This is a genomic window from Actinoallomurus acanthiterrae (assembly GCF_054775715.1).
Map to the genome: position 1 here is coordinate 5,148,040 of NZ_BAAHCO010000001.1, position 230,686 is coordinate 5,378,725.

The following is a 230,686-nucleotide window of genomic DNA, read 5'->3' on the forward strand; positions in this document are numbered from 1 at the left end:
GTCAACTCGATCATCTTGGCCGGCCGCGCCGACCTGTGCGCCCTGGGGCGGGTCCACCTCTACGACCCCAGCTGGACGCTGCACGCGGCCATCGAGCAGGACTACACCGGGCCGGGAGCGACCTGGCCCCTGCCCTGGCAGGCCGGCCGCCGCAAGCCGCAGACCGGCCGGACCGACGGTCCTAAGCCGCGGCTGCAGCTGATCCGAGAGGGCCGGTCCGCCACCCGGCACGCGCGCTGGCGGCCGTGACCGGCGGCTGGAGGATGCCTCCGTCGGGCGTCCTGGCGGGGAATCGGCGTCGGAGGCCGACATCGATGAGTCGGTACGATGACGACCGTCGATACTTCGTAAGGGAGCACACCAGGAGTGCGTCCGTGAGCGCGGAGGTGCGTCGTGGTGGCCGATGACGAGGAATTCAGTGGCCGGGGTCCAAAGCCTCGCGCGCTGATCGTCACCATGTACGGGCTGTACGCGCGTGAGGTCGGCGGCTGGATGAGCGTCGCGTCGGTCATCAAACTGCTCGCCCGATGCGGCGTGGACGCGCCCTCCGTCCGATCGGCGATCTTCCGCCTCAAGCGGCGCGGCCTTCTCACCTCGACCAAGGTCGACGGCACCGCCGGGTACGCGCTGTCCCGAGAGGCGTACCAGATCCTGCGCGAGGGCGACCGGCGCATCTTCGAACGGCGCCAGGCGACCACCGACGAGGGCTGGCTGCTGGCCGTCTTCAGCGTGCCGGAGACGGAACGCGACAAGCGACACCAACTGCGCTCACGCCTGACCTGGCTCGGGTTCGGCACGGTCGCCGCGGGAGTCTGGATCGCGCCCGCCCATCTCCTCGACGAGACCCGCGACGCCCTCGAACGCCACGGCCTGAGCGCGTACGTCAATCTCTTCCACGCGCACCACCTGGCGTTCACCGATGTCAGGGATCAGGTCCCCGGCTGGTGGGATCTGACCCGCCTGCAGGAGCTCTATGGCGAGTTCCTCGAGCGTTACGATCCGATCCTGAGCGGCTATCGCGACCGCGTGGACATCGATCCCGCTCAGGCGTTCGTGGACCACGTCGGCGCCCTCACGGACTGGCGTCGCCTCCCGTACTCCGATCCGGGGCTTCCCGCCGAGGTGCTGCCGGCGGATTGGAACGGGATGCGAGCCGCCGAGACCTTTTTCGAACTACACGAACGGCTCGCCAAGCCCGCGCACAAGTTCGTCGAATCCGTCCTCAAGGGATAGGCCGCCGGACCGTGCTCGTGGTGCGGTGCAGGTATGGCAGAGGACTTGAGCTCGGGCGGCGCGGTGTCCGGCGGGGGCAGCGGGGCACCCGCAGGCGGGAGTGCGGCGCACCGGTTCCCGGTGAGCGTCAAAGGCGTTGTGCTCGACCCGGCCGACCGGGTGTTGCTGCTGCGGAACGAGCGGGATGAATGGGAACTGCCGGGCGGCAAACTCGAGCTGGGGGAATCCCCGGAAGTCTGCCTGGCACGGGAGATCCTCGAAGAGGTGTCCTGGCTGGTGACGGTCGCGGCGATCCTCGACTCGTGGGTCTATCACATCGCTCCCGGGGCGGACGTGCTGATCGTCACCTACGGGTGCGAGCTCACGACCGACCGGCCACCCCAGGTCAGCCATGAGCACGCGGAAGCCGCGCTCTTCAGCGAGACGGAGGTGCCGGGGCTTCGCATGCCGGACGGCTACAAGCGATCGATCGGAGAGTGGTTCAGCCGCCGTCGTGACCGTGCTTCGGCAACGTGAGGCCGGCCGCCCCGATGAGGTTTTCCGGTATCGGAGGTTTGGTCTGCTGGCTACCGGGAACCAAGAGAGTCACGACGTTGACCCTTTTATACGTGTCGGCGGCGGGATTTGACCTTGCTGCCGTAGACACCTAAAGTTCTTCTTGCCCGCAGGGGAGCGGGACGCCGAGAGGCGGCCGCCCCAGGGAAGACACCCCACGAAGCTTCGTGACAGAGCATGCTCTGGCGCGGGGTAACATGGGCGTGTCACTCCGGTTGAGTGCGTGACGCCGTTAGGCGGTGCGGTCACCGGAAGCCCCCCAGCAATACTCTTAGAGGTCATCACGAACCTCTGGGACTAAACGCTGGATGGCAGCCGAAATATGATTCCGAGTCGGTCGATTCGACAAGGGAAAATAACTCGGTAAGATTGAGGAAACAAGCCCCAGACGGGAGCTGGAAACAGTCTCCTAGACGGTGTGTGTCCGTTTCTTGAGAACTCAACAGTGTGCTAAAAGCCAGTGCCTTTTGGTCCTCGCTTGGCTGGGCTGATCCTTTCGGGGTTGGTTTGGTCGGGTTTGGATTCCTTTGGCAAGTATGATTCTTGCCGGGATTTTCTTCAAGGTTTGGCGACCGCTCGTGAGGGTGGTTGTCGTTTGGCCTTAACGGAGAGTTTGATCCTGGCTCAGGACGAACGCTGGCGGCGTGCTTAACACATGCAAGTCGAGCGGAAAGGCCCTTCGGGGTACTCGAGCGGCGAACGGGTGAGTAACACGTGAGTAACCTGCCCCTAGCTCTGGGATAAGCCCGGGAAACTGGGTCTAATACCGGATATCACACACTTTTGCATGATGGTGTGTTGAAAGTTTTTCGGCTGGGGATGGGCTCGCGGCCTATCAGCTTGTTGGTGGGGTGATGGCCTACCAAGGCGACGACGGGTAGCCGGCCTGAGAGGGCGACCGGCCACACTGGGACTGAGACACGGCCCAGACTCCTACGGGAGGCAGCAGTGGGGAATATTGCGCAATGGGCGGAAGCCTGACGCAGCGACGCCGCGTGGGGGATGAAGGCCTTCGGGTTGTAAACCTCTTTCACCACCGACGAAGCTAACGTGACGGTAGGTGGGGAAGACGCCGGCTAACTACGTGCCAGCAGCCGCGGTAATACGTAGGGCGCAAGCGTTGTCCGGAATTATTGGGCGTAAAGAGCTCGTAGGCGGTCTGTCACGTCTGCCGTGAAAACCCGAGGCTTAACCTCGGGCCTGCGGTGGATACGGGCAGACTAGAGGTAGGTAGGGGAGAATGGAATTCCCGGTGTAGCGGTGAAATGCGCAGATATCGGGAGGAACACCGGTGGCGAAGGCGGTTCTCTGGGCCTTACCTGACGCTGAGGAGCGAAAGCGTGGGGAGCGAACAGGATTAGATACCCTGGTAGTCCACGCCGTAAACGTTGGGCGCTAGGTGTGGGGTCTTTCCACGGATTCCGTGCCGTAGCTAACGCATTAAGCGCCCCGCCTGGGGAGTACGGCCGCAAGGCTAAAACTCAAAGGAATTGACGGGGGCCCGCACAAGCGGCGGAGCATGTTGCTTAATTCGACGCAACGCGAAGAACCTTACCAAGGTTTGACATCACCGGAAAACTCGCAGAGATGCGGGGTCCTTTTGGGCCGGTGACAGGTGGTGCATGGCTGTCGTCAGCTCGTGTCGTGAGATGTTGGGTTAAGTCCCGCAACGAGCGCAACCCTCGTTCCATGTTGCCAGCAACACCTTCGGGTGGTTGGGGACTCATGGGAGACTGCCGGGGTCAACTCGGAGGAAGGTGGGGATGACGTCAAGTCATCATGCCCCTTATGTCTTGGGCTGCAAACATGCTACAATGGCCGGTACAGAGGGCTGCGAAACCGTGAGGTGGAGCGAATCCCTAAAAGCCGGTCTCAGTTCGGATTGGGGTCTGCAACTCGACCCCATGAAGTCGGAGTCGCTAGTAATCGCAGATCAGCAACGCTGCGGTGAATACGTTCCCGGGCCTTGTACACACCGCCCGTCACGTCACGAAAGTCGGCAACACCCGAAGCCCGTGGCCCAACCCTTGTGGGGGGAGCGGTCGAAGGTGGGGCCGGCGATTGGGACGAAGTCGTAACAAGGTAGCCGTACCGGAAGGTGCGGCTGGATCACCTCCTTTCTAAGGAGCACTACCACCAGCTCGTGGATTCCACGGGTTCGGTGGCTGGCCTGCTGTCACGAGCGAATGTCTCGTGGGTGGGTCTGCTCATAGGTTGTGGAGCACTGGCTATTCGGTCTTACCGGTTCATGGTTCTTTGTTAGTACTGCCCGCGTGCGGGTTCAGGAAAGCAGGGGATCGGGGGCTGGTGGGCCGGGCACACTGTTGGGTCCTGAGGGAACGGGCGTTCACGCTCGGGCTTCTCAGGCGGAACCCCGGTGAGGGGTTCGCCGCGTTACAGGCTGATCTGGTCGCCATACCACATCAAGGTCCTCGGGTTCGAGGGTTTTGGTGGTTTGGTGGTGGCTGGGGGTTGGTTCTGTCCGTGTTTTGAGAACTGCATAGTGGACGCGAGCATCTTTGTTCTTGTCGAGTGTGTTCAAGTTTTTTAGGGCACACGGTGGATGCCTTGGTACCAGGAGCCGATGAAGGACGTGGGAGCCTGCGATATGCCCCGGGGAGTTGGCAACCGAGCGTTGATCCGGGGATTTCCGAATGGGGAAACCTAGCACCTGTCATGGGGTGTTGCCTCCGTCTGAATTGATAGGGCGGTTGGTGGTAACGCGGGGAAGTGAAACATCTCAGTACCCGCAGGAAGAGAAAACAATAGTGATTCCCTGAGTAGTGGTGAGCGAAAGGGGATGAGGCTAAACCATGCGCGTGTGATAGCCGGCGGGTGTTGCGTGTGTGGGGTTGTGGGAGTGCCTTTGTTCCGGCCGCCGCTGGGACGTGGAGTCAAAAAACAACAGGATAGTCGAATGATCTGGGATGGTCGACCGTAGTCGGTGAGAGTCCGGTAGGCGAAATCTTGTTGTCTTCATTAGGTGTTTCCCGAGTAGCACGGGGCCCGTGAAATCTCGTGTGAATCTGCCAGGACCACCTGGTAAGCCTGAATACTCCCTGGTGACCGATAGCGGACTAGTACCGTGAGGGAAAGGTGAAAAGTGCCCCGGTGAGGGGTCGTGAAAGAGTACCTGAAACCGTGTGCTTACAAGCCGTCAGAGCTCCCGCATCTCTTTGGGGTGTGGTGTGATGGCGTGCCTTTTGAAGAATGAGCCTGCGAGTTATGGTGTGTGGCGAGGTTAACCCGTGTGGGGGAGCCGTAGCGAAAGCGAGTCTGAATAGGGCGTTTTTAGTCGCATGCTGTAGACCCGAAGCGGAGTGATCTACCCATGGGCAGGTTGAAGCGCGGGTAAGACCGTGTGGAGGACCGAACCCACCAGGGTTGAAAACCTGGGGGATGACCTGTGGGTAGGGGTGAAAGGCCAATCAAACTCCGTGATAGCTGGTTCTCCCCGAAATGCATTTAGGTGCAGCGTTGCGTGTTTCTTGCCGGAGGTAGAGCTACTGGATGGCCTAGGGGGCCGACAAGCTTACTGAAGTCAGCCAAACTCCGAATGCCGGTAAGTGAAGCGTGGCAGTGAGACTGCGGGCGATAAGGTTCGTAGTCGAGAGGGAAACAGCCCAGATCACCGGCTAAGGCCCCTAAGCGTGTGCTAAGTGGTAAAGGATGTGGAGTTGCCGTGACAACCAGGAGGTTGGCTTAGAAGCAGCCACCCTTGAAAGAGTGCGTAATAGCTCACTGGTCAAGTGATTCCGCGCCGACAATGTAGCGGGGCTCAAGCACACCGCCGAAGCCGTGGCATCTCAACGATACCCAGGCACCGTAAGGTGTCCAGGGGTTGGGATGGGTAGGGGAGCGTCGTGTGGGCTGTGAAGCGGCGGCGTGAGCTAGTCGTGGAGACCACACGAGTGAGAATGCAGGCATGAGTAGCGAATGAGGGGTGAGAAACCCCTCCGCCGGATGACCAAGGGTTCCTGGGGCAGGCTAATCCGCCCAGGGTAAGTCGGGACCTAAGGCGAGGCCGCGAGGCGTAGTCGATGGACAACGGGTTGATATTCCCGTACCCGCTGACACGCGCCCATGCTGAACCCACTGACACTAACATCGCAGACCCTGTTCGATCCCTTCGGGGGTCTTGCGTGGGCGAGTGGTGGACCTGAGGTGGTAGTAGGCAAGTGATGGGGTGACGCAGGAGGGTAGCTCAGCCCAGGCGATGGTTGTTCCTGGGGTAAACATGTAGGGCGTGTCATAGGTAAATCCGTGGCACATGTGCCTGAGATGTGATGCCGAGCCGATTTAGGCGAAGTGAGTGATCCCATGCTGTCGAGAAAAGCCTCTAGCGAGTGTGTCGGCGGCCCGTACCCTAAACCGACTCAGGTGGTCAGGTAGAGAATACCGAGGCGATCGGGTGAACTGTGGTTAAGGAACTCGGCAAATTGCCCCCGTAACTTTGGGAGAAGGGGGGCCCCTGCTGGTGACCGAACTGGCTTCGTGAGCTGGTGGGGGTCGCAGATACCAGGGGGAAGCGACTGTTTACTAAAAACACAGGTCCGTGCGAAGTCGTAAGACGCTGTATACGGACTGACGCCTGCCCGGTGCCGGAACGTTAAGGGGACCGGTTAGTCCTTCGGGGCGAAGCTGAGAACCTAAGCGCCGGTAAACGGCGGTGGTAACTATAACCATCCTAAGGTAGCGAAATTCCTTGTCGGGTAAGTTCCGACCTGCACGAATGGCGTAACGACTTCCCCACTGTCTCAACCACAGGCCCGGTGAAATTGCACTACGAGTAAAGATGCTCGTTACGCGCAGCAGGACGGAAAGACCCCGGGACCTTCACTATAGCTTGGCATTGGCGTTTGGAGCGTCTTGTGTAGGATAGGTGGGAGACTGTGAAGCCATCACGCCAGTGGTGGTGGAGTCGTTGGTGAAATACCACTCTGGTCGTTTCGAGCGTCTAACCCGCGCCCGTGTATCCGGGTGGGGGACAGTGCCTGGTGGGTAGTTTAACTGGGGCGGTTGCCTCCCAAAGAGTAACGGAGGCGCCCAAAGGTTCCCTCAGCCTGGTTGGCAATCAGGTGTCGAGTGCAAGGGCACAAGGGAGCTTGACTGTGAGACAGACATGTCGAGCAGGTGCGAAAGCAGGGCCTAGTGATCCGGCACCACCGTGTGGATGGGGTGTCGCTCAACGGCTAAAAGGTACCCCGGGGATAACAGGCTGATCTTGCCCAAGAGTCCATATCGACGGCAAGGTTTGGCACCTCGATGTCGGCTCGTCGCATCCTGGGGCTGGAGTAGGTCCCAAGGGTTGGGCTGTTCGCCCATTAAAGCGGCACGCGAGCTGGGTTTAGAACGTCGCGAGACAGTTCGGTCCCTATCCGCTGTGCGCGCAGGAGACTTGCGAGGGTCTGTCCCTAGTACGAGAGGACCGGGACGGACGAACCTCTGGTGTGCCAGTTGTACCGCCAGGTGCATGGCTGGTTGGCTACGTTCGGTCGGGATAACCGCTGAAAGCATCTAAGCGGGAAGCCTTCCTCTAGATGAGGTCTCCCAACCCTTTGTGGTTGTAAGGCCCCCAGCTAGACGACTGGGTTGATAGGCCGGAGATGGAAGCACCGCAAGGTGTGGAGTTGACCGGTACTAATAGGCCGAGTGGCTTGACACACACTTTCGTTCAAGAGCTGCGTTAAGCAAGAGATGTTCGCGTTCACTATGCGGTTCCCGGGACACGGCCGGGAACATCCCCCGGAATCCCGTAAGGCGTTTCGGTGGTTTTGGCGAAGGGGAAACACCCGGTCCCATTCCGAACCCGGAAGTTAAGCCCTTCAGCGCCGATGGTACTGCACTGGAGACGGTGTGGGAGAGTAGGACACCGCCGGACATTCACATATATCAGGAAAGCCCGCCAGGCCACACGCCGGCGGGCTTTCCTGCGTTTTAACCGCAGTTCTCGACAGGGCTCACCGACTCAGGAAGTGGTCTTGTGCCCGAGTGCGCGCAGGCCCGAGTCGAAACTGTGCAGCGCCGCGCCGACCGCCGCCGCGACGGTGACCTCGAAGATCTGGTCCTCGGTGGTTCGGGCGCGGCGACGGGCGCGCCTATCGCTTGACCGCGACGCCGGCGTAGCCCCACTGCTCGTCGGCGCCGTGGGGAAGGAAACCGGGCGCGTCGGGTCGCCAGAGGGACTTGGTCGTCACCCCGGGTTCGAGAAGTTCGAAACCGTCGAAGAAGCGGAGCACGTCGTCGTATCGCCGGAACACCATCCGGGCGTTCGTCTGATCCCGGTAAACCTCGGCGGCGGCGGATGTCGCCTCGCGATGATAGTCGCCGGTGACGTGGGAAATGGCGAGATGGCTGCCGGTCGGCAGGGCGTCACGAAGCCGTGCCACGACCGCCCACGGATTCTCCTCATCGGGGATGAAATGCAGAACCGCGATCAGCAGCAGGGCCACCGGCCGCGTGAAGTCCAGGAATGTATGGGCGATTTCCAGGATTTTCCCCGGGTGGCGCAGGTCGGCCTGCACCGCGTGAACTCTTTCGTCGTCGCTGAGCAGCGCGCGGCCATGCGTCACGACCATCGGGTCGTTGTCGATGTAGACGACCCGGGCCTCGGGTGCCACCGCCTGTGCCACCGTGTGGACGTTGCCCTGTGTGGGCAGGCCGGCGCCGATGTCGAGGAACTGTCTCATCCCGGCCTCGCCGGCCAGGAAGCGCACCGCGCGGTTAAGGTAGCGGCGGTTCTCCCGGACCATGAACGGCATGTCGGGAAGGGCGGCGATGACGTTGTCGGCAGCCTGCCGGTCGATCGCGAAGTTGTCCTTGCCACCCAGGAAGTAGTCGTACATCCGGGCGACGCTGGGAACCGTCGTGTCGACGCCGGAGGGTACCCGGTGCCCTTGTGCCACGAGACTTCCTTTCCAGCCCTTCCGACGGCGGCACGATCGCCGTGAGGGAGTGCCAAGCTTAGCGCCAAATGCACGGAGAACCTGCGGTAGCTCCGGAATATCCTATTGGCTGGTCTCGCGCTCTTCCGAAAATGCGGACACGTCCGGATTGTGGTCCAGCCATAATCGGCGTCGACATCGACTGGGCCGGGCCGAGACGTCGTCTCGGCCCGGCCCGTCGCCACCTCGTCGCGCCGCGAGGCGCGGCCGCGTTCAGCTCTGCGTGCAGGGCGGTGGGTCGGCCGGCGGCACGGCGTCCTTGGGGATCGCGGGAAGGTCGGCGTGCTTCACCGTGTACCCCTTGCCGGAGTCGTACGTCGTGAACGGCGCGGGTGCCAGGCCCATGCGCAGGCAGCGCCCGTCGACGGCGCCCCAGGAGAAGCCCATCCGGTCGTACCGGTGGCCGCGCGGGTCGGCGTAGACGCTGAAGGCCATGCGCGTGCCGTCCGCCTCGCCGATGACGCCCTTGCTGGTCCCGGACACGACGGCGACCGGGCCCGCGGTCATCAGGTAGTCGACCTTCACTGTGCCCCAGTAGTGCCGTACGACGCCGTTCGAGTCCGGAATGGGGTGATCGAACCGTACGGTGCCGTGCGCGGCGCCCATAATCATCTTCTTGCCGTCGAACCGAAACGCGTTGCCGTGCGCGTCGAAGATGAACCGGCGGAGGGGGTTCTCCGGGTCGAGCGGGAATCTCACCCAGGCGTCACCGGTGACGTGACCTTCCTTAGGGGACGCTGGGGCGGCGTGCGCCGCCGTGGCGCCGGTCAGCAGGACGATGCCGCCGATCCCGGCCGCGGCGACCCGGGCGTACAGATGTGCCATTTACGGCTCCTCGAGGGCGTACGGGCCGTGTTGCCCGTGTCTCGAAACTCGCAGAATGCGCGGTCACCGGCCTCACCCGGACGATCGAGCGCGCTGGCCCGCCGGTGGAGGCCCGATTCCCCCGCCCGGGGGAGCCTGGACGATCAGTAGGCGTGGCCGCACAATCGGGGCCGTGAACAGTAGGACGAAACGGCGCCTGTCCGATGCGGAGCTGGACGTGCTGGCCCGGCGGGCCCTCGGCGCGGGCGTGACGGCGTCGACCGAGCTGACGGACGGATTCGCCAACGCGGTGTGGAGGCTCGCCCTCGACGACGGCCGCGAGGTCGTGCTCAAGCTGGCCCCGCCTCCAGAGCTGGAGCAGCTCAGCTACGAGCGCAACCTCCTGCGCATGGAGGCCGAGGCCCACGGGCTCGCCGCGGCGGCGGGCGTACCGGTGCCGACGCTGCTGGGCGCGGTGTTCGACGACCCGGTGCTCGGCGGGGACCATCTGCTGTTCGGCGCGCTCGACGGCGTCTCGTGGAACACCGTCAAGCCGGCCGAGGAGGACGCGCTCCGCCGCGAGCTCGGCCGGTATCTCGCCCGGCTGCACACGGTCACCGGAGACGTCTTCGGCTACCCGTACGCGGGGATCACCGGCGCCACGTGGCGGGAAGCATATCTCGCGATGGCCGGGGCCCTGCTCGCCGACGTCGATCGATACCCGACGCCCTTGCCGCTGCCGGCCGCGGAGATCGGCGCGGTGCTCACCGCCGCCTCGCCCGTCCTGGACGAGGTGGTGACGCCGCGCCTGGTGCACTTCGACGTGTGGGCGGGCAACGTCTTCCTCGACCTCGCCGCGACGCCGCGGATCCAGGCCATCATCGACCACGAACGCGCCTTCTGGGGCGACCCGCTGGCGGAGTTCGTCACGCCGACCGTCTTCAGCGATCTGCGTGAGGACGACCCGCTGGTGGCCGGCTATCGCGAGGTGACCCCGCTGGAGCTGACCCCGGCGGCCCACGTCCGGCTCGATCTCTACCGGGCGTACCTGTACCTGATCCTCCTGATCGAGAACGGACCCCGGCAGTACCCGGAGGAGGAGTACGCGCGCGTGCGCGACCTCGCCACCGTCTCGCTCACCCGGGTGCTCGACCGTCTCTCCGCCCGCCCCCGCGTCTAGAGCGGTTCAAGATCAGCAAAGCGTTGCGATGTTCCTGCTCTTCGTGCCGCCGGTCACGCCGGCCCTGCCAAGCCGTCTTCGCGAGCGAAGGTGCGACGGGCTCATTCCGCTCGGGCTCGGTCCGTGCGAGGCTGGTGGGTAGAAGTGGAGAGGCCAGAGCCCATTGGGGGTGGGTGATGGTTGGTACAAGCACGTCTTTCGAGCAGGCACACGCTCCGTGCGGCAGAGCCGTCGACGGGACGCGCCATCGCGAGGACGACGATCAGGGTCTGGTCATCGACGACCTGTTCTACGCGTGCGGCTGCCGCAGGACCCGCCATGAGTACCACGACGGCAGTGTGCGGAGCACGGTCGTCCGGCATGACGGGAGGGTACTGGCTGACGAGCTGGACGCCGGGGAATGAGCTCGATGGATCGCTCCCACGACGTGGTGATCATAGGCGGGGGAGGCGCCGGGCCTGCGGGCCGCCATCGCCGTCGCGGAGAGCGATCCTCGGCTCAGCGTGGGCGTCGTCTCCAAGGTCTATCCGATGCGCAGCCACACCGTGTCCGCCGAGGGCGGTGCCGCCGCAGTGATCCTTCCGGACGACAGCCTCGACGAGCACGCGTACGACACCGTGTCCGGCGGGGACTGGCTCTGCGACCAGGATGCCGTCGAGGCGTTCGTCGCGGAGGCACCACAGGAGCTGTTCCGCCTGGAGCACTGGGGCTGCCCGTGGAGCCGCGAACCCGACGGGCACATCGCGGTACGGCCCTTCGGCGGGATGAAGAAGATGCGCACCTGGTTCGCCGCCGACAAGACCGGCTTTCATCTCCTGCACACCCTGTTCCAGACGACGCTGCGGTACGAGCAGGTCGTTCGCTACGACGAATGGTTCGTGACCAGGCTGATCGTCGACGACGGGCGAGTACACGGGGTCGTCGCGATCGAGCTGATGTCGGGCCGGATCGCGGCCATCGGCGCCAAGGCAGTGATCTTGTGTGCCGGCGGGTGCGGAAGGGTCTACCCCTTCACCACGAACGCCAACATCAAGACCGGTGACGCCATGGCCCTGGCCCTCCGCGCGGGCGCTCCACTCAAGGACATGGAGTTCGTGCAGTATCACCCGACGGGCCTGCCGTTCACCGGCATCCTCATCACGGAGGCGGCGCGGGCCGAGGGCGGCTGGCTGATCAACAAGGATGGTTACCGCTATTTGCAGGACTACGACCTGGGCGTGCCCGCGCCGGGGCCGGTGTTGCGCAGCATGGAACTCGGCCCGCGTGACCGGTTGTCGCAGGCCTTCGTGCACGAGGTCGAGAAAGGCCGGACCACCGACACTCCGTACGGGCCGGTCGTCCACCTCGACCTGCGCCACCTGGGCCGGACGACGATCGATACGAAGCTTCCCTTCGTACGGGAGCTCTGCCGGGAGTACGAACGCATCGACCCGGTCGAGGATCTGATCCCGGTCCGGCCGGTGGTCCACTACATGATGGGCGGGGTCCATACCGACGTCGACGGCGCCACCGCTGTGGAGGGGCTGTACGCGGCCGGTGAGGTCGCGTGCGTCAGCATCAACGGCGCCAACCGGCTCGGTTCGAACTCGCTCCCCGAGCTTCTCGTGTTCGGCCGGCGCGCTGGCCAGGCCGCCGCGGCCTACGCCTCCGGTGTGGACGGTCCCGGCCCGGCCGTGCGGGCGCAGGCGGACGACGAAAGGCACCGACTGGAACACGACCTGTTGTGCAGGACCGACGGGCACGAACACGTGTCCGCTCTCCGCAAGGAGATGCAGGATCTGATGGAGGGCAGCGCCGGGATCTACCGCACCGGCGACTCGCTGGCCAAGGCCGCCGGCACACTGCGCGAGTTGCGTGAGCGGTTCCGTGACATCGCACTCGGCGATCACAGCAGGACGTTCAACACCCAGCTGACCGCCGCTCTGGAGCTCTCTTTCATGCTGGACGTGGCCGAAGCCATTGTCGCTTGCGCGCTGCGGCGCGAGGAGTCACGGGGAGCCCATCAACGCACGGATTTCCCCGCCAGAGACGATCAGCGCTTCCTGGCCCATTCGTTGATCTACCGCGATCCCGGCGGCTCGTACCGGGTGGAGTACCTGCCCGTAACGATCACCCGCTGGCCGCCCGGGGAACGCGTTTATGGGAGGTGACACCTCGTGCCGGACCACATCACGCTTCGGGTGACGCGCTACCGGCCTGAAGAGGACACCGAGCCCGGGATTCAGGACTACGAGGTCCCGCTGCGTGAGGAGTGGGCGGTCCTCGATGGCCTGAACCATGTCAAGGACCATCTGGACGAGACCCTTTCGTACCGCTGGTCGTGCCGGATGGGGATCTGCGGCAGTTGCGGAATGACGGTCAACGGTGAGCCCAAACTCAGCTGCGCCGCCTTCCTGGCCGACTACGCCCCAGGGCCGGTCCGCGTCGAACCGCTCGCCAACTTCCCGATAATCCGCGATCTCGTCGTGGAAATCGGCGACTTCATGCGCAAACTGGCGAAGGTCAAGCCCTGGATCATCGGGGAGGACACAGTGGTCGGCCGAGATGAGCACCTACAGACGCCGGCGGAGATGGAGGAGTATCAGCAGTTCAGCATGTGCATCAACTGCATGCTCTGCTACGCCGCCTGCCCGGTCTACGGCCTCGACCCGCAGTTCATCGGGCCGGCGGCCATCGCCCTCGCCCAGCGCTACAACCTCGACTCGCGTGACCATGGTGCCGCCGAACGGCTGGACGTCCTGTCTCAGCACGACGGGATCTGGGGCTGCACTTTCGTCGGTGAGTGCACCCGGGCGTGCCCGAAGGGCGTCGATCCCGCCGGCGCCATTCAGCGGTACAAGCTGACGGCGGCAACGGAGTCGCTCAAGAAGTTCCTGTTGCCCCGGGGGGCCCGATGAACGATCGACCGGTCTACACGGAGTTCCATCCCCGCTGGTATCGGCCGCGGATGTCGACCTACTGGTGGTTGCGGCGGCGCTCGTACCTCGCCTTCATCCTCCGGGAACTGAGCAGCGTCTTCGTCGCGTGGTTCGTGCTTTACCTGCTGCTGCTCATCAACGCGGTGGGCCAGGGCGCCACGGCGTACCAGCGCTTTTTGGACTGGTCGGCGGCACCATGGGTGCTGGCGGTGAACCTGATGGCCTTCGTGTTCATCGCCTTCCACGCCGTCACCTGGTTCAACCTGGCTCCCCAGGCGATGGTGGTCCGGGTGAGGGGCAGACGGGTTCCGCGCCGCCGGATCGTGGCGTCGATCCATCTCGGCTGGATAGTGCTGTCAGCACTGGTGATCTGGCTCGTCATGGGGTGATGAGATGGCGAGAAGGCGATCTCCCGAGCCGTATCTGTGGCTGCTCTTCAGCGCTGGAGGCGTGCTGTCCGCACTGCTGATGCCGATCCTGGTGCTGTTGTTCGGCGTCGTGATCCCGCTGGGATGGATCTCACCTCCTGGTCATGAAGACCTGCTCGGGCTGCTCCGCAACCCGATCACCCGGATCGTGCTCTTCGCCCTCTGCACTCTCTCGCTGTGCCATTGGGCGCACCGTTTCCGCTACACCCTCTACGACGGACTGCAGATCAAGCATCTGAACGAGCTGATCAACGTGGCCTGCTACGGAGCAGCGATCATCGGATCGGCCATGGCGGGATATCTGCTGTTCGTCTCCCTGTGAACGTCCGGATATTCAGTGGGCAACGCTCTCAAAGGCCGAGACACTGGGTTTCCGGTGATCCAGGGGAGAAACGCGTGCGTTCCGGTGGGCAGGCGACGTTGACGCTGTGGCGTCCGGTGGGGCCGGCGGAGCTGGCGTTGGTGCGTGCGTCGGGGTGGCGGGAATGGCCACCGCGACTGCCCGATCAACCGATCTTCTATCCCGTCCTGAACGAGGCGTACGCGGTCAAGATCGCCCGGGACTGGAACGTCCCAGCGTCGGGTGCTGGTTTCGTGACGCGGTTCGAGGTCGACGCGGACTTCGCGCGGCGTTATCCGGTGCGGCGAGCGGGTGGCCGGACCATCACGGAGCTGTGGGTGCCGGCCGAGGAACTGGCGGAGTTCAACACCCATCTGGCCGGCCCGATCGAGGTGGTCCGGGAGTTCCACGCCCCCGGCTACGGGCCGTTCGCCGTCCGGGTCGCCGAGGCCGCCGCGGGCAGGGAGTCCGCGTACGACGTGATGACGATGCTGTCGGTGGCCGGTGCCGACACCTGGATCGGACTGGACCGGGCGTTCCGCACCCCCGCCCTGACGTACGGCGGCGATACGGCCACGACGCTGAAGGACGAGCGGCTGTCGGCACTGGTCGCGGCCTGTTCCCGGGACGGCCGCCGAAGAGAGGCCGCGCTGGCGAGTGCGGTCTTTCGTACGGAGGGGTTCCTGCTGCCCGCCCTGGTGTTGCGGACCGGGGACTGGGTGCCTCAGGTTCGTGAGCAGGCGTGGCGGTCCTTGGCGGCCGCGTTGCGGGCTGCGGACGGACCCGCGCTGGTAATGGCCGCCGGTGTCGCGGTGGCGATGGGATCGTGGGCGCGCGGTGGCCGTGCGCTGGAGACGCTGATGGCGGCGCTGCGTTCGGCTCCAGTGGAGACCCTGGCGGCGGCTCGCGTTCACCGGGACCTCGGGCTGCGGCGTGCGGCGTACGACGTGTGGCTGGAGTCGGGCCGTGGCCGGCACCAGGAGGTCCTGGACGCCGCGCTGAGCGAACCCGACCCCATCTGCCGGGTCCGGTGCGCGGAGCGGCTCGTGACCGAGGCCGTACGAGACGAGCGCCCCGACGTGCTGGAGCGGCTGCTGGAGGAGGGGAGTGCGAAGGTCAGGGTCGAGGCTCTTACCGCGCTGGTGAAGATCGGCCGCCCTCAGGCCGGTGCGGCTCACCTCGCGGACCGGTCGGCCATGATGCGCGCCACCGCGCAGTGGGCCGTCCGCCGTACGGGTCGTGAGCCTGCCGCGCTCTACCGCCAGGCCCTGACCGCGGACTCGGCGCCCGGCCGGATCCGCGCGCTCGTCACCGGGCTGGGCGAATGCGGCACCCTCCATGACGTGGAGGTCCTGCTGCCCTTCCTGGAGCACCCGAGTCCCAGGGTGCGGGCCGAAGCGGTGCGCGCCGTCCGGCGTTTGGGCGGATCGCTCACCCGGATCGCGGGCATGCTCGCCGATCCCGCCCCGGTGGTCGTGCGTGCCGCCTACGCGGCGCTGAATGCCGAACCCGACGCCGTGCCGGCCGCGCAGCTGTGGGAATGGCTGTCCGCCGACGCGCCGCGTCACGTACGGCTGGGAGCCTATAAGCGGCTGCGCGCCTCGGACACGTGGACCCGCGTGCACGTCGACCTGCACCTGATCGCCGCCCGTGACACCGACCTCGGTGACCAAGCGCGCGCCGATCTGATCGCCTGGCCGCGAGGCGACGCCGCGACCGCTCACCGCATGCCGCCGGAGAAGCTGCTGCCGAAGCTTGAATCGCTGCTGGACACGGCCGAACCCGTGGTCGGAGCCGAGCAGGCCCATCGACTGCGCTGGCATCTCGGCATCGGCTGATCGGGCGACGACGAGGCCAATTCCAGACGTCGCCTCGTCCGGTCAGCCCTTCCCAATTTTCCCTCAAGACTCCCTATGTCCGGATGAATCACTGCCAAAGGGTGGAATGTCAATGAATGTCCGACGGGCGCCCGGCAAAAGGCCGCCGACCAGGGCACCTCCCGGGGCCTTTCGCCGCCGACGTCAGGGGGATGCGGGATGGCGGGAGACAAGGAAGAGCACGTCGATGCGGTGATAGTCGGCTCCGGGTTCGGCGGGTCGGTCGCCGCCTACCGGCTTGCCGCGGCGGGCCTGCGGGTCGTCGTCCTGGAACGTGGGCGGGCCTACCCGCCGGGGTCGTTCCCGCGCGCTCCCCACGAGTTGGCCCGGGCGCTGTGGGACCCGAGCGAGGGGTTGCTCGGGCTTTTCGACGTCTGGTCTTTTGGCGGATTCTCCGGTGTGGTCGCGAGTGGCCTGGGGGGCGGCTCGCTCATCTATGCCAGCGTATTGCTGCGTAAAGATGAGAAATGGTTCGTTGATGAGGACCCCAACGGCGAGTACCGTCCGTGGCCGGTCACCCGCGCCGACCTCGACCCGCATTATGCGGAGGTCGAGCGGATGCTCGGCGCGCAGCGGTTCCCGTTGGACGCGCCGGGATATGAGGTCTCGGGCAAGACCCAGGCGATGCGGGAGGCGGCGACACACCTGGGGCTGGAGTGGCGACTGCCGCCACTGGCCGTGACGTTCTCGGCGAACGGCCGGACGGAGCCCGGCGTGGCGATCCCCGATCCGCCGTACGGCAACATCCACGACCGCCGGCGCACCACGTGCCGTCTGGTCGGCGAATGCGACATCGGATGCCAGAGCGGCAGCAAGAACACCCTCGACCACACGTACCTGTCGGCGGCCGTCGCTCACGGCGCCGAGATTCGTACCGGGAGCGAGGTCGTGTCCTTCGAGCCGACCCGGCGCGGCTGGGCGGTCCGGTACGTGACGCACCTGAAGGAGCACGAGGGCCGGCGGATCAAGACCGATTCCCTTCCCCGGACGACCATCACCTGCGACCGGCTCCTGCTGGCCGCCGGAACCTTCGGGACGACCTACCTGTTGCTCCGCAATCAGGCCGCTCTGCCCGGGGTGAGCCGGCTGCTGGGGCACCGCTTCTGCGGCAATGGTGACCTGCTGGGTTTCGTCGTGGGCGCCCGGGACGAGAACGGGAGGGCACGGCATCTGGGGAGTTCCGCCGCGCCCGTCATCACCAGCGCGATCCGCGTCCCCGATGCCCTTGATGGCGGTGCCGGCCGCGGATATTACGTCGAGGACGCCGGATATCCCGGTTTCGCGGACTGGCTGATCGAAGGCTCCGACGTGCCAGGGATCACCGCTCGGGTCCTCGACTTCGCCCGTACGTGGGTGCTGGCGCGGTTGACGCGCAACCCGAAGGCGGAGATCTCCGCTCGCGTGTCACGGGTGCTGGGATCCGGTGGCCGTTCGGCGGGCGCGACCGCACTGCTCGGCATGGGACGGGACACCCCCGACGGGGTCGCCCGGCTCCGCGACGGGCGCTGGTTGGAGATCGACTGGACGACGCGGACGTCGCGAGAGTACTTCGACCGGGTCTCGGCCACGATGCGGCAGCTCGCGCAGCACTTCGGGGGCCGGTTCGAACCGAACCCGCTGTCGTGGCTCGATCGCGTGGTGACGGTGCACCCACTCGGCGGCGCGCCGATGGGCCACGCGATTCAGGACGGGGTCGTCGACTCCCACGGTGAGGTCTTCGGCCACCCTAGGCTGTTCGTCGTCGATGGCTCCGCGATGCCCGGGCCCGTGGGGGCCAATCCCTCGTTGACGATCGCGGCGTTCGCCGATCGGGCCGTGACGGCGATCCTTGAGGGCCGGACCGGCGGATCACGGCGGGCCAGGTCACCAGGGGCCAGAACATCGAGGGCCAGATCGTCCGGGGCCAGATCGTCCGGGGGCAGGTCATGACGGCGGGCAGACGCTCACTCATCCTCGCGGGCGGCGGGATGAAGGTGGCGTTCCAGGCCGGTGTCCTTCAGGTCTGGCTGGATGAGGCCGGGCTCACGTTCGACCACGTCGACGGCGCCAGTGGCGGCACGTTCAACCTCGCCATGTACTGCCAGGGCATGGCGGGGACGGAGATCGCGGACGCGTGGCGGCGAACGGATCCCGTGTCCGGCGCCGGTGTCGATCTCGCCTCGCTGGCGCACCGCGACGCTTTGCTCACCCTGGACCGATATCGCTCGGTGGTCTTTCCCGAGTGGGGACTGGACTGGTCGAAGATCACGGCGACGTCCAGGGAGGCCACGTTCAACGTGTGCGACTTCGGAAAGTACGCGCTTGAGGTCGTCGAGCCCGCGCGCATGTCGGAGGACCTGCTCGTCGCCTGCGTTTCCCTGCCGATGTGGTTCCCACCGGTTCGGATCGACGGACAGACCTATGTCGACGCCGTTTATCTCTCCGACGGCAACCTGGAAGAGGCGATCCGCCGCGGTGCCGACGAGATCTGGGTGATCTGGACGGTGAGCGAACGAGGCGAATGGAACCCCGGATTCACCAACATCTACTTCCAGATCATTGAGATCGCCGCGAATGGCCACTTCCATTGCATCGTGCAACGAATCCAGCAGAACAACACGGCGATCGCGGCGGGTCGTCCTGGTGAGTTCGGCAGACGAATCGAGCTGAAGATCCTCCGTGCCGAGGTTCCCGTCAACTACCTCCTCGACATCGGGAAGGACCGGCTGCACGAAGCGGTGAACCGCGGTGTCCAGACCGCCCGTGAATGGTGTTCCGCGGCAGGAGTCCCGCTAAGGCCGACGGTCCCGCGGCCGGAGCGCGAGCAACCCAGCTCACTGTCCTTCAGCGAAGTGATGAAAGGGGCGATCGGCCTCGGCGAGAGCGATTTCGAGGACGGCTATCGCAAGGGCCGGGACGAGCACACGCCGCTGCTGACGCAGTTGACGATCTCCATAGACGATATCGACGAATTCGTCACTCTCCCCGAACATGAGGCGGCGGTGAAAGGGTACGTCGAATGCGAGGCCCTCGGCGGCAGGTTGCCGGTCGAAACCGGCACCTTCAACCTGCTCGTCGACGAGGGAAAGCCCGAGAAAAAGCAGATGCGCTACCGGCTGTACCTCCGGAACGCCGCCGGCCGGCATTACACCCTGGTGGGCACGAAGATGGTGACAGACGACCCTGGAGCAGACCTCTGGAGCGACACCACGACGCTGTACACCAGGGTGCTGGACGGCCAGGTTCGACCCGCCGATGACGACCGCGCGACCGTCGTGGCCTCCGGGATCATCTCGGTCCACCTCCTGGACTTCCTGCACCAGCTCACGACGTTCCGCGCCGGCGGGCCGCCGGCCGCCCGGCCGGCCACCGTGGCCCGGTTCGGCGAACTGTTCCTCGGCAAGCTCTGGGACGTCTACGCACGACACGTACTCCCATGGGGGCCGCTGTGAGCAGCCGTCGTCTCGCCGTCACATTCCTGCACGGCATCGAGATCAGTGATCCCGCCTTCGCCGAGAAGGCGACCGACCTGCTCAAGCGGTCGTTCGAAGACCACGCCGGGGTGGCCGCCGACGAAGCCCTCGTCATCCGGCCGACGTTCTGGGCACCGGCGCTCCAGGAGATCGAGGACACCTTGTACGAGCGGTGCTTCGGGCCTCGGTCCCGCCGCCTCGACGAGTGGCTCACCCAGTGGGTGACGCGGATCAACGCGGGAAGCATCTCCGGACTCTGGCCGTTCCTCGCCACCGTCCCATGGCGCCGTCTGCCGTGGATCCCACGGCCGAACTACCCGGTGCCGCGATGGCTCGTGATCCAGTTCTTCGGCGACGCCATCGCCTACCAGATGACCCCAACGGACCGGCGGGTCTACGAAGGCATCCACGCGTACGTGGCGGACACGATGGGGGAGCTGGCACGAGAGGCGGGAGAAGACGCGCCGCTGTGCGTCATCGCGCACAGCCTCGGCACCGTCATCGCCAGCAACTACTTCTACGATCTTCAGACGCAGTACGGCGACGCCCCTCGCCCGCTCATCCCGCCCGCCGTGAACGCGCGTATCGGGCCGACGCCGTTGGAACGCGGAGAAACCCTCGCGTTCCTGTACACGCTCGGCAGCCCCTTGGCGCTGTGGGCGATGCGCTACCCGGACTTCGGAACGCCTCTCACCATGCCGTCACCGAAGCTGCGCGACCACCATCCGACGCTCACCGGCGAATGGATCAACTTCCAAGATCCCGATGACCTGGTGGCCTACCCCTTGCGTGCGCTGTCGCGGGAGTACGAGAAACAGGTGACCGAGGACCGCACGGTGTCCGTCGGCCCCTGGTGGCTGGGATGGACGCCGATGGCGCACTGGTGGTACTGGAACGACGAGACGGTCATCGACCCGATCGCCCGATCGCTGGCCGCGGCATGGCGCCAGGTGAACACCGCGCGCGAGGTCGGCTGATCCGCCATCGCCCGCCCCAAGCGTGCCGTCGGCCGGCCGACGGCACGCTGGCGGGTGAGCGGTGTGTCAGGCCGAGGTGGCCCGGACCGCCGTACGGATCAGGTCGGCCACGTCCTTCGGGCGGGAGACCGCGACGGCGTGCGAGGCGCCTTCGACCTCGACGATGGTCGCGCCCGCCCGCTCGGCGCCGAACCGTTCGACCTCGGGATTGATCGCCTGGTCGGCGGCCGCGACGAGCGCCCAGGAGGGCTTGGTCTTCCAGGCCGCCGTGGCCGCGGTCTCGGTGAACGCCCCGGCCGCGAGCGGCCGCTGCGCCACCGCGAGGACCTTGGTGACCTCGGCGGGGACGTCCGCGGCGAAGACCTCCGGGAAGGCCTCAGCGGCGATCGTGACCTCCACGGCGGGGTCGCGGCCCTCGACGGGGTAGGTCGCCTGCCGCAGGTTGTCGCCCAGCGGCGAGGCGGGGAAGCGTCCCTGCAGCTCGCCGAGGCTCTCTCCCTCTTCGGGCACGTACGCGGCGACGTAGACGAGGCCGACGACGTTCTCGGCCGCTCCGGCCACGGTGATGATCGCGCCGCCGTAAGAGTGGCCGACCAGCACGACGGGGCCGTCGATCTGGGCGGCCACGGAGGCGATGTACGCCGCGTCGGAGGCCAGGCCACGCAGCGGGTTGGGCGGAGCCACCACGGGAACGCCGTGCTCCTGGAGTTCGGCGATGACGCCGGACCAACTGGCGGCGTCGGCGAACGCGCCGTGCACGAGGACGACGGTGGGGGTGGTGTTCGCGGTCATGGGAAGGGCTCCTTGCAAGGGTTCTCGGCGCGGAAGCGCGCCGTCCAGAGTTCGATGCCGCCCGGCGGGAGGCGCCCGTGCCACGGGCGGCAGGTGGTCAGGAGTGCAGTGCCTCGTAGAGGAACTCGCCGGCCTGCTGCGTGGCCGCCGTCGCGGCGTGCGTGTCGCGCATCGCGTTGACCATGACGAAGTCGTGGATGATCCCCTGGTAGCGGACGGCGGTGACGGGGACGCCGGCGGCACGCAGCTTGGCGGCGTACGCCTCGCCCTCGTCGCGGAGCACGTCGGCCTCGGCCACGATGACCAGCGCCGGCGGCAGCCCGGCGAGCTCGTCCAGGCTCGCGCGCAGCGGCGACGCGGTGATCTCCGCGCGCTGGGCGGGGTCGGTCGTGTACTGGTCCCAGAACCACTTCATGCCGTCGCGGCTCAGGAAGTATCCGGTGGCGAACTGCTCGTAGGAGCCGGTGTCGAAGTTCGCGTCGGTGACGGGGTAGAACAGCAGCTGCGCGGCCAGCTTCGGGCCGCTCCGCCGCTTGGCCAGGATGGTGGTCGCCGCGGTCATGTTGCCGCCGACCGAGTCGCCGGCCACCGCGATGCGGGCCGGGTCGAGGCCGTGCTCGGCGCCCTGCTCGGAGATCCACTGCAGCGCGGCGTAGATCTCCTCGATCGCGGTGGGGTACTTCGCCTCCGGGGAGAGGCTGTAGTTCACGAAGACCGTCGCGGCCTGGGACCGTACGGTGAGCTCGCGGACGAGCCGGTCGTGGGTGTGGGCGTTGCCGAACACCCAGCCCGCGCCGTGGATGTACAGGACCACGGGCAGGGCGCCCTGGGCGCCGGCCGGGCGGAAGATCCGGATCGAGACCTCACCCGACGGTCCGCCGGAGATGGTGAGGTCCTCGACGTCGGCGTCCGGCGCGGGGACGTCGCCGTCCTGGACGGAGTCGACGGCCTTGCGCCCTTCGACCGGCCCGAGGTCGTACAGGAACGGCGGGTTCGCGGTCGCCTCGACGAACGCCTGTGCGGCCTCTTCGAGGACGGGCTTGATGGTGGACATACTGACCTCTTCCATGCGCATGCGCGCCGCCGGTGGGCGGCTCATGCCGCTCAGCCTCCCAACCCGCCCATTTCGGACGCATCAGTAAGTTGACGGTCCTCTTCAGCGGACCGCCGGCGTCAGTGCGGTAAGTCCAGCGTCAGCGCCGGGCGGCCAGGGCGTTCTCGAGGAAGAGGCCGCCCTGCCGGACGGCGGCCAGGGTCGGTGGGCTGTCCCGCAACGCGGTGAGTGACACGAAGTCGTGGACGGTGCCCAGGTACCGGACGGAGGTGACCGGCACGCCCGCCCGCAGCAGCCGGCGCGCGTACTGCTCGCCCTCGTCCCGTACGACGTCGGCCTCCGCCGAGACGATCAGGGCCGGCGGCAGCCCTCGGAGGTCCTCCGTCGTCGCCCGCAGCGGTGAGGCGGTGGGCTCGGCGAGTTCGTCCTCGTCGTCGGTGTACTGCTGCCAGTACCACTCCAGCGCCGCACGCGTCAGCGGGTAACCGGACGCGAATCGCCGCTGCGACGCGGTGTCGCAACGCGGATCGGTCATCGGGTAGTACAGCAGTTGCGCGCGGATGCGGGGGCCGCCGCGCTGCTTGGCCACCATCGTGAGCGCCGCGGCCATGGTCGCGCCCGCGCAGTCCCCGGCGACCGCCAGCCTCCGGCCGTCGAGTCCGAGGTCGGCGGCGTGCTCGGCCACCCAGGTCAGCACCGCGTACGACTCCTCGATCGCGACCGGGTACCGGGCCTCGGGGGTCCGGGTGTACTCCGGGACCACCAGCGCGGCGCCGCCGCGGGCGGCGAGCTCACCGATGATCCCGGCATGGGTCCGCCCGTCGCCGAGCATCCACCGGCCCCCGTGGACGTAGACGACGACCGGGAGGGGACCGGCCGGCCGGACCGGCCGGAACACCCAGAAGCCGGCGAGCCCGGACGGCCCCACCGGCGCCACGCGGAACACGGCCTCGACTCCGAGGTCGTCGTCGTGCGGGTGGCCCTGGGCCTCCAGCAGCGCCTGGCGGCCGTCGACCGGGCCGAGTTGGTGCAGGTACGGCGGTGCCGCCATGGCGTCGACGAGCTTCTGGACCAGCGGATCGAGGACGAGGGCCGGCCCCTCGGAAGCGCATCCGTCCTCGCCGGGCTCGATTCTCACGCGCTCACCTCTCGTTCGTCCGGCGGGTCACAGGTCGTCGAAGAGGCCGCGGAGCTGATGGCGGCTGCTCACGCCCAGCTTCGGATACACGTTGTACAGGTGCGAGCTGACCGTGCGCGGCGACAGCATGAGCTGCTCGGCGATCTCCCGGTTGCGCAGGCCCTGTGCTGCGAGCCGTACGATCTGCCGTTGCTGGGCGGTCAGTTCGGACAGCGGGTCGACCGTGGTGGGGGAGGCGGCGACGCCGCTCGCCCGCAGCTCACCCCGCGCCTCGTCGGCGAGACCGGCCGCGCCGAGCCGGGTGAACGACTCCAGCGCCGTCGCGAGGATCGGGCGGGCGTCCAGAGGCCGCCGTCTCCTGCGCAGCCACTGCGCGTAGTGCAGCCGGGCCAGCGCGCGGGCCAGGGGCCACTCGTCGCCGGCCGGGTTCACGACGGCGAGCCGGAAGTGGTGCTCGGTCTCCTTCGGGTCGCCGACGAGGGCGGCGGCGTGATGCAGCAGCAGCGTCATCCGGGTCGTCGGCCGGGGGCCGACGGCCTCCCGCACCGCGGTGACGACGGGCCCGACCTCCTCCTGCCGGCCCGTCCGCTGGGCCACCGCCGCCAGGTCGGCGATGGACCGAGGCGACAGGAAGTGGTGCAGGGGCGTGCCGTCCTCCCCGAACAGGAGGCGGAAGCGCCGGAACGCGTCGTCGAAGTCGCCGGCCGCCACGGCCGCGGTGCCCGCCGCCCGCAGCAGATACGCGTGGGTAGCGCGGTTCTCCTCCAGACCGACGGCGGTCCACGCGGGGTCCTCCGGCATCCCGCCGCGCGTCGGCTGCCCACGCAGCGCGCGCAGGGTGACCCGCAACGCCTCCACGTCGACCTCGACGTGCCGCCACTTATGCACGGCCGCGAGTGTGCCCGCCTCCTCCAGCAGCTCGTCGGCCTCCGCCCACCGCCCCGTGTCGATCAGCGCCGAGGCCATCGGCACGAGAGAGTGCGCGCTCACGCCCATCGAGCCGTACGCGCGGAGCACGTCGAACACCTGCCGGAAGGAGGTGACGCACAGGTCCGTCTCGTCGGCCAGCCAGGCGACCCCCGCCAGTCCGTGCAGCCGGGTGATCTCCGCCATGCCGGTCGCCGGGTGCGGAGGGTTCCGCCGCTGGAGCCGCCGCAGCAGGGAGGGGGCGTGGGCGGCCGGGTCGGCCTGGGCCACGACGATGGCGCTCACCGACTCGGCGGCGTCGGCCCCGGTCAGTTCGGTGTAGGGCGTCGCGGCGTCTCCGAACTCGACCCCGTCGAGAAGGTGGGTGAGCGGCCGCCTCATCTCCGGCAGCCCCGACTGGTACGCGACCGCGCTGACCACGGCGGCCAGGGCGAGCGTCGTACGGCCGTCCGTCGGCGGACGGTGCTCGAACGGCCGGATCATCAGCTGGAACGCCTCCCGCTGGCGGGCGAACAGCGACAGGGCCGTCCCGGCCCCGCACGCCGCGACGCCGAGCAGGTCCGGGTCCAGCGTCAGCGTCGTCACCTTGTCGTACAGCTCGCGGGCCCAAGACGGGTCGCCCGCGTTCTGCACGGCTCTGATCGCCTTGGCGTACCGCCGCGCCCGGTCCTCGGCCGCCGGGCTGCACTCGGCGGACCGTTCCAGAGCCCGTGCCGCCGCGAAGAAGCCGCCGCACCGCTCGGCGAGCTCCGCGGTCTCCTCCAAGGCGGCCGCGACGGACTCGTCCGGTCCGATGCGCGCGGCGGCCAGATGCCACGCCCGGCGTGCGGGATCGTGGTCGAGGGCGTTCGCGAGGTCGGCGTGCACCTGCTGCCGAAGATGGGCGGGGGCTCCGTGATAGGACCCCGCGCGTACGAGCGGATGCCGGAAGGCGACCCTGCCGCCCGCGATGGTGATGAGACCGGCGTTCTCCGCGGGCTCCCACATTTCGAGGTCGGACCCTGCCCCCGCTGCGGCCATGATGGTCTCCAGGTCCTCGTCGTCCGAGGACGCGGCCGCATAGACGATCAGCCGCTGGGTGGCGGCCGGCAGCGCCCGGAGCCGGGCCGCGAACATCTCCTGGATGCGCTGGGTCTGGGGCAGCCCGCCGCCGGGCAGCACCTGACCCTCGCGTACGGCGCGGCACAGTTCGATGATGGCCAGAGGGTTCCCTGCGGCCTGTTCCAGGACGTCGACCCGGGCCCGGCCGGTCGGCGGCTCCGGCTGGGCGTCCAGCAGGCGTGCGGCCGCCTGGCGGGTCAGCGGCCCCAGGGACAGCATGGGCAGGTCCGGGACGAGGCCGTCCGGGGCCGTGCGCCCGCGCGCCGCGATCAGCACCGTCACGGCCTCGGCCGCCAGGCGGCGCATCACGAAGCCCAGGACGTCGCGGGAGTCGCCGTCGACGTGCTGGACGTCGTCGACGATCAGCAGGACGGGCCGCCGACGGGAGACGCCGGTCAGGAGGTTCAGCACGCCGAGGCGGAGCAGCATCGGGTCGTGCGGCCGGGCGGCGGCGACCATCCCGAACGCCGTCTCGAGCGCCTCTCTCTGGTGCTCGGGGAGGTCGCCGATCTCGGACAGCAGGGGGACGAGCAACTGGTGGAGGGCGGCGAACGACTGCTCCGCCTCAGCCTCACACCCCCGCGCGGTCAGGACAAGGCCGCCGATCTCCCGCGCGTGGTCGGCCGCGGCCGTGAGCAGTGCGGTCTTCCCGCTGCCGGCCTCCCCGAGCAGCAGCACCGTCCGCGGTCCGCTCCGCCCCGCGTCGACCGCGTCGAGGACCTGGCCGATCTCGGTCCGCCGCCCCACCAACGACGCCGTCGGATCGGGACGGCGCGCGGCCCTCTGCCCCTCATCCAGGCGGTCGACACGCGCCTCCGCCAAGGAAGAGTCCCGGCCGATGGCGACAGTGCCGCCGATCGGTTCATCCATGTTGTGCCCCCGGTCGTACCAGTGCCCCGCATCTTCGACCGTTGCTCGGCGGCGCGTTCTGGCATGTCCCAGTATTGTGCCAGTTGAGGGCTTTGGGGTGTTTCAGGCAGGGTTCGGCGTACGGCCACGCGGACCAGGCGAGCGGCACGGCCTATTCGGATCGCGCGGGATCGGCTCTTACCGAAAAGCCACCGCGGAGGGCGCTCGGCTCTTTCGCCAGATCGCCGGATTTGGGGCGCGAATCCACGATGGGGGAACGGGTAATAATTTCCTTGTAGCGTGCCGACCGGGTGACCAAACGCCGGTGGAGGGTAGATCCATCGCACGGACTGTTCGCATCCAGAATAAACCAACGTGCAAAGGTGCGAAGAATGATCCAACGGGGCACCCTTGAAGTATCACCTTACAAGACCACCGCGCCACGTCTCGGTGCATATGCGGGGATCACCGTCATCATGGCAATGGCGTGGATCCCGGCGAACGCGTACGCTGCGCGGACGCCCGAGAGGGGCGCGGCGACACTCGTGACCGATCACACGGACAGTGGGAACGGCCGTCATAACCGCAGTGCCCTTTCAGTGAGAAGCCCCGTTCGCAACCACGGCTACCAGCACACCAATAACGGAAACGCCGGTGGTCTGAACAACGTCCAGAATGCGATGTGCGCACACGCGACCGTCTGTAATCTGACGCAGAAGGTGACCGTGGTCAGGCCCGAAAGGGCGAACCGTCCGGCCTTGCGGCGAATCGAACCCCCGATGCGGCAGACCGACACCTCCGCGCAGCCGCTCGACCCCCCGGCACGAGAGACCGACACCCCTGTGCCCATGCATCCGTTCCTGTACGTGGGCCCGTACGGGCTCATGCTCATGCCGGGATCGAGCGGCTCGTCCGGCTTCGGGTCGGCGGGACGGTCCGAGGCGCTCGAGTGCCTGAGAACCATGTTCCCGTGACCGCGGCGGGCGCTCAGCCACGCCGACACTCGGCAAAGCGGAGGTAACCATCTGCACTAAGAGCGCGGAGACCGCGGTTCACGGCCGGTAAACGGGTATGTAGCCGAGCGCACCGGATGTCCCGGCACGGTGCTTTCCACCGTGCCGCGTAATGACTCCATAGAGGCGTCAATAGGCCTTGCCCGGGAAAGGAAGCTCCAATGAAAGGAAGCACGACGAGCCGCCGCCTCGCCCTTCTCGGTCTCGGCATCTCCTTTCCGCTCGCCGCATCGATGAACATCGACGCGGACGCGGCCCAGATTCCCCAGCGGGTGCTGACCGCTGCTCCGGCCGGCGACAACAACCACGTCGCGAACGGCCGCCACAATGCTAGCTCTGTCACCATCCGCAGCCCGTCGTTCTTCCGCGGCGTACAGCTGGTCGGCGATGCGAACGTCCGTGCCATTACCAATACCAACAACGCTTTTTGTAAGAAGAGACGTCACTGCAAGATCCGCCAGCGGGCGGTCATCATTGCGCACTGAACCGGCCTCGCCGCCAGCCGTCCCGTGGCGTGAGTGAACCGGATCTGAGGGGCCTCGCCACGACGGCGATGTCTCGGGTTGCCGCACGGCCGCCGACAGCCTGCCGCCGTGCCGTTCGCGGTCAGCGGGCCGCCGGGGCGGACGTCCTGGGGGAGGGGCTCTGCGGGCCGAACGCGGTCAGGAACCGGTTCCGGAAAGCGTCCATCCGCCAGACCGGGGCGTGCGGGCCGGGCCGGAGGCCGTCCTGCCAGCCCCACCCGGAGATCCGGTCCAGTACGGCCTGGTCGCGGGCGACGATCGTGATCGGCACGTCCCGGTCGGCGCCCGGACCGGTGACGAGCGGAGTGGGCTGGTGGTCGCCGAGGAAGACGAGCACCAGGTTCTTGTCGCCGTAGGTCTCCACGTAGGAGATGAGGGTGTTCAGGGAGTACTCGATCGAGCCCCGGTACGCCGCGCGGATCCGGGACAGGTTGCGCCAGACGGCGTCCGGCCGGTCGCCGGCCGCGGCGATGGGGCCGAAGACGGATCCGTCGCCGACGCTCTTCCAGTCGACGAGCCGGGGCGTGGGCGCCCAGGGCGCGTGGCTCGAGACGAGCGGGAACTCCGCCATCACCGGGGCACGGTGCGGGGCAGCGAGCTCGGAGCGCTGGAGGACCGAGAGGGAGTACTGGTCCGGGGGAGTACCCCAGTTGAACGGCGGCCCGTGGTACCCCATGTTCCAGTGGTCGTAGATCCGTTCGTAGCCGTAGAACGACGAGCCCTCCGGCCAGGGGCGGGTGTTCCCCGGCTCCATCGCGACGGTCCGCCAGCCCGCGCGCCGGAAGGCCATGCTCAGGGTGAAGCGGCTCCCCTTGACGAGGGTGTCGTGGCGCTGCTGGTTGTCGACCCACAGTCCGGAGAGCAGCGTCGCGTGGGCCAGCCAGCTGCCGCCGCCCGCCGTCGGTGAGGTGAGGAAGGCGCTGCGCGCGCCGAACCCGGCCGCGGCCAGCCGGCGGGTCCCGGCGTCGAGGACCGCGTCGACCTGCGGCGCGTACGTCGGGTCCTCGACCGCGTCGCGGCCGTAACTCTCGACGAACGCCAGGATGACGTCCTTGCCGCGCAGCCCGGTCAGCAGGTTCCGGCCCGGGGCGGCGCGGAACGCATCGGCGGCCTCCTCACGGGCGAACGTCTTCCTGTCCCGCAGACCGGCGAGCACCTGCTGCGAATGGTCGTACGCGTGCCCCGCGACCGGCACACCCGGCACGATCCGTACGCCGAGGACGGCGAAGGCCACCCAGGCGACCGTGAGCACCGCGACGGCGCGGGTCGCGGCGAGCTTGTGGCGGACGAGCGCGCGGCTCAGGCGCAGCACCGACCTCGCCGCGAGCACGAGCAGGCCGGCGGCGAGCACCGCGATCGCCGCGACGGCGCCGATCGCACCGGCCCGCCCGGCCGACGTTCTGACGAACTCCAGGCCGGCCGAGAACAGGGGCCAGTCGTACGCCGGGTTGAACGGCCGGGCGAGAACCACCGAGAAACCCAGGTCGAGCAGCTTCACGATGGCGAGCAGACCGACGGCGACCCCCAGGAGCGCCGCAACCACCCGCCGCGCCCGCGCCGGCAGGACGAGGACGAGGGCGGTGCCGACGAGTCCCTCGATCGGGATGCGGACGAACGCAGCGGGCGTCAGGCGACCGAAGTCATCCGGGATCAGGAGGGCCGACACGACGAACAGGCAGGCCAGCGCGGTGACCACCCGGCCGGCGACGGGGTGCGCCGCCCGCCGGCGCGCGCCGGCCTTCTCCGCCGCCGTTCTGGTCACCGGCGGCAGGGCCGCCGTCGTCCTCAGCGGACTCCTGCGCCGGAGGCTCGCCCGCGTTTTCGGCGTCCCGGCGATCCGTGTCGTCACCGGCGCCCAGGCGGTCCGTGTCGTCACCGGCGTCCGGGCCGTCTGGGTCGTCACCGGCGTCCGGGCCGTCCGTGTCGCCACCGGCGCCCAGGCGGTGCGTGTCGTCACCGGGCTCCGGGCGGCCGGTGGCGGGGTCAACGACGGGGTCGACCGGCGGGTTCGGGGAAGCGTCGCCTGGTGCCGGACGGCCGTCCGGTGCGGGGCGTCCGTCCGTGGCCGCCCGGACCTGTGCCGTAGACCGGCGGAAACGCGTGAAGAACGACACTCCACAGCTCCTCAGTGGGGAGTCCGGTGACATCGGGCATCGGCGCCGGCCCGTACCGGGCGTCGGACGGCGGCGCCGACTATATCCACGGACGGATTCCGGCGGTGGTTCACCCGTCGATCCCCGCGTCGCCGAACCGGCGCGGCACCGGGCGTACGGTCCGGGCTCGCGTGAGCCTCGGCCATGTCCTCACCAGGGCCGGCCACAGCAGCACGCCGGCGCCGGGCAGGCTCGCGACGAAGGAGAGCACCCCGTACACCACCGCGATGGTGAGGCCCTGGGCGGCGCCCAACCCCGCAGTGCCGAACGCCAGTGCCGCCATTCCCTCGCGCGGTCCCCATCCGGCGACGTTCACCGGCAGCCCCATGGCCAGCAGTGTCACGACCATGGGCGGGAGCAGCCGGGCGAACGACGCGGTCGATCCCGCCGTACGCGCGGCCACCAGGAAGAGGACCAGGTGCCCGGCGAACGCCAGCACCGACAGCAGGACGACGCCCGGCCAGGCGTCGCGGGCGAGGAGCCCGCGCCGCAGATCGCGAAGGGAGTCGGCGGACGCGCGTCGCCATCGCGAACCGCTCCGCGTCCGGCGGTCCCCGGCGATGACCGCGACGACCGACACGACCAACATCGTCGCCGCGACCGCCGTCCCGGCGATGGTGAGGGCCTCACGGAACCGCGGCGGAACGACCGTGGGCCGGGCGGCCAGCACCACGCCGGAGACGGCGACGACCACCACCTGACCCGCGGCGCGTTCCAGCACCACCGCACGGACACCACGGCCGACGTCGCCCTCCTGCCGGCCGTGCCGTACCGCGCGGTGCACGTCGCCGAGGACGCCTGCGGGCAGCACCCCGTTGAGGAACAGCGCGCGATAGTAGTCCGCGACGCCGTTCCGCAGGGGCAGCCGGAGACCGAGCCGCCGGGCCACGAGGCACCAGCGCCAGGCGGTGAGCACCGTCGTGATCAGGCCGATCGCGAGTGCCGCGCACACGGCGCGGAGGTCGATCACGCTGAGCCCGTCCAGGACCGCGCGGGTTCCGAGTCGCCACAGGAGCAGGCCGATGACACCGGCGGCGGCGAGTGTACGGAGCCAGGCCCAGACGGAGCGCTTCACGACCGGCCCGCCGGAGGAAGCGCGAGAAGGTCGTCGTGGCCGATGACGACCTGGAGCGCGCCGGCCGCGCACGCGGCGAGACGCCGGCGCAGGTACGCCTCGGCGGGGCCTGCCATGTCCGGCCGCTGCTCGACGGCGGACGCGACCCAGCCTCGGAGCCACTGCGCGGTCAACTCGGCCTGCGCCGGCCCGAGCCGCCAGGGGCTGGGCCGACGGTGGACCACCATGCCCGACCGTTCGAACGCGGCCGTGGCGGCGTCGGCCGCGTCCGGGCCGAGCAGGCGCCGGGCGACGGGTCCGGACGGCCGGGACGGCGTTCCGGAGCGGGCCGGCCGGGACGGTTCGGGCACCGCGCGGGCAGACGGCTCTGGGGGCGAGTCGGCCGGCGCCTCGGAAAGGGCCTGCGGCGACGGATCGGATGCCACCCCGGGAAGCGCCGGTTGGGACGGATCGGGTCCTGCTCCGGGCAGGGCCTGCTGGGACGGATCGGGTCCTGCTCCGGGCAGGGCCTGCTGGGACGGATCGGGTCCTGCCCCGGGAAGCGCCTGCTGGGACGGGTCGGGCGCTGAAGAGGTCTGCGGGGGACGGGCGGCGGGGGCGGTGCCGTCGCCGACCGTACGGCGCTGGTGGTCGTCGAAGGCGGCGGCGAGTTCCGCGTCGAGGGGGTCGGTGGGGAGGAACTCGACCTTCCCGGCGACGGTCAGTGTCAGCAGCGTGGGGCATCCGGCGCGTGCGCACACCGAGGCCAGTCCGGCCACCTCCTCGGCGGTGAGCAGGTCCAGCAGCGCGGACGCCGTCACCAGGGACGTACCGGCGAGATCCGTCGCGCGCAGGTCGGTGGCGTCGCCCTGCTCGAGGGTGACCGTGACGGGCGCGCCGTCGGCGGACGTCTCCGGTGGGCGCGTGACGGCCTCGGCGAGGAGCGCCGGATCGCGGTCGTGCAGGATCCAGCGCTGGGGACCGGGCAGCCGTCCGGCCAGCCAGCGTCCCATCGAACCCGTGCCGCATCCGAGATCCCTGATGGTCAGCGACGCGTCGGCCAGGGACGGGATGAGCAGGTCGACGAGTTCGGCGTTGCGGGCGGCCGCGTCCGCGTCCTCGCGTAGGTCCAGCCATTCGACGGCGTACCGGGTGACCGCGGCCTCGCTCACGCGCCGCTCCGAAAGACCGCTACCGCCGGAGGGCGGCATCGCCTGGACCGGCGGCGGGCTCGGCAACCGGCCGCCGTACCTCCTCGATTCGTACGCCATGCCCTCTTACACGATCATTCGCGGCGATCGGTTCAACATCGGCCCGATTCTCCTCCAGTGCCAGTCCGGTGGTCTGATGCGGGGTGCCGGACCATCGCGAACTCTGCCCCGTGCCGACGGGCGGCTCGCGCCGGAGTAGATTCCGCCGAACCGTTTGAACCTCCGATGCGTGTACCCCCAAGGAGGTGCGGAATGGTCGTGAGAGACATGGTTGAGGTAGTCGACCGGATCGAGACGGAACGTCCCGGTCCCGTCCGCGTCGCGCGGCGAGCGACCGGCCGGTGGCGTTTTCCGCCGGGCCCGCTGGTCGGGGCGATGGCGCAGCCGGTGCTGTTCGCCGTGCTGACCGTGACGACGGGGCTCGGTCTGGTGGGCTGGCTGGCCGGCGTGGCGTATGCGGCGACGCTGGGTTCCGTCCTCGGCCGCGCCCTGCGCCGCCGCGGCCGCCGGTCCCTCGCCCCGGCCGACCACGTCACCCTGGTGCGGGCGCTGCTCGTCGGGTGCGTCACCGCGCTCGTCGCGGACACCGTGCGCACACCGGCGCCGATCGCCCCGCTGGTCGCGATCAGCGCGGTGGCGCTGGCCCTGGACGCCGTCGACGGGCGGGTGGCCCGGCGCACTGGCACGGCATCCCCGCTGGGCGCCCGCTTCGACATGGAGATCGACGCCTTCCTGATCCTCGTGCTCAGCGTCTTCGTCGCCACTTCGCTCGGCGCGTGGGTGCTGGCGATCGGCGCCATGCGGTACGCCTTCGTGGCGGCCGGGCTGCCGCTGCGGTGGCTGCTCGCGCCGCTGTCGCCGCTCCGCTCCCGCAGTGTCGTCGCCGCTCTCCAAGGGATCGTGCTGACGGTCGTCGCCGCCGGGGTGCTCCCTCGCCCGGTCGAGATGACCGTGACGGCGCTGGCCCTGGCGGCGCTGGTGTGGTCGTTCACCGCCGACATCCTCCGGCTCCACCGCAAGCGCCGCGCGGCCTGAGCCCCGCGGCGTCCGGGGCCGCCGGACAACCGAATCATCGGCCTAATGGTGGGGCGGACAACAAATCCCCTGGCCAGGCCATATGGCCCATCGGCCCAACGACCAGACGTCCCCGTTGTTGCCGAAACGTTATCTGTCAACGCTCTTGACTGTCCCGGGAAAGAGGTCCACCTTCTCTCTGAGAGCGCTCTCAGTAGGCAGCTCCGCCGATGCCCGGCGGAGGTTGCGACCCGCCCCCGCCACATCGCGACGCCGTCCGCGCACCCGGTCGTGCGCCGCGTCTCCCTCTGCCAGAAAGGGAGCCCTCATGCAATCCATCCCCCGCCCGGCGGTACGCCGCCGTACGCCCGCGCACGCCCTCCTCATCGGCCTGGCCGCGATCCTGCTGTTCGCCGCCCAACTCGTCACCTCCACCGCGTCACCGGCCAGGGCCGCCGCCTGCGGCGGGTCCAACGCGGCGCTGAACCGGCCCGCGACCGCGTCCTCCACCGAGAACTCCGGCCTGCCAGCCTCGGCCGCCGTGGACGGCAACGCCGGTACGCGCTGGTCCAGCGCCTTCAGCGACCCGCAGTGGCTGCAGGTCGACCTCGGCTCGTCGCAGCAGATCTGCCAGGTCGTGCTCACCTGGGAGGCCGCCTACGCCACCGCGTTCCAAATCCAGGTCTCCGGGGACGGGACGAGCTGGACGACCATCTACAGCACCACGACCGGCACCGGCGGCACGCAGACCCTCAACGTCACCGGCACCGGGCGGTACATCCGGATGTACGGCACGGCCCGGGGCACGCAGTACGGCTACTCGCTCTGGGAATTCGCGGTCTACAGCGGGACGACCACGACGCCACCGCCGGACTCGTTCTGGGGTGACACGAGCACCATCCCCGCCGCCAAGAACGTCCTGATGTTCAAGATCCTCAACCGGACGAACGGCAAGTACCCCGACAGCCAGGTCTACTGGAGCTGGGGCGGCCAGACGCACTCCATCGCCGAGCAGCCGTACATCGACATGCCCGCGAACTCCGCCGGCCGGATGTACTTCTACCTCGGCTCGCCGACCAGCCAGTACCGGGACTTCATCGAGTTCACGATCGGGCCCGCGGTGTTCAACGGCAACACGACGCGCGTCGACGGGTTCGGCCTGAAGCTGGCGATGCGGCTGCACGCCAAGGACGGGTACGACGCGCAGGTGGGGGAGGACCAGGCCACCTTCGCCGAGGACCGCGCGGCGACCTTCCAGCGGTTCCAGAACGAGGTGCCGACCGAGTTCAAGCACCTGGCCACGGTCCAGGCCCCGTACTACATCCCCGCGCCGGGTAGTGACAGCGACTTCCGCGCCGGCGGACAGTACGCGAACTACTTCACGAGCTACGCCCAGTCGGTCGGCGTGAACGAGAGCACCTCGAACATCACCGGCTGCGCGGGCTCCCTGGCGGGCAATCCCGATATGTGCGCGGCGCTGAACCGGCACGTCGCGCAGCTGCCCCAGTCGCAGTGGTCCGACCCGAGCCAGTACTACAAGGCGGCTCCGGCCAACTACTACGCCAGGTTCTGGCACGACCACGCGATCAACCACCTGGCCTACGGCTTCCCCTACGACGACGTCGCCGGCCAGTCCTCGTTCATCTCCCACGGCGACCCGCAGTACCTGCTGGTCGCCGTCGGCTGGTGACCGGAACGCCTCCCGTCTGACCGACCACGGGGTCGTACGGCCCGCCCCGTACGACCCCGGCAAGGAGCACACATGCACCTCGAACGGGTTCACCCGGCCACCGGCTCGTGGAGAAAGCAGCCGGACGGAGATCCACCGGACGCGCCCTACGCCGACGCGCGGACGACCAGCTCGGTGGGCAGCGTGACGACCGGCTCGATCTCCTCGCCGGCCACCAGCCTCAGCACTTGACGGGCCATCCGGCGGCCGATCTCGTCGATCGGCTGCCGGACGGTCGTGAGCGGTGGTTCGGTGTCCCGGGCGAGGTCGATGTCGTCGAAACCGACGACCGCGACGTCGTCCGGGACGCGCCGCCCCGCGCGGCGCAACGTCTGGAGTGCGCCGCTCGCCATCAGGTCCGACGCGGCGAACACCGCGTCGAGGTCCGGTTCGTCCGCGAGCAGCCGCCGCATCGCCTCGGCGCCGGAACCGGTCGTGAAGTCGCCGACCTCGACGACGGGCCGCCGCCGCTCCTCCCGCAGGGCCACTCGGTAGCCGCCCAGCCGGTCGATGCCGGCGACCATGTCCGGCGGGCCGGCGATCGTGGCGATCCGGCGGCGCCCCGTACGGAGGAGGTGGCGGACCGCGGCGACCGCGCCGCCGTGGTTGTCGACCCCGACGTACGGGACGGAGACGGGCCCCAGCGGCCGCTCGTTGCAGACCACCGGGATCCCGATCCGGGTCAGCGCCACGGGCAGCGGATCGGCGTCGTGCAGGGAGGCGAGCAGCACACCGTCGACGTGGTGCGCGGCCGCCGACCGTTCGACGCGGGCGCGGCTCGCGGCCGACCCGGCCAGCATGAGCACGAGTTGCTTGTCGGCGGCCTCCAGCTCCTGACCGACCCCGTGGACGAGACCCGCGAAGAAGCGGTCGGCGGAGAACACCCGTGTCGTCGGCTCGGGCACCACCAGCGCGATCAGGTCGGTGCGCCGGGTCACCAGGGTCCGCGCCGCGGGATTCGGCACGTAGCCCAGCTCCTCGATGGCCCGCCGCACCGACTCCTCACTCGCCGTCCGCACCGACAGGCCGTTGACCACCCGGGACACTGTCGCCCGCGAGACACCGGCCCGCGCCGCGACGCTCTCCAGCGTCGGCCGTTCGCCTTCTGGCCGCCCCATCCGGGATCCCTTCTCTCCGCCGCCGGGCGCACACCGGCGCGCGAGCCCCCGGTCATCGTCGTGACCGCCACTGACGACCGTCAACCCGCGTCCCGGAGCGGGACGTGCCGGGAGCGATCAGGCGATGTGGCCCGTCCGGCAGTCGTTGTTTTTCTGGACTCTGAGCGAAAGATGCAGCGATTTGTTTGCTTATTGCGCTGAGGTGTCAAGGGAGTTACCGTCCCTGTAACACGCCTCACCCCGCCATCCGACCCCGCCCCCTCACGGCCCTCCATCCGGACCACCTCGCGTGCCGGGCGACCGCACCGGCCCGTACGGCGAGGTCCGATGCCGGGGCCCGCTCCGGCGTGCCGTCTCGCCGCCTCCGCCCCGTCACGTCGGCGAGACGAGCGGACCCCTCCAGGTCCGTGACCTCATGGGGCCTCACGAGAGTGAGCAGCCATGTCCCGAAAGCCCGCCAGACGCGGGGCCCGTCTCCGCATCCTCCTCAGCGCCGCGCTCGCCGCCGCCGGCATCGTCACGGTGTCGGCGAGTCCGGCCGGCGCGGCCGCGAAGGGCGGTGTCGGCGCTACACTGCCGTACGTCGAGGTCCAGGCCGAGAACTCCGCCACCAACGGCACGGTCATCGGCCCGAGCGCCGCCTACAACACGCTTCCCGCCGAGGCCTCCTACCGCAAGGCCGTGACCCTGCAGGGAAGCGGCAAGTACGTCGAGTTCACCACCCCGGTCGCCACGAACTCGATCGTCTTCCGCTACAGCATCCCGGACAGCTCGAACGGCTCGGTCTACACCGCGCCGCTGTCCTTCTACGTCAACGGGACGAAGCAGAGCGACTTCACGCTGACCAACGCGTACAGCTGGTACTACGGCGGCTACCCGTTCACGAACACGCCGGGGAGCAACCCGCACCACTTCTACGACGAGGCGCACCGGCTGTTCTCGACGACGTACCCGGCGGGCACGAAGTTCCGGCTGCAGGTCGACACGGGGGACACCGCCTCCTCGTACACGGTCGACTTCGCCGACTTCGAGAACGTCGCGGGCGCCCTGTCGCAGCCGTCCGGCTCGGTCTCGGTGACCAGCAAGGGCGCCGACCCGACCGGCGGCGCGGACTCCACCGCCGCGTTCAATTCGGCGATCTCCGCGGCCGGGTCCGGCGGCACGGTCTGGATCCCCGAGGGAACCTTCAAGATCCCGGGCCACCTGATCCTCGACAACGTCACGATCAAGGGCGCGGGCATGTGGCGCTCCACCGTCGTCGGCGCGGCGCCCGGCTTCTACGGCAATTACGCGCCGAACGGCAGCAGCGGCGTCCATCTCGCGGACTTCGCCATCTTCGGCGACGTCCAGGAGCGCAACGACGGCGCCCAGGTGAACGGCATCGGCGGCGCGCTGAGCAACTCCACCGTCGACCGCGTCTGGATCGAGCACGAGAAGGTCGGCGCCTGGATGGACGGGCCGATGTCCAACCTCGCCTTCAGCGGCATGCGGATCCGGGACACCACGGCGGACGGCATCAACTTCCACGACGGCGTGACCGGGTCGAAGGTGACGGGCAGCGACCTGCGCAACCTCGGTGACGACGGCCTGGCGACCTGGTCCGACACCAACGCCGACGCGAACGACTCCTTCGACCACGACACGGTGCAGTACCCGATCCTCGCCAACGGCATCGCCATCTACGGCGGCCACGACAACACCGTCGCCGACAACCGGGTCATCGACGCCGGCCTCACCCAGGGCGGCGGCATCCACGTCGCCCAGCGCTTCTCCTCGACGACGCTCGGCCGTACCGACGTCCTGCGCAACACGATCATCCGGTCGGGCAGCCTCGACCCGAACTGGAACTTCGGCGTCGGCGCCCTGTGGTTCGACGCTCGGGACGCGGCGATGAGCGGCCAGGTCAACGTCGACGACATCCTCATCCAGCAGAGCCCGTTCGAGGCGATCCAGTTCGTCTCGGGCTCCAGCATCACGAACGTGTCCATCAACAACGCGACCATCCAGAACACCGGAACGTGGGTCGTCCAGGAGCAGGTCGGCGGCTCGGTCAAGATCACGAACAGCACCGCCACCGGGACGCAGGCGCCCGCGGCGGTCTACAACTGCGGCGTCGGGTTCACGCTGACCGACGGCGGCGGCAACTCCGGCATCTTCGGCTCGACGGCGTGCCAGAACATCACCAACCCGACGTTCCCGCCGTACCTGCCGGACAACGGCTCCCAGATCTCGATCAGCCCGACCTCGGTCGGCTTCGGTTCGGTGGCCACCGGCTCGTCCAGCGCCGCGCAGAAGGTCACCGTCACCAACACCGGCACCGCCGCGGCCCCGGTCGGATCGATCAGCACGAGCGGCGACTTCGGCCAGACCAACGACTGCGGAAGTTCGATCGCCGCCGGCGCGTCCTGCACGGTCAGCGTCACGTTCACGCCGACGGCGACGGGGTCGCGCACGGGCAACCTCACCATCACCGCGTCCGGCGTCACCAACACCGTCCCACTGTCCGGTACGGGCGTGGCACCCGGGCCGATCCTCAGCCCCGACCCGGCCGCCCTCTCCTTCGCCGGAACGATCGTCGGTAGCTCCGCGCCGACGCAGGTCGTGACGGTCACCAACACGGGCACCACCTCGGCCACGATCTCCGGCGTCACCGCGAGCGGTGACTTCGGCCAGACCGACAACTGCTCGACGCTCGCGGTCGGCGCCTCCTGCACGGTGACCGTCAAGTTCACCCCGAGCGCGTCCGGCACCCGTACCGGCAACGTCACGATCACCAGCAACGCCAACAACAGCCCGACGACGGTCGCCCTCACCGGCAGCGGAATCGGGACCGACACCAACATCGCCCGCGGCAAGCCGGCCTCGGCGAGCAGCGAGGTGAACAGCGGTTTCACGGCGGCGAACGCCACCGACGGCGACGCCAACACCTACTGGGAGAGCGCGAACGGCTCCTTCCCGCAGTGGCTGCAGGTCGACCTGGGCGCCCAGTACACCGTCGGCAAGGTGACCCTGAAGCTCCCGCCGTCGAGCTCCTGGGGCACGCGTACGCAGACCCTCTCGGTGCTCACCAGCACCGATGGCTCCGGTTTCAGCACCGCCGTGGGGTCCGCGACGTACACCTTCACCTCGCCGACCAACGTGGTGAACATCCCGACCCCCGCCACGGACGCCCGCTACGTCCGCGTCAACGTCACCGCCAACTCGGGCTGGCCCGCGGGCCAGGCCTCCGAACTCGAGGTCTACCCCAGCGGCGGCAGCTCGCCCGGATCCGGGAAGCTGAGCGCCGACCCGTCCTCGCTCACCTTCGGCGACCAGGCGGTCAACACGACCAGCGCGGCGAAGGCCGTGACGATCAGCAACACCGGCACGGGGGCGGCGTCGCTGTCCTCCGTCGTGACCTCCGGTGACTACTCCATGACCAACAACTGCGGCAGCTCACTGGCCGCCGGCGCGTCCTGCACCGTTAACGTGAGCTTCCGGCCCACGGCGAGCGGCACGCGGACCGGCACGCTCACCGTGCACAGCGACGCGACCAACAGCCCGACCACCGTCGCGCTCACCGGTACCGGCACGGGCTCCACATCCACCGACCTCGCGGCCGGCAAGCCGACCAGCGAGTCCAGCCACACCGACGTCTACCCGTCGAGCAACGTCACCGACAACGACCAGAACACCTACTGGGAGAGCGCCAACAACGCCTTCCCGCAGTGGGTCCAGGTCGACCTCGGCTCCGCCCAGAGCGCGAGCCGGATCGTCCTGCAACTGCCGGCGTCCTGGGGCGCGCGCACCCAGACGCTGTCCATCCTCGGCAGCACCGACGGCTCGAACTTCACCACGGTCACGTCGTCGGCGAACTACACGTTCGACCCGTCGAGCAACAACACGGTCACCATCCCCATCACGACGGCGCAGCGGTACTTCCGGCTGAACGTCACGGCGAACAACGGATGGCCTGCCGGCCAGATCTCCAGCTTCCAGGTCTGGAACGGCTGACCCTCCGGGGTGGCCCCTGGACGAGGGGCCACCCCGAAACCCGTCAGTCCTGGATGAGGTCGAACTCCTCCCACGGCCCGATGGCCGTACGGTTCGCGATCAGCGCGGACGTGCCCGCGTTCTCGGCCGTGACGTACTCCCCGTTGGCGTGGGCGCGCAGGCTGATCACCTGACCCGTCGGCGGGTGCTCGGCGACGCCGAGGACGTACGTCAGTTGGGCGCTGGTGAACTCCGGCTGCAGGGTGCTGGAGGTCGCGGACTGCACCTGGAAGCGGCCCGGCGCCGACACCGTGCCGCCGCAGCCGGCGTTCGGCGTGCCGACATGGATGGAGCTGTCGGCGTTGCCGGTGACGGTCCAGTCGCGGACGCCGTTGACGGCGTAGCCGTAGCCCATGTGGGCGCCGCGCAGCGTGTTGCCGGTGACCGAGGCGCCGTAGTTGGTACCGGTTCCGCAGCCCCAGACCTGCGGGCCCATCGCGATGCCGACCTTGATGAAGGCGCTCTGCGCGTCGATCGTGTTGCCGGTCACGGTGGTGCCGGTGTAGTTGCCGTTCATGGGCGCGTAGTCGACGAGGTTGATCCCGCCGAGCAGCGTGCGCGTCGTGGCCGTGATCGTGTTGTTCTTCACCGAGGAGCCGGGCGCGCCGAAGATGACGATGCCGCCGTCGGTGGCGTCCTGGACGGTGTTCCCCTGGACGGTGCTGTTACCGCAGGCCAGCGAGATGCCGTCGGCCCACGTGCCGCTCGGGGTGTCGGTGCCCGCGGGGCCGATGGTGTTGTTCAGGATCTTCGCGCCCTGGCAGGCCGGCGTGCTGTTCGTGACGGTGCCCTCGATGAAGTGCAGCGTCGACCAGCTCCGCGTGTCGTGCGCGTAGACGTTCTGGACGGTCTGGCCGGTGCCCGAGGCGCCCATCTCCATCAGGGCGCCGCCGTCCAGCCGGCCGAGCGTGGGCCGTCCGCCGTCGATCTGGATGTTCTGCACCGTCACGCCGGACTGGTCGGTGCCGTTGATCGCCGTGGTGAGCGAGCCGGACAGCTTGAGGGTGGCCCGGCTGTCGTCGGTGGGCAGGCCCTGCGTCTCGATCCGCTGGTTCGGGGCCGTGAATCGGATCGAGTCGCTCAGGGTGAAGACCGCCCCGGGGCACAGGACGGCGGCCGAGCCGGACCGGGTGAGGGCGGCGTTGATGGCGGCGTCGGTGCCCGACGGGATGCAGGCCGCGGCGGCGCGGGCTCCGGTGGCCGTAATCGGCACGAGCAGCGCCGCGACGGCCGCGAGCATGGACAGGAACGGTACGGATCTTCCGCGGGCTGACATTCACGCGATCCTTCCTTGCGGGGAATGGGGGATCGTGCAAGGTGAAGAAGGTGAGCCTGGGCCCGAGGCGAGGCCACCCGATCGCGCCGGAGACCCTCTCCCTGATCGCCGGCGGATGGGTGGCCTCGCCCTGTCCCCTCCTAACGGGAAGGTCTGCGGACCGCACGCCATGCGGGTCCGGCCACACCTGGCGGGGTGGAAGGCGGGGCATTGCGCGTAAGGCGGGGCAGAGGCGTTAGCGCCCGCAGCACTGAGAGCGCTCTCAGGCAGAGTGACGCCCATCACAAGAGTCAAGGACATCCGATCTTTGAGTAATTCTTGACAATATACTGCAATCTCTGCATAAGTTCGCGAAAAATGTACGCAGTCTCCGATCGGAGCCCGCGATGAGAAGATGACCTTGATCGAGGTCCACGGACGATCACGGTCGGTTTCAGGTGGGTAGCATGCGAGCATGCCGCCCACCCGCGAGCACACCGAGCTCAAGCTGCAGCCGTTGCCGCACGCGTCACGGTCGCTGGCCGAGCAGGTGATCTCCGAGGTGCGCCGGGCGGTGCACACCGGCGCGATGGTCCCCGGCCGGCTCTACTCCGTCTATCAGGTGGCCGAGCAGCTCAACGTCTCCCGGAGCCCGGTGCGCGAGGCGCTGCTGCGGCTCGCGGACGCGGGTCTGGTGCAGGTCGAGCGCAACCGGGGCTTCCGCGTCGTGCTGCCGCACCCCCGGGAGATCGTCGAGATCTTCGGCGTACGGCTGGCGCTCGAGCTGCCCGCCGTCCACCGGGTCGCCGGCGGCGACCCCACCGAGCTGACCGAGTCGCTGGGCGTGACCATGGCGGAGATGGCCGCGGCGATGGAGGCCGGTGACGAGACGCTGTTCTTCCACTTGGACCAGGCCCTGCACGACCACATCCTGGTCGCGGCGGGCAACAGCCGGGCCCGGGCGATCGTCGGCGGCCTGCGCGACACCATGCGCATCCTTGGCACGTCGACCGACGACCGGTCCCGCACCCTCCGGCAGGTGCACGAGGAGCACGAGCCGATCGTGGCCGCCGTCGCCGCCGCGGACGCCGAAACCGCCGTACGCGCGATGCGGGCGCACCTGACCAACACCGGCCTGATCCTGGCCCGGCAGGCGGCCCGGGCCCAGGGCGAGCCCGTCGACGTGGACGCGCTGTGGGCCTCCATCGTCGACCAGTCCTGACCAGGGGCTGCGGGCTCCCGCGGTGAGGTCGCATGTAACATGCTACTCATGGATCGGGCTGCCACCCTCGCGACCGAGCTGCGGCGACGCGGCCTCACCGACGTGCTCACCGACTCCACGTCGCGGTCGGCGTTCTCGTCTGACGCCTCGCTCTACCGGGTTCCCCCGCTGCTGGTCGCCCGGCCCCGATCGGCCGAGGACGTGGCCGCCGCGGTCGAGCTGTGCGCGCGCCACGAGATCCCGCTGACCGCCCGCGGCGCCGGCACGTCGGTCGCCGGCAACGCCGTCGGCCCCGGGCTCGTGCTGGACTTCAGCCGCCACATGCGGAAGGTGCTGCACGTCGACCCCGAGGCCCGGACCGCGGTCGTCCAGCCCGGCGTCGTCCAGGCCGAGCTGCAGCGGGCGGCCGCCCCGCACGGGCTGAGGTTCGGCCCCGATCCCTCCACCCACACGCGCTGCACGATCGGCGGCATGATCGGCAACAACGCGTGCGGGTCCCGCACGCTCGGCTACGGCCGTACCTCCGACAACGTCGCGGCCCTCAAGGCCGTGACCGGCACCGGCACGGCGCTCGACCTGCCGGCCCGGCTGGGCGAGCCGGGGGCGGGCGCCCCCGCCGAGCTCACCGCGCTGCACGAGCTGGCGAACGCGAGCCTCGCCACGATCAGGACGGAGTTCGGCCGGTTCGGGCGACAGGTGTCGGGCTACGCGCTGGAGCACCTGCTGCCGGAGCGGCGGTTCGACGTCGCCCGCCTGATCGTCGGCAGCGAGGGCACCCTTGCCGTGCTGACCGAGGCGACGGTGACGCTCGTGACCGACCCGGCGCACCGGGTCCTGGTTGTGCTCGGCTACGACGACATCGCCGCCGCCGGAGACGCCGCGCCCACCGTGCTGAAGCACCTGCCGACGGCCTGCGAGGGCATCGACGCGCGCATCGTCGACGTGGTGCGCACCCGGCGGGGCCCAGGCGCGGTGCCGCCGCTGCCGCGCGGGGCCGCGTGGCTGTTCGTCGAGGTCGCCGGGGACGACGAGGCCGAGGTGCTCGAGCGGGCCGGGCGGGTGGCCGCCGGCCGCGACGACGCCCTCGTCGTCACCGACCCGGCAAGGGCCGCGGCGCTGTGGCGGATCCGGGAGGACGGCGCGGGCCTGTCCGGCCGCAGCCCCGCCGGGCTGCCGGCGCACGGCGGCTGGGAGGACGCGGCGGTGCCTCCGGAGATGCTGGGCCGCTACCTGCGCGACTTCGAGGCGCTGATGGGCGAGTTCGGCGTGACCGGCCTGCCGTACGGGCACTTCGGCGACGGCTGCCTGCACATCCGGATCGACTGGCCGCTGGACCGGCCGGAGGGGCCGCAGCGGTTCCGCGGTTTCCTGGAGGCGGCGGCCGGGCTGGTCGCCGGCTACGGCGGTTCGCTGTCCGGCGAGCACGGCGACGGCCGCGCCCGCAGCGAACTGCTGCCGCTGATGTACTCCGAGGCGGCCATGGAGCTATTCGGCCGGGTGAAGGGCATCTTCGACCCGGGTGACGTGCTGAACCCCGGCGTGCTGGTGCGGCCCCGCCCGGTCGACGCCGACCTGCGGGTCCCCGCCGCCCGCCCCGTACGGAAGAACCTCGCCCTGGCCTACCGCCACGACGGCGGCGACTTCGGCCAGTCGGTGCACCGCTGCACCGGCGTGGGCAAGTGCCGCGCGGACAACACCGCCTCCGGCGGGGTCATGTGCCCGTCCTACCTGGCCACGCGGGAGGAGAAGGACTCCACGCGCGGGCGGGCCCGCGTGCTGCAGGAGATGGTCAACGGCTCGCTGGTCGACGGCGGGTGGCGCTCGCCGGAGGTCCACGAGGCCCTCGACCTGTGCCTGTCCTGCAAGGGCTGCGCCTCGGACTGCCCGACCGGCATCGACATGGCCGCGTACAAGTCCGAGGTGCTCCACCAGAGCTACCAGGGACGGCTGCGCCCGGCCTCCCACTACTCGCTCGGCCGGCTGCCGCTCTGGGCGCGGCTGGCCGGCCGGATGCCCCGCGTCGTCAACGCCGCGCTGCGGGTGCCGGGCCTGCGACGGGCGGCGCTCGCGGTCGCCGGGGTCGACCGGCGGCGCAACCTGCCCGAGTTCGCGCCCCGGACGTTCCGCGAGTGGTTCGAGCGGACCCGCGGCGAGCGCCCGGTGGAGGGCCGTCCGGTCATGCTGTTCGTCGACACGTTCACCGATCACTTCGCACCGGAGGTCGGCCGCGCGACCGTCGCAGTGCTGGAGGCTGCGGGCTACGTGCCGCAGATCAGCGAACGCCGCCAGTGCTGCGCCCTCACCTACATCTCCACGGGCCAGCTCGACGCGGCCAAGAAGATCCTGGGCCGTACGGTCGCCGAGCTGGCCGAGGCCGACATGCCGATCGTCGGGATGGAGCCGTCCTGTACGGGGGTGCTGCGCTCGGACGCGCTGGAGCTCCTCGACGAGTCGGTGGCGGCCCCGGTGGCGGAGCGGACCCGCACGCTGGCCGAGCTGCTGGCCGAGACGCCGGACTGGCGACCGCCCTCGTTCGACGGGACGACGGTGGTGGCCCAGCCGCACTGCCACCACCACGCCGTCATGGGCTGGGACCAGGACGCCCGGCTGCTGAAGGAAGCGGGCGCGGACGTGCGGCGGCTCGGCGGCTGCTGCGGACTGGCCGGCAACTTCGGCGTCGAGAAGGGCCACTACGAGGTGTCCGTGGCGGTGGCCGAACACCAGCTGCTGCCCACGCTCCGCGACGCGGACGAGGAGACGGTCGTCCTCGCCGACGGCTTCTCCTGCCGCACGCAGATCGCCGACCTGTCGCCCCGGCAGGGGGTCCACCTCGCCCAGCTCCTCGCCGAACGCTTGGGCGACGCGCAGTAGGACAGCGGGACTTCGAGACAGGCCCTGGTCGCTGACGGCGCCTGGTCGCGGGTGGGCGGGCCGGTACGAGGTGGCGCCCGACCACAACGCGAACATCGGCACCGCCCTCGCCGGGTTCATCCACGCCACCGGCTTCTCCGGCCACGGGTTCCCGATGAGCCCGGCGGTCGGCGAGGTCGTCCGCGACCTCTACCGTGGCAGGGAGCCGTTCGTCGGCGTCTCCGGCTTCGACGCGCGCCACTTCGCCCGTACCGGGGCCAGGCCCGAACGCGACATCGTCTGACGAGAGGGAGAACCCTGATGGTGACCACGCTGCCCGGCGCCGAGGAACTGGCCGCGCTGACGCGAGACACCGCCAAGCGCTGTGGTGTGGACGTGGACGCGCTCGGCGCCGAGGTCGCGACCACCTCGCCGATCAACGGCGGACGGCTGGCCGCCGCGACCTGGGTCGACGCGGGTGCCGTCGACGCCGCCGTCGCGCGGGCCGGGGAGGCGTTCCTCGCCTGGCGCCGCGTGCCCGCGCCCGTACGGGGTGCGCTGGTGAAACGGTTCGGCGAACTGCTCGCCGAGCACAAGGAGGACCTCGCCGCCCTGATCAGCCTGGAGGTCGGGAAGATCACATCTGAGGCGCTCGGCGAGGTCCAGGAGATGATCGACATCTGCGACTACGCGCTGGGCCTGTCCCGCCAGCTGTACGGGCGCACGATCAGCTCCGAGCGGCCCGGCCACCGCCTCATGGAGACCTGGCACCCGCTGGGCGTCGTCGGCGTGATCAGCGCGTTCAACTTCCCGGCGGCGGTGTGGGCGTGGAACACCGCGATCGCGCTGGTGTGCGGCGACCCGGTCGTGTGGAAGCCGTCGGAGCTCGCGCCGCTCACCGCCCTGGCGAGCGCGGCCCTGCTGGACCGGGCCGCGGCCGAACAGGGCGCGCCCGCACACCTGAGCCAGGTCGTCATCGGCGGCCCGGAGGTCGGCGAGGCGCTCGTGGACCACCCGGGCGTCGCCCTGGTCAGCGCCACCGGCTCGACCCGGATGGGCCGCGCGGTCGGGCCGCGCGTCGCGGCCCGCTTCGGGCGTTCCCTGCTGGAGCTCGGCGGGAACAACGCCGCCATCGTGTGCCCGTCGGCCGACCTGGACCTGACCGTACGCGGCATCGTGTTCTCGGCAGCGGGGACGGCGGGCCAGAGGTGCACGACGATGCGCCGTGTCATCGCCCACACAGACGTCATCGACACCCTCGTCGACCGTCTCGCCGAAGCGTACGGCCGGCTGCCCATCGGCAACCCCCTCAAACCGGGCACGCTGGTCGGGCCGCTCATCAACGAGCGCGCGTACGAGGCCATGCGGGGTGCGCTGGACGCCGCCGTCGCCCAGGGCGGGACGCTCGTGATCGGCGGCGGGCGCAGGCTCGCGGACCAGGCGCCGGGCGCCTACTACGCGGAACCGGCGCTGGTCCGGATGCCGGAGCAGACCGCGATCGTGGCCCAGGAGACGTTCGCGCCGATCCTGTACGTCATGCCGTACGAGCGTCTCGAGGAGGCCATCGCGCTCAACAACGCGGTGCCGCAGGGGCTGTCGTCCAGCATCTTCACCCGCGACCAGGCCGAGGCGGAGCTGTTCGTCTCGCCCGAGGGCTCCGACTGCGGGATCGTCAACGTCAACATCGGCACGTCCGGCGCCGAGATCGGCGGCGCCTTCGGCGGCGAGAAGGAGACCGGCGGCGGCCGCGAGTCCGGTTCGGACGCCTGGCGCGGCTACATGCGCCGCGCCACCAACACGATCAACTACTCCGGCGAGCTGCCCCTCGCCCAGGGCGTCGAGTTCGACGTATGAACCGCCGCGCCCGGACCGCCACGGCGGGCCGGGCGGTTTCCTGGCCGGGCGGAGAAGGCCTCGAATTCAACGTCGCCGATGGACTGGCCGTGGGCGGCCTCGCAGGGCTCACCGGTGAATCCCGAATGCCGGAAAGGGGCCAGGGTTGAGCTTCATGGTTCCGTGCTGCGAAAAGAAGTGACAGGTTAAGAGATAACGGTCAGGCCATAAATCGGCCGTGAAGCGTACTCGTCTAGTGCATGAGCGGCGACGCGCCTGTGAGGAGCGTCTGGGTTGCGTACGAGGTCGTCACGCTACGAGTGCTTTACATGCTGAAAAATCGGCCGAACCGATAGTGGATTGTCGTTCGCGTGCCCTAGACTCGGCTCCGCTGTGATCGTCGGGGAGGCGCTGTGTCCGAGTTCGTGTTGACCGTCGATGTCCCGCTCGGTCCGTTCGAAGGGGCACCCATCACGGTCTATGCGGCCAAGGGGAAAAGCGCGCGGCTCCATTCTGGGGAAACCTGTTCTTCCTTGCGGACCGATAACGTCCTGGCGCTGACGGTTCCGTTGGACTCAGTTGCGATCGGCCGCATGTGTCGGCAGTGTGCTGAGTGGGGAACATGGGCGCGGCCGGACACTGCGCTCGGGATCTTCCTCGCATCTCTTACCGGACTAGGGCTGCTCTACGAGCTCAACTCACATGGTGCTGGGGAAGCCGACGAGGAGTGGACCGAGCAGGAAGTGGAAGAGACGGCGGCGCTGCTCAGCCTCGGCGAATGGCCGTCGGAGGATGATGAGGACGACGAACGTTTTGCGGTTTTCGAGGCGGCTCGGTCTTTGCGTGACTCGATCTTCGCCCAATGGAGTCGAGCGGCGGAGAGTCTCCATCGGGCGCTCCATGGTGTCACTATGTACCCGTGGCTGGAAGATTGGGCTCGTGAGCGGCTGGAATCGAAGGCCGAACACGTCGAGATGCTGCGGAAGCAGGCAGCGCAGCTCGTACGGACTGAAGCTCTCGTGGTTGTCTCGGCCGTGTCCCAGTCGCCCGAACCCGACTTCCCCGCCGACGATCCGGCTTTCTGCGTTCTTGGAGATGTCGCCCGAGTGAAGTCGTTGCTCCAGCGGCTGTGGCGGCGCTGGCAGAACGCGGTCTCAGATGGATGGGTCGGTCCCGGAGAGCACGCTTTCCTCGCTTACGACCTCACGGAGGCGCTGGGGAACAGGCGCAAGGGACGGGACGATCTACTGGCCCGAGCGAAGGCGTTGATCTCCGCCTGGGTTAATGAGGCAGAGGCGAGGGTCGACAATGACGAGAATCAGCCTGGGGAGCTGGTTCTCGTGAACGTGCCGTCCGATGACGGCGAACGAGAGAGACCGGCCGATTTTCGAGACGAGCTCAGTCAGTGGGAACTCGGAGTCATCGCGTCGTACACGGTTAAGGCGGACTGGGGCGGACGTGCCATGTTGCTCCGTGTCCCGCGCGTGATCGCTACTCGGTTGCTCGAAGGGCGATCGGGTCTCTCCTGCTCGCCGTGCGCCGACTCAGACATCGAGCGGACCCGTGCCTCGCTGACCACTCGCGAGCCCGCAGAACCACTGCTTCCTGGAGTTCTCGACGACACACCAGTTTCCGAACGGCGCCCTGTCACGGTGGCGCATCTGCGCACACTCCGTGCGACACGTGGTTTCGTGGACCAACCCTATGTCGTCTTCTCTGCGGAGAGCGGAGTCGAGATCCTGTCGTTGACCGTTATTGAGAACCGATGTGCCGATGGATGGCGGGGCGTACTCATAGCAGGCGCTTCGGACCTGCCCGCGTCGTTGATGGACCCGTGGAGACAAAAGATCAACGCGTGTTCCGACTTGGCCGCCGACCAGGCGGAGGCCGGTCGGCGTCAAGTTTCCGATCATCCCGGGTTCGGCCACCGACTGGGAGTGGCTGCGGGAGAAGAGGTGCTCGCCTCCCTCTTGAGTTCACCTCGAACGGGTGACGCGGAACGAGATCGAGCGCTTCGTTGCCTCGCGATGGTGCGGAGCGTCGATGATCTACGCGATCTCGACGATGGACGTGATCGTACTTCGAGCGCTATTCCACGCAAGGTGTGGTATGCCGTGTTGGCTGCGGAGCATGTCGACTTGGCTCCATTCAGACCTGAAGATGCCATCGAACGCTGGGAGAGAGGAATCGGTGTGCCACTCGGCGTGCTGGCCGACGTACAGGTCTATACGACCAACGCGGACCCTGCGGTCGCCGGCAAAGGACATTCCCCCTACTGCGGTCACATACGCGACCGTGCCATCACATCTGATTATGATCGCATCGCCCTTGCTGATCTTCTCGCGCGAGACGACTTCGACTGGTGCGGCAAATGCGGTGGATACGCCGTTCGTCGGTTCACGGATGTCCAGTTGGACTACTACCGTTCGGCGCACCGGCTGTATGAGATCCATCAACGTCTGCACGGTAACCAGTCATGGTCTGAGCATCGACTTCCTGACGTCTCGACGATCACCTCCGAGCTAGAAGATCTCCGGAGGTGGCAACCCGGAGCGGCAAAGAGTTACTGGCGACGGGGAGCTGCTTGGCGATGGCGTGACCTTGTCACCGACCTCCAGAGGCGGGCCAAGCAACTCAGCGACGCTTATAGGGATGAGCAGCCAACGGGCGAAGTGATCCGGCTCCGTTGAATCCGTGTCGTTGAAGCTCGAACATCTCCTACCGGAACTCGCAATGAATAGGTCGTCCGTTCGATTCCGACAGGCGGCTCGTCTGTGACGTGGGCGTCTCTCCCTCAGAGAGGCGCCCTTCGTCGTTCTTGGTCTCATTCTCGGTCTCATTCGCCGTGAAGAGCGCGCGTCCGATGCGCTGGGCGGCGTCGTAGACGAGGGGCGAGGCGACGTGCGTGTAGCCGCAGGTGACGCGAAGTCGGAGTGACCCAAGATCTCCTGGACCACGACGAGGGCTACGCCTCGTCGCGGCCGTGCGGCGGGCGGCATATACGCGGTAGTGCGGGAGACCGGCGGCGCGGAGGAGATCCGCCAAGGCGTCCCAGTCTCGACGTGGACCGATCGGGCGGTTCCTCGCTGAGGACATGGGAATCACTCGCATCCTTGCGGAGAAAGCACACGCCGGCGTCCCCGTACGAATCTCGCTCGGCAACCCGGACAGCCCGCACGTTGCCGAACGCGGAGCTACCGAAGGCGTGGACGAGGCGATGGCAGCCAAGATCCGAAACAGCATCGTGCTATACCAATCTCTTCGAGACCTGGGCGGTGTCGGGCTACACCAGACGATCTTGTACGCATCGCTCTAACGCGTCGATGACGACGTCCTTGTCAACACGCACGACGGCGTCACGGCCTCTAATGCACCCGTCCTCCACGTTCGGAATGTCCAGCATGGGGGACATGGCCAGCACGTACGTAGATAGCTTCGAGCGAGTATGGCGGTCAGCCCAGCCCTTGGCATAACTGTGGACATGGCAGCGACTATGTAGAGAGCCGTGTTGGCGAACACGAACCTGTCAGCAGCATATTTCGGTCGCGGGCGATCGCTGGGCATGTAAGCAACTGGAACCATAAGTCCCCTGATAAGTCAGGCTGTACCTCACCAGGGCCCGTATTTCGGGCAGCCCTTATCGCCCTGCAAGGTAGATGCCCGTCGATCATCTTGCGAAAGCCAACCTGGATCAATCGGGCGGAACCGCATCGACCTTCCCATAGCAGTGCTCGGGCGGGTATGATCATATCTTTCGCGAACGATCAGGCTTTCCCCCGGTCTCGAACCTCCCAAGCAAGGTGTTGCGAATGTCCGATGAGTTCACTGAAAGCACACTTCCCAATGCGGTGCGGTGGCTTTTCGAGGCCAATGGATATGACATTGAAGGGCCGATCCACTACCACGGAGCAGAGATCGACCTCGTCGCAAGTAGCCGATCGGGACTGGGGCGCACGAACACTTATATCGAAGTCACGGTGCAGTATGTCGACACTAGTAAGTACGGAAAGGACCTAACGAAGCTAGAAATGTTTCGGAATGAGCCGGGTGCCCAGCGGCTGATTGTTTCGTCCAAGGGGTTCACTCCGGAAGTTAAGGAGCGTGCAAGTCAAGCGGGTATTCTAACTTTCACATACGACGACCTTTTTCGTAACTTTGAGAAGACGGCGCCATATGTTCAGCTCGTTCTCGGTGATTCCTCGGATCTGAGTCGGGACTTGAAACAGCTAAGTGAGGTTTACGAAGAGCCGCTGCTAAAAGATGCATACGGGAAACATGGGGCTACAAGATATATCACCGAATGGCGAAATGGTCAACATAGTGACAATCGATGGCTTGTGGTAGTAGGTGAGTACGGTACCGGTAAAACTGCGCTCACACAGATGCTTCTTCGGCGGTGGACTCAAAAGTACGCCGAAGGAACAGGTACACCCTTGCCATTTAGAATTGAACTACGCGACTTCAGTCGACAATTCGACGCACGCGGACTTCTTCATCATTTTCTCGATAGGAATGATCTCGGTCATTTGCCTATCGAGTTTGTGGAAAGCATGATCGCTAATGGTCGTGTCATTCTGCTCCTTGATGGCTATGATGAGATGGCCCAATACCTCAACGTGCGAGAGCGTAGAACTTGCCTCGAGGCTTTGGCGGAACTCGCTAGAGATGGCGCTAGAGGAATATTGACAAGTCGGCCGAATTATTTCACTGAGGCCGAAGAGCTCCGAGTATTCGATGTCCTTTACAAAAAGCTCACGCTAGGATCAAACGTCACAGAGATAGACCGGAAGGTGCTCGATCAGGAAAAGAAGGTCGATTCGCTGCTTGACGGGTTCGTCCTTCATCGGCAAGAACGCCAGTTGAATGACCTGACGCCCGAACAAACGAAGCAGCTTGTCGAACGGCATCTGTCAGACGATCCGGTAGGGGCAAAAACGGTAATAGGTATTCTTGATAGAGTGTTTAGGGCGGACAGCAAGGAACGCTCAATCTCTCTGTCGGGGAAGCCTGTCATTGTCAGCTATCTTTTGGAAGTTGTCGGAGAACTGAAGTCGGATGCCTCGGAGGCAATGTCCTCGCGCGAGCGATTTACGGAATGGCAAATCTTTGACCTTGTCTTGAATAAGCTTATGTTGCGAGATCATAATAGAACGCCAGAGCTGCTTCCCTCTGAACGTCGGAAGTTTCTCGGCGATCTTGCATTCTTTCTTACAGATAGGCGTCTTAGAGATATCGATGAGCATGCTTTCCGAGACTTCATCGTTCAAAAGTATGCTTACGTCATTAATCGACGACGCATGGGTGGAGAGATCGATGCCGTCGAAGCGCTGTTCGACGACCTTCGTTCCTCTTCAACTTTGACTCGGGTGGTAGTTCGCGAGAAGTATCATTGGCAGTTCTCGCATAACTCGCTACGCGAATTTCTGCTGGTAGAAAATCTCATTGAGGCGCATCTGAGCGGGAAGCCTCTTCAGGCTAGAATACCTATCACTGATTCTATGCGGCTATTTGCGGCTACTATGCCGATAGAACGCCGAAGCGAGGCGGTCCAAGAACTCGCCGCACGATGGAGGAATCGGGAGCTATACACAGGCCTTTCTCAAATACTATCTCTGCTATGGGATGGGCTCCTTGCCTTGCCTGGTATTAATAATGCTCGTGACGCGCTCACACGGATCGCGGGTCCTGGTCTTGACCTTCGGGGGACGGTAATCGAAGGCCTGGCCCTGGCTGGCAGTACGTCCATAGAGCATGACCTGTCGGGACTCCGGATGCGCGACTCGGAGTTTGTAGAGACTGATTTCCGTAACTGCGTACTCGATAGTACAGACTTTTCAAATTCTGTTTTCGATGGGTGTGTGTTTCGTAGCGTTCGTGCAGCGAAGGCGAATTTTTCGGGCGCACTGATGATTGACTGTGACATCAGTCAATTCGATTGCCTTGAAGGGGACTTTACGGATCTTTATGAGGGGTCTAACGCTCTGATTTCTGGAGAGAATGGCGTTGAAACGCTTGAGGGGTCGCAGCTTATCGGGTATCTCAAATATTGCGGCGCGAAGACCGATCCCATTGATCCATATTATGTGTACTCATATTCTCGAGACTTTGATATCCTTCTCAAGATATGCAGATATCTTATTGAGCAGACCTGGCGTCAAAGGCGAGGCATCGAACAACGCGGAGTCGCTGGGCGTAATGTTCCACTCGCTCGCCGCTTCGTCAAGTTTCTCATGCGCGAAGGTTTTGCCCAAGAGAAGAATAGCGCTCCAGATTTGATTGGTTGTACGCCCGACGGGCGAGCAGTGATCATAAGGTTCCTGGAAAGACAAGAAACGTCTGACGAGATGGCTGAGTTCATGCGGCAAGAATTGCTCAAGTGAGCAGATTTTCCTCATTGTTGCCGGTGACTCTCAACGGGTCTAAAGGTGGCCAATGTGGCCTCCAAACCTGGTCTCATTCTGCTCATCGTGTGCTGGGATGTGCTCGTGTCCGCCGAGGGTATGCCGTACGTCACATGAAGTCGTCGTTCTTGCCTCGGCGGATGTTGCTGAACTACTTGTACCGGAACTCGTAATGAATGGGACGTGGGTTCGACTCCGCGGCTTCCAAACCAAAGGGCTATCTCGCACGCGGGAGGTGGTGTGCCGGGAGCGTTCGACGTGTGACAGGAGGGTGCGACGGCGGGGCGGAAGTCAGCGGACCGCCGTCACGCTTTCGCGTTCGAGGAAGCGGGCGGCGATGACGGTGCGGCAGGCTCGGCGATCCGCGTCCACCGGGCGGCCCATCTGGGTGAAGAGCTGCTCGGCCGCCGCGCGGCCCATGTCGTACGACCTCTGCACGACGACCGAGATCCGGGGGCGTACGAGCGTGGTCCATTCCAGGTCGTCGAAGCCGAGCAGGGAGATCTCGGCGGGGATCGCGACGCTCCGCTCGGACAGGAGCTCGAATGCGCTCTTGGTCATGTAGCTGTCGGCGGTGAACAGCGCGGTCGGCGGGTGTTCGAGGTCGAGGATCGCCTCGACCGCGTGCTCGCGGCGCTTGGGCTCGTCGTGCGGGACCAGGGCGATGAGGTCGCGGTCCGCGTGGAGTCCCGCCGCGGACAGCGCCCGGAGGTAGCCCCGTACGCGCTCCAGCGACGGCCGGGAGGGGCCTGTGACGCTCGTCCGGACCTTGCCGATCCGGAGGGTAGGAGCCTCCGCCGGCTGCACCGAGCCGAGGAAGGCGATGCGGCGATGGCCGAGGCCGATGAGGTGGTCGATCGCGGCGGTGGTGGCCGCCTCGTTGTCGGCGACGACGCTGTCGATGCCGCTGTCGCTGAGCTGGCGGTCGAGCGAGACGACGGGGACGCCGGCCCGCGTGGCGGCGTCGATGTGGGCGTGTTCGCGCACCGAAGCCGGGGTGATGACGATGCCGTCGACCTTGTGCGACAGTAGGACGCGGGTGGCCTGCTGTTCCTGGTTCAGCCGGTCGTCGGTGTTCATGACGATGACCTGGGAGCCCTCGCGGAGTGCGACGTCGCAGATGCCGCGCATGGCGCTGGAGAAGAAGGCGTCGGAGATGTCGGCGCAGACGAAGCCGATGACGTCGGACTTGCCGCTGCGCATCGTGCGGGCGATGCGGTCGGGCTCGTAGCCGAGTTCCCGGACCGCCTGGTTGACCCGCTCGATGATGTCCTGGCTGGAGTAGCCGTATCCGCCGAGCACCCGGGAGGCGCTGGCCCGGGAGACGCCGGCGCGTTTCGCGACGTCGTTGATGTTCGGCCGCGACCGCGTGGAGCGTTCCCGGGGTCCGGGGTCAGTCGCCACGATGAGTTCCTTCTTCGTACGGGCGGAGGCGGCGTGCTCACCTCCAGGATCAGGCCGTTCGACCCTAATGCCTGCTCGGGCGGGGTCACGGCCGCCCACGCCCGGAGAGCGCCGTCAGGTCGGGGCTGATCGGCCTGGGGTGTCCGAAGGCGCCGGGGGAGGCGCAGGCCCGGGCGGCGTGCGCGCAGGCGCGCCGGAGGGTCTCCCGTGGTCCGAGGCCGGAGGTCAGGCCGGTGAGGACATGAGCGATGAAGGTGTCTCCGGCGCCCAGCGTGTCGACGACGTCGACCGGTACGGCCGGTTCGCCGAGCAGTTCGTCGCCGTCGAAGAGCAGTGCGCCCGCCCCGCCGCGCGTCGCCACGGCCACCCGCGCGCCCCGGGCGCGGGCCCAGCGCAGGAGGTCGCGGGTCTCGGCCTCGCTCAGGTGGGCGGCCGAGAAGAAGGCGTAGGTAACAAGGGGAATGACCTGGGCGGCGTAGTCGTCGCCGGTGTGCGAGTCGAAGTCGAACGAGAGGGGCAGGAGCTCCGCCACGGCCGGGAGCTGCTGCTCCAACTGCGCCGAGTAGCTCGAGTGCGCCAGGTCGTGGGCCGCGACGAACGCCAGGTCATCGTCGTCGAGCCGGAACCGCGCCACCCCCCGGTCGAACGGCCCGAAAGTACGCTCGCCGCCGACGGTCACGACCGTCGCGTAACCGGTCGGCCCGTCCGGACGGCGCAGCCGCGAGACGTCGACGCCTTCCGCCTCGAGGGCCGCGGCGAGCTGGTCGCCGCGCTCGTCCCGGCCGGCCGATCCGACGTAGGAGGCCCGGGCCCCGGCCCGCGCAGTGTGGACGGCGACGTTCACGCAGTTGCCGCCCGGGTACATCTGCCCGGTCTCCGGATAGCAGTCGATGATGTTGTCACCGACGGCGGCGAGGCGCATCAGTACTCGACCTTCCACATGTACCGGCGGTCGGTCAGCGGGCGGCCCGAGAACGCCTCGAAGTGCTGGGCCAGCCGCGCGGTGACCGCGCTCGCCATGACGAACGACCCGACGACGGCGCGCAGGTCCGCCGGAACACCCGGCAGCGACAGGGAGGCGGCGTCGATGACGTGGTTGCGGTTGTTGTAGCGCTCCAGGAAGGCGATGGCGCGCTGTCCCATCGGGCGCGTGTCGTCCTCGCCGAGCAGCACGATCACCGGCACGTCGCCGTCGACGACCTCGAAGGCGCCGTGCAGGAACTCGCCCGAGCCCGAGGCGACCGCGTGCTTGGTCTGCATCTCCTGCAGGTAGCAGGCGGCGAAGGTCTGGGCCGCGCCTTCCAGGGGGCCGGAGCCGAGGACGTACACGCACGGCTCGTCCACGAACGCCGCCGCGATCTCCCGCAACTGGTCGTCCAGTTCGCGCACGGCGGTCTCGAACGCCTCCGCGCACCCCCGGAAGACGGCCACCGCCTCGTCGTAGTCGTCGGCGACGCCCTGCGCCTTCAGAAGGGCGTACGCCACGAGCCCCTGGAGCACCTGCTTGGCCTCGACACTGCGGTGCGGCACGAGGTCCGCCGCCTCCCTGGCGACGACGCTCTCCGGGTCCTTGGTGACCAGCAGCACCGGCGCCCCGGCCTCCCGGGCGAAGCGGACGGCCCGCGCCGTCTCGGCCGTGCCGCCGTTTGTGCTGGCGGCGATCACGATGGAGTCGGGCCCCAGAGCGGACGGCCTGCGCAGCATGAACTCGTCCGCGTTCAGCGCCAGCGTCGGAATCGGGGACCGCTCCAGGATGAAGCGCATCGTTCCGAACATGAACAACGAGCCGCCACAGCCCACGAGGTAGATCACCCGAGTCGTCGGCCGGAGCGCCCGCTCGACGAAGGCGGTGACCTGTGCCTCGATCTCGGGCGTGACCGCCGCGTCGAGATCGGCACGGAAGGTCTCGGGGATCCGGCCGAGGGGACGGGCCGGCTGACGTACCAGGCTCACTGAAAGCTCCGATGTGAGAACGATCTCAGAATCGCGATGATGATGCCCCTCGGCTGACCAGCACGTCAAGTACCCTTGGCCGGTGTTCTCGCCCCAAGGCCCGTCTCTGCGCGAACTGGCGATCCAGGCGCTGTCCTCGGTCGAGCGCGGCTACGACCTGCTCGCTCCGAAGTTCGACCGCACGCCTTTTCGCACCCCCGAGAGCGTTCTCGACGCGACCGCCGACGCGCTGCGCCCGCTCGCGCCGTTCGACCGGGGGCTGGACGTGTGCTGCGGTACCGGCGCGGGCATGCGGGTCCTCGAACCCCTGTGCCGCGGGCAGATCACGGGCGTCGACTTCAGCGCCGGCATGCTCGCGCAGGGGCGGAGCGCACACCCGGACGCCGAGTGGATACGAGCCGACGTACGGGCCCTGCCCTTCGCCGAGGGCTTCGACCTGGCGGTCAGCTTCGGAGCGCTCGGGCACTTCCTGCCCGCCGAACGACCCGCGCTGTTCGCCGGGGTGTACCGCGCGCTGCGGCCCGGCGGGCTCTTCGCCTTCCCGATCGGCGCACCGCCACCCCTCACCTCGGGCTGGTACTGGGCGTCGCTCGGATTCGACCTGGCCATGCGTGTCCGCAACGCCGTGTGGCGTCCCCGCTTCGTCATGTACTACCGCACCTGCCCGCTGCACGCGGTCCGCGACGACCTGACGGCGGCCGGATTCACGGTGACGACGGTCCCCTTGGCGGCTCTGGGCCCGCGCGAGGACGGCAGCCCGCGGTTCCGGCTCGTCCTCGCGCGCAAAGCCGGCACGCCGGGTTCAGGGGATCAGGACGACGATCTGTAGTCCGTGTGAGCGCGACGCCGCGGTGAGCGCCGCCGCGGGGTCGTCGAGCCCGACGACCGTGACGTCGAGCGCCGAGAGGTCGATGACGCCGCGGCGGATCATCGACCACAGCTCGGACACGGTCGTGTCGCGGCACATCCATGACCCGCGCAGCGTCAGCCGGCGGTGCATGAAGTCGCCGTACGGGATCGGCAGATCCTGCCGTACCCCGCCGACGAGCGTCCAGGTCCCATCGGGGCGTATCGCGTCGAATCCGGCCATCGTCGGGTCCGGGCTCGGCACCGCCCCGAGTGTGTCGACGACCGCGTCGACCGGTCCGACGGCCGCCGCGATCGCCCGCCCGTCGACTCCGCGGTCGCCGGTGAGCGGTACGGGCACCACCCGTGGGTCGAGTCCGGCGAGCGCGTCGAGCGAGCCGCGGTTGCGGCCGACCGCGACGATCGCCGCCGCGCCACGGGCGAGTGCGACGAGCACCGCCGCCGTGCCGAGCTGACCGGTCGCGCCGACGACGGCGACGGTGTGCCCCGCGCGCACCTCGGCGCGGTCGATCGCCTCCGCCGCGATGCCGAGCCACGGCAGGAACGCCAGCCGTTCGGCCGGGTACGCTTCCGCGCCGGGCAGCGCGACGAGCGTTCGCTCCGGCTGTACCGCCCGCTCGGCGTACAGTCCGTCGCGCCACACGTCGCGCATGCGGTCGGTGGTCGGGGTCGCGCGGCCGTCGCCGCCGATGCCGGTCCAGCTCAGCAGCGCCTCCTCCGGGCAGGCCACGCGTCCGGACCGGAAGAGCCCGGTGGCCACGACCACGTCGCCCTGCCGTACCCCGAAGACGTCGTCGGCCGTCGCCGTCACGCGGCCGATTCCGGCGGCGCCGAGCACGATGGGCGTGGGGAACCCGCCGCGTCCGCCCGCCACGAGGACGTCGGTGTAGGCGGGGATCTGCGCGGCGAGGACGTCGAGGGTCGCGCCACCGCCGCGCAGGCGGGGGTCGGGCAGCTCGACGAGGTGCAGGCCGCTGTCGGGTGTGATCATTTGCCATGCCTTCATGGCCACCGAGTTCACACGCGGCGCGGCGTGGTATCCAGAGCCGTGTGGTCGTGGAACGGGGAGTACCAGGATGAGCGGTGAGAAGGAGGGCACGGCGGCGCTTGCGCGGCGGCGGGAGCTCGGAGCGTTTCTGCGGGCCCGGCGTGAGGGGACCAGCCCGGCCGAAGTAGGTTTGCCGGGTTCGTCCCGGCGGCGTACGCCCGGCCTGCGGCGGGAGGAACTCGCCGTCCTCGCCGGCGTGAGCACCACCTGGTACGCGTACCTCGAGCAGGGACGGGACGTGCACCCGTCCGACCAGGTGCTCACGGCGATCGCGAACGCCCTGCGGCTCACCGAGGAGGAGCGCGCTCACCTGCGGGCACTGGCCGGCGGGACCGTCGCCAGGGAGTGCGGCGAGACCGTGACGGCCGAGGTCGCCGCGATCCCCGCACTCCTCGAGCCCGCTCCGGCCTACATCACCGGAGTCACCACCGACCTGCTCGTCTGGAACGACGCGGCGGCCGAACTGCTCCCCGGGCTCACCCACGCACCGGACACCGCCCGGCCGAATCTGGCGCGGTGGGTGTTTCTCCGCCCCGAGGCCCGGGACGTGCTCGTCGACTGGACGACCGTGGCCCAGTCCGTGCTGGCGCGGCTACGGGCGAACGCGGGACGGCACCCTGGCGACGAGCGATTCACCCGGCTCGCCGCCCAACTTCGCGCGGGCAGTGCCGAAGCCGACGCGTGGTGGCCCCGGTACGACATCGCGACGAACCGCTCCGGCAGCAAACACGTCCGGCATCCCTCCCGCGGCGAGCTGACACTCCGCCACGCGGCGTTCAGCGTCGCCGACGCACCCGAGCAGATTCTGGTCGTCTACTCGCCGTCGATCCGCTGAGGGCGGTGCCGCGCCATCCGCCGGCGCGGTCCAGGCCGCGTGGGCTCATTCCGCGAGGCTCGACAGGTGGCTCTCCCTGAGCAGGGCCTTGTGGATCTTCCCGACGGGGGTCAGCGGCACGTCGGCGGTGACGACGAACTGGCGCGGCACCTTGTAGTCGGCCAGCCGCTCCCGGCAGTAGGCGGTCAGCTCCTCCGCCGTGGGCGGCTCGGCTCCCGGCCGCGGTACGACGTAGAAGCGGCCGACCTCGCCGAGCACCCCGTCGGGCACGCCGATCCCGGCGGCCATCGCGACCTTCGGGTGCGTGGTCAGGACGTTCTCGATCTCCACCGGGTAGACGTTGAAGCCGCCCTGGATGTACATCTCCTTCTTGCGGCCGCGCAGCACCAGGTGCCCGTCCGGCTCCATGGCGACCATGTCCCCGGTGGCCAGCCAGCCGTCCGGCAGGAAGACCTCGGAGGTCTCCTCGGGCATGTCCCAGTAGCCGGCGGTCACGCAGTCGCCGCGGACCTGGAGCTCGCCGGTCTGGCCCGGCGGGAGGACGACCTCGCCCGGCCCGACGACCCGGGCGTCGAAGTCGCCGATCATCACGCCCAGCGTGCTCGCGACCGTCTCGGGATCGTCGTCCGGCCGCGAGATGACGCACGCTCCGGAGGACTCCGAGAGCCCGTACAACCCGTACAGCCGTGCCCCCGGGAAGCCCCGGCGGATCGCGCCGGCCAGCGCCGGCTCCACGTTCGACCCGCCCGCCAGGCAGACGCGCACCGACGAGACGTCGTGGTCGGCGAAGTCCTCCCGTCCGAGCATCAGCACGTACATCGTCGGCACCGCGCCCAGGAAGGTCACCCGGTGGCGCTCGATCGCGCGCAGCGCCGCCTGCGGGCCGAAGGCGGGCAGCAGCGCCACCGATCCGCCGCTGACCAGCGCGGCCATGAGCGTGCAGGTGATGCCGGCGACGTGGTTGAACGGCAGGTGCCCGAGCAGGACGTCGCCGTCGCTCATCCCGCAGTGGTCCGCCTGCGCCGCCGCCGAGGCGAGGATGCCGCGATGGGTGATCACCGCGCCCTTGGGGCGCCCGGTCGTCCCCGAGGTGTAGAGGATCATCAGCGGGTCCTCGGGGACCACCGTCGGGCGTACGGCCGCCAGCACGGCCGCGTCGGCCGGTGTCGCGGCGAGCTCGTCGAACGAGGCGCTGCCCGCGAAGCCGCTGCCGAAGAACACGTAGTCGCCGAGGTGGGGCAGCCGCTGCCGGAAGCCCTCGAAGAACGCCGCGAAGTCGAAGTCGGGCGTGCGGTCGAGGCAGATGACCATCCGGGCGCCGCTCTGGCCGAGCATGTACGACAGCTCCCGTTTCCGGTAGCGCACGTTGAGCGGGACGACGATCGCGCCGATCCGCGCCGCGCCGAAGAACGCGGCCAGCCACTCCGGCGTGTTCAGGCCGAGCAGCCCGATCCGGTCGCCGCGCCGGATCCCGCGGGCCAGCAGCCCGCACGCGACCCGGTCGGTCAGCTCGTCGAACTCGGCGAACGTGATCGCGTCGTCGCCGTCGTACAGGAACGCCTTGCTCCGTACCGCCGCGTCCTGGAGTACGGCCCCGACGGTCATCGCCCGCATGGTGCTCCTCTTCGACCGATCTCACGCAACGAACACTGATCGGGGACGGTCTGCCAACGCCTCACGGTTATGTCACCTTAGCGGCGAATGCCGGTCGTCATCGATCTTCGTCTCCGTCATTGGAAGCGGCTGCCGCCGGCCGCCTCGTCGAAGATGAGCCACGTCCGCGTCGACCGGACGCCCGGGACCGCGTGGATCCGGGCGATCACGACGTCGCGCAGGGTGACGTTGTCGGGCGTGCGCACCAGCAGCACGAGGTCGACGTCGCCGCCGACGAACGCCAGGTGCTCGATGTACGGCACGTCGCGCAGGCGCGCGGCCACCTCGCGCCATGAGTGCTGCTCGATGGTGAGCAGAACGTACGCCGAGGTGCCCAGCCCGGCGCGTACGGGGTCGATCCGGGCGGTGAACCCGGTGATGACGCCCTCGGCGATCATCCGTTCGACGCGCGTGTAGGCGTTGGAGCGGGAGATGCTCACCCGCTCGGCCAGGGCGCGCATGGACATGCGGCCGTCGGCCTCCAGCTCGCGCAGGATCGCCCGGTCGACGTCGTCGAGCGCCGCCGATCGTCCGGCGGGACCGGAGCCCGTCGCCGCCTCGAACGACAGATGGTCCATGAGTGGTCCCTCACTGAGCAATATGTTCCTGATTTGGCCTGACATCTGTACTTTCGGCCACGTTTCAACCGATATTCCTACCACTGATCGAGCAAGGAGGGCGGTGCCGTATGACCGAGCGACATCACGAAAGCGGCCCGGAGGCGCTGCTTCCCTCGGCGCAGCCGGTCCGGTTCCTGACCGACACCGGAGCGGCGGTACGGAGCCGTCCCCGCTATCCGCTGCCGGACCCGGAGACGCTGCGGCGGGCGTACCGCGCCATGGTCGTCGGGCGTCGTTTCGACGCCCAGGCCACGGCGCTGACGAAGCAGGGACGCCTCGCCGTCTACCCGTCGAGCCACGGCCAGGAGGCGTGCCAGATCGGCGCCGTCCTCGCCCTGGAGGACGGCGACTGGCTGTTCCCCACGTACCGGGAGTCCGTCGCGCTCGTGACGCGCGGCATCGAGCCCACCGAGGTGCTCTCACTGCTGCGCGGCGACGCGCACTGCGGCTACGACCCGAACCGGCACCACGTGGCGCCCCAGTGCACGCCGCTGGCGACCCAGACCGTGCACGCGGCCGGCCTGGCGTACGCCGAGCGGCGCAAGGGCAGCGGCCGGATCGCGCTCGCCTGCGTCGGCGACGGCGCGACCAGCGAGGGCGACTTCCACGAGGCGCTCAACTTCGCGGCCGTGTTCAAGGCGCCGGTCATCTTCCTGGTGCAGAACAACCAGTACGCCATCTCGGTCCCGCTCGACCGGCAGACCGCCGCGCCGTCCCTGGCCCACAAGGGCGTCGGCTACGGGGTGCGCTCGGAACGGGTCGACGGGAACGACCCGGTCGCGGTGCTGGCGGTGCTGTCCGCCGCCGCCGAGCACGCGCGGTCCGGCCAGGGACCCTTCCTGGTCGAGGCGCTCACCTACCGCCTCGAGTCGCACACCAACGCCGACGACGCGACGCGCTACCGCACCGACGCCGAGGCGGAGGAGTGGCGCCGGCGCGACCCGATCGCCCGCCTCGAGGCGTACCTGCGCCGCCGCGGCCACCTCGGCGACGACGACGTCGCGGAGGCGGCGACCGCCGCCGAGGAGTTCGCCGCCCGGCTGCGCACCGCGATGAACGCCGACCCGGAGCTCGACGCGCTCGGACTGTTCGACCACGTGTACGACGTCCCCACCCCGCAGCTGGACGAGCAGCGGGAGACGCTCCGCTCCGAACTCGAGGCCGAGGAGGCGCTGACATGACCGGTCCGTCCACCACCACCATGGCGCAGGCGCTCAACGCCGCCCTGCACGACGCCCTCGCGGGCGACGAACGGGTCGTGGTCTTCGGCGAGGACGTCGGCCCGCTCGGCGGCGTCTTCCGCATCACCGACGGCCTCACCGCGGAGTTCGGCGACGACCGCTGCTTCGACACGCCGCTCGCCGAGGCCGGCATCGTCGGGTTCGCCGTCGGCATGGCGATGGGAGGCTTCCGGCCCGTCGTCGAGCTGCAGTTCGACGCCTTCGCCTACCCGGCGTTCGAGCAGATCGCCTCGCACGTGGCCAAGATGCGCAACCGCACCCGCGGGCGGGTCGAACTGCCGATGGTGATCAGGATCCCGTACGCCGGCGGCATCGGCGGCGTGGAGCACCACTGCGACTCGAGCGAGGCCTACTACGCGCACACGCCGGGGCTGAAGGTCGTCACGCCCGCGACGGTGGACGACGCGTACTCCCTGCTGCGGGAGGCGATCGACGACCCGGACCCCGTCGTGTTCCTGGAGCCCAAGAAGCTGTACTGGGCGAAGGCGCAGGTCACCCTGCCGGCGCGCACCGAGCCGTTCGGCCGTGCGGCCGTCCGGCGCACCGGCGGCGACGCGACCCTCGTCGCCTACGGCCCGACCGTGCCCGTCGCCATGGAGGCGGCCGAGGCCGCCGCCGAGGAGGGATGGGACCTGGAGGTCGTCGACCTGCGGACGATCGTCCCGTTCGACGACGAGACCGTCACCGCGTCGGTACGCAGGACGGGCCGGTGCGTGATCGTGGGCGAGGCCGCGGGCTTCGCCGGTGTCGGCGCGGAGATCGCGGCGCGCGTCCAGGAGCGGTGCTTCCACAGCCTGCACGCCCCGGTGCTGCGGGTGACCGGACTCGACATCCCGTACCCGCCGCCGATGCTCGAACACCATCACCTCCCGAACGTCGACCGGATCCTCGACGCGCTCGACCGGCTGCAGCGCGACGACCGGCCCGACACCCGTTTCCTTCCGCTGGGCGGTGTTGCGTGAGCGAGGTCGTCTTCCGGCTGCCCGACCTCGGCGAGGGCCTGACCGAGGCCGAGATCACCGAGTGGCGCGTCTCCCCGGGGGACACCGTCACCGTCGACCAGAACGTCATCGAGGTCGAGACGGCCAAGGCCGCGGTCGACGTCCCCATCCCGATCGCGGGCACCGTGGCGCGACTGTACGGAGAGGTCGGATCCGTCATCGGCGTCGGCGAGCCCCTCATCGCGGTGACCGTCGCGGGCCAGGCTGCCACCCCGGAACCGGACACGGCCGACGAGCGGTACCGCGAGGAGGAACGCGCCGGGTCGGGCAACGTCCTCGTCGGGTACGGGACGGGCACGGCACGCCGATCGCGGCGCCGCCGCGCCGGACACACCGGACCCGTGCCGCCCCGCCGGGCGACCGGACCGGTTCCCGGCACCCCGGTGTCCGTGGTGGGCAGGCAGGTTCCCGGGGCCCCGGCGTCCGCGCCGGTGCGCACGGCTTCGGACCTCACGGCGGCGGTTCCCGCCTCCCCGGCGCCTTCGGTCCCCGCCGCACCGGCCGAGGCCCCGCGCGTCATCTCGCCGGTGGTCCGCCAGCTGGCGCGAACGCACGCCATCGACATCGCGGCCCTCACCCCCAGCGGTCCCGGCGGCGTCGTGCTCCGCCGGGACGTCGACGCCGCGATCGCCGCGGCCACGTCCGGAACCGCGCCGACGGCCACCGCCCGGTCCACATCGGCCTCCGGCCTGGCCGTCGCACCTGAGACGGCGGATCGGGTGACCGCCGGCCGGGCGAGCCGGGAGGCCACCACCTGGGCGGATCGGGAAGCGGCCCTGGCGGATCCGGAGGCTCCCGTCCGGATCCCTCTGCGGGGCGTGCGACGGACCGTCGCCGAGAAGCTCTCCCGCAGCCGGCGCGAGATCCCGGACGCGAGCACCTGGGTCGACGTCGACGCCACGCCCCTGGTCGAGCTCAAGGCCGACCTCGACCGGGCCCTCCCGGACGCCCGCGTCGGCCTGCTGGCGCTGTTCGCCCGGATCTGCGTCGCCGGGCTGCGGAGGTTCCCCGAGCTGAACGCCTACGTCGACGCCGAACGCCAGGAGATCGTCCAGGTGCCGCAGGTGCACCTCGGGTTCGCGGCGCAGACCGACCGGGGCCTCGTCGTGCCGGTCGTCCGCGACGCGCACCGGCTCACCCTCGCCGAGCTGGCCGCCCGGCTCCGGGAGCGCACCGAGGACGCCCGCGAAGGTCGGCTCGCTCCACAGGACCTCACCGGAGGGACGTTCACGCTCAACAACTACGGCGTGTTCGGCGTGGACGGTTCCAACCCGATCATCAACCACCCCGAGGCCGCCATGCTCGGCGTCGGGCGGATCATCGATCGCCCGTGGGCGTACGAAGGAGAGATCCGGCTGCGCAAGGTGACGCAGCTGTCGTTCACGTTCGACCACCGGGTCTGCGACGGAGGTGTGGCAGGGGGGTTCCTGCGCTTCGTCGCCGACTGCGTGGAGCGCCCGGCGCTCCTGGCGGCCCACTTCTAGGGCCGGGTCGGCAACTGTTCGCGTAGCACCGTGGCCAGGGTGATGGGCTCGCGGCCGAGCAGGGTGGCCAGCGTCGGGTCGACGGCGGCGAATTCGCCGGCGCGCCCGGCGGTGAAGACGCCGAGCAGCTGGTTCGCCGTCTCGGCGGGGACGCCGCCGCCGACCATGTGCTCCCGGAACCGGTCGTCGGGTGCGATGGTCCTGGTGATGACGCGGCCCGTGACGTCGGAGGCGATGCCGGCGATGTCGGCGAAGGTGAGCGCCCGCGCCGCGGTGAGCGGCGGGGTGGGGCCGTCGAAGCGGCCTTCGTCGGCCAGGATGGCGGCGGCAGCGTCGGCGAGGTCGGCGTGCGCGGTCCAGCTGACCGGCCCGTCCGCCGGGAGTGCGAGCTGGCCGGACTCCAGGGCGTGGCCGAGGAACCGCACCGCACTGGCCGCATAGAAGCCGTTGCGCAGCGAGGTGAACGGCACGCCGGACGCGCGCAGTGCCTCCTCGGTGGCGGCGTGGTCGCGGCACGGCTGGAAGCGTGACGCCGCGCCGGCGCCCTGATGGCTGGTGTAGAGGATGCGGCGGGCGCCCGCCGCGACGGCCCCGTCGATCGCGGCACGGTGCTGTCGCACGGCCTCTTCGCCCATCTTGTCGACGGAGACGATGAGCACTTGGGAAGCGCCCTCGAAGGCGTGGGCGAGACCTGCCGCGTCGGTGAAGTCGCCTTGCCGCACCCGTACCCCTCGGTCGGCGAACGCCTGTGCCTTCCCCGGGTCGCGGACGCTGACGCCGACCCGGTGCGCGGGCACGCGCGTCAACAGGCTCTCGACGACCTGACGCCCGAGCTGCCCGGTGGCTCCGGTCACGATGATCACAATGCACCCCAGCGATCTGTTTCCAGTGGAATCAAAATCAGCTTAACACTGATAATAACGCTGGAATCAGTCGTAGCGTATCCTTGATACAGGTCACCAGGTTCACCCGACCGCGAATCCGACGGCGCGGCAGGCCTGCGGGCACCGGCCATCTACCGGCTGTTCGGCGACAAGGACGGGCTGCTCGACGCGGTGGCCGAGCAGACGACCCTCAGCGACGCGGAGCGGCGTCTGCTGAGTGAGTGGCTGGACCGCCTCGCCGCCGGCGGATGAGTGTCATCGGTGGCTATCGGCCGGCCGACTCGCCCCGTTCCCGCACCTTGTCGGCCAGGCGGTCCAGACTCTCGTGCAGGGCCTGTTCGACCTTCGCGCCGGGCGGCGCGTGGTCGGGGTCGAAGAACGACAGGTGGACGACCACCTCGCTGTGCTCGGGTTCGATGCCGGTGACCTGGAGCCAGCCGGCGTACTCGCCGGTGTCCCGGGTGCCCCACTCCACCCGGAGCTGATCCCGCTCGGCCCGCAGCAGGGCGCGTTCCCGGTCGCCGCCGTGGCTGACCGTCACGTCCGGCAGGTCGGCGGACTCCAGGTGGACGTCCTGAGGCAGCCACGCGTCCATCGTCCCGGGGTCGGACGCCTCGTCGAACACCAGCTCCGCGGACGCGGTGATGCGCCGGGACGCCTCGAACTCGCTCATCGTCCTACTCCTTCCGGTCGGGGTGGCGGTGGCGTGCGCTTGCCCGCTGTTCGGTCGGCTACCCACAGCGGCCGGGGCCGACACACGGATCGATCAGCGGAAGCGGAGCAGGGCGGAGACCCTGGGAGTGGATCGATAGCTTTCGAAACGTGTCGACAGACAGCTTCGGTACGCGCGTCGATACCCCCGGTATCCGTACGTCGACGGGTTGTTGGCCATTGCCCGGGCGACCTGGAATCAAGGTTCGCCGAAAGATTGCGCTAATCTTCGAAACGTACGGTCGACGATGTGGGGGAGTGCGGTGGGACGTCCAGCCGGAACGGGATCGGAGCCGACGGCCGGTCGGCGCTCCCGGCCCACCTTGGCCGACATCGCCATGGAGGCGGGCGTCTCGACGGCCACGGTGTCCAAGGTACTCAACGGCCGGACGGACGTCGCCGCGGCCACGCGAGAACGCGTCGCCGGGCTGCTGAAGGCCCACAGCTACCTCGCGCCCGGCGTACGGCGGGCGCGCCGGTCCGGCCTGGTCGACGTCGTCATCGGCGGCCTGGACAGCCCCTGGGCGGTGGAGATCCTGCGCGGGGTGGAGGCCGAGTGCGCCGAACGCGGCACCGGCACGGTCGTCTCGCTCGTGCGCGGGGAGGACGCCCGGCCGCCGAGCTGGGCGTCGCTGAGCGTCCAGCACCACAGCGACGGCGTGATCCTCGTGACGTCCCGGATCACCGCGCAGCAGCGCGCGCAGATCGAGCGGGCGGGCGTCGCCCTCGTCGTCATCGACCCGGTCGACCTGCCCGACCCGGATCTGGCGAGCGTCGGCGCGACCAACTGGTCGGGCGGCCTGTCGGCGACCGAGCACCTGATCTCCCTCGGGCACCGGCGGATCGCCGCGATCGGCGGCCCGCAGGAGATGCTGTGCACCCAGGCCCGGATCGACGGCTACCGTGCCGCCCTCGAACGCGCGGGCATGGAGCTCGATCGCGCTCTGATCAGATACGGCGACTTCAGCTACGAGGGCGGGTTCCAGGCGGCGCGTGAGCTCCTCGAGCCGCCGGACCGGCCGACCGCGATCTTCGCGGGCAGTGACCAGCAGGCGATGGGCGTCTACGAGGCGGCGCGCCAGGCGGGTCTCAGCGTCCCGGCGGACCTCAGCGTCGTCGGGTTCGACGACCTGCCGCTGTGCCAGTGGCTGTCGCCGCCCCTGAGCACCGTCCGCCAGCCGCTGGAGGAGATGGGGCGGATCGCCGCGCGGACCCTGTTCCAGCTGCTCGACGGCGAGGCGCTGGTGAGCCCGCGGGTCGAGCTCGCCACCGAGCTGCGCGTCCGGCTGTCCACCGCTCCGCCGTCCGCCTGACCGGCGATGCGCACCTTCCGCAACCCGATCCTGCCGGGCTTCCACCCCGATCCGTCGATCTGCCGGGTCGGCGCCGACTACTACCTGGTGACGTCCTCCTTCGAGTGGTTCCCCGGGCTGCCGATCCATCACAGCCGGGACCTGGTGCACTGGCGGCCGCTCGGCCATGTCCTGGACCGGCCCGGGCAGCTGCCGCTCGACGGCGTCCGGCCGTCGGGAGGCCTGTTCGCGCCGACGATCCGGCACGCCGACGGCACGTTCTACGTCGTGTGCACCCTGGTCGACGGCACCGGGCCGTCCGGGAACTTCGTGGTGACGGCCACGGACCCGGCCGGGCCGTGGTCCGAGCCGCACTGGCTGGGCGAACCCGAGAGCTTCGACCCGTCCCTGCTGCTCGACGAGGACGGGCGGGCCTGGTTCCACGCGACCCGACCGGTCGACACGGCGGGGCACACCGAGATCTGGCTGCGGGAGTTCGACCCGGCCACGCTCACACTGACCGGACCGGAGCACGTCCTGTGGAACGGTGCCCTGAACGGCGCCGTCTGGACGGAGGCGCCGCACCTGTACCGGGTCGGGGACTTCTACCACCTCCTGGTCGCCGAGGGCGGCACCGAGCTGAACCACGCCGTCACCGTGGCCCGGTCCCGCGACGTCACCGGCCCGTACGAGGGAAATCCGCGCAATCCGGTCCTGACCCACCGCCACCTCGGCGCGGCGCACCCCATCGTCGCGACCGGGCACGCCGACCTGGTGGCGACCGGAGCGGGGGAGTGGTGGGCGGTGCTGCTCGGGGTCCGTCCCTCCGGCGGATACCTGGGCAACCTCGGCCGGGAGACCTTCCTCGCGGAGGTGGCGTGGGAGGACGACTGGCCGGTCATCGCCCCCGGCGCCGGCCGGGTCGAGCCCGCCGGCGCCGCTCCGGACCTGCCGGAACACCGCTGGCCCGCCGAGGCCGCCTGCGACCACTTCGACGACCCCGAGCTCGGTCCGCGGTGGAACCAGCTCCGTACGCCGCGCGAGCGGTTCTGGGACCTGACGGCACGGCCCGGTCACCTGCGGCTGCGGCTGCGGCCGGAAACGGTCACGGAGCGCGCCTGCCCGAGCCTGATCGCCCGCCGGCAGAGCCACGCGCACTTCGTCGCGCACACCGCGGTCGACTTCGACCCCCGGGGCTCGAACGAGTGCGCGGGCCTGGTCCTCCTGCAGAACGACGACTTCCAGATCCGGTGTGTGGTCACGCTCCGCGACGGGCGGCGCGTGCTCCGGTCGATCCGCAGGGCCGCCGGAGCCGACGAGATCCTGGCCGAAGACGGCCTGCCCGACGGGCGCGTCCGGCTGGCGGTCGAGGCCCACGACCAGTCGTACGAGTTCCGGTACGCCACTCCGGCGTCGGCGTGGCGGCCGCTCGGCGATTCGGCCGACGGCAGCGTGCTCAGCACCGAGGTCGCCGGCGGCTTCGTCGGGGCCTACCTCGGGATGTACGCCAGTAGTGCGGGACGGCCCAGCACCAATGTCGCCGACTTCGACTGGTTCGAGTACCGCGGCCTGGGCTGAGGCGCGCCCGGCTCAGTCGGCGGGGGAGGACTCCACCGGGACGGTGGTGGACTCGCGGACGACCAGCCGGCAGGGCCGGACGTGCGGGCCGGGGGACGGCTCGCCGTTGATGGCCGCGAGCAGCAGGTCGGCGGCGCCGCGCCCGAGGCCCTCGAGGTTCATGTCGACGCTGGTCAGCGGGGGCTGGCTGCCGAGGACCATGACGTCCCAGTTGTCGAATCCGACCACCGCGACGTCCTCCGGCACTCTTCGGCCCGCCGCCCGCAGCGCGTCGGTGACGCCCCGGGCGACCTGGTCGCTGCCGCAGAAGACCGCGTCGAACTCGCCGGCCGTCCCGAGGAGCATGCCGACGGCCCGCCGCCCCCACGCCTCGCTCCACTCGCCGAACAGCGGCGGAGCGGCCGGTTCCAGACCCGCCTCGGCCAGCTGCTCGATCGCCGCGGCGGACCGTACGACGGCGGAGTGGTGGTGCTCCGGCCCCGTGACGTGCGCGATCCGGCGACGGCCGACGGCGAGCAGATGGTCGATGGCCTTCCGGGCGCCGCCGGCCTCGTCGGCCACGACCGAGCAGTCCTCCGGGTCGGTGGAGCTGACGAACGCGTACACCACCGGGACCGGCAGGCCCGAGCCGATCGGGGGCCGCGGCCGGGCGTGCCCGGCCCGTCACGATGATCCCGTCGACCCGGCGGCTGAGCAGCGTGTTCAGGTAGTACTGCTCGCGGATCGGATCGTCGCGTCCGTCGCACAGGAACACCGACATGCGGCCCGCGCCGAGCGCGTCCTCCACCCCGATCATCAGCGGGATGCTGAACCGGCCGATGGTGTCCGTGGTGATCATCCCGACGGTGTAGGTGCGGCCGGAGCTCAGGGTGCGCGCCGCGGCGTTGGCCTGGAAGCCGAGCTGCTCGGCGGCCGCCTGCACCCGCTGCCGGGTCTCGGCCCGCAGGGAACCGCGCCCGTTGAGTGCCTTGGAGGCGGTGCCGACCGAGACGCCCGCCAGCGCGGCCACATCGCTGATGGTCGCCGGCCGCGCCGACTTTCCCATGTTTCCTCCGTTTTCCTGGTGCACTGATGTCCGAATGTACCGTACTCCGCCGTGCGCGACGTGGAGCTACGTAACACCGGAGAAATACGGTCTTGACGGCGGTTCACCGGCGACCTAGCCTCCGAGGCAACCGGTTTCCGAATTTTCTTCCCGGTCGGCCGGACGGCGCTCCTGCTTCGCACGGCCGACCGCATCTCGGGGGTTCGACCGGCGCGGGCCGCGGCCGGTGCCGGATTCCGTTGGACACAAGGAGGCACGATGGCCCTCTCTCGCCCCCGGGCACGGCTCCGGCAGGCTCCCGCCCTCACCGCGCTGGCCACCGCGGCGGCGCTCCTCACGGCGTGTCAGAGCGGGGGAGCCACCTCCTCCGCGAGCGACACCAGCGCCAAGGACGACGGCACGACCATCACCATGTGGACCCGTTCCCCGACGGCGATCTTCAGCCAGACGCTGATCGACGCCTACAACCGCGGCCACCGCAACAAGGTGAAGCTGACGGTGATCCCGGCCGACTCCTACCAGCAGAAGGTCGGTACGGCCGCGGGCGCCCGGCAGCTGCCGGACGTGCTCGCCTCCGACGTGGTCTACGCGCCGAACTACGCCTCGAAGGGCGTCTACCTCGACCTGACCGCTCGGGTGAACAAGCTGCCGTTCAAGGCGTCCCTCGCCCCCGCCCACATGAAGACCGCGACCTACAACAACAAGATCTACGGCGTGCCGCACGACATCGACCTGTCGGCCGTCTTCTACAACAAGGCACTGTTCACCAAGGCCGGTCTGAACCCGGACAAGCCGCCGACGACGCTGGACGAGGTCTACGCCGACGCCAAGAAGATCAACGGCGTGGGCGGCGGCGTCCACGGCTACTTCTTCGGCGGTGCCTGCCCGGGCTGCATGCTCTTCACCACCTGGCCGATGATCTGGGCCTCCGGCGGGACCGTGCTCAACGAGAAGGGCACGGCGTCGACCATCGCCAACGACACGGCGGGGAAGGTCTACGCCCTCTACCGCCGGATGTACCAGGAGGGCCTCGTCCCGGCCTCGGCCAAGAACGAGAACGGCCCGACGTGGACCCAGCCGTTCGCCAGCGGCAAGATCGGTATCGAGCCGATGGGCGCGACCGTGCTGCAGACCCTGAAGGAAGGACCCGACCTCAAGGTGGGCGTCGCCCCGATCCCGGGCCTGACGGGCGGCACCTCGTCCTTCGTCGGCGGAGACGTGCTCGGCGTGAGCTCCAACAGCAAGCACGCCGCGCAGGCATGGGACTTCATATCCTGGACCCTGTCCAAGGACGCCCAGGTCGACGTCGTCGCGAAGAACAAGAACATCACCGTGCGCACCGACCTGGCCGACAACACCTACGCGCAGCAGGACCCTCGGCTCGGGACGTTCAACAAGCTGGCCGCACAGGGCCAGACGCCCATCTCGGTCAATTTCGGTAAGACCTACAACGACCCGAACGGCCCGTGGACGTCAACGGTGACCGACGCGGTCTTCGGCTCCGGCGATCCGGCCGCCATCCTGCAGCGTCACAACGGCGCCGTCACCGAGTCCCTGTCCGGCAACGGCTGAGCGGCCCGGAGCCCGCCCGCACCCCGCTGCGGGCACCGCGCCCGACCGCCGTCTCCGTGATCAACGAGGAGCACCCGATGGTCTCCCTCTCACCCACCCGCGCGCCCTCCCGCGACGCGCCGTCGCCTCCGCCGCGCGCCCGTCGCGACGTCTCCAAGCTGCGGCGCGGCCACCGGCGCCTGGCGATGATCTACGCGACTCCGCTCGCCGTCATCGTCGCCGTCCTGTTCGTCGTCCCGCTCGGCCTGATGGTCTGGATGTCGTTCAACCACTGGCCGCTGCTGGGCGCGTCCGCGCCGAACGGAGTCGCGAACTACAAGGCCCTCAGCGACCCGCTCTTCCTGCACGCCCTCTGGTTCACCGTGAAGTACACGGTCGTGACGACGGTCGTCCTCGGCCTCGTCGCCTTCGGGCTGGCGCTGCTCGTCCAGGAGGGCCCGCGGGGCGTGGGACTGTTCCGTACGGTGTTCTTCCTGCCGAGCGCCGTCGGCCTCGCCTCGGCGAGCCTGCTCTTCTACGGCATGTTCAACACCCACTCGTCAGTGTTGAACGCGGCCATGCGGCTGCTGGCGGGCGGCGACGTCGACTGGCTGGGCAGCAGCGGCAACGCGCTGTTCTCGACGATCGGCATGATCACCTGGCGGTTCGCCGGCTTCTACATGCTGATCCTCATGACCGGCCTGCACGGGATAGACCCGGTGCTGTACGAGGCCGCCCGTACGGACGGGGCCGGCTGGTGGCAGATCATGCGGCGGGTGACGATACCGCTGCTGCGGCCGACGATCGCGCTGATGATGGTGCTCTCCGTCACCGGGTCGCTGCTGGCCTTCGACCAGTTCTTCATCCTGACCGGCGGGCGGCACGGCACGGCGACGATCGTCATCGACGTCTACCGAGAGGCGTTCCTGTCCCAGGACCTCGGGCGGGCGGCCGCCGTCTCGGTCGCCATCCTCGTCGGCCTGATCCTCATCAACGGCGCGCAGCTCCGCCTCCTGCGGCGCAACTCCTAGGAGCCGATCAATGTCACGACCGCGCCACCGCGCCGCCCGGTCCGCGGGCTTCTACTCCACGTCCACCGTGCTCGCCGTGCTGTTCCTGTTCCCCATGGTCTGGACGCTGTTCTCCTCCGTGCACGGCCGCCAGGCGAGTGGCCGCGGCAACGGGTGGGGGATCGACGACTACAAGCGCCTGTTCCACTACGGCAGCGGGCTGCCGGCGTATCTGCTCAACACCACGGTGGTCGCGCTCATCACGGTGTGCGTCACCGTCGTGGCCACCACGCTGGGCGGCTACGCCGTGGCGAGGTTCGACTTCCCCGGCAAGAACGTCCTCTTCCTGGTCACCCTGGCGATCCTCATGGTCCCGTACGCGACCATCCTGGTGCCGCTGTACGTGTTCCTCGGCTGGATCGGGTTGCAGAACTCTCTGATCGGCCTGGGCCTTGTCCTGGCGATGTTCCAGCTGCCGTTCGGGCTGTTCATGATGCGCAACTCGTTCGAGGCGCTGCCGGTGGAGCTGGAGGAGGCCGCGCTGATCGACGGCTGCACGCCGACGGGCGTGCTGCGCCGGGTGCTGCTGCGCGGCGTGGCACCGGGCATGGTGACCGTCGCGCTGTTCGCGTTCCTCGCCGCCTGGAACGAGTTCGTCGCGCCGCTGATCTTCCTGACGGACGGCGCCAAGTTCACCCTGCCCGTGGCGCTGTTCAACCTGGAGGCCGGCAACTTCGGGTCGGTCGACTTCGGGGCGCTGCAGTCCGGCGTGGTGACCGCGGCGGTCCCGTGCGTCGCGGTGTTCCTTCTCCTGCAGCGCTACTACGTGCGCGGGTTCACTTCCGGTGCCCTCAAGGGCTGATGATGAGAGAGAGCATGACCGATTCACACCTCGGCCCGGTCTCCCCGACGACGGAAGCCCTCGGCGCGCTGCGGCCGCTTTCCCTGGACGCCGTACGGCTCGAGCCCGGCGGCCTGCTCGGCGCGTGGCAGCGACGCAACGCCGAAGCGACGATCCCCCACTGCGTCGACGAGCTGTCGGCGACCGGCACGCTGGAGAACCTGCGGCGCGTCACGGGGCAGAGCGATCAGGAGTTCGCGGGCATGTGGTTCCGCGACTCCGACATCTACAAGACCCTCGAGGCGGCCGCCTGGCAGCTGGTCAACGAGGACGACCCCGCGTTGCGGGACCTCCTCGATTCAACGGCGTCGCTGCTGGCCAAGGCCCAGCAGGACGACGGCTACCTCAACTCCTACTTCACCACGGTGCACCCGGAGAAGCGGTGGCAGGAGCTGGACTGGAGCCACGAGCTGTACTGCGCCGGCCACCTGATCCAGGCCGCGGTCGCCGCCGCCCGCGCCGACGCGTCCGCCGAGCTGATGACGGTCGCGCGGCGGTTCGCCGACCTGATCGTGGAGCGGTTCGGCCCGGACGGGACCGACGGGGTGGACGGGCACCCCGAGATCGAGACCGCGCTGGTCGAGCTGTACCGCGCGACCGGGCACCGGCCGTATCTCGACACGGCGCGCCGGTTCCTGGACCTGCGCGGCCAGGGCCTGCTCGGGGAGGGCAGGTTCGGCGCGGCGTACTTCCAGGACCACGTCCCGGTCCGCGAGGCCGAGGAGGTGGCCGGCCACGCCGTCCGGCAGCTGTACCTACTGGCGGGCATGGTCGACGTCGCCGTCGAGACGCACGACACCGAGCTGCTCGATGCGGCGAAACGGCTGTGGGACAGCGCGCTCCACACCAAGACCTACCTCACCGGCGCACACGGATCCCGGCACCGCGACGAGGCGTACGGCGACCCGTACGAGCTTCCGCCCGACCGCGCGTACGCCGAGACGTGCGCGTCGATCGCGAGCTTCCACTGGGCCTGGCGCATGCTGCTGGCCACCGGCGAGCACCGCTACGCCGACGAGATGGAGCGGGTCCTGCACAACGCCATCGCGGCGGCGATCGCGGCGGACGGCCGGAGTTTCTTCTACTCGAACCCGCTCCACCTGCGCACGGGCCACGACGGGTCGGACGAGGACGCGCCCTCGGAGCGGCTGAGCTGGTACACCTGCCCCTGCTGCCCGCCGAACCTCGCCCGGCTGATGGCCTCCCTCCACGGCTACCTCGCGACCGCCGCCGACGACGGCCTGCGGGTCCATCTGTACGGCGCAGGCGTCCTGCGGTCGACGGTCCCCGGCGGCGAGGTCGAGGTGACGACGCGGACCGCCTACCCGTGGGACGGGCGGGTCGAGCTCACCGTGGCGGCGACGACCGACCGGCCGTGGACGCTCGCGCTGCGGATCCCGGGATGGTGCGGCGGTTTCACCGTCGAGGTGGACGGCACGGCGGTCGCGGGCGAGGCCGAGGACGGCTACCTCCGCCTGACGCGGAGCTGGAACACCCCCACGGTGATCGTCCTGGACCTGCACATGCCCGCCCGTCTGGTCTCCGCCCACCCGAGGGTCGACGCGGTACGCGGCTGCGTCGCCCTGACGCGCGGACCGCTGGTCTACTGCCTCGAGCAGGCCGACCTCCCCGACGGGACCGTGCTGGAGGACGTACGGCTGGACGCGTCCGCTCCGGTGCGCCCGGTCGAGCGCGCGGACCTGGTCCCTGTGGCCCTGGCCGCCGACGGGACCGTGGACCGGCCGTCCCCGGAGCCGTACCGCGACCACTCGGCCGCGGACGACGCGGCCGAGCGGCTGTCCCTGACCGCCGTGCCCTACTTCCTGTGGGCGAACCGGACACCGGGCCCCATGCGGGTCTGGATCCCGCTGGGCTGACCAGGCCTTGACCGCCTGGGGGCTCGTTGAGAGACTCCGCTCGGAAAACCTTTTCCTATCCCTGGGAGAACGCCGATGGGTGAGCAGAGTCGCAGACGGGTCCTCCAGGCGGGCCTCGGCGCGGTGGCCGGATCGGCGGCCCTCGGCCGGATCGGCGGCACGGCCGGCGCCGCCGAGCGCGGGGCGGTGGCCGCGTCCGCCGGCGGTCGGCCGACCGGCCTTCCCTGGGTCGCGGACCTCGGGGACGGCCGCTACCAGAACCCGGTGCTCAACGCGGACTGGTCCGATCCCGACGCGGTGCGCGTCGGGCCGTACTTCTACCTCACCGCGTCGACGTTCAACCGCATCCCGGGACTGCCGATCCTCCGGTCCCGCGACCTGGTGAACTGGACGATCATCGGCCACGCGCTGACCGAGCTCGAGCCCCGCGACGTGTTCAACGTGCCGCAGCACGGGAACGGCGTGTGGGCGCCGGCCATCCGCCACCACGCCGGGCAAGTTCTGGATCTTCTACCCGGACCCGGACTACGGCATCTTCGTCACCACCGCCGTCGACCCGTCCGGCCCGTGGACCAAACCCCACGTGCTGAAGCCAGGCAAGGGCTTCATCGACCCGTGCCCGCTGTGGGACACCGACGGTCGGGCGTACCTCATCCACGCGTACGCCAAGAGCCGCGCGGGGATCAACAACCGGCTGAACCTGCACGAGATCAGCCCGGACGGCCGGGAGCTCCTCGATGCCGGCCGGATCGTCGTGAACGGCGACGAGATCCCCGGCTACACCACCCTCGAGGGGCCGAAGCTCTACAAGCGCGACGGCTGGTACTGGATCTTCGCGCCGGTCGGCGGCGTGACCGGCGGCTGGCAGTCGGCGTTCCGGTCGCGCAGCATCCTCGGCCCGTATGAGAACCGCATCGTCCTAGCCCAGGGCGACACTCCGATCAATGGCCCGCACCAGGGCGCCTGGGTCGCCACCGAGCGGGGCGAGGACTGGTTCCTGCACTTCCAGGACCGCGGCGTCTACGGTCGCGTCGTGCACCTGCAGCCGATGCGGTGGCGGGACGACGGCTGGCCCGTGATGGGCGAGGACGACGGCAGCGGACGCGGCAAGCCGGTGCTGGTCCACCGCAAGCCGGCGGTGGGTCGGCCGTCGGAGATCACCGCCCCTGCGAGCGGGGACGAGTTCACCGGCCACCGGCTGGGCGAGCAGTGGACCTGGCAGGCGAACTCCGACCCGTCGTGGGCGTCGCTACGCGGCGGACGGCTCCGGCTGGCCTGCCCGCCCAGCGGCGACACCGCCGACCTGCGGCTCCTGCCGAACGTCCTGGGGCAGCGCTTCCCCGCCGAGTCGTTCGTCGCGACGACCTCGCTCACGCTGCACGGCCGCAGCACGGGAGCGCGGTCCGGGCTCGTCGTCCTCGGCTACGGCTACGCCTGGATCGGGCTGCAGCGGCTCGACTCCGGGCTCGCGCTGGTGCACCGCACGGCCGCTCAGGACAAGGCCGAGGTCGACGCCGCGACGCCGATCCCGATGCCGCGCGACCGGTCTTCCGTACGGCTGCGGGTCGAGGTCGGGCCCGGCGGCGTGTGCCGGTTCGCCGCCGACGTGGACGGGCGCGGGTTCCAGGCGGTGGGCGGACCGTTCACCGCGTCACAGGGCAAGTGGATCGGGGCCACGCTGGGCCTGTTCGGCACCGCCCCGGCCGGCGCGCACGGCGACGCCGCCGAGGTCGACTGGTTCCGCGTGGGGCCCGCCGAAGGATAGGCACACCGTCACGCCAGGAAGCGCCGTACCCGCTCGACGGTGTCGTCGGGGTCCTCCCAGAAGAAGAGATGCCCCTGGCCGGGCAGCCACTCGAGCAGTGCGCCGGGGATGCGCCCGGCCAGCAGGGGCGCGTTGCGGGGGTCGACGACGCGGTCGGCGGTGCCGTGCAGGACCAGGGTCGGCGCCGTGACGCCGGCCAGCCGCCCGAACGCGTCATGGCCGAGGGAGGCCGCCGACTGCGCCTGCCACGCCGCGGGGTCCTGCGGGTCGGCCAGCCTGCGGGCGAGGAGATCCTCCAGGGGGTGACGCGACGCCAGCGCGTTGGCGGTGAGGCGGCGCGTCGCCTCCTCCGGCGGCAGGCCGGCCGCCTCGCGGATGAGGGCGAGAGTCGCCTCGGGCAGCGGGTACGCCTCGGCGCCCCCCGGCGTCGCACAGGCCAGGATCAGCCGGTCGACCCGGTGCGCGTGGTCCAGGGCCACCATCTGCGCGATCATCCCGCCCAGGCTCGCGCCCATGACGTGCGCCCGCCGTACGCCGAGCGCGTCCAGCACCGCGACCGCGTCCGCGGCCATGGTCGCGGTGTCGTACGGACCGGGCGGCGCGTCGCTGCCGCCGATGCCCCGGTTGTCGAAGGTGATGACCCGGTAGGTCTTCGCGAGCGGCTCGACGACGGGCCTCCAGCCCCAGCGGGGGTAGCCGAGTCCGTGGATCAGCAGCAGCGGCCGGCCGCTCCCCGTCTCCTCGTACGCGATCCGCACACCGGCCGCCGTCACCGTGCCCGTCGTCATCGCCGTCCTTCCGTCTCGCGTGATCAGCCGAGCCAGGAGGCGACCTGGGCCTCCGCGCCGGAATCCCAGCCGAGCTGCAGGTGGTTGAGGGGGAGCGTGGCCGAGGCCGCGCGGTTCGCGATCCCGGCGGTGTTGGTGCAGCTGGCCACGAACACCGCGCCGTCGGACGGGCCGGTGTGCTCGTTGTGCAGCAGCGGCATGGTCGGGGAGTTCCCGCACAGCTCGTACACCGGGAGGCTCGCCGGCACGCCGGCGTCGATCAGCGGTTGCACCAGCGAGCCCTGGTCGATGCTGTACTGGATGCCGCGGCCGCTCGTGTAATAGCCCTGGCCGCCGTAGTAGGTGGTGTACCAGTCCTGCTCGGCGGTCGGCAGCGGGTAGACGTCGTCCCAGCGGTACAGCATCTGCCGTGCGCCGGGGAACGCCGTGCCCTCGTAGCTGAGCTGTGTCTCGTCGTACCAGAGGCCGTAGCAGACCATCGCGGTGTGCGGCGCGGGCGCGTCGAGGGAGCCGCCGCACTGCGGGAAGATCGCGAAGTCGTGGCTCCAGCCGTGCCGGAAGCCCCAGTCGAAGCCCTTGTTCGGCCCGCCCACGAGGATCAGCCTGCGCACGTCGCCGGCGTACGCGGTGCCCCACGACCTGCGCAGCGACGAGACGTACATGCGGGCGTTGAACGCGCCCTTCGACCAGCCGACGACGTCGACCTGCGACGCGCCGGTCCTGGCCTTGATGAGCTTCACGGCGTCGCCGATCTGCTCGCTCCAGTAGTACCCGTCCCCGGTCTTGTGCGGGAAACCGATCGCGAAGACCTTGTAGCCGCGGCCGTCGAGGTACTGCATGAGGCCGGTGGAGGGGCAGCTCGCGCTGCCGCAGCCGTTGGCGCCGAGGACGTTCGGGTTGGCCCACGCCTGGTCGGCCGTCTGGTTCGCGCCGTGCACGAGCAGCACCGGCACCGGCTTCGAGCCGGTCAGCGCGCCCGGCGCCTGGTACAGCAGGAACCGCGACGAGTGCGGCTCGGCCACGCCGCCGAACAGCCGCTGCGTCTGCCCGGTCTGGTCGCCGACGCCGCCCGGCGGGTACGCCTCGGCGGTGAACCCGGAGGAGGTGTCGCGGTACCGCTCCACCTTGGCCCAGCCGTTCTCCAGTCCGCTGGTGTAGGTCGCCTCGAGCGTGACCGAGGACGTCGCGTACGCCGGGAGGGGCGCCGCGAACATCAGCAGGAACATCACGGTGACCAGCAATCTGCGCATCCGCCGTCCCCTTTATGAGAGGTGATTCACCTGTTAATTTGGCGGTGCCGGCGTACTCCGTCAAGAGCCGGTCGGGAGGAACCATGACCGAGCGGAGCGAGGGAATCGAAGGCGCAGCCCCTACGGGACGCCTCTCCGACGCCGGGAGGTCGGCCGGGGTGGGTTGGTCGGGCAAGAAACGAGGCCCCACGATCCTGTACACGCGAGAGGCCGGCGAGGGCGAGCCGGTGCTGTTCGTGCACGGCAACCTGTCCGACGGCTCGGCCTGGGACGAGCAGCTCCGGCTGCTGCCGCCCGGTTACCGGGGCATCGCCCCGGACCTGCGCGGATTCGGCCGCAGCGACCCGGCGCCGATCGACGCGACGCGCGGGGTCGGCGACTTCCGCGACGACCTCCTCGCACTGCTCGACGAGCTCGGCCTGGAGACGGTCCACCTCGTCGGCCACTCCATGGGCGGCGGCGTCGTCATGGACCTGGCCGCCCGGCACCCGGAGCGCGCGCGGACCATCACGCTGGTCGCGCCCGTCGGCCCGTACGGCTTCGGCGGCACCCGCCTCGACGGCACGCCGTGCACGCCGGACTTCGCCGGATCGGGCGGCGGCACCGCCAACCCGGACCTGGTCAAGCTCATGCGGGAGGGCGACCGGGCCGACGCGCACCCGGTGTCGCCGCGCAACGTCGTCCGGACGCTCTACTTCCCCGGCGCCGATGCCGTACGGAGCGAGGAGGCGCTGCTCGACGGCATCCTGGCCACCCGCGTCGGCGACGACCACTACCCCGGCGACACGACGACCTCGCCGCACTGGCCGGGCACCGCCCCGGGCACCCGCGGAGTGCTCAACACGATGTCGCCGAAGTACTTCGGCTGGAGCGGCTTCCCGGAGTCGGACTGCCGGGCCCCGGTGCTGTGGGTGCACGGCGACCGGGACGCGGTCGTCTCCGACACCTCGATGTGCGACCTCGGCCACCTGGGCGCGCTCGGGTACGTCCCCGGCTGGCCGGGCGAGGACGCCTTCCCCGCCCAGCCCATGGAGGCCCAGACCCGGCAGGTGCTCGACCGCTACGGCGCCTACCGGGAAGAGGTGCTGACCGGCACCGGGCACTTCCCGTACGCCCAGCGGCCGGACGAGTTCGCCGCGCTGTTCCACGCGCACCTGGCGGGCTGACGCGATGGCCTGGCGCATCGAGGAGGAGCCGCCGCCCACGAGCACGCGCGGGCGGCCGCTGTCCGCGAAGGGGGAGCGCACCAGGCGCGGCCTGCTGGACGCCGCCGAGCAGGTGTTCGCCGCCCTCGGCTACCACGACGCGTCGATCGTGAAGATCACCGAGGCGGCCGAGGTCGCGCAGGGCACGTTCTACATCTACTTCCAGGGCAAGCGGCAGATCTTCGACGAGCTGGTCGCCGACCTGAACCGGCGCGTGCGCCGCGCGATGTCCGAGGGCGCACGGCAGGGCCGCACCCGCGCGGAGGCCGAACGGCTCGGGTTCCTGGGGTTCTTCCGGTTCACCGCGGAGCATCCGGCGCTGTACCGCATCATCCGGCAGGCGGAGTTCGCCGCGCCGGACGCGCTCCGCCGGCACTACCAGGCGATCGCCGACGGGTACGTCGCCGGGCTGCGCGGCGCGATGGACGACGGGGAGATCGCCGTCGCCGACCCCGAGGTCGTCGCCTGGGCGCTGATGGGCGTCGGCGAGATGATCGGCATGCGCTGGATCCTCTGGCGGGACGACGCCGAGGCGGGCGAGGTGCCGGAGCACGTCTTCGAGGAGATGTACGCCTTCGTCCGGCGCGGGCTCGGCGCCTCGTGAACCTCGGGCGCTGGATCCGCGACCGGGCGCGTACGACGCCGCGCCGGACCGCGATCGTGTTCGAGGACGAGGAGACCACCTACGCCGAGCTGGACGACCGGTCGGAGCGGCTGGCGGCCGGGCTCGCCGCGCGCGGCCTCCGGCCGGGGGACCGGGTCGCGACACTGACGGACAACCGGCCGGAGCACGCCGAGCTGTTCTTCGCCTGCGCCAAGGCCGGCCTGATCCTCGTCCCGCTGAACGTCCGGCTGACCGTGCCGGAGCTGGCCTACCAGGTCGGCGACGCCGAACCGGCGATCCTGTTCGCCGCCCCCGGCCGCGCCGTCCCGCCCTTCGCCGGGCCGGTCCTGGAGCTCACCCGGGAGGGCCTCGACGCGGTGACGGACGGCCTCCTCGATGAAAGGGACGTCGGCCCGGAGGCCGGGCTGCTGATCGTCTACACCTCCGGTACCACCGGCCGGCCCAAGGGCGCGCTGCTCAGCCACGCGAACTGCTTCTGGACGAACCTGTCGCTCGACCGGGGCTGCGAGCTGCGGGAGGACGACGTCGTCCTGCAGGTGCTCCCGCAGTTCCACGTCGGCGGCTGGAACGTCCAGCCGCTGCTCGCCTGGTGGAAGGGCGCCACCGTCGTGCTCGAGCCGTCCTTCGACCCGGGCCGTGCGCTGCGGCTCATCGCGGAGCGCCGGGTGACCACGATGATGGGCGTTCCGGCGACCTACCAGTTCATGGCCGCACAGCCGGAGTTCGCGACGGCGGACCTGTCGTCGCTGCGATGCGTGGTCGTCGGCGGAGCGCCGATGCCGGAGCCGCTGCTGCACACCTGGCTGGACCGCGGAGTGCGGATCACCCAGGGGTACGGACTCACCGAGGCGGCCCCGAACGTCCTGTGCCTGCCCCCGGAGGAGGTCGCCCGCCGGATCGGCTGGGCGGGCAAGCCGTACCCGCACGTCGACGTGGCGCTCCTCGGTCCGGACGGGCCCCTGGACGGGCCGGGCCGGGGCGAACTGGTCGTCCGCGGGCCGAACGTCTTCCCCGGCTACTGGCGGAATCCCGCCGCGACCCGGGACGCCGTCCCGGACGGCTGGTTGCGCACCGGCGACGTCGCCGAACGCGACGCGGAGGGCTTCTACCGCATCTGCGACCGGGTGAAGGACATGTACGTCTCCGGCGGTGAGAACGTCTACCCGGCCGAGGTCGAGTCGGTGCTCGCCGCGTTCCCCGGCGTCGCCGAGGTCGCGGTCGTCGGGGTGCCCGACGAACGCTGGGGCGAGGCCGGATGCGCCTTCGTCGTCGGGAACGTCCCGGTCGACGGGCTGCTCGCGCACTGCCGGGAGCGCCTCGCGGCGTTCAAGGTGCCCAAGCACGTACGGCTCGTGCCCGCGCTGCCGCGATCGGCCGTCGGCAAGACGCTCAAGAACGAGCTGCGCGCGGAGTTCGCCGGATGATCGGAGCTCGCCGGATGATCGGCCTGGCCGCCACGGCGTCGTACCTGCCGTCCCGCTGGATGCCGGCCGCGGAGATCGCGCGGCGCAGCGGCATTCCCGAGGACGTGCTCGTGGAGCGGTTCGGCCTGCGCGGCAAGCACATCGCCGCGCCGGACGAGCACGTCAGCGACATGGCGGCGACGGCCGCCCGCCGCCTCATGGCCGAGCGCGACCTCCGGCCGGACGACGTCGACGCCCTGGTCTACTTCGGCTCGACCTGGAAGGACTACGCCGTCTGGCACGCCGCGCCGCGCATCGCCCACCTGCTGGGTCTGCGCCGGGCGGCGGTGTTCGAGATGGCGTACGTGTCCTGCGGATCGCCGGTCGCCGTCCGCTTCTGCCGGAACCTCCTGCGCGCCGAGGAGGAGCTCACCACCGTGCTCGCGGTCGGCGCCTCCCGCGAGTCGTACCTGATCGACTACACCAACCCGCGCGCCCGCTTCGCGTACGACTTCGGCGACGGCGCGGTCGCCGCGCTGTTCACCCGGGACCAGGGCGCGGAGGTCCTCGGCTGCCACATGCTCACCGACGGGTCCTTCGCCGGCGACGTCATGGTGCCGGCGGGCGGCAGCGTCGCCCCCGCCGACGCCGAGACCGTACGCGGGCGGCGGCACTTCCTCGACGTGCCCGATCCCCGGTCGATGAAGGAGCGCCTCGACCCGGTCAGCCTGCCGAACTTCGTCGCGGCGGCGACCGGCGCGCTGACGCGTTCGGGCGTGGACCGCGCCGACTTCCTGTGCGCGCTGCACGTCAAGCGCTCCCTGCACGACGCCCTGCTCAAGGAGCTCGACCTGCCGCCGGATCGTACGGAGTACCTCGACGACACCGGCCACATGAGCGGCGTGGACCCGCTCCTCGCGCTCGACCGCGCCGCCCGGGCGGGCCGTCTCACGCCCGGCGACCACATCCTCCTCCTGGCCGCGGGCACCGGCTACACGTGGGCCGCCGCCGTGATCCGGTGGTAGGGGAGCGGTTCGGCGCCGGGCACCCGTCGTCGCTGTGGAGACGCTCTTACGCGAACGCGGTGTCGGATTTCCGCCAGTCCGGCGAGGGGGTTCCGCGACAGAGTGGAGGTATGACCTCACAGCACACCGCTTCGCAGGTGAGGCGGCACGTCGACGTCGCGGACTGGGCGGCCCTCGCCACAGAGCTGGACGAGTACGGCTGCGCTCTGACGCCTCGGCTGCTGACCTCAGAGGAGTGCCGCGCCATCGCCGGACTGTACGAGCGGGCGGAGCTGTTCCGCACGACGGTCGACATGGCCCGGCACCGGTTCGGCTCCGGGCAGTACCGGTACTTCACCCACGACCTGCCCGAGCCCGTCGCCGAGCTGCGCCACGCCTTCTACCCGCACCTGCTGACCATCGCCCGCGACTGGGCGGCGCGGCTCGGCCGGCCCGCGCCGTGGCCCGACGACCTGGACGAGTGGCTCGCGATGTGCCACGCCGCCGGGCAGGACCGGTCCGCCCAGATCCTGCTGCGCTACGGGCAGGGCGACTGGAACGCGCTGCACCGCGACGTGTTCGGCGACATGGTGTTCCCGCTCCAGGTCGTCATCGGCCTGGACGAGCAGGGCACCGACTACACCGGCGGGGAGTTCCTGCTCGTCGAGCAGCGGCCCCGCGCCCAGTCGCGCGGCACCACCACCGTGCTCCGGCAGGGCCACGGCCTCATCTTCACCACCCGTGACCGGCCCGTCCGCACCAAGCGCGGCTGGTCGGCGGGCGCCGTACGGCACGGCGTCAGCACCGTACGGTCGGGCCACCGCCGCGCGCTGGGCCTCGTCTTCCACGACGCCACGTGACCGGGTCCTCGTCGCCGCGGCTCACGGAGGCGCAGGCGAAGGCGTACGGACAGTCGCCGCCGCCCGGCCCGCACACCGACGCCGAACTCGCCGCCCTGCTCGGCCTCCTGGAGCAGGACCGGTTCGAGGCGGTCGTCGTCGGGCACGGCCGCGACGACGCGTCCACGGCAACCGCCCGGGCGTTCCTCGACGCGTGGCGGGCCCTCGGCCGGGAGGTCATCGCCGTGGTGGACTGGCCGGAGCGCGCCGCGTCCTGGCTCCGCCCAGCCCGGCGGATGACCGCGCAGACCCCTGACGCGTGGGTCGTGGCCGCCGCACCGCTCGGCTTCGCCCAGCTCAGCCGCCGGCTGCGGTACGACACGGACTGGGACCCGCGGCGCACGTACGCGTTCGCCTCGCTCCAGGACGCCCGTCTCCCGGCACTCGCCGGAGCCGGCGTGGTACGCGGGCTGCGCGGAGCGACCGCGGACGGCGCGACGTGGGAGGCCGCGGACCGCTGGATCACCACCCGGTACCCGGATCGACGGTGACGGGGCCTCCGGCGGTTCAGTCGTGGGGCCGGAGCAGGGATGCCGGTGGCCATGGCGAACGTTCCGCGACCACGATCGGGTTGTGCCGGGGCGCGCGGTCGGCGATGCCACCTGCGGTGAGCCGCACCGCGACGGCGAGGACGCCCGCGAGCGACTGCATCAGTCCGGCGACGGCGGTCGACAGGCCGGAGGCTGCGCCGATCTGGATGAAGTAGGAGGCCGCCGAGTTGGAACCGACGGTGGCGAGTCCGGCCGCCAGCGTCCACAGCAGGAGCCCCCGGCGGGTCGCGCGCCGCCGTGCGTCGTCGCCCGCGGGGGTGGCGGCGTCGTTCGTGCAGGTGACGTCGTCCGCGGGGGTGGCGTCGCCGCGCGTGTCGGCGGCGGACACGTACGCGCTCTCCGGGCGGGCGGCGCCGATCCGGCCGAGCGGAACGGCGGCCGGCGCGACGAGGGGAAGGCGGCCGCCGTCACGAGCGCGGTCCGGCCGCCGGTTGAGGGAGCGTGTTGGCCACGCCGCCTGTGGGAGCGCGACAGCACCGATCCGATCATCCGCGACTTCGTCCGCTCGTGTCTGGAGGCTGCGGAGCCGCCACCGGAGCGCGGACCCACTCGGGAATCACGAACACCGCCGCCGCGGTGACGGTCCCGCCCGGAGTCACGCGGGGATCGCGAACACGGCCGCCGCGGTGACGGCCCGCTCTTCCAGGTTCGCGGTGCCCGGCACCTCGTACCGGGCGAGGACGGTGAGCCCGCGCGGCAGGTACGGGCGCAGCGGATCGCCGAGCAGGACGTCCCGGCCCCGTCGTCGCTGCGCGCGCAGGAACGTCATCATGGCGTCGGCGAGGTCCGCGTCGTAGCAGACGTCGCCGGCGAGGACCACGTCCACTCCGTCGAGGTCGCCCCCCAGGACGTCCTCGGTGAGGACGTCGACGTGCACGCCGTTGAGGGCGGCGTTGAGGCCGATGGCGGTCGCGGCGAGCGGGTCGATGTCGCAGGCGGTCACCGATCGCGCGCCGGCCAGCGCCGCGCTGATCGCGACGAGACCGGACCCGCTGGCCAGGTCCAGGACGCTCCGCCCGGCCACCGTCGAAGGGTGGTCGAGGACGTACCGGGCGAGGGCCTGTCCGCCTGCCCAGGCGAATGCCCAGAACGGTGGCGGCAGGTCGGGGGCGGTCTGATCGGCGCCCGCCTGGTCGCGCTGGGTCGCCTCCCAGGTCGCGAACGGTTCGTCGGCCAGGTGCAGCGAGATCTCCGGGACCAGCGGAGGCGTCGAGACCCGGGTGAGCGTACGGACCGTACCGGCTGTCACGGGCGGCTCCGTGGGGTGGTGCCGCGAGGCCGCCGAAGTGCCGAGCGCCGATGGGGTGGTCGGTGGGTGGACCGGTCGCGGGGCGGTCGGCCCGGCAGGGCGGCGGTCGAACAGGGCCTCACTCTGCTCAGCCTATCGAGCCGGGCCGACGGCCTGGATCTAGGAAGTAGGCGGGCTGATGGGTTGCGGATCTTCGGTAGCGTTGGACCGTCATGATCACCGGCCGCTGGCCGGACGACGGTCTTGATCGGAGCTGACCATGGCGGAATCGCCCGCGATAGCCACCGCGTTCGCCGAGAGTAAGTCGGCCGTTCGGTATGCCGCGTTCGCCGAACTGGCGGCGGCCGGGCCCGTCCAGCGGGTCACGTTGTTCACCGGTGTCCCGGTATGGCTGATCACCGGTTACGCCGAGGCGCGCGAGGCGCTCACTCACCCCGACGTCATCAAGGGCAAAGGGGGCGACGGACCACATCGTGACGCCGTCCCGGCCGAGCTCGCCGCGGCGATGGACCACCATCTGCTCGGCGCCGACCCGCCCGATCACACCCGGCTGCGCCGGCTGGTGTCCGCCGCGTTCACCCGGCGGCGGATCGACGGGCTGGAGCCGGACATCCGGCTCATCGTCGACGCTCTGCTGGACGACGTCTCGGCCGCGGGGGAGCATGGCGCGCCGGTCGACCTGCTGGCGGCCTTCGGGAACCCCATCCCGCTCACCGTGATCAGCGAGCTGCTCGGCGTACCGGCGGACCGCCGGGGCGACTTCCAGGAGTGGACGAAGGTGGCCATCAACGGCTCGGTCCACCCCGCCGAGACCTTCGTCGCCGCGGCGACCTCGTTGATCTCCTACATCCGGGAACTGATCGACCAGAAGCGGGCCGACCCGTCCGACGACCTCATCTCGGCACTGGTCGCGGTGTCCGCGGACGGCGACCGGCTGTCGGAGAACGAGCTGACCTCGATGGTCTTCCTGCTGCTCGTCGCCGGATACGAGACCACGGCCCATCTGATCTGCGGCGGCATGCAGACGCTGCTGACCCATCCCGACCAGCTCGAGCTGGTGCGCGCCGAACCCGATCGGTTGCCCGCGGTCGTCGAGGAACTCCTCCGGTTCAACGGCCCGGCGCAGGTGGCGACCCCCTACCGGACGGCGGCACCGGTACGGATCGGCGGCGTCACCATCCCCGCCGGTGAGGTGGTGCTGCCCGCACTGCTGGCCGCCGATCGTGATCCCCGCCAGTTCCCCGACCCGGAAGGACTCGATGTCACGAGGCGACCGGCGTCACATCTGGCCTTCGGCCACGGCATCCACCACTGCCTCGGCGCGCCGCTGGCCCGGCTGGAGGCCAGGATCGCGCTCGGCGCGCTGATCGACCGATTCCCGAAGCTGCGCCTGGCCGTCCCCCCGGAGGAGCTCACCCTGCAGGCCGGCCTGCTGATCAACGGACTGACCGCCCTGCCGGTCGTCGTGGCCTGACCGATCGTCCATCCGCGTAGGGGAACCGATCGCCGCCGCTTGGTCGGCGACCGCTGGGGGCCTTGTGCTTCGGGGCTACGAATGTCAGCCGGATCGGGCAGCCTTAATTCGCGCATAAGGCTCTCTTAAGGTAATGGCCGGTGCCGCCGAAGCCGGCATTCTCTGTTCGGGTGAACGTGTTGACAGCGCCTTCGGAGCCTGCTTTCATCCTGGTTTGTTAGGAACCTTACCTAACGCATTGGCGATCGCCCTGTCGTGACAAGTCGCCATCGCCCGCCGATGGTGCGGTGCCGTTCTGCGCCCCCAGCCGTGAACGGCATGTCAAGGATGCTGACTGAAACGGTTAGGAACATGCGTCTTCCACTTACCCGAAAGTCCGCTCGACGGAGCGTCCCGGTCGTCCTCGCCCTGGGCGTGGCCTTCGCCTCCGCGGCCGCCGTCGAGGCGGGCACCGGGCATTCCCCCGCCTCGCACGCCGTCCAGGCCGGCTCCGTCACGGCCTCGGCCGTCGACCTCACCGACCCGCACAAGAAGGACATCGCCATGCAGCTGGTGTCCAGCGCGGAGAACTCCTCGCTGGACTGGCGAGCCCAGTACAAGTACATCGAGGACATCGGAGACGGCCGGGGCTACACCGCGGGCATCATCGGGTTCTGCTCCGGCACCGGTGACATGCTCGACCTCGTCCAGCTGTACACCGATCGAGAGCCCGGCAACGTCCTGGCCAAATATCTGCCCGCACTCAAAAAGGTGAACGGCAGCGACTCGCACAAGGGCCTGGACCCGAATTTCACCAAGGACTGGCGTAAGGCTGCCTCGGACAAGGTGTTCCAGCAGGCCCAGGACGACGAACGCGACCGGGTCTACTTCAACCCGGCGGTCAACCAGGCCAAGAAGGACGGCCTGCGCGCGCTCGGCCAGTTCATCTACTACGACGCCATCGTCATGCACGGGCCCGGCAGCGACGGCGACAGCTTCGGCGGGATCCGGGCGGCGGCCATGAAGAAGGCCAAGACCCCGGCCCAGGGCGGCAGCGAGGTGACCTACCTCAACGCGTTCCTCGACGCGCGCAAGGTCGCCATGAAGCACGAAGAGGCCCACAGCGACACCAGCCGGGTCGACACCGAACAGCGGGTCTTCCTGAAGGCCGGCAACCTGGACCTCGATCCGCCGCTGCACTGGAAGGTGTACGGCGACAGCTACTCGATCGAGAAGTAGGGGACCGGACGGGCTCTCGGGCGGCGGCGTGGTGGTCCGCCGCCCGAGAGCCGACCCGCCATTCAGCGCCCGCGTTAGGGCGCGTTCCGCTCCGCCCATTCCGTGAGGTCGCGGCCTTCGATCGCCGCGGCCATCAGGTCGGGGAACGCGTCGGGCGTGCAGGCGAACGCCGGAACGCCCAGGGCGGCCAGGGCGGCGGCGTTTCCGTGGTCGAAGGCCGGGGCGCCTACGTCCGAGAGGACGGTCAGCGCCACGACCTGGGTGCCCGCGGCGGTCAGGGCCGCCGCCCGCCGGAGCATCTCCGCGCGGGCGCCGCCCTCGTACAGGTCGCTGATCAGGATGAGGACGGTCTCCTTCGGTCGGGTGATGAGGCGCTCGCAGTACGCGAGGGCCCGGTTGATGTCGGTCCCGCCTCCGAGCCGGCTGCCGAACAGCAGGTCGACCGGGTCGTGCAGCCGGTCGGTGAGATCCACCACCGACGTGTCGAACACGACGAACGAGGTGCGCAGCGTCGGCATCGAGGCGAGAACCGCGCCGAACACCCCCGCATAGACCAGGGACGACGCCATCGAGCCGCTCTGGTCGACGCACAGGACGATGTCGCGTTCGACGGCCCGCCGCCGATGGCCGTACCCGATGAGGCGTTCGGGGACGACGGTCCGGTGGGACGGGACGTAGTGGGGGAGGTTCGCGCGGATGGTGCGGGGCCAGTCGATCTCGGAGGCGCGCCGGGGCCGTCGTCGCCGGGCGGACCGGTCGAGGGCGCCGTCGACTGCCGACCTCGTCCGCTGCGCGAGGCGTTCCTGGAGCCGGCGTACGACGGTGCGGACGACCGCCCGCGCGGACTCCCTGGCCCGCTCCGGCAGCACCTGGTTCAAGGACAGCAGGGTGCCGACCAGGTGGACGTCGGGCTCGACCGCCTCCAGCATCTCGGGTTCGAGCAGCAGGCGTGTCAGGTCGAGGCGTTCGACGGCGTCCCTCTGCATGACCTGCACGACGGTCGAAGGGAAGAGCGTCCGGATGTCGCCCAGCCAGCGTGCGACCTGCGGTGCGGACGCCCCCAGCCCGGCACCGCGGCCGCCCCGGCCGGCACCCCGCGCGCCGTACAGCGCATCGAGCGCGCCGTCCATCTTCGCGTCGTCTCCGGCGAGGGCCGCGCCGGTGGCCTCGGTCGCCTCGCCGCCGAGCACCATCCGCCAGCGCCGCATCCGCTCCTCGCTCACCGTGCGCCCTCCGCTCGCGTACGGGACGTCCTCGCGCGTCGCCCATCCTCGCCCAGCCGCCGTTTCGGGCACGCCCACCGCCCCTCCTCGCCCGGCCGCTGCTTCCGGTGCGCCTCCGCAAGCCGCCCCGCGCGGGGCTTCGGCCGGCGCGCTACGGCCGCCCGTGGACCCCGCGCGCGGTCTCGCCGCGTAGAGGCCGGCGCGCGTGCGAGGGACGAAGGCGCGCGGTCGCTGTCGGCGCCCCTCGCCCGGTCGCCGGCTCTTCTGGCGCACCACCCGCGTCTGCCGCCTCTTCTGCCGTGCCCGCCTCTGCGCCCGCTTCTTCCGGGGCGCCTGCTGCGCCCGCCTTAGCGGCCGTTTCTTCTGGTGCGCCCGTGGCTTCCGGCGTGCCAGCCGCTTTCGACGTGCCCGCCGTTGCGCCCGCCGCTTCTGGCCTCCCTGCCGCCGAGGCGGAGTGGCCTCCCTTCGATGCGCTCACTGATTCCTCTTCTCGTCGTCTCGCGCTCGGCCGGGAGCCGTCTCGGGCCAGGGCCGGCCGAGGATGTCGAGGACCGTCCGTACGGCCGGGGCGGCGCGTACCAGGTCCAAGGGTTCGTCGTCGGCGTCCGGCGCGGAGGCCGTGGCGATCCGGGCCACCCGCTCGCCGATCGACCGGCGCTCCGGCGCCTCGAACGTCGCGAACGTCCGGCGCAGCAGTGGCAGCACGTCGGTGAAGGAGTCGGCGGGCAGGCCGCTGATCCAGTCGTCGACCAGGCGGAGCAGCCGGTCGTCGTGGACGAGGATCAGGCCGCCGCCGGAGAGGAAGCCCTCGATCCAGGCGGCCGCCCGGGCCGGTGACTCGCCCACCGAGACGGCGCGCGCCATCCGGTCGCCGACCCGGCCGGCGGGCCCGTCCTCCTCGCCCGGCGGTCCGGCGTCCAGCAGCAGCCGGGTGAGCCGTCCCTCGATCAGACCGGACAGCCCCGGCCGGTCGAGGAGCGAGGCCAGCGTGCCGTGCCAGCGGGCGGTGTGTTCGCCGTCGCCGAGCAGGGCGATCGCGTCGTGGACCTCGTCGACGCGGTCGAGGAGCGTACGGGCCGCGTCGTCGTCCAGCCCGGAGACCTCCTTCGGAAGGCCCACGCAGATCCGTACGACGAGGCCGTCGACAACCGTGCGCAACGGTCCTACCGAGGTGCCCCGCACGTCGCCGTACCGCAGCGTACGGACCAGGGCCGGCAGCGCCGCCATGAGGTGGGTGACGTCGGTGTCGGCCGCCGCCCGGTCGGCGAGCGCGGCCATGACGGCCGGCAGCGCGTCGGCGAGGTCGGCCAGCAGACAGTGCTCGGCCAGAACGGTGAGCGCCGGCAGGGCGTCCGCCGCCGTGGCCAGGAACCCCGCCCGGGCGGACGCCGCACTCCGGACCGTCAGACCCCACGCGCCGGCCTCGACCAGCCGGACGTCGAACTCCGGCCGCCAGGTCAGGGTCCAGCTCTCGCGGAAGGTGCCCTTGCCACGGCCGGATCCGGCGGGCTCTCCCCACGGGACCCCGAGCAGGCGGAGACGGTGCAGCAACCGGCTGCGGTCCAGGTCGATGGGCCGGCGCAGGTCCAGGTCGAGTTCCTTGGCCGTCGCCGCGGGCTTGAGCCGCAGCCGCCGCTGCTCGTCCCGCAGGTCGCGCTGCAGCGGCACCATCGGCGCGCTCTCGGGTACGGCGCCCATGCGCTCGCCGACGACCATGCGGCGCTGGATCAGCTCCAGGGGGAGCTCCGCGCCTTCGCACAGGACGGCGAGGGTCGCTTCGGTGACCTCCGCGAGTCCGGCGAGCGGCCGGTCGCGCAGGGTGGCGAGCGCGTTCGCGAGGCGGACGGCCTCGATGACGTGCGCGGACGACACAGGCAGGTCCTCGTCGCGCAGCACCGCCGCGACCGCGGTGAACCAGCGCTCGATCGGCCGGTCGGGCGCGGTGAACAGATGGTGGTACCACCCCGGCGAAGTGATGCCGGCGCCGTACCGGGAGCGGTTCGCCAGGCGCCCATGCGTCCACGGCACCCAGGTCAGCGCCACCTTTGCCGTGGGCAGTCCGCGCAGCGTACGGTCGTCGCCCGCCGCGGTGGGCGCATCGGCCGAACGAGGCGGGCGGAGCCCGGCGGCGATCGCGGGCACGTGCCACGCGCCGCAGACCACCGCGATGCGCTCGTACCCCTCCTTGAGCGCCTGGCGCACGGTCCTGCGCATGAAGGCCTCGCGCCGCTCCTCCCGCCGCAGATGATCCTCTGGCAGGGCCGGGGCATGCTCCCGGAGCGCGGCCATCGCCTCGGCGATGGCCGGGAACGGCGACGGCCCGCCGTCGCGGTGTTCGACGACGTCGTCCCACCAGCGTTCGGCGTCGTCGTAGCCCGCGGCCTCGGCCAGCCGGGCCAGGGGATCGAGCCGCACCGCCTCCGCGACCGCCTCCGGCCCACGGTCTTCTCCCGGCGCCTCGGCGATCGCATCCGGCCCACCGTCTTCTCCCGGCGCCTCGGCCAGCGCGTCCCGACCACCGTCCTCTCCCGGTGCCTGCGCGCCGGGGCCGTCGCCGGTCAGGGGATCGAGGCGGACCGTCTCCGCGTCCGGCCCGCTGCTCTCTCCTGTGGTCTCCATGCCGCCGCCGGCCAGGGGATCCGCCTCCGGCTCTCCAGAGTCCCCGGCCGCCGAGGTGCAGCCGGGGCCGTCGCCGGACGCCGGAACCGCCTCGGGTCCTGTGGGCTTGTCAGCGGCCGGCTCGTCATCGTCGGTCTCCGGAAGCGCCTCGGTTTTGACGGGCTTGTCGCCAGGCGGGTCGTCGGCGAGTTGGTGGGCGGCGGGCAGGTCGCAGAAGCGGACGGGCACCCCCGCCCGCTGGGCGTGACGGATCGCCTGCCATTCGGGGCTGAACTCCGCGAACGGCCAGAACGCCGCCCGCCGTCCCTCTCCGCCGTCCACGGCGTGGGCGAGCAGCGCGACCGGGGGCACCATGCCGGGGTCCGCGGCGAGCCCGACGAGCGCGTCGGCCTCGGGCGGCCCTTCGATCAGGACGACGTCGGGCCGCAGTTCGTCCAGCGCGCGGACGAGCGCCCGCGCCGATCCGGGGCCGTGGTGCCGGATCCCGAAGATCCGTACGCGTTCGTGGGCAGGGGCGGCCACGGTCAGGAGACCTCGCGGCAGGCACGGTAGAAGTCGTGCCACTCGGGACGGTCGCGGACGACCGTCTCGAGGTACTCCTGCCACACGACGCGGTCCGACACCGGGTCCTGCACGACGGTACCGACGATGCCGCTCGCGACGTCCGCGGCGCGCAGCACGCCATCGCCGAAGTGCGTCGCCAGGACGCGGCCGCTCGTGATCACCGAGATCGCCTCCGCGGTGCTCAGGGTGCCGCTGGGCGACTTGAGCCTGGTACGGCCGTCCGCCGTGCGTCCCGAGCGCAGCTCGCGGAAGACGGTCACCACCCGGCGGATCTCCTCCAGACCGGTGCCCGTCTCCGGCAGCTCCAGCGACGTGCCGATCTGGGCGACCCGGCGGGCGACGATGTCGACCTCCTCCTCGGTCGTCGCGGGCAGCGGCAGCACGACGGTGTTGAACCGGCGGCGCAGCGCGCTGGACAGGTCGTTCACGCCCCGGTCGCGGTCGTTGGCGGTCGCGATCACGGTGAACCCCTTACGGGCCTGCACCTCGGAGCCCAGCTCGGGGATCGGCAGGGCCTTCTCGGACAGGATCGTGATGAGGGTGTCCTGAACGTCCGAGGGCATCCGGGTCAGCTCCTCGACCCGGGCGACGGCCCCGGACCGCATCGCCCGCATCACCGGGCTGGGAACGAGCGCCTTCTCCGAAGGGCCCTCGGCCAGCAGCCGCGCGTAGTTCCAGCCGTACCGGATCGCCTCCTCCGCCGTGCCGGCGGTGCCCTGGACCAGCAGCGTCGAGTCACCGCTGACCGCAGCCGCCAGGTGCTCCGACACCCAGGTCTTCGCCGTGCCGGGCACGCCGAGCAGCAGCAGCGCCCGGTCCGTGGCGAGTGTGGCGACGGCCACCTCGATCAGACGCCGAGGCCCAACGTACTTCGGCGTGATCACCGAGCCGTCGGCCAGCGTTCCGCCGAGAAGATAGACCGTGACGGCCTGCGGCGACAGCCGCCAGCCGGGCGGGCGTGGCCGGTCGTCCCGCTCGGCGAGCAGGGCGAGCTCGTCGGCGAACTGGTGCTCCGCGTGCGGGCGCAGCACGGCCTCGGTCATCAGATACCTCCGTGGTGACCCCGCCCTCGGGCAGGGAAGAGATCGGACCCTTGCGTTGCAGGGGCAAGGACCGGAGATCCTCAGCAGATTTCCGTAACTTTTGGTACATGCACTATGGCGGACGGTGATGTGATGTCTCGCCCGGCGGGTGATGACCAAGCCCGCCGGGCAGGCGGGAAGTCAGGTCCGGGCGGCCTGTGTAAGACCGATGGGCGGCACTCCGTCCCACGCCGGTCAGCCGGGTCGGCAACGGGCGGTGAAGCGGAAAGCTCAACCCGCGAGGGTTCAATCCCCCCGCTTCAGCCGGGGGAGAGGTCAACGGCAGGGCTCCTTCGTCGGAGTCAGCGGCACGGGTCCGTCCGTTGTGTGGGCCCGGCGGCGTCACCGCAGCTCCTCGAGCATGTCGTGGCGGAAGCGCAGGACGTCGGCGAGCTCGGACAGCGGCCGGCACGCGGAGTGTCGCCGGACGAGGCCGGCCAGGCGGGGCGCGGTGGCCGGCGTGAGGCGCTCGCCGGCGAGGCGGGCCAGGTCGACCGGGAAGCGTTCGCCGTCGGGATCCGCCGCGGCGGTGGCCAGCGCGGTCGTCACCGCGTCGGCGAGCGCGCCGCCCCAGGGGCCGGGGACGCGTTCGAGCACCGTGAGGCGGTCGGCGTGCCCCTCGATCCGCCGGACGGCCTCGGCCGCGGCGTCGTCGCGCTCGACGGTGGGCAGGACGTCCAGCAGATCGGCCAGTGTGGTGACCTCGCCGAGCACGACGTCGCCCGCCAGGAGCGCGCGGGCCCAGGCGGCGTCCCGCTGCCGTGCCGCCGCGCGGGCCCAGCCGAGGTGGACGTCCCGGGCACGGCCCGCGTCCGGCTCGCGCGACCCGTCGACCACGACCGGCAGCCGGACGACCCACTCCGGGACCGCGCCGAACCGGCCGGTCCAGGTCGCCAGCGGCGTACGCGCGAGAATCTCCCGCAGCCAGCCCGCGTGGTTCCCGATGCGCTCGACCGCGTGGTACGGGATGCCGTCACGCCGCATCGCCTCGTCGTGATCGGCCGGCGGATCGACGACGATCGCCTCCGGCGTGGCGGCCGGCCCGGTCCGCGGGCGCAGGCAGGCGCGTCCCCGGTCGGCCATGCGCCCGGCGTACGCCGAGCCGGGGAGCCGGGCGAGCAGGTCGGCCCCGATACGACGCACCTCCAGACCCCGGTCGTCGAGCGCGGCCTCGAGGAAGTCCTCGTCCGCGAGGGACAGCCCGCGCTCGAACGTCGCGAGGAACAGCGCCCGCTCCGGGGCGGGCTCGCGCGCCCACGTCGAGGACAGCGTCGTACGGGCCGCGGCCGGGTCGGTGACCCGCAGCCGCATGAGGTGCGCGACGCGCTGGGCACGGGCACCGGTCTTCCACACTTCGGGATCCTGGGCCGCATCGCCGCCGCTCGCCACGACGAGGTACGCCCAGTCGAGGTTCTGCATCGCCAGCCACACGCCCCGGCGACCCGCCGCCCGTGCGATGGACGGCCGGAGCGCCCGGTCGGAGCGGCCCTTGTGCAGCAGGTCCGGAAGCAGATGCGCGGGGACACGGCGACCGCTACGGGCGGCCCCGTCGAGCCACTCCGGCAGGACCCGCGCGCACTCGCCGGACAGGATCCGGCGCAGCCGCACGGCCGCGGCGGGCGGAACGATCGGCGCGGTCTCCGCCGGGGCAGGCGCGACCGGCTCGGCAGTAACCGGCCGCCACCCGGCCCGCCGCCGCGCCGTCAACACCGCCGCCTGCTCCAGCAGCCGAGCCGCCGGCTCGACCGGCCCCACGGGTACCTCCCCGAGCGCACGCGTCCCGTCGGGCGGTGCTTCACCGGGCGCAGGTGCCCGGTCGAGCGCTGCCGGCCGGCCGGGCGTGGGTGCTCCAGCGGGTGGCGATGGTTCGCTGGGTGTGGGTGTCCCGGCTAGCGGTGGCACCGGTCGCCGTCGGGTGCCCAGCAGCGCGGCGCTCACGTGCTCGCCCCAGGCGCTCACAGGACCACGGTCCCTTCCTCCTCCTGCCAGGCGGACAGGGGGAGCAGCCCCCGCGGCGACCACTCGCCGGACACCGTGAACGGCCGGCCGCCGGACACCGCCAGCAGACGCCACACGTCGGTCGTGCGCAGGGGGAGTGCGTCGCCGTCTCCGTCGACCAGATGGGGACGGCCCGCACCGTCGCGCGCCGGGCGGACGCCCGTCAGCACGGCCGGCCACCGCTCCAGCCATGGGTCCTGGGCCAGGGCCGCGGCGTGTTCGCGTAGGAGTGCCGTCACGGTCGTGCCGCGCGGCGGACCCTGAGCGGGCGCGGGATGGCGGACCGCCACGAGGGCGCGCAGCGGCAGCGCCCCGGGGTAGTAGGCGAGCTCGGCGTCGATCGTGTCGCCGACGGCGAGGGACGCGTCGAGCGCCCGGCCCGGCGCGGCGAAGGTCAGGACGAGCGCGGATCGTCCGGTCTCCTGGCCGCGCAACCAGACCCGCCGCGCGACGAGCCGGTCCTGCTCGACGTCCCGGCAGCCCGCGACGTACCAGTGATCCCGGACCCGCTCGCCCGCCAGGACCTCCTCCTGGCTCACGGTGAAGCCGACGCGGGACCGGACGGCGGCGAGCAGCGGCTCCGGTAGCTCGTCACGGCGCCGGAAGGCCGTCGTCAGCAGCCGCAGCAGGGCGTACTCCTCCAGCAGCCGTTCGGGCCGGTCACCGCCACGACCCGGGATCGCGCCGAGCTCGCGCACCCAGGCCGCGAGCCCGCTCGCCTGGGCGTCGACGAGGCGGCGGGCGACGTCCTCCCACCTGGTGGACGGAGCGCGATCGACGTGCGCCAGGCCCTGCTCGATCTGGTCGCACAGCCACCGGTCGAGCTCCTCGACACCCGCGGCCACTCGCCGCTCACGGCGCTCGGCGGTCGTCCGCGGCCCGGCATCGCCGTGCTGGGCGGGCGTCCTCTCCGATTCGATCACACGGTCGACGCTATCGGTGTCCGCCGACATTCCGCCCCGACCGTCGAGCACGGCTGGCCGCTGTTTCGGAGCGGTGGTTCTGGCGTAGGAGTGGCGGCCGTCAGCCGACTCGGTCCGTACGGCCACTGTCGAGTGCGGGTGGCTGCCGTTCCAGAGCGGTGATTCTGGCGTAGGGGCGGTGGCCGTCAGCCGACCCGGTCCGTACGGCGTCCGAGCAGGTCGATGACGCCCGTGGTGTCCTCGTCGCCGTGGCCGTCGGCGAGGCGGCGCTTCATCAGGTCGAGGTACGGCGTGAGCAGTTCGGGGCTGACGCCCTGCTCCTCGGCCGTGCGCAGCAGCGTCGGCGTCCCCGCGACCTGCATGGCGAGGTTGGAGACGACACCGCTGGTGTAGTCGCCGCTCCCCAGGTGGTCGGCGGTCCCGTGCACGGACGCGGTCATGGCGGTGAGCCAGCCCGCGAGCAGGGACGCGAAGTCCTTCAGGGCGACGTCCTCGTCCCGAACCAGCGCGAACGCGTGCGCGACCCCGGCGAACATCCCGTACATCGCGCTCAGCAGCGCCACGTCGTGCAGGGCCGCCAGGCGGGGATCCTCCCCGACGTACACGGTGCCGGCCGGAACGGCCAGGGTGTCACGGTGGGTTTCGAACAGCGGCCGGGATCCGCTGTAGAACACGTACGCCCCGGAGCCTGGAGCCCCGATCATCGGTGGGACCGCCATGATCCCGCCGTCCAGGAAGCGGGCGCCGCGGGCCCGCGCCCACGCGGCCCGGTCCCGGGCCTGGCCCGGAGTGCCCGTGGTGAGGTCGACCAGGTCCTTGCCCGTCAGGTCGGCGTCGGCCAGGGCCTCGGCGACCGAGGCGTCGTCGAGCAGGCAGACCACCACGAGGCCGCCTGCGGCCACCGCCTCGGCGGCGGTCGCCGCGACCGTCGCCCCGTCGGCGGCCAGCGGTTCGGCCCGGGCCGCCGTGCGGTTCCAGACGGTGAGCGGATGCCCGGCGGCGAGCCACGCACGTGCCAGCGCGGTGCCCATCGTGCCGAGCCCGAGAAGAGTGACAGGAGTCTTTTCCGAGTTCATGCTGGTTAGGCTGGTGCTCAGGGACCGAAACGATCAAGTACGCACTTCGAAGTGCGTGGTGACCGTGGGGTAAGCGAGCAGGCAGGAGAGATGGAGTTGGCGACCGTACGCAGGCCCGGGAGCTACGTGTGCGGCATCGACGCCGCCATGGACGTCATCGGCGGGAAGTGGAAGGTGCTGATCCTCTGGGCGCTCAACGAGCGGCCGTGCCGGTTCGGCGAACTGCGGCGGAACCTGCCCGGCATCACGGAGAAGGTGCTGGCCTCGCACCTGCGGGAGCTCGAGGAGGACGGCATCGTGCACCGTGAAGCGTACGACGAGGTGCCACCCCACGTGGAGTACTCGCTGACCGCGCTCGGCGTCTCGCTCAACGCGGCGCTCGCCCCCCTCGGCGCGTGGGGCCGCGAGAACATCCTCGGCGGCGCGTACGCCCACGCCCCCGCGCGGGAGACCGCCACCTGACCCGGCGGACGGGTGCCCGCCGTCCACGCTCAGGAGCCAAAGAAGCCCTCCAGCGGCCCGCCGTCATCCGTACGGCCGCCGGGCGATCCCCGCTCGGCGAGGTACCGGTCCACCTGACGCCGGTCGTAGCCGCGCAGTACGACGTCGAAGGTGGGCGGGGGCGTGCCCGTGGGGTCGTCGGCCAGGCGCCGGAGGTACTCGTCGACCTGGCGGCGGTCGTAGCCGCGCCAGGCGATGTCGAACGCGTCGTTCACGCCGGTTCCTCCCGCGTCGTCGGATCCTGTTGATCATCTCAGGCGACGCAGCCGGGCGAACGCGTACGGCGGGTGAGGATGGTCCATGTTCCGGGAGGGCGATTGGACCTGGGGCCGGGCCCGATGTCAGACCTAGCGTACGGACGGTGACCCATCCCCTCCTGTTCCTGCTGGCGGCGCTCACCCTCGTCGCCGTCCCCGGACCGAACCATCTCTACATCACCACGCGGAGCGTCGGCGAAGGGCGCCGTGCGGGCATCGCCTCGGCGCTCGGCGTCGAGACCGGCACGCTGGTGCACGTGCTCGCCGCGGCGGCCGGCCTGTCCGCGCTGGTGGCCGCCTCGGCGACGGCGTTCGGCGCGGTGCGGTACGCCGGGGCGGCCTATCTCGTCTACCTCGCGGTGCGGACGCTGTGTCGCGGCGACGACGAGGGCCTGGTGCTCGAGCCGCGGCCGCTCCGGCGTGTCTATCTCGACGGCGTCCTGGTCAACCTGCTCAACCCGAAGGTGATCCTGTTCTTCCTGGCGTTCCTGCCGCAGTTCGTGGACGAGCGGGCGGGCGCGGTGCCCGCCCAGATCGTCGTCATGGGGCTCGTGACGGCGCTGATCGGGCTGGCCTCCGACTTCGCGTACGCCCTCGCCGCCGGCTCGCTCGGGCACCGGTTGCGTGGCAGCCGGGGCTTCCGGCGCCGGCAGCGGTACGTGACGAGCGCCGTGTATCTCGGGCTCGGCGTGCTCACCGCGTTCGCCGGCCCCGGTCACCGGCGGCGCTGAGTCAGGCGTACCCGGATGCGACGTCCGAGGGCGGACCGGCACCACTCCCGAGCGCCGGTCCGCCTCATCCCACGCAGCAGTTCGTCGCCGAAGTCGGCCATGAGGCTGAGGCGCCCGCCGAGCGCTTCGACGTTAGAGGACGGCGTTGACCGAGGTCGCCACCGAGAAGGACCGGTATCGGAACAGTGTGAGCGGCACCAGCGGCTCGGAGCGCCGGCCCTCCCACCAGACGAACACCGCGACGGCCACGGCGCCGGCCGCGATGATGGCCGGGATCGTGGCGAAGCCCGTCACGGTGCCCCAGTCGTAGTGCTGGCCCTCGATGAGGCCGAAGGTGATCGCTCCCAGGCCGGCGGTGACGAGGATGACGCCCGGCAGGTCGAAGCGGTGACGCCGGTCGGGGCGGGCATCCGGCACGAAGAGCACCGTCAGCAGCACCGCCGCGGCGCAGACCGGAACGTTGATGTAGAAGACCCAGCGCCAGCTCCAGTCGGTCACGATGAGGCCGCCGAGGACCGGCCCGCTCACCGCGGCCACGCCGGTCGTGGCGCTCAGCAGGCCGAAGGCGGTGCCTCGGCGCTCCGCCGGGAAGATGGCGGCGATGAGCGCCATCACCTGGGGAACCATCACGGCGCCCGCCAGACCCTGCAGGATGCGGGCCATGACCAGCTGGGTGACGCTGCCGGAGATCCCGCACAGGGCCGACGCCAGAGTGAACAGGATAAGGCCGGTCAGCAGCATCCGCCGCGAACCGAGGACGTCGCCGAGACGGCCGCCCGTGATGAGCAGAGCGGCATAGACGAGGACGTAACCGTTGACGACCCACAGGACCTGGTCGAGCCCCGCGTGCAGGCCGGTGACGAGGCTCGGCAGCGTGACGTTGACGATCGTGGTGTCGAGGGAGGCGACCAGCATCCCCAGGCACAGCGCCGTCAGCGCCATCCAGGGGTGCTTCGCATCCGATGATCGCATCTCGGCTCCTCGGATCAGGTGGTCTCGATGACGCATTCGAGGTAGTCGGCGTGGGCGACGAGACTGCCGTCGCCGGCCTCGTTGGCGCTCTCCCACACGGCGACCATGTCGTCCTGGAGCGCCTTACGGCCGCCTTCGTCGAGCCGGTCGAACGCGGCGCGGGCCGGGCCGTACCAGGCGCGGAAGTACTCGACGGCGAACTCCACCGACGGGTAGCAGAACGGCTGGGCGCGGCGGGCGACCTTGACGGACTTGATCCGTCCCCCGAACAGCTCGCGGATCCGCTCCTCGGTTCCCCACCCGAACGGGGAGCGGACGCCCGGAGGCGGTGTCAGGTACTTGCCGATCGTGCGCGCGTAGCGGCCGATGACACCGTCGGGGGTCCAGGCGGTGAAGCCGATCCGGCCGGAGCGACGTACGACGCGAATCAGCTCGTCGGCCACGCGCTGCTGGTCCGGGGCGAACATGATGCCGAACGTCGACAGGACGGCGTCGAAGTAACCGTCTTCGAACGGAAGGTCCTGCGCGTCCGCTTCGTGGGTCTCCAGTTCGAGATCCTCGGTGCCGGCCAGGCGGGTGGCCTTCGCGAGGAAGTCGCCCACGAAGTCGACGGCGACGACGTCGCAGAAGCGGCGTGCCGCGGCGATGGACGTCGTGCCGGTCCCGGCGGCGACGTCGAGGACCCGTTCGGTGGGGCGCAGCCGGATCGCTTCGCAGAGCAGCTCGGCGTAGAGCGTGGACATGCGGGCGGCCAGCTTGCCGAGGTCGCCGGCCGACCATGCCTTGCGCTGGGCTTCGGTGATGAGCGCGTAGTCGGTCATGTTCGGGGACGCTACGGCCGGTCCACCCCGGCCATCTTCGCCCGAGCGGGCCAACCTCCCGCGCGCCATGGCCCGAACGGGCCACGACCTCCGCCAGGACCAGGGCTCCCAGGAGCGAGCGCCTCCGAGCGCGGCTAAAGCAAGCCGACGCGGGAAGCGTACGCGACGGCGGCCGTGCGAGTGGGCAGCCCCAGGCGGGCGAGGATGTTCGCGACGTGCCGTTTGACCGTGTGCTCGCTGAGGACCAGCCGGTTCGCGATCTCGGCGTTGGTCAGGCCGACCGCCAGCAGCCGCAGGATCTCGACCTGGCGCGGCGTCAGCCCGGCGGTCGGCGCGCTGTGCGCCCGGCCCTCGAGGCGGTTCGCCCGCCGTGAGTCGGCGGTGGCGCCCAGCCGCTCGAAGACGTCCTGCGCGGCTCGCGCCTCTTCGGCCGCCGGGCCGGGCCGGCCGCTCGCGAGGAGAGCCGATGCCAGGTCGAGGCGGGTGCGGGCGGCGTCGTACGGTCCGCCCGCGCGTTCGTACAGCTCGACCGCGCTCTCCAGCAGCGGGATCGCCTGGGCCGTGTCGGAGAGCGCCGCGCGGTGAACGCCCCGGGCCCACAGGGCCGCCGCCTCCACGGCCTCGACGCCGGACACGCGGGCGATCTCGGCCAGCTCGTCGACGGCCTCCGCGACCATGTCGGGGTCCTTCGTCCGTACGCCCGCGCGGACGAACACCTCCAGGGCGGGGCCGCGCTCCGCGCCGCCGATCGCTTCCAGCAGGCGCCCGGCGAGGTCGAGCGCGTCGTCCGGGTCGTCCCGGTCCAGGCGAAGCTCCGCCTGCCCGATACGGGCGGCGGGAAGTGACCGGCTCAACGCGAACAGGTCGGCCGCCTCCTCCCATCGCCCCTGGCGGCGGCGCAGCTCGCCGAGGCGTACCCACGCCTCCGCCGCGAACATGGGCCGCTGGATCCGCAGTGCCTTGGCGGCATGGAGGAGCTCGGCCTCGGCCGCGGCCCAGTCGCCGCGCCACAGCAGGATCGTGCTGTAGTGCGTCCGGCACCGGAAGAAGGGCGAGCCCAGGTCGAAGCGCCGGCAGAAGTCCATGACGCGGGCGCGCCACTGCTCGGCCCGGTCCCAGTCGCGCACCTGCTCGCAGCCCTGGACGAGGTAGCAGGTGGGGATCCAGACCGATCCGACCTCGCGCACCTCGCCGGCGAGCGCCGCCGCGGCGGCCTCGTCGAGCAGCCGCATGCCGTCGGCGACCTCGCCCTGCCCGATGCGCGCCATCCCGGTGAGCGCCATTCCCTGGACCTCGAGATCGGGGGAGCCGAGCTGGCGGCCGATCTCGACGGCGCGCGCCGCCAGCTCGTCCGTCTCTTCGACGTCGCCCCGGAAGCGCGCGGCCATTCCCTTGAACAGCGACAGCAGGCCGTGCTCCTCCCCTTCGGGAAGGTCGGCCAGGAGCCGCTCCGCCCGCTGGAACCAGCCCTGGGCGACCGCGGCCTCCCCGCGCAACTGGAGCGCGCCGTTGCCCAGCCAGGCGGCGACCCGGGCCGCCCCGCGGTCGTCGCCCGCCGCGCGGTATCCGCGGTAGGCGTCCTCGTACCGTGCGGTGACCTCCGTGTCGTTCTCCAGCCACCACGACGCACTGGCGATGCCCTCCGCGGCCGCGGGGTCGTCCGACGCCTCGAGGGCCACGGTGAAGACCTTGCGGGCCTCGGCCCACGCGCCCCGTCGTAAGAGGTCGCGGCCTTCCCGCAGCCGGTCGGCGATCATCGTCATATCCGCATCATCGCTCACCCGCAGAGGGTTGGCATCCTGGCGCGTGGCGATCCGTCGTGACCGGTGAGGACTGCCCGCACGGCAGCCGCCACTCGGTATGCCGTCAAGAAGACGCGCCTGCCCTCGTGGGGTTCACGAGCGAGGGGCCAGTTCGGCGAGGAGCGCGGTGAGCGTCGTGCCCAGCGGGGCGTCCAGGGTCAGCAGCGCCTCGCCGTCGCCCCGCGTGGCGCCCCGGTTGACGATCGCGACCGGGATCGACCGCTCGGCGGCGCGGCGCACGAACCGGTACCCCGACATGACCGTCAGCGAGGACCCGAGGACGAGGAGGGTGCCGGCACGCTCGGTCAGCGCGTAGCAGTCCTCGACGCGCGGGCGCGGGACGTTCTCGCCGAAGAAGATGACGTCCGGCTTGAGCACCCCGCCGCAGTCCCGGCAGTCGACGGTACGGAAGGAGTCGACGCGGTCGTCGTCCAGCACAGCGTCACCGTCGGGATTGATCACGCTGGCCTCGGCGTCCCAGCCGGGGTTGGCCGCGCGCAGGCGCTCGTCGAGCTCCTCGCGCGGGGTGCGCCGCCCGCACGCGAGGCAGACGACGCGGTCGAGGCTGCCGTGCAGCTCGATGACGTCGCGCGCTCCGGCGTCCTGGTGCAGACCGTCGACATTCTGGGTGATGACCCCGCTCAGCAGCCCGCGTCGCTGGAACTCGGCCACCGCGCGGTGACCGTCGTTGGGCGCGGCCCGCGCCACGTGCCGCCAGCCCAGGTGACTGCGCGCCCAGTAGCGCCGCCGGGCCGCCTCGCTGCCGACGAAGGTCTGGTACGTCATCGGGGTGGCACGCCTCTGACGACCGGTCTCACCCCGGTAATCCGGGATGCCGGACTCGGTGGACAGACCGGCCCCGCTCAGGACCACCACATCGCCGTCGGCGACCAGGTCGACCAGCATCGCGAAGGCGGTGCCGAACGCCGGATCCGTCCCGACGACCGCCGCCCCGCCCGGCCCGCGAGCGCCACCCGGCCTGACGTGAAGTCCGCCGTCGTCTACCGCCCCAGTCACCCCTCCATGATGCGCGATGCCCGCCCCTGCCCGAGCCAGGCGGATGGTGGTGAGACCGTCGGAGCAGCTGCCTCTACGATGCGGTGCGTTCCCGAACCCACGGTGCTAGCGCCGTGTCCAGAATCGTTCGCTGTGTAATGGGGCGTTGGCGATCACCTGATCCGCTGTCTGAAGGACAAGGCCGAACAGGCTGGGATCCGCCTCGTGCTGGTCGATGAACGCGGAACCTCGTCGACCTGCCCGGCCTGTGGGCGGAGGGTGCCCAAACCCACCGGCCGTCTCTTCAGGTGTATGCATTGTGGTTTCCGTGGGCACCGCGACTTGGTCGGCGGTGCCAACATCGCCCGGCGTATGCCGGGCGGACCCATCACCACCAAGAACGAATTCCCGGTGGTGATCACGCACCGTCGAGCCGGACGGCACCTCCCCGGTACCGGACCAGCACGGCGTGACCCCAGACGACGCCCCCATCACGGCGCCATCGATGGGTCCATTGGCCGGCCGCGGCCCGCCCCACCACCCGGTGGGGAGTCGCTCGCCCATGAGAGGATCAACCAACACGGTCCTTACACAACCAACGTTGGTTGACGCGGCACTAGGAAGACCTGATGGCGAACCAGCGCATTGCACGGGCCCTGGAGTCGATGCGGAGCCCGGATCCGACGCTCCGGGCGCAGGGCTTCGACTTCCTGCGCGAGCACGCCGACACGTACGTCGACGAGATCGTCGCGGCGTTCGGCCAAGAGCACGACGACGAGCTGCGCTGCCTGCTCCTCGAGCTCATCGCCGAGGCCCGGGCTCCGGGGGCTCTGCCGGTCCTGGCGGATCAGCTCGACAGCGACGACGAGTCGCTGCGGTTCTGGGCGATCCGGGGCCTGGAGATGCTCGACAGCGGCGACGCCCGACAGGCCCTCCACCGGGCGCGCGTCAACGGCTGGATCGCCTGACGCCCGGCCCGGTGCGTTGATCATCCGCGGTGTAGGCTCCGTGTACTACGCGCCGTAGTAGTTCGGTGAGGTCATGCGTCCGCCTGGGTGGTTCCGTCTGATGCGCGCCGGGGTCTTCGCCTCGGTGTGCGTCGTGCTGTCCACGGCCGGCCACGACATGATGGCCGCCCGGCCGGCCCCCGCCTGGGCGGGGTGGACCGCCCTGGCCGTCGTCACGGCGGTGGGCTACTGCCTCGCCGACCGGCGGCGGTCGGCCTGGTGGATCCTGCTGGCCGTCGAGGTCGCGCAGACCTGCCTGCACGAGTGGTTCACCTGGGCCACGCCGTCCGCGCCCGCGCATCTCGTCATGACCATGCACGGCGGTGTGCATCACGTCGTCGGCGCGCCCCCGACCGTACGGCACGGCGCGTCGGCCGGGCTCGGCATGCTCGGCGCCCACGCGGTCGCCGGAATGCTCGTCGCCCTGTGGCTGTACGCCGGCGAACGCGCCCTCTGGCGCGCGCTGAGCGCACTCGGCGAGTCCCTCCTCGGCCGTACGCTGCGGGCGCTGGTCCTGCTGGCACACGCGGACCTCCGCACGCCCCCGCGCCCTCCCGCCGGACCGTGCCGTCGCGACGACGACACCCCGCCCGTCACGGCCGCGCTCCGGTATGTCCTCGTACGACGCGGCCCTCCTCGGAACACCGGCGTTCCCGCGAACGCCCGCATCTGATCACCACCCGTCCCGACGACGCGCTTCGCTCTGCGTTCGCGTCGGTCGGGGCGGCGTGTTCCAGCCGCATGTCCTTCCGAGGAGCACCATGTCTTTTCCGCATGCCCGGGCACGAGCGTCGAGCCCGTCGGCGACCCGGCCCGCAAAGACGCTCGCCGCGTTGACCGCGGCGGTCGTCGTGACCGCCGCCGGCTGCGGCACCGAGCCCGTACGATCCGGCGCGTCCGCGCCGGACGACGCCGCGCCCCGCAGGACCTCCTATCCGCTGACCATCGACAACTGCGGGCAGAAGATGACGTTCACCCGGCCGCCGAGCCGGGTGCTCATCCTCAACGGCACGTCGGTGGGGGAGGTCGAGAGCTTCATCATGCTCGGCCTGACTCGCCCCATCCTGGCGAACGTCCAGCACTACGGGGTGTCGGACGAGCCGTCGATGGTGGCCGCCATCAAGGCGCTGCCCACCCGGGGCCTGTCGGTGAACAAGAACTTCGACGTCCCCGCCGAACAGGTGCTGGCGGCCCGGCCCGACCTGGTGGTCTCCACCTGGTCCGGCGGGTTCGACGCCCGCAACGGCTTCGCGACACGCGAACGGCTCGCGGCGGCGGGCATCAACTCGCTCGTCAACCCCGTCAACTGCGCGAACGGCAAACCGGACGCGTCTCCGGCGGAGAAGGCGGCGTGGCGGCACGCGTCGATCGAGTCGTCGTTCCGGTTCATGACGCTGCTCGGGCGGATCTTCGACGTGCAGGCCAAGGCCGCGCGGACGGTCGGCACGCTTCGCGCCCGTGTGCGGGCCGTCCAGGCGAAGGTCGCCGGGAAGCCGCCGCGGAAGGTGCTGATCGCCTATCCGGGGATGTCGATGATGAACGCCAACGGCCTGCCCGCCATCATGATCGGTGGCATCTACGACGACGTCATCAAGGCGGCGGGCGGGGTGAACTCCTTCGCCGGACGCACCGAGGACACGACGCGCACCCTCGACAAGGAGCAACTGGCCACCGCCCAGGTCGACGTCCTCGTCGTCGGAGCCTTCACCCCGAACGAGAAGCCCGCTGAAGAGGCCGAGCGCCTGTTCGCGGCCTATCCGCAGTGGCAGGCGTCGAAGACCCGCACGTACTCGGTCGTCTCGGACGGCGCGTATCTGGGGCCGATGAACGCCTGGGCCGTCGAGAAGCTCGCGAAGGTGATCCACCCCGATTCTCAATGAGGTTTGTCAAGTGATGATCGAGCTATGCGGCCTGGGCGGCCGGAGGACTCTGCTCGTAGCAGCGGCGATCTCGGATGAGTGCCCACAGGACGTTGACGCGCCGTCTGGCGAGGGCCAGGACGGCTTGGGTGTGGAGCTTGCCTTCGGTGCGCTTGCGGTCGTAGAAGGTCCGGGATTCGGCGTTGAAGCGGATGCTCACCAGCGCGGATGTGTAGAACACCCGATTGAGGGCGCGGTTGTAGCGGCGGGGTCGGTGAAGGTTGCCGTGGATACGGCCCGAATCGCGGGGCACCGGGGCCAGGCCGGCGTAGGCGGCCAGGTGGTCGGCGGAGGCGTAGGCGGTCAGGTCGCCTCCGGTGGCGGCGAGGAACTCGGCGCCGAGCAACACGCCGATGCCAGGCATGCTGATGATCACCTCGGCCAGTTCGTGGCGGCGAAACCGGTCCTCGATCAGCAGGTCGATGTGCTTGATCTGCTCATTGAGGGCCATCACCCCCTTCGCCAGGTCGGCCACCAGCATGGCGGCCAACTGCTCGCCCGGCAGGGTGGTGGTCTGGGATCTGGCGGCCTGCACCGCACGGGCGGCCAGGTCGGCGGTACCCCGCCGGGCGCCATGGTCGCTCAGCCAGCGCTCCAGCTCCGCGGCACCAGCCGCGCGGATCGCCGCAGGGGTCTGGAAGCCGGTGAGCAGGACCAGCGGGCCCTTGTTCGTCACGTCCAGGGCGCGCTCCAGCGCCGGGCAGAGGGCCAACAGCTGCTCGCGCAGCCGGTTGACCATCCGGGTGCGGTCGGCGACCAGGTCGGCGCGGCGGGCGGTCAGCATCCGCATCTCGACGATGAGTTCGTCATCGACCCGCAGCGGGGCCAGGCCGCGGCGCATGCGGGCCTGGTCGGCGATGATCGCAGCGTCGCGGGCATCGGTCTTGCCTGCCCCGCGGTAGCCGCCGGCGGCAGCGTTGACCATGGTGGAAGAGATGTAGAGGACCTGCTGCCCGTGAGCGATCAGCAGCGCCAGGACCAGGGCCGCGCCGCCGGTGGTCATATCCACGGCCCAAGTCACCTCATCGGCCAGGCCGAGCACTTGCGTGATCAGCTCGCCCAGCGTGGTCTCGTCGTTGGCCACGCGCCGCGACAGCAGCCGCTGCCCGTCTGCGTCGATGACCACCACGTGGTGGTGTCCCTTGCCGATATCGATCCCGGCCCATGCCCGCCTCAACATCGCCTCCCAGCGCGTTTGTCCTGGTCTTCCCGCAGACGACCTCGCCGGCTCATCCCTACACAGCGACGTGTTCGCAGTTCTCAATCAGCGGCCGAGTCGTCGCGGGGTGCCGGGCGGCCAATCGAGGGAAGCCACAGACGGCAGATGCCTGACAGCCACACCCGGCACCCCTGGGTGCTCGAACCCTACGACTGGCCCGAGCGGCCCGAGAAAGAAGGTAGGGATGCCTGATCGTCTCGACAGAGCCCATCCGGTCTCCGGCCCCGCGACCGGCGTGCTGGTCGGCGGGCTCGCCCTCGCCCTGCTCGTGGCCTCGATGGTGGCGATCTCGATCGGCTCGGTGACGCTGCCGGTCGGCGCGGTGTGGCGGGTGATCGGCGCTCACCTGACCGGCCGGACCGGAGGGGTCGATCCCCTGCGCGACCAGGTCGTCTGGGACATCCGCACGCCACGGGTGCTGCTCGCGGCGGTCGCCGGCGCCGGTCTGAGCGTGGCCGGCGTCACCTTCCAGGCGCTCGTCCGCAACCCGCTCGCCGACCCGTACGTCCTGGGGGTCTCCTCGGGCGCCTCGCTCGGCGCCGTCCTGGTCGCCGCGGTGGGGACGACGGTGCTGGGCGGCGTCGGGGTCACCGGTGCGGCGTTCGCGACCGCGCTGCTCAGCGTGCTGCTGGTCTACCTGCTGGCCCAGCGCGCCGGCCGCCTGCTGGACTCGCGACTGGTGCTGGCGGGGGTCGCCGTCGGCTACCTGTGTTCGGCGGTGACGAGCTACGTCCAGCTCCAGCTCGATCCGACGCAGTTGCAGGGGCTGATGTTCTGGCTGATGGGCAGCGTGGCGGGCGGCACCTGGCGTGCTCTCGGACTGCCCGCCGCCGTGATCGCGGTGTGCGTCGCGTACCTGCTCCTGCAGGCGCGGAGCCTGAACGCGCTGTCCGCCGGCGACGACGCCGCGGCCGGGCTCGGCGTCCCGGTGCGGGCATTGCGCGTCACGCTGCTCGTCGTCGGGTCGCTGCTGACGGCCACGGTGGTCAGCGTGGCCGGCGGGATCGCCTTCGTCGGGCTGATGGTCCCGCACATGGCCCGGTTCATCGTCGGCGGCGACCATCGGCGTGTGCTGCCGGTGGCGTTGCTGCTGGGCGCGGTGTTCCTCGTCGTGGTCGACCTGGCGTCACGCACGGTGGACCGGCCGGAGGAGCTCCCGATCGGGATCTTCACCACCGCCGTGGGCGTGCCGTTCTTCCTGTGGCTGCTGCGGCGCCGGGCCGGGGGGAGGGGCTGATGCGGCTGCGGATCGCGGGCCTGTCGGCACGGGTCGACACCCGCCCCATCCTGTCCGACGTCGAGCTGACCGCCGAGCCGGGCGAGTTCGTCGCCCTGGTCGGCCCGAACGGCAGCGGGAAGTCGACGTTGCTGCGCACGGTCTACCGCGCGCTTCGGCCGACCGCCGGGGTCATCTCCCTGGACGGGGAGGACCTGTGGGCGATGCGCGCCCGTCAGGCCGCCCGCCGCCGGGCGGTCGTCACCCAGCACGGTGACGTCGACGCGGAGCTGTCCGTCGCCGAGGTCGTCGCGATGGGCCGGGGGCCGCACAAGGGGCTCCTCGACCGGGAGAACGACACCGACCGCGCCGTCGTCCGCACCTCCCTCGAACGGGTCGGCATGGACGGCGAGGCGGACCGGCCGTTCTCGACCCTGTCCGGCGGCGAACGCCAGCGTGTGCTGCTGGCCCGCGCCCTGGCGCAGCAGGCGCCGCTGCTGGTCCTGGACGAGCCCACCAACCACCTGGACGTCCGCGCCCAGCTGGACCTGCTGGACCTCGTACGGGACCTGGGCCTGACACTGCTCGCGGCACTCCACGACTTGGACCACGCCGCCGCGTACGGCGACCGCGTCGTCGTGCTGGAGCAGGGCCGGATCATCGGTCACGGGCCGCCGCTGGAGGTCCTCACCCCGGAGCTGATCGCCCGGGTGTTCGGCGTCCGCGCGCACATCGGCCCGCATCCCATCACCGGCCGTCCGCACATCGCCGTGGCCTCGGTGTAGCCCTGTCGGCCGTGGTCCCCGCGTCAGGGGATCACGGCCGACCGTCCGGAGCCGATAGAGGTCAGCCGTTGCAGCCGCAGGAGCATCCCTTGGCGCAGGAGCAGCTGGATCCGTGCCCGCATGAACATCCGCTTCTCATGGACCGAGCGTGCGCCCTCCGGTCGTGGCGGACAAGGCCAGATCCCGCTTACCTATGCTCCCGCCCGCGACGCGGTCGCCGTTCGGAGGCATCGGACGATGGCGTCCGCGCCCCGGTCGATGTCGTCGGTGGAGGTCAGCCACGAACAGACGGATACCCGCATGACGGGCCGATCGTCGACGGTGGACCCGCTCAGCCAGCACGTGCCCTCGTCCTGGACTCGCCGGATCACCTCTGCGGTCAGCAGGTCGGCGTCATGATCCGGGGCGGTGAACCGGACGAGGACCTGGTTGAGGACCACGTCGTTGAGGATCTCGACGCCAGGTTCGGCGGACAGCCGAGCCGCCATCTGCCGGGCGTTCGCGATGTTCCGGTCGACCAGGTCGGCCACCCCCGACCTTCCCAGCGTCCGCAAGGCGGCGTAGAGCGGGACAGAGCGGGCGCGCCGCGACCACTCGGGCACAGTGTTGATCTGATCCCGCCGTTCGGAGACCTCCAGGTAGTCCGCGGTGACCCGCAGCGCGGCCACATGAGCCTCCGGGTGCGCGACGAAAGCGACCCCACAGTCGAAGGGAACGTTCAGCCACTTGTGCGCGTCCGTGGTCCACGAGTCGGCCAGCTCCGCGCCGCGCAGCACGTGGCGGTGCTCGGCACTGGCGAGCGCCCACAGGCCGATGGCCCCATCGACATGGACCCAGCCGTCCCGCGCGTGGACGAGTTCGCACACCTCGGCGAGCGGATCCACGGCGCCGGTGTTGATGTTCCCCGCCTGGACGCACACGATCGGCGGTCGCTCGACCTCGTCCAGGGCCTCCGCCAACGCGCCGAGGACGACGGCGCCGTTCGCGTCGCACGCTACCGGCCGCACCCGTGCGCCCATGCCCAGGTAGCGCAGCGCACGGTCGACGGACGCGTGACGCTGCGCACTGGCGATCACCGGAATACGCGGCGCTCCCCACAGCCCGTCCGCCTCGGCATCCCACCCCTGCGCGGCCAGTAGGCGGTGCCGCGCCGCGGCCAAGGCCGTGAACGCGGCCATCTGGGTGCCCGTCGTGAACCCCACCGAGGTCTGATGCGGCAGGCCGAGCAGATCGACCAGCCAGCCCGCGCAGACGTCCTCGATGACACACACCGCCGGACCGCACGAGTACAGCGTCGCGTTCTGGTCCCAGGCGCTGACCAGCCAGTCGGCCGCCACGGCCACCGGTAGCGACGACCCGATGACATACCCGAAGTACCGTGGCCCCGCGCTCGCCGTCGAACCGAGCTCGCCGGCCCGCGCGAGGACATCCAGCACCGCGACCGCGTCCTCGCCGCGCTCCGGCACCTTCCCGGCATCCAGCAGACTCCGTAGCTCGGCCGGATCGACCGACGGAAAGACCGGGCGCTCGGCGACGGACGCCCGCCAGCGGGCCGCGTGCTCGTACCCCCGCCTCAGTACCTCCGAGAACTCACGCTCCACGAATCCCACCATCCTGGTCCGACGTCCATCGTCCGGCGGGACAGGCCGTCAACGCTGGCCGGAATCGGACGTCACGTTCGGGCGCGTGCGGAGCCGGACCACCGGCTGCGGGCGGTCCGGCTCCTGGTCACCTTCGGCGTTCGTACCGGAGGAGGACGGTCTGGGCGTCGAACGTCCGCGAGCCGACGAGCGTCATGTCGATACGGTCCTTCGGCTCCAGGAACAGCCGCTGTCCGCCGCCGAGGACGACGGGGTGGACGACGATGCGGTAGTCGTCGAGCAGGCCGAGTTCGGTCAGCGAGGCCGCGACCTCCGCGCCGCCGGTCAGCAGGATGTCCTTGCCCGGCCGCTGCTTCAGCTCCGCGACCTCCTCGGCGAGGTTCTTCCCGATGACGCGGGCGCCCCAGCCGGCGTCCGTCAGCGTCCGGGAGACCACGACCTTCGGGGTCCGCCGCCAGAACGGCGCGAACGCCTTGACGTGGTCGTCGGCCGTGGCGGGGTCGGCGTCGGCCGTCGGCCAGTAGGCGGCCATCATGTCCCACACCACGCGCCCGTACAGGAGGGTGTCGACCTGCTCGTTCATCGCCTCGGAGTACCCGAACAGCTCCGGCCCCACGGCCGGCCAGTCGAACTCTCCGTTGGGCCCCGCGATGTGGCCGTCGATCGAGGTGTGGACCCAGTAAATGATCTTCCGCATGGCGTGCTCCTCCGCTGACCGGGGCGCCTCCATCGGGCGCCGTCACAGGAGAGTCGGAGCCACCCGCACGTTCTCGACATCCCCCGGAAAAATGGTTGGCTTGGCCGTTCTGGTTCGGGTTACGTTGCGCCTCATGGCGGACATTCAGGGCCGATGTGACGGCCGGTTCGGCAAGGTGGCAGAGACGCTGGCGGCTTCGCTGGACGCCGATGACGTGGGCGCCTCGGCGGCGGTCCATGTCGACGGCGAGCCGGTCGTCGACATCTGGGGCGGGTACGTCGACACGGCCCGTACGGTCCCGTGGGAGCGCGACACCATCACCAACGTCTGGTCCACCACCAAGACGATGACGGCGCTGTGCGCACTGATCCTGGCCGACCGCGGCGAACTCGATCTGGACGCGCCGGTCGCCCGCTACTGGCCCGAGTTCGCGGCCGCGGGCAAGCAGGACCTGCGGGTGCGGCACCTGCTCGGTCATACGGCGGGCCTGCCTACCTGGGATGAGCCGATCACGGCGGCGGACCTGTACGACTGGACGAACGTCACGGCGCGGCTGGCCGAGCAGGCCCCGCAGTGGGAGCCGGGCACCGAGGGTGGCTATCACTCGATCACCTTCGGCTTCCTGATCGGTGAGGTCGTCCGTCGTGTCACCGGGCGCAGCCTCGGCGCGTTCTTCGCCGAGGAGGTGGCCGGACCGCTGGACGCCGACTTCCACATCGCGCTGCCGGCCGAGCACGACGATCGGGTCGCTCCGCTGATCCCCGCGCCCGAAGGGGACCGGCCGGAAGGATTCCCGGTCGGGGTGTCCGACGCCAATTCGCCCGCCTGGCGGCGCGCCGAACTGCCCGCCATCGGCGGGCACGGCAACGCCCGCTCCGTCGGCGCCGTGCAGTCGGTGCTGGCGGGCGGCGGCGCCGCGCGCGGCGTACGCCTCCTGTCGGAGGCCGGGTGCGAGCGTGTCTTCGAGGAGCAGTACCGCGGTGAGGACCGCATCCTGGGCATGCCGATCCGCTGGGGCATGGGCTACCGGCTGGAGAACCGCACGTGCTCGTGGGGCGGGTGGGGCGGCTCCATGGTCCTCGTCGACTTCGACCACCGGATGACGGTGTCGTACGTGATGAACCAGATCCTGTGGGAGGACGGCTACACCCGGGCGCTCGGCATCGTGCTGGCCGCCTACGACGCGATCACCTCCTAGCGCGGCGGGTGCGTGAGCATCCGTCTCCACCCGAGGGCCGGCCGGAAGTTTTTACCTTTATGTCTGGTTTGAGCCCTCGATGACCTGCGGTGACCTCTTGTACGATCTGCGGCACTTGAGTGTATTTGCGGCATTTTTTCGCTCAAGATCCCCCGTGTGCAGGAGAAACTGTGGCGATCTCGGTGATGGAGGCGGCTGCCGTCGCCTGTGTGGTGACCGTCGGAACCGTCGTTTCGGGAGGGGTCGCGGTCGCGGGGACCACGCGGTTCCCGACGGCCGTCGCCCGGCCGGTGGCCGGAGACCCCCGGAACGACGCGGCGCACGCCATCCGGACCGGCCCGATCTTCAACGCCCCGCAGGGCGGCTCCGCGAAGCGGGACGCGATCGCCGACCAGATCGGCCGCCTGATCGCCGGGACGCCCTCCGGGCAGACGATCACCATCGCGATGTACCACTTCGCGAGCCTGGACACGGCCGCGCAGCTGGTGGCCGCGAATCGCCGAGGCGTCCACGTCCAGGTGGTGCTGGACCACGAGTCCACGGCGTACACCGCGTACCGCACGCTGCGCCGCCTGGGGCACAACACCCGTAAGCGGTCGTGGGTCGTCGTGTGCGGCCGGAACCGCGGCTGCATCGGGCCGGCTTTCAACCACAACAAGTTCTTCCTCTTCTCCTCGACGCTGGGAACGCGGGACGTGGTGGTGCAGACCTCGGCCAACGCCACCGACGGCGCTCGCGACACCCAGTGGAACGACGCCCTGATCATCGAGGACGCGGGGGTCCGCGCCGGCTACCAGGGCTATTTCAACGACCTCGCCGCCCAGCACGCCAACGCCGACTACCACCGCACCGTCCAGTCCGGGCCGTACCGGATCGACTTCTTCCCCTGGGCGAAGGGCGACCCGATCAGCGACGCCCTCGACAAGGTGTCGTGCGAGGGCGGCACCCGTCTCCGGGTCAGCCTGGGCCACTTCACGTGGGCGCCGATCGCCCAGCGGCTGTGGAAGCTCGACGACGCGGGCTGCCGCGTGCAGGTGGTGTTCGACCGGATCGGCCGGCGGGCGGCGCGCCGCATGACGAAACCGAAAGGCCGGAACGGCGGCCCGGAGATCCGCTACCTGTCGGAGAACGCCCGCGTCTACGCCCACTCGAAGTACCTGCTGATCGACGGCGGCTACGAGGGCAAGCGGCAGAAGGTCGTCTTCACCGGCAGCAACAATTACACGGCCGTCGGCTTCCACGGGCACGACGAAGCGATGATCACCATCGCGGACGGGGCCCTGGAGGACCGGTACGCCGCCAACTTCGACACGCTGTTCGGCCACGCCCACCAGGTCAAGGGCACCGGCCTGGCCTCGGTGCCGGAGGCGGTCCTGGAACAGGACGACGGCCGCCCGACCGGCTCGGTCGAGTGACCCGACCGGGCGGCATGGGTCCGCCTCGGGCGGACGGTGGGTCCGCAGTGGGCCGTACGGGGGCCGGTCAGGCGGACGGGGGTTCGGCGGTGGCCGGTACGGGCCGGTCCTCGGTGGGCTCATCGTCCGTGGTCGCCGGAGCCGGGCCGCCGACGGCGAGGCCGAGGAGGGCGGCGACCACGCACACCACGGCCGTCGCCCAGAAGACGTCGGCGTACTCGGTGTGCAGAGCGGCCTTCACGGCGGCCAGGTAGGCGGCCATGCGGCGGGCGAACTCCGTGGCGGACACGCCGACCGGCAACGGCGTCACGAGGTGCGCGGTGAGCGTGTGGAAGCGGTAGAACCCCCATGCGCTCAGGCCCGCGACGCCGAGCAGCATGCCCATCATCCGGGCGACCACGACGGCGGCCGACGTGACGCCGTGCCGTACGGCGGGGACGGAGCGGAGCGCGACCGACGACAGCGGCGCGATCACCAGGCCCAGGCCCAGGCCGGCGACGGCCAGGTCCGCGTCCACCCGTGAGACGGCGAACAGCCCCAGGTCGTAGTGGGCGGCTTCGGCCCGGAGCGGCCAGGCGGCGATGCGGGCGTAGCCGGCGGCGGCCACGAGCATCCCGCCGGCGACGATCCAGCGTTCGGCGACCCGCCGGGCCAGGAGTCCGCCGGCCAGGGCGGCCACCGCCAGGGGGACGAGGAAACGGGCGAGGAGGACGGCGCCGCCGGTGGAGTTCCGGCCGAGGAGCGTCTGTGCGATCAGCTGCATGTCGACCAGCGTGATCATCAGGGCCGCTCCGGAGAGCAGGCTCACCCCCAGGACGGCGAACAGGCCGCCGCGCCGCGCGCCGCGCAGATCGAGCAGCCGGGTCCGGGCACGTGTCTCCCAGGCCGCGAACACGGCGATCACCACGCCGCCCGCGGCGACACACGGCACGCCCCATGAGGGCAGCGCGGATCGCTGCGGGTCCGGGTTGTACAGGCCGGCGACCAGCAGGCCCAGCCCGGCGGCGAGCAGCAGCCCGCCGACGACGTCGACGCGCGTCGCGCTGGACGGGCGCCCGCGCGGCACGGCCCACCACACCGCCGCCATCGCCAGCAGCGTGATCGGGATGTTGACCCAGAAGATGCCGCGCCAGCCGATCAGGGCGGCCACGCCCGCCCCGTACAGCGGGCCGAGCACGCTGCCCAGCTCCTGCAGGGCGCCGACGCCGCCGAGGATCGCCGGGCGGCGGCGTTCGTCCCACAGGTCGCCCGCCAGCGCCATCGTGATCGGCAGCAGGGCCCCTCCGGCGAGCCCCTGCAGGCCGCGCCCGGCGATCAGCACGGACAGCGAGCCGGCGAGCGCCGTCACGGCCGACCCCACCGCGAACCCCGCCAGACAGGCCTCCACCATGATCCGGCGGCCGAACCGGTCCGAGAGCATCCCCAGCAACGGCATGCCCGCGACGTAGCCGAGCAGGAACGCCGTGATGACCAGACTGGCGTGCTCGATGTGGTTCACCGGCACGCCCAGATCGCCGACCATCGTCACCAGGACGGTGACCACGACGTACGCGTCGATGGCGGCGAGCAGGACGACCACGCCGCCGACGCCGAGGGCGAGCCGCCGGGAGCCACCCGGGTCCATGGCGGTCACTGGGCCGGTGCGGTGATCGAGAACGGTTTGTTGAAGTCCGTGAAGGTGACCGTCGCCGTGCCGGGCTTACCGCCGTCCTTGGGCGGCACCTTCACGTCGGCCTTCAGCACGTGGTGGTCGGCCTTGGAGATGAACAGCTCCGCCGGCGTGTCGGCCGAGATGCCCGGGACCAGCCGGGACAGCGGCGCCTGGGCGAGTGTCGCGTCGACCCGGTAGCAGTCCTGCCCGGCGACCTTCTGCCTGCCCTTCGTGCTCGGGTTCTTCGCGGTGGTCAGCAACTGCACGAGCCCGCGGTTCGGGTCGAGCACGGCCGAGGGATCGTAGATCCCCGCCACCCGGGACAGCGGCTGCTGCTGCCATCCTCCGGTCAGGCCCCGCAGGTGGACCGTCTTGCCGAGGACCACGAAGTCCAGCTGGATCGGCAGGCCCAGCTGGATCGTCTTGACCGAGCCCTGGGCGTTGCCGTTGCGCAGCAGCTTCGCGTCCGCGCTGTCGACCTTGAGCTGCGGAGCGTTGGAGGTGCGCAGGGAGAACGCGAGGCTGGTCACGGCCCGCGTCGCGGTGGCCGCCTGCTGGGTCAGCGTCCCGCCGGGCGGGTTCTTCTCGGACCCGCCTCCGCTGCAGCCGGTTGCCACGGCGGACGCGAGCACGACGAGGCAGGCGACCTTCGCTTGGAAAGATGACATGAAAGGAAACATAGCGCCGCGACGCCCCCGGCCGGCACGGGTATGACGTCAGCGGCCCCGCGTCAGTGGCAACTCTTGAACGTGAAGAATGCGTGTCCGGTGTCCACGGCGAGGATCGCCTGCCCGTAGAAGTGTGAGCCGACGACGAGGGCCGCACCCCGGAACTTCGTGGTCTTTGAGTGCCACAGGACCCGCCCACCGGAGTACTGATAGAATTGCACATCCCCGTTCTTCGCGACTCGGACGAACGCGGACCGGCCGGTGAGGTGTCCCTTGGCCTGCCATGACCAGCAGATCTTCTTCTTGTAGTACAGGTGGATGTCGTAGTGCGTCCCGACGCAGAACTTGGCTGGTCTCGCCGTGCTGGCGGCGTCGGCGATGCAGTGTCCCGCCGTGAGCTTCTTCCCATTGGGCAGTCGGTTGCTCGCCGCGCTGGCCGAGCCGGCACCGATCAAGGTGACCGAGGCCGTGATCGTGCAGATGGCCGTGATGCGAGCGGCCTGCGAACCGATTCCGGGAATACGTGCCATGGTGCAGCCTCCTCGGGAGTGAATTCGACCTCGACGACGTCGCTGAAGCGACACTCGCCGGTGGTCTGGTCGCTATACTTTCCTTCTCTCGCCCCTTTCTTTCGGGATCCGAATCTGGGCGGATCTTAACTGAATTACCGGGCGATAATAAAGGGACTCAGGGCTCATTATTCGGCTGCGGAGATAGGTCCTGTGGCTCTAGAATGCACTTAATGGCAACGTGTATCCTGCTGCCTTTCGCGTCTCGGGCTGTCGTGGCGAGCCCGCGCGGTGGCCGGACGACGGGACCCGGCTTCGTGGCGCCCCCGCGCATGCGAGAGCGACGGTGATCTGGGACCGAGTCGGGCGAATCGCCCGCCATTCGGGCGTTTCGTCCTTACACTCCCGACCGTGGAGAACCACGCCGAGGTTCTGGTCGTCGACGACGACCCCATGGTGGCCGAAGTGGTCACCGCGTACCTGACACGCGCGGGCCTCCGGGTCCGCCGCGCCGCCGACGGGCCGTCGGCGGTCGCGTCGGCCGAGGCGCACCTCCCGGACCTCGTCGTCCTCGACCTGATGCTGCCGGGTCTCGACGGCTTCGAGGTCTACCGCCGCATTCGCGAACTCGGGCCGGTCCCGGTCATCATGCTGACCGCGCGCGGCACCGAGGGCGACCGGGTGCGCGGGCTCGAACTCGGGGCGGACGACTACGTGACCAAGCCGTTCAGCCCCCGGGAACTCGTCCTGCGGGCGCGGTCGGTGCTCCGCCGCGCGCATCCCGCCCCGCCGGAGGAGCAGGAGACGCCTCCCGTCCCCGAGATCCGGATCGTCGGCGACCTCACGCTCGACGCCGCGGGCCGCCGCGCCGTCAAGGCCGGAGAGACGCTGACGCTGACGAGCCGGGAGTTCGATCTGCTCGGCTTCTTCGCCGACCACCCGGGGCAGGTCTTCACCCGGACCGAGCTGCTGCAGCACGTCTGGGGCTGGGAGTTCGGCGACGAGTCGACCGTCACGGTCCACGTACGGCGGCTCCGCGAGAAGATCGAGGACGACCCGCACCACCCCCGCCTCATCGCCACGGTCTGGGGCGTCGGCTACCGATTCGACCCTCCCGGCGGCGAGGACGACCCATGAGCGACGACCTGCGCGTCATCCTGCTCGGCGGTGGCTCGGCCGCTGCGGTCGGGCTCGTGGGCATGGCGGTCATGCGGGCGGTACGCGGCCGGTCCCTGCGCCTCGCGCTGTTCGTCCTGGTGGTCGCCAGCGTGCTGGCGATGATCACGGGCACGGTCGTCGCGGCCGAGGAGATGTTCATCTCCCCGGAGGACTTCGGCGTCGTGCTGACCGTCTGCATCGCCGCCGGGGTCGTTACCTCGGCCATGGCTCTGCTGCTGGCGCGTGCCATGGTCGCCGACAGCCGTACGCTGCGCCGCGCGGTGCGGGCCCTGGGGTACGGAGCCGCGCCGGGCGCCGACGGGAGCCTCTCCACGGCGGAGATGGGCGAGCTGAGCAGAGAGCTCAGCCTTACCAGCCAGCGGCTGGCCCGGGCCCGGGAGCGCGAGCGCAGCCTCGAACGGTCCCGCCGGGACCTCGTCGCCTGGGTCTCGCACGACCTGCGGACGCCGCTGGCGGGCCTGCGGGCGATGGTGGAGGCCCTGGAGGACGGCGTCGCCCCCGAGCCGGCCCGCTATCACACGCAGATGCGCCTCGCCGTCGACCGCCTGTCCGGAATGGTCGACGACCTGTTCATGCTGTCGCGCATCCACGCCGGGGCGCTCGCCCTGTCCCCGGAGTGGGTCACCCTCGCCGACCTGGTCGATCAGGCGGTGGCCGGGACCAATCCGCTGGCCCGCGCGCAGGGCGTCATGCTCGGCGCGGAGATCAGCGAGCCGGTCGTCGTACGGGCCGACGTCCGGGAACTCAATCGGGCCCTGACCAACCTCGTGGTCAACGCGATCCGGCACACGCCGTCCCCCGGATCGGTGCTCGTCGAGGCGGGCCGGCTCGATCGCCATGCGGTGCTGTCGGTGTCCGATGCGTGCGGCGGCATCCCGCCGGACGACCTGGGCCGGGTCTTCGACGTCGCGTGGCGCGGGACCGCCGCGCGTACGCCGGAGCCGGACTCCGGGGCGGGCCTGGGCCTGGCGATCGTCCGTGGCATCGTCGAGGCGCACTCGGGCGCGGTGGAGGTGCGCAACACGGATCGCGGCTGCCGTTTCGAAGTCCGGATTCCGCTGTCCAGCGCGCCGTACGGACGCTAAGGGGTCGAGAGCGTCCTCGGCGTGTAGTGGTCGTCGAGCCATGCACTCTGCAGGACCATCGACACCATTTCCGGATAATGTTCGCGGATCACCGCCCTTACGCGGTCGTCCTTATAGAGGCGGCCGCAGGCCTGGCACGGATGAGCGTAGCGGCCTTCCCAGTCGATCTCCGGGTCCTTCTCCGCCGCCCACGCGAGAATGCGCTCGGGCCCGAAGTAGTGGAGCCACAATTTGAGGAAGTCCTCTTCGGAATCGGCGATCGCCCGTTCGAGGAAGTCATCGCCCTCGGCGACGACCGGATTCAGTTCGGCGACCGTCCGCAGGCCGAGTCCGCAGCAGGCGCCGACCCTCCCGTCGGCCTGGATCGTATAGGTCTGGAGGACGTGGTCACAGCCGCGCCGCGAGTGCAGCGTCGCCGCGTCGACGGTCGATCCATCCGCGTAGTCGCCGGTCCGCTCGGGGTCCAGCGGCATCCAGGCGCTCTCGTTCGTCCTGATCAGAGCGGCGTCTTCCCCCAGCGCCCGGACCAGTGGATGCGTGCGGATGGTGTCGGCGGTGACCGCGCGTCGCCGCCGCAGTTCGATCATGACCACGACCGGGAGGCCGGCGTGGACCGCGGCGACCGACGCGTGGACCACCCGCTCCACCGGGACGAAGCGGATGTGCTCGTCGCCGGTGCTGTAGTTGATCTCGTCGAGGCCCGCGTCGATTAGCTGCCGGAGCCGGTCGCGCGCCCGTTCCGGCGTCGCGGCCCAGTGGGCGTTGGTCACCAGCCTCGTCGGCAGGCCCAGCTCACGGGCGTACGACAGGCCGGTGAGCAGATCGCGCCAGCGCAGGGTGGCCTCGCCACCGGTGAACACGACGTTCGCGAACCCCAGCCGGTGCGCCTGGGCGATCGCGGACGTGATCACCTCGATCGGGAGCCGTCCGCGCGCCTTGGGACTGCTCAGCGTGCCGCAGTCCGTACACGCCGCCGTGCAGGTGAACGTCGGCATGATCGACAGCGTCTTCCGCCCGCCGACGACGTCGTTCGTCGCGCTCATTCGCATCGTCCGCGAACGCGCGCCAGGAAGCCGTGGATGCCGAAGCGCAGGCCGGCGGGGTCGATGGCCGGTTCCGAGCCGCAGCCGGCGCCGCCGGTGGTGAAGGTCGTGCTCGTGCTGACACTCGCGGAGGAACTGGTCGAGGTGTGGGAGCTGAAGCTCGTCGAACTGGACACGCTCGCGGACGCGTGCGAGATCGTGGCGCGCCCGGCGTCGTCCATCGCGTCCGCCGAGGTGAGCCGGGGGTCGCGAAGCAGAGCCCGTAGACGGGGCGAGCGCAGGGCGCCGACCAGCAGTGCGTTGGCCGAGGACGACCGCTGCGGCGTGGGACTCCAGCCGGCCTCCCGCGCCAGGGTCGCCGCCGGGTCGTCGAGGAACCGGGCCTCGGCATCGGGGTCAGCAGCGAGTTGCCGGAAAAGCCGGAGAACGTCCATTCGGGTGATCGATCCGGTCAGCACGAGCGGCTTCGCGGATGGGGAGGAACCGGGGAGGGTCGGCATCGAAGATCCCCTATCTCGGGAGTTCGAAATCGGTCTCTCGTAGAGTAAGTTCGGCAATTGTCGCGAGGGAAATAGTGTTTGCTTATCGCAGCGAGAAGATTTTGTTACGCCAGGTTCGTGGACCCGAAACCCCGGGAGTGGCCCCATGGAACTCCGGCATCTGCGTTCATTCCTCGCCGTCGTCCAGGAACGCAACTTCACTCGCGCGGCTCGCAGTCTTCACCTCACCCAGCCTGCGCTCAGCCAGCACATCCGTGCTCTCGAACGCGAGATCGGCGGAGCCCTCTTCATCCGCGACAGCCACCGGGTTCGGCTGACCGCCGCGGGCGAGGCCCTCGAACGGCCCGCGCGGGACATCCTGCGGTCCGCGGCGCACGCGCTCGACCTGGCCCGTGCCGCGGCGAGCGGCCGGTCCGGCACCGTACGGGTCGGTCTGTTCGCCGGCGGCGCCGCCGAACTGACCGCGCCGATCCTCGAGGCCTACACGGCGCGGTATCCGTCCGTACGACTCACGCTGGTCGACCTTCCACCGCACAGGGCCGAGACCGCCCTGCGCGACGAGATCGTCGACGTCGCGCTGCTGCGCCCGCCGATCGACACCGAACTCCTGACCGCGACCACGCTGTTCCAGGAACCCCGCGTACTCGCGATCTCACGCCGGCACCCGCTGGTCGACGACGGCGTGGTCTCCATCCCGACCTACCTCGACCTGCCGGTGCCGTCGATCCCCACCGAGATGCCGCGTCACTTCCAGGACTTCTGGCTGTTCTCCGACCACCGCAACGGCGAAACGCCGCGCTTTCACGGCGAACTGGTGGAGACGGTCAGCGAGGCGCTGCACTTCACCCTGGTCACCCCGGACGCCTGCCTGGCGGTGGCGGCGTCGACCCCGCGCGCGATGAACATCGGCGGCCTGGTGTACCTCCCTATTCTCGGTGCGGAGCCGTGCGAGGTGGCCGCGGTCAGCCGCCGAGGCGATGACCGCGGCCTGGTCACGGACTTCCATCGGATCGCCCGCCAGGTCTGCGCCGACCTGATCGACCTGGTGCCCGAGGCGTCCCTGCCCGGCGCGGTCTGACCGCTCCGTCACCGCGGAGATGACGCCGTCGCCCGCGCGGCGGCGAATTATTACGAGATTCGAACGCGGCGCCGGATGAGCCCTGCGGGCATCGGCCGCTCCCTACATTCCTCAGCGGCACCACCGGTGCGTGAGCGCGGATTCTCACGGGGGGCGACCGCGCACCGAGGTCCAATCCAGGCGGCCCCCACCGGGCCGCGTACGACGGACGAAGGAGCGACCCCGTGAAGACATCGACGAAGGTCACCGGCCTGGCCTTGGCCGGTCTCACCACCGCCGGCGCGGCGATCGCCGTCATCGGGACCGGCTCGTCAACGCCGGCGGCCCGCAACGTCAGCGAGAGCCGTCACTACACCGGCACGGCCTCCGGCAACGCCGACCAGGCCGCGAGCCGGTCCTCCGATACGAGCGGGCGTCGACAAAGACCCGCGGCCGTGGTGCTGACGCCCCGCTACGCCGTCACCAACGTGCGGATGGGGCACTCCGCCGCGGTCCTGCGGAAGATCGGGCATCGGTGGCGCGTCGTGGGCACCCTGCGCTCGACCGACCGGAGGGTCTGGGGCGCCACCGTCGCCGTCCGCCGCACGACCACGGTGGTCGCGGTCGTGGGACGTCACGCCTTCGCCCTCGTGGTCCCGCCGCGCTCCGTCGTGGTCGTCGCCGACAACGGCCGGATCGGCGTGGTCGGATGGCGCTTCCTCAAGAAGGTCAGAGTGACGACGCCGACCCCGACGGCCTCCCCGACGACCGCGACCCCGACCCCGACCCCTGTCCCGTCCGGCTCGCAGTCTCCGGTCGTCGGCGGCCTGCAGAACCGGGTCTCCACGAAATGGTGACGCGCCGCCGAGCGTGACCTGAACGAGGTCATCGGACGACCGCCGCGGAACACGCCGCGCCCCCACCATCTCCCGAGAGGACTCCGAATGTCGTTTATGGAAAGGTCGAACTGGAAGGACCCGAACCACCCGCGGCGGCTCCGATTGTTCATCCCGCTCGCGGTGGCACTGGTCCTCGCCGCCGGCACGGCCGTGGCTCTCACCACAAAGATGGGGCTCACCGCGTTCGGCGCCTCACCCGGGTGCCCGAGCGCGAGCGCCACCGCCGCCCCGAGCGGGCGACCGCCCCGCACGGGCCCCGGCCGCCGCCGGCTCCCGCACAAGGGCGCCGAAGAGGTGAAGGTCGGGACCAGCCCCGCCGCCTCGCCGACCGGCGGTGCGACGGCGGACCCGGGCACCATGCCCTCCGCCGGAGCGCCGAGCGCGGACCCCGGCACCGGCGCTCCCTCCGCGAACGCCCGGGCCGCCACCCCCCTCGCGGCGAACGTCTCAACGTCCGCCGATCCCGCCGGCACCGCCATGCCCGACGCGCAGCCGTCGGCGGGGACCGCCGCGCCCGGCGCCGGGACGATGCCGAGCGCGGGCGGCTCGCCGGGAACGGCCATGCCGGATCCGAGCGTGAGCGCGGCACCGGGCAGCGCGGCCCCGAACCACCGTAAGAAGCCCAGCCCGACCCCGAGCTCCTGCCCGACCCCGACGGGCGGCGCGGGCGGGGGCGGCGGGCAGGCGGCCGACCCCAACGCGAACTGCACGCTCGTCGTCCCCGCCAATCCGCTCAGCGCGCGTGGCCTGGCCACGCCCTACCAGCTGACCGCCACGAACGCGGCGATGGGCCCCTGCAACGAGGCGAACGTCAACCAGTCGGCGTTCGTCCAGGCGACGGTCATCGACCCGGCGACCGGCAAGCTGTCGGTCTACAACCCGCTCGTGATCGACCAGGGAACGCAGCCGGCCGCCGCGCCGGTCACGCCGACCCTCCCGGCGGGCGCGGTCGTCGGCATCTGGTTCGGGTACAACGGCGCGAACCTGACCCTGCGCGGCGCCGGCCTGCAACAGGGCAGGTGCGTGAACGGTCTGAACGGCTCGGTCTTCGGGCAGTTCGCGTACTGCAACGCCCCGGCGTTCTTCCGGGCCGCCAACGCCGCGATCAAGGGCGGGATGCTGACCGTGCCGGCGCTCGGAACGGCGAAGGACGGCATGCCGTGCATGTCGACGCGCGACTTCGCGCTCATCGACCAGGACCAGAGCGACAACGTCACGGCGACGTACCTGACGACCGGGAACGGGCGGATCGCGCAGAACACCGCGGCGAACAAGGGCCGCCTGGCCGGGGCCCAGACTCTGTCGAACCCCAGCGACAACGCGCTGCTCGACGTCTTCGTCGACCCGGCCCTCGGCTGTACGCCGTGGACGGCACCCGACCTCGCCAACCCGGGGACGGTGACGACGTCTCTGGCCATGGACGAGCTTCAGGCGGCCGCCCACCAGGCCGCGCCGAGCGCGCTCGTCCCGATGAACGACCCGATGACCATGGTGAACAACCAGATGAGCGCGGCGAAGAACAACCTGTACCGGGCCGGGGCCGACCAGGCCGCCCAGCCCGCGGGACAGACCCCTGCGGCGTACTGCCGGATGATGGACACCATCCAGGCGGCCCGCCTGCAGAAGGACATGCAGATGCTGGCGGCCCAGGCCAGCCCCATGCCCGCGGCGGCGAACAGCCTCTTCACCTTCCTGGGGATGCGGCTGCAGCAGTCGTTCGGCAACCTCAACTGCCAGAACTTCGGCCTGACCAACCCGGTCGCGAAGCTCACCATGAACGGCAACGTCGTCACCGCCGTCACCTTCGCCGGGAACCAGAACGGCAACGGAGGCAACCAGGGCGGCAATAACGGAGGTAACCAGGGCGGTAAGGGCGGCAATCAAGGCGGTAACGGCGGAAAGGGCCGGCCGCAGCACCACGGGCCGCCACCGCAGAACTGACCGCCCATCCGGGCGCTGAGGACCCGTCGTCGACGGTGAACCTCCGCCCACCGTCCCGGCCGGACCCGTCCCCCCGGCCGGGACGGCCGCGTCTTCACCGGAAATAGGCTGGCCCGAGATGAGGCGAAAGGGGCACGCGATGGCAGCCGTTCCCAGCGATCCCGAGTCGGTGTTCACCTATGGCGCTCCGCACCTGAAGTTCGGTCCCGGCGCGTCCGGCGAGATCGGCTTCGACCTGGCCCAGTACGGCGTACGGCGGGCGCTGATCGTCACCGACCCGGGCGTCGCCGCGACCGGCGCCCCGGAGCGGATCGCCGACCGGATGAAGAAGTACGGCATCGAGACCGCGGTGTTCGACGAGGTCCACGTCGAACCCACCGACGCGAGCCTCCGCCACGCCGTCGACCGGGCGCGCGAGTCCGGCCCCTGGGACGCGTACGTCGCCGTCGGCGGCGGGTCGAGCATCGACACCGCCAAGGCGATCAACCTCCTCACCACGAACGACGGGGAGCTGACGGACTACCTCAACCCTCCGATCGGCGCGGGGCGAGCCCCCGCGAGGCCGCTGCTGCCCCTGGTCGCCGTGCCCACGACGACCGGCACCGGCGCCGAGAGCACGACCGTCTGCGTCCTCGACGTCCTCGAGCTGAAGGTCAAGACCGGTATCAGCCATCCACGGCTCCGGCCCGCCCTCGCCGTCGTCGACCCGGACCTGACGGTCACCCAGCCGGCGGGCGTGACGGCGTCGGCGGGTATGGACATCGTCTGTCACGCGCTGGAGAGCTACACGGCCCGGCCGTACACCTCCTATGAGCGCAAGGCACCGGAGCAGCGGGTCCCGTACTGCGGCGCCAACCCGGTCGCCGACATGTGGTCCGAGCGCGCGCTGGACCTGATCGCCGGATCGTTCCGCGCCGCCGTACGGGACGGGAGCGACGCCCGCGCCCGGGCCGACATGGCGCTCGCCGCCACCTTCGCCGGCCTCGGCTTCGGCAACGCGGGCGTGCACATTCCGCACGCCGGCGCGTACCCGATCGCCGGCCGGGTCAGGGAGTTCCGCCCGGACGGCTACCCGGGGGAGGAGCCGCTCGTCCCGCACGGCATGGCGGTGGCGCTGACCGCGCCGGAGGCGTTCCGGTTCACCTTCGACGCCTGCCCGGAGCGGCACCTGCGGGCGGCCGCGTTGCTCGACCCCGCGCTGGAACGCCCCGACGACCCGGCCGAACATCTGCCGGCGGCGTTGCTGCGCCTGATGCGGGACATCGGCCTACCCGACGGGATCGGCGGTGTCGGCTACACCGACGCCGACGTGCCCGACCTGGTCGACGGGGCGATGAAGCAGCGCCGGCTGCTGGAGACGGCGCCGCGGCCGGTGACCGGCGAGGACCTGGCCGGCGTCTTCCACCGTTCGATGACTCTGTGGTGAGGTTCGCCCGACCCGGCCCCGCCTGGTCTTGGCCGGGTGGTGACCGATCCATGCGTTTCCCCCGGTAGGGCGCCCACTAGGGTCGGGGTGAGGACGGTCGTACGTCCCTCCGCTCCCGCGCGGTCACGATTCGAGATTCGGGGGGATCCGTGAACGCGGTGGATCGAGCGCAGCCCTACGTGCTGTCGCTCTTCCGGATCATCGTTGCCTTCCTGTTCGTCTGCCACGGCCTGGCGTCGCTGTTCGGCGTGCTGGGCGGGGCGCCTGGCCGCGGCGGTGCGCTGCCGGTCGGGAACTGGCCCTACTGGTGGGCGGCCCTGATCGAGTTCGTCGCGGGTGTGCTGGTCCTGGTCGGCCTCGGCACCCGCGTGGCGGCGCTGGTCTGCTCGGGAACGATGGCCTTCGCCTACTTCTCCGTGCACCAACCTCGAGCGCTCTTCCCGATCCAGAGCGAAGGAGACCTCGCCGTACTGTTCTGCTGGGCCTTCCTCCTGGTGGCGGTCTTCGGCTCCGGGCCCTGGGCGCTGGACCGGCTGGTCGCCCCGGCCATGCGCCGCCGCTTCTCCGGATGACCCGGATGACCCCGCTCACCCGCCGAGCGGGTGCCCGGTGGTGGCGTCGACGTGATCCGGCAGCGGGTCGTGACGATCGCCGACCGAGAGCGTCGACGTCGGCTCGAACATGAGGATGGCCGCCCCCGCCGGTGCGGACGGTTTGTGCTCCACTCCGCGCGGTACGACGAACACCCCGCCGGCGGGCAGGGTCACGACCCGCTCGCCGGATCCGCTGCCCGCTCCGTCGCGCAGGGCGATCGTCAGTTCGCCGTCCAGGACGAGGAAGAATTCGTCGGTGGTGTCGTGGGCGTGCCAGACGTGGTCACCCGCGACCTTGGCGATCCGGACGTCGTAGTCGTTGACCTGGGTGACGATGCGCGGGCTCCACAGGGCGTCGAACCCGGCGAGCGCGGTCCGCAGGTCGATCGGTTCATTCGTCATGGCGACCAGCCTGGCCGGTGACGGGCGCCGCGCGTGAGTGATAGGAATCGCACATGCCGCAAGAATCCTCGCACGACGGCGCCGGCCGGGAAGCCGCAGGTTCCCTGGGCCGCTCGCGGCGTGGGCGGCCGCACCGGGTCGTGATGATCGTCGATGCGGGCTCCAACCCGTTCGAGATGGGCATCGCCACGGAGATCTTCGGCCTGCGCCGTCCGGAGCTGGACGTCGCTTGGTACGACTTCACGCTCTGCGCCGCGAGCCGGCCGTCCGGATGCACGCGGGGATGTTCACCCTGTCCGGCGTGGCCGGTCTGGAGGCCGCCGACCGGGCGGACACGATCATCGTCCCGAACCGGCCCGACCCGTACGTCGCCCCCGCCCCGCCCGTGCTGGCGGCGATCCGGCGGGCCGCCGCGCGGGGCGCCCGGCTGGTGAGCTTCTGCACGGGCACGTTCGCGCTGGCCGCCGCCGGGGTCCTCGACCGCCGCAGGGCCACGACGCACTGGCGCTGGGCCAAGCTGTTCGCCGCCCGCCACCCCGACGTACGGCTCGTCCCGGACGTCCTCTTCGTGGACGACGGCGACGTCCTCACCGCGGCGGGCAGCGCGGCGGCCCTGGATCTTGGCCTCTACCTGGTTCGCCGCGACCACGGAGCGGAGATCGCCAACGCGGTGAGCCGCCGTCTGGTGTTCGCCGCGCACCGTGACGGGGGCCAGCGCCAGTTCATCGAACAGCCCGTCCCGTACGTCCCGGACGCGTCGCTCGCGCCGGTGCTCGCGTGGGCGCGGGAGCACCTGGACCGGCCGCTCACCGTCGCGGACCTAGCGACGCGCGCCGCGGTCAGCCCCGCGACCCTGCACCGGCGTTTCCAGCGCGAGTTCGGCACCACGCCGCTGGCCTGGCTCACCGCCGAACGGGTCACGCTGGCCTGCCGGCTGCTCGAACGCGGCGAGACACGGTTGGAGGCCGTCGCCCGCGCCACCGGCCTCGGAACCGGCGCGAACCTACGGATCCAGCTACGCCGACGAGCCGGCCTCAGCCCGTCGGCGTACCGCCGCCGGTTCGGCCCGGCCGACCGAACGGCCGCGCCCGAGCCGAGCTGACCGGTCTTGGCCCGTCGGCGCACGACCACCGGTTCGGCCCGGCCGAGGGAACGACCTCCGACCTCCGACCTCCGACCTCCGATCGCCGATCGCCGATCGCCGGGAGCCGGGGCGACCGACGGTCAGCGGCCACGCCAGTCGAGGCAGACGACGACGGCGTCGTCGGCGAGTTGGGTGCCCCGGTGCCGTTCGATGAACCGCTGCAGCAGCGTGCGCACCACGTCCGGCGGAGGCTGGAGCCGCGCGTCGCCAAGGTCCCGCAGCAGGAACTCCGCCGCGTAGTCCGCGCCGGCGCCGGGCAGGCGCGCGCCGTGGACCCCGTCGCTGACGACGACGATCCGGTCCCCGGGAAGCAGCCTGAACTGCTCCTCGGTGTAGGGGGTGTCGCCGAACATCCCCAACGGCAACTGCCGTTCGAGCGACACCTGCTCGACCGAGCCGTTCCGCAGCCGGTAGACCACGGGGGAGCCGGCGTCGATCGCCGTGACCATGCCGGTCGACAGCTCGATGTCGAGCAGCAGCGTGGCGACGTACTGCCGGCCGCCGTACTGGCGGAAGATCGTCTCGTCGGCCAGCCCGCACTGCTCGACGAGGTCACCGCCGGACCTCCGGGCGTTGCGCAGGGCGTTCACGGCGAGCTGGGTCAGCAGCGACGACGCCGTGCCCTCGCCCATGCCGTTGGTGACCGACACCACCAGGGTGTCCCGGGCGGCGCTCCAGTCGAAGTTATCCCCGGCCACGGCATAGGCGGGCTCGAGCTGGCCGGCGAACTCGTACTCGGGCGCCCACCCGGTGCGTCCGGGCAGCAGGTCCCACTGCATCTCGGCGGCCAGAGTCAGGCGCTCCCGGCGGCGGGCCCGCCGGTAGCGGTCGGTGGCGCGGTCGGCGATCTCCAGCGCACGGCTCAGTGTCGCGGCGAGCTCCACGAGCTCGGCCAGCCGCTCGGCGGACGGTGGTTCGGGCAGCGTGATGCGCAGCACACCCTGCCGATTGCCCAGGACGATCAGCGGGAGATGCAGCAGCCGGCGGGTGCCCGGGGACGCCGCCGGAGGCGGCTCGATCAGGGGCTCGCCGGTGGCGAGGGCCCGGCCGCTCGGGCTGCCGGCCAGCGCGATCGGCGCTTTCCCGGACGCCACCGGCTGCAGAAAGGCCATCCGGTAGTCGATCAGGTAGATCTCCGCCGCCTCGGCGTCGCACAGCTCCCGGATCGTCTCCTCGGCCACGTCCGCGAGGTTGTGGGGTGCGGCGAGCCACAGCTTGCGTTCGGCGTCGCGCGCGGTGAGGCGGTCCGCAGAACCCCCGTGGCCAGGCTGTTCATCCGTCATGGCGATCCGTCTTTCCGACGTGGAGTATGCGAAAGTGTGACCATGGCCAGTCCGCACCAGCCCATCGACCGGCAGGCTGCCATCGTCGAAGCGTATGCGGCGGCGTTGGTGGACACCTGGGACAGAGCGCAGGAGTCGGCAGGTTTCGGGGTCTCGGCGACGCAGTTGAGAGCGCTCGCCATCATCGAACGTAACAACGAGATGTCCATCAGCGCGCTCGCCGGCGAGCTGGGCACGTTGCTGTCGTCGGCGAGCCGGTTGTGTGACCGGCTCGAGGCGGCGGGGCTGATCGCCCGGGACACGGACCTGGATGATCGCCGGGCGGTGGCCGTCTCGTTGAGCCGCAATGGCAAGGCGGTGTTCGCCCAGCTCCGTGAGCGCCGCCAGGCGGCGTTCGCCCACGTGCTGCGCGAGATGCCGCCGACGGCGCGCCAGGCGCTCATCGAGGGACTGGGGGGCTTCCAGGCGGTGGTCGACACCCCTCCCGCCGATGACCAGACCTCCACCGCGCTGGCTTTATCGGAACGCGGACGCAGACGCCTCCACCATCGGGTCACGTCGCCGACGCGACGGCATGGGCGGCACGGCCGCCCGTACGGCGTCCGCCGCCGGGCCTCCGGCTGACCGAAGGTGGATCGCGATCGGGCGGATGCCGATGGCTCAGGACGACCGTCCGTCTGACCGAAGGCGGATCGCGATCGAGCCGACTCCGACGGCCCAGGACGACCGTCCGGCTCAGCGTAGGTGGATCGTGACCAGGCAGGTGTCGTCATTGGTGTTGGCGCTGGTGCCGCCGAGCAGGTGGTCGCTGAAGCTCTCCGCGTCGGCGACCGGCCGGTCGGCGAGGTGGATGAGCGTCTCGAGGGCTTCGTCGAGGGGCACGTCCCGGCGTTCGATCAGCCCGTCGGTGAAGAGCAGGAGCGCGTCGCCGAGCTCCAGCACCGTGGTGGTCTCCTCGTAGCCGGCGTCCGGGGACAGGCCGAGGAGGAAACCCGCGGGCAGGGGCAGCAGCCTGGCCTGCCCGTCCCGGACCAGGACCGGTGGCAGGTGGCCCGCCCGCGCCCAGCGAAGTGAGCGCGTGCCCGGGTCGTAGAGAGCGCAGATCGCGGTCGCGAACGTCCCACCGGTCAGGTGGTAGGCGACGTTGTTCAGCATCCCGAGCAGTTCGCCGGGGCCCGTACCGGTGATCGCCAGGCCGCGCAGGCTGTTGCGCAGGGCGATCATCCCCGTCACCGCGTCGAGCCCGTGGCCGGCGATGTCGCCGACCACGAGGAGGACCTTCTTCCCGGGCAGGACCAGGGCGTCGTACCAGTCCCCGCCGACGAGGTGCCCCTCCCCGGCGGGCCGGTAGCGGACGGCGACGTCGAGGCCGGCCGCGCTGACCGGATGCACGGTCGACGGCATGATCGCCTGTTGCAGGTGCACGGCCAGGCGTTCCTGATCGTCGGCGCGCTGTTCGGTGTCGGCGAGCCGGTCCTGCGTCGCGGCGAGGGCGACCTCGGAGTGGTACCGCGCCGACACGTCCTGGTACGCGCCGCGGATCGCCACCACCGAGCCGGCCGGGCCGATGACGGGCTCGGCGAACGCCCGGATCTGGCGTACGGACTCGTCGGCGCGGACGAGCCGGAATGTCGCGACGGCGGGCCGGCCGCCGTTCACGAGCTGCTCGCGGAATCGCCGTACCGTCTCCAGGTCCTGCGAGGGAACGTGCCGGTGCAGCTCGTCGAGGCCGACGGGTCCTGCGGAGGACGGCAGTCCGAACAGCGCGAACGCCTGGTCGGTCCACATCACCCGGCCGCTGAGCAGGTCCTGCTGCCAGGCGCCGATCCCGCCGAGTCGCTGCACCCGTTCGAGCAGGGCGCCGGCCGGGTCGATCCGGTCGTCGGCCCGCCAGGTCAGCGCGAGGCGGTCGAAGATCCGGGCGATCCGCACGGGCACCTCGGTGCCGTCCTCGGCCGGCCACTGCGCCTCGGCCGGCCCGCCGGTCGCCAGGACGCGGAAGCCCACCTCCAGCGGCCCCCCGGCCAGCGCGGTCCGCGGGAACACGTCCGACAGGTGCCGTCCCAGCAGGTCGCGGCCGGAGTAGCCGGTCGTCCGCGAGACCTCCCGCCCGATCCGCTCGATCCGCAGGTCGACGGGCCGCCCGGCGACGTCCCGTACGGGGCTCAGCAGCAGGAACGACGCGCTCAGAGCGTCGAGCACGCCCGCGGCGTCGAGCACCCGGTCGTCGTCGGCCGGCCGGGGCCGCCCGCCGAGGGTCCGCGCGCACACCTGGGCGAGCGCGGTCAGCTCGGAGCGTACGGTCCGGGTGAAGGTCCGCCGCGGAGCCGCCCAGCGGATCTCCAGGATCCCGGCGCACCCGTCCTCAGTGGTCAGCGGCAGGACGGCGCGCGCCCCGTCCTCCTCAGCGGCGGTGAGCGGCAGGACCCGGTCCGGTCGGCCGGTGCCGCCCGGCGGGACCCGGTCCGGTCGGTCGATGCCGCCCGGCCACCAGATCGCCGCGCCGCCGTGTACGACGCGTTGCTGCAGGCTGTCCATCTGCGGGGGGATCCGGCGCCAGTGACTGCGGTCGAGGGACTCGAGTCCGGCGCCGCCGACGAGCTCGAGCGCGCCGTCGGGTCGCAGCACCCACAGCGCGGCCGCCACGGCGCCCGCCAGCGACAGGGTCTCGTCGAGGAGCGCGGTCGCCATCTCGTCGCCGTCCCCGGCGTGCACGACGGCGAGCTCGGCCAGGCGGGGCGCGGCGGGGGACCGGTCCTCGGCTGCGGCCCGCCGGGCCGCCTCGGCGAGCGGGTCGTCCGCGGCGAGGTTCACCAGGTCGGCCGCGAGGTCGATCAGTGACATGCCGGTGCCGGCCGCGAGGCGCGCCAGGTGGCCGAGCGCTTCGGCGGGCGAGCAGCTCAGCCGGTCCACGAGGATGCCCGTCGCGACGTCGGTCAGGGCCCGCGCCGCAGCCCGGTCACGCGTCTTCTCGAGCCGTTCGCGGTGCTCGGCGAGCAGAGCGGTGAGCCGCACGGTGTCATCCGGCGGGACCGTCATGCCGGTGCCGCCGTGTGTACGTTGGACGTCGAACGACGCCCGTGCGATGCGGTCAGGTCAGACCCTTTGTCTCGTCCGGGAGGAGCGGACGGGTCCGGAGCATACCGTCACGTCAAGCGTGGTCCGGGCGTCCCACGGTAACCCTGCCAGTATGGTTGCCATGAGGCAAGTAGATGGCGTCTCTCGTCCGTCACTTGCCTCCGGCACCTTCGCCGGACGATCGGAGTGAGGCATGGCTGAGCCGGATGTCGCAGGATCGGCGCCTCGCGAGCCGGAGGGTGCCGACGAGGCCGCCCTCCGCCGGCTTCTCGCGGGCCTGACGGCCGTCCGCGACGGCGACTTCGGGACCCGTCTGCCCCAGGTCGGCGACGGCCTGATGGACGAGATCGCCGGTGTCTTCAACGGCATGGCCGACCAGCTCTCCCGGTTCACCTCCGAGGTCACGCGCGTGGTCCGCGAGGTCGGCACGGAGGGCCGGCTCGGCGGTCAGGCGCAGGTTCCGGGCGCCTCCGGCACGTGGAAGGGCCTCACCGACAACGTCAACGCCATGGCCGGCAACCTCACCGGGCAGGTGCGCGACATCGCGCAGGTGGCCACCGCCGTCGCCCGGGGTGACCTGTCACAGAAGATCACCGTGGACGCGCGGGGCGAGATCCGCGAGCTCAAGACCACGATCAACACGATGGTCGACGAGCTGTCGTCGTTCGCCGACGAGGTGACGCGGGTGGCGCGCGAGGTCGGCACGGAGGGCCGGCTGGGCGGTCAGGCGCAGGTGCCCGGCGTCGGCGGTACGTGGCGAGACCTGACCGACTCGGTGAACTTCATGGCCGGCAACCTCACCGCGCAGGTCCGGTCGATCGCGCAGGTGGCCACGGCGGTGGCGAACGGCGACCTGTCGCAGAAGATCACCGTGGACGCGCGGGGCGAGATCCTGGAGCTGAAGAACACCATCAACACGATGGTGGACCAGCTGTCGTCGTTCGCCGACGAGGTGACGCGGGTGGCGCGCGAGGTCGGCACGGAGGGCCGGCTGGGCGGTCAGGCGGACGTCAAGGGCGTGTCCGGCACCTGGAAGGCGCTGACCGAGTCGGTCAACGTCATGGCGGCCAACCTGACCGACCAGGTGCGGTCCATCGCCGAGGTGACGACGGCGGTCGCCCGCGGCGACCTGACGCAGAAGATCCGCGTGGACGCGCGCGGGGAGATCCTCGAGTTGAAGGAGACCATCAACACGATGGTCGACCAGCTCTCGGCCTTCGCCGACGAGGTCACCCGCGTCGCGCGCGACGTCGGTACGCAGGGCAACCTCGGAGGTCAGGCCATCGTGCGGGGCGTGTCCGGAACGTGGAAGGACCTCACCGACAACGTCAACGTCATGGCCTCCAACCTCACCGCGCAGGTCCGGTCGATCGCGCAGGTGGCCACGGCGGTGGCCAAGGGCGACCTGTCGCAGAAGATCACGGTGGAGGCCCAGGGCGAGGTCGCCGCGCTCGCGCAGACGATCAACACGATGGTCGACACGCTCGGCGCGTTCGCCGTCGAGGTGACGCGGGTGGCCCGCGAGGTGGGCACCGAGGGCATCCTCGGCGGCCAGGCGAACGTTCCCAACGTCGCGGGCACGTGGAAGGATCTCACCGACAACGTCAACTCGATGGCGGACAACCTGACGGGCCAGGTCCGCAACATCGCGCAGGTCACCACCGCCGTCGCGCGCGGCGACCTGTCCAAGAAGATCGACGTCGACGCTCGCGGGGAGATCCTGGAGCTGAAGACGACGATAAACACGATGGTGGATCAGCTCTCGGCGTTCGCCGGTGAGGTCACGCGCGTCGCGCGCGAGGTGGGCAGCGAGGGCCGCCTCGGCGGCCAGGCCGAGGTCGAGGGCGTGTCCGGCACGTGGAAGCGCCTCACCGAGAGCGTCAACGAGCTGGCCGGCAACCTCACCCGCCAGGTCCGCGCCATCGCCGAGGTCACCAGCGCCGTCGCCACCGGCGACCTGACCCGCTCCATCTCGGTCGAGGCCCAGGGCGAGGTCGCCGAGCTCAAGGACAACATCAACGCGATGGTGCATTCGCTGCGCGACTCGACGAGGGAGAACCAGGAACAGGACTGGCTGAAGACCAACCTGGCCGCCATCGCGAGCCAGATGCAGGGACACCGCGACCTCGTCACCGTCGCCGACCTGATCATGGACGAGATCAGCCCGCTGGTCACGGCCCAGTACGGCACCTTCTACCTCACCGACGCCGGCGGTGAGGACACCTCACTGCGTCTCATCGCGAGCTACGGACACGAGCCCGGCTCGCCGGCCGCCCGGGAGTTCAAGCTGGGCCAGTCCCTGGTCGGGCAGGCGGCCCGCAGCAAGCGGACCATCGCGGTCGACAAGGCCCCGCCGGGCTACGTCAAGATCTCCTCGAGCCTCGGCGAGTCCGCGCCCGCCGACCTGATCGTGCTGCCGATCGTGTTCGAGGGCCAGGTCCTCGGCGTGATCGAGCTGGCCTCCCTGACCGGCTTCAGCCAGGTCCACCGCGACTTCCTCCGCCAGTTCGCCGAGAGCGTCGGCGTGAACCTCAACACGATCATCGCCAACTCCCGTACGGACGCGCTGCTGGACGAGTCGCAGCGGCTCGCCACCGAGCTGCAGTCCCGGTCGGAGGAGCTGCAGGCCCAGCAGGAGGAGCTGCAGCGCTCCAACGCCGAACTCGAGGAGAAGGCCGCCCTCCTGGCCCGGCAGAACCACGACATCGAGATCAAGAACTTCGAGATCGAACAGGCCCGGCAGGAGATCGAGGAACGCGCGCGGCAGCTCGCCCTGGCGTCCAAGTACAAGTCGGAGTTCCTGGCGAACATGTCGCACGAGCTGCGCACTCCGCTGAACAGCCTGCTGATCCTGGCGCGCATCCTCGCCCAGAACCCCGGCCGCAACCTCACGCCCAAGCAGGTGGAGTTCGCCAACGTCATCCACTCCGCCGGCACGGACCTCCTGCAGCTGATCAACGACATCCTCGACCTGTCCAAGGTCGAGGCCGGGAAGATGGACGTCCACTCCGAGAGCATCGCCGTCACCCGGCTGCTCGAGGACCTCGAGAGCACGTTCCGGCCCCTCATCATGGAGAAGGGCCTGGACTTCCGGGTCGAGATCGGCGGCGAGGCCCCAGCCGAGATCTTCACCGACGAGCAGCGCCTGCGCCAGATCCTGCGGAACCTGCTGTCCAACGCGGTGAAGTTCACCGAGCGCGGCGGCGTCGAGCTGACGGCACGGCTCGCCGAGGACGTCGCCCTGCCTTCCGCCGGCCCCGGAGAGCCGGTGGTGGCCTTCGAGGTCACCGACACCGGCATCGGCATCGCCGAGGACAACCTGGAGACGATCTTCGGCGCGTTCCAGCAGGGCGACGGCACCACCAGCCGCCGGTACGGCGGTACGGGCCTCGGCCTGTCGATCTCCCGGGAGGTAGCGGGGCTGCTCGGCGGGGGGATCCACGCCGAGAGCCGGGTCGGGCATGGCACCACGTTCACGCTCTACCTGCCGCTGTCGGCCCCGCAGGCCGGAGAGCGCGCCGACGCCGCACCGGTCGCCGACGAGCCCTCGGTCCCCGCCGCGCCGGCCGTCCCCGAGCCACGCCGCCTGCTCGTCCTGGAACAGGACGGCGGGCTGCTCACCTCGCTTGCCCGCAGCGCGGCCGCCGACCTCGCCGACACGCACGGGAACGTCGAGATCACGACGGCGAGCGACGCCGACGAGGCCGTCGAGGCGCTCCTCGCGGCGCCGCACGCCTGCGTGCTCCTCGACCTGAGCCGTCCCACGGCGTCGGCGTTCCTCGAGAGGCTCGAGCGGCAGCCGGGGCTCGGCGCGCTTCCGGTCCTGGCCCACCCCAGCCGGAGACCGAGCGAGACCCAGCAGCGGCAGGCCTCCGAGTGGGCCCGCTCTCATCCGTTCGAGCTGCTGCCCTCCCTCGACGAGCTGCGCGAACGCGTCACCCTTTACCTATCCGGCGGGCGGCTCGTCGACGCGCTGCCCTTCATGACGTCGTCGGCCGGGTCCGCCGACGAGGACTCCGAGGCCCTCGGCTACGCCGAGCTGAGCGGACGCCGCGTGCTCATCGTCGACGACGACGTCCGCAACGTGTTCGCGATCTCCAGCGTGCTGGAGCTGTACGGGATGTCGGTCCTCCACGCGCCGACCGGCCGGAAGGGCATCGAGGTGCTCCACGCGCACGACGACGTCGAGCTCGTGCTCATGGACATCATGATGCCGGAGATGGACGGGTACGCCACGACGGCCGCGATCCGGGAGATGCCCGGGTCCGCCGACCTGCCGATCATCGCCGTGACCGCCCGCGCCATGCCCGGTGACCGGGAGAAGAGCCTGTCGGCCGGCCTGACCGACCACGTCGCCAAGCCGGTCGACACCGAGGAGCTCCTCACGTGCATGACGCGGTGGCTCAACGCCTGATCACCAGGTCAGCGGCAGGCGGTACACCCCGTAGATGACCATGTCGTCGCGCAGCGGGACCTCTTCGGGCGGTACGGCCAGGCGCAGTTCCGGGAAGCGGCGGAAGAGGGCGGGGTAGGCGACCTTCATCTCCGCACGGGCCAGCTGCTGGCCCAGGCACTGGTGGAAGCCGTGCCCGAAGGCGACGTGCTGCGACGGCGGCCGGGTGATGTCCAGCCGGTCGGGCTCGGGGTAGTGCTCGGGGTCGCGGTTCGCCGCGGAGAGCGAGGCCACGACCGTCTCGCCGGCGCGAACGAGCCGCCCGGCGATCTCGACGTCCTCCCGGGCGACGCGGACGAGCCCGAACTGCACGATGCTGAGGTACCGCAGCAGCTCCTCGACCGCGGCGTCGATCAGCTCCGGCTTCTCCCGCAGCGCCCGCAGCTGGTCCGGTCGGGTCAGCAGGGTGAAGGTCCCGAGGGCCAGCATGTTGGCGGTCGTCTCGTGCCCGGCGACGAGGAGCAGCAGGCCGACACCGGTCAGCTCGTCGACGGTGAGCGAGTTCTCCGGGTCGTGGACGAGACTGCTGATCAGCGCGTCGTCCGGCTCCTGTCGTTTGCGCTCGACGAGGCCGCGGATGTAGGCCCACAGCTCGTCGCGGGCCGCGAAGACGTCCTCCTCGGGCGCGCCGATCCGCAGCAGCGTGCCGGTCCAGCCCTGGAAGGCGGCGCGGTCCTCGTACGGCACGCCGAGCAGTTCGCAGATGACGAGGGAGGGGATCGGCAGCGCGAACGCCGGGACCAGGTCGACCGGCGGCCCGGTTCGCTCCATCGCGTCGAGGTGCTCGGCGACGATCCGCTCGATCAGCGGGGTCAGCTCGCGCATCCGCCGGGTCGTGAACCAGCGGGTCAGGATCCGGCGGTAGCGCGTGTGCTCCGGGGCGTCCATGCCGATGAAGGACCCGGCGCGGAAGACGGGCTCCCCGGGCCGGACGGGGAAAGACCGGACCGGCGACGAGGCACGCAGCCGGTTCGAGCTGAACCGCTGATCCGACAGGAGCGCCCGGACGTCCTCATGCCGGGTGAGCAGCCAGCCGACCTTTCCGTCCGGGAAGGCCAGTCTGCTGACGGGATCCTCCTCCCGCAGCAGCCGGTACTCGCCGGGAGGGTCGAACGGGAGCTCGCGGCGGGTCGGCAGCGACGGCGGCGTTGTCACGGACATGCGGTGCACCTCCTGCGCCTCAGGCCCGGCCCGCGGATGCGGCATCGGAGGTGCGCCGGTCGGTGCTGCCGGCCGGTGTCCCGGTGCCGGCCGCCCGCGGCCATGGGTCCCGGACGGCAGGCCGAGCAACCAACTCCCACCTTATGCGGATATATGTGTTTTACATAGACCGGCTTCTGCCAGCGGATTTACGGTCATGCCAGGGCCCCCGGATTCGGTCAGCGGCGTCGGCGGCCTGGCGCACGCCGGCCTCGTACGACGCCCGCGACGCCGCGCGGTCGTGCAGGTCGGGGCCGAAGGCGGCCACCGCCGACGGGTCGGGGACGACCTGTACGACGCCGGGTGCGCCCGCCGCCGGGCTCGAGGGGAACAGGTGCGCCAGCGGCTCGACGAGGACCGTGACTCTGGCGCCGTCGGCGAGGTCGGCGTTGCTGCCCTCGGCCAGTGCCCCGTCCATGTACCGCCGGCCGTTCACGGTGATCGGCGGGTAGGCGCCCGGCATCGCGGTGCTGGCCGCCACGACGGTCGCCGGCGGGATGCCGTCGGAGCGGTCCCAGACCCGGCGCTCACCGGTCTCGACGTCCACCGTCGTGATCAGCAGCTCGCGGTCCGGCCACTCCCGCGCGCCGACCAGGGCCGCCATCCGCGACACGTGCGTCTCCTCGCCGGCCGTCGCCGCGGCGAGGGCGATCCGGCCGACCCGCCTCCGGGCATCCGCCGGATCCAGACTCCGATCGCCGAGCACGGCGAAGACCTCGTTCAGCCGCGCGGGATCCGTCGCCGGGGCGGACGCCGTGGCGTCGACCGGAAGCGCGCCGAGCCGTTCGAGGTCCTGGCCGGTCGCGAGCATCGCGCCGACGATCGCCCCCGCCGACGTCCCGACGATCAGATCGGCGTCCGCCAGGTCCACACCGGCGCGTCGCAGGCCGACCGCCAGGCCCGCCGTCCACGACGTGCCGACGACACCCCCAGGCCCCAGGACCAGGGCACGTTCGTCCGTCATAGTCATGATCCTTTCACTTGGTCGGTCGTCGGCGAGGCAGGAAAAGGGCGGGCACCAGGGCCAGGACCATGAGGACCACTGCCCAGAAGTAGGTGTGCTGGAACGCGTCGGCCAGTCGCGGCGCGATCGCCTGCCGCGCCGGTCCGGGGAGTCCGCGGACGGACCCGATGCCACCCGAGACCTCGGGCAGCCTGTCGGTCATCGCGGTGGCGAGCACGACCGAGATGAGGGCGGTGCCGAGCGAGGCGGAGACCTGCTGCGTGATGTTCAGCGCGGTGCTGGCACCGGGCACCTGTTCGCTCTCGAGATTCCGGGTCGCCGCCGCCATGGCCGGCATGATCGTCGCTCCGACGCCGATGCCCGTCAGCATGAGCGGGAGGATGAGGAGCCAGTACGGGGTGTCGGCGCGGACCTGCGTGGTGAAGATCAGGAACCCGGTGCTCGCCAGCCCGATCCCCACCGGCACCAGCCGCCCGGGAGGAACCCTGTCGATCAGTCGGCTGGCGACCTGCATGGAGATGCCGGTGGCGAGCGCCTGCGGGATGGCCAGCAGACCGGAGCCGGTCGCGCTCTGGCCGCGGACCACCTGGTAGTACAGCGGCAGCAACAGCATCGACCCGAAGTACGCGCCGGTGTAGAACACCAGCGTCACGGCCGCCGTCGCGAACGCACGCCGCCGGAACAACCGCAGATCGATCAGCGGGTGCCGGGCGGTAAGCCCGCGGATCACGAAGGCGACCACCAGCGCCGCGCCCAACGCCGTCGGGACGAAGACCCCGGCGGAGCCGAAGTCGCCGTGTTCGCCGCCGGTGGCCAGCCCGTAGATCATCGCGGCCAGCCCGGGGGAGAGCATCAGCAGGCCGGGGACGTCCAGCCGGTGCCCGGGCTGCGGGGTCTCCGCCCGGAACATCCGGCCCGCCAGCAGGAGCACCAGCGCCCCGATCGGGACGTTGACGAAGAAGATCCAGCGCCAGGACACGCTGTCGACCAGCCAGCCGCCGAGGATCGGCCCGGCCAGCGGCCCGATGAGGACGGGGATGCCGAGCACGCTCATCATCCGGCCCATCCGTTCCGGGGCGGCGGCCCGGATGATGATCGTCATGGCCACCGGCGTGATCATCCCGCCGCCGAGCCCCTGCAGGGCCCGGAACCCGATCAGCGAACCGGTGTCCCAGGCGAGCGCCGCCAGCGCCGAGCCGAGGGTGAACACCCCGATCGACGCCATGTACGTGCGTTTGGTGCCGAACCGGCCGACCGCCCAGCCCGTGGCGGGGATCACCGTGGCCAGGGCGAGGGTGTAACCGGTGGCCACCCACTGGATCGTCGCCACCGGCGCGTGGAACTCCTGGGAGAGCCGGCCGAGCGCGACGTTGACGATGGTGATGTCGATGACCGTCATGATCGACCCGAGCACGATGACCATGGCGATCGCCATGGTCCCGGGGCCGTCGCCCGGCGGCCGGGTCGCAACGCGTTGGCCGGGAGGGGACGCTGTCGTCATGGCGGGGGAGTCCTGTCCGTCGCGGAGCGGGGAGGCGGTCATGGCGTCAGGCGGCGTACGGTCGGGCGGCCTTGGCGTCGCGCAGCGCGTGCGCCCACCACAGGAGCTGGTCGAGCAGCGCCTTCGCGGCCCCGTCGCACCCGGCCGGGTCGACCGGCGCGCCTCCGGCGTCGAACCGCTCCCACGCGCCGTGGAAGCTCACCGTCTCCCGTACGGTCACCGCGTGCAGCTCCGCGAAGACCACCCGGAGGTGCTCGACCGCCCGCAGACCGCCGGACAGCCCGCCGTACGACACGAACCCGACGGGTTTGGCGTGCCACTCGGCGTTGTGCCAGTCGATGAGGTTCTTCAGCGCCGCCGGGAAACTGTGGTTGTACTCCGGGGTCACGACGACGAAGGCGTCGGCCGCGGCGAGGCGGGACCGCATCGCGGCGAGCGCGCGGGCCGTCTCGGGCTCCGGGTCGGCCCCGAACGCCGGGAATTTCAGCGGCAGTCCGGCCTCGGCCGGATCGATGACGTCGACCTCCACGTCGGCACGCTCGGCCGCCCGACCTGCGAACCAGTCGCCGACGACGGTGCCGAACCGGCCTTCGCGCACACTGCCGAGGATGACGGCGACCCTGAACGGCGCGGGGCCGTCGGTGTTCTCGGACATGGCAGAACCTCTGTTCGTTCGATGGTTGTGTCACGACCGCCACGGGAGCGGCCGTGAGAGCCGCTGCGGGAAGCGGCCGTGAGAACAGCCTCGAACCTGAACAAAGGTTGAAGTCAAGCTAGGCTGATCACCATGCCCGAGCGCCCCAAGATCACCAAAGAGCTCACCATCGGAGAGCTGTCCGAACGCAGCGGCGTGTCCGCCTCCGCGCTGCGCTTCTACGAACGGCAGGGCCTCATCCACAGCCGGCGCACCACCGGGAACCAGCGCCGCTACCACCGCACGACGCTGCGCCGGGTCGCCTTCATCCGCGCGGCACAGAGCGTCGGCATGCCGCTGGAGTGCGTCGGCTACGTCCTCGGCATGCTCCCGCAAGACGCCGAGCTCACCCGCGACTTCTGGGTCGGAGTCTCCGAGTACTGGAAACAGGAAGTCAACGACCGCATCGCCAAGATGGAGCGAATGCGGGACCGGTTCACCGAGTGCATCGGCTGCGGCTGTCTGTCCTTCGAACAGTGCACACTCGTCAACCCGAACGACGTCCTCGCCCAACAGGGCCCCGGCCCGCGCCGCCTGCTCGCCCCGTAGCGGGAGCCGCCTGGGAAACCCAGATGCGCCGGGCCGACCGGCGCACCTACGCTCATCGGATGCCGGCACACGATGACGACGCCTTCCCCTCTTACGTCTCGGGTCGCCTCGCGAGCCTGCCGGGCGTACGAGCCGTCGCGCTGGGCGGCTCACGTGCCACCGGCGCACACCGGCCGGACAGCGACTGGGACTTCGCGATCTACTACCGGGGCGCGTTCACGCCCGACGACCTGCGTGCCCTCAGCTGGCCCGGTGAGGTCTCCGAGCTCGGCGCATGGGGCGGCGGCGTGTTCAACGGCGGCGCCTGGCTGACCATCGACGACCGGCACGTCGACGTCCACTACCGGGATCTCGACGACGTCGAGCGCCGCCTCGCCGAGGCCCGCGAGGGCCGTTTCGACGTCGAGCGGCTGATGTTCCACCTCGCGGGCGTCCCGACCTACATCGTCGTGGCCGAGCTCGCCGTCAACCGGGTCCTGCACGGGACGCTGCCGCGACCGGGATATCCCGAGGCGCTCCGGCGGCGAGCCGCCGACCGGTGGTGGAACGACGCCGGGCTCACCCTCGGCTACGCGCGCGCGGCCCACGCCGCGAACGGCCACGTCTCCGACTGCGCTGGAGCGATCGCGACCGCCGCCTGCCAGGCGGCGCACGCGGTGCTGGCCCGGCGGGGCCAGTGGGTGACCAACGAGAAGACCCTGCTCGACCGCGCCGGCCTGCGCGACGTCGACCGCATCCTCGGCGGGCTGACCTCGGACTCCGCCGTCCTGACCGCCGCGATCGACGAGACGACCGCACTACTGGAGACCGCCGTCAACGCGGCCTGAATGCCGCCTTTGGCCGATCGGCGATGATGCGGGCCCACACCCACTTTCCGGGGGCGCGGCCCGTCCGCGGGTCGACGGGGTCGGGGCGGTAGCCCCACTCCAGGGCGAGCGCGTCGACGATGTGGAGCCCGCGCCCGCCGTTCGCGTCGAAGTCGGCCTCGGACAGGTCGAGGTCCTCCAGGGTGAGCTCGACCTCGCACGTCGGCGCGGGCCGCTCCGGGCTGGGGTCCCAGACGGCGACGTAGACCCCTCCGTCCTCCCAGCGGCACAAGAACCGGATGGCCTCACCGGGCGCCGCCTTCATCGCGTTCGTCACGAGTTCGGTCGCCACCAGAGTGGCGTCGTCCGAAATATCGGCGTATCCCCATTTTTTGAGGCGTCGCTCCATGAGCGTGCGCGTGAAACCGGGGGCTGCCGCGGATGCTGGCATGCATATCCGGATATCTTCGGTCATGGGCTGCCGCCGTTTCCTCGATCTTCCTGTGATTCTAGATTCTTCCGCTAAGAATGGCCCTTTCGGCTTACAGTCGGGCGCGTCCGTAACGATCGAAAACAAGGGGACGTCATGCCGATCGTGCGAGCACCGCTGGACCCGAAACTCTTTCTCTGGCATTTCCTCGCGTACGAACTGCGCTACGAACGCGAACGGCACGGCCTCTCGCTGACCCAGATGGGGAAGGTCATCAACGCCGCGCGGTCGACTGTTTCCAACATCGAGGCGGGCCGCCGCAAGATCGACGACGACCAGGCCAAGGCCATCGACGGCACGTGGGGAACCGGCCGCCTCTTCGAACTGCTCCTCTGGTACGCCCAGACCTCCCACGGCCCCGACTGGGGCCGCACGTTCGCGAGATATGAGGCGACGGCCGAGATGCTGAGGCTGTATCACGGCCAGGCCATCCCGGGCCCGCTTCAGACGGACGACTACATTCGGGCCCTTCTCCGCGAGAGCGATGTCAAGGACATCGAGTCCGCTGTCGCTGAGCGGATCGCCCGGAAGCAGGCGATTTTCGAACGGGATGATCCGCCGTTCATCTGGGCGCTCATGGACGAGGGCGTTCTTGATACCCCAGTGGGCGGCCCAGGCGTGATGAAGGAGCAGCTACGGCATCTCCGCGATCTGGCCGATGAGCCGAAGATCATCCTCCGAGTCATTCCCAAATCGTCAGGTGCGCACCTAGGCCTGGACGGTCCGTTCCAGGTCATCGGCCTGGCGACTCGCGATGTCGCCTACTCCGGGGCGCAAAACGGCGGACGCCTGATCGAGGGCACCAGCGAGGTCAAGGAACTCGCTGTAAGGTTCGAACATATCGGCGCAAAAGCCGCATCCCAGGATGACTCACGCATCCTGATAGAGCAGTATTTGGAGAGGTATCCATGACCAGGAAAAACGTCGTGGGGTGGCGCAAGAGCTCACGCAGTGGGGGCGTGAACGACCAAGCCTGCGTGGAAGTCGCGCTGCAGTGGCGGAGGAGTTCCCGTAGCGACGGTGTCGACGACAAGTACTGTGTCGAAGCAGCGCTGGTGACATCGCCTGGGGATGGTCGAAAGGCCTGATGGCCGGCCGACTGCCGCCAGCGCGACGAGACCGGGGGAACAGATGGACGAGCATGGCATGGTGACGGTTGCCAGCGGCTGGCCCGTTGGTGAGACGATCGACCGCTTGCAGGCACTGGTCATCGGTGCCGGCCTGCTCGTATTCGCGAGAATCGACCATGCGGGCAATGCCGCTCAGGTCGGGATGGAGCTTCGTCCGACGGAACTCCTGATTTTCGGCAACCCCCGCGGTGGCACCCCACTGATGCAGGACCGGCAGACCAGCGGCATCGACCTGCCGGTGAAGGCCCTCGCCTGGCAGGACCAGGACGGCCAGGTGTGGCTGACCTACAACAGCGCCTCCTGGATCGCCGAACGACACGGGCTCGGCCCCGAAAGTGAGACCGCCGTCGAGGCCATCGATACGGGCCTCGCGCGGCTCGTCCAGCAGGCGGTCGGCCCGGCGACGATCACATAGCCGAGACGAACACAGGGCCCACCGACGGTGATCGGCGGGCCCTCTGGTCGCAGCAGCATCGGCCAGCGGCACTGTCCCCGTTGTTCGACTCAGGCTGTGATCAGGTATTCGGCACGGTCGCGCGCGGTGTGCAGGTCCCAGTAGATGCCCGCGATGTCGTCCGGTTCCAGCCTCGGTGCGTCAGCGGGGCCGGGGGTTCCGGAGATCCACGCACCGATTGCGACGTGGCCGGCGTAGACGCCCTTGTCGGCCAGGGCGCTGTTGAGGTTGAGAGCCCAGTTGCGTAGTGCGGCTCCGGCGGCTCCGGCGTTGCCGAACATCGGTCTCGGGGTCACCGAGCTCGCGCCCGTGGTGAACAGCAGCGTCCCGGTGTCGGCGGCCAGCATCGCCGGCAGCACCGCGCGGGTCGCGGTGACCGCGCCGTAGCAGATGCACTCGAACTGCGGCCGAAGGTTCTCCACGCTCACATCCAGAGCCGCCGTGATGCCCCCGGGCGGGACCGAGAATTCGAGCACGTCGATTCCGTCGAAGCGCTCGGCGGCACGTTCCATGGCCGAGGCCAGTGCGGTCTGGTCGGCGGCGTCGGCAGTGAACCCGGCGGCCTTGACGCCGTCGGCTTCCAGTGAAGCGGTGAACCCGTCGAGCTTCTCCTCGTTGCGAGCGATCAGGGCGACGTCGAAGCCGTGGCGGCCGAAGACCTTGGCGATGGAAAGGCCGAGACCGGCTCCGGCCCCGACGATGGCGATTGATGACATGCCCTGACTTCATCACCGGTGCCGATGCCAGGTCCAAGATCCACCGGATCGCGATTGATAACTTGAAGTTATGGATCGGTTGGAAACCCGTGAGCTGGTCTATTTCCTGGCGGTGGCCGATGAGCTGCACTTCAGCCGCGCTGCTGCCCGGCTGGGGATCGCCCAGCCGGCGCTGTCCAAGGCGATCCGGCAGATGGAACGGCGTCTGGGTGTCAGCCTGTTCGAGCGGAGCAGCCGTGTCGTCGCGCTGACCCTTGCCGGGCAGGTGCTCGCCCGCGAGGCACGCCACGCCCTGGACGCGGTCTCCGCGGCGGCGCTCCGAACCCAGCGTGCGGGCGGCCGTGATCCGCGCCTGATCCTGGCGATGAAGGCCGGCAGTGACGCGGGCCTGTTGCCGGCGATCCTCGCGGCCTACGAGCGTGAACCGCGATCGCTGCCGGTACAGCTGCTGTTCGGTGCCGACCATGCGCGGCTGCTGCGCGACGGGCACGCCGACGCCGCGCTGCTGTACAGCTTCGATGACCTGCGGGAATTCGATACCGAACCGCTGCTGACCGAACCATCGATGGCGGTGCTGCCTGCTTCCCACCCCCTCGCGGACCGGGCTGGTGTGAGCATGGCCGATCTCCGTGACGAGAAGGTCCACCGGCGCACGGACCACCCCACGTTCAGCGCTATCAGCGAGTTGATGCAGATCATCGCCTTGGGACAGAAGATCGCCGTGCTCCCCAGATCGCTGACCACCCCGCTGCGCGAGGATCTGGTGAGCGTGCCGGTGACGGACATCCAGCCCATTACCTTGCTGCTCGCCTGGCCCGCCCACAGCACGTCCCCGGCCATCGCGGCCCTTGCACGCGCCGCGAGCGCGGCGGCGTCCTCCCAGCCATCGTGACGTGAGGACTCGCCGCCTTCCGGCGGCGAGCCTCAGGTCACGGCGAGGAGAGCGAAGGGACTAGGGCAGTCCGAAGCTGAGAAGGAAGTCCCCTCATGGCCTCGCCGGTCAGTGACCGTAACCGCTCACCGGCCGGGGATCAACTCGTTAACCGCCAAGGGTCGTGATCTGCGCCCGAGGGAAATTGACCACGTCCACCGGCGCCTGCTGCACGACCTGGACCTGCTCCAGCAGAGCTGACGCCCGACCGGGCCGTGAGCCGCTACTCGGGGACCAGCTCGCCCAGCCGGTCCAAGGCGTACACCTCGGAACCGGCCGGGAGGTCCTCCGGCCGTTCGATCCCGATGAACGTCACCGGACCGTCGAGTTCCATGCCCGGCTCGTACGGCGTCACCGTCCCGGCCTTGGCCGCCAGCAGGTCGACCAGGTACGACATCGGCAGGTAGCGGCGCTCCAGGACGCTGCGGGCCAGCATCGTCGTCGACACGCGGTTGGTCTCGACCCGGTTCCCCCAGCTCGTGCCGCGCAGGTACAGGTGCATCCAGCGCGCCGACCAGCGGCCGTCGTCGCCCCGGGCGAACACCACCGGCAGCGCGACCCGCCCGGTGCCCCGCAGATCCGACTTCATCCGCACCGTGCGCGGCTCGAACGGCCGGCCCGCCTGGTCGGGGCCGCGGAGCATGAACCCGAAGAACGACTCGGCGACCTGCGCGAAGCCTTCCCCGGAGTAGACGTTCACCTGCGGCAGGACGTACCGGGCCGTGACGCGCTCGAGGTTCAGGTCGATGAACTCCGACGCGCCCGTCGGAGCGTCGACGATGTCACCGGAGTGCACCGCGCCGCCGCCTTCGAGCCGCGTCCACGAGACCTGCCCGGCCGGGGCGAACGCGTCGTCGAGGAGCAGCACCGACAGGTCGAAGTCGGTCGTGTCCCGGGCCTGCCGCCAGTAGACGAAGAACCGCAGCGCCTCGCCGTTGACCGGCATGATCGACCCGCGCGGCACCACGCCGAAGCCGTTCGGCGCCGTCTTGTTCGTCAGCGGCACGGTCAGGTCGAGCACCGCCGGGTCGACCACGATCCGGCCCCACGCGGGCAGGCGACGGGTCAGCTCCTCGTCCAGGATCGCGGTGAGGCGCCGTACTACGGGCTCCGGCAGCGGCGGCCGGTCGTCCGGGCGGGCCCAGGCGCGGGCCTCGCGGTTGACGAAAATGCGCGCGGCCTCCGGCGCGGTCCGGTTGGCGACGTGCTCGCGTACGCCCAGGATCACGCGGCCCGACACGCGGCCGATCGTCTCGCGTACGGCGGTGAGCGCCGCGTCCAGCTCGGCGGGCGTCGCGGTGCGCAGCACCCGGTCCAGCGACCGGAACAGCATGCCCGGGGCGATGGTCAGCAGCGACACCGCCTCACCGACGCGCTCGCCGGCGAACGCCAGCTCCACCCGGCCGGCGAGCGACCGTACGACCGTCTCGCCGCGGGCGACGGCGAACACCTTCAGCGCGTGCGGCAGACCCGGGTACTCGTGCGGATGCAGGCGCTCGCCGAGCCGCTTCCACATCTCCCGGTGGCGGCCGACGTCGGCGACCTTGGCCGGGCCGTCCCGTACGACCTCGTCGAGGGCGGCGAGCAGCGTGCGGCGCCGCGCACGCGGGAACGACCGGAACCGGGTCGGCTCGGTCAGCGACACGTCCCCGTCCGACATCGCGCACGCGAGCCGCAGCACGTCGGTGACCGTGTCCACGCGTACGGGCAGGCTCGCCGCCAGCCACGCCCGGTTGACGACGGCGAGGCTCTCCCGGCTCGGGATCGTCTCCGGCCGCGCACCGTCGACGCAGGCTGCGGCGAGCTCGCCGAGCAGTTCGAGGTCCGCGTCGCCGAGCGGGATCGGGCTCCCGGCCAGGGCCAGGTAGAGCTCCTGCGCCTCCTCGGCGAGCGACCGGCCCAGGTGCAGAACGGTGAACCGGTCCGTCAGCGACGGGATCAGCTCGCCGTGCGCGGCGAGCATCTCCTCGTACGTGTGCTGGTACCGGCCGTACTTCGAGAGCCGCAGCAGGTCGACCCGGCCGGTGGCCACCATCGCCCGCAGTGCCTCATCGTCGGGCCGCTCTCCGGCGGGGCGGGTGCGGACCACCGCGTCGCGCAGGCACTCCAGCCAGAACTCGACGGTGTCCGGCACGTTCGCCGGGAAGTCGCGGAAGTAGACATTGTGCCGGACGTGGTCCCCGACGAGCGCGCGGACCGCGCCCAGGATCCGTACGCCCGTGTCCATGGCGACGCCGGGCTCCACGTGCGACAGGTGCTCCAGCAGCTCTCCGGACGCCTTGAACCCGGCGCTCAGCAACGCGGCGTCCAACTGGCGGGCGACCGTGCCGCCGTCGCCTTCGGGCCCCGCCGTCATCGGCACCCGCAGCGTCTTCCGGATGATCCCTGTCTCGAGCATGACTCTTCCGCGATCGGTGGTAGGCGGCGCCGCCCAGCATGGCACTCCGGGCGGAGCGCGGCATAACAGTTATCGCGGTGTGCGGTCGAGACTGGTCGCGGGGGTTAGAGCGACATCATGCGGTCGCTCAGGCGGCGGACGCACGGAGCGACGGTGAGCAGCCGAGGACGGGGTCTGGCCGGGGAGGCGAGGAGGACGCGCCAGCCGGAGACGTCGATGAAGCGGAGCCCGGTGGTGTCGACCGATACCTGACCCCATCGCGCGGTGACCTGGGCAAGCGCGTCGGCGAGGGCCGCGCTGTTGGTGATGTCGATGTCGCCCTTGAGCAGCACGGTGTCCGGCGGGGTCATCTGGACGATGCTGAGCTGGTCGTCCTCATAGAGCACGAGACTCGCCTCCGACGGGACGGCTTCGGTCGCGTGGGCGTTACGTTCTGCCATGACGGCCACTAACATCACGAGGATGCACTCGCATGGGCCGCCCTTCCGTCCACATGCTTCGAGCATGCCCGTACGACAGAAGCACGTCAACAGATACCGGAAACCGACTTCATAATATGCTCTTGGTGACACGGCAATGACCGGCCCAGACGCAGATCGGATGAGCACGACGATGGCCACGTCCCAGGGCGGCGAACCAGCCAGACAGTGGACGTTCCTGACGAACCACGCCCGGGTTCTCCTGGAGATCGCCCGAAACCCGCAGGCGCGGCTTCGGGACATGGCGGCCATCGCCGGCATCACCGAGCGGGCGGCGCAGACGATCGTGACCGATCTCGAGGCCGCCGGCTACCTCACCCGGACCCGCGTCGGCCGCCGCAACCACTACACGGTCGACTCCAGCCGCCGTTTCCGCCATCCCGCGGAGGCGGACCACCGGATCGAGGGCCTGCTCTCCCTGTTCACTCACCGTGAGGAGAGCCGGGAGCAGGAGTAGACCCGGGGGCCCGCCGTCCGAAGCGACGAACGCTCGGCTGAGACCTGTCAGGCGTGATGTGATCCGGCGGTCACTTGTTCGGGGGCACCGGTGGTGAGGAACCGGATCTGGGATGTCGAACCTGCCGTGCCGGTCGCGCGGTAGCCGATCGACTGGGTGCCGGGCGTGTAGGAGGCCGCTCCTTGTGCGGACGCGGTGCCGAGCAGGTGCCAGGTGTGGTCATACAGTTTCGCCGTCGAGGTGCCGTCGTCGACCAGGTAGCCGTCGGCGGGCACGGTGGTGTTGAACGTCACCGTGTCGCCTCCGATGGTGACCGAAGGGTTCGTCACGGTGCCGCCGGAAGCGTGCAGCCGGAACTGCAGGGGTTGTGCGTTGTGGGTGTTGGTGTACTGCCAGCTGCTGGTCGTGCCGTTGTTCGGCGCGGTGAGCGGCTGTGCGGGGTATTCGATGTTGTAGAGCTTCCACGTCCTGCCGGGGACGACGTTCTCGAGGTGCCAGTAGGTGTTCGGGTCCCGCATCTCGGTAATCTGGCGGTCGCTGAAGGCGTGGGAGTTCCGTGCCGCTTCCCACTGCTTCCAGGCCTTCAGGACCTCGGCGGTGTTGCCGCTGCCGTCGAGGGCGTGAACGCTGGCCTGAAGTCCGGCGCCGGCGTTCCAGCTCGCCATCTTCGACAGCTGCCATTCCTGGTCAAGGGGCGAGTCGCTGGGGCTGTAGTTGACCCAGCCCATCATGTCGGGCAGGTAGTTGCGGCGGTAGTAGAGCTGGTGGTCATAGCGGACGGACAGTGGGGTGCAGCAGGTCTCGCCCCAGCTCACCCGGCCTTGTGCGTCCCAGGTGCCGGGGACGACGTTGCTCGCTTCGGAGATGAAGTCATCGGTGGAGTTGAGCCTGCGGTACATCCCGTTGATCATCTTGTTGGTCGCGTACGTGCCGTATCCGGCCTGCGAGGCGGACTCCATGCCGTCGAAGGACATCGCCTTGATCCCCGTGGTGTTGAAGATCTGTGCGAGCCGGCTCGACAGTCTGTCGATCATGGTCACGCCGCCGATGAATCCGCCGTATTCGTTCCCCTGAAGGCGGGTCAGTGTGGTGCCCGCGGGATAGGCGGCCGCGCTCGTCCCGAACATTCCCCGCGAGATCGAGCTCGCTTGCCATTCCGTGGAAGAGCCGGGGACCGGTGTCACGGAATTGAAGTTGAGGATCTCGTTCCCGATGCGCATGAGGTTGAACAGGCCGCCCTTGAAGATGGAGTCTCCATCGACGTAGACGGTCTTCGAACCGGCGTCCAGCGGTCTGGTCAGTTTGACCGAGCCCTGCGTGGCCAGGCCAGGGTCGGGGATCGGGGCGACGTAGGGGTCGTTGGTGTCGATGAAGTCGGACAGGGTGTGCACCCCTACCCTGGCCCCCTCGCGGGCCGCGGTGTTCGTCAACCCGGTCGCACCGGCGTCCGACCCGCCGAACGCCGCGTTGAACTGGTAGTGGCCGGCGGACACCCAGGGACCGTCCGCCGACGGCAGCGAGTAGATGTACTTGATCCCGGCCTGCTTGGCGTACCGGCTCGCCGCCGTGACCGTGTTCGTGCTGATGTCGGACAGGACGAGGAAGGACTGCGAGGCCCCTTGTGAGGTCTTCTCCCATTCACCGTTGATCTTCGGGTGCGGTAGGCCCTCACGGGTCTCGATGTGGGACAGGGTGTTCAGGACGTCGCCCGGCTCGGTTCCGAACAGGGCGATCTTCGATCCCTTGATCAGTGCGTCGGGGCCGCTCAGCGGGGGGACCGGCACACGCGGTTCGTTGATGTCGGGCCAGCCGACCATCCGGTACCGCGTCTTGGTGGAGTCGTAGGTATAGGCCTGCAGGATGCTGCCCCAGTTGGTCTCGGACGCGCTGAACCATCCGAACGGCCAGTTGGATCCGCCGACCTTCGGGGGTCCGTCGGGGTAGCTCAGGTTGTCGAACTCATCCGGCCACCCGCCGACCGTCTTGTCGTTGAGCGCGTGGATTCCGATCGCGAAGTCGCTGTCGCGGACGACACCGACGCTCTCTCCGACGGTCTGGGTGATGGTCGTGGTGATCGGTCCCCACATCAGCGTCTGCACGTCCACGCCGGACGGGGCTTTGAGGCTCGTCACCTCGAACGTCGAGTAGCCGGCCCGGGGCACGACCCGGACTCCGACCCGGATGTTCTTCGCGCCGAACCTGAAGGTGTACGTGGACGACGCCGCGTCGTACGACAACGACGTGGGCGACTGCTGTGCCCCGTCGGCCACGAGCTTGATCAACGGCTGTGGATGATCCGGGCTGGCGTACTCGTGGCCGTGCGTCATGTCCCGCAGGCTCGTGATCGTGCCCGTCGTGTTCAGCGTGATCCGCAAGGAACCCGCGCGAACGGTGAAGGCACGCGCCGTGGATGCCAGCGCCGCCGGAGCAGGTCCGACCAGCATGGCGAAGAGCGCCAGTGCCGCTGACAGGACGGCCATCATCGGTCTCGTTCTCATGGGGATCTCCTCTACCGGGCGGAGGGGTGACATCCTCTGCCGCGAAGCCGGACGCGGCCGAGGGCATTGCGATCGATGCCGTGGGGGCGGGGACGGCGATGGGCGAGGGTCCAAGGGGCACGTTCGGTTGAGGAACCGACGGAGGCGGCCGGAGAAAATGTTTCAGGTCTATCGTTCGTGCGGGTCGCTGTGAAACGGTCCGTGTGCTCGCCGGGACGAGCGGGGGCGTCGTCGCCCGGTGGTCGCCTGCGTGGTCGCCGGCGTGGTCACCAGCCGGACAGGCCGTAGCCGATGCCGGGGGTGTCCGGCGCTCGCACCATTCCGTCCGGGCCGACCGCCGGTTCGCGGATGACCGGGTTGGCGTAGACCAGGGACTCGTAGTACGTGGTGTTGGGGATGGCCATGCACAGGTGCGCGTTGACGATGCCTGACCCATGGACCTCGGCGCGGAGCCGGAAGCCGTCCGCCAGGTGCGCGATCCGCATCGCGCCGGTGATGCCGCCCTTGTACTGGGCGCTGGTCCGTACGCAGCCCGCCGTGTCGGCCTTGATGAAGTCGGCGATGTTCATGTGCGCGCCGTCGGAGGTCTCGCCGACCAGGAGGGGTATGGTCACGCGTTCGGCGAGCCAGCGGTACGCGGTCACACTGAACTCGCGCATCGGTTCCTCGTACCAGGCGTATCCGGCCTCGGACAGTGCCCGGCCGACGTAGACGGCGTCCATGAGGTCGAAGCCCGCGGAGCCGTCGTACATCAGGGGCACGGCGTCGCCGACGTGTGCCCGCAGCTTCTGGCACAGTTCCGCGTCGGCGCGCGGATCGCCCCAGGCGTGTAGCTTGATCGCGGTGTAGCCGGCATCGAGGCACTGGTCGGCGACGTCGAGATACTCCTCGACCGACGAGAACGTCGCCGTGCTGGCGTAGGCGGGTATGGCGTCGCGATAGGCGCCCAGCAGCCGATGAACGGGGAGATCCGCCGCCTTCCCCGCCAGATCCCAGAGCGCGATGTCGACCAGGCCGAGGGCGTAGATGGGGAACTCCTCGATCCGGTCCAGCTCCCACATTCGGTGCCACAGGAATTCGCGCCACGACGGATCGTGGCCGAGCAGGTCCTGGCGGATGCGGCGCTCGACCAGGTCCGCGACGATGAGCCCGCGCCGTGTGTGCGCCTCTCCGGTCACGCCGGCGTCGGTGTGGACGCGCAGGATGCCGCCGGTCACCGCCTCCTCGGAGCCGGGGAGCCCGGCGCGCCAGCGGAAGGGGGGCTGGGCCGGTAGGTCGACCAGTTCGACGGTGACGTCGGTGATTCGCATATCGTCCTTCGTCCGGGAGGGTGGGCAGCCGGTCAGGAGGATCCGCTGTCCGGCTGGAAGACGCGGTGTCGGATCCCCTCCTGAATCTGGCGCAGCGTCATGTCGACGTGCTCGGCCATGAGGGTCCTGGCCTGCTGCTCTTCCCCGGACGCGATCGCTTCGGCGATCGCCAGGTGCTGTTCGGCGGCCACCGCCAGGGAGCCGCCCGCGACGCCCGCCAGGCCGATCATGGTGACCTGCCGCTGAAGCCGTTGTATCGAGTCGACGGTCGCGGAGAGGAACATGTTCGACGCCGCCGTGCCGATGCTCCCGTGGAACATCTCATCGGCTCGGGCGAACGCCTCGATGTCGTTCTGCGCCGCCGCGTCCGCGGACTGCTGAGCCGCTTCGCGTAGCGCCTTCACCTGCGTGGGAGTGGCCCGCTGTGCCGCCAGCCGCGTAGTGGTGGTCTCGATGTGGCGGCGGAACTCGAACAACTCGTCCACCTGCCCGAGGTCGGCCGGCAGAAATCGGGAGAACGACTCCCGCCACAGGGCGTTCTCCGGCTCGGCGACGAAGATGCCCCGGCCCTTCTGCACGGACAGTCGCCCCAGAGCGGAGAGGATCTTCACCGCTTCCCTGACGATCGTCCTGCTCATCCGCACGGCCTCCGCCAGGTCTTTCTCCGTCGGCAGGCGGGTGCCAGGGGCGAGCTGCTCCTGGACGATGTATTCGAGGATGCGCTCCGCGGCGATCTCGTAGCCCGGACGATAGCCACCCGAGTCCGGCTGCTGCGCAGCGGGCGACGGTGGATCGGATCTGGTCAAGCTCTCTCCCGTTCTCCTCTGCCGAGGCGCTCGGAGCGTCGCGGTGCGGGTGCTCTGGATCACGATACTTCATATCTACCCTGGCGCACATCCTTAATGAATCAGATCTATGGGGTTGACGCGATGGGTTTCCCCGTCCACACTCGTCTCACTCATCGGCGGCCGTCGCAAACCACGATGACCAGCGATTGCTTTGCCGGGTCGAGTCGAGCCCGATCGGCCGGCGACGGCCCGGACGGCGCCGGGAGCCAGGCGGCGCATGCCCAGGCCGCTACCAGAGAGTCGGATCTATTTCGGGAAGCCAGTCGATCGGAAGGGGCACTTGTATGCGCACTAACCCATCCCCGGATCCGGGACGGAAGCGTCGTCGGGCGCGTCGTCTGTCGCTGGCCGCGGCTGCGGCCGCGCTGCTGCTGCTGGGCGTCACGGCCTGTGGTGGCGGAGGCTCATCGAGCGGTGGCGACAAGAAGGTCGAGCTCCGCTACGCGATCTGGGACAAGAACCAACAGCCCGCCATGCAGAGCATCGTTGACAGGTTCCAGGCCGCGCACCCGAACATCCACGTCACGATCGAGCTCACCGCGAGCCAGGACTACTGGACGAAGATGCAGGCCGCCGCCACCGGCGGCAGCGCGCCCGACGTCTTCTGGATGAACGGCCCGCACGCTCAGTTCTACGCCTCGAACGGGGTGCTCCTCCCGCTGTCGGACGCGCTCAAGCGCGAAGGCGTCAGCCTGGGGAACTATCCCGCCACCCTGACCGGTCTCTACAGCTACCACGGCAAGCAGTACGGGCTTCCGAAGGACTTCGACACCATCGGGCTCTGGTACAACAAGAAGCTCTTCGACGCCGCCGGTGTGAAGTACCCCGACGACAAGTGGACCTGGCAGGACGTCACCAACGCCGCGCGCAAGCTCACCGACCCTTCCAAGGGCGTGTACGGGATCGTGGCTCCGCCCTTCGGCCAGGAGAACTACTACAACACCATCTTCCAGGCGGGCGGGTACGTCATCTCACCCGACGGCAAGTCCTCCGGGTACGACCAGCCCGCCGCCGTCGCCGGGCTGCGTTTCTGGTCCGACCTGGTCAAGCAGCACCTGTCCCCGTCCCTGCAGTCGATGACCGACACGTTCCCGGCTCAGTTGTTCGAGTCCGGCAAGATCGCCATGTACTACGCCGGTTCGTGGAACGTGAGCGAGTTCGCCAAGACCAGCACCACCAAGAACGACGTCGACGTCACCATCCTGCCCAAGGGGAACAAGCGGGCGGTGGTGATCCACGGTCTCGGCAACGTCGTGTACGCCAAGACCAAGCACCCCAAGGAGGCGACGCAGTTCCTGGAGTTCCTGGGCTCGAAGGAGGCCGCGGACATCCAGGCGCGCACCGGCACGGTCATCCCCGCCTTCAACGGCACCCAGGAGGCCTGGGTCAAGTCCACGCCGCAGTACCACCTGCAGTCGTTCCTGGACGAGGTCGCCTACGCCGTACCGCTCCCGACGTCGAAGAACAGCGACGTGTGGCAGACCAAGGAGCCCATACTCCTGGCGGACGCCTGGACCGGTAAGAAGGACACTGCGGCGGTGGCACACGAGCTGGCCACGATGACGAACGCGGCTCTGCAAAAGGAGCAGTGATGTCCGCCGCGAACACGGTGGCCACGCCGCGACCGGCGAAGCGTCCCAGGGAAATCCGGCCGGGGCGCTCCGCCGGGCGCGGGGCCGGCAGGCGTTCCGAGCAGGGATGGGCCTACCTCATGGTCGCGCCCATGACCATCGGGTTGTCGGTCTTCTACCTGTGGCCCGTGATCCAGACCTTCTACTACAGCTTCACCAGGTCAGGCCCCTTCGGCGGGCACACCTGGACCGGGACGGCGAACTACCAGGCGCTGGCGCACGACCCCTCGGTCGGCCAGTCGGTGGTCAACACGCTGGTCTACACCGTCATCCAGCTACTGGGGATTCCGCTCGCGGTGCTGGTCGCGGCGCTGCTGAACCAGCGCGGGCTCAAGGGACGATCGATCTACCGGACGCTGTACTTCCTGCCGGTCGTCACCATGCCCGTCGCCGTCGCGATGCTGTGGAGGTGGCTGTACAACGGTGACTACGGTTTGATCAACTACCTGCTGTCCACGGTCGGCCTGCACGGCGCGCACTGGTCCTCCGATCCCTCCGTCGCGCTGTACGCGGTGGCCGCCATCGGCATCTGGATGTCGCTCGGCTACAACATGGTCATCTTCCTCGCCGGTCTCCAGGGCATCCCGGCCTCGTACTACGAGGCGGCCGCCATCGACGGGGCGAGTCCGGCCCGGACGTTCCTGCGGATCACCGTGCCGCTGCTCAGCCCGAGCATCTTCTTCGCGACCGTCCTCACAGTGATCAACTCACTGCAGATGTTCGACCTCGCGTACATGATGATGAGCACGCCGGGGAGCGCGGCCGGCACCGCGAACCCGGCGCTGCCGCGCGTCCGCGGCATCGCCTACCTCTTCTACGAGAAGTCGTTCGTCGACCACGATCTCGGCTTCGGCGCCGCGGTCGCGTTCGTGCTGCTCGCGTTCGTCCTCGTGATGACTCTCATCCAGTTCCGGCTGCAGAGAAAGTGGGTGCACTATGCGTGACGGCGTGACGGCCCGGGGATCCTCAGGGCGCACTATGCGTGACGGCGTGACGGCCCGGGGATCCTCTGGGCGCACCGCCAGGACGGTCGCGACCCACCTCGTGCTCATCACCGGTGCGGTCGTGATGGTCGGCCCGTTCGTGTGGGAGGTGCTCACGGCGCTGAAGACGTTCAGCGAGACCACGCACGTGCCGGTGGTGTTCCTTCCGCACCACTGGCAGTGGGCCAACTTCAGCCGCGTGTTCCACGTGCTGCCGTTCCGCCAGATGTTCGTCAACACGGTGCTCATGACCCTGGGGCGCACCGCCGGGCAACTGCTGTTCTGCTCACTGTCGGCGTACGCGTTCGCGCGCATGAGATTCCGCGGGAACAACCTGCTGTTCGGCCTGTTCCTGTCGGTCCTGATGGTGCCGAGCCAGCTCTTCCTGATCCCGCAGTACGTCATCATCCAGCACCTCGGCTGGCTGAACACGCTGCAGGGCCTGATCGTGCCCGGGATGTTCAGCGCGTTCGGCACGTTCCTGCTGCGGCAGTTCTTCCTGTCGCTGCCCCGTGACATCGAGGAGGCGGCCCGCCTCGACGGCGCGAACCCGCTCCAGATCTTCTGGCGGATCGCACTTCCGCTCGCCAAGCCGGGTCTGCTGGCGCTGACGATCCTCACGGCGCTGTGGTCATGGAACGACCTGATGTACCCGCTCGTCATGAACACCGACCCGGGCAAGATGACGCTGTCGGCCGGCCTGGCGACCCTGCAGGGCGAGCACTACACCGACTACTCGATGCTCATGGCCGGCTCGATCCTCGCCACCATCCCCATGATCATCGCGTTCATCTTCCTGCAGCGGCACTTCATCCGGGGCATCGCGTTCACCGGCAGTAAGGGCTGACGCGCCGACGAGGCCCCAGAGAACGCACCCACGCGACACCCGCACCCGTACGAGAGTGAAGGAAACACCGGCATGGACGACATGAGGCTCGGCGTGATCGGACTGGGCGTACGCAGCGACCTCGCCGACCTCGCGCATCGGCCCGGAGCCGGATCACGGGTGGTCGCCTGCTGCGACCGGGATCCCCAGATGACGGCGAAGGCCCGGCAGCGCTTCGGGCCCGACGTGATGACCACGACCGACCATCGCGAACTCCTCCACGCCGGTCTCGACGGCGTGTTCGTACTGACCCCGGACCACACGCACGAGCCGATCGGCGTGGACCTCCTCCAGGCGAGCATCCCGGTGTTCCTGGAGAAGCCACTCGCCATCACCACGGCTGGCTGCGACCGGCTGCTGGCGACCGCGCGAGCGTCGGGAACGCGGTTGTACGTCGGGCACAACATGCGGCACATGCCGGTCGTCGTCGCCATGCGCGAACTGATCGAAGAAGGCGCCATCGGTTCGGTCAGGGCGATCTGGTGCCGGCACTTCGTCGGGCACGGGGGAGACTTCTACTTCAAGGACTGGCACGCCGACCGGCGCAACACCACCGGCCTGCTGCTGCAGAAGGGCGCCCACGACATCGACGTCATCCATTGGCTCGGCGGGGGCTACTCCCGGCGGGTGAACGGCATGGGAGGTCTCGTCGTCTACGGCGACATCACCGCACGGCGCGACCGGACCGGGGAGCACATGACGGACTGGCTCGACCCCGAGCACAACTGGCCCCCGTCGAGCCTGCGGGATCTGAACCCGGTCGTCGATGTCGAGGACCTCAGCATGATGCAGATGCGGCTGGACAACGGCGTGTTCGCCGGTTATCAGCAGTGCCACTTCACCCCCGACTACTGGCGCAACTACACCGTCATCGGAACCGAGGGACGGCTCGAGAATTTCGGCGACGCCGAAGGCGCGACAGTGAAGGTCTGGAACCGTCGTTCGGACTACCGCGCGGACGCCGACCTCGTCCTGCCCGTCTCGACCCCGGAGGGTTCGCACGGAGGCGCCGACCCCCGGCTGATAGAGGAGTTCCTGGACTTCATTCGCACGGGCGCGGCCACCGTCACCTCGCCCGTCGCCGCACGTGAGGCGGTCGCCGCCGGCTACGCCGCCACCATGTCGCTGCGGGCCGGCGGCCAGGCCGTTGACGTCCCCCCACCGGACCCCGAGGTCGCCGCCTATTTCGCGAACGGACAGACCGACGACGCCTCCGACGGGTCCCCTGTCCGCGAGGCCGGGACGACACGCTGAACCGAGAGCTCCCAGGCATGAACACGGCCCGCGTCAAAGCCTGAAGTCCGCCTCTCTAGAAGTGGTTTCCGCCTCCGGTCACGCCGAGCAGTCGCGATCCGGCCGTCAGTCATGGCGTCCGCTTTACCGAAGCCGGGCCGACCTGGGCATTGACGGAACGGTTTTCTGCGCGCACCGTCGATAGTGGAGTTTCGCCTTCACTCTCTGAGGTGATTCGACGCGATGCGTGGTCCGGTCCCGCCTTCCGGTGTGTCCGCGAGGCCGAGAGGGAGAGTGCACGGTGACGCCGTCACCGTGCTCGCCGGCCGTGTGTTCGCGCACACCCGCCCGTCCGACGCGTCCGACGTGGTCACGTTGCTCGGCCCTGACGACGGCGGGCTCGTGCTGACGGGCGCCAACCCCGTACGCGCGGCCCGGCGATGCCGGGAGGAACAGGCGTTCGGCGGTCCCATCCTGTTCGACCTCGCGGCGGCCGAAGGGAAGATCGCCACCCGGGAGCGGCCCTTCGACGAGAACGGCGACCGGCTGGTGGAGACCACGCTGGAGGAACACGTCCAAGGACAGATCGACGCGGGCGCCGACGCGGCGCTCACCCCGACCCTGTACCTGCGGGCGGGAGACTTCGGCGCCCTGGAGGCGGCCGCCGAGGGCGCGGCCGGGCTCGGCCGCGACGACGTCATCCTGTCGCTGCCGTTGGACGCCGGATGGCTGGCGCCCGGCCTGATCGACAAGGTCATCGGCCTCCTCGCCGAGGTGCCTCTCGCCAAGGCGGTCATGCCGGGCGGCCAGTTCAACCCGCCCCAGCGGGTGATGGACGGCGCCTTGGGCCTGCGCCGCTTGGTCACCGAGGTGCCGAACGTCGCCCTCTTCCGCACGGACCTGGCCGGGCTGGACGCGATGGCGCAGGGCGGCCTGGCCGCGTCGATCGGGACCAGCAGCGCCCTACGGCACATCGTCCCGCCGGGGGAGGCCGCGGCGTACGGACGGACGAACGGCGGGCCGGAGGACCGGTCGCCGGGCGTCCTCGTCCCGGACCTGATGGCGTACGTGCGCGGAAGTGTGCTCGCCGGGCGGTTCGGCGACCGGCCGGCACCGCTCTGCCGCTGTGCCCGATGCGGCGGCCGGAGCATCGCCGGCTTCCTCCGCCAGGAAGACTGGAAGGACGCGCGCCTGCACGGTGTGGCGGTCTGGTCCGAGTGGGCGCGCAACCTCCTCTACCCTGACTCACCCGCCGGCCGCCGCCGCTACTGGCGGCAGCTGTGCCGGGACGCGATCGCCGCGCACGCCCGCTACAACACGCTCGTACGGGCCCGCGAACCGGTGTTCGTGCCACCGGAGTCCCTGTGGGTATGGGCCGGCGAGGACACCACACCCGCGCCCGTCGCGGCTACGCCAGCGCGCTGAGAGGACCCCAGGCACGGCTATCGCCGTCCGGCGAGAGGGCGTCGCGCCTGCGGCAGCCGCCGCTGCTCCGGTGCGTGGACAGGACGACGCGCCCGCGGCAGCAACGGCGATCCCGTGCGCGCTGAGAGGACGCCGCGCCCGAGGCAGCCGTGGCTATTGCGGTGCGGAGAGCGTCCGCAGGTGGAGCTCCTCGGCGAACGCCCATCCGGCGGGTGCGTGCGCCCGGTCGCGGAACGGCTCCGGCGGCACGATGGCCCGGGTCCCGGCCACGAGACCGACACCCCAGTAGTCGGCCTCCGCCCGCGCCTCGTCCAGATCCGCCGGAAGGCCCGGCAGTACCACCATCCGCGCGCAGTAGGCGCCGAACCGGCCCGCGCGATCCAGGCCGGACCGCCACGACGCCGCCTGAACGATGGCGAGCTCGGCGCGCAGTGGCCGCCGCAACAACCGGACGACGCCCGCCGGGGTGAGGTCGGCGCATCCGGCCGGAAGCTCGCGGATGGCACGGATCTCCTTGGCCGACAGTGCCTCCCAGGGGACCGTCCCACCGGCCGGCAGCCCGAGCAGGACGTCGAGCAGGTCGACGCGGGTGACCCCCGTCAGGCCGGCGGCGGCGCGACGCCGCTGCTCGGCCTCGTCGGGAGCGTACGCCATCGTGACGTCGACACCGCGCATCCGCACGCGCGCCAGTCGCGGGCCGACCGCCGATGACACCGTCCCGATCACGGGTGGCGTGTCCGCGGGGATGGTCGCTCGGGATCCGGTCGCCGTCATAGCGGACCAGCCTCCCACGAGTGGCCGGTACGGTCGCGCGCAACCTCACTTTCGCCCGCCCACGCCCTCACCGTCGCCGGATCAGGAGCATCGCGGCGTCGTCGGCGATGGGGCCGCCGACGTGGCGGAGCACGTCCGCGCGCAGGTCGGCGAGTGCCCGCTCCGGGTCGGCGGCCGCGAGTAGGTGCGCGCGCTCGGCCAGCGGGTAGAAGCCGCCCGCACCGTCGCGGGCCTCGATGACCCCGTCGGTGTACAGCAGCATCTGGTCTGCGGGCGCGAACTTGATCGTGTACGGGCGCGGGCGCGCGTCGACGAGGTCGGACAGCCCGAACGGCGGCGCGACGTCGTCGGGTTCGGCGAAAGCGCCGTCGCCGCCGCCGCGCAGGATGAACGGCGGCGGGTGGCCGTAGTTGAGCAGCGTCACGGTCTCGCCCTCACCGAATTCGGCGAGGACGGCCGTCACGAACTTCTCTCCGGCGTTCTCATCGATCGGCCCTTCGGCTCGCTGCGTGGACAGCCGCCGTCGCAGCGCCGCCTCGATGCGCGTGGCGACACCGGTGAGATCGGGCTCGTCGTAAGCGGCCTCCCGGAACGCCCCGAGGACGTCGGCCGCGGTCTCCACCGCCTCCAGCCCCTTGCCCTGGACGTCGCCGACGATGACGCGGACGCCGGATGGGGTCAGGGTGACCTCGTAGAGGTCGCCGCCGATGCGGGCCTCGGCCGTCGCAGAGGTGTAGCCGACCGCGATGCGCATGGAGCCGACACGCCGGGGGACCGGGCGAAGCAGCACCCGCTGCGCCACCTCGGCGATGGACCGGACGCTGGCGAGGAGACGTTCGCGTCTCTGCCGGTCGGCGCTGGCGAACACACTCGCCGCGGCCACGCCGACCATCGTCACGAGCGTGAGGGTGTTCTGTTTGTGGCCCAGTTTGTGGTGGTGGTAGCTGAGAGCCGCGCACAGGCCTAATGCGGTGAGCCCCACGACCGCGGTGCGCCGGATGCCGCACCACAGGCTCGCGAACGCGGGGCCCAGGACGAGCATGGGCCGGAATATGATGTCCGGGCTCGCCCAGAAGTCGATCAGGCCGACGATTGCGAGCATGCCGAACGGCAGGCACCGCAGCCGTGGCCCCGGCATCGAGCCTGGCTTCTCGCTTATGGCGCACCCCCAGCTCGTGATTCCGTTTGTGGGGAGAATAGCGTCGGCGTGCGGCCGGCTCTGTGCTTTCCGGCAGGCCGGTCGGCTCGGGCGATATGTCGTCCGTCGCGCGAGAGTTCGCATGCGACGAGCGACGAGCGGGATATCGCTAAATAATACCGCAAAGGGGAGGGAAGAGGGAAAGTCATCGAGTGAATGGCGCCCGCCATGCGGCGGTAGCGCCGATCCGCCCCGGTGATGGGGGTCACCAGGGGCGATGGCCTGTGGCGCACCGGCGTGCGTCACGGACTGTCGTACGCTCGTATTATCCTATCCCCCGACAAAGTAAGCTGAGAAAGGAACACCTCGTGGCGACGAAAGTCGTAATGGTGGATGATTTTGATGGGCATGACGGCGAAGACGTCGCGAAGCGGGATTTCGAGGTTTCCGGCGTAACGTACACCATCGATCTCGGCGATGAGAACTTCAAGCGCCTCGAAGAGCTCCTCGACGCGCTGGCGCCGTATATCGAGAAGGCGGCCAAGGTCAAGCAGGCGGGCCGGGCACGCAAGAGCGCGGCCGACACGGCACCGCGTCTGCGCGGCTACTCCAACAGCGACGTTCGCGAGTGGGCCGCCGCCGAGGGCATCGAGGTGAGCGAGCGCGGAAAGATCGCCGACGAGGTCTACGAGAAGTTCATCGACGCCCACCCGGACGCCAAGCCGGAGGAGTGAGGCCGCGGCCCCTCCGAGGGGCCGCCGAAACGCCTCAGAGCCGCCGTCGGCCGGGGTGGCGAGGCGACGTCCGGCCGCGCGCCCCGGCCGGCACGGAGATGACGTCCGGCTGGACGCCCTGGCCGGCTCGGGACCCTGCCGGCAGGACGATGTCAGGCCGGCAGGGTGACATCCAGCCATGGCCGGGTGACGTCCTGGGGCGGCTTTTTGAGAGTCGCCTCTCTACGGGGCTCTCAGGGAGTCGCCGGCGGGCCGAGGTTGCCCGCGTCGTCGACGGCCTGGATCACGACTCGCCGCGCGTCCGCTGGGATGGTGATGCTCTGCCGGCCGCCCGCGCCGACCGTCGCGGTGACGGTGGAGACCTGGCCGTCGACGCTGACGCGGTAGCTCGTGGCGCGGCCGGCGTACCGGTCGTCGCCGGGCGCGACAAAGGTCACGGTCGTGCCGTCGCGGCGCAGGTCGCGCAGGTTGCCGGGCGGTCGGGTGTCGGTGCCGTACCGTCCGGTGCGCTGCTCGTCGTGATGGTAGGCCCACGACTCGGCGTCCGGCCGCCCGTCGGTCCGCCAGGCGAACAGATAGCCCTCGCGGGTCGTGGTGACCAGGTCCGTACGCCCGTCGCCGTCCAGGTCGCCCGCGGTCGGGGAGAACAGCGTCCAGCCGCCGGTGAACTTCGGGAAGCCCGGGGCCTGGCCGGACGAGGTGTACGCCTGCACTGTCGAGGTGTCGCCGCCGTCGACGACGTCGGCCCGGCCGTCGCCGGTGACGTCGGCGATCAGCGGGGCGCCGAGGAAGTCCAGACCCGCCCGCGCCTGCGGGTAGCCCGGCACGGGCAGGGTGGTGGCGGCGTCGTAGCCGCGTTCGTAGTTGCCGATGGCGGTGCCGCTGCCGGGGTACAGCAGCGCGGCGATCAGCGACACGGCGCCCGACCCGGACTCGGCGTAGCCGAGCCGTCCGTCCGCGCCGAACCTTCCGAACGCGCCGCTGGTCGTGAAGGACGCCGGCAGGTCGATCGCCGGTGACGGCGACGACCCGGTGAGCAGCGCGCGTACGGCGGCCGCGTCGCGGTTCAGCAGCGCGGAGGCGGGGTTGTTCAGCGGCCCGTACGCGCCCCGGATCGTGCCGTCGCCGCCGACGAGGAAGGTCGCGGAGAACGACGGGCCGGTGGCCACCTCGTCCTTGCCGTCGCCGTCGACGTCCGCGACCGCGGGGCTGTTGGCGGCCTCGGTGATGAACTCCTGCGCGCTGCCGTAGTAGGTGACGATCGACGGCAGGCGCACCGGCCATCCCTTCACCGGCGAGCCGTCGGCGTGGTACGCGTACACGTAGTTCGCGCCGAACGCCTGGATGCCCGCGCCGTGGCTCTCGGAGTGCTGGGAGCGCACGACGATCTCCGGCCGGTGGTCGCCGTCGAGGTCGGCCACGGCCGGGGTGGCGTCGAGCTTCGCGTCGTCGATCGCGGTCAGCCCGGACGCCGGCTTCGGCGGGTCGGCCACGGTCACCGGCCAGCCGGGCACATCGGAGCCGTCGGCGTGCCAGGCGTGCACCCGTCCGTCCCACCCGGCCTGCACGACCTCCAGTCCGGGCTTCCCGTCCAGGTCGGTGAGGACGGGGGAGGCCGTCGCGCCCTGGTGGGGGAGCCGGGTGTAGGCCAGGGCGGGCCGGGGGATCGCGGGCTTGGTCACGCCCGTGTCGAGGGTCTTCGGCCAGCCGGGCAGGAGCCGGCCCTGGGCGTCGAACGCGTACGTCCGGCCGGTGGTGCTGGTGGCCACGACCTCCTGACGGCCGTCGTGGAACAGGTCTCCGACCGCGACCGGGGCGACGATCGGCTCATGGCCGGCGTCGAAGCCCGGGATCCGGGTCGGGCTCGCGTTGGTCGTGACGGGCCAGCCGGACAGCTCCTGCCCGCTCACCCCGTCGAGGGCGTGCACGCGGCCGTCGGCGTCGCCGAACACGATGTCCTGGTGGCCGGTACCGCGCAGGTCGACGAGGGCGGGCTGGCTCTCCCCGCCGATCCCGAAGCGCAGCGGGAAACCGGTCCGCAGGGTGGGGTCGTGGTGGACGGCGATCGCGCGCCGCTCCTCACCCATCCGGCCCGCGTCGTCCCAGACGCGCAGCCGCAGCGTCACGGTGTACTGCTCGGCCGCCGACAGCTCCTTGTCGTCGGGCATCGTGTACGCCTTGTCCCAGAAGGATGCTGGCAGCCGGGTCAGGTCCAGCGTGCCGACTTTCCCGTCGTACGCCCCGGTGCCCTGGCCGTCGCCGGCCTTGATGAACGCCGAGTCGGCCGGTTCGATCCCCGGCGCGAACCCCAGCTCGTAGCGGAAGCTCTTCGCCCGGCGCGCCTCGACGTGCCCGGTGACCGGCACGGACGAGGTCGTCTCCGGGTCGTACAGGGCGTACCAGTCCGGGCTGTCGATCCAGGCCGCGGGCGGAATGTCGCCCTTGGCGACCGCCGCGAGGGCCTTGGCGGCGTTCGGCCGGCCATAGCCGTACTGCCGGTCCCAGCCCGGCCGGCCCGGCCAGCCGAGGCTCGCGTCGTCGACATCGCCGGCGGTCGCGCGCAGCACCTGTACGGCCTCGGCGTTGGTCAGCGGCCGGTCGATCTTCCCCTCCTTCGCGGCCTGCGCGCCGTAGGACAGCAACAGGCCGAACAGTCCGCCGGTGGTCGGCGTCGACTCGGACGTGGAGCCACCCTGCGTGGCCACCGAGAACATCGCCTTGGCACCGTAGGAGGTGAGGTTGGAACGCTCGCGGTAGGTCGAGGTCAGCACGTTGGCGAGGGCGCCCGGCGCGCCCGCCGCGTTGGCGACCAGGCCGTTGCCGGGGATGACGTGTGGCCAGAACATCCCGCCCTGATGGTCGGTGGAGTCGAAGTCGTTGCTGGACTCCACCATGACCACGCCGTCGTTCCAGAGCTTGTCGACGGCGCGGCGCATCGCGGAGGAGTATCCGAGGTCGGCCGTGGTGCTGACGATGACCTTCGCCCCGGCCCGGCCCGCGTACAGCCACGCCGCCGCGAGGTCGTCCGTACGGTCGAGGGCCTCCGCGCCGGCGCGGATCGGCAGTAGCAGGCACTTCGGGCAGATCCCGGCCCCCAGCTTGCCGTTGTCGGTCTGCGCGGCCGCGACCCGCTGCTGGTCGTTGGCGTGGTCGTACGTCGAGTCGGGTGTGGCCGGGTCGTTCTGGTCGTCGTAGAAGTCCCAGCCGGAGATGTCGTCGGTGAAGCCGTTGCCGTCGTCGTCCTTGCCGTTGGAGAACGCGACGATGAGATCCTCGGGGTCGATGACGCCGTTGCCGTTCGAGTCGTGCACGCGGGGATCGCCGTCGTAGTCGGCGGCGGTGACCGCGCCGTCGCCGTTCTTGTCGTACGTCGCGGACCCGGCCGGCTTGGGCAGTTCACCGGTGTTGAGGAACACCTTGTCGGCGAGGTCGGCGACGTCCCCGGCGTGCCAGTTGATCCCCGCCTCGACGTAGGCGATCACCGTGTCCGGCGATCCGGTGCTGTAGTCCCGCCAGGCCGTGTCCACCGACATCCCGGCAGCGCCCTCCGGGTCCTTCGCGCCGGGGGTGCAGCGCGGCAGGAAGGAGTAGAGATTGTGCTGCTCCCCGCCCGGCGCGGCCGTCGTCAGGCAGCTCAACGGCGCGCCGTTCTCGACCGCGGCGTAGCTGGGATCGTTCGGCGGCCCCGCCGGGAAGCCGCTCGCCGCGGCGCCCGGCCGGGCCAGCAGGATGAGGAGGGCGGGGACGACGGCGAACGCGACGGCCGGGAGACGCCTCATGGGACCACCTCGAAGAGTTGACCGCGATCACTGTCCGCCAACCCTCCGGCGATGAGTAGTCCTCTGGCCGGATGAGGACATGAGTTTTTCTCGCGTTAGCCCCGTGCCGGGTACGTGACGGCCGGGCCGCCGCGAGACGGCCCGGCCGTGTAACCGGGAGCGGAGAGGCCGGGTGCGGCTTACGGCTCCGAGCGGCAGGCGGGGGCACCGTCCGCAGCCGGAACCGCCGCCGGGTCAGGTGCGGCTAAGGCTCCGAGCGGTTGACCTCGCCGCGCCAGGCGCCGGTCGCGGTGTCCAGGCTCTCGACGAACTCCTTGAACCGCTTGAGATCGCCCTTCGCCCGGTGATTCACCAGCCCGGCCTTGTCGGCGACGTTCTCCATGACACCGTCGGGTTCGGCCTCCATCTGGAGGGTGACCCGGGTGGTGGCGTCATCGATCCGGTGGAAGGACACCACACCGGCGTTCTTTGGGCCGTCGACCGAGGTCCAGGCGATGCGCACGTCGGGCAGCTGCTCGGTGATCTTCGCGTCGTACTCGCGGGTTGCACCGCCCACCTTCACCTTCCAGTGCGTGAGCGTGTCACTGATCTGGATGACCTCCTGGACGCCCTCCATGAACCGCGGGAACTCCTCGAACTGGGTCCACTGGTTGTATGCCGTCTGGATCGGGACGTCGGCGTCGATGCTCTCCATGATGGTGGTCATCGTCCATCTCCTCGTGGATCGCGTTCTCGGTCAGGCGCCCCCGCTACCCGGTGAAAGAAGGAGTAAACGGGTGCCATGTTCAGGGGCGTGTGAGTGCACCGTGAGAACGTCCGGGACGATGGAGTTCGTCCAGGCGGACTTCGTTCGGCACCCGTTCCCCGAGGGCGCGGTCGACTCCGTCTGCTCGGTGGCGGCCATCCACCACGTGGACTTCGAGCGCGCCTGACGACGGCCGGGGGCGGCCCCGGCCGTTCCTCAGTCGAGGCGGGAGAACCGGTTGACGGAGACGGCCAGACAGATGGTGATGAAGGCGGCGACGACTCCGAGTTCGGCGAGCGGCGGCGGATGCCAGCCGTCCCAGGCCACCGGCTGGAACAGCAGGGAGGACGGGCGTGCCCGCGCGGCGATGGTCTGCCGCATGGCGTCGACCGCGTAGGTCAGCGGGTCGGCCAGCGCCGCCCACGCCATCCAGCCGGGCATCGCGCTGACCGGGAACATCAGGCCGGACAGGAAGATCAGCGGAGTCATCAGCAGGCTGAGTACCGTGGTGAAGGTCCGGGGCCGTCTGATGGTGACCGCGACCGTCGCTCCGAGCAGGGCCATCGCCATCCCGGTCAGCGCCAGCTCCGTCGACAACAGGGCGACCAGCCCGAGCCGATACGGCACATGGATCAGACCTCCGCCGGCCAGAACGATTACGCCTTGGCAGGTCGCCACTGTCGCGCCGCCGAGGCACTTGCCGACCAAGAGAGTGCCTCTACGGACCGGACTGACCAGCATCTCACGCAGGAAGCCGCTGTCGCGGTCCCAGACGATCGACGCGCCGACGGACATCGCGGGCGGTTGCGCGGCCATCACCAGGACCCCCGGGAAGAGGAACATCAGGTAATCGGAGGTGCGGCCGCCTCCGGCACCCGCGAACATCCGGGCCAGACCGACGCCGAGCACGAACAGGAACAGCAGCGGCTGCAGCAGCGAGACGAGGCTGGCGGCGCCGCCTCGCGCGAAGTGCAGCAGCTCCCGGAGCCAGACCATCCGCGCGGCCCGCAGCTCGGCGGCCCAGCGTGCCGTGACGCCGACGGTCACGATGCTCCACCCTTCGACTCGTCGCGGATGCGGTGCCCGGTGTGGTGCAGGAAGACGTCATCGAGGCTGGGCCGGGTGACCGTCACCTCGTACACCGGGACGTCGAGGCCGGCGCACAGCCGGGGGACGGCCAGCGCGCCGTCCTCGGTCTGGACGCGTAGCCCGTGCGGGCCGACGACGGCCTCTATCCCGAAGCGGTCGAGCAGCGTGGCGGCCGCCTTCTCGTCGTCGCCGGTGCGCAGGTCGACGCGGTCCGCGCCGAGCACCGACTTCAGCTGCGCCGGGGAGCCCTCGGCGATGATCCGGCCGTCGTCGATGATGGCGATGCGGTTGCAGCGCTCGGCCTCTTCCAGGTAGTGCGTGGTCAGGAACAGCGTGGTGCCCTCGCGGTCGCGGACCTCCTCGAGGTGCTCCCACAGCAGGGCTCGCGACTGCGGATCCAGGCTGGCCGTGGGCTCGTCGAGGAACAGGACCCGCGGTCGGTGCAGGACGCCGCGGGCGATCTCCAGCCGACGGCGCATGCCGCCGGAGAAGGTGCGTACGAGACGGTCCCGCGACGCGGTCAGGCCGGTGAGGTCGAGCATGGCGTCCACCCGTGCCGCCAGCTCCGCCCGCGGCATGGCGTACAGGTCGGCGTGGAAGCGGAGGTTCTCGGCGGCCGTCAAGTCCCCGTCGAGTGTGCTCTCCTGGAACACGAGCCCGATGCTGCGGCGTACGAGCCCGGGCGCGGTGCGCGTGTCGTGACCGGCGACCTCGATCCGGCCCGCCGTCGGGCGGGTCAGGGTGCACAGCATCGCGATCGTGGTGGTCTTGCCCGCGCCGTTCGGGCCGAGGAAGCCGAAGGTCTCCCCTTGGGCGATGGTGACGTCGATGCCGCGCACGGCCGCCACGCCGGGATACGACTTGCGCAACCCGGTCGCTCGGATCGCCGGCACGTCGCCGATCGGAGCGCCCGCCGTCGCAGCGTCGGTGGCCATGGAGTTCGTGGCAGGGGCGGACGCCCGGGGAGGCGCGCCGACCGGGTCGGCCGACGCCCGGCCTGCGGTCGGCGGCCGTTTCGATCGCAGCATCCGGCCGCCTCTCACGCTCGTACGGACAGCCGGGCCATCCAGTCGTCCGGCACGACGAACCCGAAACTCCACCGATGCCGGATGGTCGGATTGACGATGCAGTGCCAGAACAGCCGGGCGGGGTCCTGCTCGGCCCGGAAGAAGCGAACCGTCCGGGGGCTCTCGCGGAGCGTCACGATCTCCTCGGTATGCGGGTTCATGTACCTGAAGAACGATGTTTCGGCCGGGTCGGGGAACGGTTCGTCGAAGTCGACGAGGTACATCCGCCAGCCCGGCTGCGTCTCGTTGGTGTGCCACAGGCGGTAGCTCTGGGGCGGATACCACAGGCTGCCGGAGAAGCGCACCTCGGTGGCGAACGCGGCCTCGAGCGCCGCGATCGTACGGCGCTTTGCCGCGAAATAGCGGTCATATCCCGGGTGGTCGACGTGTTCGTCGAGGTTGATCAGATGAAAGTCGCGCCGGGGAGCGTCCGGTCCGACGACCGGATCGCGCCATCCGGTCCGGGCCCTCTCCTCGTGCCAGGCGCGATACTCCGGATCGGCCGGAGACCGGTCCGTGGAGCCGATGTCCTCCTCCCGGAACGTCCGTTTGAAGCGGCCCATGTCGACCGACGACGGCTTGATCTTCAGGTCCGGTAGCTGCTCGGCGACGGCGTCGAAACCCGGCAGGTCGGCCAGGCGGAATTCATGGTGCAGGATGCGGGTCGGCGTGGGGCCCGGGCGCGCGTCGGCCCTCGTGTCGCGCGTGGCCGTGGCGGCCGCCGCTCGGCGCCCGTTCTCCGGCCCCGGTGCCGGGTCCGTGGAGGACGACGCCTCCATCAGCTCGGGAACCGTGAAGGTGTACCCGTGACGGGATCCGAGGCGCACCAGCTCCTGGACTCCGGTCATCGCCCGAAGCTGCTCCGACAGCTCGGGGGTGCCGTACGCGATCTGCAGGAACGCCTGGCCGGCTTCGACGGACATCGTGTGCCTTACCTCCTGAATCGATCGGGCGACGTCAGCGGTCTTCCGACGAGGTGGACGGGGGATCGAGCAGCAGCACCGAGGGCACCCGGTCCGGCGCGGCGAGCCTGAGGAAGTGCATCCCGAAGCCCGACATGCCGACCATCAGCCCAGGGAAGAAGCCGGCGCTGTGCTCCACGACGCCGGCGTCGGCGTCGTCGATGTTGCGCCATTGGGTCCGCACCTGGACGTTGGCCTCCAACTGGAAGGCGGGTTCGTCCCGCAGGAGCGCGAACCGCAGGAGCAGCTCGGCGTTGCCGGAGCGGCCATGACAGAGGGTGTCGTTCATCAGCCGAGGGAAGTTGCGCATCGTGGCGGCGAGCGCCTGGTACGCCTCGCGGAGCGCGGATTCGTCATCGCCGCCGAGCGCCGCCCAACTCGCGATGCGGCTCAGGCCGATGCCGGCGGCTCCGTTGCACCATGCGTTGGCGTAGCGGCGTCCGTTCCGGAGTATCCCGCCGGCGTTCGTGCGTAGGTCGTACCAGTCCTGGTCGACCAGATCGAAGTGGCGGGCCTCGTAGGCGAAGGCGCGGAGCCCGGCGTCGACGTACGACGGCCGGTCCGTGAGCCGCCCGAGCTGGATCAGCGCCCATCCGGCACCCGCGGCGCCGTGGGCGAAACCGGTGAGGTCGGCCGACGCCTCGCCGGGATCGGCGAGCGGCCAGCTGAGGGTGTCGCCGGTCGCGACGGCGTGGCGGAGGAGCCGGGCGGCGCAGCGATGGGCGATGTCGAGCCCTTGGCCGTCGGTCCCCCGTGAGAGGCCGAGCAGCACCGGGATGAGCCCGGCGCTGCCGCCGAATACGTCGAAGCGGGTGTCGGCGTCGACTCCGCCGGGCAGATCACGGCTCAGCCGCTCGGCGAGCTCGAGCAGGCCCCGGTCCTGCCAGAGATGGTGCAAGTGGGTCAGCAGGTAGATGAGGCCACCGACGCCGGAGAAGGCGCCGATGCTCCCGCGGTCGGTGCACGCGATGGCGTGCGACAGGGCCCGCTCGGCGGCTTGGCGGAACTCCGGGCGCGGGACCAGCGAGTCGAGGTAGGCGAGGAACAGGGCGATCCCGCTCGACCCGTGGTACAGGTCCCCCTCGACGTCGGCCTCGGTGATCGCGCCGTCCGCGATTTCGTACGAGGTCCAGGGCGAGGGCGCCGATGGCTCGCGCAGGCCCGCGCACAGGCGCTCGCCGACGCGCGCCGCGTAGTCGAGGCACGCGGTCACGAAGGCCGGGCTGGTCACCTCACCGGCGGCCAGCCCGGCGGCGATGTACTGACGCTGCTGCGCACGGTTGCGCGCCGACAGCCGCCGGATGCGCTGCGCGGCGTGGTCGACGGGGGAGACGTCGACGAAGGACGGCAACTCGGTGGCGTGGTCGTGGACGAGCCGATGGCCGTGGGCGTCGGTGGTGAAGATCGGGACGTCGAGCCGCCACATGGAGATGAGCTCGCGGTCTGCGAGGACGCCTTCGTGGTCCCAGGTGCGCGGGAACGTCCGCACGGTGTTGGCGAGGAGGTCGACCTCGAGGGGATCGACGAGGCACTTCGGGTGCCGCGCGGAGAGCAGCAGCTGCGAGTAGATCTGAGTGCCCCAGTTGATGAACCGAACCGACGCGCCGGTGAAGACCTCCGAGATGAAGCCGACCGCGTCCTCCGGCCGCTGCTCGAACCACGCGTAGACGCGGTCGAACCCGTTCATGATGGCGTCGGTGAAGTCCTGCGGCTGCGTCAGATGCTCGCCGAGGAAGACGCGGTTGGACGCCTCCGGCTCGATGTGCACGTCGGTCCGGTGAGTCACGGAGGCCTCGAAGCCGAGGCGGGGGCCGTCCAGCCGTGGGACCGGAACGGGCAGGTCGTATCCCTCGCCGCCGGAGTATCCACTGATCCGCATCTCGGCGGCGGAGGTCGTGGCCCGCGGCCACTCGAGCAGGCCGGTTTTGAAGACGGAGTCGAGCAGCGTGCCGGGCGGGCGTTCCTGTCCGCGCGGCAACACCGCCAGAGCGGTCTCGCAGTCGCATACGTGCGCGTGACCGTCGGCGACGAGGATGTTTTCGAAATGCAGGTCGCCGCCGCCGAGCACGTAGAAGATCGCCAGGTGCCCGCCGAGCTCCCGGTAGACCTGCTCCACCTCCTTCTGGGAGTCGAGGCGGTTGCGACCCGCCGGAATCAGCGCCTCATAGCCGTACGCCTGCCGGGGCAGGACCGGACGGGACGCGAAGTCGAGCACGGCGTCGTCGCGTAGCCGGTCGAGCAGCCGTTGCATCGCCGCCTCGGACCGGATGCAGCGTGGTTTGTACACGAACGAACCGGTACGTCCGGAGGCCAGCTCGACGTCGACGATCGCGACGGTGCGTGCTCCGGCATGGTGATCGGAGCGGCCCTGGCGCACGGACCGGAAGACCGCGATCTCCTCGCCGAAGATGACGTCGCCGATGTCGGCGGCGTCGGCCGCCAGGCGGTGGACGAGGCTCACGCCGAAGTCGGACAGCAGCTCGGAAATGTGGGCGAGCCACCGCCCGAGCACCGGGAACGCGAGGTAGAAGCGGTGGTAGGCGGCCGTGTCGGCGAATGTCGCGTCGAGGTAGGCGAGGTAGTCGTCGCGCGTCGCCTGCGCCTTGTCGATGTCGTGCTGGGCGCAGTGCACATTCGCGTGCGCCTCGAGGGCCCAGGTCAGGGGGAGCTCGAAGCGGTACAGGAGATGACGCTGGAAGTCGTCGACCAGCCGTCGGTCGAACAGCCCGGAATGGCGGGTGCGGGCCTCCTCCAGCCGGCGCCCCAACTCGAGCAGGAAAGGCTCACACGCCTTGGCCCGCCGACCATAGTACGCATCGACGGAGCGCCAACTCGGGACGTCGTCGTTGTCGGAGTCCGCCGCCGGCACGGCGGTGGATCCGGGTACGGGATCGCCGAAGCGGCTCAGGGCCGCTTGGTAGGTCGGCAGCCAGGAGGCGTGTACGCCGGCGAACACCGCCCTGGTCGACGCGTCCGCGGTGGCCAGCCCCAGCTCGTACCGGCGGTACGCGGTGAGGATCTTCATCAGGTTCGCGCTGTCGTAGCGGGCCGGACCGGAGCGGCTCAGTGCCTCCTTGCCGAACTTGGCGGCGAGCCGGTCGGTCATTCGCGCGACGTGCCATGCGTCGAACGGCGTGAGGGGCGGAACCGGATCAGGGGGTGTGCTGCCCCGGCTCTCCAGCGCGGCGACGATTCGCATCCGCTCCGCCAGGTTGCCGGCCCGTGCGGCGAGATCGAGGTAGGGGTGGTCACCCATGGGGACTGGCTCCTGCTGGGGCGTCGTGAGGAAGGATCGGAACGGTCCTGCGGTAACGGCTGGAGGGCGCGGTAATGGCTGGAGGGCTCGGAGGCCTTCCGGCCATAGGCCGAAGGGCCCCCGAGACCTCGCGGTATTCCGGGACGGCGGCCAGCCGCTCGATGCGTCGGACGGTGGGCCGGCGCAGGCCGACCCACCGCGGCGAACCGAGAGACGTCAGCGGACGCCTACTTCGTCGTGCCGTCGCAGATGAAGGTGAGAGGCCCGGAGCTGCAGGTGGACGCGCAGGCGTAGATCTCCACGGCGGCGGCGCCCTCGGTCCAGAAGTCCAGCGACTCCTGGTCCGGCTGCTCGACCGGGGCGGGCAGTGTCGATGCCGACATGCCGAAGACGCCCGGGTCGGCGAGCATCTCGGTGCGGAATCCGTCGTCGACCACGGCCCGAAGGGCCAATTCTGTAGACATGGAGTACCTCCCTGTGAAACGTGGTGATGGACGTCGGTCAAGCCTTCTCGGCGGTCAGTTTCACGCCGATCTGTCGCTCGATGTTCGTGAGCTCCTGAATGGCGGCCGCCATGTTGTCACTGTCGATCTGCCAGTCGACCAGCTCCTTCACCTCGGGGGTAATGCCGTCCGGTGACCAAATGGCCTCGAGCCACGCCTTCATGGCGTGCGGATGGAGATCATCGATCGGCTTGATGCGGGAGAGAACAGGCTCTTCGTGCAGTGATAGGGCGAGTTCGAGGACCTCGCGCAACTTTCCGTCCGGGGGCAGCAGCGAACACACGATCACCAGCTCTTGAATGCGCCGGATGATGTCCACGCCCGGGTAGATGATGTTGGTGGGGCCTTTCACGCTTATCGTCGCCTTTCCTTGTTCGACGAATTGAACGTTAGGGACGGCTGCTTACAGTGCGCTTACATTTTTCTTTCGGGGCGGGTGGACATCGGCGGCGCGCCGCGCAGGATCGCCGTGTGCAGATCGCGCACCTCGGGGCCAGGGCACACGCCGAGCCGGTCGCGGAGACAGGCGCTCGCCATGCCGTACGCCTCCAGCGCCTCGGCGGACCGGCCGCACCCGTGCAACGCGAGCATCAGGTGCCGCCAGAATCGCTCGTGGAGTGGATACCTCGCGGTCAACGCCCGCAGCTCGCCGACGAGCCGCGCGTGGCGTCCCAGCGCGAGATCGACCTCCTGCCGCCGGTCGAGGGCCCGCAGGTGCTCCTCGGTGAGGCTGGGGACGACGTCGCGGTGCAGCGAGTCGGAGCGCACGTCGTGCAGGACCGGTCCACGCCACAGCGCGAGTCCCTCGGTCAACGCGTCCGACTCCGAGGCGAGGTCACCACGCTCGCTCGCGGCCCTGGCCTCGGCGACGAGCCGGCGGAACCGCGTGAGGTCCAGGTCGGACGCCTCGATGAGGTAGCCGGCGGCGGAGGTGCGGATCAGGTCGCCCGTCCCTGGTCCGTGACGGTCGAGCATTTGCCGGAGCCGTGTCACGTACGTGTGCAGCGCGCCGCGCGGGCGGCGAGGTGGCGCGTCGTCCCACAGCCGTTCGGTGAGCTCGTCGAGCGACACGACCTGGTTCGCCCCGAGCAGGAGCGTGGCGAGCAGGGTGCGCTGCTTTCCCGCCGGGACGGTGACCCGGCATCCGTTGACGGTGGCATCGAGGGGCCCGAGGACTCGGAACACTGGACCGTGCACGGCTGAACTCCCGCTGGTGTCTCGCAGGCGATCCGGCTGGGTGGCGCGTCGGAGCGGAGGTGCGTCGGGCGATCCGCGGAGCGGACGGCGGGTTTCCAATGACGATGACATATCGTAGCAGAGTATTTACGCTCGGTAGTCGACGCCTTCGGGGTGGAATCGTGGCGGTCTCCGTGCGCGAGTGTCGTCCGACTGGGCTACGGTCGTGCCTCGGACCACAGGGGGGTGACGATGACCGGGCAGATGCGCTTCGAGCACGATGACGTGATCGCCGTGCGCGAGGCGTTCCACCGCCGGCTGAAGGCGTTCGCCGCGCCGGTCGCCGGCGACCGCGGGGCGGTCACCGAGGACCTCGACCAGCTGGAGGTCGCGCGCGCGATCCACGCCGCGTTCGGCGACCACGAGGCGTACGGCGGCCTCACGCGCGCCGAGCTGGCCCAGTCCTGCGCCCACATCTGCGGCCGGTCGCAGTTCGACCGCTACTTCGAGCTGTTCCTGAAGATGGAGCTGATCGAGCCGTTCACCCAGCGCGACTACGAGTGGCGCTACGTTCTGAACCCTGCCTCCTCGGCGGCGCTGCTGGTGTTCGGCCGGCTTGAGGCCAGCGGCGGGCTGCAGGAGCTGGTCACGCTGCTCGACGCCACCTACCGCGAGCTGGAGCTGGGCAGCGCGACGAGCCGGGCGGTGGCCGAGGCGCTCGTGCAGGCGCGCCGCGAGTTCACGATCCGGTCCGGGCACCTGCGGCGGCTCGTACGTCACCGTCCGCTGGAGGAGCTCATCGCCGAGCAGCGCCACCACGGCGACGCGAAGCGGCTGTTCACCCAGGCCGAGCGCATCGTCGAGCGGGTCAACCGCGACTTCGGCGAGCATCGCCGGGCCGCCGAGCGGATGGCCGAGGCCGCACTGCAATACGTCAACGCCGTGCAGGAGTACATGGCGCGTCTCCTCGACCAGGCCGCGCAGCGCCGCGACTTCACTCTCCTGGACGCCGAGGCCTACCTCACCGCCGCGATCACCGGCAGCCCCGAGGCCCTCGCCGCCGTCTTCGACGGCATCGTCTTCGACCCGCCGCGCCTGCACTTGTCGCCGCACGAGATCCTGCGAACGATCGAGACCCACCAGCCGCGCCCGCGTCCACGGCAGCGCCGGCCGCGACGCGAGGACCCGCTGCCCGAAGGCGACCCGGTCGAGGAGGCCGCCGTGCGCCTCCGCGAATACCAGGCGGCCCGGCGCGCGGCGATCGAGGCGCACCTCGGCTCGGAGGACGGCGTCGACCTCACCGAACGGCTGCGCGGCACGCCGTGGCGGCAGGCGGCGCGCGTCATCGCCGACGTCCTCGTCTCCGCGACCGACCCCGACCTGCCGTTCGAGCCGGTTCTGGGCGACCGGCTGCACGTCGCGGCCGACGCGCCGACGACGTACGTCAGCGAGCTCGGCGTGCGCGCGGTCGAGCCCGAGCGGGCCACGACGACGCAGGGCGACCGCGATGGCTGAGCCGGCGCCCTCCGCCGTCGCGCTGGCCCGGCTTCGGGCTCTGGGCGCCGCGCCCGCGCGGACTTCGGCGGCCGTGTCGGCGGCCGCCCGCGCGGCCGGACGCGAGATCGTGCTGGCCTCTGCCGCAGGCGGTCAGGTCGCGCTGCTGACCTGGCCGGCCGACATCGACTTGGCCGAGCAGGCGGACCACTCGCTGTGGACGACGCCGGCGACCGCCCTGCAGCTCACCTTCGCCGCCTGCGTGCGACTCTGCTGGGAGGACCCGCACGTCCACCCCTACCCAGGACGCGTCGTCGCTCCGGAACGCGTGTTCGCGCTGCTCGCCCGCGTCAACGCCCGCCCGGACGAGGCGATCCCGATCTTCGACAACGCACCGAAGCGGTCCCTGGCGTGGCTGCGGCGCGCGGCGTGGATCGATCAGGACGAGGAGGGCGTCCGGTTCGGCGTACGACTGGCGACGCTGGCCGACGACGAGGTGGCCGCACTCCGCCGCGTCTACGAGGCGATGCCGGGCCCCCAGGACGAGGAGGCAGCGGCTCCTGAGGACGCGGCGATGCCGGGTCGTGAGGGCGGGGAGGCGGCGGCTTCCGAGCGTGCGGCGATGCCGGGCCCCCAAAACGACGCGACGGCGGCTTCCGAGGGCGCGGCGATGCCAGGCCCCCAGGACGACGAGACCGTGGGTCTCCAGGACGGGGAGACGGGGGATGAGTGACGGTGTCCCGGCACTGGAGACGCTGCCGCACGAGCTGAGGCTCGCCGTGCGGCGGGCGGTCGCGGCGGTCGAGGAGGCGGACCAGCCGGTGCCCATGGTGCTGTACCGCGGTCTGGCGCCGGATCTGCGGCCGTACGTCGAGGCGATGCTGACAGCGGCGGGCCGGGTCCTCATCGAGCTGCGCGAGGGCTTCATCTCCGGGTACGACGACGCCGTCGCGCGCGAGCTGACCCGCGAGGGCATCGGCGCCCTGGAGCCGATCGACGCGGCCGTCCTCGCGCTGGTCCTGCTGCACGGGTTCGTGATCCCGAAGGCCCAGGGGGAGCTGCCGCGCACCGCGCGGGCGTACCAGGCCCGCCGGGTGAGCTTCGAGACGCTCGTCAACTCGCGCATCCGCTCCCGCGAGCAGATCCGGCAGTCGCTGCAGCGGCTGCGCGACCGGGGCCTGCTGCAGCCCGGCGACAGCGCGCCGATCCGGCCGGGCCCGCAGTTCCTGCGGCTGACGCCACAGGCGTCGAACCTCATCGAGGAGAACCTCATCCTGCTGGCGGACCCGGACGGCGCGCTCGCCGACGCCATCCGCCGCCGGCGGGCGCAGGCGCGATCCCAGGCCATCGAGGGGGAGAAACGGTGACGAGCGAGATCGACATCGAGGCGGCGGGCCTCGGCGGGGTGGTCGGCCGGCGCGACCTCATCGCGCTGCAGACGGTCGAGATCGGCACGCTCACGTCGCACCCGATCCCGATCGTCCCCGGGCAGTTCATCACCGTCGCGGGGCGCGGCCCGGTGGACAGCAACGGTTCGGGCAAGACGACGTTCCTGTCCGCCATCACGCTGATCCTCGCCGATCCGCAGTGGCGGCTGCACGAGAGCGGGAAGTACGCCGCGCGCCTGCTGTTCCGCCCCGAGCCCGTGGGCCTGTCCGCCAAGGAGCACGCGCCCGCGACGGCCGGCTACATCGTCGGGGTGTTCGGCGAGCGCGACGCCGACGAGCGGTCGGCGCTGTCGGTGTGGATCCGCCTGCAGTCCGGCGGCAGCCCGTACGCCGAGGTGCGCTGGAGCGACGGCCTGGTCCTCGCCCGCGGCAAGGACGACGCCGAGCGCCTGGACACCGCGCACCGCACCTGGGCCACGCTGCGCAACCGGGTGCCGGTGACGCGGATCGGTGACGTGCTGTACGGCTCGTCGCCGCGCTGCATGTCCTACCTTCACACCGACGGCACCCGGCCGGAGGCGCCGTCGCTGGTGTCGGAGGAACTGTCCCACCTCAAGCCGGAGGAGATCGGCGACTCCCTCATCGCGCTGGCCGGGCTGACCGACCTGGTCGACAAGGAGAGCGACGCGCGGGCCAAGCGCGTCGAGATCGAGTCCCGCTACGCCGAGGAGCGCAGCCGCGACGAGCAGCGCCGCCTCGAGGAGGAGAGCGACCTGGCGGCCGTCGCGGACCGCGACCGCGCGCGGGACCACGTCGCCCGGGTCACCGTACTGCGGCGGCTGCACGCCGCCCGTCGCTTCCTCGACGTCCACGCCGACGACGCCGCGCTGGCCGAGCAGACCGAGGGGCTCGGCGTGCGGGTGGAGGAGCGCCGTGAGGCCGTACGGCAGGCCCAGGAGGAGCTCGACGAGCTCGCCGTCCCCGAAGAACTGCAGCGGCGTGTCGCCGAGCTCGAGGGCGTCCACCAGTCACTCCAGGAGGACCTGAGCGGCCTGATCGGGGAGGAGGGACGGTACGAAGGGGAGCTCGAGCGCCTGGGCGGGTCCCGGTCGGCGCTCGCCCGGCTCGCCGAGCTGTGGGACGGCACCCCGGCGGAGACGCTGCGCGCCGACCTCGAGGCGTCGGCCCCCGAGCTGATGGAGGCCGAGTGGGCCGTGCGCCAGGCCACCGGGCAGACCGGGGAGGCGCGTACGGCACTGAAGCGCATCCAGGCGGGCCACGACCCCGACACCGCCGCGAGCCTCGCGCGGCTCGACGCGGCCGGGCTGCCCGCCGCCGGTCTGCTCGACGCCGTGACCCTCGACGACAACGTCCGCGCCGCATGGGAGCCGCGGCTGTGGCCCTACCGGCACGCCGTGGTGGTGGCCCCCGGCGACCGTTCCGCCGCCGTGGACGCACTGCGATCGCTGCCCGGCTCCGTCCTCGTGACCGCCGACGGCCCGCTCGACGGCGCGGCCGACGCACCGCTGCCCACCGGTGTGACCAGCCGGATCCCGATCCGCGGGTTCCTCGCGTCCGTGGAACACCGGACCGAGGCGGTGGTCGACCCGGCGAGCGCCCAGGACGGCGACTCCGGCGTCACGGTGATCGGCGGGTTCCCCGAGCCGATCGCGGGCCGCGACGCCCGCATCCGTCAGGCACAGGCCCGCCTCGAGGAGGCCGAGGCGCGCGCCGAGGCCGCGCAGGAGTCCCGCGCGGCCGTCGCGAGCCGCCGGGCCCACCTGGAGAACGCCCTGAAGCACGCCACGGCGGCCGAGCAGCTCGCCGAGCTGGAGGAGAGACTCGCCGAGCTGAAGAACCGCCTCGCCGACGTGCGCCACCGCCGTACGGCCCTCAGGGAGCGGGTCGACGAGGCGCGCACCGTCTGGATGCACGCCCGGACCAAGGTGGACACCTTGGAACAGCAGCGGCGGTTCCTCGCCCAGAAGACGACCCAGACGCGACAGCAGCTCACCGACGTCGAACGCGAGCTCGCCAAACTCACCTCCCGGCGCGCGGACCTGCCCCTGCGGTACTGGACGGACCAGTGGGGCGGCGACACCGCCGCGGCCGAAGAGCTGCTCGGGGCTCAGGAGGCGAAGCTGCGGTCCGCCGGCCCGGACGCCCTGCTGAACCACGCCCGGGACGCGCTGAACGAGGCGGTGCACGCCCTGTACGCCCGGACGCCCGCGCCGTCGGACGTCCAGGACCTCGTCGACCGGTTTCGCGACTCGCTGTCCACCGAGTCGCTCGCCGACCGGCTCCGTCGGCTCCACGCGCTCACCGAGGCCCTCGACGACGTGCTGACCGGCATGGCCGAGCACGACCGGCGCACCCGCGTGCAGATCGAGGAGGAGCGCCGCCGCCGGCAGCTGGCGCTCAGCGAGCTCGACACCGTGCGGGAGGAGCGCGAGGAGGAGCTGCAGACGGTGCAGAAGCTGGTGAGGGAGGTCGTCAAGGGCCGTCTCGAGGCGGTCAGCGCGACCTACGACCGGCTCGACCGCGCTCGCGGCGGGTTCGGCGCCCGGCTCATCATCCAGGCCCGCGAGCCCGCCAAACCCGAACAGCCCCGCCGCTGGTCCGTCACCCCGGCTTGGGTCCGCGACCTCGGCGGGGAGGCGATCCCGTACAAGGAGACCGGCAACAGCGCGCAGAAGAAGATCCAGGCGATCCAGCTGGTGCTCGCGGCCCTGCTCAGTGACGAGAACGCCGAGGGTCGCGTCCTCGTCCTCGACGAGCTCGGCAACAGCCTCGGCGACCAGAACCGCTCCGACATCCTCGCCGCGCTGCAGCGTGCCGCCAACTCCCAGCGCGTCACGGTCTTCGGCACCTGCCAGGACGCCGTCTTCCCGCACGCGGCGAGCTACACCGGCGAGATCCTGTGGTTCAGCAGGCACGCCGTCACGTCACCGTTCAACGACCCCACCCGCGTATGGGGATTCGACGACAACGGCGAGCGCGTGGAGCTGACCCAAGACTGGATCACCCGAGGCGCCGCCGGCTGACCGGTCACCTCTGATCGACGCGGTCAGGCTACGACCGCGGCCTTCGTCTGGCCTGCCCGACGGCCGGGACGCCCCCGCGGGCGGCCCCCGGCTGCGCGCCGACGCGCCCCGGCCGCATGCCGGAACATCGCTAAGCAACTTGGGTTGACAGCCTTCCTCTTGTCAACCTAAGTTGCTTACATGTCGGGTATCGAGATCCCCGCTTCGCAGGATTCCGCTGACGCGCTGGCCGCCGTGGTGGCGCTGCGGCGCCTGGCCGACCGGCTTGAGGACTCCGCGGTCGAGAAGGCCATGCGAGCGGGCTGGACCTGGTCGGACGTTGCCGAGGCCCTGGGGGTCACGCGTCAGGCCGTCCACAAGAAGCACGCCAAGCGGCTCATCGCCGCCGACGTCAAGCTGCCGAGGAGACGCTGATGCCGCAGGAGTTCGGAACGTACGTCCATACGGTCATGGAACGCGCGGCGGACGAAGCCCAAGAGGACGGATCGGCGACGATCGAGGCGGAACATCTGCTCCTCGCGATCGCCGCCGAGCAGGAGAGCACCACACATCAGCACCTGAGCTCGGTTGGACTCGATCACCAGGCGATCCGCGACGCGCTGGACCAGGAGTTCACGCAGAGTCTGAGCGCCGCCGGAGTGTCCGTGAACGCCCGTGACCTCCCGCAGCCGAGCAGGTCTCCCAAGCGTCCGTCACGAATAGGCGCCTCGGGCAAGTTGGTGTTCGAGCGCGGCATCGCGACGGCCGGAAACAAGAAGGACCTCCGGCCGGCACATCTGCTGCTGGGCGTCCTGGAGCTCCATGTCGGCACCGTGCCGCGCGCACTCGCCCTGGCAGGTGTCGATCGGCCCGGCCTCGCGGCGCGCGTACGGCAGGCGCTGCCCGGTGGCGAGTGAAGGCGAGCCGATGAGGATCAGCGAGGAAGCCGTGATCGAGGTCGACGGGCTGCGCATGCGTTACGGCACCGCCGACGTCCTGCGTGACGTGACGTTCCGGGCGCATCGCGGGGAGGTGCTGGCCCTGCTGGGGCCCAACGGGGCGGGCAAGACCACCACGATCGAGATCCTGGAAGGTTTCCGGAGGCGATCGGCCGGCCGCGTCGAGGTGCTCGGCACCGATCCGGCGTACGGAGACGAGCACTGGCGCGCCCGGTTGGGCATCGTCCTGCAGTCCTGGCGCGACCACGGCAAGTGGCGGGTGCGCGAACTACTCGCGCATCAGGGCTCCTACTACGCCGGACATTCCACCGGGCAGATCGCGCGGCCCTGGGACGGCGACGAGCTGATCGCGGCGGTCGGGCTGACCGAACACGCGGACAAGCAGATCAGGATGCTCTCCGGTGGGCAGCGGCGCCGGCTGGACGTGGCGATCGGCATGGTCGGCCGCCCCGAGATGCTCTTCCTCGACGAACCCACCGCCGGCTTCGATCCGCAGGCCCGGCGCGAGTTCCACGAGCTCATCCTCGGCCTCGCCGCGGCGGGCGAGACCACGATCCTGCTCACCACCCACGACCTGGTCGAGGCGGAGAAGCTCGCCGATCGCATCCTGATCCTTGACGAGGGGCGGATCGTCGCCGACGGAAGCGCCGAGGAGCTCGCCGCGCAGATCGCGGGCGAGGGCGAGGTGCGCTGGACCCTCGACGGACGGCGTCACGTGCGATCGGCCCATGACCCCACCGGGCTTGTGTTCGACCTGTTCAGGACGCACGGCGAGGCCATCTCCAACCTCGAGGTCCGCCCCTCGTCGCTGGAGGACACCTACCTGTCCCTCGTGCACCGGGCGGAATCCGGCGACACCGTGGATGCGAGCGCCCGGAAAGAGGCGGTGTGATGACCTCCACCACGACGGCACTCCGCGCGGGTCTCACTCGCGGCCTGATCGAACTCCGCCAGTCGTTCAGCGGCTCCGACCTGCTCGCCCAGCTCTTCTGGCCCGTGGTGACGCTGGTCGCCGTCTTCCTCCTGCGGAACATGCGGTTCGGGCACAGCGGATTCAGGCTGGGGACCCTCATCCTGCCGAGCGTCCTGGGGATGTTCATCGCGTTCGGCATGCTCCTGGTGATCCAGTACCTCACGGTGGAGCGCGAAGACGGCACCCTTCTCCGAGCCAGGGCGACTCCGCACGGCATACGCGCCTATTTCATCGGCAAGCTCGTCACCACCTCAGCGACGATCATGGCTTACCTGGCGATCCTCCTCATTCCGGGGCTCTTCATCGTCGACGGCATGGAACTCGGCACCGTCGGCTCCTGGCTGACGCTGGCCTGGGTGCTGGTCCTGGGGCTGGTGGCGACGCAGTCCATCGGAGCCGTACTCGGCTCGCTGATCTCCAGCCCGCGCGGCGCGGGCGTGGCTTCGCTGCCGGTGATGGCGCTGATCTCGATCTCCGGCATCTTCTACCCGATCAGCGCCATGCCGGACTGGCTGCGGTGGATCGCGGAGGTCTTCCCGGTCTACTGGCTCGGCCTGGGCATGCGTTCGGCCCTGCTGCCGGACGAAATGGCCGGCGTCGAACTCGGCCATTCCTGGCGGCACCTGGAGACCCTGGGCGTGCTGGGAGCGTGGGCCGTGATCGGCCTGGCCCTCGCGCCGATCGTGCTGCGCCGGATGGCGCGGCGTGAATCGGGCTCCCGCCTGGCCGAGTACCGCGAGAAGGCCCTACAGCGGGTGGGATGAGATCCACACACCCCGCGCGATCATGGAGTGCTTCCGGCCGTGGCGCAGGGCTTGGCGGGGAGGCGGGCGGCGCGGAGGGCGGACCGGCGGATCTTGCCGGCGTCGTCGCGCAGCGGCTCGGTGACGAACTCGAACGTCCGGGGGACCTTGTAGCCGGCGAGCCGGTCGTGCAGGTGGGCGAGCAGGGCCGCCTCGTCCACGTCGCCGTCGGCCTGGACGATGGCGTGCGGCGCGGAGCCGAGGTCGTCGTCGGGCAGTCCGATGACGGCGGCGGAGCGCACGGCCGCATGCTCCTCCAGGACGCCCTCGATCTCGGCCGGGTACACGTTGGAGCCGCCGACCAGGATCATGTCGGTGTCGCGGTCGGTGAGGTAGAGGTAGCCGTCGGCGTCGATGTAGCCCAGGTCGCCCAGACACTCCCAGCGGCCGTCGCTGCGCGCCGTCGCGCCGATGTAGGTGTAGGTCGGGCCGGCGTCCGGGCGCATCCACACCTGGCCGACCTGGCCCGGCCCGAGGGGCCGGCCGGATTCGTCGCGCACCTGGATGTCGCCGGTCAGTGGGCGGCCGACCGAGCCGCGGTGCGCGAGCCACTCGGTGCCGCTGATGCGGGTGACGGCCTGGGCCTCCGTCCCGGCGTACAGCTCCCAGATCCGCTCGGGGCCCAGCCAGTCGATCCACGCCTGCTTGAGCCACTGCGCGATCGGGGCCCCGAGGTGGAACACCACGCGCAGCGACGACAGGTCCGCCGCCGTGCGCTCGGCCTCCGACAGTCGCCAGATCCGGTGCATCATCGTCGGCACGGCGTACGCCCAGTCCACGCGGTGGCGCTCGGCGAGCCGGAGTGCCTCCGCCGCGTCGAACCGCTCCATCAGCACGACGTGCTTGCCGAACAGCAGCGCCGCGGTGAGGGACATGAAAGGACCGTTGTGCGTCAGCGGCGCGGTGACCAGCGCCGCGCCGCCTTCCGGCATCTGCACCGCCAGGCCGAACAGGCCCACGCGTTCGGCCACGCCCGGCTCGACGGTGGCGATCAGCTTCGGCCGTCCGGTGCTGCCGCCCGAGCTGAGGATCTTCCAGGGCTGCGGGATGACGCCGGGCGGCGCGGACTCCGGCTGGCTCGCCCCGGCCGAGGGCGGGAGGGTGTCCGCCCCGCTCGCGGCGACCACGACCGTGGGCCGGGCCAGCTCGAGGACCGGCTCGCGTTCGGCGGCCGGCATCCGGTCGGAGACCGGGACCGGGGTGCCGCCGGCTTTCCAGACGCCCAGGAGGGCGACGACGAAGTCGATGCCGTTCGGCAGGACGATCGCGACGCGGTCGCCGACGCGGACGCCGCGGTCGCGCAGCTCCCACGCGAAGCGGTTCGCGCGCTCGTCCAGCTCCTGCCGGGACAATGTGGTCGTGCCGCAGGTCAACGCCGGTGTCGCGGGATCCTCTACCGCGAGCCGCGTCAGGGCGACACCAAGCGGGGTTCCGGAGACTGCGGACATGGTCTTCTCTTCCTCTGCGGCTCTGGAGATCACCACGCGGCGGCCGGTTCGTCGCGGGGCGTTCGGCGGGTCAGGCTGATAAGACTGTAAGTTACTCGACGTAACATAGGGTTCCCTCGTACGGGCCTGTCAAGCGGTTCCCGAATGCCGCCCGGGAAAAGACGAGGCCATCAGCCCGTCGTCCAGTCGGCATCGCGGAAACCCATCCACAGCAGGTCTGTCAGCTGGTCGACGAGCTCCTCCCGGCTGACGTGGCGGCGGTCGAGCCACAGGTCGGCGCTGCTGCGCACCAGCCCCACCATGGCATGGCCCCACGTCAGCAGCAGAACCTGGCGTTCGGGGCTCTTGTCGTTGTTCACCGACGACATGAAGTCGGCCAGGTCGTCTCCGATCAGGCGCATGAAGGCGTCCAGCGCGTCGCCAAGCGCCGGTGCGCCCTCGGCGCTGCCTCGGGTCAGGAACCGGTACGTCTGCGGCGCCTCGTCGATGCGCCGCAGGATCACCTCGATGGCGGCGTGGGTGCGCTCGCGCGGGTCCGCGTGGGCGGACAGGGCCGCGTGCAGCTCGGTCAGCAGCGCGACGGCGAAGCGCTCGCCGACCGCGTGCGCCAGGCCGTTCTTGTCGCCGAAGTGCCGGTAGACGATCGGCTTGGAAACACCGGCCTCGGCGGCGACGGTGTCCATCGAGACCTGAGGACCGTCGCGGGCGATCACCCGCTCGGCGGCGGCCAGCAGCTGGTCACGCCGCTGGGCCCAGGGCAGGCGCTTGGTGGCCGGCGGGTCGTCGCCGACCGTCGCCGGTTCCATCGCGGCACCCCCTTCCGGTCAGGGGCCGAGGACCGGTCAGGGGCCAAGAGTACGCAAGGTCCGGAGCCCGCGCCGCTCGCCGTCGAGGGGTGTTCGTGCCCGCCGGCCGGAGCGCGGCCGCGACCGCGCTCCGGCCGGGTCTTCCCCGATCAGTTCCGGACGTTCGGCTCCCAGACCGCGGCCAGCTGCCATACCCCGTGGTCACGGCGCAGCTCGTACGTCGCGGGCGCCTGGCTGCCGGTCGCCTGGGCCCGCACCTGCCACAGCTGGGTGTCGACGTCGTCCCGGGGCCGCAGCAGCCCGAGCATCTTGACGAATGTGATCACTTCGTAGCCGCGCCCGTCCCAGATGAAGTGGGTCGGTCGATCGGCGAGGACCTCTACCTGGACCGGTTCGTCGTACACACGCCGTCTCATGCCTTCATTCTATTCGAACATGTGTTCGAATGGCGAGCTTTGTGGCGGCCCGACACGCCCGATATCCGATGATCCGGTCGGCGGGCCGACCCGGGTCAGGCGCTGATCACCGCGCGCGCCTTGGCCGCCCGTACGGCCGCGGTGAGCGTCTCGATGTCGTACGCGCCGTGGTGCCGGCGGCCGTTGATGAAGAAGGTCGGGGTGCCGGAGACGCTGCTGAGGTCGGCCGAGTCGAGGTCCTCGGCGATCCGGGGCGCGCCGGTGTGCTCGCGCAGGTCCCGCCGGAAGCGTTCCACGTCGAGCTCCAGCTCCCCGGCGTACCGGAGCAGGTCACGGACGGTCAGGTCGCCCTGGTGGTCGAGGAGGACGTCGTGCATCTCCCAGAAGGCGTCCTGAGTGGCCGCCGCCTCGCTCGCCTCGGCGGCGAGCTGAGCGTGCGGGTGGACGTCGTGCAGCGGAAGGTGCCGCCAGACGTAGCGCACGTCGCCGTACCCGGCGAGCAGCTCCCGGACGACCGGCTCGGCCTGGCCGCAGTACGGGCACTCGAAGTCGCCGTACTCCACCACCGTCACCAGGGACTCCTCCGGGCCCCGGATGTGGTCGCGGTCGGGGTCGACCGGCACGGCGAGGTCGACGATCCCCTCGGCGGTGCCCATGAGCGCCCGCAGCCGGGTCCGTGTCGGGAGCATCTGGGTGGCGCGGAACAGGATCCAGGTCAGGATCGACGCCGCGAGCGCGGACCCGAGGATGCCGAGCTTCGCCTCCTCCAGCTCGGTCCCCGTGAAGGCGAGCGTGGCGATCAGCAGGGACACCGTGAAGCCGATGCCGGCGATCATTCCGCCGCCCGTCACCGCGACCCAGCCGACCGGAGGGCGGATGCGGCCACGGGTCAGCCGGGTGACCAGCCACGTGGAGCCGGCGATGCCGAGCGGCTTGCCGACGACGTAGGCGATGAGGATGCCCAGCGTGATCGGGGAGGTGAACGCCCGGGTCAGCAGGTCGCCGCTGATGGTGATGCCCGCGTTGGCGAGGGCGAACAACGGGACGATCAGGTAGCTCGTCCAGGGGTGGTAGAGCAGCTGAAGGCGCTCGTTCGGGGAGATCGCCGAGGCCAGGCCGGTCCTGGCGGTCCGCGCCAGCTCGGCCGTCGGCTGCTCGCGGAACAACCGGAACAGGTCGCTCGCCCGCTCCAGATCCGTGCGGGCGGCCGGCGACGCGTACGTGATCAGGCCCATCGCCAGGCCGATGACGACGGGCTCCACCCCGGACTCGAGCATCGCGACCCACGCCGCGACGCCGAGCGCCGCGTACACCATGCCGTACCGCACCCCCAGTGCGCGGATGACCAGGATCAGCGCGAAGATGAGGATCGCGATCAGCAGCGGCGTGAAGCTGACCTCTTTGCTGTAGAACACGCCGATGACCGCCAGGGCGACGAAGTCGTCGACGACCGTGACCGTGAGCAGGTAGGCGTGCATGCGCGCGGGGAGCTTCGCCGCGGCCAGGCTGAGCATGCCGAGCGCGAACGCCGTGTCGGTCGACATCGCGGTGCCCCAGCCGTGCGCCGCCGGGCCGCCGCCGTTGGCCGCCAGGTAGATCGCGATCGGGACGACCATGCCGCCGACGCCCGCGATCAGCGGGAGGACCACCCGGCGGCGGTCGCGGAGCTCGCCCAGGTCGAACTCCCGCCGCGCCTCCAGGCCGACGACGAAGAAGAAGAACGTCATCAGGCCGCTGTTCACCCACGTCCGCAGGTCCAGCGACACCTTCGAGTCGCCGAGGCGGACGGACAGCACCGTGTGCCAGGCGCGTTCGTACGAGGACGGGTCGACGTTCGCCCATATCAGCGCGAGGAGGGTGGCGGACAGCAGCACGACCGCACTGCCGGTCTCGGTCCGCAGGAACTCCCGCAGTGGCGTCTTGAGATTCCACGCCCACACCGTCCGGCCCGAGAACGGGGCGGCCTCCCGTGATTCGGTCATACACGAATTCTCACGCAGGTGAGGAGGTGACCTGGCACGGCGGTCCCGGCACGGCCACGCGGACCGCTCTATGGCGGACCTCATCCGGCCTCCGGCGCCTGAACATGTCAATGAATTCTTGACATGAGGGCGATGTCAATGAATCCTTGACATCATGACTCGTCACGCCTTTCGTGGCCCGTCCCACGGCCTTCTGACCATCTCCGTCCTGCTGCCGCTGACGGGCATCCTGCTCGTGGCGCAGGCCGCCTTCGACAGCCTGGTGCTGTGGGTCCTCTTCGTCATCGTCGCGCTCGCGGTCTTCGTCGCGCTGGTGATGACGGCGGTCTCCGCCATGCGCGATGAGGCCGTGTCCACCGCCGACGCCGCCCGCCTGGACCAGCTGGAGCCGCTTCCTCCCATCGCCGGTGACGAGGGGGAGCGGCGGTGAGCGCCCGTCTCACCGAAGATCAGGCCGGTGCGATCAGGGAGGCCGTGGCCGAAGCCGTGCTGACCGCGCGCGAGCAGGGGCGCGAGGGGCTCGACGACGATCCGGACGCCCACCTGCTCATGGTCGCCGCGTCCAGCGTCGCCGCCGAGGAGTCCAGCAGGCTGCTGCGCCAGTCGATCACCGGCGCCCGTAGCGCCGGGCACAGCTGGGAGGCCCTCGGACGGCTGCTGGGCATCAGCCGCCAGGCCGCCCAGCAGCGTTTCGGCGCCTCGGTCGTTCCCCGCGACGGCTCGGTCGCGGGCGACGACCCCACCCGGAGAGTCCTCAAACCGCTGCACGCCTTCAACGAGATGCAGGCGCTGGCGGGGGAGGGCCTCCGCGGCTGGCACGTCGTCGACTACGGCTACCTCTTCCACCTCGTCGAGGCCTCGCCCCACAAGTGGGAGCACCGGCGGTTGTGGTGGCCGTCGCGCCGTCGCCGACGCCTCATGGAGGAGCAGGGGTGGGAGCTCATCGTCCCGTCCGACTTCGACTCGCCCTGGGCCTACTACAAGCGCCGCCTCGACGAACCCGCCGAACCGCGCTCCTGACGCCCCGCTGCGCGGCGTACGGGATTCGCCGGACACGCCCGTGCGTCGCCCGTGAGAAGGGCGGCGCACGGGCCGATCCCGCCGACGCGGGGACCGGAGCCGGGGTCAGGGCCGGCGCTCACTTCTGCAGCGGCGGCTGCGACAGGTCCTGCCAGCAGGTGGGCTCGACGGGCCACAGGTCGCCGCCCGCAGGAGCGGGCACCTGGCCGAGCGCGGCCCGTGCCGGGCCGTCGTTCGCCTCCGTCGCGGCGGCGTGCAGCTTGTCCAGCGCCAGACTTCGATCGAACACGTCGAGGTCCGGGTAGGACCAGGCGTCCGCGCCCTTCTCCGCGGCCGGGATGAGGAAGTCGATCGCCTTCGCGATGCTCCCGCCGCTCGGCGTGGTGTAGGACCACAGGTCGACCCCGACGTGCCGGCCGGCGTCGGCCAGGCGGCAGAACGCCTGCGCGTTGAAGTTCGCGTAGTGCCAGGGCCGGGTGCGGCTCAGCTCGCCCGGCTGGCCGCCGTCCGCGGCGATCTGCGGGTCGATCCGCTTCGTCTCCGCGCCGACGATCAGCTGCTTCGCGAGATCGGTGCGCCCGAGGTAGAGCGCGATCGTGGCGTCCTGCAGATCCTTGAACGTGCCGTGGTTGTTCTTGGTGGCGCTCTCCGCCTGACCGAACGGACTGGTCAGCATCCAGTCCAGGAAGTGGCCAAGCCAGTCGCGGATGCCCGCCCGGTCGCGAGCGGTCCAGCCGGGCGCTCCGGAGTCCAGGAGGGCGAGCGCATCGATCACCTGCGTGATCGCCTGCGCGGACTCGATGATGCCGTAGTTGCGGCCCTGTGGGTTCGCGCCGCAGGGGATGGCCTGGGCGTAGTCCATGTTCGGGTTCATCCGGGTCGCCGGATCGATGAACCACGTGCGGATGTCGAGCGCGGCGCGCCGGGCGTACGCCGGCCGCCGGGTGTAGAACCACGCGAGGGACAGGTCGGAGATCGCGGTCCACGACGCGTGCAGCGTCGGCAGGTCACCCGTCGTGGCGACGTCGGGCGCCCAGTGGCCGTCCCGCTGCACGAACGGGCAGCCGTACGGGTTGTCGGGCGTCTTCGGCTGACTGGGCCACCAGTAGGTGGCCAGGCTGTAGTAGTCGTGCTTGTCGGCGCTGACCGTGGTCGCCTTGTCCATCACCGACCAGGGACCGGTCCGCAGCTCGGCGTCGGCGGCGCGCGTGAGCTCGGCGAGGGCCGTCCGAAGCCGTCGGTCGGGCCGGGTGGCGAGCTGCCGCCGGATCCGCGCGAGCCGTGCGCCGTCGAGCACGACGGTGCGGGGCACGCGCCCGGCACCTCCGTGCCCCGTGCCCGGCGGGGACGCCGACGCGACGGGCGCTGCCGCGAGCGTCAATCCGAGGGTGGCGCTGAGAGCGATCAGCCGGCGCGTCCAGAGGCGTCGTCGCATGGGGTCTCCCGGGGCCGAGGGGAATGTCCGCACACGAGACTTACTCCCGGCCTACGCTCCGGTCAAGAAGATTCATCCGATGTATTTTCTCGATCGCGCCCCGACTCTCGCCATCGCGGACTGACTCATGGTCGATCCATCGGACGTATCACGAGCCGCTCTCAATGTCGTCGAGGATCCGGCGAGCGGTCTGCGGGTGGCGCCGGATCAGCTCGGTGAGCTGGTCGATCTCGGACCAGTGCGCCACGCCGACGACCGGGACGCTCGCGAGCGTCGCACGGAAGTCGTCCAGTGCCGCCTGGATCCGGCGGGCCCGGTCGGTGTCGTCACGGCTCATGGAACCCCCCGTCGTCCCCCTTGGGGCGGCGGCGTCGCTGTCGCCTTCCCCGCTCGCCGCCGCCCCACCCGCCCGGCGCTCGCTGCCACGGCCGGTGAACGCACCAGAAGCGGCCAGTGGAGAGCGCCCCACTCACGCTGGGTAACCTATCAGCTACCTGACGCGGTGTATAGCGGCATGCCGCTACCTGTGTATTTGTGCAGCTGGGTGGTGCTCTAACGTGATCTACGTGAGCGACGAGAAGCCGGTTTTCGACGGATCTGACCCGGAATACCGCTACAAGCAGGTCGCGGACCATATCGCCGGCCGCATCGAACGTGGTGAGCTGCGGGCCGCCACGCGACTGCCCGGGGAGCGCGACCTCGCCACGGAGTACGGCGTGGCGCTCGGTACCGCCCGGCGCGCCATCCGCGATCTTCGCGAGCGTCAGCTCGTCATCACGCTCCCGGCGAAGGGCACCTACATCCGCGCGCCGAAGAAGGACGACGGCGCCGGCGGATGACGCCTGCCGGCGCACGATCTCCGATCTGAACCCCGGCTACCCGGCGCGAACCGCGATCTGGATCTCGGCGGCGGACGCGTACCCGCCCCCGGCCGCCAGCGCGGTGAGCCGGACGAAGCGCGCCGTGACGCCGGACAGGTCGAGCTCCTTGCGCGTCGTGTCCAGCGGCCACGAGCCGCTCGCCGCCGGGGTGAAGGTCACGCCGTCGAGGCTCGTGGCGAGCTCGTAGCGGGTGATCACCCCGTTGCCGTTGCCGTCCTCACGCGGCTGATAGGTCACCTTCGCGATCGAGCGTGCCCGGCCGGTGTCCACGGTGATCGACTGGGGCAGCGACGTGCGCGGCGACCACTCGTTGTGCCACATCGACTGGACGCTGCCGTCCACGGCCTTGCGCGGCTCGTACCCGTGGTGGAAGCTCGTGCCCGTCGCGGTGAGCGACTGCGCGGGCAGGTAGCGCACGCTCCCGGCGTCCCGGACTGGTGTCACCGCGAGGTCGTCGAACTCCGCGTGCCGCCACGGCGACACCCCGAGGCCCACCTGTCCTGAGGCGTGCACGGCACTGTCGACCTCGGCGATCCGAGCCCCGTCGAGGAGGGCGGTGATGTGGTCGCCCGCGAAGCGGAGCCCGAGACGGTGCCATCCGCCGACCGAGCCCCTGACGCGGCCCGCCGCGAGCGTCCAGCGCTGCACCGGGCGCGACAGGGGCGCCGCGATCCCGGCGCACGACGGATCGCTGGGCACGCACAGGGCGGAGTCCTGCCCCTGGAGGCTCTCGTCGTACAACTGCCACTGCCCGTCGCTCGACAGCCGCAGGTGGATCCCTGACACGGCGTCGCCCCACTGGCCGTCGACGCGTCCCAGGAGCTCGGTCCAGCCGTCCTCGTCGAGCCGTACGTCGACGCCGGCGGTGTAGTCCCGCCAGGACTTGAGATCACCGACGACCGTGACGGGCCGCTTGAGCCAGCCGTTCCACCAGACCGGCTGCTCGCCGATCGCCTGCCGCAGGCAACGGCCGGGTCGGCCCGAGCACGGTGCCACCTCGAACGCCCCGTCCAGGTCGGACAGGTAACGAGGCGTCGCTCCGACCGCGTACGAGCCGAAGCCGTCGCGGTAGGGGAGCCGCAGCGGCCGGGACGGCGGCGAGACCGCGCGGCCCCGGCCCTGCCCGGTCGTCGTCGTGAGCGTGTACACGTGGCCGGGCTCCAGGGTCAGCGTGTCGCCGGGCCGTACGGTGCCGGCGCGGGTGAACCAGCGCCCGGGGTCGGCCGACGACAGGTCCGACGTCCAGACGCGCAGCGGCCCGGCCGGCAGCCCGCCCGTCGTGGTGACCTCGACGTCCTGCGGGGCGGTGGCGTCGATCGTCTCGATGACGGCGCTGTAGTCGCGGGAGTCGGGGGACCGCAGGGCGACGTGGCTGCCGCCGCCGTCGAGATACCCCGAGGCGGAGTCGACGTACCGCCACCCCGGCTGGGTGAACTGCGTCGTGTGCGCGACCGCCCAGACGCTCGCCCCGGCGACATACGCTCCGGACCACGGCTCGTTCGCGCCCATGAGCCCGGCCGCCTGGAAGGGCATCGTGTCGTACCAGGAGGCGATCAGCGACCAGTTGATCGTCGAGGTCATGGCCCCGTCGATGTACGGGCGGTTGAGGGCGCGCGCGAGCGGCGCGGCGCCGGAGTCGTACGGCAGCGATCCCTGCTCGCTGGCGTGCAGCGGAATGCCGAGGTCCCGGGCCGCCTGCGGGCTGGGGCACCGCAGGTAGTCGCTGAGGTATCCGCAGACGTAGTGCTGGCCGACGACGTCGACGGCGGACCGGAACGCCGGGTCCTCGGTGAGCGGTTTGATCACATCCCAGTTGAAGCTGTCGTCCGCGACGACCTTGACGTCGCCGTACCCGTGGTCCCGCAGCGCCGCGTGCAGCCGCCCGTACCAGGCCGTGTCGAACCACGCCTCGTTCCACCCGCCGAGGTAGTCGATGCGCAGGTGGTGACGCGTGGCGCAGCCGAGCCAGGCCAGCAGGTAGTCGATGTCGCGGTCCGTCCAGACCGTGGGCCGGGCGTCGCCGCTGCCGGTCCAGCCCGGCGCGCCCCACTGCAGCGCGGACAGCTTGATCCGCGGGTTGCGCGCCTTGGCCTGTTCCATGAGCCACCACTCGTACCCGCGACCGCAGTCCAGGTCGGACGGGGTGCGCATGTGGCTGGGCTCGGCCCCGTCGGTGGAGTTGGTGTCCCCGCCGATCTCGACCTTGAGGACCTGCAGGGCCGCTCCGTAGCCCGGTTTGAACAGGTAGTCGAGGATCTGGCGGCGCTGAGGCTCGGGATAGTCGACGAGCAGCCGTGAGGACGCCCCGGCGCTGAGCGCGCCGATCCCGTCGAACGTACGCCCGCCGGACGCCGCGTCGATGACGATCCGCTGCGGTGCCGCCGTACGTCTCGCGGCGGCCGGCGGGCCCGTCCACACGGCCGCGACGACCATCCAGACTCCGAGAAGTGCGGGAATCCACCGGCGGTGCACGCGCATGTCGTCTCCTCGCGGACGTCGCTCCCGCACCACGCATTTTCACGGCCTGACCGCCGCGTCAACGTATCTGTCCAGTAGTGGCAACCCACCGTTGACGGGACTTCTGACGGGGAGTACGGTCCTCCCAGCAATAGTAAGGAAGACTTCCTAACTAATCTCGTGCGCTGGGCTCGGGTGCGGCGGGAGCACTGGGCGCACGGGTCAAAACCTGTGACGACTCGCCGCTTACGGAGGCATCATGGTTCGGCGCGCGTTCGGCGCGGCTCTGATCGTCGCCTGTCTGGCGTTCCTCGGTTTGCAGGGTGCCTCGCAGGCCTCCGCGGCCTCGAAGACCCAGCAGACGTTCCTGACGTTCTACGGCTGGTGGGACAACACGCCACCGGGCGGCGACATCTCGTACCCCCAGATTCACGACACGGCCGGTGGCAAGGGCACCTATTCGGATCCGATCACGTTCGCCACGTCGACGGCGGAACTGCCTGCGGGCACGGTCGTGTGGGTCCCGCGCGTGCGCAAGTACTTCATCATGGAGGACAGCTGCGAGGAATGCGGTGAGGACTGGAGCGGCCACGGTCCCAACGGCGGGCCGAAGCTGCGCCACATCGACCTGTGGCTGGGAGGCAAGGGCGGCAACGCGATGGACGCGATCGACTGCGAGGACGCCCTGACGCACTACAACGCCGACAACACCCCGACCATGGAACCGGTCGTCGTCGACCCTCCGTCCAACGAGCCGTACGACTCGACACCGCTGTTCAACACCGGCACCGGAGAATGCTACGGCGGCGCTAAGCCCCATACGACGGTCGGCCAGTACAAGAACGGCTCATCGGGCCAGTGCATCGAGGATCCGGGCAACAGTTCGAAGTCGGGGACCGTGCTCAAGACGGCGTCCTGTGACGGTGCCGCCGACCAGCGGTTCACGTTCCACGGCGCGTTCCTGGTGATCAACGACCTGTGTGCGGCGAACTCCAGCGGCAAGATCGCGCTCAAGACGTGCACCGGCGGACCGTCGCAGCAATGGTCGATCAACCCGAACGGCACGATCTCGGATATCCAGACGGGAGAGAAGTGCTTCCGCGCGTCGGGCGGCAACGTGGTCGCGGGCGGCTGCTCGGGTTCGGCGAGCCAGTGGACGTTCACCCCATCGGCGACGGCCGGAACGCGGACGCGCCCGACCATGACGGCGAGACGGTGAGCTGATCGATCGACTCGGCGTCCCGGGGCGGCGGAAGGTGGCAGCCGCCCCGGGCCGCCGGGCACGTTCAGGAGGTGGGAGTCACCCGCCGGCGGAGTAGATGACCTTTTCGGGTTGGACGCGCACGGTGATGCGCTGCTCGCCGGGCTGACGGTACGGGTACGTGTCGACGCCGAGGTACTTCTTGGCGAGGCCGTCGATGACCTCGTCGGCGCCGTCCTCCTCCAGCCGCGCCTCGCCGGAGACGCTGACGGCGTGGAAGCCGTCGTTCGGGTCGAGGACGCTGATCGAGACCTGGGCGTTCCGGCGGAGGTGCCGCTCCTTCGCCCGGCCGATCGCGGTGTTGAAGATGACGTCGTCGCCGTCGACGTCGGCCCAGACGACGGTGCTGTGCGGCGAGCCGTCCGGGCGGACCGTCGTCGCCCAGGCGAAGTACGGCTTGCGGATCAGGTCTTTGGCGTCGTCGCTCAGTCCGGACATGTCCCGGTCTCCAGTCTGTCGTCCCATGACTTGACGAAGGCGGCGATCCGGGGATTTCCGGTCGCCCGGATCACTCCCACCAAAATGACCATATATTGCTGCCGCAGATCTGCTCCGCGTGCCCCTCCAGAGTGCCCGGGCCCTGCAGGATGATCTCCGGGCAGAACGTCCAGTGTTCGGCGGCGACGTGCAGCGCGTGCCGGAAGGTCGTCGGCGGGGCGGCGACGCTCAGCTCGAGAGTGTTGAACCCGACCCCGATGAGCCGCGCCCCGAACCGGTCCTCCCAACTGCGCACCACCGTGGACAGGGGCGCGGTCCAGGGATTGTGGTGCCGGGCGCCCTGCCAGCCCATGACGGTCAGTGTGTCGGCGCTGCGCGCGACGGACACCAGGCCGAGGGAGCGCTCGCCGAGGACCTCGACGCACCGGCCGGCGAGGGCGTCCGGATCCTCCTGCAGTTCGCCGGGCGGGGCCAGGCCGGGGGAGTAGCGGCCGAAGGGGGCGACGTCCGCGGCCGGCTCCTCCCATTCGGCCCAGACCTCGGCCATGAACGCGGCGGCGTCGTACGTGCCGATCTCATCGACCGACTCGGGCGCGATCTGCCCCATCGACCACGGCTGGGTGGTGTCCTCCAGCATGACCGGCCACAGGCCCGACGCGTGGTGTTCGGCGCGCAGCCGCGACCACAGCGCGCACGGCACCGGGTCGTCGCTGATCCAGAACGCTGGATCCTTGGCCGGCTGGTGCTGGGGGTAGCCCGGGTCCGGCCACACTACGTATCCGGACGGGAGCGTTACGGACAGTGTCCGCCCGGCACCGCCGTCGGGGAAGAGTTCAGCCACTTCTGGCGGCAGCCGTTCGTGATAGTCCATCGCAGTCACTCCGGCACCGGGCGGGTCCCGGCGCTGCGGAGATCGTAGTGCGATCGGGCTCGCGACGCGCGGGCGGCCCGGCCCTTCGATGACGGCGGCTCCGTACGGCCCGACGGGAGGTCGGTCGTACGGAGCCGTAGGGCGAGGTCGCCGCGACGTCTTCGCCGATCGGGCGAGAGGTTTACCGGGTCGGGACGGGTGGCGTCAGCTCTTCTTGGCCGCCGTGAGGGCCGAGGCCGCGGAGGTGAACACCGGCAGATATCCGCTCGCGTGGCCGGTCGCCGTGGGGTGGTAGGAGTTGCCGATCGGAATGGTGACCGAGTTGAGCCAGCCGTCGCCCGAGCACAGCTCGTGCCCGGCGAACTTGCTCCGTACGTCGGCGAACGTGAACCCGGCGTTGGCCGCGCCCTTGCCGATCACGGTGTCGAGCTCGTCGGCGCCGGCGTTGAGGGCGGCGTGCTTGGTGTGGCTCATCCCGACGCAGAAGCTGTCGTTCGTGATGTACAGGTGCGGGTAGTCGAGCACGGCGACGTGCGCGTTCGGCGCCTTGGACTTGATCGCGGAGAACAGGGTGCTCAGCCGGCCCGGGAGCTGGGTGTCGGCGTAGTTCTTGGCGTTGTTGACCGCGGTCGTGCAGTCCGAGTCGGAGCCCAGCACGCACGTCTGCATGACGCTGCTGAAGCCGGCGTCGTTGCCGCCGATGGTGATGCTCACCAGCGAGGTGCTCGAGCCGAGCGAGCCGAGCTGGTTGTTCAGCACGTCGGTGGTCTTGGCGCCGGAGCAGGCGACGAACTTGAACGAGGAGGTCGAGTGCGCGGCGGCCCACTTGGCGGGGTAGGCCCGGCTGCTGCGCTGGCAGGTGCTGTCCAGGTCGTACGAGCCGGTGCCGGTGCCCGACGAGTAGGAGTCGCCCAGGGCGACGTAGTTGACGGTGGCGGCCGAGGCGGAGGAGGCGGCGCCGACCATCGCGGCCGGGACGGTCATCGCGCATGCCGCGGAGACGACGAGGCGGGGGAGTTTCATCGACTCTCCTGAAACGGGGGACGGAGGCTCGACTTACTCAAGCACCGAAATCCCGATTTGAGGAGGAGCCGAAATCGGCCAATTTCATGACCGATTCAGTCGTTGACAGCTGACGAAACGACTGTCAGATTTGTTACTTATTGCCTCATGTGGGTGACGTTATGCGAGGGTTACCTGCGCGGCGCGGCCCAGCACTATGAGCGCGAGGTTGCGCAGCGAAATGGAGCCGGGCCGCAGGTAGTCGCTGTGCTCGGCCGCCCCGGCCGCGAAGACCCGCGCGCCGAAACCCGACGACACCGGGTCGGTGCCGAACCCCAGGCCGAACATCCGCACGTGCGGGACCAGCCCGATCCAGTCGTTCGTGCCGCGCGCCGCCCACACGCGCGCCCGCGTGCCGAGCCCGCCCGCGCTGGACACCGACATCCCAGGGCTGCCGAAGGCCGCCACGTCGCTCACGGGCAGGCCCCTGACGGCCTCCCCGCACACCACGGACCCGTAGCTGTGGCACAGCAGGGTCGTACGGGCCACGGGGTTCAGGCGGTGCAGCGCGGCGACGAAACGGCGCAGCCGTGCCGCCCCGGTGTCCGCCCGGAAGTCGGTGATGACCCCCGCGCTCGTGACCTTGGGGGGGCTGTAGTCCAGCCAGGCGACGACGGCCAGGTTCGGATCCCGCTCGACGCTCCGGGCCTGGTCGAGTAGTGCCCGCGCCCCGCCGCCGGGTGTGGCGTACGGCCGGTGCCCGCGCACGTCGAACGTCGTCAGCGTCGTGTCGGCGCCCGGCACGAGGATCGCCACCCGGCGGGCATGGGCCAGGTCGCCGAGGACCTCGACGGTACGGCCGGTGCCGCGCGCGTCGAAGGAGAGGAACTGCCGGCCCGGCGTGAGCAGACGGCTCAGCGACCGGGCCATCGCGAAGTCCTGGATCCGGCGGGAGGTCTTCAGCGCCTCGCCGATCGCGCGACGGTTCGCCTTGTAACGGGCGGCGAGGGTGGACACCGACAGCGCCGGCAGCGCGCCCGGCTTCGCGTACATGTTGACGCGGCCCGCGCCCAGGGTCGTCACCCAGACCGCGATGACCACCGCGACGGCCGCCAGGCACCTGCTCAGACCGCGGGTACGAGGCAGTCGAGGTGTGATCATGCGGGGGACCCTCCAGGGAGAAGCACGTTCGGTGGAGCGGGGACCGGATCCCGGCGAAGCCGGGTTTCCACCCCGCCGACCGGTCTCTGGGAGAGCCCCCACGCGGCACCGGGCACAGCATAGGCCACGTCGTCAATAGCGAATACCGTGGTGGTGCAGCCGAAAGGTGTGACGGGCGGCCGGGGACTTTTGTTCGCCCGGCCGCCCGACCGATCTTATTGGACGAGCGTCCAGGAGGTGGGGGACGTGTCCGGGGCGGCCGACGTGTTGGCGTGGGTCGCCCGGTAGATCTCACCCTGGTAGTCCACCAGGGCGCCCGCCGGGTAGGCGGCGCCGGTCTTCCAGACCGGCAGGCCGACCGGCGAGATCCGGCTGCTCCGCCCGTCGGCGGCGCGGGTGCGCAGCAGCACGGTCGGTCCGGCCTTCACCGGCCCGCCGTACCGCTTCCAGGAGACGCCGTCGGCGGAGTACTCGATCGCCAGGCCCGGGTTACGGACGTTGGCGGTCAGCGTCCCGCCCTGCACCTGCCCGCCCGGCAGCGGGACGCGGTAGTTCACGCCGACACCCGGCAGCCCGACGGGCTTGTAGAAGGACAGCAGCGGGAAGGTCGCCTGCCCGAGCGTGTTCTCGAACACGTTCCACGCCGCCGGCATCTGCGCGGTGTTCGGCGTGTCGCGGTTCCAGGCGCGCTCGGCCACGCCGAGGAGCTTCGGGAACGCCTGGTACTCCCGGATCCCCTGCGCCTTGCCGTTCTCGGCCCACAGCTGGGCCTCCATCCCGAGGATGTTCTTGCGTCCCTCGGGCGTGAGCTTCTCCCAGCTCGGGTCGGGCTTGATCGGGTTGCCCCACCGGTCCTCGGTCGCGCTCGCGTATACGTCGTACGGCTGGTACGTGAAGGTTCCCTTCTCGTCGACGTAGTTGGCCCAGTAGTAGCCGGGCTCGTCCGGGTCCTTGTTGTACGGCATGTCCAGGTAGAGGTTGGTGGCGTGCGCCAGGATCACCGGCTGCCCGTTGTTGGCGAAGTGGTACGCCCAGGCCTCCCGGCCCCAACCCCAGACGTTCTGCCAGGGCAGCGCGATGAAGTGGTCGAGCTTCAGCGTCCGCGGGTCGTCGCGGACGACGTCCTCCCAGCCGGCGGTCGTCGGCGCGGCCGTGAGCGCGATCTGGTTCCACTTCGTGAAGAAGTAGTTCATCAGCGCGGCGTCGTCCTTGCCGGCGGTCTCCGGGTTGCTCTTGCACGCCGGTGAACCCTGCCAGCGGTTCGGGCCCGGCGGCTCGTCACCGCCCAGGTTGAAGGTGGCGAGCGTCGCCCCCGCCTTGGCGTACAGGCCCTTCACCTCGGTCACGACCTTGGAGAGGAACGCGTACGTGCTCGGCAGGCACGGGTTGACGAGATTGTCGGTGTAGCCCTGAACGCTCTTGTGCTGAGACGTGTCGTTCGGGTCCAGCAGCCGGTACGTCGCGTCCCCGGTGCGCTGGTAGCGGTGCTCCATCGACTGGACCGCGGCCCGTGCGTGCGCCGGGAAGTCGAACTCCGGGACGACCTGGATGTGCCGCCGGGTGGCGTACTTGAGGATCTCGGTGAAGTCCGCGGTGGTGTAGTAGCCGCTGCCCTTCCCGACGAAGTTCAGGGTGTCCTGCTCGAAGCCCTGGTACGCAGGCGTACGGCCGAGGTTGGCCTCGGTCGCGCTGCGGGCCTTGCCCGTGACGCCGTCGCCGCCTCCCAGGTCGTTGTCCGACCCCATGCCCTGGTGCAGCTGCGTCTTCTGGGCGGGGTCCAGGCCGCGGTGCGCCCCGAAGCCGGTCAGGTCGGGAAGCCCGGGGATCTGCAGCCGCCAGCCCTCGTCGTCGCTGAGGTGGAAGTGCAGCCGGTTCAACTTCAGGTACGACATCAGATCGAGGAACTTCTCGATCGTCTGCTTGGTCTCGAAGTGCCGCGCCACGTCGATGCCGAGGCCGCGGTAGCCGAAAAGCGGGGCGTCCGCGATCGTCGCCTGGGGCACGTCCACCGTCGACGCCTTGGCGCCGCGGGCCGCAGCCTCGTACGCCGACGCGGGGATGAGCTGACGCAGCGTCTGCACGCCGTACAGCACGCCCGCCGGGTCCGTGCCGACGATGTCGACGCCGCCGGCGGTCGAGCGCAGCGTGTAGCCCTCGGCGTCCGCCTTGCCGTCGTGGTCGACGTCCAGCTTCGGGTCGACCGACAGCCGTACGACGGCCCCGCCCTTGCCGCCGCCCTTGACCACGTCGCCGAGCGCCGAACGCAGATAGCCCGCCTCGCCGGACAGCGCGGCCGGGTGGCGGATCTGCGTTCCTTCGCCGAGCGCCACCGTGCCCCGGCCGGCGGTGGCCGACAGCGGCTGAGGGAGGAGCCGCTGCTTGAGGGTGAGGTTCGCCCGCTGCGCGGTGTTGTCGGCGAACCGCGTCGCCGCCGTCTGCACCGGGCGGTTGTCGCCGGAGAACGCCTTGGTCTGCTTCGGATCCGCCGGATCGAGCAGGACCTTGGCGGGCACCCACTGCGCGGGCCCGCCGCCGAACGAGATGCTCCAGCCCGCGGGCGCGTCGGTCTTCTGGACCGCCCAGAGCTCGAAGTTGATGTCGATCGGGCGGCGCTCGCCCGGTTCGAGGGGCTTGAACCCGCTCGTGGGTTTCAGGACGTACAGGTCGCCGCTCTGCGCGGTGTCCGCCCGCGCCACGGACAGCCCCTGGCCGGCCAGCTGGGCGCGCGCGGTGTCGCCCGCCGCGCCCGGCAGGACGGCCTCCGGCTGGCGCACGGAGTTGAAGTACAGCGCCCAGTCCGTCCCGAGGGCGCACCGGCCGCCCCCGTTGGCCAGTGTGAGCCGGGCGAGGAAGTACACCGCGTCGGTGACGGTGTGGTCGATCGGCTGGAACGTGACCGACAGGTCGCGCCCGCGGGGATGGCAGGCGCTGGTCACCGCGTGCGCGGGTGCCGTGGTGAAGACGAAGGATGAGGTCAGCGCCGTAGCCGCCAACAGGCGGAGCGCTGCCGATCTGATCGGGGTGCTCATGGTGGAAAGTGCCGCTCTCCCTGGGAGTTCGGTAAGGGCCATCGCGTCGGCGACGGTGGAACGTACGGAGGACGCAGCGGGGCGAGGACGTGGTCAGGGACCGTCACGCGGCCAGGGCCGAGACATGAATAGGAAACTAACCTGTTAATTTCTTGGCGTGCTAGGGAGTCCGCTGACCTCGTTCGGCCATGAAGATTCGCGTCAGGGCCTCTGACGAGGCGGGTCAGCCAGGGCCGACTAGTCTCGGAGCTGTGATCAAGGGCGCACGAGACGAGGGGACCGCTCCGCGCGGCGACGACCACGCATCCACGGCCGCCGCACAGAAGAGCGTGCCCGCCCCGGCCGCCGGTGCGTCGAACGCGCGGACGAGCGCGTCGGTCCCGGCCGCGGATGTGGCGAACACGCCGGCGAGCGCGTCGGTCCCGGCCGCCGGTGCGTCGAACACGCGGGCGGGCCGCGACCCACGCCGCCGCCGGGCCCTGCTGGAGGCCGCCGACCGGATCATCCTCCGCGAGGGACCGGAGGCCTCGATGGCCGCCATCGCCTCCGAAGCGGGCATCAGCAAGCCAATCCTCTACCGCCACTTCGGCGACAAGTCCGGCCTCTACCAGGCCCTAGCCGAGCGGCACACGCGAGCGCTGATGGACGCCGTCCGCGCCGCCTTCCTACGGCCCGGCGACATCCGTACCCGAGCCCGCGCGGCCATCGACACCTACCTCGCCGCCATCGCCGCCAACCGGCACGTCTACCGCTTCCTCGTGCACCGGGCCAGCGCCGAGGACACCGCCACGCACAGCGCGATGGGCACGGTCATCCGCGGCCTCGGCGGCGAGATCGCCGAGATCATCCTCCGCGAGGGCCTCCTGCCCGACCCGGTCCGCGTCCACATCTGGAGCCGCGCCACCGTCGGCATGGTCCAGGCAGCGGGAGAGTGGTGGCTGGACAACCCCGACGTCCCCCGCGAGACCGTGACCGACAGCATCGTCGACCTCCTCCTCGATGGCCTCCCCGACATCACCCGACCCTGAGGAGACGCGCCCGGCTCAGGGCCCGTCGATGAGTGAGGCCGGCGGCAGGCCCAGCCCGGCGAACGCCCGCTTGGCGTACGCCGCCAGCTGCGGATCCGACCGGACGACCTCCCCGAAATGCGTGGCGACCTGCATCAGCCACTCGCGCGGCAGTCGCTCCGCGTCGAGAGCGAGCTGGCGAAAGACCATCCTGAACACGAACAGGTTTCGCCAGGCGTCAGCGGCCTTCAGACAATCGACGTAGCAGCCGACGAGATCCGCGTCCGGGGTATCCAGCGAGGCGGTCAGAGCCAGCAGCCGGGTCAGGAGATGCGCGAGGGAAGGGCTTACGCCGGTCTCTGGCAGGTCGACGAAGCTGCTGATGAGGGAATCCAGGTCCTCGGCGGCATGGAGCAGGATGGTACCGGGGACGCCGCACGTGAAGACGGTCTCGAGCTGGATCTCCTCAAAGTTCATCAATCCCATCGGCCTGCCGCTGAGCCATGTCAGGTCGGCGGAGTACAGCACCGGGGCGCCGATGCTGACACGGAGGTCTCGCTTCTCGTCCTGACCCCACACCCGCTCCAGACGGAGCGTTTCGGCCAGGCTGAAGAAGGCCTCGTCGGTCAGCTGAGAACGCCAGAGCAGGGCCAGGGCTTGCCAGTCCATGAGGGGGAACGCGGCGGCGGGGAACAGGCCGCTCGCCGCGATCGGGTCTCCGGCGACCGCCAGAAGAGTGACCAGGTTCGCCGCGTACGTGGCGTGCCGGGCCGGCACGCTCAGGAGGATCGGAGCGTAGTCGGCGTGGCGGTCGTGGGCGCGGGAGTCGAGCGCCGTGCGGAAGTAGGTGAGAAGCAATTCCAGCGCCGGGCCGTGGCTCAGCCGCCGCCCCCACATCGACTGCAGGAAGTCCACGGTCGGGCGGCGGATCGACAGCGGCGTGAAGGACAGCAGCGCATACAGGAAGTCGTCCTCCGGCGCGGCCTGCCGGGCGCGCCGGGTGTCGCGTGCCGCGTCGTCCGCGAGCCGGGCCAGCTCATCGACGATCAGGCGCGCGATCAGGTATTCGCCGAATGTCGCGTGCAGGAACTCGCAGGTGGTCAGGCGTACCTGGTCGCGTAGGGCCTGGGCCTGGTGGACGAAGAAGAACCGGCCGACGGTCGTCTGGGCCGGGGTCAAGGGCGCGTACCTGCCGGTCGCCTCGCCGTCGTCGCCGAGCAGGGCCTTCAGGTCGGCGTTGAGCTCATCCTCGGTCGCCCACTGGCGGCCCCGGTTGAACATCGCGAACGCCGTGACGGACAGCCGCAGTAGCTCCTCCTCAACGGCCCGGCGCTGCTGCCTTTCGTCGAGCGAGGCCCCCGACTTGGCGACCTCCCGCTCCGCGAAACGGGTCAGCAGCCGCTCGTACAGCTCTGCCCGGTCGAGCCGCCCGGACTCACGCTGCAGCGCGTTACCGTCGGCGTCGTACAGGGCGAGCATCATCAGCAGCAGTGGCTGTTCGGCCAACTCCCGATGGGTGAGGGCGGCGGCCGGCAGCGGGCGCAGCCCACGCTCGGCGAAGTAGGCCGCGTTCGCGTCGTTCCATACCTCCAGCCAGCGGCCGACCTGCTCCCCGTCGAACGGCTCCAGGCGTACCGCGACCGCGCCCTCGGCCGGTACGCGCACGCGGTCGGCGACGGCCGTCCGGCTGGTGACCAGCACGGCCACCGGCCGTCCCTGACCGGCCTCGCGCTCCTGGAACCGTACGAGCTTCTCGAGATAGTCGGATTGGCTCACCCCTGTCGCCTGGAGCAGCTCGTCGAAGCCGTCCAGCAGGATGACCGGCAACGCGCCGTCGGCGCTGCGGGCCAGGTCGGGCCAGGTCAGCCGCTCTCCGGTGGCGGCCCGGACGGCGTGTTCGATCTGCGTCTGGACGTCCGTGTCCGCCGGGACCTCCCTGAGCACCACCCGTACGACCAGGAAGTCGGTGGCCGGCAGCCGGGCCGCGAGGATCTTCGTGAGCACCGACTTGCCGGACCCGGGCTGGCCGAGCAGCAGCAACGGCCGCTGCACGGCGTCCGGGGAGGTCAGGTGGCCCGCGAGATACTCGTACAGATCGACTCTCACCGGCCGGTCGTCCCACCAGTCCTCCCGGTCGGGCCGGGCGGTCTGGCCGAGCCCCGACACCCGGAACCGATGGTCGATGTACGCCTCACCGAGGGACGGGATGCGCAGGCCGTCCGGGACGTCCCCGGATCGGAGCACGCTTCTCTTGAGTTCCGCCCGGTACTCGCGCGCCAGCGCGGCCCGCCGTTCGTCCGGCAGGCGCCCGGTACGGATGTCGGCGATCAGGCGTTCCAGCCCGGCGAGGCCCGACCGTAGCTCGTTCCGGGTCGCCTGATGATCGGTGAGGTTGATCCAGAAGGCGACCTCGGGGAATTCCCCCGCCAGGCGCCGGAGTGACTCCTCATAGCGCCGGACCGCCCGATCAGGAACGTCATCGCTCAGGATCCGGACGAACCGGTCGCGGCCGGTCTCGTCGAGCGAGTCCCAGAGCGCCAGGCCGGTCAGGAAATCGCCCAGGTATCCGGAGAGGCCACCGTAGTAGTCCCGGAGCCGCCGAATAGATTCCTCGTACGGCCGATGCGGGGCGATTCCCGGCACGTCGAGGTGCAGAATGCCGCGGGTGACCGCCTTGAGACTGTTGGAACCGGCCGCCTCTCCGGCCGCCAAGGCGACCTGCTCAGATCGGCCGAGTCCGAGATCGGGCAGGTCCACCTCGCCGATCACTTCGAAGAAGGCCGTCAGGACGACGATCGTGTGCGCGGCCTCGAGCCGCTGGGTGCGGTCGAACCGGCCGAGGCCGTTGACCTTGTCGCGCAGGTTCTTGACCAGCTCCCCACTGAACCTCGCCAGCTCTCCCTTGGCATCGAACAAACTCAGGACGAAGGTCATATCGATGCTCGTCGCGGCGAGGAGCGCGCCGCCCAGCACCGTATCGAGAGTGGTGACGATCTTGCTGTCGCCGCCGAGCAGCTTTACGGCGTCGGAGTAGGACAGCGATCGGGCCATGCGCGCTCCATCGAGTGTCGGGGGAGTCCCATCGTTTTAACAGGTTTCTAGCGAGGAATCCTGGTCCCTCAGGGCCAGGGGAATCGCTTCCGGTGTGTTGTGGTGCGTTGGCGCTGCCGGCCGGGGTCGGCGCTAGTGGGGGCGTATTTGCTGGTCGATGTAGTGCTTGATAGTCGATGGTGGGGTGCCGCCGAAGGAGGCGGCGAGATAGGACGGGGCCAGAGGTCGCCCCGTAGGTGTTGGGCGGGGAACTCCTGGCGGAGGCGGCGGGTGGAGGCGCCCTTGAGTGGGTTGATCAGGTTGGGCAGGGTGACCTTGGGCGGGTAGTGCACGATCAGGTGGACACGGTCGGTCTCGCCGTTGAATTCGCGGAGTTCACCCCGATGTCGGTGCGTACTTGTATGATCACTATTTGTGAAGTTGGTGGTGCAGGTGAAGCTGCTGCCGTCGCCGGAGCAGGCGGCGGCGCTGGCGGCGACCCCGCACGCCTGTAACGCGGCTGCGAATCGGGTGTCGGTCACGGCGTTCGAGCAGCGGGTGTTCTCCCGGGCCCGGCTGCAAAAGCTCCTCTATGCCGAGTTGAAGGCGTGCGGGTTGTCCGCACAGCCGGCGTTGCATGTGATCCGTAAGACGGCCGACGCCTACATCGCGCTGCACGCCCTGATCGAGGCCGGGCTGCTCGGCCCGGAAGGGTCCAAGCGGCGGCGCAAGGCCACTTCCAAGCCGATCGTGTTCCGCCCAGGCGCCGCTCAGCCATTCGACGACCGTTGCCTCAGTTGGCGATACGACGCCCGGACGGTGTCGATCTGGACCACGGCGGGCCGGTTGCAGGGCATCTGCTTCACCGGCAAGCCCTCCCACCTGAAGACCTTGGCCGAGCACCGCAAGGGCGAAACCGACCTGGTGCTGCGGGACGGCACGTGGTTCCTGCACGCCACGTGTGAGATCGCAGAGGCCGCCCAGTACGAGCCGGCCGATTGGATCGGTGTGGACCGGGGGATCGAGAACCTGGCCACCACCAGTGATGGGGACAACCATCAGGGCCAGGCGTTGAAGCGCTACCGGCGGGCCCAAGCACGCCGGCGGGCCGAACTCCAGGCCAAGAAGGCGGCCGGATCCAGGTCGGCCGCGCGGCGGCTGGCCAAACGCCGGCAGCGGGAGGCCCGGCACGCCACAGGCGAGAACCATAAGATCAGCAAGCGGATCGTGGCCGATGCCCAACGCACCGGACGCGGCATCGCCGTCGAGGAACTCGGCGGCATCCGCGACCGGGTCCGGCTCAAGCGGCACCAGCGGGCCACGCTCTCGTCCTGGCCGTTCCACCAGCTCGGCACCTTCCTGCACTACAAGGCCCGCCGGGCCGGGGTGCCGTTCCTCGAGGTGGACGCCCACTACACCTCCCAGACGTGCCCTAACCCGTGGTGCGGGCACGTCTGTCGCAAAAACCGCCCCACCCGGGGCCGATTCTTGTGCGTCGCGTGCGGGCTCGCTGGCCTGGCCGACGACATCGCCGCTGTGAACGTCCGCCAGCGGGCGCGCACGGCGTGGGCATTCGTCACCATGCCCGACCCCGAACCTGAGCCTTCCGGCCGGGACCGGGGTGATGTGCCCCCGGCACGACAGCCAGCCGCGACGGGGAGCGCGACAAGGCGTGATCACCGGACCTCCAAGCCCGATCGTTCACGGCCGAGAAGGTGACAAGACCGGCCCTGCCTCCTCGAAACCTCGACCCGAGCTCTCGCGTCCACCTGAGCCGTTTAACGCCGACGGCGGCCGTCCCCGTACGGGAACGGCCGCCGCGGCGTCACTACCGAACGGTCAGGTGAGCTCGGCTTCGATCTCACGGCTGCCGGCGGCGACCTTGGGGTCGCCTTCGTCGGCGTAGTAGTCGTCCTCGCGGGTGGCGTCGACGCCGTCGGCGGTCTTGAGCGCCTTCAGCACGAGCGTCGCGACGATGGCGACGACCACGTTGACGAGGAGGGCGAGCATGCCCACGTACACCGTCAGTTTGGTGTCGAACCCGAGGTCGCTCAGCGGGTACGCCGAGCCGCCGAAGTGCAACTTCTTCGTCGTCGGGTTCGGGATGCGGTACAGCATCCACAGGCCCGCGATCAGGCCCGCGACCAGGCCGGCCACCAGTCCGCCGCGGTGGAACCAGCGGGTGATCAGGCCGAGCCCGACCGCCGGGAGGGTCTGCAGGATGATGACGCCGCCGATCAGCTGCAGGTCGATGGAGAACTGCGGGTCGAGCAGCAGGATGCAGGCGACCGCGCCGACCTTGACGACCAGCGAGACGAGCTTGCTGACCTTCGCCTCCTCGGCCTCGCTCGCGTCCCGGCGGAAGTACTCCCGGTAGATGTTGCGGGTGAAGAGGTTGGCGGCGGCGATCGACATGATCGCGGCGGGCACGAGCGCGCCGATGCCGACCGCGGCGTACGCGACGCCGGCGAACCAGCTCGGGAACATGTGGTCGAACAGCAGCGGGACGACCGTGTTGCCGTCCACCTTGCCGTTGGTCTTGATCGGCGTGATGCCGGCCGCGATGGCCATGAAGCCGAGCAGCGCGATGAGGCCGAGCACGAAGCTGTAGGCCGGCAGCGCGGCCATGTTCCGCTTGATGACGTTGCGGTTCTTGCTGGCCAGCACGCCGGTGACGCTGTGCGGGTACAGGAACAGCGCCAGCGCCGAGCCGAGCGCGAGCATCGCGTAGTTGAGCTGGTTGTTCGAGTTGAGCAGGGTGCCGTCGGCGGGGGCGGGCGTCTTGTTGAACTTCGCCTGCGCCGCGCCGAAGATGTGGCTCCAGCCGCCCAGCTTGTGCGGGATGTAGAGCACCGCGACGATGATCACGATGTAGATCAGCGCGTCCTTGATGAACGCGATCAGCGCCGGGGCGCGAAGGCCCGACTGGTAGGTGTAGGCCGCCAGGATCGCGAACGCGATGACGATCGGCCAGTGGCCGGTCACGCCCATCGCCTTCAGGGTCGCCTGGATGCCGACGAGCTGCAGCGCGATGTACGGCATGGTCGCGACGATGCCGGTGATGGCGATCAGGAGCGCGAGCAGCGGCGAGCCGAACCGCGCGCGGACGAAGTCGGCGGGCGTGACGAAGCCGTGCACGTGCGACACCGACCACAGGCGGATCAGCACGAGGAAGACCAGCGGGTAGACGACGATCGTGTACGGGACGGCGTAGAAGCCCGCCGCGCCCGCGCCGAAGACGAGCGCGGGCACCGCGACGAAGGTGTACGCGGTGTAGAGGTCGCCGCCGATGAGGAACCAGGTGACCCACGAGCCGAAGCTGCGGCCGCCCAGACCCCACTCGTCGAGGGAGTGCATGGTGTCCGGGCGGCGCCAGCGCGCGGCCACGAAGCCCAGCACGCTGACGAGGAGGAACAGGACCCCGAAAACGATGATCTCGGTGAGGTGCCGACCGGTCATCGGGTCAGCCCTCCTTCGAGCCGGAGCCGCCGCGCGTCATCAGGTACACCACGGTCGTGCAGCCGACGCCGAGGATGATGAACGCGAACTGGACCCAGTAGAAGAAGGGGAATCCGGCCAGCCGTGGCTCGTTCTTGTTGAACAGGAATGTCAGCAGCGGCACGACGACTGGAAGGACGAGCAGCCAGTTCCAGGGGCTGCGGTCGCGGCGGCGCGGCCCGGGGTTGGTCTCGGCCAACGGTCCTCCTCGTTGATGAAACACGCGGGAACGCTGCCCGGAGGACATTCCGGACAGCGTTAATGGGATTTCTTAACACAAATTTCACCAGGGTCGGGTCTCGGTTGGGTCTCAGCGCCGTACGGCTTCGGCGTCTGCCTGCCGTCCTGGTCACGACGGGTACGGCGCCGAGCGGCATCCGGTGGCGCGGCCGGTCGCGACCGGGTAGCCTTCGACCTATGCGAACCCGGACAACCCAGTGGTGGTGGCGCCGCTAGGCGGCGCGGGTTACGCATTCTTCTGACACCGCAGCGACCGCCTTCGTCCGGCGGTCGCATCACCCTCTCCGCCGGGAGAAGGCCCGATCCCAAGGGGCCGATCGTGGAGACGACGACCGAATATGTGACGGCCGGCGGCATACACGTCACACGTACCGATACGCCGGTGGACTCCGCGCGCAAAAGCGACGCGCTCGACGTGCTCGTCCAGGCCGTGGGGGACCGCCGGGGCGGCGTGCTGAGCTCGGGCATGGAGTACCCCGGCCGGTACAGCCGGTGGCACATGGCGTACATCGACCCGTGCCTGGAGATCGTCGCGCGGGGCCGCCGGCTCGCGGTCCGCGCGCTGAACGACCGCGGTCGCGTTCTCCTGCCCGCCGTCTCCGAGGCCCTCGCCGCCACCGGCGAACCCGCGGACATCCCCGACGGCGTCGAGGTCTTCGTCCCCTCCACCGACGAGGTCTTCACCGAAGAGGAACGCAGCCGCCGGCCCACCGTCTTCACCGCCCTGCGAGCCGTCACCGACCTGTTCCGCGGCGACGACCCGCACCTCGGCCTGTACGGCGCCTTCGGCTACGACCTGGCGTTCCAGTTCGAGCCGATCCGGCTGACCATCGACCGTCCGGCCGACCAGCGCGACCTCGTCCTCCACCTCGCCGACCAGATGATCGTGGTGGACCGCAAGCGCGAGACCTCGGCCCGCATGTCGTACGACTTCGAGATCGGCGGTGTCAGCACGCGCGGCCTGCCGAGGGCCACCGAGCCGACCCCGGCGGCGCGGAGCCGGGAGCTGCCGCCGGGGCCGAGGCCCGGCGCGTACGCCGACGTCGTCCGTGAGGCCAAGGAGAAGTTCATCCGCGGCGACCTGTTCGAGGTCGTGCCGGGACACGTCATGTACGGGCCGTGCGACTCCCCGGCGGCGTTCTTCGAACGACTACGGGTCACGAACCCGGCCCCGTACGAGTTCTTCTTCAACCTGGGTGAAGGGGAGTACCTCGTCGGCGCGTCCCCGGAGATGTTCGTGCGCGTCACCGGCGACCGGGTCGAGACCTGCCCGATCTCCGGGACGATCCGGCGCGGCGGCGATCCGCTCGAGGACGCCGACAACATCCGCGAGCTGCTCAACTCGGCCAAGGACGAGTCCGAGCTCACCATGTGCACCGACGTCGACCGCAACGACAAGTCGCGGGTCTGCGTCCCCGGCAGCGTCAAGGTGATCGGCCGCCGGCAGATCGAGATGTACTCCCGGCTGATCCACACCGTCGACCACATCGAGGGCCGGCTGCGCCCGGGCTACGACGCGCTGGACGCGTTCCTCACCCACATGTGGGCGGTCACCGTGACCGGCGCGCCGAAGACCTGGGCGATGCAGTTCATCGAGGACCATGAGGACACCCCCCGGCGCTGGTACGGCGGGGCCGTCGGCTGCATCGGCTTCGACGGCTCGATGAACACCGGCCTGACGCTGCGCACCGCCCAGATCCGCGACGGAGTCGCCGCGGTACGGGCCGGGGCGACCCTGCTGTACGACTCCGACCCGGACGCCGAGGAGCGCGAGACCTACCTGAAAGCGAGGGCGCTGCTCGAGGCGCTGTCGCCGACGGGGGAGGATTCCGCCGGCGCCGACGGACGCGAGCGCGTCGGCGAAGGGCTGACCGTCCTGCTCGTCGACCACCAGGACTCCTTCGTCAACACCCTCGCCGACTACTTCCGGCAGCAGGGCGCGGACGTGACGACGCTGCGGTTCGGCTTCCCTGACAAGATGCTCGACGAGATCCGGCCCGACCTGGTCGTGCTGTCCCCGGGGCCCGGCCGGCCGTCGGACTTCGACACCGCCACCCTGCTCGACGCCGTCTACGCCAGGGACATCCCGTCCTTCGGCGTCTGCCTCGGCCTGCAGGCCATGGTGGAGCACGCCGGCGGGGAGCTCGCCCTGCTGCCCGAACCGGCGCACGGCAAGCCGGGCCGCGTGGCGGTCACCGGCGGTGAACTGTTCGCCGGACTGCCCGCCGAGTTCACCGCGGCCCGCTACCACTCCCTGCACGCCAAGGCCGGCCAGGTCCGCGGCGACTTCACGGCCACCGCGATGCTCGACGACGTCGTCATGGCCATCGAGGACCCGGTACGCCGCCGGTGGGCGGTGCAGTTCCACCCGGAGTCCATCCTGACCGCGACCGGCGAGACCGGGCACCAGATCATCACCAACGTGCTGCGCCTCTGCCGCGAGACCCCACGCTGACGACGCTCTGGCCTGCGAAGTGGCCGGGTGGGGTACGCACCCGGCCGTGAAGCCCGGCGGGCGAGGTGCGCGCGCCGGGCCGTGAAGCCCCGCGCGGGCCGTGAAGTCCAGCGGGTGAGGTGCGCGTCGGGTCGCGAAGCCCCGCGCGCGGGCCGTGGACACTCCCCGGAATGGCGGAACCCGTGCCGGGGCATTGTTCAGGAGTGACGGCAGGCGACGCGCTCAACGAGGCCCTGGCGATGCCGCTCGTCGACCACCACTGCCACGGCGTGCGTCGCGACGACCTGACCCGCGCCGCCTTCGAAGGGCTCATGACCGAAGGCGGCCCGTCGCCGGCCGGCACGACGCACTTCGACACCCCCGTCGGTCTGGCGATCCGGTGCTGGTGCGCGCCCGTCCTCGGCCTCGAACCGTACGCACCCCCCGGCGCCTACCTCGACCGGCGGGCGGAGCTTGGGGCCGAGGAGGCGAACCGGCGGCTGCTCCGCGCCGCCCGCATCGCCGACTTCTGCGTCGACACCGGCCTGGCCGACGAGGCGCTGCTGACACCGGAGGAGATGGGCCTTCTCGGCGGCGCCCGGCCACATGAGATCGTCCGGATCGAGTCGGTGGCGGAGGAGGTGGCCGGTCGCGGGCCGTCGGCGACGGCGTACGCCGCCGAGTTCGCCGACGAACTCGCCTGGCGCGCGGACCGGGCCGTCGGGCTGAAGACGGTCGTCGCCTACCGGGTCGGTCTGGACTTCGACCCGCGCCCGCCGAGCCCCCAGGAGGTGACGGCGGCGGCCGGCCGGCTCACCGGGCCGGGGCGGCTCACCGACCCGGTGCTGTTGCGGCACGCCCTGTGGACCGCCGCCGAGATCGCGGGCGACTACGGGCTGCCGCTGCAGGTCCACACCGGGTTCGGCGACACGGACCTGTCACTCCACCGGGCGAACCCGGCACTGCTGACCGACTTCATCCGGGCGGTGCCCGCGCCGATCGTCCTCCTGCACTGCTACCCGTACATCCGGGAGGCCGCCTACCTGGCCGCGGTGTTCCCACACGTGTACGCCGATGTCGGGCTGACGGTCACCCACACCGCCGCGTCGTCGGCACGAGTGATCGCCGAGGTCCTGGAGCTGGCGCCGTTCCACAAGATCCTGTTCAGCACCGACTGCTACGGCCTCGCTGAGCTGTGCCACCTCGGCGCGCACTACCACCGGAAGGGCCTGACCGCCGTGCTCACCGAGCGCGCGGGGGAGTGGTCGGTGGCCGACGCCGCCCGCATCGCCCGCCTCATCGGCGCCGACAACGCCCGCCGCCTGTACTTCGGTCTAGGGTCGTAGCCCGCTCAGGATGGTCTGAACGAGGCGGTCGAGCGCTGCCGGATCGTGCAGGTCCCGGGCTGCGGCCAGGGCGTGCAGGCAGTAGAGGGTCAGTTCGTCGGCGGGGACATCCCGGCGTACGGCGCCGGCCGCGGCCGCGTCGGCGACCAGCTCCTGGATGAATTCGCGCAGGTGCTGGTGGGCCGCGGCGACGTGCTCACCGCTGTGCAGCATGTCGGCGAGGTCACCGTCATGACGTCCGTGGCGCGACGTCGCCTCCACGTACGCCGCCAGCACGGCCTCCAGCCGCCGCGGGGCGGATTCGGTCTGGTCGCGAACCCGGAGCAGTTGCTTCAGGTGTGCGTCGATCTGGCGTTCGTGCCAGGCGAGCAGGACGGCTTCGACGTCCGGGAAGTACTTGTACAGCGTCGCCCGCCCGATGCCGACGTCCTTGGCGATCTGGGACATCGTCACGCCGGTCAGTCCCTTCTCGGCGACCAGAGCCGCGGTGGCGTCCAGGACGGCCTCGCGGACCGCATCGCGGTGTGTGGCGATGGTCTGGCTCCAGAGTCGCGGCATGTCACTGATCATACGTCTTGGCGTGAGGCGAGACAGTTGTATTGATCGCGACAACATGTATTGTAAAACGCGTCCCCTGGTGGCTCCGGGAAGTCGGCGGCGATGCGGTGTCAGCGCCGGCCTGGCTGCTCACCGGCCCCGGACTCCCCGACCTTCGACAAAGGACCTGGCATGCTGACCTCGGAAACCGTCCTCCACCTCGACCGGCCGAGCCGCTACCTCGTGCAGCTGTGCCGACATGCGGACGCCATGGGAAAAACCGGCGGCGGCCACCGGCCCCGCCCCCACGCCGCCACCGCCGCGTTGGCCCGCGGCGACCTGCGCGTCCACGCCGAATACTCCGACACCCATGGCGTCATCACCATCGACCCCTGGGGCCAGGCCACCCTGGACGCCACCGACGACACCCTCACCCTCCGCGTGGACGCCGCCGACGAAGACGCCCTGCGCCAAATCCAGGCCATCGTCACCAGAGACCTGGAACGGTTCGGCCGGCGGAGCGGGATAAGCGTGACCTGGCCGCCACCCAGGACTTCGATCGGGGACCCGGCATCCCTGGACAGCACCGCGAAGGCGCCGGCCGAGGCGGCCGCCACGGCTCGCCGCCGCTACCGCAACACGATCCTGCTCGCCCTCGTCATCATGGTGGCCGTCGCCGTTCATCTCGGACTGGGCGCGGCGATCATCGGCAAATCGCGCTGGACCGGCCTGACCGTCGACATCGTCCTGGCCATCGTCGCGGGGAAGCTCGTCCTGCTCGCGCTCGGCCGCCGCGTCCTGCGCGGCAGGCACGTCCCCCACCTGGGCACGCACCTCCGCGCCCGGACACGAAGCCACCGGTCGCAGTAGGCCATCTCCGCGACCACCTTGCGACGTACTCATGACCATCGTTGACGTGCCCGGCGCGAAGCTCCACTACGACATCCGGGGCAGCGGCCCGCTGCTCCTCCTGATCCCCGGAGCCAACGGCGACGCCCGCCCGTTCACGGCACTCGCCGAGCACCTGACGTCCCACTTCACCGTGGTCGCCTACGACCGGCGCGGATTCTCCCGCAGCGCACTCGACGGTCCGCAGGACTACGCCCACCGCCTCGACACCGACGCCGACGACGCCCGCCGTCTCATCGAACACACCGGCCACCGGGCCGCGACCGTGTTCGGCACCAGCTCCGGCGCCCTCATCGCCTTGCACCTGCTGACACGGCACCCCGAGGCGGTCGGCCATCTCATCCCGTACGAGCCGCCGGCCCTTCGGCTGATGCGCGACGGGCAGCACTGGATCGACTTCTTCCACCAGGTCTACGACCTGTACCGCAGCTCGGGCATCGCACCGGCGATGGCACTGTTCCGCGAGCGTACCTTCATCGCCTCGGACGGCCACGCCATGGCCCGCGCCATGGACCTCACCAATCCGCAGGTCCGCGCCAACGCCACCTACTGGTTCGAACACGAGCTACGGCAGTATCCCGCCATCGCCCTCGACCTGAACACCCTCAACCGCCACGCCGACCAGGTCACTCCGGCCGCAGGAGACCGATCGCAAGGACGTCCCTGCTACCAGGCCACCGCGGAACTAGGCACCCGACTCGATCGGAAACCGATCGAACTCCCCGGCGGCCACGTCGGCTTCGCCACCCATCCCACCGAGTTCGCCGACCGGCTCCGCGAAGTCCTCGAACATCACGCACCATGATCCCGCTCAGTGGCGTCGGTGCCCGCGTCTTCGCCGTGGCGCTCGTCGGGCCGTGGGCGCTGGTAGTCGGAGAAGGCCGGGGTGCCGGGCTCTGATGGCAGGCGCAAGGCGCGCGCGACGAACGAGATCGCGTGGTACCACCCGCACACCAGCAGCAGGTCGACGGCCGCCTCCTCGCCGACCGCGGCGATCAGCTCCTGCCATTGGCCGTCTCCGAGGTCACCGGCGTCATAGAGCCCGTCCACGGCGTGGAGCACCGCGCGGTCGGCCGGTTCGGTCCAGCAGGCGTCGTCCGGAGTCCCCGTGACGAGGGAACGGACCTGGTCGGCGTCGAGGCCGACCTTGTCCGCGAAGACCGCGATGTGGATGCCCCACTCGTACTCGGCTCCGCAGCGGGCGGTCGTCCGGTCGATCACCAGTTCGCGATGGCGCAACGACAGCGCCGATCGGCGGGACATGTAGTACCGCCCCCACTGGTGGATGCCCGCGGCTCGCTCCGGTCGCCGGGCGAAGATCCGGAACAGGGTCAGGGGCGGGCCCAGCGCTTCGAGGGCCTGGGCGGTTTCGGGGCCGTAGGGAGGCTCGACGGGTGCGAGACGCGGCGTCTGCTTCGGAAAACGAGGCACGCGAGGGACGCTAACATGAGTGCTTCGAAAGTAGAAGCACATAGGCGATCAAGCGCTCCTCGTTGACAAGGAGAGGGATGGCCGACGACTCAGACGACCGCTCGGCGACACCGCTGCCAGGCCGGCCGGTCCGTGGCTCGGAGACCGGGCGGCCGATCATGGCCCTGCTCGATCTGCTCGGCCGCCGATGGGCCCTGCGCATCATCTGGGAGCTCGCACAGCCCCCTGGGCCCACGTTCCGCGGGCTCCAGCAGCGATGCGGCGGCGTCTCCTCCAGCGTCCTCACCCAGCGTCTCGCCGAACTCGGTGAGGCGGGAATCGTCCACCGAACGGAACACGGCTACGCCCTGACCGTCGACGGCCAGGACCTCGCCACCGACCTGACGCGACTCCACCACTGGGCCGACCGCTGGGCGACCCGCTTGCGACAGCGGCCCCTCCCATGACCGATTCGCCGGTCACCATCGTTCAGGCGTGTCTGCGGGACGGGGGCGGCGGGAGCCCGACCGCGATCGTGGCCGAGCCGACCTGGCCGGCCGACGCCGACCGCCGGCAGGTACCGCTGCTGGCGGGAGTCTCACATGCCGTCTTCGTCGACGCCGAAAGCGGAGGCGACGCGGTCGCTCTGCGGTTCTTCACCGCCGAGGGTGAGCTGCCCGCTTGCGGCCACGGGACCGTCGCAGCCCTGGCCTACCTCATCGAGCGTACGGGCGAACCGGAGTACCGGGCCGTCCTGCGGACCGCGGGCGGGCGCGAGATCCGCGGGCGGGCGCGGCGCCGAGGCGACCTGGTGACCGCGGGGTTCGAAGCGGGGAGGATCGGGCTGCGCGAGCCGACCGCCGAAGAACTGGCGGACGTGGCGTTCGCCCTCGGCTCGCCGGCCCGAACGCTCGCCTCGGACGTCCGCGTCGCGACGCTGGGACGGCCGCGCATGCTGGTTCCCGTGACGAGCCGGTCCGTCCTGGGCGCACTGCGCCCGGATCTGCGAGCGCTCCGGAGCGCCTGCCTCCGGCATGGGCTGCTCGGCTGCTATGTCTACACGAAGCCCGCCGAAGGACGTTGCGCGGCGCGGATGTTCGCGCCCGCGATCGGCGTACCGGAGGACATCGCCAACGCCAACAGCACCGCCTGCCTCGCCGCGCGTCTGCACGCGGCCGAACCGGGCCACCCGGGCATCACCGTGGACATGGGCGACTCCCTCGACAGCCCCGCGACCATCACCGCCACCGTCCTGGACTCGGCTCCGGGCGCAGACTCCCTTGTCCAGGTCGGCGGTGCCGCGACGACGGGCCGGACCGTGCTATTGGAGACCGGAGGCGCCTGACCCTACGACCGGATCGGCTAAAGCGGACTGATCTCGACGCGGTTGTCGTGGAAGACGGCGCCGCCGCCCATGTCGGAGTCGCGCTCGTCGACGGTCGCGTTGACCGTCGCGCCGCCGTTGAACTTCGCCCAGTGCCCCTTCGTCGTCGCCGCCACCCCGGGCCGTACGCGGTCGGACACCTGGGCGACGGCCTCGAACGCCCCTCGGGCGTTCGACACCCGGATGCGCGCTCCGTCGGTGACACCGCGTGCCGTGGCGTCGTCCGGGTGCACGGTGACCGTCGGGGCGCCCGACCGCCGGCGCAGCTCCGGGTTGTTGCCGAACGTCGTGTTGAGGAAATGGTGCGACGCCGCGGAGATGAGGACCAGCCCGTCACCGGGGTCGGCGGGCGGGGTGTAGCCGGGCAGCGGGTCGAGCCCGACGCGGGTCGCCCTTGTCGAGTAGAACTCCAGCCGGCCCGACGTCGTCGGGAACCCGTCGGCGAACGGCAGGAACGGCCGGGCGACGTTCAGCCGGGCGAACCCCTGCTTGCGCAGCGCCTCCACGGTGATCCCGGCGAGCGACGGGTGCGGGAAGTCGATGAGCTGCCGCGCGAGGTCCTCGTCGGAGTCGTACAGGCTCGGCTCGGTCAGGCCCATCCGGCGGGCGAGGCGGCGGAACGTCTCCGACGTGGACAGGCACTCGCCCGGCGGCGCGACCGCGGGCTCGTTCCACACTAGGTACAGGTGGCCGTACCCGGCGATGACGTCCAGGTGCTCGGTCTGCATCGTGGCGGGTAGCACGATGTCGGCGTAGTCGGTCGTGTCGGTCGGGAAGTGCTCCAGCACGACGGTGAACAGGTCCTCCCGCGCCAGACCCCGGCGCACCTTGGTCTGGTGCGGGTTGCTGCCGACCGGGTTCGCCGCGATGACGAACAGCGCCTTGACCGGCGGGTCGTCCACGTCGAGCAGGCCCTCGCCGAGCCGTGTCATCGACAGGGTCCGGACCGGGTGCGGCAGCAGATCGATCCGCACCAGCCCCGGCAGGTTCAGCTTGAAGTGCCCGCTCGTCGAGTAGCACAGGCCGCCGCCGGGCAGCGCCCAGTCGCCGGTCACGCCCGGGAGGCAGGCGAGCGTGCGCAGCGCCATGCCGCCGCCCGCGTGCCGCTGCATGCCCTGCGTGGCGCGGATCGCGGTGGGACGGGTCCGGGCGATCCGCTCGGCGAGCGCGACGATCCGCTCCTCCGGCAGACCGGTGATCCGCGCGACGCGGTCCGGCGGGAACTCCTCGATCCGCGCCCGGAACTCCTCCCACCCGAGCGTGTGCCGGTCGATGTACGCCTGGTCGTGCGCGCCCATCCGTACGATCACGTGCATCAGCCCGAGGGCCAGGGCCGCGTCCGTGCCGGGCAGCGGGGCCAGGTGCTCGTCGGCCTGCGCCGCCGAGCGCGTGCGCACCGGGTCGATCGCGACGACGTACGCGCCGTCGCGCCGGGCGTCCTGAATGAACTTCCACACGTGGTGGCCGCTGGTCAGCGGGTTGCTGCCCCACAGCAGGATCAGCTTCGAGCGGGCGAAGTCCTCCGGATCCATGCCGCCGGCCGTGCCCAGGGTGTACTTCACGCCCCTGCTGCCGGCGACGGAGCAGATCGTCGGGTCGTGGATCGACGCGCCGAGCACGTTGAAGAACCGGCGGCCCGCGAACCCCTCGAGGCCCTGGATATAGCCGAGGGACCCGGTGCCATGGAAGGGCCAGATCGCCTGCCCGCCGTACGTCTCCCGGACCTCACCGAGCCGGGAGGCGATCTCGTCGAGGGCCTCGTCCCAGCTGATCCGCTCGAACCGGCCCTCGCCCTTGCGCCCGACACGGCGCAGCGGATGCAGGATCCGGTCCTCGGCGCGGGTCTGCTCGAGGTAGCGGTTGACCTTGACGCAGAGCGCCCCGCGGGTCACCGGGTGGGCCGGGTTGCCGCGCATGCCCACGGCCTCACCGTCTTCGACGCTCACCACCCAGGAGCACGCGTCCGGGCAGTCCAGTGGGCACGCGCCCCAGACCTTGTTCAAACCTCTCCCTCGAAGTGCTCGGCGAGGTAGGCCTCGAGGTCGGGGCCGTCGGTGTTCGTGAGGACGTGCCGGAGCCAGGCGCGCCGCTCGAAGTCGGTGACGGCCAGCTCCCACACGCACCCGATCACGGGGGTGGGGTGCGGCCGCATGGCGCCGAGGCGGTTCGGCAGTGTGGAGAAGATGCGCTGGTGGACCTCGTTCTGCCCGGCCCACCAGTGGTAGAGGACGAACGCGTAGTCGGGGGCGTCATGCACGATGACGAAGCCGACGCCGTACCGGTCGATGTCGTACGGGTCGTCGCCGCCGCTGTGCGCCCCGGGGCTCGGCAGCGCCGTGGGGACCAGCAACTCGGCGGTCTTCACCAGCTCGGGCCGGGGGCGCTCGCCCTCCGCGGCGATGCCATAGAACTTCAGCCGCCAGCCGCCCGACTCGTCCAGCTTCAGGAAGCTGATCGGCCGGGGTCGATAGGCGCCGGTCCTGGTGATCGTGGTCTCGGTCACGGCTCCTCCTGGGGCAGGTGCTCATTCAGTTATACCTGTCAGGAGTGTTGCGATAAGACGTCCATTACCGCGTCAACCATTACGCTTAGGCCTCATGAAGAGCGTTGAACCCGAGGTCTACCTGGTCGCACGTCCCGAGCTCGACTACGACGAGGTGGCGCGCTACCTCGCCGAGGTGGGGGGCGAGGCCTGGCTCGAGCGACTCGACCGCGGCGATCTCGACGCGGAGCTGAACGACCCGGAGAACCTCGCGGAGTTCGCCGGACGGCTGTGCTACCGCTCCTGGGAGCCCGGCCTGAACCCGAACGTCACGAAGGTCCGCACCGACAGCGCGGCGTACCTGGAGAACATCCTCCGGAGCCTGCACGGCTCGGTGCTGGAGCACGTCAGCTTCTCCTTCGTCCTGCACAACGTCAGCCGTGTGCTGACCCATGAGCTGGCAAGACATCGGCCCGGAGTCGCCATCTCGCAGGAGTCGCTGCGCTACGTACGGCTCCAGGAGATCCCGTTCTGGTTCCCCGAGTGGGCGCAGGCCGACCCTGAGCTGATGAAGCGCGCCACGGCCGTCCTCGACCAGCTGGAGGAGTTCCAGGGCTGGATGGCCGGCCACTTCGGCCTCGACGACGAGGGCGTGCCGTTCAAGGAGAAGAAGCACAAGACCAGCTTTATGCGCCGCTTCGCCCCCGAGGGCGTCGGCACAGGCCTCGTCTGGACGGCGAACGTCCGTACGATCCGGCACGTGATCGAGGCCCGTACGGCGGCGGGTGCCGAAGAGGAGATCCGCCTGGTGTTCGGCAAGGTGGCGGAGCTCATGCGCAAGGAGGCACCGTCCCTGTTCGGCGACTACGCGGTCGAGGACGGCGCCTGGGTCCCCCAGTGGCGCAAGGTCTGAGCCGCTGGCGCTCGCTACGAACAAGACCCCACCGGACCCCCTAGGTCACCCGGTCAGGACGGCCTGGGTCTGGGTCGTCTGGGCGACGCGGCGGCCGTCGGCGTCGTACAGGTCGGTCTGTACGACGATGGTCGTCCGGCCGGTGTGCAGTGGCCGGGCCACGGCTCGTACCTCGCCGTTTCGTACGCCTCGGAAGAACCGCGTGCTCGTCTCGACCGTGGTGGTGTTCGCGCCCGGCGGGAGGTTGAGGAAGGCGCAGGCGGCGCCGATGCTGTCGGCGAGCGTGATGAGGGCGCCGCCGTGCATCGCGCCGCCGGCGGTGCAGCGCTCCGGCGCCCAGGGGAGCCCGGCCGGTGACCTCCTCGGCGGATGCCGACTCGATCACCAGGCCGGTGGTCCCGGCGAACGGCATGGCGGACAGGAGCTCGTCAGGAGAGATCATGACGACAGTGTGCCGACGAAGGCCGCCATGTCCACTACCCGCCGGGTAATCGACCGTCAGCCGCCGACGAGGTCGAGGGCGACCGCGGCGCTCCAGGACTGGGGCCTGCTGCCCAGCGGGTGCGCGGTGAACGGCTCGTAGTACTCCGCGAAGACGCCGTCGGTGAGCTGGTAGAGGGCGACCTCGCGGAGCCGTTCCGCCGCGTCGTGTTCCCCGGAGCGCTCCAGGCCCCAGATGATCAACAGGTTCATCGGCGGCCACTGCGGGCCGCGCCAGTACCGGGCGGCGTCGAACTCGGGTGCCTCCGGGCTGGTGCTCGGGGGCAGGGGATAGGCGAGGTCCGGGTTTCCGCACCAGGCGGGGGAGAGCAGCAGGTCCACCAGGCGGCGCCGGCGCTCGGGGTCCAGTCCGCCGGACAGGAGGGGCGCGAACCCGGCGATGGTCTTCGTGCGCAGGGCCGTGTCCGTGCGCAGGTCGACGTCGGCGGCGAACCCGTCGTCGTCGGTCGTGCGGAGCACGCCCTGCCGGAACCGTTCGGCGTATCCGCGCAGCTCGTCGACGGCGCCCAGGCCGAGCTCGTCGGCGACCCGCGCGAGGTCCTCGTTCGCGGCCGCGAAGATCGCGCTGGCGAACACGTCGGCGACCCGGAAGCTGAGGGACTTGCGGGCCAGTTCGTCGTCGTAGCGGGCCTGCCGGAGCTCCTCGATCAGCCACTGGTACTTGACGTAGTCCGCGTTGGTCGGCCGCTGCGACTGCTCGCCCAGGGCCGCCAGGTCGGACCGGCGGAACGGCCGGAACCCCGGCTCGGGGACTACGTCGGCGTAGGGGGTGTCCCAGCGGGGGGAGTTGTCCATCCCGCTCTCCCAGCCGTGGTAGATCATCAGCAGCCCCCGGCCGTCCGCGTCGCGGTGGTCCGCCAGGTAGCGGTGCCAGGTGAGCAGCTTCGGCCACAGGATGCGGATCCGGGCGATGACGTCGCGCCGCCCGGCGGTGTCGGTGCTCCGCACCGCGTCGAGGATCCGGCGCAGGGCGAGCGCGTGGACCGGTGGCTGGATCAGTCCGCTGGTCGCGGCGTGGTCCGGCGCGTGGGGCGAGGTCTCCTTCGACGCCCACCGGTCGGGGCCCGGCTCGTACAGTGGGGCGTTGGCGGAGAAGACGATGTGCGGGACCATGCCGTTGCGCCACTGCGCGGCGAACAGCGTCTCGAGCTCGGTCAGCGCGCGGCTCGCCGATATCCGCGCCAGGCCGACGGCGATGAAGGCGGCGTCCCAGCTCCACATGTGCGGGTAGAGCCGGGGTGCGGCGACGGTGTGGAGTCCCCGGTCGTTGCCGCGCAGGACCTCCGCCGCCCGTTCGGCGACCTCGGCGCGGCTCAGTCGGTTCACCACCCAGAGCCGATGGCGTTCGTGTCCGGGTCTCTCAGTGTCCGACATCTCGATTTCTCCGCGCGGGGAACTTTGTCCGGCATTGTGGCCACTTCGTCCGTGATCATGGACATAGTGGCCCATGCCGATCCTGCGCCGTCCTTCCGGGTGTGGCAAGTGGCGCGCCTGTAACCGCTGTGTAACTTTCGTAATCGACCGGAAACGTCTCGGTCGGTCAGGCGCGCAACGGCTCCGCGGCGGCGATCCGGGCATCGACGACCTCGGGGGAGAAGACCCGGTCGATGACCATGGACGCCGCGCCCACCACACCGGCGCGCGAACCCAGATGTCCCTCGCCGATGTGCAGCCCGCGCGTCGAGCGGTACTGCACTCCCCGGAACACCGTCTCGCGGATCTCTCCCACCAGATGCTCCCCGGCGCCCGCCAGCGACCCGGAGATGATCAGGGAGCCGGGGTTCACCACGCTCACGACCACCGCCAGGACGTCGCCGAGCGCACGCCCGGCCTCCCGCGTCAGCCGCACCGCCTCCGGATGGCCGGCCAGCGCCAGCCGTGCGACGTCGGAGGAGTCGCGGACCGACGGGTCGGACGCGGCCAGCTCCCGCGCCAGCGCCGCCCCGCCCGCCACCGCGGCGAGACAGCCCCGGCGACCGCAGGAGCACACCGCGTCGTCGCGGCCCGGCACCCGGACGTGCCCGATCTCGCCCGCCGCGCCGCCGACGCCGCGCAACACGCGGCCGTCCTCGACGATCCCGGCGCCGATGCCGGTCGCCACCTTGACGAGGAGGACCGGCGGAGCGTCGGGGCCCGCGGCGGTGTACTCGCCGAGCGCCATGACGTTGGCATCGTTGTCCAGCATGACCGGACCGGGGAACTCGGCGGCGATCGCGGCCGGAATGTCGTACCGCTCCCACCCGGGAGCGATCGGCGTCTGGACCGTACGGCCCGTGCGCACGTCCACGGGACACGGCAGGCCGACGCCCACACCGCACACCTCGGCGACGGACCGGCCGCAGCCGGCGAGGAGCTCCCGGAACCGGGCCGTCACCCAGGCGAGGGCCTTCTCCGGCGCTTCGGAGCTGAGCACGCGGCCGGTGGTCTCGCCGAGAGCCCGGCCGGCGAGGTCCGTCACCGCGACCCGCCCATGCGTCGCCCCCAGATCCGCGGCGAGCACGACGGCGGACCCTTCGTCGATCTCCAGGAGACTGGGGCGGCGGCCTCCGGTCGAGGCGTCGACACCGCCCTCGCGCACGTAACCGGCGCTCACCAACTGATCAACGCGCTGCGCGACCGTGGACCGGGCCAGCCCGGTCAGCTCCATCAGATCGCGGCGGGTGCGCGCCGTACCGGACCTGATGAACCGCAGAAGGTGCCCGGCCGAGAGCGCGCTGACGTTCGGCATGCCGTCGACCTCCCCTCGGCGGCGCGCGCCGGGCCCGGGCGAGTGACGTCACCGCGGGCGAGATGCGCCGTACCCGGATTTTCCCACGACCCGCCAACCCGCCGCGCCGGTCGCGTCCCGCGTCATCGTGTCGACTACCTCACAGGTAATCGCCGTAATGCGACCACGCCGGATAGCGTCTGGTCATCATGGTCACCGCCACAACCACGCGACCCGTCGGCGATCTGCTGCGCGACTGGCGTCGCCGCCGCCGACTCAGTCAGCTGGAGCTCGCCCTCGAGGCCGACGTCTCCACCCGCCACCTCAGCTTCGTCGAGACGGGCCGCTCGCATCCCAGCCGCGAGATGGTCCTGCGTCTGGCCGAACGGCTCGACGTGCCGTTGCGCGAGCGCAACGACCTGCTCATCGCGGCCGGGTACGCACCCGTGTACGCGCAGCGCTCGATCGACGCCCCGGAGATGGGCCCGGCGCGCCAGGCCCTCGTCCGGGTCCTCGACGGGCACGAACCGTACCCCGCGATCGTGGTGGACCGGTTCTGGAACCTGGTGATGGCCAACAACGCCGCCATGCTGTTCCTGGAGGACGTGCCCGACGAGCTGGTACGGCCACCGGTCAACATCCACCGGCTCGCCCTGCATCCGATGGGGTTGTCGGCCCGTGTGGTCAACCTGCCGGAGGTACGGGCGCACCTGGTCGGCCGGATGGCCCGCCAGGTGTCGCTCACCGGCGACCCGGAGCTCGCCGCGCTGCACGAGGAGACGAAGGCCTACGGTCCCGACGTCGACGAGGAAGCCGCCCACGAGCCCGCGTTCGACATCGCGCTGCCCACGATCCTCCGGTACGGCGACCGGGAGCTGAGCTTCTTCAGCACGGTGACGACCTTCGGCGCGGCGGCGGACGTCACCCTCGCCGAGCTCGCCATCGAGGCGTTCTTCCCGGCGGACGACGAGACGGCGGCGATACTGCGCGAACGCGCGGAGTCCGGCGCGTAGACCGGCGGTACCGGTGGTACTGGCGGCTCGCGGTCGGCGTCGGCGGGTTCGCGCGTCGGTGGCATCGGGCGGGTGGACCGGCGGTGCCGTCGGCTCGCGGCCAGGGGCGATGCCGTCGGGCTGGTGGACCGTCGGCTCGCGGTCAGCGGTCCGGTGCGTCGTAGCGGATTCGCTCGGCCGGGACGCCCAGTTCCTGCAGGTTGGTCACGGTACGCGAGACCATCCCGGCCGGTCCGGCGACGTACACGTCGTGGCCCGACCAGTCCTGGAAACGGCCGAGGACGTCCGACACGAGCCCCCGTACGCCGCCGAACTCGGGGTCCTCCGAGACGACGGGCACCACGGTGAGCCGCGTGTGCTGCTCCGCGAGTGCTCGGAGCGCGGGCAGGTCGTAAAGCTCGGCCGGAGTGCGGGCGCCGACGAACAGCCGGACCTCGCGCTCTCCCTCGACCCGGAGCGCCTCCTCCGCGAGGGCCTTCAGCGGGCCGAGCCCGGTGCCGCCCGCCACGCACAGGATGTCGCGGTCGGAGTCGGCGTCGAGCACCATTGAGCCCGCCGCCCGTCCGAGCAGGAGCGCGTCACCCACCGCGGTGTGGCGGACGAGTGCTCCACTGACCCAGCCGGCCGGGAGCGCCCGTACGTGGAAGCGCAGCAGCCCGTCGTCGCTCGGGGCGTTGGCGATGGAGTACGACCGCCAGACCCGGGGCCAGCGGGCGGCCTGAACGGTGACGTACTGCCCCGCGCGGTACGGCAGTGGCTGGCTCGGCCGTACGGTCAGCACCGCGATGTCCGAGGCGCGCCGCTCGTTCTCGACGACCTCCCCGATCCACCAGGGCGGTGCGTGCTCGGCGTCCTCCTCGGCCGCCTGGATCATGATCGCGGCCGCCGTCGTGAACATCGCGGTCCAGGCCGTCTCCATCTCCGCCGTCCACGCCTCGCCCGCGTACGCGCGGAACGTCGCCAGCATCGCCCGTCCCATCGCCTCGTAGTGCGTGGGGGCGATGCCGAACTTGCGGTGGTCCCGCCCGAGCCGGGACAGGAGGTCGATGAAGGTGTCCGGGCTGTCGAGGCTCCCGGTGATCTGGGAGAGGGCGCGGAACATGCGTTCGCGCTGCCCGGCCATGCCCGGCGGAAAAAGCGTGCGAAGCCGTGGGTTCTCCGCGAAGAGCCGCCCGTAGAAATAAGAAATGCTCTTTTCCGCGTGCGGCTCGATGAGGGCGTAGATTTCCTTGATCACCTCAGGTTTCAGCGACTCTATGGATCTCACGGCTGTTCCTGTCACTCGTCCCCGCATGGCCCCCGTCCAGCGAGTTTCGCATCTCACCAGGGAGAACATCAACCTCTTGGAGCGGGCTAATTCCGAGATGTACGAACGGTAATCAGATGCGGATTAAGTGTGAATCACGCATACCGACCGGTATGAAACCGACTAGGCCGTGCGCCTGGCTGAATACGGGGAACGATAGAAGAAATATCTACGGGTTTGAAGAAATCTCTACTTCTGATCTCCCCTGAGTACGGAAGGATGTTCCCCGCGACTCCCCGTACCCGGTCGTACGCGGTCGGGTGCCAAGGAGTCGGGCAGGCTGGGCGCGCCACGCGTTCGCGAGCGGCCGTCCACCGGCTCCGTCATGCGCCATGATGACCCAGAGCAACAACGACATCGCCGAAGGCGTTCGGGAGGAGGCCCCGGGATGGCAGGGGCGACGTACGGTACGGGGCCCG

At 70.4% G+C, this 230,686-nt stretch carries 191 protein-coding genes, 3 rRNA genes and 6 pseudogenes (2 of these 200 running past the window's edge); 107 read left to right on the plus strand and 93 right to left on the minus strand.

Annotated features, from left to right (window positions below):
* From ACYVF7_RS24525 to rrf, 6 genes are all read left to right on the plus strand, one after another.
* Positions 1-249: the 3' portion of a bifunctional salicylyl-CoA 5-hydroxylase/oxidoreductase gene (locus tag ACYVF7_RS24525; protein WP_460345009.1), read on the plus strand. The gene continues 2,109 nt to the left of window position 1, outside the view; the window shows 249 of its 2,358 coding nt (coding positions 2,110-2,358); its start codon lies beyond the left edge, outside the window; its stop codon occupies positions 247-249.
* Positions 250-396: 147 nt separating this feature from the next.
* Positions 397-1,233: a PaaX family transcriptional regulator gene (locus ACYVF7_RS24530; protein ID WP_460345012.1), complete on the plus strand. Its 837-nt coding sequence runs from the start codon at positions 397-399 to the stop codon at positions 1,231-1,233.
* 33 nt (positions 1,234-1,266) lie between these two features.
* A complete protein-coding gene (locus ACYVF7_RS24535) occupies positions 1,267-1,749 on the plus strand; it encodes an NUDIX hydrolase (protein ID WP_460345014.1) in 483 nt (160 codons plus the stop codon).
* A 640-nt stretch (positions 1,750-2,389) separates the two neighbouring features.
* Positions 2,390-3,908 (plus strand): 16S ribosomal RNA (locus tag ACYVF7_RS24540).
* A gap of 416 nt (positions 3,909-4,324) precedes the next feature.
* Positions 4,325-7,453, plus strand: a 23S ribosomal RNA gene (locus tag ACYVF7_RS24545).
* A 99-nt stretch (positions 7,454-7,552) separates the two neighbouring features.
* Positions 7,553-7,669, plus strand: a 5S ribosomal RNA gene (rrf, locus tag ACYVF7_RS24550).
* The 16S, 23S and 5S rRNA genes sit together here, the layout of an rRNA operon.
* Positions 7,670-7,886: 217 nt before the next feature.
* Here rrf and ACYVF7_RS24555 read toward each other — a convergent pair.
* On the minus strand, positions 7,887-8,693 hold the full coding sequence (locus tag ACYVF7_RS24555; protein WP_460345017.1) for an SAM-dependent methyltransferase: 807 nt from the start codon (positions 8,691-8,693) through the stop codon (positions 7,887-7,889).
* A 252-nt stretch (positions 8,694-8,945) separates the two neighbouring features.
* Positions 8,946-9,557: a hypothetical protein gene (locus tag ACYVF7_RS24560; RefSeq protein ID WP_460345020.1), complete on the minus strand. Its 612-nt coding sequence runs from the start codon at positions 9,555-9,557 to the stop codon at positions 8,946-8,948.
* Between the two features lie 172 nt (positions 9,558-9,729).
* Here ACYVF7_RS24560 and ACYVF7_RS24565 point away from each other — a divergent pair, with 172 nt between their 5' ends.
* The 12 genes and pseudogenes from ACYVF7_RS24565 (at position 9,730) to ACYVF7_RS24620 (ending at position 20,708) form a co-directional block, all read left to right on the plus strand.
* Positions 9,730-10,716: a phosphotransferase family protein gene (locus ACYVF7_RS24565; protein WP_460345023.1), complete on the plus strand. Its 987-nt coding sequence runs from the start codon at positions 9,730-9,732 to the stop codon at positions 10,714-10,716.
* Positions 10,717-10,892: 176 nt separating this feature from the next.
* Positions 10,893-11,120 carry a hypothetical protein gene (locus ACYVF7_RS24570; RefSeq protein WP_460345026.1) on the plus strand — a complete coding sequence of 76 codons (228 nt, stop codon included), beginning with the start codon at positions 10,893-10,895 and terminating at the stop codon, positions 11,118-11,120.
* Positions 11,121-11,174: 54 nt separating this feature from the next.
* Positions 11,175-12,866, plus strand: coding sequence for a fumarate reductase (quinol) flavoprotein subunit (frdA, locus tag ACYVF7_RS24575; protein ID WP_460358087.1), 1,692 nt, complete (start codon positions 11,175-11,177; stop codon positions 12,864-12,866).
* Between the two features lie 6 nt (positions 12,867-12,872).
* Positions 12,873-13,613 (plus strand): succinate dehydrogenase/fumarate reductase iron-sulfur subunit, encoded by a 741-nt coding sequence (locus tag ACYVF7_RS24580; protein WP_460345029.1) that lies wholly within the window; start codon positions 12,873-12,875, stop codon positions 13,611-13,613.
* Entirely contained in the window at positions 13,610-14,023 is a 414-nt protein-coding gene (locus ACYVF7_RS24585) for a hypothetical protein (RefSeq protein ID WP_460345032.1), read from the plus strand. Before ACYVF7_RS24580 ends, ACYVF7_RS24585 begins: the two co-directional genes overlap by 4 nt.
* Positions 14,024-14,027: 4 nt before the next feature.
* Positions 14,028-14,384: a fumarate reductase subunit FrdD gene (gene frdD / locus ACYVF7_RS24590; protein ID WP_460345035.1), complete on the plus strand. Its 357-nt coding sequence runs from the start codon at positions 14,028-14,030 to the stop codon at positions 14,382-14,384.
* Positions 14,385-14,458: 74 nt separating this feature from the next.
* A pseudogene (locus ACYVF7_RS24595) lies at positions 14,459-14,809 on the plus strand (ADP-ribosylation/crystallin J1); the annotation flags it as partial.
* Positions 14,810-15,601: 792 nt separating this feature from the next.
* Complete coding sequence (locus ACYVF7_RS24600; protein WP_460358090.1) at positions 15,602-16,240, plus strand: HEAT repeat domain-containing protein; 639 nt, start codon at positions 15,602-15,604, stop codon at positions 16,238-16,240.
* Positions 16,241-16,438: 198 nt separating this feature from the next.
* Positions 16,439-18,208 carry a GMC oxidoreductase gene (locus ACYVF7_RS24605; protein ID WP_460345038.1) on the plus strand — a complete coding sequence of 590 codons (1,770 nt, stop codon included), beginning with the start codon at positions 16,439-16,441 and terminating at the stop codon, positions 18,206-18,208.
* Positions 18,205-18,393, plus strand: a pseudogene (locus ACYVF7_RS24610) (patatin-like phospholipase family protein); the annotation flags it as partial. The gene ACYVF7_RS24605 and the pseudogene ACYVF7_RS24610, both read left to right, overlap by 4 nt.
* An 18-nt stretch (positions 18,394-18,411) precedes the next feature.
* The gene (locus ACYVF7_RS24615; protein WP_460358634.1) at positions 18,412-19,710 is read left to right on the plus strand and encodes a patatin-like phospholipase family protein; all 1,299 of its coding nucleotides are present in this window, start codon (positions 18,412-18,414) and stop codon (positions 19,708-19,710) included.
* The gene (locus ACYVF7_RS24620) at positions 19,707-20,708 is read left to right on the plus strand and encodes a hypothetical protein (RefSeq protein ID WP_460345040.1); all 1,002 of its coding nucleotides are present in this window, start codon (positions 19,707-19,709) and stop codon (positions 20,706-20,708) included. The genes ACYVF7_RS24615 and ACYVF7_RS24620 overlap by 4 nt, the downstream gene beginning before the upstream one ends.
* A 66-nt stretch (positions 20,709-20,774) precedes the next feature.
* Here the strand turns inward: ACYVF7_RS24620 and ACYVF7_RS24625 are convergent, their stop codons facing one another.
* The 4 genes from ACYVF7_RS24625 to ACYVF7_RS24640 form a co-directional block, all read right to left on the minus strand.
* Positions 20,775-21,500, minus strand: a complete 726-nt coding sequence (locus tag ACYVF7_RS24625; RefSeq protein ID WP_460345043.1) for an alpha/beta fold hydrolase — start codon at positions 21,498-21,500, stop codon at positions 20,775-20,777.
* A 97-nt stretch (positions 21,501-21,597) separates the two neighbouring features.
* A complete protein-coding gene (locus ACYVF7_RS24630; RefSeq protein WP_460345046.1) occupies positions 21,598-22,599 on the minus strand; it encodes an alpha/beta hydrolase in 1,002 nt (333 codons plus the stop codon).
* Positions 22,600-22,693: 94 nt separating this feature from the next.
* Positions 22,694-23,692 carry an alpha/beta hydrolase gene (locus tag ACYVF7_RS24635; RefSeq protein ID WP_460345049.1) on the minus strand — a complete coding sequence of 333 codons (999 nt, stop codon included), beginning with the start codon at positions 23,690-23,692 and terminating at the stop codon, positions 22,694-22,696.
* Positions 23,693-23,719: 27 nt separating this feature from the next.
* Positions 23,720-26,590 (minus strand): ATP-binding protein, encoded by a 2,871-nt coding sequence (locus ACYVF7_RS24640; RefSeq protein ID WP_460345052.1) that lies wholly within the window; start codon positions 26,588-26,590, stop codon positions 23,720-23,722.
* Between the two features lie 371 nt (positions 26,591-26,961).
* Between ACYVF7_RS24640 and ACYVF7_RS24645 the strand changes: the two genes are divergently transcribed.
* On the plus strand, positions 26,962-27,543 hold the full coding sequence (locus ACYVF7_RS24645; protein ID WP_460345055.1) for a hypothetical protein: 582 nt from the start codon (positions 26,962-26,964) through the stop codon (positions 27,541-27,543).
* A gap of 200 nt (positions 27,544-27,743) precedes the next feature.
* A complete protein-coding gene (locus ACYVF7_RS24650; protein WP_460345058.1) occupies positions 27,744-28,067 on the plus strand; it encodes a hypothetical protein in 324 nt (107 codons plus the stop codon).
* Positions 28,068-28,188: 121 nt separating this feature from the next.
* Here the strand turns inward: ACYVF7_RS24650 and ACYVF7_RS24655 are convergent, their stop codons facing one another.
* The 3 genes from ACYVF7_RS24655 to ACYVF7_RS24665 all read right to left on the minus strand — a co-directional run bounded on the left by ACYVF7_RS24655 (position 28,189) and on the right by ACYVF7_RS24665 (position 32,485).
* On the minus strand, positions 28,189-30,063 hold the full coding sequence (locus ACYVF7_RS24655; protein WP_460345061.1) for an alkaline phosphatase family protein: 1,875 nt from the start codon (positions 30,061-30,063) through the stop codon (positions 28,189-28,191).
* Positions 30,064-30,329: 266 nt separating this feature from the next.
* Positions 30,330-31,334: a lysylphosphatidylglycerol synthase transmembrane domain-containing protein gene (locus tag ACYVF7_RS24660; protein WP_460345064.1), complete on the minus strand. Its 1,005-nt coding sequence runs from the start codon at positions 31,332-31,334 to the stop codon at positions 30,330-30,332.
* The gene (locus tag ACYVF7_RS24665; protein WP_460345067.1) at positions 31,331-32,485 is read right to left on the minus strand and encodes a class I SAM-dependent methyltransferase; all 1,155 of its coding nucleotides are present in this window, start codon (positions 32,483-32,485) and stop codon (positions 31,331-31,333) included. The genes ACYVF7_RS24660 and ACYVF7_RS24665 overlap by 4 nt, the downstream gene beginning before the upstream one ends.
* 306 nt (positions 32,486-32,791) lie before the next feature.
* Between ACYVF7_RS24665 and ACYVF7_RS24670 the strand changes: the two genes are divergently transcribed.
* Positions 32,792-33,559: a CDP-alcohol phosphatidyltransferase family protein gene (locus tag ACYVF7_RS24670; RefSeq protein WP_460358092.1), complete on the plus strand. Its 768-nt coding sequence runs from the start codon at positions 32,792-32,794 to the stop codon at positions 33,557-33,559.
* A 307-nt stretch (positions 33,560-33,866) separates the two neighbouring features.
* The gene (locus ACYVF7_RS24675; protein WP_460345070.1) at positions 33,867-35,228 is read left to right on the plus strand and encodes a beta-1,3-glucanase family protein; all 1,362 of its coding nucleotides are present in this window, start codon (positions 33,867-33,869) and stop codon (positions 35,226-35,228) included.
* A 146-nt stretch (positions 35,229-35,374) separates the two neighbouring features.
* On the opposite strand, the gene ACYVF7_RS24680 is transcribed toward ACYVF7_RS24675, so the two are convergent.
* Positions 35,375-36,385 carry a LacI family DNA-binding transcriptional regulator gene (locus ACYVF7_RS24680; RefSeq protein ID WP_460345073.1) on the minus strand — a complete coding sequence of 337 codons (1,011 nt, stop codon included), beginning with the start codon at positions 36,383-36,385 and terminating at the stop codon, positions 35,375-35,377.
* A 441-nt stretch (positions 36,386-36,826) separates the two neighbouring features.
* Here ACYVF7_RS24680 and ACYVF7_RS24685 point away from each other — a divergent pair, with 441 nt between their 5' ends.
* A complete protein-coding gene (locus ACYVF7_RS24685) occupies positions 36,827-40,378 on the plus strand; it encodes a choice-of-anchor D domain-containing protein (protein WP_460345076.1) in 3,552 nt (1,183 codons plus the stop codon).
* Positions 40,379-40,421: 43 nt separating this feature from the next.
* On the opposite strand, the gene ACYVF7_RS24690 is transcribed toward ACYVF7_RS24685, so the two are convergent.
* Entirely contained in the window at positions 40,422-41,657 is a 1,236-nt protein-coding gene (locus tag ACYVF7_RS24690) for a right-handed parallel beta-helix repeat-containing protein (protein ID WP_460345079.1), read from the minus strand.
* 490 nt (positions 41,658-42,147) lie between these two features.
* On the opposite strand from ACYVF7_RS24690, the gene ACYVF7_RS24695 reads away from it, so the two are divergent.
* The 6 genes from ACYVF7_RS24695 to ACYVF7_RS24720 all read left to right on the plus strand — a co-directional run bounded on the left by ACYVF7_RS24695 (position 42,148) and on the right by ACYVF7_RS24720 (position 53,957).
* A complete protein-coding gene (locus tag ACYVF7_RS24695) occupies positions 42,148-42,894 on the plus strand; it encodes a GntR family transcriptional regulator (RefSeq protein ID WP_460345082.1) in 747 nt (248 codons plus the stop codon).
* A 48-nt stretch (positions 42,895-42,942) separates the two neighbouring features.
* Positions 42,943-45,765, plus strand: coding sequence for an FAD-binding and (Fe-S)-binding domain-containing protein (locus tag ACYVF7_RS24700; RefSeq protein ID WP_460345085.1), 2,823 nt, complete (start codon positions 42,943-42,945; stop codon positions 45,763-45,765).
* Between the two features lie 31 nt (positions 45,766-45,796).
* Positions 45,797-46,048, plus strand: coding sequence for an FAD-dependent oxidoreductase (locus ACYVF7_RS24705; protein ID WP_460358095.1), 252 nt, complete (start codon positions 45,797-45,799; stop codon positions 46,046-46,048).
* A gap of 17 nt (positions 46,049-46,065) precedes the next feature.
* Positions 46,066-47,598, plus strand: a complete 1,533-nt coding sequence (amaB, locus tag ACYVF7_RS24710; RefSeq protein WP_460345088.1) for an L-piperidine-6-carboxylate dehydrogenase — start codon at positions 46,066-46,068, stop codon at positions 47,596-47,598.
* A 392-nt stretch (positions 47,599-47,990) separates the two neighbouring features.
* Positions 47,991-50,267, plus strand: a complete 2,277-nt coding sequence (locus ACYVF7_RS24715; protein WP_460345090.1) for a hypothetical protein — start codon at positions 47,991-47,993, stop codon at positions 50,265-50,267.
* A gap of 1,119 nt (positions 50,268-51,386) precedes the next feature.
* Positions 51,387-53,957, plus strand: coding sequence for an NACHT domain-containing protein (locus ACYVF7_RS24720; protein ID WP_460345093.1), 2,571 nt, complete (start codon positions 51,387-51,389; stop codon positions 53,955-53,957).
* Between the two features lie 312 nt (positions 53,958-54,269).
* Here the strand turns inward: ACYVF7_RS24720 and ACYVF7_RS24725 are convergent, their stop codons facing one another.
* From ACYVF7_RS24725 to ACYVF7_RS24735, 3 genes are all read right to left on the minus strand, one after another.
* Positions 54,270-55,382 (minus strand): LacI family DNA-binding transcriptional regulator, encoded by a 1,113-nt coding sequence (locus ACYVF7_RS24725; RefSeq protein WP_460345096.1) that lies wholly within the window; start codon positions 55,380-55,382, stop codon positions 54,270-54,272.
* 85 nt (positions 55,383-55,467) lie between these two features.
* A complete protein-coding gene (locus tag ACYVF7_RS24730; RefSeq protein WP_460345099.1) occupies positions 55,468-56,304 on the minus strand; it encodes a PfkB family carbohydrate kinase in 837 nt (278 codons plus the stop codon).
* A complete protein-coding gene (locus tag ACYVF7_RS24735; protein ID WP_460345102.1) occupies positions 56,304-57,335 on the minus strand; it encodes an SIS domain-containing protein in 1,032 nt (343 codons plus the stop codon). Before ACYVF7_RS24735 ends, ACYVF7_RS24730 begins: the two co-directional genes overlap by 1 nt.
* An 82-nt stretch (positions 57,336-57,417) precedes the next feature.
* On the opposite strand from ACYVF7_RS24735, the gene ACYVF7_RS24740 reads away from it, so the two are divergent.
* On the plus strand, positions 57,418-58,164 hold the full coding sequence (locus tag ACYVF7_RS24740) for a class I SAM-dependent methyltransferase (RefSeq protein WP_460345105.1): 747 nt from the start codon (positions 57,418-57,420) through the stop codon (positions 58,162-58,164).
* Here ACYVF7_RS24740 and ACYVF7_RS24745 read toward each other — a convergent pair.
* On the minus strand, positions 58,138-59,193 hold the full coding sequence (locus ACYVF7_RS24745) for a zinc-binding dehydrogenase (RefSeq protein WP_460345108.1): 1,056 nt from the start codon (positions 59,191-59,193) through the stop codon (positions 58,138-58,140). The genes ACYVF7_RS24740 and ACYVF7_RS24745 overlap by 27 nt on opposite strands.
* An 85-nt stretch (positions 59,194-59,278) precedes the next feature.
* Between ACYVF7_RS24745 and ACYVF7_RS24750 the strand changes: the two genes are divergently transcribed.
* Positions 59,279-60,085 carry a helix-turn-helix transcriptional regulator gene (locus tag ACYVF7_RS24750; RefSeq protein WP_460345111.1) on the plus strand — a complete coding sequence of 269 codons (807 nt, stop codon included), beginning with the start codon at positions 59,279-59,281 and terminating at the stop codon, positions 60,083-60,085.
* Between the two features lie 45 nt (positions 60,086-60,130).
* On the opposite strand, the gene ACYVF7_RS24755 is transcribed toward ACYVF7_RS24750, so the two are convergent.
* Both ACYVF7_RS24755 and ACYVF7_RS24760 read right to left on the minus strand, forming a co-directional pair.
* Positions 60,131-61,699 carry a class I adenylate-forming enzyme family protein gene (locus ACYVF7_RS24755; RefSeq protein ID WP_460345114.1) on the minus strand — a complete coding sequence of 523 codons (1,569 nt, stop codon included), beginning with the start codon at positions 61,697-61,699 and terminating at the stop codon, positions 60,131-60,133.
* A 116-nt stretch (positions 61,700-61,815) separates the two neighbouring features.
* Positions 61,816-62,316: an Lrp/AsnC family transcriptional regulator gene (locus tag ACYVF7_RS24760; protein ID WP_460345117.1), complete on the minus strand. Its 501-nt coding sequence runs from the start codon at positions 62,314-62,316 to the stop codon at positions 61,816-61,818.
* 110 nt (positions 62,317-62,426) lie between these two features.
* Between ACYVF7_RS24760 and pdhA the strand changes: the two genes are divergently transcribed.
* From pdhA to ACYVF7_RS24775, 3 genes are read left to right on the plus strand one after another with little or no spacing between them, the layout of a single operon-like run.
* A complete protein-coding gene (pdhA, locus tag ACYVF7_RS24765; RefSeq protein WP_460345120.1) occupies positions 62,427-63,539 on the plus strand; it encodes a pyruvate dehydrogenase (acetyl-transferring) E1 component subunit alpha in 1,113 nt (370 codons plus the stop codon).
* Positions 63,536-64,561 carry an alpha-ketoacid dehydrogenase subunit beta gene (locus tag ACYVF7_RS24770; protein WP_460345123.1) on the plus strand — a complete coding sequence of 342 codons (1,026 nt, stop codon included), beginning with the start codon at positions 63,536-63,538 and terminating at the stop codon, positions 64,559-64,561. The genes pdhA and ACYVF7_RS24770 overlap by 4 nt, the downstream gene beginning before the upstream one ends.
* Positions 64,558-66,084: a dihydrolipoamide acetyltransferase family protein gene (locus ACYVF7_RS24775; protein ID WP_460345126.1), complete on the plus strand. Its 1,527-nt coding sequence runs from the start codon at positions 64,558-64,560 to the stop codon at positions 66,082-66,084. The genes ACYVF7_RS24770 and ACYVF7_RS24775 overlap by 4 nt, the downstream gene beginning before the upstream one ends.
* On the opposite strand, the gene ACYVF7_RS24780 is transcribed toward ACYVF7_RS24775, so the two are convergent.
* Positions 66,081-66,947 carry an SDR family oxidoreductase gene (locus ACYVF7_RS24780; RefSeq protein WP_460345129.1) on the minus strand — a complete coding sequence of 289 codons (867 nt, stop codon included), beginning with the start codon at positions 66,945-66,947 and terminating at the stop codon, positions 66,081-66,083. The two genes, ACYVF7_RS24775 and ACYVF7_RS24780, sit on opposite strands and share 4 nt — an antisense overlap.
* A gap of 286 nt (positions 66,948-67,233) precedes the next feature.
* On the minus strand, positions 67,234-67,641 hold the full coding sequence (locus tag ACYVF7_RS24785; RefSeq protein WP_460345132.1) for an SRPBCC family protein: 408 nt from the start codon (positions 67,639-67,641) through the stop codon (positions 67,234-67,236).
* 301 nt (positions 67,642-67,942) lie between these two features.
* On the opposite strand from ACYVF7_RS24785, the gene ACYVF7_RS24790 reads away from it, so the two are divergent.
* Positions 67,943-68,992, plus strand: coding sequence for a LacI family DNA-binding transcriptional regulator (locus tag ACYVF7_RS24790; protein ID WP_460345135.1), 1,050 nt, complete (start codon positions 67,943-67,945; stop codon positions 68,990-68,992).
* A gap of 6 nt (positions 68,993-68,998) precedes the next feature.
* Entirely contained in the window at positions 68,999-70,549 is a 1,551-nt protein-coding gene (locus ACYVF7_RS24795) for a glycoside hydrolase family 43 protein (protein ID WP_460345138.1), read from the plus strand.
* 12 nt (positions 70,550-70,561) lie between these two features.
* Here the strand turns inward: ACYVF7_RS24795 and ACYVF7_RS24800 are convergent, their stop codons facing one another.
* Positions 70,562-71,155, minus strand: coding sequence for a LacI family DNA-binding transcriptional regulator (locus tag ACYVF7_RS24800; RefSeq protein WP_460345141.1), 594 nt, complete (start codon positions 71,153-71,155; stop codon positions 70,562-70,564).
* A 337-nt stretch (positions 71,156-71,492) separates the two neighbouring features.
* A pseudogene (locus ACYVF7_RS24805) lies at positions 71,493-71,594 on the minus strand (LacI family DNA-binding transcriptional regulator); the annotation flags it as partial.
* 258 nt (positions 71,595-71,852) lie between these two features.
* On the opposite strand from ACYVF7_RS24805, the gene ACYVF7_RS24810 reads away from it, so the two are divergent.
* The 6 genes and pseudogenes from ACYVF7_RS24810 to ACYVF7_RS24835 all read left to right on the plus strand — a co-directional run bounded on the left by ACYVF7_RS24810 (position 71,853) and on the right by ACYVF7_RS24835 (position 78,698).
* Complete coding sequence (locus tag ACYVF7_RS24810) at positions 71,853-73,166, plus strand: ABC transporter substrate-binding protein (RefSeq protein WP_460345144.1); 1,314 nt, start codon at positions 71,853-71,855, stop codon at positions 73,164-73,166.
* A gap of 77 nt (positions 73,167-73,243) precedes the next feature.
* Entirely contained in the window at positions 73,244-74,176 is a 933-nt protein-coding gene (locus tag ACYVF7_RS24815; RefSeq protein ID WP_460345147.1) for a carbohydrate ABC transporter permease, read from the plus strand.
* A 10-nt stretch (positions 74,177-74,186) separates the two neighbouring features.
* Positions 74,187-75,017, plus strand: a complete 831-nt coding sequence (locus ACYVF7_RS24820) for a carbohydrate ABC transporter permease (protein ID WP_360897081.1) — start codon at positions 74,187-74,189, stop codon at positions 75,015-75,017.
* Between the two features lie 14 nt (positions 75,018-75,031).
* Positions 75,032-76,933, plus strand: a complete 1,902-nt coding sequence (locus ACYVF7_RS24825) for a glycoside hydrolase family 127 protein (RefSeq protein ID WP_460345151.1) — start codon at positions 75,032-75,034, stop codon at positions 76,931-76,933.
* Positions 76,934-77,008: 75 nt separating this feature from the next.
* A pseudogene (locus tag ACYVF7_RS24830) lies at positions 77,009-77,413 on the plus strand (family 43 glycosylhydrolase); the annotation flags it as partial.
* A 25-nt stretch (positions 77,414-77,438) separates the two neighbouring features.
* Positions 77,439-78,698 carry a family 43 glycosylhydrolase gene (locus tag ACYVF7_RS24835; RefSeq protein WP_460358098.1) on the plus strand — a complete coding sequence of 420 codons (1,260 nt, stop codon included), beginning with the start codon at positions 77,439-77,441 and terminating at the stop codon, positions 78,696-78,698.
* 8 nt (positions 78,699-78,706) lie between these two features.
* On the opposite strand, the gene ACYVF7_RS24840 is transcribed toward ACYVF7_RS24835, so the two are convergent.
* Positions 78,707-79,486 carry an alpha/beta fold hydrolase gene (locus ACYVF7_RS24840; RefSeq protein ID WP_460345154.1) on the minus strand — a complete coding sequence of 260 codons (780 nt, stop codon included), beginning with the start codon at positions 79,484-79,486 and terminating at the stop codon, positions 78,707-78,709.
* A gap of 23 nt (positions 79,487-79,509) precedes the next feature.
* Complete coding sequence (locus tag ACYVF7_RS24845; RefSeq protein WP_460345157.1) at positions 79,510-80,736, minus strand: esterase/lipase family protein; 1,227 nt, start codon at positions 80,734-80,736, stop codon at positions 79,510-79,512.
* Positions 80,737-80,819: 83 nt separating this feature from the next.
* On the opposite strand from ACYVF7_RS24845, the gene ACYVF7_RS24850 reads away from it, so the two are divergent.
* The 6 genes from ACYVF7_RS24850 to ACYVF7_RS24875 all read left to right on the plus strand — a co-directional run bounded on the left by ACYVF7_RS24850 (position 80,820) and on the right by ACYVF7_RS24875 (position 86,363).
* Positions 80,820-81,902: an alpha/beta fold hydrolase gene (locus tag ACYVF7_RS24850; RefSeq protein ID WP_460345160.1), complete on the plus strand. Its 1,083-nt coding sequence runs from the start codon at positions 80,820-80,822 to the stop codon at positions 81,900-81,902.
* A gap of 4 nt (positions 81,903-81,906) precedes the next feature.
* Positions 81,907-82,545 (plus strand): TetR/AcrR family transcriptional regulator, encoded by a 639-nt coding sequence (locus ACYVF7_RS24855; RefSeq protein ID WP_460345163.1) that lies wholly within the window; start codon positions 81,907-81,909, stop codon positions 82,543-82,545.
* On the plus strand, positions 82,542-83,990 hold the full coding sequence (locus tag ACYVF7_RS24860; protein ID WP_460345166.1) for an acyl-CoA synthetase: 1,449 nt from the start codon (positions 82,542-82,544) through the stop codon (positions 83,988-83,990). The genes ACYVF7_RS24855 and ACYVF7_RS24860 overlap by 4 nt, the downstream gene beginning before the upstream one ends.
* Positions 83,987-84,994, plus strand: coding sequence for a 3-oxoacyl-ACP synthase (locus ACYVF7_RS24865; protein ID WP_460345169.1), 1,008 nt, complete (start codon positions 83,987-83,989; stop codon positions 84,992-84,994). Before ACYVF7_RS24860 ends, ACYVF7_RS24865 begins: the two co-directional genes overlap by 4 nt.
* A 110-nt stretch (positions 84,995-85,104) precedes the next feature.
* A complete protein-coding gene (locus ACYVF7_RS24870; RefSeq protein ID WP_460345172.1) occupies positions 85,105-85,833 on the plus strand; it encodes a 2OG-Fe(II) oxygenase in 729 nt (242 codons plus the stop codon).
* The gene (locus ACYVF7_RS24875) at positions 85,830-86,363 is read left to right on the plus strand and encodes a hypothetical protein (RefSeq protein WP_460345175.1); all 534 of its coding nucleotides are present in this window, start codon (positions 85,830-85,832) and stop codon (positions 86,361-86,363) included. The genes ACYVF7_RS24870 and ACYVF7_RS24875 overlap by 4 nt, the downstream gene beginning before the upstream one ends.
* 16 nt (positions 86,364-86,379) lie before the next feature.
* On the opposite strand, the gene ACYVF7_RS24880 is transcribed toward ACYVF7_RS24875, so the two are convergent.
* Together ACYVF7_RS24880 and ACYVF7_RS24885 are read right to left on the minus strand one after the other, a co-directional pair.
* Positions 86,380-86,751, minus strand: coding sequence for a hypothetical protein (locus ACYVF7_RS24880; RefSeq protein ID WP_460345177.1), 372 nt, complete (start codon positions 86,749-86,751; stop codon positions 86,380-86,382).
* A 267-nt stretch (positions 86,752-87,018) separates the two neighbouring features.
* A complete protein-coding gene (locus tag ACYVF7_RS24885; protein WP_460345180.1) occupies positions 87,019-87,672 on the minus strand; it encodes a class I SAM-dependent methyltransferase in 654 nt (217 codons plus the stop codon).
* A gap of 259 nt (positions 87,673-87,931) precedes the next feature.
* Between ACYVF7_RS24885 and ACYVF7_RS24890 the strand changes: the two genes are divergently transcribed.
* Both ACYVF7_RS24890 and ACYVF7_RS24895 read left to right on the plus strand, forming a co-directional pair.
* Positions 87,932-89,146: a cytochrome P450 family protein gene (locus tag ACYVF7_RS24890; RefSeq protein WP_460345183.1), complete on the plus strand. Its 1,215-nt coding sequence runs from the start codon at positions 87,932-87,934 to the stop codon at positions 89,144-89,146.
* A gap of 351 nt (positions 89,147-89,497) precedes the next feature.
* A complete protein-coding gene (locus tag ACYVF7_RS24895; protein ID WP_460345186.1) occupies positions 89,498-90,364 on the plus strand; it encodes a chitosanase in 867 nt (288 codons plus the stop codon).
* 74 nt (positions 90,365-90,438) lie between these two features.
* Here ACYVF7_RS24895 and ACYVF7_RS24900 read toward each other — a convergent pair whose 3' ends face one another.
* From ACYVF7_RS24900 to ACYVF7_RS24925, 6 genes are all read right to left on the minus strand, one after another.
* Positions 90,439-91,572, minus strand: a complete 1,134-nt coding sequence (locus tag ACYVF7_RS24900; RefSeq protein ID WP_460358101.1) for a VWA domain-containing protein — start codon at positions 91,570-91,572, stop codon at positions 90,439-90,441.
* A 489-nt stretch (positions 91,573-92,061) separates the two neighbouring features.
* A complete protein-coding gene (locus tag ACYVF7_RS24905; RefSeq protein WP_460345189.1) occupies positions 92,062-94,728 on the minus strand; it encodes a DUF5682 family protein in 2,667 nt (888 codons plus the stop codon).
* Between the two features lie 2 nt (positions 94,729-94,730).
* On the minus strand, positions 94,731-95,813 hold the full coding sequence (locus tag ACYVF7_RS24910) for an ATP-binding protein (protein ID WP_460345192.1): 1,083 nt from the start codon (positions 95,811-95,813) through the stop codon (positions 94,731-94,733).
* A gap of 381 nt (positions 95,814-96,194) precedes the next feature.
* Positions 96,195-97,925 carry a DUF5691 domain-containing protein gene (locus ACYVF7_RS24915; protein WP_460345195.1) on the minus strand — a complete coding sequence of 577 codons (1,731 nt, stop codon included), beginning with the start codon at positions 97,923-97,925 and terminating at the stop codon, positions 96,195-96,197.
* Positions 97,808-98,773: an SWIM zinc finger family protein gene (locus ACYVF7_RS24920; RefSeq protein ID WP_460345198.1), complete on the minus strand. Its 966-nt coding sequence runs from the start codon at positions 98,771-98,773 to the stop codon at positions 97,808-97,810. The genes ACYVF7_RS24915 and ACYVF7_RS24920 overlap by 118 nt, the downstream gene beginning before the upstream one ends.
* A 185-nt stretch (positions 98,774-98,958) precedes the next feature.
* Positions 98,959-99,849, minus strand: a complete 891-nt coding sequence (locus tag ACYVF7_RS24925; protein WP_460345201.1) for an NAD(P)-dependent oxidoreductase — start codon at positions 99,847-99,849, stop codon at positions 98,959-98,961.
* A 96-nt stretch (positions 99,850-99,945) separates the two neighbouring features.
* Between ACYVF7_RS24925 and ACYVF7_RS24930 the strand changes: the two genes are divergently transcribed.
* A complete protein-coding gene (locus tag ACYVF7_RS24930; protein WP_460358104.1) occupies positions 99,946-100,311 on the plus strand; it encodes a winged helix-turn-helix transcriptional regulator in 366 nt (121 codons plus the stop codon).
* Between the two features lie 29 nt (positions 100,312-100,340).
* Here ACYVF7_RS24930 and ACYVF7_RS24935 read toward each other — a convergent pair whose 3' ends face one another.
* Complete coding sequence (locus ACYVF7_RS24935) at positions 100,341-100,565, minus strand: DivIVA domain-containing protein (protein WP_460345204.1); 225 nt, start codon at positions 100,563-100,565, stop codon at positions 100,341-100,343.
* 146 nt (positions 100,566-100,711) lie between these two features.
* Between ACYVF7_RS24935 and ACYVF7_RS24940 the strand changes: the two genes are divergently transcribed.
* Complete coding sequence (locus ACYVF7_RS24940; protein ID WP_460345207.1) at positions 100,712-101,338, plus strand: LysE family translocator; 627 nt, start codon at positions 100,712-100,714, stop codon at positions 101,336-101,338.
* A 132-nt stretch (positions 101,339-101,470) separates the two neighbouring features.
* Here the strand turns inward: ACYVF7_RS24940 and ACYVF7_RS24945 are convergent, their stop codons facing one another.
* The 4 genes from ACYVF7_RS24945 to ACYVF7_RS24960 form a co-directional block, all read right to left on the minus strand.
* Complete coding sequence (locus tag ACYVF7_RS24945) at positions 101,471-102,310, minus strand: MFS transporter (protein ID WP_460345210.1); 840 nt, start codon at positions 102,308-102,310, stop codon at positions 101,471-101,473.
* A 14-nt stretch (positions 102,311-102,324) separates the two neighbouring features.
* The gene (locus ACYVF7_RS24950) at positions 102,325-103,131 is read right to left on the minus strand and encodes a class I SAM-dependent methyltransferase (protein ID WP_460345213.1); all 807 of its coding nucleotides are present in this window, start codon (positions 103,129-103,131) and stop codon (positions 102,325-102,327) included.
* A 134-nt stretch (positions 103,132-103,265) separates the two neighbouring features.
* On the minus strand, positions 103,266-104,912 hold the full coding sequence (locus tag ACYVF7_RS24955; protein WP_460345216.1) for a LuxR C-terminal-related transcriptional regulator: 1,647 nt from the start codon (positions 104,910-104,912) through the stop codon (positions 103,266-103,268).
* 114 nt (positions 104,913-105,026) lie between these two features.
* Positions 105,027-105,839, minus strand: coding sequence for an NAD-dependent protein deacetylase (locus ACYVF7_RS24960; RefSeq protein WP_460358106.1), 813 nt, complete (start codon positions 105,837-105,839; stop codon positions 105,027-105,029).
* Between the two features lie 279 nt (positions 105,840-106,118).
* Here ACYVF7_RS24960 and ACYVF7_RS24965 point away from each other — a divergent pair, with 279 nt between their 5' ends.
* From ACYVF7_RS24965 to ACYVF7_RS24980, 4 genes are all read left to right on the plus strand, one after another.
* Positions 106,119-106,538, plus strand: a complete 420-nt coding sequence (locus tag ACYVF7_RS24965; RefSeq protein ID WP_460358109.1) for a transposase — start codon at positions 106,119-106,121, stop codon at positions 106,536-106,538.
* A gap of 20 nt (positions 106,539-106,558) precedes the next feature.
* A complete protein-coding gene (locus tag ACYVF7_RS24970; RefSeq protein ID WP_460345218.1) occupies positions 106,559-106,897 on the plus strand; it encodes a HEAT repeat domain-containing protein in 339 nt (112 codons plus the stop codon).
* Positions 106,898-106,970: 73 nt separating this feature from the next.
* Entirely contained in the window at positions 106,971-107,609 is a 639-nt protein-coding gene (locus tag ACYVF7_RS24975) for a hypothetical protein (protein WP_460345221.1), read from the plus strand.
* A gap of 88 nt (positions 107,610-107,697) precedes the next feature.
* Entirely contained in the window at positions 107,698-108,816 is a 1,119-nt protein-coding gene (locus ACYVF7_RS24980) for an ABC transporter substrate-binding protein (RefSeq protein ID WP_460345224.1), read from the plus strand.
* Positions 108,817-108,838: 22 nt separating this feature from the next.
* On the opposite strand, the gene ACYVF7_RS24985 is transcribed toward ACYVF7_RS24980, so the two are convergent.
* Positions 108,839-110,035, minus strand: a complete 1,197-nt coding sequence (locus tag ACYVF7_RS24985) for an IS110 family RNA-guided transposase (RefSeq protein WP_460345227.1) — start codon at positions 110,033-110,035, stop codon at positions 108,839-108,841.
* Positions 110,036-110,258: 223 nt separating this feature from the next.
* On the opposite strand from ACYVF7_RS24985, the gene ACYVF7_RS24990 reads away from it, so the two are divergent.
* Both ACYVF7_RS24990 and ACYVF7_RS24995 read left to right on the plus strand, forming a co-directional pair.
* A complete protein-coding gene (locus ACYVF7_RS24990; RefSeq protein WP_460345230.1) occupies positions 110,259-111,311 on the plus strand; it encodes a FecCD family ABC transporter permease in 1,053 nt (350 codons plus the stop codon).
* Positions 111,311-112,075, plus strand: a complete 765-nt coding sequence (locus ACYVF7_RS24995) for an ABC transporter ATP-binding protein (RefSeq protein WP_460345233.1) — start codon at positions 111,311-111,313, stop codon at positions 112,073-112,075. Before ACYVF7_RS24990 ends, ACYVF7_RS24995 begins: the two co-directional genes overlap by 1 nt.
* A 191-nt stretch (positions 112,076-112,266) precedes the next feature.
* On the opposite strand, the gene ACYVF7_RS25000 is transcribed toward ACYVF7_RS24995, so the two are convergent.
* Together ACYVF7_RS25000 and ACYVF7_RS25005 are read right to left on the minus strand one after the other, a co-directional pair.
* Entirely contained in the window at positions 112,267-113,676 is a 1,410-nt protein-coding gene (locus ACYVF7_RS25000; RefSeq protein ID WP_460345236.1) for a pyridoxal phosphate-dependent decarboxylase family protein, read from the minus strand.
* Positions 113,677-113,803: 127 nt separating this feature from the next.
* Complete coding sequence (locus tag ACYVF7_RS25005) at positions 113,804-114,373, minus strand: dihydrofolate reductase family protein (RefSeq protein ID WP_460345239.1); 570 nt, start codon at positions 114,371-114,373, stop codon at positions 113,804-113,806.
* 133 nt (positions 114,374-114,506) lie between these two features.
* Between ACYVF7_RS25005 and ACYVF7_RS25010 the strand changes: the two genes are divergently transcribed.
* Positions 114,507-115,571 (plus strand): serine hydrolase domain-containing protein, encoded by a 1,065-nt coding sequence (locus ACYVF7_RS25010; protein ID WP_460345242.1) that lies wholly within the window; start codon positions 114,507-114,509, stop codon positions 115,569-115,571.
* 170 nt (positions 115,572-115,741) lie between these two features.
* Entirely contained in the window at positions 115,742-116,986 is a 1,245-nt protein-coding gene (locus ACYVF7_RS25015; RefSeq protein WP_460345245.1) for a phospholipase D-like domain-containing protein, read from the plus strand.
* A gap of 67 nt (positions 116,987-117,053) precedes the next feature.
* On the opposite strand, the gene ACYVF7_RS25020 is transcribed toward ACYVF7_RS25015, so the two are convergent.
* The 3 genes from ACYVF7_RS25020 to ACYVF7_RS25030 all read right to left on the minus strand — a co-directional run bounded on the left by ACYVF7_RS25020 (position 117,054) and on the right by ACYVF7_RS25030 (position 119,835).
* The gene (locus tag ACYVF7_RS25020; RefSeq protein ID WP_460345248.1) at positions 117,054-118,610 is read right to left on the minus strand and encodes an MFS transporter; all 1,557 of its coding nucleotides are present in this window, start codon (positions 118,608-118,610) and stop codon (positions 117,054-117,056) included.
* A 5-nt stretch (positions 118,611-118,615) separates the two neighbouring features.
* Entirely contained in the window at positions 118,616-119,305 is a 690-nt protein-coding gene (locus tag ACYVF7_RS25025) for an LppX_LprAFG lipoprotein (protein ID WP_460345251.1), read from the minus strand.
* Positions 119,306-119,367: 62 nt separating this feature from the next.
* Positions 119,368-119,835: a hypothetical protein gene (locus ACYVF7_RS25030; RefSeq protein ID WP_460345254.1), complete on the minus strand. Its 468-nt coding sequence runs from the start codon at positions 119,833-119,835 to the stop codon at positions 119,368-119,370.
* Positions 119,836-120,225: 390 nt separating this feature from the next.
* Here ACYVF7_RS25030 and ACYVF7_RS25035 point away from each other — a divergent pair, with 390 nt between their 5' ends.
* Both ACYVF7_RS25035 and ACYVF7_RS25040 read left to right on the plus strand, forming a co-directional pair.
* Positions 120,226-120,951 (plus strand): response regulator, encoded by a 726-nt coding sequence (locus tag ACYVF7_RS25035; protein WP_460345257.1) that lies wholly within the window; start codon positions 120,226-120,228, stop codon positions 120,949-120,951.
* Positions 120,948-122,078 carry a sensor histidine kinase gene (locus tag ACYVF7_RS25040; protein WP_460345260.1) on the plus strand — a complete coding sequence of 377 codons (1,131 nt, stop codon included), beginning with the start codon at positions 120,948-120,950 and terminating at the stop codon, positions 122,076-122,078. The genes ACYVF7_RS25035 and ACYVF7_RS25040 overlap by 4 nt, the downstream gene beginning before the upstream one ends.
* On the opposite strand, the gene ACYVF7_RS25045 is transcribed toward ACYVF7_RS25040, so the two are convergent.
* Together ACYVF7_RS25045 and ACYVF7_RS25050 are read right to left on the minus strand one after the other, a co-directional pair.
* A complete protein-coding gene (locus tag ACYVF7_RS25045) occupies positions 122,075-123,121 on the minus strand; it encodes a radical SAM protein (RefSeq protein ID WP_460345263.1) in 1,047 nt (348 codons plus the stop codon). The two genes, ACYVF7_RS25040 and ACYVF7_RS25045, sit on opposite strands and share 4 nt — an antisense overlap.
* Positions 123,118-123,621, minus strand: coding sequence for a hypothetical protein (locus ACYVF7_RS25050; RefSeq protein WP_460345265.1), 504 nt, complete (start codon positions 123,619-123,621; stop codon positions 123,118-123,120). Before ACYVF7_RS25050 ends, ACYVF7_RS25045 begins: the two co-directional genes overlap by 4 nt.
* Before the next feature lie 145 nt (positions 123,622-123,766).
* Between ACYVF7_RS25050 and ACYVF7_RS25055 the strand changes: the two genes are divergently transcribed.
* The 5 genes from ACYVF7_RS25055 (at position 123,767) to ACYVF7_RS25075 (ending at position 129,516) form a co-directional block, all read left to right on the plus strand.
* Positions 123,767-124,699 carry a LysR family transcriptional regulator gene (locus ACYVF7_RS25055; RefSeq protein ID WP_460345267.1) on the plus strand — a complete coding sequence of 311 codons (933 nt, stop codon included), beginning with the start codon at positions 123,767-123,769 and terminating at the stop codon, positions 124,697-124,699.
* A 224-nt stretch (positions 124,700-124,923) separates the two neighbouring features.
* Positions 124,924-125,535 carry a hypothetical protein gene (locus ACYVF7_RS25060; protein WP_460345270.1) on the plus strand — a complete coding sequence of 204 codons (612 nt, stop codon included), beginning with the start codon at positions 124,924-124,926 and terminating at the stop codon, positions 125,533-125,535.
* Between the two features lie 87 nt (positions 125,536-125,622).
* Positions 125,623-127,518: a hypothetical protein gene (locus ACYVF7_RS25065; protein WP_460345273.1), complete on the plus strand. Its 1,896-nt coding sequence runs from the start codon at positions 125,623-125,625 to the stop codon at positions 127,516-127,518.
* Between the two features lie 139 nt (positions 127,519-127,657).
* Positions 127,658-128,944 (plus strand): hydroxyacid-oxoacid transhydrogenase, encoded by a 1,287-nt coding sequence (locus ACYVF7_RS25070; RefSeq protein ID WP_460345276.1) that lies wholly within the window; start codon positions 127,658-127,660, stop codon positions 128,942-128,944.
* Between the two features lie 158 nt (positions 128,945-129,102).
* The gene (locus ACYVF7_RS25075; protein WP_460345279.1) at positions 129,103-129,516 is read left to right on the plus strand and encodes a DoxX family protein; all 414 of its coding nucleotides are present in this window, start codon (positions 129,103-129,105) and stop codon (positions 129,514-129,516) included.
* 15 nt (positions 129,517-129,531) lie between these two features.
* On the opposite strand, the gene ACYVF7_RS25080 is transcribed toward ACYVF7_RS25075, so the two are convergent.
* Complete coding sequence (locus ACYVF7_RS25080) at positions 129,532-129,939, minus strand: cupin domain-containing protein (RefSeq protein ID WP_460345282.1); 408 nt, start codon at positions 129,937-129,939, stop codon at positions 129,532-129,534.
* Between the two features lie 143 nt (positions 129,940-130,082).
* On the opposite strand from ACYVF7_RS25080, the pseudogene ACYVF7_RS25085 reads away from it, so the two are divergent.
* A pseudogene (locus tag ACYVF7_RS25085) lies at positions 130,083-131,041 on the plus strand (helix-turn-helix domain-containing protein).
* Positions 131,042-131,163: 122 nt separating this feature from the next.
* Here ACYVF7_RS25085 and ACYVF7_RS25090 read toward each other — a convergent pair.
* Complete coding sequence (locus tag ACYVF7_RS25090) at positions 131,164-132,366, minus strand: PP2C family protein-serine/threonine phosphatase (protein WP_460345285.1); 1,203 nt, start codon at positions 132,364-132,366, stop codon at positions 131,164-131,166.
* Between ACYVF7_RS25090 and ACYVF7_RS25095 the strand changes: the two genes are divergently transcribed.
* Positions 132,343-132,990, plus strand: coding sequence for a MarR family winged helix-turn-helix transcriptional regulator (locus ACYVF7_RS25095; protein ID WP_460345288.1), 648 nt, complete (start codon positions 132,343-132,345; stop codon positions 132,988-132,990). The two genes, ACYVF7_RS25090 and ACYVF7_RS25095, sit on opposite strands and share 24 nt — an antisense overlap.
* A gap of 111 nt (positions 132,991-133,101) precedes the next feature.
* On the opposite strand, the gene ACYVF7_RS25100 is transcribed toward ACYVF7_RS25095, so the two are convergent.
* The gene (locus ACYVF7_RS25100; RefSeq protein WP_460345291.1) at positions 133,102-135,405 is read right to left on the minus strand and encodes a SpoIIE family protein phosphatase; all 2,304 of its coding nucleotides are present in this window, start codon (positions 135,403-135,405) and stop codon (positions 133,102-133,104) included.
* Positions 135,406-135,637: 232 nt separating this feature from the next.
* Between ACYVF7_RS25100 and ACYVF7_RS25105 the strand changes: the two genes are divergently transcribed.
* The gene (locus ACYVF7_RS25105) at positions 135,638-139,858 is read left to right on the plus strand and encodes a HAMP domain-containing protein (RefSeq protein WP_460345294.1); all 4,221 of its coding nucleotides are present in this window, start codon (positions 135,638-135,640) and stop codon (positions 139,856-139,858) included.
* On the opposite strand, the gene ACYVF7_RS25110 is transcribed toward ACYVF7_RS25105, so the two are convergent.
* From ACYVF7_RS25110 to ACYVF7_RS25125, 4 genes are all read right to left on the minus strand, one after another.
* Positions 139,859-141,058 carry a cytochrome P450 gene (locus ACYVF7_RS25110; protein WP_460345297.1) on the minus strand — a complete coding sequence of 400 codons (1,200 nt, stop codon included), beginning with the start codon at positions 141,056-141,058 and terminating at the stop codon, positions 139,859-139,861. It abuts the gene before it with no gap.
* Positions 141,059-141,218: 160 nt separating this feature from the next.
* Complete coding sequence (locus ACYVF7_RS25115; protein ID WP_460345300.1) at positions 141,219-142,061, minus strand: patatin-like phospholipase family protein; 843 nt, start codon at positions 142,059-142,061, stop codon at positions 141,219-141,221.
* Between the two features lie 13 nt (positions 142,062-142,074).
* On the minus strand, positions 142,075-143,562 hold the full coding sequence (locus ACYVF7_RS25120; protein WP_460345303.1) for a DHA2 family efflux MFS transporter permease subunit: 1,488 nt from the start codon (positions 143,560-143,562) through the stop codon (positions 142,075-142,077).
* Positions 143,563-143,608: 46 nt separating this feature from the next.
* Entirely contained in the window at positions 143,609-144,217 is a 609-nt protein-coding gene (locus ACYVF7_RS25125; protein ID WP_460345306.1) for an NADPH-dependent FMN reductase, read from the minus strand.
* A gap of 132 nt (positions 144,218-144,349) precedes the next feature.
* On the opposite strand from ACYVF7_RS25125, the gene soxR reads away from it, so the two are divergent.
* Positions 144,350-144,805, plus strand: a complete 456-nt coding sequence (soxR, locus tag ACYVF7_RS25130; protein WP_460345309.1) for a redox-sensitive transcriptional activator SoxR — start codon at positions 144,350-144,352, stop codon at positions 144,803-144,805.
* A 59-nt stretch (positions 144,806-144,864) separates the two neighbouring features.
* Positions 144,865-145,632 (plus strand): nucleotidyltransferase domain-containing protein, encoded by a 768-nt coding sequence (locus ACYVF7_RS25135; protein ID WP_460345312.1) that lies wholly within the window; start codon positions 144,865-144,867, stop codon positions 145,630-145,632.
* On the opposite strand, the gene ACYVF7_RS25140 is transcribed toward ACYVF7_RS25135, so the two are convergent.
* On the minus strand, positions 145,619-146,062 hold the full coding sequence (locus ACYVF7_RS25140; protein ID WP_460345315.1) for an ATP-binding protein: 444 nt from the start codon (positions 146,060-146,062) through the stop codon (positions 145,619-145,621). The two genes, ACYVF7_RS25135 and ACYVF7_RS25140, sit on opposite strands and share 14 nt — an antisense overlap.
* Before the next feature lie 135 nt (positions 146,063-146,197).
* On the opposite strand from ACYVF7_RS25140, the gene ACYVF7_RS25145 reads away from it, so the two are divergent.
* The 3 genes from ACYVF7_RS25145 to ACYVF7_RS25155 are packed head-to-tail and all read left to right on the plus strand — an operon-like array spanning position 146,198 to position 147,646.
* Positions 146,198-147,013: a helix-turn-helix domain-containing protein gene (locus tag ACYVF7_RS25145; RefSeq protein ID WP_460345318.1), complete on the plus strand. Its 816-nt coding sequence runs from the start codon at positions 146,198-146,200 to the stop codon at positions 147,011-147,013.
* Complete coding sequence (locus ACYVF7_RS25150; protein WP_460345321.1) at positions 147,010-147,189, plus strand: DUF397 domain-containing protein; 180 nt, start codon at positions 147,010-147,012, stop codon at positions 147,187-147,189. The genes ACYVF7_RS25145 and ACYVF7_RS25150 overlap by 4 nt, the downstream gene beginning before the upstream one ends.
* 43 nt (positions 147,190-147,232) lie before the next feature.
* On the plus strand, positions 147,233-147,646 hold the full coding sequence (locus ACYVF7_RS25155; RefSeq protein WP_460345324.1) for a DUF302 domain-containing protein: 414 nt from the start codon (positions 147,233-147,235) through the stop codon (positions 147,644-147,646).
* 89 nt (positions 147,647-147,735) lie between these two features.
* Here the strand turns inward: ACYVF7_RS25155 and ACYVF7_RS25160 are convergent, their stop codons facing one another.
* Positions 147,736-148,401 carry an SDR family NAD(P)-dependent oxidoreductase gene (locus ACYVF7_RS25160; RefSeq protein WP_460345327.1) on the minus strand — a complete coding sequence of 222 codons (666 nt, stop codon included), beginning with the start codon at positions 148,399-148,401 and terminating at the stop codon, positions 147,736-147,738.
* 70 nt (positions 148,402-148,471) lie between these two features.
* Here ACYVF7_RS25160 and ACYVF7_RS25165 point away from each other — a divergent pair, with 70 nt between their 5' ends.
* Positions 148,472-149,293 (plus strand): LysR family transcriptional regulator, encoded by an 822-nt coding sequence (locus ACYVF7_RS25165; protein ID WP_460345330.1) that lies wholly within the window; start codon positions 148,472-148,474, stop codon positions 149,291-149,293.
* A gap of 262 nt (positions 149,294-149,555) precedes the next feature.
* Here the strand turns inward: ACYVF7_RS25165 and ACYVF7_RS25170 are convergent, their stop codons facing one another.
* Both ACYVF7_RS25170 and ACYVF7_RS25175 read right to left on the minus strand, forming a co-directional pair.
* Positions 149,556-151,730 carry a TerD family protein gene (locus ACYVF7_RS25170; protein WP_460345333.1) on the minus strand — a complete coding sequence of 725 codons (2,175 nt, stop codon included), beginning with the start codon at positions 151,728-151,730 and terminating at the stop codon, positions 149,556-149,558.
* 104 nt (positions 151,731-151,834) lie between these two features.
* On the minus strand, positions 151,835-152,170 hold the full coding sequence (locus ACYVF7_RS25175; RefSeq protein WP_460345336.1) for an STAS domain-containing protein: 336 nt from the start codon (positions 152,168-152,170) through the stop codon (positions 151,835-151,837).
* 160 nt (positions 152,171-152,330) lie between these two features.
* Here ACYVF7_RS25175 and ACYVF7_RS25180 point away from each other — a divergent pair, with 160 nt between their 5' ends.
* A complete protein-coding gene (locus ACYVF7_RS25180) occupies positions 152,331-152,666 on the plus strand; it encodes a helix-turn-helix transcriptional regulator (RefSeq protein ID WP_460345339.1) in 336 nt (111 codons plus the stop codon).
* 47 nt (positions 152,667-152,713) lie between these two features.
* Here ACYVF7_RS25180 and ACYVF7_RS25185 read toward each other — a convergent pair whose 3' ends face one another.
* The 3 genes from ACYVF7_RS25185 to ACYVF7_RS25195 all read right to left on the minus strand — a co-directional run bounded on the left by ACYVF7_RS25185 (position 152,714) and on the right by ACYVF7_RS25195 (position 157,280).
* On the minus strand, positions 152,714-155,164 hold the full coding sequence (locus tag ACYVF7_RS25185) for a hypothetical protein (protein WP_460345342.1): 2,451 nt from the start codon (positions 155,162-155,164) through the stop codon (positions 152,714-152,716).
* A 266-nt stretch (positions 155,165-155,430) separates the two neighbouring features.
* Positions 155,431-156,474: an enolase C-terminal domain-like protein gene (locus ACYVF7_RS25190; protein ID WP_460345345.1), complete on the minus strand. Its 1,044-nt coding sequence runs from the start codon at positions 156,472-156,474 to the stop codon at positions 155,431-155,433.
* Between the two features lie 32 nt (positions 156,475-156,506).
* Positions 156,507-157,280, minus strand: coding sequence for a FadR/GntR family transcriptional regulator (locus ACYVF7_RS25195; RefSeq protein ID WP_460345348.1), 774 nt, complete (start codon positions 157,278-157,280; stop codon positions 156,507-156,509).
* A 326-nt stretch (positions 157,281-157,606) separates the two neighbouring features.
* Here ACYVF7_RS25195 and ACYVF7_RS25200 point away from each other — a divergent pair, with 326 nt between their 5' ends.
* From ACYVF7_RS25200 to ACYVF7_RS25220, 5 genes are all read left to right on the plus strand, one after another.
* A complete protein-coding gene (locus ACYVF7_RS25200) occupies positions 157,607-158,914 on the plus strand; it encodes an ABC transporter substrate-binding protein (protein WP_460345351.1) in 1,308 nt (435 codons plus the stop codon).
* Positions 158,914-159,897, plus strand: coding sequence for a carbohydrate ABC transporter permease (locus ACYVF7_RS25205; protein ID WP_460345354.1), 984 nt, complete (start codon positions 158,914-158,916; stop codon positions 159,895-159,897). The genes ACYVF7_RS25200 and ACYVF7_RS25205 overlap by 1 nt, the downstream gene beginning before the upstream one ends.
* Positions 159,898-159,943: 46 nt before the next feature.
* Complete coding sequence (locus ACYVF7_RS25210; RefSeq protein WP_460345357.1) at positions 159,944-160,783, plus strand: carbohydrate ABC transporter permease; 840 nt, start codon at positions 159,944-159,946, stop codon at positions 160,781-160,783.
* Positions 160,784-160,855: 72 nt separating this feature from the next.
* Positions 160,856-162,076, plus strand: a complete 1,221-nt coding sequence (locus ACYVF7_RS25215; RefSeq protein WP_460345360.1) for a Gfo/Idh/MocA family protein — start codon at positions 160,856-160,858, stop codon at positions 162,074-162,076.
* A gap of 273 nt (positions 162,077-162,349) precedes the next feature.
* Positions 162,350-163,480 (plus strand): hypothetical protein, encoded by a 1,131-nt coding sequence (locus ACYVF7_RS25220; RefSeq protein WP_460345363.1) that lies wholly within the window; start codon positions 162,350-162,352, stop codon positions 163,478-163,480.
* 153 nt (positions 163,481-163,633) lie between these two features.
* Here the strand turns inward: ACYVF7_RS25220 and ACYVF7_RS25225 are convergent, their stop codons facing one another.
* Both ACYVF7_RS25225 and ACYVF7_RS25230 read right to left on the minus strand, forming a co-directional pair.
* On the minus strand, positions 163,634-164,254 hold the full coding sequence (locus ACYVF7_RS25225) for a hypothetical protein (protein WP_460345366.1): 621 nt from the start codon (positions 164,252-164,254) through the stop codon (positions 163,634-163,636).
* Between the two features lie 67 nt (positions 164,255-164,321).
* Complete coding sequence (locus ACYVF7_RS25230; protein WP_460345369.1) at positions 164,322-165,392, minus strand: PP2C family protein-serine/threonine phosphatase; 1,071 nt, start codon at positions 165,390-165,392, stop codon at positions 164,322-164,324.
* Between the two features lie 368 nt (positions 165,393-165,760).
* Here ACYVF7_RS25230 and ACYVF7_RS25235 point away from each other — a divergent pair, with 368 nt between their 5' ends.
* On the plus strand, positions 165,761-166,126 hold the full coding sequence (locus tag ACYVF7_RS25235; protein ID WP_460345372.1) for a histone-like nucleoid-structuring protein Lsr2: 366 nt from the start codon (positions 165,761-165,763) through the stop codon (positions 166,124-166,126).
* Positions 166,127-166,359: 233 nt separating this feature from the next.
* On the opposite strand, the gene ACYVF7_RS25240 is transcribed toward ACYVF7_RS25235, so the two are convergent.
* Together ACYVF7_RS25240 and ACYVF7_RS25245 are read right to left on the minus strand one after the other, a co-directional pair.
* Complete coding sequence (locus tag ACYVF7_RS25240) at positions 166,360-169,905, minus strand: FG-GAP-like repeat-containing protein (RefSeq protein ID WP_460345375.1); 3,546 nt, start codon at positions 169,903-169,905, stop codon at positions 166,360-166,362.
* A 244-nt stretch (positions 169,906-170,149) separates the two neighbouring features.
* On the minus strand, positions 170,150-170,611 hold the full coding sequence (locus ACYVF7_RS25245; RefSeq protein WP_460345378.1) for an SRPBCC family protein: 462 nt from the start codon (positions 170,609-170,611) through the stop codon (positions 170,150-170,152).
* 100 nt (positions 170,612-170,711) lie between these two features.
* Here ACYVF7_RS25245 and ACYVF7_RS25250 point away from each other — a divergent pair, with 100 nt between their 5' ends.
* Positions 170,712-170,837, plus strand: coding sequence for a methyltransferase domain-containing protein (locus ACYVF7_RS25250; RefSeq protein ID WP_460345380.1), 126 nt, complete (start codon positions 170,712-170,714; stop codon positions 170,835-170,837).
* A 29-nt stretch (positions 170,838-170,866) separates the two neighbouring features.
* Here ACYVF7_RS25250 and ACYVF7_RS25255 read toward each other — a convergent pair whose 3' ends face one another.
* From ACYVF7_RS25255 to ACYVF7_RS25285, 7 genes are all read right to left on the minus strand, one after another.
* Positions 170,867-171,697, minus strand: a complete 831-nt coding sequence (locus ACYVF7_RS25255; protein ID WP_460345383.1) for an ABC transporter permease — start codon at positions 171,695-171,697, stop codon at positions 170,867-170,869.
* Complete coding sequence (locus ACYVF7_RS25260; protein WP_460345386.1) at positions 171,694-172,767, minus strand: ABC transporter ATP-binding protein; 1,074 nt, start codon at positions 172,765-172,767, stop codon at positions 171,694-171,696. The genes ACYVF7_RS25255 and ACYVF7_RS25260 overlap by 4 nt, the downstream gene beginning before the upstream one ends.
* Before the next feature lie 11 nt (positions 172,768-172,778).
* Positions 172,779-173,729 carry a Nif11-like leader peptide family natural product precursor gene (locus ACYVF7_RS25265; RefSeq protein ID WP_460345389.1) on the minus strand — a complete coding sequence of 317 codons (951 nt, stop codon included), beginning with the start codon at positions 173,727-173,729 and terminating at the stop codon, positions 172,779-172,781.
* Between the two features lie 34 nt (positions 173,730-173,763).
* Positions 173,764-177,024, minus strand: coding sequence for a type 2 lanthipeptide synthetase LanM family protein (locus ACYVF7_RS25270; RefSeq protein ID WP_460345392.1), 3,261 nt, complete (start codon positions 177,022-177,024; stop codon positions 173,764-173,766).
* 227 nt (positions 177,025-177,251) lie between these two features.
* A complete protein-coding gene (locus ACYVF7_RS25275) occupies positions 177,252-177,488 on the minus strand; it encodes a cinnamycin family lantibiotic (protein ID WP_460345395.1) in 237 nt (78 codons plus the stop codon).
* Between the two features lie 37 nt (positions 177,489-177,525).
* A complete protein-coding gene (locus ACYVF7_RS25280; protein WP_460345398.1) occupies positions 177,526-177,879 on the minus strand; it encodes a DurN family substrate-assisted peptide maturase in 354 nt (117 codons plus the stop codon).
* A gap of 62 nt (positions 177,880-177,941) precedes the next feature.
* Positions 177,942-178,724: an AfsR/SARP family transcriptional regulator gene (locus tag ACYVF7_RS25285; RefSeq protein ID WP_460345400.1), complete on the minus strand. Its 783-nt coding sequence runs from the start codon at positions 178,722-178,724 to the stop codon at positions 177,942-177,944.
* Between the two features lie 231 nt (positions 178,725-178,955).
* On the opposite strand from ACYVF7_RS25285, the gene ACYVF7_RS25290 reads away from it, so the two are divergent.
* The 8 genes from ACYVF7_RS25290 to ACYVF7_RS25325 all read left to right on the plus strand — a co-directional run bounded on the left by ACYVF7_RS25290 (position 178,956) and on the right by ACYVF7_RS25325 (position 187,304).
* Positions 178,956-180,218, plus strand: a complete 1,263-nt coding sequence (locus tag ACYVF7_RS25290; protein ID WP_460345403.1) for a hypothetical protein — start codon at positions 178,956-178,958, stop codon at positions 180,216-180,218.
* The gene (locus tag ACYVF7_RS25295) at positions 180,211-180,930 is read left to right on the plus strand and encodes a hypothetical protein (RefSeq protein WP_460345406.1); all 720 of its coding nucleotides are present in this window, start codon (positions 180,211-180,213) and stop codon (positions 180,928-180,930) included. Before ACYVF7_RS25290 ends, ACYVF7_RS25295 begins: the two co-directional genes overlap by 8 nt.
* Positions 180,923-181,564 (plus strand): hypothetical protein, encoded by a 642-nt coding sequence (locus ACYVF7_RS25300; RefSeq protein ID WP_460345409.1) that lies wholly within the window; start codon positions 180,923-180,925, stop codon positions 181,562-181,564. The genes ACYVF7_RS25295 and ACYVF7_RS25300 overlap by 8 nt, the downstream gene beginning before the upstream one ends.
* Entirely contained in the window at positions 181,561-184,629 is a 3,069-nt protein-coding gene (locus tag ACYVF7_RS25305; RefSeq protein WP_460345412.1) for a coiled-coil domain-containing protein, read from the plus strand. The genes ACYVF7_RS25300 and ACYVF7_RS25305 overlap by 4 nt, the downstream gene beginning before the upstream one ends.
* 180 nt (positions 184,630-184,809) lie before the next feature.
* On the plus strand, positions 184,810-185,043 hold the full coding sequence (locus ACYVF7_RS25310; protein WP_460345415.1) for an RNA polymerase subunit sigma-70: 234 nt from the start codon (positions 184,810-184,812) through the stop codon (positions 185,041-185,043).
* Entirely contained in the window at positions 185,043-185,525 is a 483-nt protein-coding gene (locus tag ACYVF7_RS25315) for a Clp protease N-terminal domain-containing protein (protein ID WP_460345418.1), read from the plus strand. The genes ACYVF7_RS25310 and ACYVF7_RS25315 overlap by 1 nt, the downstream gene beginning before the upstream one ends.
* A 10-nt stretch (positions 185,526-185,535) precedes the next feature.
* A complete protein-coding gene (locus ACYVF7_RS25320) occupies positions 185,536-186,459 on the plus strand; it encodes an ABC transporter ATP-binding protein (protein WP_460345421.1) in 924 nt (307 codons plus the stop codon).
* Positions 186,459-187,304, plus strand: coding sequence for an ABC transporter permease (locus ACYVF7_RS25325; RefSeq protein ID WP_460345424.1), 846 nt, complete (start codon positions 186,459-186,461; stop codon positions 187,302-187,304). Before ACYVF7_RS25320 ends, ACYVF7_RS25325 begins: the two co-directional genes overlap by 1 nt.
* A gap of 20 nt (positions 187,305-187,324) precedes the next feature.
* On the opposite strand, the gene ACYVF7_RS25330 is transcribed toward ACYVF7_RS25325, so the two are convergent.
* From ACYVF7_RS25330 to nhaA, 4 genes are all read right to left on the minus strand, one after another.
* Complete coding sequence (locus tag ACYVF7_RS25330) at positions 187,325-188,791, minus strand: AMP-binding protein (RefSeq protein ID WP_460345427.1); 1,467 nt, start codon at positions 188,789-188,791, stop codon at positions 187,325-187,327.
* Positions 188,792-188,961: 170 nt separating this feature from the next.
* Positions 188,962-189,597: a TetR family transcriptional regulator gene (locus ACYVF7_RS25335; RefSeq protein ID WP_460345430.1), complete on the minus strand. Its 636-nt coding sequence runs from the start codon at positions 189,595-189,597 to the stop codon at positions 188,962-188,964.
* 149 nt (positions 189,598-189,746) lie between these two features.
* Entirely contained in the window at positions 189,747-190,013 is a 267-nt protein-coding gene (locus tag ACYVF7_RS25340; RefSeq protein WP_460345433.1) for a hypothetical protein, read from the minus strand.
* Positions 190,014-190,108: 95 nt separating this feature from the next.
* Positions 190,109-191,995: a Na+/H+ antiporter NhaA gene (nhaA, locus tag ACYVF7_RS25345; RefSeq protein ID WP_460345436.1), complete on the minus strand. Its 1,887-nt coding sequence runs from the start codon at positions 191,993-191,995 to the stop codon at positions 190,109-190,111.
* A 154-nt stretch (positions 191,996-192,149) separates the two neighbouring features.
* Between nhaA and ACYVF7_RS25350 the strand changes: the two genes are divergently transcribed.
* Positions 192,150-192,425 (plus strand): hypothetical protein, encoded by a 276-nt coding sequence (locus ACYVF7_RS25350; protein WP_460345439.1) that lies wholly within the window; start codon positions 192,150-192,152, stop codon positions 192,423-192,425.
* Positions 192,422-193,015 (plus strand): hypothetical protein, encoded by a 594-nt coding sequence (locus ACYVF7_RS25355; protein WP_460345442.1) that lies wholly within the window; start codon positions 192,422-192,424, stop codon positions 193,013-193,015. The genes ACYVF7_RS25350 and ACYVF7_RS25355 overlap by 4 nt, the downstream gene beginning before the upstream one ends.
* A gap of 118 nt (positions 193,016-193,133) precedes the next feature.
* On the opposite strand, the gene ACYVF7_RS25360 is transcribed toward ACYVF7_RS25355, so the two are convergent.
* Together ACYVF7_RS25360 and ACYVF7_RS25365 are read right to left on the minus strand one after the other, a co-directional pair.
* Entirely contained in the window at positions 193,134-194,450 is a 1,317-nt protein-coding gene (locus ACYVF7_RS25360) for an alginate lyase family protein (protein WP_460345444.1), read from the minus strand.
* Positions 194,451-194,598: 148 nt separating this feature from the next.
* Complete coding sequence (locus ACYVF7_RS25365; protein ID WP_460345447.1) at positions 194,599-194,787, minus strand: hypothetical protein; 189 nt, start codon at positions 194,785-194,787, stop codon at positions 194,599-194,601.
* A 229-nt stretch (positions 194,788-195,016) separates the two neighbouring features.
* Here ACYVF7_RS25365 and ACYVF7_RS25370 point away from each other — a divergent pair, with 229 nt between their 5' ends.
* A complete protein-coding gene (locus tag ACYVF7_RS25370; protein ID WP_460345450.1) occupies positions 195,017-195,289 on the plus strand; it encodes a GntR family transcriptional regulator in 273 nt (90 codons plus the stop codon).
* 36 nt (positions 195,290-195,325) lie between these two features.
* Here ACYVF7_RS25370 and ACYVF7_RS25375 read toward each other — a convergent pair whose 3' ends face one another.
* Positions 195,326-197,809, minus strand: coding sequence for a discoidin domain-containing protein (locus ACYVF7_RS25375; protein WP_460345453.1), 2,484 nt, complete (start codon positions 197,807-197,809; stop codon positions 195,326-195,328).
* A 238-nt stretch (positions 197,810-198,047) separates the two neighbouring features.
* Here ACYVF7_RS25375 and ACYVF7_RS25380 point away from each other — a divergent pair, with 238 nt between their 5' ends.
* A complete protein-coding gene (locus ACYVF7_RS25380; RefSeq protein WP_460345456.1) occupies positions 198,048-199,007 on the plus strand; it encodes a ricin-type beta-trefoil lectin domain protein in 960 nt (319 codons plus the stop codon).
* 81 nt (positions 199,008-199,088) lie between these two features.
* Here the strand turns inward: ACYVF7_RS25380 and ACYVF7_RS25385 are convergent, their stop codons facing one another.
* The 5 genes from ACYVF7_RS25385 to ACYVF7_RS25405 all read right to left on the minus strand — a co-directional run bounded on the left by ACYVF7_RS25385 (position 199,089) and on the right by ACYVF7_RS25405 (position 205,550).
* Complete coding sequence (locus ACYVF7_RS25385) at positions 199,089-199,487, minus strand: PPOX class F420-dependent oxidoreductase (RefSeq protein ID WP_460345459.1); 399 nt, start codon at positions 199,485-199,487, stop codon at positions 199,089-199,091.
* A 70-nt stretch (positions 199,488-199,557) separates the two neighbouring features.
* Complete coding sequence (locus tag ACYVF7_RS25390; protein WP_460345462.1) at positions 199,558-200,358, minus strand: DUF4253 domain-containing protein; 801 nt, start codon at positions 200,356-200,358, stop codon at positions 199,558-199,560.
* A 204-nt stretch (positions 200,359-200,562) separates the two neighbouring features.
* Entirely contained in the window at positions 200,563-201,381 is an 819-nt protein-coding gene (locus ACYVF7_RS25395) for an SGNH/GDSL hydrolase family protein (protein WP_460345465.1), read from the minus strand.
* A 159-nt stretch (positions 201,382-201,540) separates the two neighbouring features.
* Positions 201,541-202,521 (minus strand): alpha/beta hydrolase, encoded by a 981-nt coding sequence (locus ACYVF7_RS25400; protein WP_460345468.1) that lies wholly within the window; start codon positions 202,519-202,521, stop codon positions 201,541-201,543.
* A gap of 215 nt (positions 202,522-202,736) precedes the next feature.
* Entirely contained in the window at positions 202,737-205,550 is a 2,814-nt protein-coding gene (locus tag ACYVF7_RS25405; RefSeq protein WP_460345471.1) for a family 20 glycosylhydrolase, read from the minus strand.
* Positions 205,551-205,801: 251 nt separating this feature from the next.
* On the opposite strand from ACYVF7_RS25405, the gene ACYVF7_RS25410 reads away from it, so the two are divergent.
* A complete protein-coding gene (locus tag ACYVF7_RS25410; RefSeq protein ID WP_460345474.1) occupies positions 205,802-206,578 on the plus strand; it encodes a TetR family transcriptional regulator in 777 nt (258 codons plus the stop codon).
* 15 nt (positions 206,579-206,593) lie between these two features.
* Here the strand turns inward: ACYVF7_RS25410 and ACYVF7_RS25415 are convergent, their stop codons facing one another.
* A complete protein-coding gene (locus ACYVF7_RS25415; protein ID WP_460345477.1) occupies positions 206,594-209,608 on the minus strand; it encodes an NACHT domain-containing protein in 3,015 nt (1,004 codons plus the stop codon).
* Positions 209,609-209,676: 68 nt separating this feature from the next.
* The gene (locus ACYVF7_RS25420; RefSeq protein ID WP_460345480.1) at positions 209,677-210,129 is read right to left on the minus strand and encodes an IS200/IS605 family transposase; all 453 of its coding nucleotides are present in this window, start codon (positions 210,127-210,129) and stop codon (positions 209,677-209,679) included.
* On the opposite strand from ACYVF7_RS25420, the gene ACYVF7_RS25425 reads away from it, so the two are divergent.
* Positions 210,023-211,306, plus strand: a complete 1,284-nt coding sequence (locus ACYVF7_RS25425) for an RNA-guided endonuclease InsQ/TnpB family protein (protein WP_460345483.1) — start codon at positions 210,023-210,025, stop codon at positions 211,304-211,306. The two genes, ACYVF7_RS25420 and ACYVF7_RS25425, sit on opposite strands and share 107 nt — an antisense overlap.
* Before the next feature lie 120 nt (positions 211,307-211,426).
* Here the strand turns inward: ACYVF7_RS25425 and mctP are convergent, their stop codons facing one another.
* Positions 211,427-213,046 (minus strand): monocarboxylate uptake permease MctP, encoded by a 1,620-nt coding sequence (mctP, locus tag ACYVF7_RS25430; protein ID WP_460345486.1) that lies wholly within the window; start codon positions 213,044-213,046, stop codon positions 211,427-211,429.
* Positions 213,047-213,050: 4 nt separating this feature from the next.
* Complete coding sequence (locus ACYVF7_RS25435; protein WP_360895742.1) at positions 213,051-213,284, minus strand: DUF3311 domain-containing protein; 234 nt, start codon at positions 213,282-213,284, stop codon at positions 213,051-213,053.
* A gap of 360 nt (positions 213,285-213,644) precedes the next feature.
* Here ACYVF7_RS25435 and ACYVF7_RS25440 point away from each other — a divergent pair, with 360 nt between their 5' ends.
* Together ACYVF7_RS25440 and ACYVF7_RS25445 are read left to right on the plus strand one after the other, a co-directional pair.
* Positions 213,645-215,780: an anthranilate synthase component I gene (locus ACYVF7_RS25440; RefSeq protein WP_460345490.1), complete on the plus strand. Its 2,136-nt coding sequence runs from the start codon at positions 213,645-213,647 to the stop codon at positions 215,778-215,780.
* A 203-nt stretch (positions 215,781-215,983) separates the two neighbouring features.
* On the plus strand, positions 215,984-217,105 hold the full coding sequence (locus tag ACYVF7_RS25445) for an amidohydrolase family protein (RefSeq protein ID WP_460345493.1): 1,122 nt from the start codon (positions 215,984-215,986) through the stop codon (positions 217,103-217,105).
* Here the strand turns inward: ACYVF7_RS25445 and ACYVF7_RS25450 are convergent.
* A complete protein-coding gene (locus ACYVF7_RS25450; protein WP_460345496.1) occupies positions 217,094-217,663 on the minus strand; it encodes a TetR/AcrR family transcriptional regulator in 570 nt (189 codons plus the stop codon). The genes ACYVF7_RS25445 and ACYVF7_RS25450 overlap by 12 nt on opposite strands.
* 171 nt (positions 217,664-217,834) lie before the next feature.
* Here ACYVF7_RS25450 and ACYVF7_RS25455 point away from each other — a divergent pair, with 171 nt between their 5' ends.
* On the plus strand, positions 217,835-218,512 hold the full coding sequence (locus ACYVF7_RS25455) for a DUF2218 domain-containing protein (protein ID WP_460345499.1): 678 nt from the start codon (positions 217,835-217,837) through the stop codon (positions 218,510-218,512).
* A gap of 31 nt (positions 218,513-218,543) precedes the next feature.
* Complete coding sequence (locus tag ACYVF7_RS25460; protein ID WP_460345502.1) at positions 218,544-219,356, plus strand: alpha/beta fold hydrolase; 813 nt, start codon at positions 218,544-218,546, stop codon at positions 219,354-219,356.
* On the opposite strand, the gene ACYVF7_RS25465 is transcribed toward ACYVF7_RS25460, so the two are convergent.
* A complete protein-coding gene (locus ACYVF7_RS25465) occupies positions 219,344-219,982 on the minus strand; it encodes a carboxymuconolactone decarboxylase family protein (RefSeq protein ID WP_460345505.1) in 639 nt (212 codons plus the stop codon). The two genes, ACYVF7_RS25460 and ACYVF7_RS25465, sit on opposite strands and share 13 nt — an antisense overlap.
* Before the next feature lie 77 nt (positions 219,983-220,059).
* Here ACYVF7_RS25465 and ACYVF7_RS25470 point away from each other — a divergent pair, with 77 nt between their 5' ends.
* Positions 220,060-220,428, plus strand: a complete 369-nt coding sequence (locus tag ACYVF7_RS25470) for a winged helix-turn-helix transcriptional regulator (RefSeq protein WP_460345508.1) — start codon at positions 220,060-220,062, stop codon at positions 220,426-220,428.
* Positions 220,425-221,306 (plus strand): PhzF family phenazine biosynthesis protein, encoded by an 882-nt coding sequence (locus tag ACYVF7_RS25475; protein WP_460345511.1) that lies wholly within the window; start codon positions 220,425-220,427, stop codon positions 221,304-221,306. The genes ACYVF7_RS25470 and ACYVF7_RS25475 overlap by 4 nt, the downstream gene beginning before the upstream one ends.
* A gap of 17 nt (positions 221,307-221,323) precedes the next feature.
* On the opposite strand, the gene ACYVF7_RS25480 is transcribed toward ACYVF7_RS25475, so the two are convergent.
* Complete coding sequence (locus ACYVF7_RS25480) at positions 221,324-223,348, minus strand: molybdopterin-containing oxidoreductase family protein (RefSeq protein WP_460345514.1); 2,025 nt, start codon at positions 223,346-223,348, stop codon at positions 221,324-221,326.
* A complete protein-coding gene (locus ACYVF7_RS25485) occupies positions 223,345-223,848 on the minus strand; it encodes a hypothetical protein (RefSeq protein WP_460345517.1) in 504 nt (167 codons plus the stop codon). The genes ACYVF7_RS25480 and ACYVF7_RS25485 overlap by 4 nt, the downstream gene beginning before the upstream one ends.
* Before the next feature lie 94 nt (positions 223,849-223,942).
* On the opposite strand from ACYVF7_RS25485, the gene thyX reads away from it, so the two are divergent.
* Entirely contained in the window at positions 223,943-224,740 is a 798-nt protein-coding gene (gene thyX / locus ACYVF7_RS25490; protein WP_460345519.1) for an FAD-dependent thymidylate synthase, read from the plus strand.
* 45 nt (positions 224,741-224,785) lie between these two features.
* Here thyX and ACYVF7_RS25495 read toward each other — a convergent pair.
* The 3 genes and pseudogenes from ACYVF7_RS25495 to ACYVF7_RS25505 all read right to left on the minus strand — a co-directional run.
* Positions 224,786-225,076 (minus strand): annotated as a pseudogene (locus tag ACYVF7_RS25495) (PaaI family thioesterase); the annotation flags it as partial.
* A 162-nt stretch (positions 225,077-225,238) separates the two neighbouring features.
* The gene (gene ggh, locus ACYVF7_RS25500) at positions 225,239-226,567 is read right to left on the minus strand and encodes a glucosylglycerate hydrolase (RefSeq protein ID WP_460345522.1); all 1,329 of its coding nucleotides are present in this window, start codon (positions 226,565-226,567) and stop codon (positions 225,239-225,241) included.
* A gap of 214 nt (positions 226,568-226,781) precedes the next feature.
* Entirely contained in the window at positions 226,782-227,969 is a 1,188-nt protein-coding gene (locus ACYVF7_RS25505) for an ROK family transcriptional regulator (RefSeq protein ID WP_460345525.1), read from the minus strand.
* Between the two features lie 188 nt (positions 227,970-228,157).
* Between ACYVF7_RS25505 and ACYVF7_RS25510 the strand changes: the two genes are divergently transcribed.
* The gene (locus ACYVF7_RS25510; RefSeq protein ID WP_460345528.1) at positions 228,158-228,961 is read left to right on the plus strand and encodes an MmyB family transcriptional regulator; all 804 of its coding nucleotides are present in this window, start codon (positions 228,158-228,160) and stop codon (positions 228,959-228,961) included.
* A 142-nt stretch (positions 228,962-229,103) separates the two neighbouring features.
* Here ACYVF7_RS25510 and ACYVF7_RS25515 read toward each other — a convergent pair whose 3' ends face one another.
* On the minus strand, positions 229,104-230,228 hold the full coding sequence (locus tag ACYVF7_RS25515) for a globin domain-containing protein (protein ID WP_460345531.1): 1,125 nt from the start codon (positions 230,226-230,228) through the stop codon (positions 229,104-229,106).
* 427 nt (positions 230,229-230,655) lie between these two features.
* On the opposite strand from ACYVF7_RS25515, the gene ACYVF7_RS25520 reads away from it, so the two are divergent.
* Positions 230,656-230,686, plus strand: partial view of a gamma-glutamyl-gamma-aminobutyrate hydrolase family protein gene (locus tag ACYVF7_RS25520; protein WP_460345534.1) — the start only. The gene runs 698 nt beyond the window's last position; the window shows 31 of its 729 coding nt (coding positions 1-31); its start codon is at positions 230,656-230,658; the stop codon falls past the right edge of the window.

What these genes read in the sequence shown, in the direction of transcription:
- ACYVF7_RS24820 (WP_360897081.1), top strand. Translation starts at nt 74,187, where the DNA reads ATGTCACGACCGCGCCACCGCGCCGCCCGGTCCGCGGGCTTCTACTCC.
- ACYVF7_RS25400 (WP_460345468.1), bottom strand. Translation starts at nt 202,521, where the DNA reads ATGATCACACCTCGACTGCCTCGTACCCGCGGTCTGAGCAGGTGCCTG.
- ACYVF7_RS24960 (WP_460358106.1), bottom strand. Translation starts at nt 105,839, where the DNA reads ATGCTGGTCGACCTGGTCGCCGACGGCGATGTGGTGGTCCTGAGCGGG.
- ACYVF7_RS24975 (WP_460345221.1), top strand. Translation starts at nt 106,971, where the DNA reads ATGCGTCCGCCTGGGTGGTTCCGTCTGATGCGCGCCGGGGTCTTCGCC.
- ACYVF7_RS25455 (WP_460345499.1), top strand. Translation starts at nt 217,835, where the DNA reads ATGCTGACCTCGGAAACCGTCCTCCACCTCGACCGGCCGAGCCGCTAC.
- ACYVF7_RS25325 (WP_460345424.1), top strand. Translation starts at nt 186,459, where the DNA reads ATGACCTCCACCACGACGGCACTCCGCGCGGGTCTCACTCGCGGCCTG.
- ACYVF7_RS25090 (WP_460345285.1), bottom strand. Translation starts at nt 132,366, where the DNA reads ATGACGGATGAACAGCCTGGCCACGGGGGTTCTGCGGACCGCCTCACC.
- ACYVF7_RS24670 (WP_460358092.1), top strand. Translation starts at nt 32,792, where the DNA reads ATGGTTGAGGTAGTCGACCGGATCGAGACGGAACGTCCCGGTCCCGTC.
- ACYVF7_RS24985 (WP_460345227.1), bottom strand. Translation starts at nt 110,035, where the DNA reads ATGTTGAGGCGGGCATGGGCCGGGATCGATATCGGCAAGGGACACCAC.
- ACYVF7_RS25010 (WP_460345242.1), top strand. Translation starts at nt 114,507, where the DNA reads ATGGCGGACATTCAGGGCCGATGTGACGGCCGGTTCGGCAAGGTGGCA.
- ACYVF7_RS24925 (WP_460345201.1), bottom strand. Translation starts at nt 99,849, where the DNA reads ATGAACTCGGAAAAGACTCCTGTCACTCTTCTCGGGCTCGGCACGATG.
- ACYVF7_RS24760 (WP_460345117.1), bottom strand. Translation starts at nt 62,316, where the DNA reads ATGGACCATCTGTCGTTCGAGGCGGCGACGGGCTCCGGTCCCGCCGGA.
- ACYVF7_RS25055 (WP_460345267.1), top strand. Translation starts at nt 123,767, where the DNA reads ATGGAACTCCGGCATCTGCGTTCATTCCTCGCCGTCGTCCAGGAACGC.
- ACYVF7_RS24995 (WP_460345233.1), top strand. Translation starts at nt 111,311, where the DNA reads ATGCGGCTGCGGATCGCGGGCCTGTCGGCACGGGTCGACACCCGCCCC.
- amaB (WP_460345088.1), top strand. Translation starts at nt 46,066, where the DNA reads ATGGTGACCACGCTGCCCGGCGCCGAGGAACTGGCCGCGCTGACGCGA.
- ACYVF7_RS25215 (WP_460345360.1), top strand. Translation starts at nt 160,856, where the DNA reads ATGGACGACATGAGGCTCGGCGTGATCGGACTGGGCGTACGCAGCGAC.
- ACYVF7_RS25375 (WP_460345453.1), bottom strand. Translation starts at nt 197,809, where the DNA reads ATGCGCGTGCACCGCCGGTGGATTCCCGCACTTCTCGGAGTCTGGATG.
- ACYVF7_RS25320 (WP_460345421.1), top strand. Translation starts at nt 185,536, where the DNA reads ATGAGGATCAGCGAGGAAGCCGTGATCGAGGTCGACGGGCTGCGCATG.
- ACYVF7_RS25260 (WP_460345386.1), bottom strand. Translation starts at nt 172,767, where the DNA reads ATGCTGCGATCGAAACGGCCGCCGACCGCAGGCCGGGCGTCGGCCGAC.
- ACYVF7_RS25265 (WP_460345389.1), bottom strand. Translation starts at nt 173,729, where the DNA reads ATGTCCGTCGAAGCCGGCCAGGCGTTCCTGCAGATCGCGTACGGCACC.
- ACYVF7_RS25310 (WP_460345415.1), top strand. Translation starts at nt 184,810, where the DNA reads ATGTCGGGTATCGAGATCCCCGCTTCGCAGGATTCCGCTGACGCGCTG.
- ACYVF7_RS25100 (WP_460345291.1), bottom strand. Translation starts at nt 135,405, where the DNA reads ATGACGGTCCCGCCGGATGACACCGTGCGGCTCACCGCTCTGCTCGCC.
- ACYVF7_RS25475 (WP_460345511.1), top strand. Translation starts at nt 220,425, where the DNA reads ATGACCGATTCGCCGGTCACCATCGTTCAGGCGTGTCTGCGGGACGGG.
- ACYVF7_RS25330 (WP_460345427.1), bottom strand. Translation starts at nt 188,791, where the DNA reads ATGTCCGCAGTCTCCGGAACCCCGCTTGGTGTCGCCCTGACGCGGCTC.
- soxR (WP_460345309.1), top strand. Translation starts at nt 144,350, where the DNA reads ATGCCCGAGCGCCCCAAGATCACCAAAGAGCTCACCATCGGAGAGCTG.
- ACYVF7_RS25115 (WP_460345300.1), bottom strand. Translation starts at nt 142,061, where the DNA reads ATGACGGACGAACGTGCCCTGGTCCTGGGGCCTGGGGGTGTCGTCGGC.
- ACYVF7_RS24990 (WP_460345230.1), top strand. Translation starts at nt 110,259, where the DNA reads ATGCCTGATCGTCTCGACAGAGCCCATCCGGTCTCCGGCCCCGCGACC.
- ACYVF7_RS24680 (WP_460345073.1), bottom strand. Translation starts at nt 36,385, where the DNA reads ATGGGGCGGCCAGAAGGCGAACGGCCGACGCTGGAGAGCGTCGCGGCG.
- ACYVF7_RS24570 (WP_460345026.1), top strand. Translation starts at nt 10,893, where the DNA reads ATGGTTGGTACAAGCACGTCTTTCGAGCAGGCACACGCTCCGTGCGGC.
- ACYVF7_RS25230 (WP_460345369.1), bottom strand. Translation starts at nt 165,392, where the DNA reads ATGCCGGGGCCACGGCTGCGGTGCCTGCCGTTCGGCATGCTCGCAATC.
- ACYVF7_RS24850 (WP_460345160.1), top strand. Translation starts at nt 80,820, where the DNA reads ATGACCGAGCGGAGCGAGGGAATCGAAGGCGCAGCCCCTACGGGACGC.
- frdD (WP_460345035.1), top strand. Translation starts at nt 14,028, where the DNA reads ATGGCGAGAAGGCGATCTCCCGAGCCGTATCTGTGGCTGCTCTTCAGC.
- ACYVF7_RS25415 (WP_460345477.1), bottom strand. Translation starts at nt 209,608, where the DNA reads ATGGCCCGATCGCTGTCCTACTCCGACGCCGTAAAGCTGCTCGGCGGC.
- ACYVF7_RS25155 (WP_460345324.1), top strand. Translation starts at nt 147,233, where the DNA reads ATGGACGAGCATGGCATGGTGACGGTTGCCAGCGGCTGGCCCGTTGGT.
- ACYVF7_RS24625 (WP_460345043.1), bottom strand. Translation starts at nt 21,500, where the DNA reads ATGACCGCGAACACCACCCCCACCGTCGTCCTCGTGCACGGCGCGTTC.
- ACYVF7_RS24720 (WP_460345093.1), top strand. Translation starts at nt 51,387, where the DNA reads ATGTCCGATGAGTTCACTGAAAGCACACTTCCCAATGCGGTGCGGTGG.
- ACYVF7_RS24840 (WP_460345154.1), bottom strand. Translation starts at nt 79,486, where the DNA reads ATGACGACGGGCACGGTGACGGCGGCCGGTGTGCGGATCGCGTACGAG.
- ACYVF7_RS24825 (WP_460345151.1), top strand. Translation starts at nt 75,032, where the DNA reads ATGACCGATTCACACCTCGGCCCGGTCTCCCCGACGACGGAAGCCCTC.
- mctP (WP_460345486.1), bottom strand. Translation starts at nt 213,046, where the DNA reads ATGACCGGTCGGCACCTCACCGAGATCATCGTTTTCGGGGTCCTGTTC.
- ACYVF7_RS25165 (WP_460345330.1), top strand. Translation starts at nt 148,472, where the DNA reads ATGGATCGGTTGGAAACCCGTGAGCTGGTCTATTTCCTGGCGGTGGCC.
- ACYVF7_RS25505 (WP_460345525.1), bottom strand. Translation starts at nt 227,969, where the DNA reads ATGCCGAACGTCAGCGCGCTCTCGGCCGGGCACCTTCTGCGGTTCATC.
- ACYVF7_RS24630 (WP_460345046.1), bottom strand. Translation starts at nt 22,599, where the DNA reads ATGAGCCGCCCACCGGCGGCGCGCATGCGCATGGAAGAGGTCAGTATG.
- thyX (WP_460345519.1), top strand. Translation starts at nt 223,943, where the DNA reads ATGAAGAGCGTTGAACCCGAGGTCTACCTGGTCGCACGTCCCGAGCTC.
- ACYVF7_RS24605 (WP_460345038.1), top strand. Translation starts at nt 16,439, where the DNA reads ATGGCGGGAGACAAGGAAGAGCACGTCGATGCGGTGATAGTCGGCTCC.
- ACYVF7_RS25170 (WP_460345333.1), bottom strand. Translation starts at nt 151,730, where the DNA reads ATGCTCGAGACAGGGATCATCCGGAAGACGCTGCGGGTGCCGATGACG.
- ACYVF7_RS25335 (WP_460345430.1), bottom strand. Translation starts at nt 189,597, where the DNA reads ATGGAACCGGCGACGGTCGGCGACGACCCGCCGGCCACCAAGCGCCTG.
- ACYVF7_RS25295 (WP_460345406.1), top strand. Translation starts at nt 180,211, where the DNA reads ATGGCTGAGCCGGCGCCCTCCGCCGTCGCGCTGGCCCGGCTTCGGGCT.
- ACYVF7_RS24755 (WP_460345114.1), bottom strand. Translation starts at nt 61,699, where the DNA reads ATGCGGGCGATGACCGTCGGGGCCGTACTCCAGGACGCGGCGGTACGG.
- ACYVF7_RS25460 (WP_460345502.1), top strand. Translation starts at nt 218,544, where the DNA reads ATGACCATCGTTGACGTGCCCGGCGCGAAGCTCCACTACGACATCCGG.
- ACYVF7_RS25395 (WP_460345465.1), bottom strand. Translation starts at nt 201,381, where the DNA reads ATGAAACTCCCCCGCCTCGTCGTCTCCGCGGCATGCGCGATGACCGTC.
- ACYVF7_RS24745 (WP_460345108.1), bottom strand. Translation starts at nt 59,193, where the DNA reads ATGATCACACCCGACAGCGGCCTGCACCTCGTCGAGCTGCCCGACCCC.
- ACYVF7_RS24815 (WP_460345147.1), top strand. Translation starts at nt 73,244, where the DNA reads ATGGTCTCCCTCTCACCCACCCGCGCGCCCTCCCGCGACGCGCCGTCG.
- ACYVF7_RS24810 (WP_460345144.1), top strand. Translation starts at nt 71,853, where the DNA reads ATGGCCCTCTCTCGCCCCCGGGCACGGCTCCGGCAGGCTCCCGCCCTC.
- ACYVF7_RS25360 (WP_460345444.1), bottom strand. Translation starts at nt 194,450, where the DNA reads ATGCGACGACGCCTCTGGACGCGCCGGCTGATCGCTCTCAGCGCCACC.
- ACYVF7_RS25365 (WP_460345447.1), bottom strand. Translation starts at nt 194,787, where the DNA reads ATGAGCCGTGACGACACCGACCGGGCCCGCCGGATCCAGGCGGCACTG.
- ACYVF7_RS24785 (WP_460345132.1), bottom strand. Translation starts at nt 67,641, where the DNA reads ATGAGCGAGTTCGAGGCGTCCCGGCGCATCACCGCGTCCGCGGAGCTG.
- ACYVF7_RS25470 (WP_460345508.1), top strand. Translation starts at nt 220,060, where the DNA reads ATGGCCGACGACTCAGACGACCGCTCGGCGACACCGCTGCCAGGCCGG.
- ACYVF7_RS25185 (WP_460345342.1), bottom strand. Translation starts at nt 155,164, where the DNA reads ATGAGAACGAGACCGATGATGGCCGTCCTGTCAGCGGCACTGGCGCTC.
- ACYVF7_RS25200 (WP_460345351.1), top strand. Translation starts at nt 157,607, where the DNA reads ATGCGCACTAACCCATCCCCGGATCCGGGACGGAAGCGTCGTCGGGCG.
- ACYVF7_RS25390 (WP_460345462.1), bottom strand. Translation starts at nt 200,358, where the DNA reads ATGGACTATCACGAACGGCTGCCGCCAGAAGTGGCTGAACTCTTCCCC.
- ACYVF7_RS25080 (WP_460345282.1), bottom strand. Translation starts at nt 129,939, where the DNA reads ATGACGAATGAACCGATCGACCTGCGGACCGCGCTCGCCGGGTTCGAC.
- ACYVF7_RS25270 (WP_460345392.1), bottom strand. Translation starts at nt 177,024, where the DNA reads ATGGGTGACCACCCCTACCTCGATCTCGCCGCACGGGCCGGCAACCTG.
- ACYVF7_RS25140 (WP_460345315.1), bottom strand. Translation starts at nt 146,062, where the DNA reads ATGCCAGCATCCGCGGCAGCCCCCGGTTTCACGCGCACGCTCATGGAG.
- ACYVF7_RS24770 (WP_460345123.1), top strand. Translation starts at nt 63,536, where the DNA reads ATGACCGGTCCGTCCACCACCACCATGGCGCAGGCGCTCAACGCCGCC.
- ACYVF7_RS24900 (WP_460358101.1), bottom strand. Translation starts at nt 91,572, where the DNA reads ATGCGGCGCTGGCGGATGGTGCTCGGCGGCGAGGCGACCGAGGCCACC.
- ACYVF7_RS25070 (WP_460345276.1), top strand. Translation starts at nt 127,658, where the DNA reads ATGGCAGCCGTTCCCAGCGATCCCGAGTCGGTGTTCACCTATGGCGCT.
- ACYVF7_RS25110 (WP_460345297.1), bottom strand. Translation starts at nt 141,058, where the DNA reads ATGTCCGTGACAACGCCGCCGTCGCTGCCGACCCGCCGCGAGCTCCCG.
- nhaA (WP_460345436.1), bottom strand. Translation starts at nt 191,995, where the DNA reads ATGACCGAATCACGGGAGGCCGCCCCGTTCTCGGGCCGGACGGTGTGG.
- ACYVF7_RS24865 (WP_460345169.1), top strand. Translation starts at nt 83,987, where the DNA reads ATGATCGGAGCTCGCCGGATGATCGGCCTGGCCGCCACGGCGTCGTAC.
- ACYVF7_RS25005 (WP_460345239.1), bottom strand. Translation starts at nt 114,373, where the DNA reads ATGCGGAAGATCATTTACTGGGTCCACACCTCGATCGACGGCCACATC.
- ACYVF7_RS25450 (WP_460345496.1), bottom strand. Translation starts at nt 217,663, where the DNA reads ATGCCGCGACTCTGGAGCCAGACCATCGCCACACACCGCGATGCGGTC.
- ACYVF7_RS25125 (WP_460345306.1), bottom strand. Translation starts at nt 144,217, where the DNA reads ATGTCCGAGAACACCGACGGCCCCGCGCCGTTCAGGGTCGCCGTCATC.
- ACYVF7_RS24645 (WP_460345055.1), top strand. Translation starts at nt 26,962, where the DNA reads ATGATCCAACGGGGCACCCTTGAAGTATCACCTTACAAGACCACCGCG.
- ACYVF7_RS24650 (WP_460345058.1), top strand. Translation starts at nt 27,744, where the DNA reads ATGAAAGGAAGCACGACGAGCCGCCGCCTCGCCCTTCTCGGTCTCGGC.
- ACYVF7_RS25050 (WP_460345265.1), bottom strand. Translation starts at nt 123,621, where the DNA reads ATGCCGACCCTCCCCGGTTCCTCCCCATCCGCGAAGCCGCTCGTGCTG.
- ACYVF7_RS24910 (WP_460345192.1), bottom strand. Translation starts at nt 95,813, where the DNA reads ATGACCGAGGCCGTGCTGCGCCCGCACGCGGAGCACCAGTTCGCCGAC.
- ACYVF7_RS24690 (WP_460345079.1), bottom strand. Translation starts at nt 41,657, where the DNA reads ATGCTCGCGGCCGTCGCGGCGCTGCTCGTGCCGATTACGGCCACCGGA.
- ACYVF7_RS24845 (WP_460345157.1), bottom strand. Translation starts at nt 80,736, where the DNA reads ATGCGCAGATTGCTGGTCACCGTGATGTTCCTGCTGATGTTCGCGGCG.
- ACYVF7_RS24730 (WP_460345099.1), bottom strand. Translation starts at nt 56,304, where the DNA reads ATGCGCCTCGCCGCCGTCGGTGACAACATCATCGACTGCTATCCGGAG.
- ACYVF7_RS25160 (WP_460345327.1), bottom strand. Translation starts at nt 148,401, where the DNA reads ATGTCATCAATCGCCATCGTCGGGGCCGGAGCCGGTCTCGGCCTTTCC.
- ACYVF7_RS24585 (WP_460345032.1), top strand. Translation starts at nt 13,610, where the DNA reads ATGAACGATCGACCGGTCTACACGGAGTTCCATCCCCGCTGGTATCGG.
- ACYVF7_RS25380 (WP_460345456.1), top strand. Translation starts at nt 198,048, where the DNA reads ATGGTTCGGCGCGCGTTCGGCGCGGCTCTGATCGTCGCCTGTCTGGCG.
- ACYVF7_RS25105 (WP_460345294.1), top strand. Translation starts at nt 135,638, where the DNA reads ATGGCTGAGCCGGATGTCGCAGGATCGGCGCCTCGCGAGCCGGAGGGT.
- ACYVF7_RS25510 (WP_460345528.1), top strand. Translation starts at nt 228,158, where the DNA reads ATGGTCACCGCCACAACCACGCGACCCGTCGGCGATCTGCTGCGCGAC.
- ACYVF7_RS25135 (WP_460345312.1), top strand. Translation starts at nt 144,865, where the DNA reads ATGCCGGCACACGATGACGACGCCTTCCCCTCTTACGTCTCGGGTCGC.
- ACYVF7_RS25145 (WP_460345318.1), top strand. Translation starts at nt 146,198, where the DNA reads ATGCCGATCGTGCGAGCACCGCTGGACCCGAAACTCTTTCTCTGGCAT.
- ACYVF7_RS24970 (WP_460345218.1), top strand. Translation starts at nt 106,559, where the DNA reads ATGGCGAACCAGCGCATTGCACGGGCCCTGGAGTCGATGCGGAGCCCG.
- ACYVF7_RS24640 (WP_460345052.1), bottom strand. Translation starts at nt 26,590, where the DNA reads ATGGATGAACCGATCGGCGGCACTGTCGCCATCGGCCGGGACTCTTCC.
- ACYVF7_RS25190 (WP_460345345.1), bottom strand. Translation starts at nt 156,474, where the DNA reads ATGCGAATCACCGACGTCACCGTCGAACTGGTCGACCTACCGGCCCAG.
- ACYVF7_RS24950 (WP_460345213.1), bottom strand. Translation starts at nt 103,131, where the DNA reads ATGACCGACTACGCGCTCATCACCGAAGCCCAGCGCAAGGCATGGTCG.
- ACYVF7_RS25350 (WP_460345439.1), top strand. Translation starts at nt 192,150, where the DNA reads ATGACTCGTCACGCCTTTCGTGGCCCGTCCCACGGCCTTCTGACCATC.
- ACYVF7_RS25240 (WP_460345375.1), bottom strand. Translation starts at nt 169,905, where the DNA reads ATGAGGCGTCTCCCGGCCGTCGCGTTCGCCGTCGTCCCCGCCCTCCTC.
- ACYVF7_RS24855 (WP_460345163.1), top strand. Translation starts at nt 81,907, where the DNA reads ATGGCCTGGCGCATCGAGGAGGAGCCGCCGCCCACGAGCACGCGCGGG.
- ACYVF7_RS24695 (WP_460345082.1), top strand. Translation starts at nt 42,148, where the DNA reads ATGCCGCCCACCCGCGAGCACACCGAGCTCAAGCTGCAGCCGTTGCCG.
- ACYVF7_RS25340 (WP_460345433.1), bottom strand. Translation starts at nt 190,013, where the DNA reads ATGAGACGGCGTGTGTACGACGAACCGGTCCAGGTAGAGGTCCTCGCC.
- ACYVF7_RS24600 (WP_460358090.1), top strand. Translation starts at nt 15,602, where the DNA reads ATGCGCGCCACCGCGCAGTGGGCCGTCCGCCGTACGGGTCGTGAGCCT.
- ACYVF7_RS25180 (WP_460345339.1), top strand. Translation starts at nt 152,331, where the DNA reads ATGAGCACGACGATGGCCACGTCCCAGGGCGGCGAACCAGCCAGACAG.
- ACYVF7_RS24895 (WP_460345186.1), top strand. Translation starts at nt 89,498, where the DNA reads ATGCGTCTTCCACTTACCCGAAAGTCCGCTCGACGGAGCGTCCCGGTC.
- ACYVF7_RS25040 (WP_460345260.1), top strand. Translation starts at nt 120,948, where the DNA reads ATGAGCGACGACCTGCGCGTCATCCTGCTCGGCGGTGGCTCGGCCGCT.
- ACYVF7_RS24685 (WP_460345076.1), top strand. Translation starts at nt 36,827, where the DNA reads ATGTCCCGAAAGCCCGCCAGACGCGGGGCCCGTCTCCGCATCCTCCTC.
- ACYVF7_RS24560 (WP_460345020.1), bottom strand. Translation starts at nt 9,557, where the DNA reads ATGGCACATCTGTACGCCCGGGTCGCCGCGGCCGGGATCGGCGGCATC.
- ACYVF7_RS25150 (WP_460345321.1), top strand. Translation starts at nt 147,010, where the DNA reads ATGACCAGGAAAAACGTCGTGGGGTGGCGCAAGAGCTCACGCAGTGGG.
- ACYVF7_RS25120 (WP_460345303.1), bottom strand. Translation starts at nt 143,562, where the DNA reads ATGACGACAGCGTCCCCTCCCGGCCAACGCGTTGCGACCCGGCCGCCG.
- ACYVF7_RS25315 (WP_460345418.1), top strand. Translation starts at nt 185,043, where the DNA reads ATGCCGCAGGAGTTCGGAACGTACGTCCATACGGTCATGGAACGCGCG.
- ACYVF7_RS24700 (WP_460345085.1), top strand. Translation starts at nt 42,943, where the DNA reads ATGGATCGGGCTGCCACCCTCGCGACCGAGCTGCGGCGACGCGGCCTC.
- ACYVF7_RS25025 (WP_460345251.1), bottom strand. Translation starts at nt 119,305, where the DNA reads ATGTCATCTTTCCAAGCGAAGGTCGCCTGCCTCGTCGTGCTCGCGTCC.
- ACYVF7_RS24870 (WP_460345172.1), top strand. Translation starts at nt 85,105, where the DNA reads ATGACCTCACAGCACACCGCTTCGCAGGTGAGGCGGCACGTCGACGTC.
- ACYVF7_RS25205 (WP_460345354.1), top strand. Translation starts at nt 158,914, where the DNA reads ATGTCCGCCGCGAACACGGTGGCCACGCCGCGACCGGCGAAGCGTCCC.
- pdhA (WP_460345120.1), top strand. Translation starts at nt 62,427, where the DNA reads ATGACCGAGCGACATCACGAAAGCGGCCCGGAGGCGCTGCTTCCCTCG.
- ACYVF7_RS25405 (WP_460345471.1), bottom strand. Translation starts at nt 205,550, where the DNA reads ATGAGCACCCCGATCAGATCGGCAGCGCTCCGCCTGTTGGCGGCTACG.
- ACYVF7_RS25300 (WP_460345409.1), top strand. Translation starts at nt 180,923, where the DNA reads ATGAGTGACGGTGTCCCGGCACTGGAGACGCTGCCGCACGAGCTGAGG.
- ACYVF7_RS24535 (WP_460345014.1), top strand. Translation starts at nt 1,267, where the DNA reads ATGGCAGAGGACTTGAGCTCGGGCGGCGCGGTGTCCGGCGGGGGCAGC.
- ACYVF7_RS24890 (WP_460345183.1), top strand. Translation starts at nt 87,932, where the DNA reads ATGGCGGAATCGCCCGCGATAGCCACCGCGTTCGCCGAGAGTAAGTCG.
- ACYVF7_RS24980 (WP_460345224.1), top strand. Translation starts at nt 107,698, where the DNA reads ATGTCTTTTCCGCATGCCCGGGCACGAGCGTCGAGCCCGTCGGCGACC.
- ACYVF7_RS25045 (WP_460345263.1), bottom strand. Translation starts at nt 123,121, where the DNA reads ATGAGCGCGACGAACGACGTCGTCGGCGGGCGGAAGACGCTGTCGATC.
- ACYVF7_RS25275 (WP_460345395.1), bottom strand. Translation starts at nt 177,488, where the DNA reads ATGTCTACAGAATTGGCCCTTCGGGCCGTGGTCGACGACGGATTCCGC.
- ACYVF7_RS25175 (WP_460345336.1), bottom strand. Translation starts at nt 152,170, where the DNA reads ATGGCAGAACGTAACGCCCACGCGACCGAAGCCGTCCCGTCGGAGGCG.
- ACYVF7_RS25030 (WP_460345254.1), bottom strand. Translation starts at nt 119,835, where the DNA reads ATGGCACGTATTCCCGGAATCGGTTCGCAGGCCGCTCGCATCACGGCC.
- ACYVF7_RS24945 (WP_460345210.1), bottom strand. Translation starts at nt 102,310, where the DNA reads ATGCGATCATCGGATGCGAAGCACCCCTGGATGGCGCTGACGGCGCTG.
- ACYVF7_RS24750 (WP_460345111.1), top strand. Translation starts at nt 59,279, where the DNA reads ATGAGCGGTGAGAAGGAGGGCACGGCGGCGCTTGCGCGGCGGCGGGAG.
- ACYVF7_RS25385 (WP_460345459.1), bottom strand. Translation starts at nt 199,487, where the DNA reads ATGTCCGGACTGAGCGACGACGCCAAAGACCTGATCCGCAAGCCGTAC.
- ACYVF7_RS25020 (WP_460345248.1), bottom strand. Translation starts at nt 118,610, where the DNA reads ATGGACCCGGGTGGCTCCCGGCGGCTCGCCCTCGGCGTCGGCGGCGTG.
- ACYVF7_RS24675 (WP_460345070.1), top strand. Translation starts at nt 33,867, where the DNA reads ATGCAATCCATCCCCCGCCCGGCGGTACGCCGCCGTACGCCCGCGCAC.
- ACYVF7_RS24795 (WP_460345138.1), top strand. Translation starts at nt 68,999, where the DNA reads ATGCGCACCTTCCGCAACCCGATCCTGCCGGGCTTCCACCCCGATCCG.
- ACYVF7_RS25290 (WP_460345403.1), top strand. Translation starts at nt 178,956, where the DNA reads ATGACCGGGCAGATGCGCTTCGAGCACGATGACGTGATCGCCGTGCGC.
- ACYVF7_RS25225 (WP_460345366.1), bottom strand. Translation starts at nt 164,254, where the DNA reads ATGACGGCGACCGGATCCCGAGCGACCATCCCCGCGGACACGCCACCC.
- ACYVF7_RS25065 (WP_460345273.1), top strand. Translation starts at nt 125,623, where the DNA reads ATGTCGTTTATGGAAAGGTCGAACTGGAAGGACCCGAACCACCCGCGG.
- ACYVF7_RS25245 (WP_460345378.1), bottom strand. Translation starts at nt 170,611, where the DNA reads ATGACCACCATCATGGAGAGCATCGACGCCGACGTCCCGATCCAGACG.